Raw genomic sequence first — 225,512 nt, 5'->3', positions numbered from 1 at the left:
TGCTGGGCGTCGTGTGCACCGGCTTGTCACAGTTTCTGTTTGTCAAAAGCCTGGACGGACTCAACGCCCGCAGTGCCGGCATGATCATCGCCCTGGAGCCTGTATACGCCATTGCCTGTGCCTGGTGGCTGTTTGGCGAGCAGCCTTCACTGCGTATGTTGCTGGGGGCGGCACTGATTATTTGCGCTATTGTTCTGTCTTCGAGAAGTAAGTCCGAGCCTCACTGAAGAAGCTGGTATTTCTGACGCAATGATATGTATGTTGGACTTGTCACAAGCTCATCCGGCATTCGACAATGCCCCTCCAATATCGCACTGCACCCAGCCGATTTTGTGCGAAGTGCAACATGTGAGGTGGCCAGCCTCGGGGCTCGATGGGTGGTGTCAAGCTAGCTAACATCTTGTAGCGCCACCCCAATCCGACACCTATTATCTTTGTCGTCGCATCCCTACTGGCATTCTTGTTTGCTATCCCAGCAAAAAAATCACGTTTTCACTGCGCACCAAAGGCTATCGGACTGCCGTCGAGCACCTTCACACAGAAGAAGTCGCCTGGTTGCCGAATGGGAGGGTGGGCGATAGCGTCAGGTTGAGCTCTGCGCATTGTGCGGCTGATGGCCATCTGCAATGCCAATATTCGCCGTTGAGGCCATTCTTGTCATGTTGAGCTGATTGGTCTTGCGGGTAAGTCGTGTCGCGAGGGTGTTTGCTATGGCCTGAGCGGGTATGTTGCCTGCTGATTGCAAAAAGGTTGGCCGCAGTTGTCGGGCTGCGGCCAAGGTGCTTACACCTTGAAGCGGGCGACGGTGCCTTGCAGTTCGTCAGCCAGCTTTTCCAACTGGCTGCTGGCGGCGACGGTCTGGCGGATCAGTTCGTCATTGTCTTGCGCGCCGCTGGCGATGGCTTCTATATTGTGGGCAACCACGCCGCTGCTTTGGCGTTGCTGCTCGGTCAGATCGACAATTCCGTCCAGTCCTTGCTTGACCTCGGCCACGGTGCGGCCGCTGTCGGCCAGTACGCTGGCTACCTGTTCGGTAGATTGGCGGCTGGCGTCGAGTAGCTGCAGGCTCTTGTCGAGTGCTTCGCGTACGGCCAGCGATTTGGGGCCGAGGGCCGCAGTAACGGCTTCGATTTCATGCGCCGAGGCGGCGGACTTTTCGGCAAGCTTCCTGACTTCATCGGCGACAACGGCAAAGCCGCGACCTTGTTCGCCGGCACGGGCGGCCTCGATGGCGGCGTTCAGTGCCAGCAGATTGGTTTGCTCGGCTATTTCACGCACTTGCCGCGTCATATTGTTGATCTGGCTGGTCGAATTCATGAAGTCGCTTTCCGCTTCGCTCATCAGGCGGATGGCGCCTTCAACCTGGGCTGATTCGGCCTGCAGTTGTGACAGCTGCTTGCGGCCAACCTCTGATTGCTCGAGGCTGCGCTGCGAGATCAGCTGTACGGCGTCGCTCTGGCCGGCAATCTGCGCAATATGATCGGCCAGGGTGTCGACTTCGCTGGCGGCAATGCCGGATTGGTCGCGCTGTTTTTGCGAGCTGGCCGCCAGCTGGCCGGCCTGGCGATTGAGCTGGTGGGCGGATTGATTGACTGCATTGGCGGACTGGCCGACGTTGTGTACCAGATTGGCAATGGTTTCCAGCAGGCGGTTGAAGCGCTGTGCCAGTATGCCGATTTCGTCCTGGCTGCGTACCGGCAGGCGGCGGCTGAGGTCGCCATCGCCTTCGGCCAGCTCGTTCAGATTGTTGCTCATCTCGGCCAGCGGGCGGCTGACGAAGCGGCGAATAAAGCCGTAGATGATCAGCATCAGCGGCAGTGACATGAAGATGGCCAGAGCGATGCTCTGGTTGCGGAAGCTGGCGACCGACTCATAAGCTTTGCTCAGCGATACGCGCATGCTGACGGCGCCCAGTACGGTGCCTTCCGGCACTTGATGGCAGGCGATGCAGTTCTTGCCGAGATAGTTGCTGGAGGCGCGGGTCGGATAAATGACGCGCAGCACTTCGCCATGTTCTGGCGAGCTTTCGATACCGATGTGAGCTTGACCGCTGCTGAGTACCTGCTTTTCGGTTTCGTCGCGCGCCTTGGCTTTTTCACCGCCATTGCCCGGGCCGAAAATCTTGTTGACGCCATCGCCGCGCAATACGCGCAAGTCATGCACGGCTGACAGTTCGCGGATCTGATCAAGAAAGACATCGCGCTGGGCAACGGTGCCGGTGATCATCATGCCGGTGAGGCCGGCCATGGTCATTTCGTTCATGCTGTGGGCAAGGTCTTGTGCCTGATCAACGGCGATCTCGCGGCTGACCTTGATTTCCCACGCAATCATGATGCCCCAGGCAAGACCCAGGCACAGCCAGATGGAGAGGGTCAGGCGTAACCAGATTGGCCAGTTGGATAGTTTTCGCATCTTTGCTGCCTTCCTGCTTGGCGGTATTCAATCGTGTGCACAATTTAGCGGGCTTATTTTAAATCTGTACTATCAATGCAAGTTGCTTAAGCTGGGTTTCCTTGATCTGGCGCAGGCTTTGCGCTGGGCGAGATGTCGGAAAGCTGCTGCGGATCACATGTTTTGCACATGTCATTTCCGGTTGGCTGCTACTTAAAGGGTGATGGCCAGCCAGGGCGCAAGATTGAGGAGCAGAATGCCTATCTTGTAGATGGCCATGCCGGCGTAGTGGGTGAGCGCGTACTGTTGTCGGCTGATGTCAAAGTAGCGTCTGTGCAGTTGCCATAACTTCTCACCCAATAACTGGTAAGCAATAAACCACAATAGCAAGACACCGTAGTTGAATAGCAGGCAGAACAGCAGGGCATCGGTCAGATGGGTGAGTGGCATGGTTGGCTCCGGGTGTTGTGTGCTATTGCAGCATAGCGTGTGTATGCGATTGTGGTGTGTTGCCTACGTTGAGAGTAGATCGTTCGTAATTTTGCTTGAGTTCGCGGCTTGCTTTACGTTAACGTAAACGTTATCAAGCCAAGGAGAAGAGAAATGCAGAACGATGCAATTGTGGTTGTAGGCATGGCGCGTACCGCAATGGGCGGCTTTCAGGGAGATCTGGCCGCGTTGACTGCCAGCGAGCTGGGGGCGGTCGCGATTCGTGCTGCAGTCGAGCGTGCCGGTCTGGCTCCCGAGGCGGTAGACGAAGTCATCATGGGTTGCGTGCTGCCGGCAGGCCAGGGCCAGGCGCCGGCGCGGCAGGCAACACTGGGCGCCGGGCTGCCCTTGGCTGTGGGCGCAACAACGATCAACAAGATGTGTGGTTCCGGCATGAAGGCCTTGATGCTGGGGCATGATCTGCTGAAGGCGGGTGCGGCCAACGTTATGGTAGCTGGCGGCATGGAAAGCATGAGCAATGCGCCCTATGTGATTCCGAAGGCTCGTGGCGGCTTGCGTCTTGGCCATGGTGAGCTGAAAGATCATATGTTTCTGGATGGTCTGGAAGACGCCTACGACAAAGGCAAGCTGATGGGTGTGTTTGCCGAAGTCTGCGCCGAAAAATATGGTTTCAGCCGTAGTGCACAGGACGAGTTCGCCATTGCTTCGCTGACGCGGGCGCAGCAGGCGATTACCAGCGGTGCCTTCAGCAAGGAAATCGTGCCGGTGACCAAGGTTGGCCGCAAGGGCGAGGAAATCATCGCGCAGGACGAGCAGCCGCTGAAGGCCAATCTCGACAAGATTGCCACGCTGAAGCCGGCCTTCAAGAAAGACGGCACTGTGACGCCGGCCAATGCCAGTTCGATTTCAGACGGTGCTGCGGCGCTGGTGCTGATGCGCGAGAGCGAGGCGCGCGCGCAAGGGCTGTTGCCGCTGGCGCGCATCGTGGCGCACAGCACGCATGCGCACGAGCCGTCCTGGTTCACCACCGCGCCGGTGGGTGCCATCAACAAGCTGCTGGACAAGACCGGCTGGGGCATTGCCGATGTCGATCTGTTCGAAATCAATGAAGCCTTTGCCGTGGTTACCATGGCGGCGATGAAGGAGTTGTCGCTACCGCACGACAAGGTGAATGTGAATGGCGGTGCCTGCGCGCTGGGCCATCCGATTGGTGCCTCGGGTGCCCGTATCGTGGTCACGCTGATTGCCGCGCTGCAAGCGCGTGATGGCAAGCGTGGCGTGGCCAGTCTTTGCATCGGCGGCGGCGAGGCAACGGCGCTGGCGGTCGAGCTGGTGTAAGGAGCAGCTATGTTGCTGACAAACGAACAGGAACAGGTGGTCGATGCGGTGCGTCGCTATGTGGCCAGCGAGATCGCACCGCATGCGGCGGCTTGGGACAAATCGCACGCGTTTCCCCGCCAGGCGCTGGCGGGGCTGGGCGAGCTGGGTTGTTTTGGCCTCGTTACCTCGCCAGACTGGGGTGGGGCGGGGCTGGATTATGTGACGCTGGCGGCGGTGATCGAAGAAATTGCGGCCGGTGACGGCGCGATGTCTACCATTATTTCGGTTATCAATTCGGTGGGCTGCGGGCCGATCGAGCGCTTCGGCAATGATTGGCAGAAGCAGACTTTCTTGCAGCGCATTGCCAGTGGCGAGTGGATTTCGGCCTTTTGCCTGACCGAGCCGGATGCCGGCTCCGATGCGGCCAACCTGCGCACGCGCGCGCTGCGGGATGGCGACGATTACGTTATCAATGGCGTGAAGCAGTTCATCACCAATGGCAAGCATGCTGATCTCGCCATCGTGTTTGCGGTGACGGATCCGGCAGCCGGCAAGAAGGGGATCTCGGCTTTTCTGGTGCCGACCGATACTGCCGGCTATGTGGTGGCCAAGGTGGAAGACAAGCTCGGCCAGCATGCGTCGGATACCTGCCAGATTGTTTTCGACAATGTGCGGGTGCCAGCCAGCCACCGTCTCGGGGCAGAGGGTGAGGGCTATCGCATTGCCTTGGCCAATCTCGAGTCAGGCCGTATCGGCATTGCCGCGCAGTGTCTGGGCATGGCGCGGGCGGCATTGGCGTTTGCGACGCAGTATGCGACCGAGCGGCAGACTTTTGGCCAGCCGATTATCCGCCATCAGGCTGTCGGTTTCCGGCTGGCAGCGGCTGCGGCCAACCTTGAGGCGGCGCGTCAGCTGGTGTGGCATGCGGCGAGTCTGAAGGATGCCGGCAAGCCCTGCCTGAAAGAATCAAGCATGGCCAAGCTGGTGGCGTCTGAAATGGCCGAGCAGGTGTGTTCGGCCGCAATCCAGACGCTGGGTGGCTATGGCTATCTGAGTGATTATCCGGTCGAGCGGATTTATCGCGATGTGCGGGTAGCGCAGATTTATGAGGGCACCAGTGATGTACAAAAACTGGTGATTGCACGAGCCCTCGAGGAAGGTTTGTCCTGAATCATCCTGGTTCAAGGATAAGTCGTCGGGTTGGCCGCAGCGAGCTGCGGCCTTTTTTGCGCGCAGTGCGAACTCAGGCGTGCAGGGCAGAGCTGAAAATCAGATTGCGGTGGCGTTCACCATCCAGCTCGAAATAGTTTTCGCCAACTTCGGCCAGGCCGCAGGCCTGATAGAAGGCTAGTGCCGGGAGGTTGTGCTGATTGACGCTTAGCCACACATCGGGGGGGCCATGCAGCGTGGTTGCCAGCTCGCGTGCCAACGTCAGGCATTGGCGGCCCCAGCCCTGGCGGGAGAGGTGGGGTTGCAGATAGAGGGTTTCGATCTCGATGCCCCACAGTGGATGCGGGTCGGCATGTCGCACGGTCATGTAGCCGTGCAGATTGTCGCCTTGCTCGATCACCCAGCTGTGATGTTGTGGCGAGGATAGCCGGCGCAGGCACTGCTGCGGCGTGTAGTTATCCAGTACGTAGCGCGCCATGGCGTTGGAGATGCCTTCTTTGCCGTAGGTGTGCAGCCAGATCAGGATGGCTAGCGGCCCCAGGCGAAGAGCGTCATCAGGGCTGGCAGGGCGAATGCGGATGTTCATAGGAGGTTGCACCAAAAAAACATCCGCCAATGATGTTTGCATTACAGGGTGATGGCTAGCTGGCTGGTTTCCTTGACTTCTTCCATCACTACATAGCTGCGTGATTCGTTGGCCTGCGGCAGTTTCAGCAGGATGTCGCCGAGAATCTTGCGGTACATCGACATATCAGGCAGCCGCACTTTTAGCAGGTAGTCGTACTCGCCGGAGACGAGGTGGCACTCGAGCACATCGGGCAGCTTTTGTACTTCGCGGCGGAAGGCATCAAAGATGTCGCCCGACTTGGCAGACAGTTTGATTTCGACAAAAACCAGCAGACTGGCACCAAGAGCTTGCGGATTCAGCCTGGCGTAATAGCCTTCAATCACACCCTCGCGTTCAAGCCGGCGCACGCGCTCGGTACAGGGTGTGGTGGACAGACCGACCTTTTCGGCCAGCTCGGTCATAGCGATACGACCGTTTTGTTGCAGCTGTTGCAAGATCTTGCGATCGACCCGGTCAAGTTGTCTGGCATTGACGGGATTGTAGTTGGCGTTTTTCACTGTTTGATATCAATAAAACAGGGTTGTTAACTGCGACCTTGTTAAAACTAAGTCAATAAAACTGCATATCAATCAATATACTACGCAAATTCACTGAAAGCACAACTATCCCGTTGTGCCATAAAAAACAACACGTTGCGAAGCGGTAGCAGGAGCAGTCATGAAAGTAATCGTACTCGGTGGTGGTGTCATTGGTATTTCCACGGCATGGTATCTGGCCAAGTCCGGCGTTGAGGTCACTGTGGTCGAGCGTCAGCCCGGCCCGGCGCTGGAAACCAGCTTTGCCAATGCTGGCCAGATTTCACCAGGCTATGCCGCACCTTGGGCAGCACCGGGTATTCCGATGAAGGCGATGAAATGGCTGTTCCAGAAGCATGCGCCGCTGGCGATTCGCGTGGATGGCAGCCCGTTCCAGTGGTCGTGGATGGCCAGCATGTTCGCCAACTGCAACCCTGAGGCTTACAACATCAACAAGGGCCGCATGATGCGCCTGGCCGAATACAGCCGTGACAAGATTCGCGAGCTGAAGGCCGAAACCGGTATCGGCTTTGAAGGCCGCCAGGGTGGCACGCTGCAGCTGTTCCGCAGCCAGCAGCAGGTTGATGCCATGGGCAAGGATATCGAGGTGTTGAAAGAGTGCGGCGTGGCTTACGAGGTGCTGGACCGTGATGGTTGCGCACGTATCGAGCCGGCACTGAAAAAGACCAAGCACAAGCTGGCCGGCGGTTTGCGTCTGCCGAATGATGATACGGGCGATTGCCAGTTGTTCACTACCCGCTTGGCCGAGATGTGTGCCGGTCTTGGCGTGAAGTTCCTGTGGGGCAAGTCGGTTGACAGCATCGAGACCTATGGCGACAAGGTTAGCGGCGTGCGGGTTGATGGCGAGTTGCTGACTGCTGATCACTATGTGGTGGCCACCGGCAGTTACTCGCGCGAGATGGTGAAAACTCTGGGTATCGATATTCCGGTATATCCGGTCAAGGGCTATTCGCTGACCGTGCCGATCAGCAATGCTAAGGGCGCGCCAGTGTCCACCGTGCTTGACGAGACTTACAAGATTGCGATTACCCGCTTTGATGACCGCATCCGTGTGGGTGGCATGGCTGAGCTGGCCGGTTTTGACCTGAGCCTGACCCCGAAGCGTCGCGCCACGCTGGAGATGGTGGTGACCGATCTGTATCCGGATGGCGGCGATGTGCGCAAGGCCGAGTTCTGGACCGGCTTGCGCCCGATGACGCCGGATGGCACGCCGATTATCGGTGGTACCCGCTTTGCCAATCTGTCACTGAATACCGGTCATGGCACGCTGGGCTGGACGATGTGCGCCGGTTCGGGCAAGGTACTGGCCGATCTGATTACCGGCCAGCAACCGGAGATCCTGGTGGATGGCTTGTCGATGCAGCGCTATGCCAAGTGTGGCGAAACACTGGTGGTGCCGATGGGCAGCCCGGTTGCGGCCAAGCTCTGAGGGATAGCATGCGTCCATTGATTGCCACGATCCGTCTGGATCATTTCCGTCATAACTATTTGCTGGCGCGCCAGCTGCATGGCGGCCGTGCCTTGGCCGTGGTCAAGGCCAATGCTTACGGCCACGGTGCCGTGCGCTGTGCGCAGGCTGTTGCCGACGTAGCTGACGGCTTTGCCGTTGCCTGTCTGGAAGAGGCGCTGCAATTGCGCGCTGCCGGTATCGAGGCACCAATCCTGTTGCTGGAAGGCGTGTTTGAGGCTGACGAGTTGCGGGAAGTGCAGGCGCATGGCTTGTGGTTGGTGGTGCAGAGTGAGCATCAGCTGCAGATGCTGCTGCAAAGCCCGGCCGACAAGCCGTATCGCGTGTGGCTGAAGATGGATTCAGGCATGCATCGAGCCGGTTTCTTCCCGCAGGATTATGCGGCGGCGTATCAAAGGTTGGCCGCAAGCGGCAAGGTGGATGCCATCGTGAAGATGACGCACTTTGCCCGTGCTGACGAGCCGGCCGTGACGATGACTGCCGAGCAGATTGCCAGCTTTGATGCGGCGATTGCTGCCTTGCCGGGCGAGAGCAGTCTGGCTAATTCGGCCGGCATCATGGTGCATGCTGCAGCCCGCCGCGACTGGGGCCGACCGGGCATCATACTGTATGGGGCGGATCCCTTGCCTGCCGGTGCGGCCAACGTACAGCTCAAGCCGGTGATGCGCCTTACCAGCCGGGTGTTTGCTGTGCGCGAGCTGGCGGCTGGCGAGCCGGTTGGTTATGGCAATAATTTTGTCACCACACGACCAAGCCGCGTTGGTCTGATAGCCGGCGGTTATGCCGACGGCTATCCGCGGCTGGCATCGACTGACAGCCCGGTGATGATCGATGGTGTGCGCAGCCGCATAATCGGTCGCGTGTCGATGGACATGATTACGGTTGATCTGACCGACCTGCCGCAGGCGGGTATTGGTAGCGAAGTCGAGCTGTGGGGCGATGCGATTTCGGTCAATGAGATTGCCGCTTGTGCCGGCACCATCAGCTATGAGTTGCTGTGCAATATCAAGCGTGCACACTTTGTGTATGTTTGATGTCTGTCGTGTTCGATAAGCAAGGCCCGCGTTGCGGGCCTTGTTCATTTTTGCGTAGTCATTTTGTAGTAAATGCCCTGACAGTTGATTTCCCACAAAAAAACCCTTGTTGCAATCTGTCACGATTTCCAATTCGTTAAATTTCCTTATCAGGATGGCCATCCATGATGCATGGAATTTCCAGCCGGCTGGTCCGGTTGCTGGGTTTGTTGCCCGGAGAGTTGAATCCGAGTGAAACCGCCTGGCTTTTGCTGCCGCAACAGCACATGCCCTTGATGGCCAATCGTCGTGCCCAGATGATTCTTAACCGGGTGCGGCTGTTTGCCAGCCTGTTCGCGATTCTCACACCGCTATGGATGCTGGTGGATTTGATGGTTTTGCCTGATCCGCTATCGTGGCAGCTGTCATTGATGAGGTTGGCCGCAACGGCCGGTTTTGCCGGTCTGGTGTGTTTTTACAAGCCGGAAGTATCACTGGGGGCGGCCTGGCGTGGCATGGCCATGCTGTTTGCCATTCCTACCGTGTTCTACATCATTTCATATGCCTTGCTGACCCATTACGAACTGCACGGTCTCTCGGCTGCAGTGGGCAGTGGTTATGCCTTTCTGCCTTTCATTCTGCTGGCAGGTTTTGCGATTTTCCCGCTGACCTTGATAGAAAGTCTGGTGTTCTCTGCGCCAATCCTGATTGCACACGTGGTGGCTGGCTATTTCCAGTTTACCGTGGTCGACTGGCCGTCATTCTGGGGGGCATTCTGGTTGCAGGGTCTGATTGCCGGTGTGGCGGCACTGGCGGGTGTGTGCCAGCTGGCTTTCATGATTGCACTGGTGCAGCAGGCTGTGCGTGATCCGCTGACCGGCACTTTTTCGCGCCGTAGCGGTGAGGAAGTGCTGGAGCTGCAATACATTCTGTCCTGTCGCAGTGGTAGTCCGTTCTCGGTGGCCTTCATCGATATCGATCATTTCAAGCAGGTCAATGACAAGTATGGCCATCACGAGGGTGATCGTTTGCTGCGCGACTTTGCCGCGAATATTACTCATGGTCTGCGCAAGGGCGACATTCTGGTGCGCTGGGGTGGCGAGGAATTCCTGCTGTTGCTACCCAATACGGATGCTGGCCAGGCTGCTCATGCCTTGCAGCGTTTGCGTTCGCGCGGCTTCGGTTCGCGTCCTGATGGCAGCCCGCTGACGGCAAGTATCGGCATTGCCGATATGCAGGGAGAGCGTTGCGATGACTGGCGACACATGGTCAAGCTGGCTGACGAGCGCATGTATGTCGCCAAGCAGACTGGCCGCAACCGGATTGTGCACAGGGATGTCAATCCGGCTGAACCAGGGCATGCTGGGCTGCTGGCTTGCCCGGCCTGATTAGCTACCCACGCGCTCGCGCTGTGTTGCTAGCCACTGTCGCAGCTCAGCCAGAATGGCGAGTTGCGCAGCGGTGGCGTTTGGCTCTAGCTCTCGGATTTCCGCTTCACAATCACTGAAGGTGCGGCCACCAGCTTGGCCGCCATGCAGTTTGTTTCTGACCCACTCCAGCCAATGTTGCTGTTCGGCACTTTCCAGCTGCTCCGGAAAATTACGCGCCTTGTAACGGCGAATCAGACTCCCCAGCTGGCTGTCGTCCAGCTCTCCCGGTGTGATGCGAATATCCTGTGCTGGCTTCTGGCGCAGTTTTTCCAGCGTTCGGCGATCTTTCGGGCTGACAAAACCACCATACAGATTCTCGTCGACATCACTTGCAATTGGTCCACCCGGACGTTGATAGACTTCGGTCCAGATCATTTTCATGTCCGGCAATTGACGGATTCTTTCGGCATTCGCCAGGCAAATACTCAGGTCAATACCAAACTGTGTGGCACGCTGCGCGCTGAGCACTCGCAGATCGTTGATGACAAAGGGCGAGCGGTTCAGGTGCAGGCCCTTGATGGGCAGACGGCTGACACCTTCCGGCAGGTCTTCACTGCGGCTGAACAGTCGCTGGCGTATCGTGGCGGCATCCAGGCTGGCTAGCTCGCGCGGGTCATGCATCAGATCCCACACCAGCACCTCGTTCTTGTTGCTCGGGTGTTCGGCCAGCGGCATCACGATAGCCATATTGCCGCGCGCAGCACCAAACATCCCCGAGATGTGCAGTAGCGGCTTGGGCTGATGCAGATTCAGTTGCTGGCGCACTTTGTCTTTCTGGCGCAGGGCGAGGCTGAAGGCGAACAGCTTGGGCTGAGTTTGCTTGATCAGTCTTGCCAGCGCGATGGTAGCGCGCACATCCGACAATGCATCGTGGGCGGCTTCGTGGCGAATGCCATTGGTGCTGGTGAGTGCCTCCAGTTTGAAAATTGGCAAGCCGTTTTCATCGTTTGGCCAACTGATGCCTTCCGGGCGCAGGGCGTAGCAGGCACGTACCAGATCGAGCAAATCCCAACGACTGCAGCCGTTTTGCCATTCGCGCGCATACGGGTCAATCAGATTGCGCCAGAACATGAAGCGACTGACTTCGTCATCAAAGCGTATCGAGTTGTAGCCGACGGCGATGGTGTAGGGGCGCGAGAATTCATGATTGATGGCATTGGCAAATTGTTGCTCGGCAATGCCTAGTGCTTCACAACGCAGCGGGGTAATGCCGGTAAGAACGCAGGCCTGAGCCGAGGGCAGGTAGTCCAGTGCTGGCTTGCAGTACAGCATGACGGCTTCGCCAATTTCATTCAGCTCTTCATCTGTGCGGATGCCGGCGAACTGTGCGGGGCGATCTCTTTTCGGGTCGATGCCGAAAGTTTCGTAGTCGTGCCAGAAAAAAGTATTCGTCATGATGTACAGGGTGGGTGATATCAAAGCGCTGATTTTAACTGTTTTCGCGCATTCTCATCATTGTGGGTTCCGTAATCAGTGCTGTCGACTATACCGGAATTTGTTCATGATGATTTTCGGGGGCGGGTGATGTTGATTGCACGGGCTGGTGATGATCTGCTTGATGCGCTCAGATGCTGGCAATCACTGCTTGATGTGCTGCCGGTGCCGTTGTGGGTCAAGGATCAGTCCGGTTGTTATCTGTATGTGAATCCTGCGTGTGCCGAATATCTTGGTACGGCTGCTCCGCAGATGCTGGGCAAGGCTGATGCCGCGATTCTGCCTACCCATCTGGCCGAATGCAGGTTGGCCGCAGATCTTGCCTGTTTGCAGCAGGCATGTGCAGAACAGATGGTCTGGCAGAATGGCGAGGCTCGGCTGTTGCTGCCAGTAGCCGGTGGCTCAGTGTTGATGGCAGGTATTTGTGTAGACGGCGACGGTGCCCAGGTGCTGCGGCAGGCGCTGCATCACAGCGAGTCACGATTTCTTGCCTTATTTGAGGGGGCGACTGCGCTGGCTATCCAGGGTTATACCGAAGACGGGCGGGTGATTTACTGGAATGCAGCTTCGGAGCGCCTGTACGGCTACTCCCGCAACGAGGCGATTGGCAGCAGCCTCTATGATTTGATTATTCCGCAAATAATGTGCGAGCAGGTGCGTCAGGATGTGGCACAAATGTTCGCCGAGCGACAGGGCAGCCCTTCTGCTCGGCTGATGCTGCGCCATTGCGACGGGCATCTGGTGCCGGTCTTCTCTTCGCATGCGATTGTGCAGGACCCAGGCTTCGGTACAGTCTTGTTTTGCATGGATATTGATCTGAGCCCGCTGGTCGAAGCAGAGCAGGCCTTGCAGGAAAGTGAGTGCCGTTATCGTGCCTTGTTCGAGGCGGCAGGAGACGGCATTCTGGTAATTCGCAACGGGGTGGTCGAGGACTGTAATCGTTCAGCGTGTGACATCTTCAGAGTTGGCCGCAGAGAGTTGCTGGGAAGTGACTTGCTGATGCTTTCCTGCCCAAGGCAGGAGAGTGATATCGCCAGTGACGTGTTGTTGATGGATCTGATGCAGGCACGTCGGTCTGGTTACATCCGTTACGAGTGGCGGCACAAGAGGCCGGACGGTACGATTTTTGATGCCGAGTGGGTGTTAAGTGAAGTCAGGCTTCGGGATGAGCATTTCTTTATCTTGTCATTTCGCGATATTACCGAGAGAAAGCAGACGGCCAGTCTTATCTGGCATCAGGCGAATTTTGATAATCTGACCGGTTTGCCAAACCGGTATTTGTTTCAGGATAGATTGGCACAGGAGATATTAAAATCTCAGCGCAGTGGCAAGCAGCTGGCATTGCTGATGGTGGATCTCGATCATTTCAAGGAAGTAAATGATACATTGGGCCATGCAGCTGGTGATATTTTATTAAAAGAAGCTGCGGATAGGTTAAATGATTGCGTGCGAGATTCGGACACATTGGCTCGACTTGGTGGGGATGAGTTTGCCATCATAATTGTTGATTTTTGTGATTTAAAAAACATCAGCAGGGTTATAGAGGAAATCCTAAGAAGGATTGCCGAGCCCTTCTCGATATATGATCAGATAGCCTATGTTACGGCCAGCATCGGTATTACAGTATGTCCTGATGATGGTGTCGATGCTGAACTACTGCAGAAAAACGCCGATCAGTCACTCTATGCATCAAAAAGGCTGGGGCGCAATCGCTACAGCTACTTCATGCCCAGTATGCAGCAGTTGGCGATGAGTCGGGTGAGCCTGAGCAATGACTTGCGTGACCCGGAAACGACTTCACAGTTTCATCTGTTGTTTCAGCCGGTAATTGATCTTGCGAGTGGCCGACTTGTAAAAGCCGAAGCCTTGTTGCGGTGGCAGCATCCGACAAGAGGTTTGGTGAATCCGGCCGATTTTATTCCGATTACAGAAGATACCGGGCTGGTTGTCGAGATCGGTAATTGGGTATTCCGGGAGGCTGTCGGCAAGGCAAAGTTATGGCGAGAGCGATATCGGCCTGACTTGCAGATAAGCATCAATGTGTCTCCGGTTCAGTTTTACAGTACTTCGGATTGCATGAAAGAGTGGTTGTCATATTTGCAGCAGGCAGAATTGCCGGGCAGTGGCGTTGCACTGGAAATTACGGAAAGGCTGTTGCTGGATGCCAGTGATCAGGTTACCGGTCTGATCCGGGATTTTCGTATGGCTGGTATCGAGATACTGCTGGATGATTTTGGTACTGGTTATTCATCGCTGTCATATCTGAAAAAATTCCGTATTGATTATTTGAAGATTGACAGGAGTTTTGTGGTTGATATGGATGCTTCCAGAGAAAATAGTGCGGTTTGCGATGCCATCATTGTTATGGCGCATAAACTGGGAATGAGAGTTGTTGCTGAAGGAGTTGAGAATAATACGCAGATGAATTTGCTTAAGCAGGCGGGGTGTGACTTGGCTCAAGGATATCTATTTTCCGAGCCAGTTACTGCTGATGAGTTTGAGCGCCTGCTTCGTGAACTGACCGATTAGTGTGCTACCGACGGTTTTCTCGAATTAATGAAGATGGTTGACTTGATTAATTTTGGTTTGGTTATAAAATGCCAAAAAAAGCGGAGGTTGTATGAAAGGTGATAAGGCAGTAATCAAGTCCTTGAATGCCGTATTGTGTAACGAGCTGACGGCGATCAATCAATTCTTCCTGCATGCCCGCATGTGCAAGAACTGGGGTCTCAGTGGTCTCAACAAGCATTTCTATCATCAGTCTATTCAGGCGATGAAGCGTGCGGACGAGCTGATTGAGCGCATCCTTTTCCTTGAGGGTTTGCCTAACCTGCAGCAGCTGGGCAAGTTGATGATCGGTGAGACGGTTGAGGAAATGATTGCCTCGGACATCAAGCTGGTTTCGGTGCATCTGCAGACTTTGCGCGAGTCCATTACCTTGGCGGAAAAGGCTGAGGACTACATCACGCGTGAAGAGTTGACCGAGTTGCTCGAGGATGAAGAAGAATATCTCGATTGGCTTGAAACCCAACAGACACTAATCAAGGACATCGGACTTCCCAATTATCTGCAGTCGCAGATGGGCGAATCCTGATTTGCGAGGGCACAGATTATGAAGGGTAGTAAAAAAGTCGTTGAGTCATTGAATGCATTGCTGGCGGCAGAGATGACTTCGGTTGATCAGTACTTCATTCACAGCGAGATGTACCACAACTGGGGTTTCGCAAAACTTTACGAACGTGTCCATCATGAGCGTGATGACGAAATGTCCCATGCCAAGATGCTGATCGAGCGTATCCTGTTTCTGGATGGCGTGCCGAATATTGCGGCTCGTGGCGCATTGCGTATCGGCAAGGATGTACCGGAGATGCTGGCCAATGATCTGGAAACCGAGTACGAGGTTGCTGCAGCACTGAAAAAAGCGATCGTACTGGCAGAGAAGGAGTGTGACTTTATCACTCGCTCCATGCTTACCCAGTTGCTGGATGATACCGAGAAGGATCACGCACACTGGCTGGAACAACAATTGTTCCTGATCAAGTCTGTTGGGCTGGAAAACTATCTGCAGTCACAGGCCAGTTGAGCAAACTGTCTTAATGCAAGAAAGCCGTCACTTTGGTGGCGGCTTTTTGTTTTGAGGCTAGAATAGCCTCCTCTGAAACTGAATGATAGAAGCCCTATTGGGGCTGGGCTGTGATGCAAAACAGAAAAAAGAATCCTTTGCTGGAGCTGGTTGTCAACATTGTCATCCCGTCATTCGTGCTGATGAAACTCAGTGCGCATGACAAGCTCGGGGCCGAGTGGGCACTTGTGCTCGCTTTGATCTTCCCGCTGCTTTGGGGCGGTTATGAGCTGCTTACAACCAGGCGATTCAATTTTGTTTCAGTGCTGGGCTTGGTCAGCATCCTGCTGACCGGTGGTATTGGTCTGCTCAAGCTTGATGCGAGCTGGCTGGCCATCAAGGAAGCGGCTATTCCGGGCCTGATTGGTTGCGCAATCCTTGTGTCAGCCTACACGCCATATCCACTGATTCGTACATTGCTGTATACGCCAGCATTGATTGATATCGAGAAGGTCAGCGCTGCGCTTGAGGGGCGCGGTAATGTGGCTGCATTTGACAAGAGGTTGCTTAATGCCACTTTTCTGCTAAGCAGCACATTCTTTTTCTCATCGGTGATGAACTATTTGCTGGCAAAGTGGGTGGTTGTCAGCCCTGCCGGTAGTGAGGCATTCAACGAAGAGTTGGGGCGTATGACTCTGCTAAGTTATCCTGTGATTGCTATACCATCCATGGTCATGATGATGGCTGTGTTCTATTACATCGGTCGTGGCATGAAGGACTTGGCGGGCTTGAGTGTAATGGATGTGCTCAGGCAGGATGGTTGATCAGGCATGGGCTTGGCATTTCTGGCTGCGGCCCTTGATGAGTATGGGTTTGTCCCAATATCCAGTGATTATTGATGGCGATTATTGAAAGTCTGGTGATATGACCGACGTACAAACTGAAAAAGTGACACTTGCATTGCTGCCATTGCGGGATGTGGTCGTTTTTCCGCATATGGTTATTCCCTTGTTCGTTGGCAGGGCGAAGTCCATCAAGGCACTTGAACAGGCTATGGAGGCCAGCAAGCAGATTCTGCTGGTGGCGCAAAAGTCTGCGGCAGTTGATGAGCCGCAATCGACAGACTTGCATGAGATCGGCACTGTTGCTTCGATTCTGCAAATGCTGAAGCTGCCAGATGGCACAGTAAAGGTTCTGGTTGAAGGGCGTCAGCGTGCCCGCGTAACAGAGATTCGTGGCGACGATCAGGATTTCTTTGAGGCGGATGCGACGCTGATCGAGCACGATCAAAGTGATAATAATGAGACTGAGGCGCTAAGAAGAGCGCTACTGTCGCAGTTTGAACAGTTCGTCAAACTGAGCAAAAAAATTCCGAGCGACATCTTGTCCTCCTTGAATAGCATTGACAATGCAGGTCGGGTTGCAGACACGATTGTTGCTCACTTGCCAATGCGAGTTGAGCAGAAGCAGGAAGTGCTGCAGCTTTTTGAGGTTATTGCCCGCATTGAATACTTGCTCGGTGTTCTTGAGGGTGAGATCGACATTCTCCAGGTTGAAAAGCGTATTCGTGGTCGCGTGAAGCGTCAGATGGAGAAGAGCCAGCGCGAGTACTACCTGAATGAACAGGTCAAGGCAATTCAGAAAGAACTGGGCGAGGGCGATGAGGCAAGCGAGATTGATCTGCTGGAGAAGCGCATCAAGCTTGCCGGTATGCCAAAAGAGGCCAAAGACAAACTCACTGCCGAGTTGAAAAAACTCAAGTCAATGTCGCCGATGTCGGCAGAGGCTACTGTTGTCCGTAACTATATTGAAACTTTGCTTGACTTGCCGTGGAAGAAAAAAACCAAGGTCAGCAAGGATATTGATGTCGCTGAGAATGTTCTTGACGAAGACCACTTCGGTCTTGAAAAAGTGAAGGAACGGATTCTCGAGTATCTCGCAGTGCAAAAGCGGGTGGACAAGCTGCGTGCGCCTATCCTTTGCCTGGTTGGTCCACCAGGTGTCGGCAAGACCTCGTTGGGTCAGTCGATTGCACGTGCAACCAACCGCAAGTTCATTCGCATGGCGTTGGGTGGTGTTCGTGACGAGTCCGAAATTCGTGGTCACCGCCGGACTTATATAGGCTCCATGCCGGGCAAGATCTTGCAGAATATGAGCAAGGTCGGTGTCAAGAATCCGTTGTTCCTGCTGGATGAAGTTGACAAACTGGGTGCTGATTTCAGGGGGGACCCTTCCGCGGCGTTGCTGGAGGTGCTGGATCCGGAGCAGAACCACGCCTTTGTTGATCACTATGCTGAAGTCGATTTTGATCTGTCGGATGTGATGTTTGTTGCTACAGCCAACTCGCTGAATATTCCGCCGGCGCTGCTTGATCGTATGGAGATCATTCGTCTGTCTGGTTATACCGAAGATGAAAAGGTGGGTATTGCCAGCAAGTATCTGGTTAACAAGCAGATCAAGGCGAATGGTGTTGGTGAGGATGAGTTGGTCATCAATGAATCTGCGATTCGCGACATCATTCGTTACTACACTCGCGAAGCTGGTGTGCGCAGTCTGGATCGTGAAATCGCCAAGGTCTGCCGCAAAGTCGTCACGCAAAACTCGCTGCGTAAAGGCGAGAAGTCACAGAAAGTTACTGTTTCAAGCAAGAATCTTGAAAAGTACTTGGGTGTGAAGCGCTATGATTACGGTCTCGCCGAGAACGAAAACAGGGTGGGCCAGGTGACTGGTCTGGCTTGGACCGAGGTCGGGGGCGATTTGTTGACCATCGAGGCGGCAGCATTGCCAGGCAAGGGGAATATCATTCGAACCGGCCAGCTTGGTGAGGTGATGCAGGAGTCGATTACTGCGGCGCTGACCGTGGTGCGCAGTCGTGCTGCTCAGCTGGGAGTTCGACCGGATTTCTACGAAAAGCATGATATGCACATCCATGTGCCTGAGGGGGCGACCCCGAAGGACGGTCCGTCAGCTGGTGCGGCGATGGCTACGGCCTTGGTGTCGGTGCTTACCGGCATTCCGGTCAAGGCCGATGTGGCGATGACGGGCGAAATTACCCTGCGAGGTGAGGTGCTGGCCATTGGTGGTTTGAAGGAGAAGCTGTTGGCCGCACATCGTGGTGGCATCCGTCATGTGATCATTCCAAAGTCCAATGTCAAGGATCTGGCTGAGATTCCGGCAAATATCAAGAATAAACTGGAGATTCACCCGGTTAAGTGGTTTGATGAAGTCATGGCTATCGCCTTGCAGAGTTTGCCGGTTCCGCTGTCCAAAGATGAGACCTTGCCAGTGCCGCTGGCGAGTTCTGCCGAGGTTGTAGCCAAGCATTAAGATGTTTCAGCGTCGAGCGGCTGCCGGATTTTACGGGGGTGGTATTTTATGCCAGAACCCGCTGAAAGCCGCTTGACATAAGGTTTTTGGCCTTGTTATAAAGCTTACGGATTTATTTAGTACTCCGTACACCGAGAACGACGAAAGGGGACTTATTGTGAACAAGTCTGAACTGATTGACGCTATTGCTGCCAAAGCAGACATTTCTAAAGCAGCTGCTGGCAAAGCGCTTGATGGCATGATCGATGCCGTAACTGAAGCGCTGAAGGCGGGTGATACCGTCACTGTTGTAGGCTTTGGCACCTTTTATGTAGGCGAGCGCGCCGAGCGTAGTGGTCGTAACCCAAAGACTGGTGAGACCATCAAGATCGCTGCTGCACGTTCTCCGAAGTTCCGTCCAGGCAAGGCGCTCAAAGACGCGCTGTAACCCGGATTTGCGTCTTGGCAGATGCAACAGACAGACTGTGAATATCTGACAAGAACGGCTGACAACAAGGTGAACGTATCCCGTTCACCTTGTTTTTTTTGGTGTCACATATAAATGTTCAATTTTGTTCAAAATAACCAAGTTGTCATCAAGGTGATCTTGGGGGCAGTAGCGCTGACTTTTGTCGGTTTCGGTGTTGGCAGTTACACGGCGGCAGTAGATGAGCCGTTTGCGGCCAAGGTTGGCGATGTGAAGATTCTGTCGCGTGATGTGGATCGTGCACTGGAGGGGCAGGCTGCTGATGCGGCCAACCGTCAGGGGGTGCTGGATAATCTGGTACGTCAGCAGTTGCTGATTTCCGAGGCGGGTGCGGCTGGTATTGTGCCGACTGACAGTCAGCTGCGTCAGGCAATTGTTTCCATTCCGGCATTTCAGGATGGCGGCAAGTTCAGCCAGCAGAAGTATTCGGACTTTATCAAGTCCCGCTACCGTAGTGCAGCGGATTTCGAGAGCGAAATCCGCAAGGAGCTGATGATTCAGACTCAGGCTATGCCGTATGCCGGTACGCACTTTGTGTCACGTACAGCCAGCGCCCGATTGGGTGAGCTGATGTCGGAAACACGCTCGGTATCGTCGTGGGTGATTCCGGTGGCGAGCTTCAAGGCCAAGGTGGCTTTGACTGACAAGCAGATTCAGGATTTTTACGAGAAAAACAAACAGCGCTTTGTGACCCAAGAGTCTGTTGATCTCGAGTACGTAGTGCTGTCGCTGGCTGAGTTGGCCAACAAGCAGCAGGTTTCTGACGCCGAAGCCAAGGAGTACTATCAAAAGCACTCATCAGAGTTCGGCGAAGAAGAACGTAAGGTTTCCCATATCCTGATCACGGTTGCGGCTGGAGCATCCAAGGCTGAGCGTGATGCTGCGCGTCAGAAGGCTGAAGCCTTGCAGAAACAGGTGGCCGCGGCGCCGGAGAGTTTCGCCAGCCTGGCAGAAAAGAATTCGCAGGATCCAGGTTCGGCTGCGCAAGGTGGCGATCTGGGCTATTTTGCCAAGGGCGCGATGGTCAAGCCTTTTGAAGATGCCGCGTTCTCTATGCAGAAAGGTGCGATCAGCAAGGTTGTGGAAACCGAGTTCGGCTTCCATGTTCTGAAGCTGGATGACATCCGCGGGCAAGACTTTGACCAGATCAAGTCGGCAGTGGTCGACAAGCTGAAAAAACAGAAGGCATCTGCGCTCTATCGCAGTCAGCTGGAGAAGGCCGGTGATCTGGCGTACCAGCAGCCCGAGTCTTTGCAGCCGCTTGCCGCTGCCATGGGGCTGACGATTCAGTCACGTGCAGGCCTTGGTCGTCAGGGCGTGAAGGATGATGCTTTGTTTGGTAAGGACAAAGTGCTGACAGCGGCGTTTACAGACGATGTGCTGCTGAAAAAGCACAACAGTGAAGTCGTCGAAATAGACTCGGCGACGTCACTGGTGTTAAGAGTGAAAGCCCATCAGCCTCGCAAGCAGAAATCACTGGAAGAAGTAAAAGCACAGATCCAGTCCGAGCTGGCTGACAAGGAGGCTGGTGTACTGGCAGAGCAAGCCGGCAAGAAGGCGGTTTCCGAGTTGCAGGCTGGTCAGGCCGTCGCCGCAGTCTGGGGTGAGTCACGTCAGGTTGCACGCAGCGCTGCCGGTGCGGTAGATGTTTCGGCTATCCGTACGATCTTCGCTGCCTCTGCCAATAAACTGCCTGCATATACGTCTGGCCGCACGGCGACTGGCGACTATGTGATTTATCGCATTGATGCTGTCAACAAGGCGCAAGCGCAGCCGGCCGAGGCTATCGCTCAGCTGAATACGATTCTGGGGCAGGTCTCTTCGAATGAAGTGCTGGCTTCGTACCTTGGCGCCTTGCGCGCCAAGCATCCGGTGGTAATGGGTGAGGCAAGGCAGTAATCGGTTTGAGCTGTAGAGTCAAAAAAGGGTGCTTTCGGGCACCCTTTTTTTATTCCTGATAGAAACAGTCTGCGCAGACGGAGCGATAGCGGCTCTCGTCGCCAATTTCGATTTGCGGGCCCTCCGCCAGTCGTTTGCCTTCACGATCGGTGCGCAAGTGCATGGTGGCTTTTTTGCCGCACTGACAGATGGTTTTGATCTCTTCAATATCCTCGGCCAGTGCAAGCAGCCAGGCTGCACCCGGAAACGGCTCGCCCTTGAAGTCACTTCTGAGGCCGAAGCAGATAACTGGCACGCCCTGGCGATGAGCCAGGCGGTGCAACTGTTTGACCTGTTGCGGGAGCAGAAACTGCGCTTCATCCAGCAGAATGCAGGCGATATTGTCCGGGGTGATTTGCTCGAAATCGAACTGATCATCAAAGGTGAGGGCATCACGCTGGATGCCGAGTCGTGAGGTGATCCTGCCGCTGCCAAAGCGGTCATCAATGGCAGCCGTGAACATCATCACCTGCTTGCCCATGGATTCGTAGTTGTTGGCGATTTGCAGGAGCTGGGTGCTCTTGCCGCTGTTCATTGCAGCGTATCGATAGAATAATTTTGCCATTTAGCCTCCTGAGTACACATTTTAGCATTGGCGCGACCCGTGCCAGAACACACTATTCGGCTTTTCGGGCTGATGCTTGAGGGGGGTGTCCAACTAGAATGTGCAACCAGGGAGGATTCTTGATGAGTGAAGCTTTGCATTATCTGGGTGAATGTGTGGTCCCCATGCGTTGGGGTGATCTGGACGCCGTCGGCCATCTGAACAACACCTGTTACTTCCGCTATATGGAGCAGGCACGGGTAGAGTGGCTTGATGCACTGGGCTACCCGATTGATCCAGATGGTATCGGTCCGGTACTGGCTGCAACCAGTTGTCAGTATCGACGCGAGATGAACTACCCCGCCAAGGTCATTGTGACGATGAAAGTACGCAAAGTTGGCCGCAGCAGTCTGGTATTGGCGCACGAATTTCGGCTGGACGGCGATGAGGTGCTCTATGCCGAAGGCGAGGCTACGCTGGTTTGGGTCGATTACAAACTCGGCAAATCAGTGCCCATTCCTCTTGCCATACGCGAACAGCTGGGGCCGCTGGGTCAGGCTTAGTAGAGCAGCTGGTTTAGCCACAGGCCGAGAATCAGCCCGGCCACGATGGCGCTAAAGGTTGGCAGGCAGCGCATGGCAAGCTGTCTGCCGCCTATGCTGGCAATCAGGCCGAATTTGAACAGGGTATTGCTGCAGACAGCAATGCTGATGGCGGCAAGAGTGATATTGATGGCCAAGCTACCCTTGCTGGCCATGTCGAGCACGGTGAGTGTGATGGCATCGACATCATTCAGCCCTGAAATCAGCGCTACAATGTAAACGCCGCGGTCGCCAAGCAGATCCATCAGCCAGGCAGTACCTATCAATACCAGCGCAAACAGCGCAGCAAAGCCCAGCGCAAGCTTCAGTTCCGCCGGATTGCTCAGTTGTAACTGGGGTGCATCAGCTGCATTGTGTGCACTACCGTTGCGATGCATGAAGGTGCTGGCGAGGCCGAGGATGAGTGGTGGCAGCATCATGATCAGCGCATGGCTGATGATGGTTGGCGCGATAGCAAGCGTGAGCAGTATCAGCCGCACGAACAGCACCAGATTAGCCAGCAAGATGACTCTGCCGGCAAGAACGGTGCTGGCTGGGTTTTCTTTGGCAGCGCGGGCGTAAACAAGGCTGGTGGCTGTTGTGGATACCATGCCACCCATGATGCCGAGAATCGGTGTGCCGACTTTTTCGCCCAGCAGCCGGACGGCAAAGTAACCGGCAAGACCAACCCCCACGATCAGCACCACCAGCATCCAGATCCGGTAAGGATTGAGGACGGCGTAAGGGCCGAAGCCATGATTGGGCAGTATCGGCAGAACGACAAAGGTCAGCGCGGCAAATTGCAGCAGTGCCAGCGAGTCCTTGCGATCCAGTCTTTGGCTGATACCGCTCAGCTCAGGTTTCAGGTAGAGCAGGGAGGTGGCGATGATGGCAATTGCCACCGCCAGTTCAATCCAGCCCTGGGCGCAGAACAGGCCAAGGCAATAGGCAATCAGCAAGGCGCTGACCGTGGTGGTTCTCGGCTCCTGCTCGGGCTTGCTGCCGCTAGGCAGAAAGCCCAGTGATGCCACCACGAGCAGGCCGGCTGTCGGCAGCAGGCCAGACAGTGGGGCTGCTACCGGAATCAGCCCCAGCAGGCAGCCCAGCATCGCCAGCAAGGGAAAGGTACGGATGCCAGCCAGCGGCGCCTTTTTGCGTTCGCGCTCGACACCGATCAGCAGGCCGATGCCAAGGCTGGTCACGATCGCCGGAAGGCTCTCATAAGGGCCATGAGCCAGATTCAGCCAGTTTTGCCATTCCCAGCTCATGCCTGTCCTTATGCTTGTGTGAACTTGCGGATGCTAGCCTCTATCCCGCTGGCGTCCAGGCCGCAGTCGGCCAGCAGCTTGGCCGGGTCACCATGGTCAATATAGTCATCAGGCAGTCCCAGTTGCAGTACTTTGATGCTTGCACCATTCGCGGCCAACACTTCCAGACAGGCAGAGCCCACCCCGCCCATGATGGCGTTTTCCTCGATGGTGACCAGCACATCATGCTCGTTAGCCAGTTGCAGAATCAGCTCCTGATCCAGCGGTTTGACAAAACGCATATCGGCAACGGTGGCATCCAGTGCTGCCGCAGCAGTCAGGGCGGGTTGCACCATGCTGCCGAAGGCGAGAATGGCGATCTTGCCACCCTTGCGGCGAACGATGCCCTTGCCGACAGGCAAGGCCTGCATCTGGCTTTCGATCGGTGTACCAGGACCTGTGCCGCGTGGATAGCGGACAGCACTCGGGCCGTCGTGCATGAAGGCGGTGTAGAGCAGTTGGCGACATTCGTTTTCGTCAGATGGCGCTGCTATCAGCATATTGGGAATGCAACGCAGGAAGGACAGGTCGAACGAGCCGGCATGGGTCGGCCCGTCGGCACCGACGAGGCCGGCGCGGTCAATGGCGAACATTACCGGCAGATTCTGCAGCGCCACATCGTGAATCAGCTGGTCGTAGGCGCGCTGCAGGAAGGTCGAGTAGATTGCGACCACCGGCTTCATGCCATCACAGGCCATGCCGGCGGCAAAGGTAACGGCGTGCTGCTCGGCAATCGCCACGTCGAAGTAGCGATCCGGATTCTCCTGCTCAAAACGGACAAGCCCCGAGCCTTCGCGCATTGCCGGCGTGATGCCGACGAGTCGCGAGTCGAGCTTTGCCATATCGCAGATCCAGTCACCAAAGACCTGGGTGTATTGCGGGCTGCTGGCAGGTTTGCTCCCAGCCAGACCGTTGGCCGGGTCAAACTTGGTGACGCCGTGATACTTGACCGGATCATTCTCGGCGAGCTTGTAGCCCTGGCCTTTTTTGGTGACGACATGCAGGAACTGCGGCCCTTTCAGGCTGCGGATGTTCTTCAGCGTGTCGACCAGCACGTCCACATCGTGACCATCGATCGGCCCGATGTAGTTGAAGCCGAATTCTTCAAACAGCGTGCCGGGCGTGAACATGCCCTTGACGTGCTCTTCCATCTTGCTGGCAATGTCGCGCAGTGGCGGTGCCATGCCGAGCACCTTGTTGCTGCCTTGTTTGACCGCGGCGTAGAAACGACCCGACATCAGCTTGGCCAGATAATTGTTGAGCGCGCCGACATTCGGCGAGATCGACATATCGTTGTCGTTGAGGATCACCAACAGGTCGGTGTCCATGGCGCCGGCGTTATTCAGTGCTTCGAAAGCCTGGCCGGCAGTCATCGAGCCATCACCGATAATGGCGACACACTTGCGATCTGTGCCTTGTACCTTGGCCGCAACGGCCATGCCCAATGCTGCGCCAATAGAGGTGGACGAGTGACCCACGCCAAAGGTGTCGTACTCGGATTCGTCACGCTTGGGGAAGCCTGCCAGGCCGCCTTGCTGGCGCATGGTCGACATGCGCTCGCGGCGACCAGTCAGAATCTTGTGCGGGTAGGTCTGGTGGCCGACGTCCCATACCAGGCGGTCTTCCGGTGTGTTGAAGACGTAGTGCAGGGCAATGGTCAGCTCGATACTGCCGAGATTGGAGGCGAAGTGGCCGCCGGTCTTGCTGACAGAGTCAACCAGGAACTCGCGCAATTCGCCGGCCAGTTGCGGCAATTCGCTGCGTTTTAACTGGCGCAAATCCTGCGGGCTGTTGATGTTTTCGAGCAGTTTGGTCATGTTCTGTTGTTCTGAATAGGGCTCAGAAAGAGCGAGCTACAATATATTCGGCCAACTGGCGCAGGCGCTCGGCCTTGCTGCCAAATGGCGATAGGGCGCTGATGGCGTCCTCGTAAAGATCACGTGCGTATTGTTTGGCAGAGGACAGGCCCATCAGGCTGACGTAGGTCGGCTTGTCATTGGCCTCGTCCTTGCCGGCGGTTTTGCCCAAGGTTTGCGAGTCGGCCTCTACATCCAGTACATCATCGACGACCTGGAAGGCCAGGCCGATGCGTTTGGCAAAGTGATCGAGCGCGTCGAGTTCGTCTGCTGACAAAGGTTGGCCGCAATGGGCACCCAGGAGGACGGCGGCACGAATCAGCGCGCCAGTCTTCAGGCAGTGCATGAATTCCAGTTCGGTCTGGTTCAGCTGTTTGCCCACCGAAGACAGGTCGATCGCCTGGCCGCCAGCCATGCCGGCATGGCCAGATGCCTGCGCCAGCAGCCTGACCATGGTCAGCTGTGTGGCAGGGGGCAGTTTGCTGTCCGGGCTGGCCAGCAGCTCGAACGCCAGTGTTTGCAATGAGTCGCCAACCAGCAAGGCGGTTGCCTCGTCAAAGGCAATATGGCAGGTCGGTTTGCCGCGACGCAGTACATCGTCGTCCATGCACGGCATGTCGTCGTGTACCAGTGAGTAGGCATGGATCATTTCGACGCCACAGGCGGTGCGGGCCAGATCGGCCTCGTCGGCACCGGTCAGCTCGCCAGCGGCGTAGGCCAGCAGCGGGCGAATGCGCTTGCCGCCCTGCAAGGTGCTGTAGCGCATGGCGGCATGCAAGGTTTGTGGCTGGCGGTGTTCGCCAGGCAGGTAGTGTTCCAGTGCCAGTTCAACAGCTTGCTGAGTGCTGGTCATCCACTGAAGCAGCGGCTCATTTTTCATTTTCTAGGTCCAGGGGCTTCAGTTCGTCATTTTCAAGAATGCTCAGCTGCAGTTCTGCCTCGTTGAGCTTGCTCTGGCACAGCTTCAGCAGCTCGGTGCCTTTTTTGTAGTTTTCCAGCGCATTATCCAGCGGCATGTCGCCGCTTTCCATGCTGCGAATGATTTCTTCCAGCTGGGCGAGTGCTGTCTCAAAGCTGATGGAATTCTTGCCAGATTTGGCCATCAGGTGTCCTGTCATTGTCATGCTTCACGAGCTTGCCATTGTAGGTGTTTTCGCCGCGGGCAAAAAGTCCTGATCGGAATGCAATTGCAGCCTTGTCAGCATGCGGCTAAGGTGTCGGTTTTGGCGAAAACGAGCAAGAAATGATAGCAAAAGGCAGCATCCTGATCACCGGTTGTTCCAGTGGTATCGGTCTAGACGTGGCTAGAGGCCTGAAAGCCAAGGGCTGGCGAGTATTTGCCACGGCAAGGCAGCAGGCTGATGTCGATGCCTTGCGGGCTGAGGGCTTTGAATCCGCGTATCTGGACGTTTGCGACAGCGACAGCATGCGCGACTGCCTGCAATGGGTACTGGGGTTGACTGGCGGGCGACTGGATGCCTTGTTCAATAACGCCGGCTATGGTCAGCCTGGGGCAGTAGAAGACGTTGGCCGCGAAGCAATGCGCGCGCAGTTCGAGACCAATCTGTTTGGTGCCTGGGAGATGACCAATCTGGTCTTGCCGATCATGCGTCAGCAAGGGCATGGTCGCATCTTGTTCAACAGCTCGGTATTGGGTTTTGCCGCAATGAAGTATCGCGGGGCCTATAACGCCAGCAAGTTCGCGATGGAAGGCCTGTGTGACACCTTGCGGCTGGAGCTGGCGGGCAGCAATGTCTGGGTGAGCCTGATCGAGCCCGGGCCGATTGAAAGTCGATTTCGCCAGAATGCGCTGCGTCACTTTGAGCAAAACATCAATGTCGAGGCCAGTGCGCACAAGGCGGCATATCTGCTTCAGCTGGCGCGCCTGAAAAAAGTCGGACATGCCGCGCCATTCACGCTGGGTGGCGAGGCGGTATTGGCCAAGGTGGAAAAAGCACTATACGCAAAGTGCCCGGCGGCGCGCTATCGGGTGACTTTCCCGACGCATTTGTTCTGGTGGCTTAAGTGGCTGTTGCCGACGCGGCTGATGGACAGAGTGCTGGGCAAAGTGGCTTGAATGTATGCGGCCAACCTTCAAGGTTGGCCGCATGATGATTCAGTTGCTGATGCGTTCGAGTGTTTCAAACTCGACCTGGTAGCAGTCTTCAAACTCCTCGACCAGCCGGGTGATGCGGATCTGGTAGGATTTGCCATTGGCAATGAAGTTCAGGATCTTGCCGCCTTGCGCCAACATCTTGGGTACCAGAAAGATCCGGCGACCCTTTTGCGCATTGGTCTGGGTGATATACAGACCGTTATTGTTATTACTGGCTTGGCTGTCACGCTCACCAAGTGTTACGGGTAGTGGCAAGGTGCCCAATAATTCAATACCCAGGCGCGTGCCACCTTCTGCCAAGCGCTGAACCCGGCGAATGATGCCGAGCTGGCTGGGCCTGTCCTTGATGGAAATCCAGATACTGCGCCCGATAAGCAGGCTGTCTACCGCGCGTCCGATATACACGAGACCCATGCCGGCTTCGCTGGCATCGTTGACTCGCCATTCTGGGTTGATGCTGTCGTCGCTGATGGCCGCATTGCGATTGACCTTGAGGTGGTGTGCCACCTTTTCAAAGCCGACTTCGACACGAGCCTGACCGGTTGACGGCAGGCGTTCGTGGCGACGCATCGACTTGCCACCATCTTGCGACCAGCGGGTAGACAGCTTTTGCAGTAGCTCGCGCCAGCTGTCGACACTCATGGCCGGCAGCGCGCGAGAGAATGACTCAGGCACGCCCTGATCGAAGTCGAGAATCAGATCGGCGAGGCGATTGACGACGTGATCACCAGACCAGTAACGGCAACCTTTTCCCAGTACGCCACGGCGGAGCAGCTGTGGCGGCGAAGAAAGGTCAAGGTTTATAACGTACTGGAAATCGCTTTGCGAGGCTTGCAGTTGCAGCTTGACGCCTTCGACCAGTTTTTCCAGCAAGAGATGGATGGCTTCGATCTCTTGCGGCAGCAGATTGTCTGTCTGGGCAAGGTGCAGCATGGCTGACTGGATGATCAGCTCCTCGGCCGAGGTTGTGCTGCTGTGGCTATCGTACAGCGCCAGTCGTTTGGTATGGAAATTATTGCTCTCGGCGAACTGGTACAAACGGTAGGCCTGCTGCCATGTACTGCCGTCAGCGGCGATGTAGCGCAGCGCACTCCATTTGATCAGCCCCAGTTGGTGATGCAGGGCACGAACGGTGAGAAGTTCGAGTGTGCTGTCAATCGAGACATTCTTGCTGTTCTGGATCTGGCGCAAGCAGAGCTGATAACCATTGGATAGCTCGGTCCAGTAAGACAGGATACTTGGCAGAAAAGACTTGGAGCGGGCAGAGCCTTGCAGGAATTCCTTGCACAGCTTGTTGTGCATATTGACGGCGCGCGAATCAACGTAAATAAGGGTGTTGATCCGGTCCTTGGCCGTGACTGTGGCGTCCTTGTTGATCTTGCTGACCGCTTTGATGATTTCGACAAGGGCGGTGTAATACTCTGCATCTGGCAGATTCTTGACCAGCAGCGTGGCCGACTCCGTGCTTTCGCTCGAGTTTTTCCTCCCGACAAGGGAGCCGAGTATGGCTTTGAGATCGATCATTATGATTTATGCGTAGGCTGTGGTAGGGCGTGCATTTGAAATTGAAAAGTCAGCTTATATTATCTTATCGCGGATCATTCAAGGTGACACAAGGAATTCCTGATTATATTTGTAATCCGTATGTCATCTGGCGGGATTGTTCTTGGGTGGCAAGACTACGGGTATTACCTCGGGTATTTCATCGGTCGTATCGATGGCCACTTTAGGTATTTCGGACTTGGCCCGAGGATGAGTCTTGTCATAGACCTGTGACAGGTGCTGAAAGTCCAGACTGGTATAGAGCTGGGTGGTGGCGAGGTTGGCATGGCCCAGCATTTCCTGCACGGCTCGCAAATCTCCTGATGATTGAAGGATATGGCTGGCAAAGGAGTGTCGCAGCATATGCGGGTGGACATGTTGCGGGAAGCCTGCGGCCCGTTGCCAGGCATCCAGCCTCCGGGCCAGTTGCCGACTTGAAAGTCGTGAGCCTTGCTCGCTGACAAACAAGGCTTCACAGCCAGCCTGCTGACGGATGGCCAACCACGCACGAATTGCCGCTACGGCTTTGCGGCCAACGGGAAGGATGCGCTCACGGCTACCTTTGCCTTTTACCTGGACCAGACATTCGTCAAGATCGATATCTTTGACATCGAGTGCCGTTGTTTCGCTCAGGCGCAGGCCGGACGAATACATCAGTTCGAACATTGCCTTGTCACGCAAGGCCAGTTTGCTGTCATCCTCGTGTTCGAGTAGCTGGATGGCGGAATCGACACTCAGCGCCTTCGGCAGGCGTTGCGGGCTTTTGGGAGGGCGCAGGCCGGCACATGGGTTGCCGTTGACTATCTTTTCATCATGCAGCCAGCTAAAAAACTTGCGCCAGGATGAGAGCATTCTGGCAAGCGACCTGGGCGAAATGCCGCGATGTCTGAGTTGAGCCATGGCGCGTTGTGCAGCCAGGGTCGTCAGCTGCGTCGGACTTGCCAGTAGAGTCAACTCGGCCAGGTGTTTTAAGTCCCTGAGATAGGCTTTCTGGGTATGAGGACTTCTGGCGCCAAGTTGTAGCTGGACTTCGAAGCGGGCAATCAGAGCGTCCCAGCCGCAGGACTCATGTTGCTCCTGAATCATCGTTGCGCCAGCATGCGGAACAGACGTTTGAGTGCAGACATATCCTGTTCACTCTTGATCAGTGCGCCTGCATGGGGCAGGGCTTGCTCATTGTTGCTGATTGCGGTGTTGCCATCAGCAATCAGCAGTTTTATCCAGTCGAGCAGTTCTGACGTCGATGGCTTTTTCTTGAGGTCGTGCATGCCACGGATTTGCATGAACTGGCTCAATGCCTTGCTCACCAGTTGCTCATGCAGATCAGGGAAGTGGGCGTGGATGATCTGGCGCAGCGTATCCTCATCCGGAAAGCTGATGAAGTGGAAGAAGCAGCGACGCAGGAATGCATCCGGCAACTCTTTTTCATTATTCGAGGTGATGATAATGATCGGGCGCTCAATTGCCTTGATGACTTCCCCGGTTTCGTGAACATGGAACTCCATCTGGTCAAGTTCGCGTAGCAGATCATTAGGGAACTCGATGTCGGCCTTGTCGATCTCGTCGATCAACAGTACCGGGGCTGAGGTGCTCTCGAATGCTTGCCAGAGTTTGCCTTTGAGCAGGTAGTTCCGGATATCGTGTACTTTGACATCGCCAAGTTGGGAATCACGCAAGCGCGATACTGCGTCGTATTCATACAGGCCGTGCTGTGCCTTGGTGGTGGATTTGATCGGCCAGACGATCAGTTCCTTGCCCAGTTTTTTGGCTACCATTTCGGCCAGCATGGTCTTGCCGGTACCCGGTTCGCCCTTCAGCAGCAAGGGGCGTTGCAGGGTCATGGCGGCTTTGACTGCCATCAGAAGTTCAGGTGTGGCGATATAGCCGTCGTGGCTGTTAAGTTCAATATTCTTCATTGTGTGCTATGCAAAACGGCCACCGCTGGTGGCCGTAATTGAGGGTGCAAACTGCTTACTGGCGGACGAATTCGTTCTCGATGTCGTCAAGTGTGATTTTCCAGTGCAGCATCATGTGCCGTAACAGAAGCATCTCTGGCTCACTGATCATGGCGTCTGATTTGCAGATATCCAATGCGAGGGCGCAACAAAGCAGTTTCTTTTTTCGGTCGGTAATGATGTCCAGTACTTCATTGATGCGTTGGGCTGACAGCAGATGAATGGTGCCTTCGCCATCCGCATCATCGGTGAGGTCATCGCAGTATTTGATCAGGACATCAATAAAAGCTTTTCTGGGTAGCCCGATGATTTCATAAACATGCAGGCTTTCAAGCGTTTCGATTTCCCGAGGATCCATATTCCCGTCTGTAATCATGAACATGGCGAGAATGCGGGCAATCGCTTCGGGGCTGTTGATGTGGTAATTCTCCATTTTTTACTCCCCTTGAACTGTATTGCATCGTTCTATGAACTGGCCCGGTATCGGGCAAGCCTGGCGTCTGGCATAGTCAAAAAACACTACACCTGTTTTGATGCGTAGTATGGGGCTATTGTCTCTCATGCGTGTGGCTTGGTAAACAAGTTCGCATGCGACACGCGAGAAGTTTGTAACACCGAGCTCAATCCTGAGTCGATCCGCATGAAAGGCTTCGGCCTGATAGATGATCGCGGCATCTGCAATGATGATGCCGGCACCGTAAACATCAGACTCTGAGCAGCCCAATTGTGCAAGGAATCTGATTCTTGCCTCATGGGCAAGCCTCAGCGCACTATCGTTACCCATGTGGCCGGCGTAGTTGATGTGTGAAACATCAACAGTGATTTCAGTGCTGAAAATGGATCGGGTAAGGGGCGGAATTTCGACTCTGGCCATGATTGTGCCTTGTTTTGCGGAGCGTAGGGCTGTTGGTGCTTGTCAAATAACTTGCTTTGAATAAAGCTATCATAAAGGCAAGAGAGTGATTCATCGCACATGAGGGGGTAATTATGTACCAGCGTATTTTTGTACCTGTAGATGATAGTGAGACATCTGCTCTGGCGTTGAATGAAGCGTGTCGTTTGGCTGCGGAAGTCGGCGCAACGGTGAGATTAGTTCATGTGGTTGATCTGGCCCAGTTTGGCTGGGGTGGTGCGGAGTTTCTTGATGCGGCCGAATTGCAAGATTCTATCAAGCAGGCTGGCGAGCAGGTGCTGGGGCAAGCCAAGCAAAAAGCCGAGGTGCTGGGTGTAAATCCTCAGGGGGCCGTGCTTGAGAGCTGGGGCGATCGTTTGGCCAGTGTCATCATTGATGATGCAAACAAGTGGGGGGCTGACCTTATAGTAATGGGAACACATGGTCTGGGTGGCTTGATGCACTTGCTGCTGGGTAGTGTGGCGGAGGGCGTGCTCAAAATGGCGGATGTTCCTGTATTGCTGGTGCGCCATCCAGGGGAGTAACTTGATTGAACCGTTCAAAGCGCCATGTGGCTTTCTCATGGCGCTTTTTGTTTATATATTGCATATGCTGAGCATAACTTTTGACCTGTTTTTCTGGACTGCCAGATGTGCTGCGCTTTAAAGCGTTAGTGAATTCTGCGGTGGGTAAGTTGTAATTTTGAGTTATATTTATAACAAGCAAAACTTAGCAAATTAGAACAGGTTCAGGACGCCATCAATGTTTGATCCATCGACATCCGTATTGATCATCGAGGATTCGCATACAGTCAGGCAATCGCTGAGGACAATGTTGGGTAATGTCGGTATTACTCGCTCGGAGACTGCGGTAAATGCGGCTGACGGTTTGCAGCGAATTCGCAAGAAGGTCTTTGACATTGTCTTGTGTGACTACAATCTCGGCGAAGGAATGAATGGGCAAGAGTTGCTCGAGTTGTTGCGTCGGGAGGGTGGGTATCCGCTGACGTCTGTCTGGATCATGATCACCGGTGAGCGGAAGTACGAACGCGTTGTCGCCGCTGCCGAAGTTGCTCCTGATGATTACATTCTCAAACCTTTCTCTAGCCAGACGCTCCTCGATCGCCTTGAGCTTTCTCATAAGCGAAAATTGTTTCTTAAGCCGGCACATCTGAAATTGGGTGTAGGGGACGTCGCGGGTGCCATTACGGTACTCAGACAGCTGGAGACTGTGGCAGAAAACAATGTCCAGCTGATGGATGTGCTGCGTTTGATGGCGGAGACTTACCTGGCGAGTGATCAGTTTCGCGATGCTCGCGCCGTTTACGAAAAAATACTGTCAATGCGGGCGATTCCATGGGCAAAGATGGGTATGGTGCGGATTCTGCGTGAGCAGGATGAAGTGTCGCAAAGTACTGATCTGCTTAATGAAATCATTTCTGAGGCGCCGAGCTACACCGATGCCTATGATGCCTTGGCGCACAATCTTAGCCATTGTGGCCAGTTTGCCGAGGCTTTATCGATACTGGAGAAGGCGGTTGCTCTTTCGCCGCGAAATTTTCTGCGCTTGTGCAGTTGTGGCGAGGTGGCGCTGAGTGTCGGCGACCCGGCCAAAGCGGCGGCTTATCTTGAGAAAGCCGTGCTGATAGGCCGAAACAATAGCGCATTCGGTCCTGGCGTTATGGTCGATCTGTTGCAGGCTTACAGTGAGAGCGAGCAACTGGACAAGATGGATCGGCTGTCCAAGGAGCTGGCCGGCATGCTGAAGTCCGATTCGGATCAGTTCCTCTCGCTGACCTGTCGGGCTCTGTCGGCGTTGGCAAGAAAAAACTATAGCGAGGCGCAGGAGTTGCTCAAACAGGCATTGCAACGCCTCCTGGCAGTGCCGGCTCCTTGGCGCGATGTGACTCGATTCGTCGAGGCGGCCGTACGAGTACAGGTAGAGCAGGGCGAGCATCCGGCTATAGAGTGGTTTGAACAACTATCCTTGCGGTTTGTGAAGAATCATCTGGATGTAGAGCAGCTTTCAGCTTTGTGTCGTGAAAGTGAGAGTCTGGCGGATGTTATCGAGCAGGCTTACTCTAGATTGCAGACCTCCAATGATAAGGCTATGGAGCTGGTGAAAAATGGCCAGAAGCAACAGGCCACGTTGATGCTGTTTGATGCTGCAATGGAGACGCATAATGATCGTCTTGGCATGAATGCCTGCGCACTTCTGTTGATGTCGAAGGAGGAGGGTGTGCTTGATAAGGCTAGGCAGCTGTTGGGCTGGTTGCCGCCAGAGCACGAGAGGGTACGGGGTTTTCGTGCTGAATTATCCAGGCGAGAAGTTTTGTCTGGTTGACGTATGATATGCATATTAAAAAAGCCGGCTTGGTGCCGGCTTTTTCGTTTAGTACAAGTAAGTACGATTACTTCACCGGGCAGCTGTTGCCTGCACGATAGTCAACCACCTTGATCTTGCCGGAGATGATGTCTTTTTTGGCTTGTGTTACGCGGCTTTCCATTTCCTTGCTGACCAGTTTGCGGTTGTTGGCATCCAGTGCCCAGTCAACACCGCCTTCTTTCAAGCCCATAGTGACCACGCCGGGCTTCCAGTTGCCCTCTTTGCCGGCCATCATGGCGTTGTAAACCGCGTTGTCGACACGCTTGAGCATGGAGGTCAATACAAAACCTGGGAACAGGTGATTCTGGTTGGAGTCTACGCCGATGCCGAGTTTGTTTTTGTCCTTGGCTGCCTGCAGTACGCCCATGCCGGTGCTGGCGGCGGCGTGGAAGACGACATCTACGCCACGGTCAAACTGGCTGCGAGCCAGCTCGCCACCGCGTGCCGGGTCGTTGAAGGCCTGGCCAGTGGTGCCGGTCATATTGCTGATGACTTCAATCTTGCCGTTGGCAGCCTTGGCACCCTGGGCAAAGCCGCAGCCGAAGGCGCGGATCAGCGGTACATCCATGCCGCCGATGAAGCCAACCTTGTTGGATTTGGAGGCGAGGCCGGCAGCCATACCGACCAGATAAGAGCCTTCCTGTTCCTTGAAGACAACCGATTGCACATTGTTGCCCTTGGCAACGTCATCAACAATGGTGAATTTCACATTCGGAAACTCGGCGGCGATAGCCTGTACCGACTGGGTGTAGGCAAAACCGACGGCAATGATCAGGTCAACATTGCGGCGGGCCAGGTTGCGCAGTACCTGTTCTTTCTGTGCCTCGTTATTGACCTGGGCTTCGCGGTAGGTCAGGCCGGTTGCTTTTTTGAAGCGTTCGGCACCGGTGAAGGCGGCTTCGTTGAAGCTTTTGTCGAACTTGCCGGAGGCACCGTACACTACAGCTGGGGTAAAGGCATGGGCGGAGCCAATGCACAGCAGGGAGAGGGTCAGCGGCGCAAGGAATTTGCAGTTAGCCATGGTTGTCTTCTTTTCGTGTTATCGGGGTGAGTGTTTTTCATTCCATTGTTCTTGCTGATTTGCCAATGGAATGAACATTCCCGCGCGCCTGTTTGCTGCCCGCAGGTTGAAAATGCGGGGGATGAGTTTACCGATATAAGTGCTGCTTGTAGTGTTGATTGGCGTGATTGTGTAGTTTCTGGTCGCATTTTTGAATATTTTGGCTTCTTTTGGAGTGTTGGTGACGGTGCCGGGCGAGGTGGGCCTGCTCTGGCTGACATCCTGTTTCTGGAGATGGCGATGCTTTTGGTGTTCTATAAGTGAGCGTGGCGGGCTTGTTGCTTGCCGGTGGCGAAGGCCGGCGTATGGGGGGGCAGGACAAGGGCTTGGTGGAGCTTTGCGGCCAACCTTTGATTGCCCACGTGGTTCGGCGGCTGCGTCCGCAGCTTGACCGCATCTATATCAGTGCCAATCGCAATACCGAGCATTATCGTCAGTATGCGGATGATGTCTTTGCGGATGAGCCTGAATGGCAGGGCATGGGGCCTTTGGCTGCGTTGGCTACGGCAGAAAACTGTTTGCCAAGAGATATAGGGCTGGTACAGCTGGCGGCCTGTGATATGCCTTTGTTGCCATTGGATCTGGTGGCAACGCTTGTTGCCGCAGGGCGTGATCAGGTGATTCTGCCGGTGACCGAGCAGGGGCCGCAGCCTGCCTGTGTGCTGGTGCCCCGACCTTTGCTGGCAACAGTGGCGCCTTATTTACAGGCTGGTGGGCGCAGTATTCGTGGCTGGCTGGCGTCCGTGCCCTTGCTTGAGTGCCGACTGCCCGCAGAGGGTTTCGCCAATGCCAATGACCCGCATGCCTTGCAGCTACTGGCTGAGCATCCGGCCATCCGCTCATCTGCCAGTCGGCAAATCTGAAGGCACGACTTTATCTTTGCTTGACCCAACAATTTCATCAGAAGCGAAACATGGCTGACAACGAATACACCCTGTCGCAGCAAGACAGGCAAATCCTGCGCGAACTGCAGCGCAATGCACGTCTTTCCAATGCGGAGCTGGCCGAGCGAGTCGGGATGTCCAGTACGGCTTGCTGGAACCATACCCGCCAGCTGGAGAAGGAGGGCTATATCGAAGGCTATGTCGCGCTGCTGAACCAGAAAAAAATGGGTCTGCCGGATACGGTGCTGATCGAGGTGACGCTGAATGGTCACGAAGACGACACGCTGGCACGTTTTGGCGAAGAGTTGGCCGCCTTGCCCGAAGTGCTGGAGGCGCATCTGGTCTCGGGTGAGTACGACTACCTGATCAAGGTGGCGGTTGATGGTACTGCCGGTTACGAGCGCTTCTTGCGCGAAAAGCTCTACAAGATTTCCGGTATCAGGCACAGTCGCTCGATGTTTGCCTTGCGCTGCATGAAGTCGATTCCCTCAGTCGAGATCTGAACGTCTTTGCCGCCACAGGCTCAGCAGGATGCTGGCGGCGAAAAAACCTTCCATGATGACGGCTACGGGTGAGCCGAGTAGCGCATTATTGAGCAGCCAGCACAGCGTGCCTGCCAGCATCCAGTAACGCAGTTTGCGTGCCCCGGTCTGAAAGGCGGCATGGGTTTGCAGCATGTTGGCCGCAGTCGCCAGCCAGGACAGCGGGGTGCTGCCCAGCCACAGCAAGGTGGTGGGTGCCAGCAGCAGATAGAAGCGATGCCAGCGTGGAGAAGGAAAAACGGCGCTGGTCAGAAAGCGGCAGCTGGCGAGCAGTAATAGCAAGGCAGCGTTTGGCTGGGACAAAAGCAGAAAGTGGCCGGCATTGAGCAGGCAGGATAGTGCAAGACAAAGCAGTGTCTGCTGCTTGTGCCGCAACTGGAATGACAGCAAGTCCAGCAGCAATGCGAGGCTGACGAGGAGCTGGGAAAGTAGAAAGGTGTCTGACATGATGAGTGCGGTGGGTAAGGGCACTCATCATCTCCGGCAGGGCATGTGCCGGCATTAACCCTTGTTAATGCGTTGCCGGATGCGGGACAGACTGACGGCAGTCATGCCCAGATAATTGGCCAGTTGCTGCTGGCTTAGCCGCTGTGGCCAGTGTGGGAAGTCCTGCAAAAGTTGCCGGTAGCGTTCTTCGGCATTATTCAACAGCAGGAATGCTTCCTTGCGTTCCTTGTATAGCAGCTGGCGGGCGATCAGCTGTTCGCGCACAGGCTGCCAGTCATCTTGCGCCAGCCACGACAAGGGCAGGCGGATGGTCTGCAAATCAGTCAGGGCTTCCAGTTGATAGCGACTGGCGGCTTGCATCAGCCAGGCGTCGTAAACCAGGCAAAATTCGCCCTCAAAGTAAAACTCCTTGCAACGTAACTGGCCGCTCTGGCTGTAGTGGCAGGCACGGGCAATGCCACACTTGATGAAGTAGAACTGTTGCTGGCGTTGACCTTGTGCAAGGAGCGTGCTGCCGGCGGGTAACAGCTCGGTCTGGCTGGGTAGTTGGCCCAATGCATCGTTATTCAGGCCCAGTGCTTGCAGGGCAAGGGGAAGGGAGGTCGGCAGCGCGGTGGGCTCGGGTAATTCAATCTTCTTCATCACGCAGCCATTCAAGCTGACCGTGAGCGGCCTCTTGCAGTTGGCCGCATAGTTCCGTGCTGTTCTGTTCGACAATTTCGAATTGCAGGATCACGGCATCGCCATGCTGGCAGTCCAGCAGTTCCGCATCGGCCTGTTGCAGCAGGCGGCGGATTTTACCTTCCAGCGGGTAGGGAATGCGGCAGCTGTGGCTGGATTTTCGCTGCAGAGTGATGCGTTCAGCAGTTTGCAAAGCGGTGGCTATACTGTCCGAGTAAGCGCGAACCAGGCCGCCAGCACCGAGTTTGACGCCGCCAAAATAGCGCACCACGGTGGCCAGTACGCCCTCCAGTTGCTGGTGTCGCAACACGTCCAGCATGGGGCGGCCGGCAGTGCCGGACGGCTCGCCATCATCGTTGGCCGCAGAGTGTCCGCCCGCCATCAGTGCCCAGCAGACATGAGCGGCGCCAGGATGTTGTTCGCGCAGCAATTGCACGCGTTGCAGGGCGGTTTGCCTGTCGGCCAGCGGTTCGATGCAGGCAATGAAGCGGCTTTTCTTGATCAGCAATTCGGCGTGGCAGGGTTTCAGCAGGGTGTCAGGCATGGCGTAGCTTTGTAAGGTAAGGGTGAACTCTAAGCCACGGTGTGAGGTGCGGCAAGCCGGGGTGTTTTTTCGTTCATCCGCCGGATTATCGAAACGGCATGCCGACATGTTGCATTCATGTTGCAGCATGGCTTTCTTGTCGGGTGTGTCATGGCGTAAATTATGCATTGTCCAACAAGTTGAATATAGATTGTATACAATAGACAAATCGGACAACCAACAATCTGAGGTGAGACTCCATGCAGTTTCCGGCATTCGCCCGTCAGCAAAGCGCCCTGAGAGACGCCATTACCGCTGCTTATCGTCGTGATGAAAAGACTTGTGTCAGCGAGCTGGTCGAGCAGGCGGCCATGCCTGCCGAGCAGGTTACAGCCGTCAAAGCGCTGGCCTCGCGCCTTGTCAGCAAGGTGCGTAGCGAGCGTACCAAGTCCAGCGGGGTGGATGCCCTGATGCACGAGTTCTCCCTGTCCAGTCAGGAAGGCGTGGCCCTGATGTGTCTGGCCGAAGCGCTGCTGCGCATTCCGGACCGCGCCACCGCAGACCGTCTGATTCGCGACAAGATTTCCGGCGGCGACTGGAAGTCCCACCTGGGTAACAGCTCTTCGCTGTTCGTGAATGCCGCGGCCTGGGGCCTCGTGGTTACCGGCAAGCTGGTGTCTTCGCACAGCTCGCACGGCCTGTCGGCTGCGCTGACGCGCATGGTCGCCAAAGGCGGCGAGCCGCTGATCCGCAAGGGCGTTGATCTGGCGATGCGCATGCTGGGCAAGCAGTTCGTGACTGGCGAGACAATTGACGAGGCGCTGGCCAATGGCCGCGAGCGCGAGGCACGTGGCTATCGTTTCAGCTATGACATGCTGGGCGAAGCGGCGCTGACAGAAGCAGATGCCCAGCGTTATCTGAAGGATTACGTCACCGCGATTCACGCGATCGGCAAGGAGTCTGCCGGCCGTGGCATCTACAATGGCCCGGGCATCTCGGTGAAGCTGTCGGCGATTCATCCGCGTTACGCGCGCATGAAGCACGACCGCATGATGGCCGAACTGCTGCCGCGTCTGAAGCAGCTGTTCCTGCTGGCCAAGCAATACAATATCGGCCTGAATATCGATGCCGAAGAAGCTGACCGTCTCGAAATCTCGATGGATCTGATCGAGGCGCTGGCCAATGATGCAGACCTGAACGGTTTCGAAGGCATCGGCATCGTGGTGCAGGCTTACCAGAAGCGCTGTCCGTATGTGATTGACTTCCTGATCGACCTTGCACGTCGCACCGGTCACCGCTTCATGGTGCGTCTGGTGAAAGGCGCTTACTGGGATGCCGAGATCAAGCGCGCCCAGGTTGATGGTCTGGATGGTTATCCGGTCTACACCCGCAAGGTGTATACCGATGTGTCCTACCTGGCTTGCGCCAAGAAACTGTTGGCCGCACAGGATGCGATCTACCCGCAGTTTGCCACTCACAATGCCTACACGCTGTCGGCGGTTTACCAGCTGGCAACTGGCAAGGATTACGAATTCCAGTGTCTGCACGGTATGGGCGAGAGTCTTTACGACCAGGTGGTCGGTGCGGCCAACCTCGACAAGCCTTGCCGCATTTATGCGCCGGTCGGTTCGCATGAAACCCTGCTGGCCTATCTGGTGCGTCGCCTGCTGGAAAACGGTGCCAACAGCTCTTTCGTGAACCGTATCGTTGACGAAAGCGTATCGATTGAAGATCTGGTGGAAGATCCTGTTGCCGAAGCTCGTCAGCTGGCTGGTTTGCCGCATGGCAAGATCGCTCTGCCGCGTCAGCTGTATGGTGCCGGCCGCCTGAACTCTGCCGGTGTCGATCTGGCCAATGAGCATGTGCTGCAACAGCTGAATGTCGAGCTGCAGGCGGCCTCTGCCTTCCCTTACAAGTTTGCGCCAATGTTGGCCGCAGGCGAGCCGACAGATGGCGAAGTGGTAACGGTGCGCAATCCGGCCAGCCACGGCGATATCGTCGGCACTGTGCAGGAAGCATCGCTGGCAGATGTCGAGCTGGCACTGCAGCAAGCGGTACTGGCGGCACCAGCCTGGGCAGCAACTTCGCCAGCCGAGCGTGCGGCGTGCCTCGAGCGCATGGCCGATGCGATGGAAGCCAATATGTCCACGCTGATGGCGCTGGCCGTGCGTGAGGCCGGCAAGACACTCAGCAATGCGATTGCCGAAGTGCGCGAGGCGGTCGACTTCTGCCGTTACTACGCCGAGCAGGTGCGTCGCGAATTCAATAACCAGACTCATCTGCCACTGGGCCCGGTGGTCTGCATCAGCCCGTGGAACTTCCCGCTGGCGATCTTTATCGGCGAGGTGGTTGCCTCGCTGGCTGCCGGCAATGTGGTGCTGGCCAAGCCGGCCGAGCAAACCGGCCTGATCGCGGCTTACGCGGTGAAGCTGCTGCATGAGGCGGGTGTGCCGCGTGGCGCGCTGCAGTTCCTGCCGGGTCGTGGCGAGACCGTTGGTGCCACTCTGACTGGCGATGCGCGGATTCAGGGTGTGATCTTTACCGGCTCGACCGAAGTGGCCCAGCTGATCAATCGTACTCTGGCGCGTCGTGGCGAAGAGGTTGCGCTGGTGGCAGAAACTGGCGGCCAGAATGCGATGATCGTCGACAGCTCGGCGCTGGCCGAGCAGGTGGTCGGTGATGTGATTTCTTCGGCGTTCGACTCCGCCGGCCAACGTTGCTCGGCACTGCGCGTGCTGTACCTGCAGGAAGAGATCGCCGACAAGGTCGTTACCATGATCAAGGGCGCGATGGACGAGTTGCGCGTCGGCAACCCGATGCGCTTCGATACCGATATCGGCCCGGTGATTGATGAGGAAGCGCGTGGCAATCTGCAGGCGCACATCGATGCGATGCGGACTCAGGCCAAGAGCTGCTATCAGGCCGTGCTGACGCCAGAGTGTGCCGAGGGTAGCTATATCGCGCCGACATTGTTCGAAATCCGTTCGCTGTCCTTACTCAAGCGTGAGGTGTTTGGCCCGGTGCTGCACGTGATCCGCTTTGCGGCGCGTGATATCGATCAGGTCATCGACGAAATCAATGCCTCCGGCTATGGCCTGACCCACGGTATTCACAGCCGTATCGACGAATCTATCGATCACATCGTGTCGCGAGTGAAGGTCGGTAACGTCTATGTGAACCGCAATATCGTCGGTGCGGTGGTTGGCGTGCAGCCATTCGGTGGTGAAGGCAAGTCAGGTACCGGCCCGAAAGCCGGTGGCCCGTACTATCTGTATCGCCTGACGCGTGCGGCTTGGGAGCCGGAGCTGGCTGGTGCGCTGCTGAATACCAATCTGCCGCAGCTTGATGCCTTGCAGGAGGTGCTGCCAGTACTGGGTAGCGATGCGGCGTCGCAGGATCGCTGGCGCGAGGCGATTGCTTATGCACGTCGTCACAGCCCGCTGGGCACCGTGGTGACCCTGCCTGGTCCGACTGGCGAACGTAATACCCTGAGCTTCGCGCCGCGTGGTGTCGTGGTTTGCGTTGCCGAGACTTTGCCGGCGCTGGTGACCCAGCTGATTGCGGTAGCGGCTACCGGTAATCAGGCGGTGCTGCTTGGTGGTCCGCTTGCGGCCAACCTGCCGCAGGCGCTGGCGCGCTTTGTCAGCCAGAGCAATGACGGTCTGGACAAGGTTGCGGCGACGGCGGTGTTGTATGCCGGCAACGATGCTGCAGCTGCCCGTCAGGTGTTGGCGCAGCGCGATGGTGCCTTGTTGCCCTTGCTGCTTGAAGAGGGTGAGGGCTATAACCTGCACCGTCTGGTGGTGGAGCGTGCTGTCAGCGTCAACACGACTGCGGCGGGTGGTAATGCCAGCCTGATGAGCATCAGCGAGTAATGAATATTGTATAAAAATTTGCCGGGTGCGGATTGCGGTGGGAGTATTGCAATCTGCGCTTGGCATAACGCGAAACATGTTGGCGGGTTGTTTCGCGATTTACACCGCCGTACTGAGAGAAGAGAACATGCAACTGACCAAATTGACCACGATTTCCCTGGCTGTCGCTGCTGCTGTGGCCCTGTCTGCCTGCGGCAAAAAAGAAGAAGCTGCCCCTGCGGCTGATGCATCGGCTGGCGCTTCTGCTGCAGCCGAAGTCGTCAAGATCGGTTTTGCTGCGCCGCTGACTGGCCCGCAAGCTCACTATGGTGAGGAATACAAGAACGGTGTGACACTGGCCATCGAAGATGCCAATGCCGAGAAGCCGACTATTGCCGGCAAGGCCGTGACTTTTGAATTGGTTGCCGAAGATGACCAGGCCGATCCCAAGATCGCTACCCAGCTGGCTCAGAAATTCGTAGACAACCAGGTTGCCGGTATCGTTGGCCACTTCAACTCCGGCACGTCGATTCCTGCATCCAAGATCTACTCTGACGCTGGTCTGCCGCAAGTTGCCATGGCGACTGCTCCTGCCTTTACCCAGCAGAGCTACAAGACCACCTTCCGCTCCATGACTTCCGACACCCAGCAGGGTTCGGTAATGGGCAAGTTCGTGGTTGAAAAACTGGGCGCGAAGAAGATTGTCATCATCGATGACCGTACCGCTTATGGCCAGGGTCTGGCTGACGAGTTCGAGAAGGCTGTCAAGGCTGCAGGTGGCGAAGTGGTGAAACGTGAATTCACTAACGACAAGGCTACCGACTTTGCCGCGATTCTGACTTCCATCAAGGCAGCTGCTCCTGATGTGGTGTTCTACGGCGGTGCAGATGCGCAATCCGCGCCAATGGCCAAACAGATGAAGCGTCTGGGCCTGAAGGCTCCGCTGGTTTCCGGCGAAATGACCAAGACCCCGACTTTCCTGAAGCTGGCTGGCAAAGAGGCTGATGGCACCATCGCTTCGCTGGCGGGTCTGCCGCTGGAAAACATGCCTAAGGGCCCGGATTATGCCAGCCGTTACAAGGCACGTTTCAATATGGATGTAGCGACTTACTCGCCGTACGGTTATGACGCGACTCGCGTACTGATCGCTGCGATGAAAGAGGCTGATTCCGTGAAGCCTGCTGATTACCTGCCGAAGTTGGCCGCAATCAACCACTCCGGTGTGACTTCCGCCAGCTGGTCTTATGATGAGAAGGGTGATCTGAAAGACGGTGGTATCACTGTCTACAAGGTCGAGAACGGCGAATGGAAGGTGCTGGAGACTGTTGGTGGTGGTGCGGCGCCTGCTGCCGCAGCTGCTTCTGCTGCCAAGTAATTGGTGTTGTTTGAAAAAGCCGGTGCATGCACCGGCTTTTTTTATTTCAGTGCGTTTTGCGGCGCATGAACAGGGTCATGGCAAACAGGATGCTTGCCGTGCCGGCAAGCAGCAGCCAGGAAAGCGTGAAACTGTTGGTAAGGTCGCGAATCGCGCCGGCAGCAACCGGGGCAGCCGCGGCCATGATATAGCCTATGCCTTGTACAAAGGCGGTCAGTTCGCCGGCATGCTGCGGATCGTCAAGATGCTGCAGCGTCAGGATCATGGTCAGCGGGAACAAGCCGCCAATACCGGCGCCAAGAATGGCAACCCAGAGCAGGCTGTTTTCGGTGCCTTGCAGGCTGATGCCGAGCAGGCCGGCAAGGTTGGCCGCAATCGCTAGGGCAAGCCAGGGTCGCAGATCACTGAAGCGACTGGCGATAACCGGCAGCAGCAGTCCGCTGGCAACTTCGAAGGCCGTCATATAGCTGAGCATCAGCCCGCCTTGCTGTGCGCTGTAGCCAAGACTGGTGAAGTAGGGTGGCAGCCAGGCCAGCGTGCAGACGTAAATCGCGGTGCCGATGCCGAAATAAATGGCCAGTGCCCAAGCCATCGGCAGGCGATGGATGCGGATCGGTGCGCTCGAGTGGCTGCCGGATGCCGAGCCGTGATGATCGGCCGGGGCCAGCCATAGCCACAGCAATGCAGTCAGTGCTGCCGGCGGGCTCCACAGGGCCAGTGCCTGCTGCCAGCTGCTATGTTCAGCCAGCCAGGCGGCGCTGCCGGCAGAAACAGTAGCACCGCCCATCAGCGAGGTTACATAAAGCCCCATCATCAATGAGGTGTGCTTGCCGAAGTGCAGCTTGATCATGCCGGGAATCAGGATCTGGATGGCGGCAATACCAAGGCCGGCAAGAGCGGCCGAGGCAATCAGCACGCTGCTGTGTTCGCCAAGCAGTCGCAGCAGGCAGGAGGCGGCGATCAGGAGCAGGGCGTAACTGACGCCCTTGCGTGTGCCGGTGAGCTTTTTCAGCCAGCCAAGACTGAAGGCAGCGGCACCCATGATCAGCACCGGCAGGGTGGTCAGCAGCGCAGCCATGCCATAGCTCATGCCGGTGTGGCCGGTAATCAGCTCCATCAGTGGGGCGATGCTGGCAAGGGCTGGCCGCAGATTGAGACCGGCCAGCAGAATCAGAGCGCCGCAGGCCAGTTTATTGATGTGTGTCTTGCTCATGGTGTTATTTTTCAATTCCTTGTAACCAGCTGCGAAGCAGGCCGGCTAGCTGTTGTTGCTGTTCTGCCGGCAGCTTGGCCAGCAGGGTTTGCTGGGCAGCAGTGTGGTCCTGCAGCGCGGCTTCGAGTTTTTCCTTGCCAGCTGCTGTCAGGCTGACCAGCCAGCCACGTTTGTCACTGGGGTCTGGCGTGCGGGTAATCAATCCGGCCAGTTCGAGCTTGTCCAGCCGCTTACTGACTGCGCCCGAGCTCAGCAGCAAGGAGCGATAAAGCTCGGTCGGGGTGAGGGTGTATGGTTCCCCTTGGCGTCGCAGCGTAGCCAAAACATCAAACTCGCCATATTTGAGTTCGTGCGGTGCCAATGCTGCATCGCGGACCTGCTCGAAGGCTGCCATCAGTCGTGCAATCCGCCCGAGTACGGCCAGCGGCATCGGGTCGAGCTCGGGTTTGCTTTGTTGCCACTGGCTCAGAAAGCCATCAATCTCGTCCATTCTGCTTCCCTGTAAGAATCTTCTTTGGAAGATATGTGTCGTTAAAAAATCGGCGGTCTCCCGCCGATGTGGCTGTTTATTCGTCGCCCAGCGTCAAGGCATTGATATTGTAGCCAGCGTCAACATAGGTAATCTCGCCTGTTATGCCCGAGGCCAGATCGGATAGCAAGAAGGCAGCAACATTGCCGACTTCTTCAGCAGTCACGTTGCGACGCAGGCAGGATTGGTTGGCCGCCTTGTGCAGCAGTTTGCTGAAGCCTGCGATGCCGGCTGCGGCCAAGGTCTTGATCGGGCCTGCCGAAATGCCGTTGACGCGGGTGCCTTCGGCGCCGAGGCTGGCTGCGGTAAAGCGTACCGATGCTTCAAGACTGGCTTTGGCAAGGCCCATGACGTTATAGCTCGGAATGGCTCGTACGGCGCCAAGGTAGCTCAACGTCAGCAGTGCGCCATGGCGGCCACGCATCATCGGCCGTGCTGCCTTGGCCAGTGCCGGGAAGCTGTACGCCGAAATGTCATGCGCGGTCTGGAACGCTTCACGCGACAGCGAGTCGAGAAAGTCGCCTTCGAGTGCCTCGCGCGGGGCGAAGGCGATGGCGTGTACCAGGCCGTCAAGCCCGTCCCATTGAGTGCCAAGGTCAAGGAACAGGCGCTTGATGTCTTCGTCTTGCTGTACGTCACAGCGGAAAACCAGCTTGCTGCCAAATTCGGCTGCAAGTTCACTGACTCGATCCTCGAACTTGTCGCTGGCATAGGTAAAGGCGAGCTCCGCACCTTCGCGATGACAGGCTTGGGCGATGCCGTAGGCGATCGATCGATTGGAAATCATCCCGGTTATCAGGATTTTTTTACCCTGTAAAAAAGCCATGTACTTCCTCGTGTGATATCCGGTGGAGTTTTTATTGGAACCGGCCAGTTTATCACGTCGTGCCGAGAGTGAGAATCTGCCGACATCCAAGTCTTACTGTAGTCCAGCTTGGGCTGGCCCGCCGTGCTTGCCGCTATGGCCCCGAGTTGCTAACATCGGGAATCAAAACCTGAAACAAACGCCATTCGAGAGGAAGACGATGAGCGACCTGATTCTGCATGTGACCGATGATACTTTTGAACAGGACGTACTGAAGGCCGAGCTGCCAGTACTGGTTGATTACTGGGCTGAGTGGTGTGGTCCTTGCAAGATGATCGCCCCTATCCTGGATGACGTGGCCAAGGAATACCAAGGCCGCCTGTCCGTTGCCAAGCTGAACATTGACCAGAATGAAGCGACCCCGCCGAAATTCGGTATCCGCGGTATTCCAACCCTGATGCTGTTCAAAAACGGTGAAGTGGCTGCTACCAAGGTTGGCGCACTGTCCAAAACGCAACTGGTTGAATTCCTGAATACCCATCTCGGCTGATCAGGTTTGACAGTAAGCGTGTGATCGGCTATTTTCCAGCCAGATCTTCATCAGTTCGGGCGATCGTGAGATCGCCCGAAGTCCTTCCGGCCAGGCCGGAGCATTCGAATTTAGTCACTTCCGGTTTTTGTCCTTCTCTGGTCAACGCCTACATACCATGCATTTATCCGACCTTAAGCACCTTCACGTCAGTGAGCTCGTCCAGATGGCGATCTCCAGCGAGATCGATGGTGCTAGCCGCTTGCGCAAGCAAGACCTCATTTTTGCCATTCTGAAAAACCAAGCCAAGAAGGGCGAAAGCATCTTTGGCGATGGTACGCTGGAAGTACTGCCCGATGGCTTCGGCTTTTTGCGCAGTCCGGATTCTTCCTATCTTGCCGGGCCGGATGATATTTACGTCAGCCCGTCGCAAATTCGTCGTTTCAACCTGCATACAGGCGACACGATTGAAGGCGAAGTGCGCACCCCGAAAGAGGGTGAGCGTTACTTTGCACTCGTGAAAGTAGACAAGGTCAATGGTGGCCCGCCTGAGGCAGCCAAGAACAAGATCCTGTTTGAAAACCTGACGCCGCTGTTCCCGACCGAGCGTTTGCACCTCGAGCGTGATATCAAGGCTGAGGAAAACGTGACCAGCCGTATTATCGACCTGATCGCGCCTATCGGCAAAGGTCAGCGTGCCTTGCTGGTTGCGCCGCCGAAGTCCGGCAAAACCGTGATGCTCACGCATATTGCGCACGCCATTACGACCAACCACCCGGAAGTCGAGCTGATCGTGTTGCTGATTGACGAGCGTCCGGAAGAAGTGACCGAAATGCAGCGTTCGGTACGCGGTGAGGTGGTTTCGTCGACGTTTGACGAGCCGGCAACGCGTCACGTTCAGGTTGCTGAAATGGTCATTGAGAAGGCCAAGCGTCTGGTTGAGCACAAGAAGGATGTGGTGATCCTGCTGGATTCCATTACCCGTCTGGCGCGTGCTTACAATACCGTGATTCCATCATCCGGCAAGGTGTTGACCGGTGGTGTGGATGCCAATGCACTGCAGCGTCCCAAGCGCTTCTTTGGTGCGGCGCGCAATATCGAAGAAGGCGGTTCGCTGACCATTATCGCGACAGCACTGGTGGATACCGGCTCGCGTATGGATGACGTGATCTTCGAGGAATTCAAGGGCACCGGTAATATGGAACTGCACCTTGATCGTCGCATGGCCGAGAAGCGTGTCTTCCCGGCGATTAACATCAACCGTTCGGGTACCCGTCGTGAAGAGCTGCTGATTCAGCAAGAGCAGCTGCAACGCATCTGGGTATTGCGCAAGCTGCTGTACCCGATGGATGATCTTGAGGCAATGGAGTTCCTGCTGGGCAAGATCAAGGCGACCAAGACCAATCTGGCGTTCTTCGACTCGATGCGCCGTTAAGACCGGTTTGACTCGCTCACAACGCCAGGATTGCTCCTGGCGTTTTTTATTGCAGAATGAATTATGGACTTGTTGAATCTGATACTGGATCTTGATGGATTCTCCATCATCGGCACGGTGGCCTTTGCGGTTTCCGGTTATTTGCTGGGGGTGCGCAAACACCTGGACTGGCTGGGTGTAGTGATTGTGACGCTGCTGACCGCGATTGGTGGCGGCATCATTCGTGATGTGCTGGTTGGCCGCATGCCCATGGTGTTTCTGGATAATACCAACCTCGTCGTGATTGCTGTGACGCTGCTGTTTGCCTGGCTGCTGCGCTTGCACAAGCGAGAAAACGAGATACTGACGCGGTTATTCATTATTGCCGACTCTATCGGCCTAGTGGCTTTCAGCCTTGCGGGTGCGAAGCTTGGTGTCGAGTTTCATCTGAATGCTTTTGGTGTGGTCTTGCTGGGTTTTGTCACGGCAGTGGGTGGCGGTATCGTGCGTGACATGATGGTCAATGACGTGCCGTTTATCCTGCATCAGGATTTTTACGGAACCGTGTCGATTCTGGTGGCGGCAGTGTTGTATGTGCTGAGTCAGCAGGGTTGGGATCGCCTGCTGGCGGTACAGCTTTTGTTTGTTGCAGGTTTGGCTTTGCGCTTGCTTGCGCACTGGCAGGAGCTGTCCTTGCCCAAGCCCGGAGTGAAAAACAGGAGGTGATATGTCGGCAATGGCGAGCTGGTTGGGGCAGGTCGGAAATGTATTGACTCGGCAGATCGCTCTGCCGGACGAAGAGGGCTTGCTGCCGCGGCCCGAGGTTGTCCGCAAGGCGGCGGTGCTGATGCTGTTGAGTGAGGGGGAAGCGGGTTTGCAGATGCTGCTGACAAGGCGGACCGAGCATCTGCGCAGTCATGCCGGCCAGATCAGTTTCCCGGGTGGCAAGCTCGATGGGCCGCATGAAGGGGTGGTGGCGGCAGCCTTGCGTGAGGCGCGGGAGGAAGTCGGGCTGGATGCGGCGGCGGTCGAGGTGCTGGGTGTCTTGCCTAGCTATATAACCATCACCGGTTATGAGGTGACACCGGTACTTGCCTTGCAAACACGAGACTGGCAACTGTCACCGCAGCCGGACGAGGTGGCCGAGGTGTTTTGTGTGCCATGGCGGGTGTTGGCCGACTTGTCAGCATACGAGCGGCATCCGGTGCGGCGGGAGGGCTTCAGCGGGCATTATTACAGCATCAGCTATCGCGATTACTATATCTGGGGGGCGACAGCCGCCATGCTGCGAAGGTTGGCCGCGATATTGCCGCCTTTGCCTGAATAAAAAAGCCACCTTGCGGTGGCTTTTTTGTTAACGCTTCGGCGGGTTGAAGAGTGCCGATTGCTGGCGGCCGCGCTGGTTGTTATTGCTGCGTGGCTTGCCGTTGCGCTGGTTGTTGTGGCTGCTGTTATTGCTGCTGCCACCGCCGCGCTTGTTCATCAGCAATGGTGGATCATCCGTTGCCGAGATGCCGAGTGTGTGTAGCGTCAGGGTAGGCTGGCGCGGGCCGTCATCATGGAAGAAGTTGCCATTCGGCTCTTTGGACTGACGCGGCTTGTTGGTGGCGGCCGGCTTGCGGGCGGCAGGGTTGGCCGCAGGCTTGCCTTGCGGGCTGCTACGCTTCTGTTCGCCGGTTCTGCGTTCTTGCTGCTGGCCATTGGCCTGTTCGCGATTAGGCTGACCGCTCTTGCGTGGATTGCTGTTGCGGCGTGCTTCGCTCTTGCCTTCGCCCTGGCTGGCTGCGTCAGCGCGGTTGTTGTCGCGTGCTGGTGCACCGCGGCCGCTGCGCTGACCCTGGCCTTGCGGCTTGCGACCCTGGCCTTTCGGGGCGCTGGTCGGGGTGAGGGCACCGTGAATGTAGCGGCCAAGGCCGATCTCGATAGCCTGTGGCTCTGCGCCCATGTCGGCTTCGAAGCCGGCAACGCTGACGCGCTCAACTTGCTGCTTGATCAGCTTTTCGATGTCGCGCAGGAAGCCCAGCTCGTCAACGCATACCAGCGACAGGGCTTCGCCCTTGCAGCCGGCACGACCGGTACGGCCGATGCGGTGTACGTAGTCTTCCGGCACGTTTGGCAACTCGAAGTTCACCACGTGTGGCAGTTCTTCGATATCCAGGCCGCGGGCGGCGATATCGGTGGCCACCAGAACCGGCAGGCTACCATCCTTGAAGCCGGCCAGCGCCTTGGTGCGTGCACCCTGACTCTTGTTGCCGTGAATTGCCATGCTGGCAATGCCTGCTTTTTCCAGCTTTTCGGCCAGGCGGTTGGCGCCGTGTTTGGTGCGGGTGAAGACCAGCACCTGATGCCAGTCGCCAGACTTGATCAGATGAGTCAGCAACTCGGTTTTACGATCGCGGTCAACCAGATGCACCTTCTGGGTGATCTGTTCGTTGGTGGTATTCGGACGTGCTACTTCAACCAGCTTGGGCTGGTTCAGCAGCTTGTCAGCCAGTTTTTTGATGTCGTCAGAGAAGGTGGCGGAGAACAGCAGGTTCTGACGCTCGGCTGGCAGCATGGCCAGCACTTTCTTGATGTCGTGAATGAAGCCCATGTCCAGCATGCGATCGGCTTCGTCCAGCACCAGAATCTCGACGCCAGACAGGTCAACGGTTTTCTGGCCAGCGTGATCCAGCAAACGGCCTGGTGTGGCCACCAGAATGTCTACCGGCTTTTTCAGGGCGGAAATCTGCGGGTTGATGCCAACGCCGCCAAACATCACCATGGATTTCAGGCTCAGGTATTTGCCGTACTCGCGTACGGACTCTTCTACCTGCGCAGCCAGTTCGCGGGTCGGGGTCAGTACCAGTGCGCGCGGACGGCCTTTTTGCTTGGATGGCTTGTCCATCAGGCGATGCAGCAAAGGCAGGGTAAAGCCGGCGGTTTTGCCGGTACCGGTTTGCGCTGCAGCCAGCAGATCGCCACCTTGCAATACCTGGGGAATGGCCTGCGCCTGGATAGGAGTAGGCTGGGTGTAACCAGTTTCGGCTACGGCCTGCAGCAGGGGCTCGGCAAGACCCAGTGCGGCAAAAGTCAATTCGGACATGTAGTGTGAGCTTGTTTGCAATTCAGGCCGCCTGATCCTTGAAGAAGGAGAATGCCAATCAGATCAGGCAGGCAATTATGAGGGTGAACCCGGTAGTGTGCTGGGCTTTAAATGAGGAGTCGCGATGATTGGCAGGGCGCGATTTGTTTGATTCTACATTGATTGGGCAAATATTGCAGCGGCAAGTGCTTAATAAATTCAATTTATGCAAATGAAATCACCTTGACCGTCTGATATGACGGCCAAGGCTTGTGTTGATCAATCAGCCGCGGAACTGATTGATAATGCTGGAAAAGTCCAGCTTGCCATTGCCTTGTGCGACATGGCTGGCGTAGAGGTTGCGTGCCAATGCGCCCATCGGGTTGGCCGCATGGCTCTGGATGGCGGTTTCTTCGGCAAGACCCAGGTCTTTCAACATCAGTTCAGACATGAAACCGCCTGCATAGGCGCGACTGGCCGGGGTATTTTCCATCACGCCAGGCCACGGGTTGTAGAGTTCTAGCGCCCAGTTGCGGCCCGAGCTCTTGCTCATGATCTCTGACAGCACGGCCGGATCGAGGCCGTTGCGCACACCCAGCGCCAGCGCTTCGGCAGTGCCGGCCATCAGGATGCCAAGCAGCATATTGTTGCAGACCTTGGCGGTCTGGCCGGCACCGATATTGCCTGCATGGAAGATGTTCTTGCCCATGGCGTTGAACAGCTCGCGGGCCGCATCGACGTTGGCCGCTTCGCCACCAACCATGAAAGTCAGCGTGCCGGCGGCTGCACCCGCCGTACCACCGGAAACCGGTGCATCGACAAAGCGATGACCGGCGCGGGAGGCAGCTTCGCCAACCTGGCGGGCACTGGCAACATCAATCGTGCTGCAATCCACCAGCAAGGTGCCGGCAGGCAGGCTGGCGCACAGGCCTTGCTCGCCCAGATACAGGCCGGCGACATGCTTGCCGGCTGGCAGCATGGTTATCACTGCATCGACGCCCTGAATTGCCTCGGCAATGCTGGCTGCTACCTGGCCGCCGGCGGCGGCAAACTGGCGCAGGGCGTTTTCTGACAAGTCAAAACCGCGTACCGCAAAACCTGCTTTTACAAGGTTGGCCGCCATCGGGCCGCCCATATTGCCAAGGCCGATAAATGCAATCTGTTTCATCATGCTGTCTCCGGTTCAGGCCAGTGCGGCCAGGGGGTGATCTTGCGGCCGCCAGGGCTGGCTGAAATGCTGGCTGACGGCGGCGTGGTCGATATCGGCAAGGCGAGGCCAGTGCCACTGCGGTTTGCGATCCTTGTCGATCAGCAGGGCGCGCACGCCCTCGCGGAACTCCGGCCCACTGCAGAAGTTCAGCGACAACGCCAGCTCCATGCGCAGCGCCTCGGCCAGCGACAGATGGCGCGCGCGGCGGAAAATCTCCCAGCTTACCGCTGCGCTCATCGGGCTGCCGGCGAGATAGCTCTTGGCTGCGGCGGCCAGCCACGGGTCTTCGAAGGCGGTGTCGCGTAGCGCGCGGTCAAAGGCCGCCAGCGAGCCCTTGTTGAGCAAGGTGTGGATCTGCGCGAGATTGCGGCCAACCTGGCTGTCGGCCAGCTCGTCCGGGTTGCCGGCTTCGAGTTCGCCAAGGCAGGCGGTGGTCAGGGCATGGTTGGCCGCGGCCTCATGCTGCCACGGCAGGGTGGTCAGCTGTTGCAGCAGTTGCGGCCAGGCCTGTTGCGGCAGAATGTGGTCGGCCAGATTGCACAGCAGTGCGTCGCGCGCATTCAGCGGTGCGCCAGTCAGGCCGAGAAACAGGCCGGCGCGTGCCGGCATGCGCTGCAGAAACCAGCTGCCAGCGACATCCGGATACAGGCCGATGGTGATTTCCGGCATGGCAATGCGGGTACTGGCGGTGGCGATGCGGTGGCTGGCACCGGCCATCAGGCCAAGGCCGCCGCCCATCACGATGCCATTGCCCCAGACCAGCAAAGGCTTGCTGTAGCTGTGAATGCGGTAATCGAGCGCGTATTCGCGGCTGAAAAAGTCTTCAGCTACCGGATTCGGATATTGCTCGTCGGCAAGCAGCGCCTCGCGCAGCGCCCGCACATCGCCGCCGGCGCAGAAGGCCTTGTCGCCGGCACCGCGCAGCAGCACCGCGGCAATGCCCTCGTCGGCCGCCCAGATCGACAGCCGCGCATCGAGCAGACGGATCATGTCGAGATTCAGCGCGTTCAGCGCTTTTTCCGCATTCAGGGTGGCAATGCCGAGGCGGAAGCCGCTGGCGGTGGCGACTTCATCGAACAACACGACGTCGTTCATGGTTCTGTTTCCTTCGTGGCAAGACAGTCAGGCTGTCGTTCAGGCGTTTATCCACTGCGGCGCGCGTTTTTCGAGGAAGGCATTGACACCTTCGCGCTGGTCGAGGCTATCGAACAGTTTGACGAACAACTCGCGCTCGTGAATCAGGTTGGCCGCAGGCGGTGCGTGGCGTGCGCGTTGCACCAGCGTCTTGCAGGCGCTGACGGCAACCGGCGACTGGCGGCCAACCTTTTCGGCCAGTGCCAGTGCCGCTGCACGCGCCTCGCCCTTGGCGACGACTTCTTCTACCAGACCGATGCGCAGCGCGGTGGCGGCATCGACGCGCTCGCCGCACAGAATCATGCGTTTCGCCCAGCCTTCGCCGACCAGCCACGGCAGATTCTGCGTGCCGCCGGCACAGGGCAGCAGGCCGACGGCGGCCTCCGGCAGTGCCATTTGTGCCTGTTCTTCGGCGATGCGGATATCGCAAGCCAGCGCACACTCAAGCCCGCCGCCCATGGCGTAGCCGTTGATGGCGGCAATACTCACGCCACGAAACGCCGACAGCGCTTCGAAGGCTTCGCCAAACGCGATGCTGGCACTGGCGGCATGACCCTTGTCGCCATCGGCAAACTGCTTGAGATCAGCGCCGGCGCTGAAAAATTTCTCGCCTTCGCCGGTAATCACCAGCGCGTAGATGTCGCGGTCGGCGTTGAGATCGCTGACCAGTTGTTGCAGCGCGGCCAGGCTGGCCAGCGTCCAGGTATTGGCTGGCGGGTTGGCGATGGTGATCAGCGCGGTGTGGCCGTGTTTTTCGACATTCAGATTGGTGTAGTGCATGGGTGTGGCTCCTGTTGCTTAGCGCAGGGTGCTGCTGGCGGCGTCCTGCAGCAGTTTGCGGGCGATGATCACGCGCATGATTTCATTGGTGCCTTCCAGAATCTGGTGCACGCGGTTGTCGCGCAGATAGCGCTCCAGCGGGTATTCCTTGATATAGCCGTAGCCGCCGAACAGTTGCAGCGCCTCGTTGGCGACCTTGAAACCGGTGTCGGTGGCAAAGCGCTTGGCCATCGCACAATAGGTGCTGGCTGCGGGCTGTTGCTGGTCGAGCTGCCATGCGGCCAACCTTACCATCTGCCGTGCGGCAATCAGCTCGGTGGCCATGTCGGCGAGGCGAAACTGCACGCTCTGGAATTCGGCCAGCGGCTGGCCGAATTGCTGGCGTTCCTGCACATAGCGGTTGGCCGCATCGAGCGCGGCTTGTGCCGTGCCGACCGAGCAAGTGGCGATATTGATGCGACCGCCATCCAGCCCCTTCATCGCGAGGCTGAAGCCCTGGCCTTCGCTGCCCAGCAGGTTGGCCACCGGCACGCGCACATTGTCAAAGGTGATGGTGCGGGTGGGCTGGCTGTTCCAGCCCATCTTTTTTTCTTTCTTGCCATAGTGGATGCCGGTCAGATCGGCCGGTACCAGTAGCGCCGAGATGCCCTTGGCACCCGCGCCGCCAGTGCGTGCCATCACCACCAGCACATCGGTGCTGCCGGCGCCGCTGATAAAGGCCTTGCTGCCGTTCAGTACGTAATCGTCGCCGTCGCGTTCGGCACGAGTGCGCAGGTTGGCCGCATCAGAGCCGGCACCCGGTTCGGTCAGGCAGTAGCTGCCGAATTTCTCGCCGCTGGCGAGCAGCGGCCCCCAGTGCGCGGCTAACTCGGGCGCTGCGAAGCTGCCTATCATCCAGCTGACCATATTGTGGATGGTCAGATAGGCGGTGGTGCTGGTGCAGCCGGCGGCCAGCTCTTCGAAGATGATGGCGGCGTCGAGGCGGGGCAGGCCGAGTCCGCCGTATTGCTCGGGCGTGTACAGACCGCAAAAGCCCATTTCGCCGGCGCGGCGCAGCACATCCAGCGGGAAGATTTCGTTTTCATCCCAGTGGGCGGCGTGCGGGGCGAGTTCGCAGCGGGCAAATTCGCGCGCACTGTCACGAAAGGCCTCTTGTTCGGGGCTGAGGGAAAAGTCCATGGCAGGCTCTCTGGCGCCGGCAAAGCAGCTTGCCGGCGCTTTTCGGGTTGATTACTTGAGCTGGATGGTGGTGTGGACCTTGCCGTTGCTGGCGTCGTCGTCAAACCAGCGACTGGTGACGGTCTTGGTCTGGGTGTAGAACAGCACCACCTGCTTGCCGTATGGGCCGAGATCGCCCAGCTTGGACGCGCGCGAGCCGGTAAAACTGAACAGCGGCACCGGCACCGGAATCGGCACATTGATGCCGACCTGGCCTACATCGATATCTTCCTGGAAGCGGCGGGCGGCCGCGCCACTCTGGGTAAAGATGGCTGTGCCGTTGCCGTTCGGGTTGGCATTGATGATGTCGATGGCCTCGTCGATGCTGTCGGCGGCCATCAGGCATAGCACCGGCCCGAAGATTTCTTGCTCGTAAACGCTCATGCCGGGCTTCACGCCGCTGAAAATGGTCGGTGCGACAAAATTGCCGTTAGGGTAGCCGTCAACACTGATCTCGCGGCCGTCCAGCTCCAGCTTCGCGCCTTCGGCAATGCCTTTCTCGATCAGTGTGTGGATGCGATCACGTGCGCTGCAGCTGATTACCGGGCCAAGGTCAGGATTGTCGCTGCCGGCACCGACGCGCAGGGTCTTGGCCTTGGCCACCAGATCGGGAATCCATTGCTGTGCCTCGCCCACCAGCACGGCCACGCTCAGTGCCATGCAGCGCTGGCCGGCGGCGCCGAAAGCGGCACCGGTCAGCTGATTCAGTGCCTGTTCCTTGTTGGCATCCGGCAGCACGATGGCGTGGTTCTTGGCGCCCATCATGCATTGCACGCGCTTGCCGTTAAGGCTGGCGCGGTTGTAGACATGAGTGCCCACCTTGGTCGAGCCGACAAAGCTGATCGCCTTGATGTCGGGGTGGTCGCAGATGGCGTTCACCACCTCAGGGCCGCCATGCACCACATTGAGTACGCCAGCGGGAATGCCGGCTTGCAGTGCCAGCTCGACCAGGCGCATGGTTACCAGCGGGTCCTGCTCGGAAGGCTTCAGTACAAAGGTGTTGCCGGTGGCAATCGCCATCGGGAACATCCACAGCGGAATCATCGCCGGGAAGTTGAACGGGGTGATGCCGGCGCACACGCCCAGCGGCTGCATCACGGTATAGGTATCGACACCGCCGGCGACGTTCTCGGCGTATTCGCCCAGTTGCAGCGTGCCGATGTTGGCCGCATGCTCGACAACTTCGAGGCCGCGGAACACATCGCCCTCGGCATCCAGCAGGGTCTTGCCTTGCTCGGCAGAGAGCAGGGCGGCCAGCTCTTTCATATTGTCGCGAATCAGCTGCTGCAGCTTGAGGAAGATGCGGGCGCGGGTACCGATCGGGGTTTTCTTCCAGCTCTTGAAGGCGGCCTTGCCGGCCGCTACTGCAGCAGCGACTTCATCAGCCGTGGCCATCGGCACGCGAGCCAGCACTTCTTGCGTGGCCGGATTGACGACATCGCGCCATTCGCTGGTACGGGATTCCACAAATTCGCCGCCAATCAGCAGCTTGACGGTAGGCAGGTGCGACATGGTGATCTCCTTGGGGTTGTGTGGCCCATGTTGTAATTCTAGTTTACGTAAACGTAAGCATTTCGGGTAAATTAGAGCAAGTGCTTGGTTTTCGCAACGGCTTTTTAATGGCGACTGTCACCTGATGCAACAGTCGCCATGTCAAAGGTGAAAACGCTTACTCGAGCGGACGTTCGTCAGCAATGACTTTGCCGTCGGCCGGCAGACTGGCCGGTGCGCACAGTACGACATCGCCGCGCAGCTTGGTCAGCTCGCGCAGAGTGTCGGTGATGGCGGTGACCAGGCTGTCGTTTTGTGATGCGGGTGCACATTCGGCGTGTAGCGCCATGCAATCCAGGTGATTGTCGCGGGTGACAACCAGCCGCAGCCGGCCCAGTTGCGGATGACGGGCGGCAATGGCGTGGATCTGCTCCGGATGGACAAACATGCCTTTGATCTTGCAAGTCTGGTCGGCGCGGCCAAGCCAGCCCTTGATACGGATATTGCTGCGGCCGCAAGGCGATGGCGCAAGCAGCTCGGCCGACAGATCGCCGGTGGCAAAGCGCAGCAGCGGGTAATCGCGGTTAAAGCTGGTGACCACCACTTCGCCGATCTCCCCTGTTGCAACAGGCTGGCCGCTACCGGGGCTGACCAGCTCCAGCAGGATGTCTTCGTCCACCACCATGCCGTCACCGGCCACGCTTTCGTAGGCAATCAGCCCGAGATCGGCAGTGGCGTAGCACTGGAAAACGCTGATGCCACGCTCGGCAAACCAGGCGCGCAGGCTGGCTGGCAGGGCTTCGCCGCTGACCAGCGCCTTGCTGAGGCGCGGCAAAGGCAGCTGCAGCTGCTCGGCTTTTTCGAGGATCAGCTTGAGAAACGAGGGCGTGCCGGTGTAGGCGGTGGCACCCAGATCATGCATCGCCTGCGCCTGCAGTTCGGTCTGGCCTGTGCCGCCCGGAAACACCGCACAGCCCAGCGCGCGGGCGCCGGCATCCAGCATCCAGCCACCAGGGGTGAAGTGGTAGGAAAAGCCGTTATGCACGATGTCGCCGGCGCGAAAACCGGCCGCGTACAGCGCGCGGCTCATGCGCCAGAAGTCGTCGCCGTGGCCTTGCGGTTCGTAGATCGGGCCGGGCGAGGCAAACAGCCGCTGCGCCTCGCCGGCTGGCAGTGCGGCGAAACCGCCAAATGGCGGCAGCTCGCGCTGGGCATGCAGCAGTGCCGACTTGCGGGTTAGCGGCAGGTTGGCCAATGCAGCCAGGGTGTCGATGCGGCTGGTATCGACATCAGCCAGCAGTGCGGCATAAGCCGGACTCGCCGCCTTGGCATGGGCAAGCTGCGCCGGCAGGGCGCGCAGCAATGCGGCCAACCTTTGGGCGTGTGGCCGCGTTTCGCGTGGGTCGGGGTAGGTCATGGCAGCTTTCGGTGAGCGGTTCGGTTAGTCGGGCATCAGGCCAGCCAGCGCTTGCGGCGGCGGTAGTGCTTGACGTCACGGAAGCTCTTGCGGCCGTCACCGCCAAGGCCGAGGTAGAACTCTTTCACGTCCTCGTTGCTGCGCAGGTCTTCGGCGCTGCCGTCCATCACCACGCGGCCGTTTTCGAGGATGTAGCCATAGTGGGCGTACTTTAGTGCCACATTGGTGTTTTGTTCGGCCAGGAGGAAGCTCACGCCTTCCTTCTCGTTAAGCTCGCGCACGATCTCGAAGATCTCTTCGACGATCTGCGGTGCCAGGCCCATAGATGGCTCGTCCAGCAGAATCATTTTCGGATCGGCCATCATCGCGCGGCCGATGGCCACCATTTGTTGCTCGCCGCCGCTGGTGTAGCCGGCCTGGCTCTGGCGGCGGGTTTTCAGGCGCGGAAAGTAGTGATAGATGCGCTCTAGCGCCAGCTTGATCTCGCTGCGGCTGATGGCGCGGGTATAGGCACCGGTCAGCAGGTTTTCTTCGACCGTCAGATGGCCGAAGCAGTGGCGGCCTTCCATCACCTGGATCACGCCTTGGCGCACCAGCTGGTCTGGCGTCATCGCGTCGATACGTTGGCCGCGATACTCGATGCTGCCCTTGGTGATGTCGCCGCGCTCCGAACGCAGCAGCGTCGAGATGGCCTTCAGCGTGGTGCTCTTGCCGGCGCCGTTGGCACCGAGCAGGGCGACGATCTGGCCTTCGGGCACATCAAGTGACACGCCCTTGAGCACCAGGATCACATGGTTGTAGATGACTTCGATATTGTTGACCGACAGCAGAAACGGGGTAGGCGTGGTTTGCATGCGAAAACTCCGTGTGGCCGGGGCGCGTGGCCCCGGCGCAATTCAGTAGCAGGTGCAGTCTTGCCGGATCGCCGGCCTTACTTCTCGGCCGCGCAGTCGCGCAGCTTGATGCCTTTTTCCTGCACGTGTTTGTCAACCGAGGCCTTGATCAACGGGCCGGTCACGCTGGTGTCGGCCTTGATCCAGCCGGATACCGGCTTCCAGTCCTTGCCGTCCCACTGCATGAAGCGGGTGTAGCCGCTACCCTCGTGGTTTTCGCAGCTGGTTTTCAGCGGCGGGATCATGTCGCTGATGCCCAGGTCTTTCTGGCGCTTGACGTCGATGTTCAGGTTTTCCATGCCCCAGCGGATCTGGTCGCCATTCAGGGTTTTCGCGCCGTATTTCTTCTGTGCGGCACGAATCGCCTCGACCATCAGGATGCCGCTGACCACGCCACGGTTGTAGTTGACGGTGCCGATCGAGCCTTTATCCGACAGATTGCCCTTGCCCGCGCCGTACAGGCTCTTTTCGATGTCCTGGATCAGCGGGAACTGCTTGCCGTCCAGCGCAAAGCTGCCGGCGATATAGCCCTTGGCGGCGTCACCTGCGGCAATCGCGTCTTCTTCCGAGCCGCCCCACCAGTTGGAGACGATGTTTTCACGCGGGAAGCCGACTTTCTGCGCCGATTTCAGTGCGGCCGGTGTCATCACACCCCAGCTGCGCAGGATCACGAAGTCCGGACGGGCGCGGCGGATTTCCAGCCACTGCGATTGCTGCTCGGTACCCGGAGCTGGGACCTCGATATTTTGCAGGGTGAAGCCGTATTTCTTGGCCATCGCATCCAGCACCGGCATGGTTTCCTTGCCGTAGGCCGAGCCGTGATACAGGTTGACGATCTTCTTGCCCTTGAGCTTGTCCATGCCGCCCAGACGCTGGCCGATAAACTGGATCTTGGCGGTGGCCTGGCTCCAGTAGCTGGTAATCAGCGGGAAGGTGTATTTGAAGGCGCGGCCATCGGCAGCATCGGCGCGGCCAAAGCCCATGGTCATCAGCGGAATCTGGTCCTTGTCGGAGCGATCCATCACCGCATAAGTGATGCCGGTCGACATGAAGTTGAAGGCCGAAGCACCGCCGGCCTTGGCTTTCAGTCGTTCGTAGCATTCGACGCCGCGGTCATTCTTGTATTCGGTTTCGCACTCTTCGTAAGTCAGCTTCACGCCACCCACGCCACCTTCTTTCAGATTGACGTAGTTGAGGTAGTCGATCATGCCGCCGTAAAACTTGGCACCGCCCGAAGCGTAAGGGCCGACGCGATAGCTCGGAATCGGGATGAACTGGTCGGCAGCCTGGGCAATGCCGGCAACGGTCAGCAGGGCGAGGGAAGCGGCAACGATGGTTTTTTGCATTGTATGTCTCCTGGTCTTTCTCTGTTGTCGTGCTACGGATGGTGCGGATACAAGCCCGGCCGGCAAGGGGCGGCCGGGCCGGGGGTCAGTGCGGGAAGGGCCAGACGCGCAGCTTTTCCTTGGCGATCTGCCACAGGCGGGCGAGGCCGTGTGGTTCGACGATCAGGAAAAAGATGATCAGGCCGCCGAAAATCATCATTTCGAGGTTGGCAAGAAACTGGGTGCTGATGGCACCGTGGAAGACCTGGCCCAGCAGGTTCAGGCCGATAGGCAGCAGCACGATGAAGCCGGCACCAAGGAAGGAACCGAGAATACTGCCGACGCCGCCGATGATGATCATGAAGAGGATCTGGAAAGAGCGATGCAGATCGAATGCCTGGGCATCCACCGTGCCCAGCAGCACGAAGGCGTACAGCGCGCCGGCCACGCCGCAGTAGAAAGAGCTGATGGCAAAGGCCAGCAATTTGGTGCGCAGCATCGGAATGCCTATCACCTCGGCAGCCACATCCATGTCACGGATGGCCATCCACGAGCGGCCGATACTGCTGCGCGCCATATTCTTGGCCGCCAGCGCCATGAAGGCGACGATGGACAGCGTCAGCAGATACTTGCTGGCCGGGGTGTCGATGGCAATGCCGAATACCTGCATCGCTGGCGCGGTAATCACGCCGGACGAGCTGTAATTACTGAACCAGCCAAACTTGGTGAACACCCACTCGATGAAAAACTGTGCGGCCAACGTTGCTACTGCCAGATAAAAGCCCTTGATACGCAAGGATGGCAAGCCGAAGGCCACGCCGACCAGCGCCGCTGACAGGCCGCCCATGAAGAAAGCGACCAGCAAGGGCATGCCCGGCATGCGCAGCATGAAGTTGTAGGTGGCAAACGCACCGACAGCCATGAAGGCGGCCGAGCCCAGCGACAGCTGGCCGGCGTAGCCGGTCAGGATGTTCAAGCCCAGCGCGGCCAGCGACAGGATTAGGAACGGAATCAGGATACCTGACAGCAGGTAGTCACTGGCCAGGCCTGGCGTGGCGACAAAGGCCAGCGCCAGCAGGGCAATGATGAACAGGCGGTCCTGCTTGATGGTGAAGATGGCCGAGTCGGCGGCGTAGCTGCTTTTGAATTGGCCGGATTCGCGATAAATCATGGTTAAACCCTCTCGATATGTTTTTCGCCGAACAGGCCTTCAGGACGAATCAGCAGGAACAGCAAGGCCAGCATGTAAGGGAACCAGTTTTCGATGCCACCGGAGAGGAAAGGCCCCAGATAGACTTCGGCCAGTTTTTCGCCGGCACCGATGATCAGGCCGCCGACAATCGCGCCCGGCACTGAAGTGAAACCGCCGAGAATCAGCACCGGCAAGGCCTTCAGCACCACCAGCGTCAGCGCAAACTGCACACCGAGACGCGAGCCCCATAGCAGGCCGGCGACCAGTGCCACAAAACCGGCAACACCCCAGACAATCGCCCAGATGTGCTTGAGCGGAATGCCGACCGACATCGCGGCCTGATGGTCATCAGCCACCGCCCGCAAGGCGCGGCCAAGCTTGGTCTTGCTGAAAAACAGTGCCAGTGCGGCCACCAGCGTGCCGCCGACTGCCGCAGCAAACAGGTCGAACTTGGAGATGAAGACGCCGTAGACATCAAACGGCTCGTCGGTGATGCCCAGCTCCAGGCCGTGCACATCGTTGCCCCACACCATTTGCGCCATGCCTTCGATGAAAAAGGCCAGACCGATGGTGGCCATGAACAGGGTGATGGGCGGCTGGTTGACCAGCGGGCGCAGTACCACACGCTCGATCGCCACGCCCAACAGCACCATCAGGCCTAGCGTCAGAATCAGCGCCAGCCAGAATGGCACGCCCATCGCCTCAATGGAGACAAAGGACAGTGCGGCAAACAGCACCATCGCGCCCTGGGCAAAGTTGAAGACGCCGGAGGCCTTGTAAATCAGCACAAAGCCAAGGGCGACCAGCGAGTACATCACGCCGGCCAACAGGCCACCGGCGAGCACTTCCAGAAAAAACTGCCATTCCATGTTTCTGCTCCTGTATGACTGCGGCCAAGGTTGGCCGCAGCGAGATTGCAGGCAAAGCGGGGCCTGTCCGCCGCGTTTCTGGCGCGGTGGCTGGGCGATTTGCAGGGAAAATCAGTGGCTGGTGCCGAGGTAGGCGGCGATCACATCCGGGTTGACCCGAATCTCGTCCGGCGTGCCGTCGCCAATCTTCTTGCCGTAATCGAGCACCACGATGCGGTCGGAGATATCCATCACCACACCCATATCGTGTTCGATCAGCACGATGGTGGTGCCGAACTCGTCATTCACATCGAGGATGAAGCGGCACATATCCTGCTTTTCCTCGACGTTCATGCCGGCCATCGGCTCGTCCAGCAGCAGCAGGCTGGGCTCGGCGGCCAGTGCGCGCGCCAGCTCGACCCGTTTTTGCAGGCCGTAAGGCAGGCGGCCAACCGGTGTCTTGCGGATGTGCTGGATCTCGAGAAAGTCGATGATCTTCTCGACCACGGCGCGATGGGCCAGCTCTTCGCGCTGGGCGCGCCCCCAGTAGAGGGCTTGCTGGATGAAATTGGCGCGCATCTTGAGGTTGCGGCCGGTCATGATGTTGTCCAGCACGCTCATACCCTTGAACAGCGCGATGTTCTGAAAAGTGCGGGCAATGCCCTGGCGCGCTGCCTCGTGCGGCCGCATGCGTTTGCGAGCTTCGCCGCGATAAACCACATGGCCTTGCTGCGGGTGATAGACGCCGTTGATCACGTTCAGCATCGAGCTTTTGCCGGCGCCGTTGGGGCCGATGATGGACAGGATCTCGTGCTCGCGTACATCAAGGCTGATATTGGTCAGCGCTTTCACGCCCCCAAAAGACAGCGAGATGGCCTCTGCCTGCAGGATGACATCACCAATTTTGCGATGCGGGTTCATGCGGCCTCCTTGATCTGGGCGGGAAAGGTGCGGGCGTCGCAGATTTTCAGCGTGGCGCGAATATTGCCGGTGCGGCCGTCTTCGAACTTCACCTGGGCGTCGATGCTGCAGCTGTCGCTGCCGTCGTACAGCGCGCTAATCAACGGCGCGTAACGCTCGGCGATGAATTTGCGACGTACCTTGCGGGTGCGGGTCAGCTCGCCATCGTCGGCATCCAGCTCCTTGTGCAGGATCAGGAAGCGCTTGATCTGGCTGCCGGACAGGCGCGGGTCGCTGGCAAGATCGGCATTCATCTGTTCGATGCACTCGCGGATCAGCTCGTATACCGGTTCCTGGCCGGCGAGGTCGGTATAGCCGGTGTAGGGCAGGCCGCGTTTTTCTGCCCAGTTGCCGACGGCGATCAGGTCGATATTGATGAAGGCGGTGGCATAGTCCTGACCGTCGCCAAAGGCAACGACTTCCTTGATTTGCTGGAAGAATTTCAGCTTGTTTTCCAGATACTTGGGTGCAAAAAGGCTGCCATCATTGATGCGGCCAACGTCCTTGGCGCGGTCGATGATTTTCAGGTGGCCATCATCATCAAAGAAGCCGGCATCGCCGGTGTGTACCCAGCCTTCGCTATTGCGGGTTTCGGCGGTGGCGTCGTCACGTTTCCAGTAGCTGTGGAATGTGCCGGGGCCGCGGAACATCACCTCGCCATTGTCGGCAATGCGCACCTCGACATCGGGTGCCGGGATGCCAACGGTGTCGGGCTTGACCTTGCCGTTCGGGTGCACGCACACCATCACATAGGCCTCGGTCTGGCCGTACAGCTGTTTGATGTTGACGCCGATGGCGCGGTAGAAGTCGAACAGCTCGGGGCCGATGGCTTCGCCGGCGGTGTAGGCCAGCTTCAGGCGGGTGAAACCCAGTACATTCTTGACCGGCCCGTACACCAGATATTCGCCAAGCTTGTAACCGAGGCGATCCCAGAAGCCGACGGCCTTGCCTTCGAGAATGTCGGTGCCGACGCGGCGCGCGTGATTCATGAAGTAGTGGAACAGCCAGTATTTGAAGCGACCGGCGTCTTCCATGCGGATCATCACTTGCGTCAGCAGGTTTTCGTAGACACGTGGTGGCGCAAAGTAATAAGTCGGGCCGATCTCGCGCATATCGGTCATCACCGTGTCGCTGGACTCGGGGCAGGACACGCAAAAGCCGGTGACCAGCGACTGGGCGTAGGAGAACAGATTGTCACCAACCCAGGCCATCGGCAGATAGGCCAGCACTTCTTCGCGCTCGGTCAGGCCTTCAAGCTTGGCCGCATTGCGGGCGGTGATGATCATGCTGTCGTAGGTGTGCAGCACGCCCTTCGGGGTGCCGGTGGTGCCGCTGGTGTAGAGCATGATGGCCGGGTCGCTGCCGCGGCCAAGATCTATCATGCTCTGGAAAAACAGCGGGTGCTCGTCGTGATGCACGCGGCCGGCGCCGAGAATTTCGGCAATGTCGAACAGGCCTTCATGCTGGTAATGGCGCAGGCCGCGCGCATCGTCGTAAACGATGCCTCGCAGGGTTGGCAGGCGATCGCGAATCTCCAGCAGCTTGTCGACCTGTTCCTGATCTTCCACCACGGCAAAGCTGACTTCGGCATCGGCCAGGACAAAGGCCATTTCATCGGCGGCGGCGTCCTGGTATAGCGGCACCGGAATGCCGCCCATGCACTGCGCAGCCATGATGGCCATATAGAGGCGAGGGCGGTTGTCGCCAATCACGGCGAGGCGATCGCCGCGTTTGAAGCCCTGGCAGGCTAGGCCCAGCGCCAGTGCCCGCACTTCGGCCGAGACTTCCAGCCAGCTCCAGGTTTGCCAGATGCCGAGATCTTTCTCGCGCATGGCCGGGCGGTTGCCGCGTTGCTCGGCGTGCGAGAACAGCAGCTTGGGGAAGGTGTCCGGTGTCAGCGCGCGGCTGGCAGGCAGGACGGCTTCAGGCTTGGCCATCTCCATTGTCTCCTTTGTCTTTTTTGCGGGCAGCAGGCTGCCAGAGGCCATGACCCTCGGACGGGGTCTTGCGGCATGGGTGTTGCGGGTACAGCGAGTGTGTACGGCAGTTTGAAGGCTTGTGGCCTGGGTGATGCAAGACTTGTGATCTTGTCGTTGACGTTAACGTCAACCTGTTGTGCATAAATTAAAGCAAGCGCTCAGTTCCATGCAATCGGTTTTTTCGTTAACGGTTGTGTTGGGTGTGGTGGTTGTTGTTTGCAAGTTACAGCCCGCGAGAGGCTGTAACGCAAGTCTTTGATTTAATACTGGTAAAAACCTTTTCCGCTCTTGCGGCCAAGGTGTCCGGCTGCTACCAGTTGCACCAGTAGCGGGCAGGCGCGGTACTTGGAGTCGCGGAATTCGCGGTGCAGGATGTCCATGATGGACAGGCAGGTGTCGAGCCCGATCAGGTCGGCCAGTGCCAGTGGGCCGATGGGGTGGTTCATGCCGAGCTTCATCACGGTGTCGATGTCGTCGGCGTTGGCGAGGTTTTCGTACAGCACGAAGGCGGCCTCGTTGATCATCGGCATCAGCACGCGGTTGGAGACAAAGCCGGCGCCATCCTTGACGGTAACCGGTGTCTTGCCAAGCTTGAGGCTGAGTTCGTGTACGAGGGCGTGGGTGGCGTCGTCGGTTTGCAGGGCGCGGATGATCTCGACCAGCTGCATGACCGGTACCGGATTCATGAAATGCATGCCGATGACGCGCTCGGGCTGGCTGACCCAGGCGGCAATGGTGGTCAGCGAGATCGACGAGGTGTTGCTGGCAAGAATGACGTTGGCCGCAACGACTTCGTCCAGTTGTTTGAAGATTTGCTGCTTGATGCTGGCGTTTTCGGTGGCAGCCTCGACCACCAGCTCGCGGTCGGCGCAGTCGGCGAGTGTGGTGCTGGTGCGGATGCGGGCCAATACTTCAGCCGCGCCCTGTTCGGTCTGACTGCCTTTCTTGATCAGGCGGGCAAGGCTGCTCTGGATGGTTTGCAGCCCGCGCTGCAGCGCCGCCTCGTCACGATCGACCATCAACACATCAAAGCTGCACTGGGCAAAGACCTGGGCAATGCCATTGCCCATGGTGCCGGCACCGATCACGGCGATTTTCTGGATGGACATGCGAACTCCCTTTATTAAATGGCAATTCTAGTTTACGTTAACGTAAAGATGAGCGAAAGAGCATGGGGATGCATTTGGTATTGTTTGCGTACCATGCCGCCTGACGTTTCGGGAAGTTGACAGTCGTATTACAATTCGTGCGCTGCAGCATCCGGCAGGCAAAGATTGAAGAACAAGGGGGTTTTGTGAGTTTTCCGGCTGATCGTACTTTCAGCATTTCCGAGTTGGCGCAAGAGTTTGACGTCACCACGCGCGCCATACGTTTTTACGAGTCGGAAGGCTTGCTGTCGCCACAGCGCCAGGGGCAGCGCCGTATTTATTCACGCCGGGATCGCGTGCGGCTGATGCTGACCTTGCGTGGCAAGCGTATCGGCCTGTCGCTGCAGGAAATCCGCGAGCTGTTCGAGCTTTATGATGCGGCCAACGACGATACGCCACAGCTGGCCAAGTTTGTCGACATTCTTAGCCGTCGCGAGCAGCAGCTGCAGCAACAAATGGGCGATTTGCAGCTGGTGTTGCGTGAGGTCGGCCAACTGCGCCAGCAGTGCGAGCAATGGGCGGTGCGTCGCCCTGCTGCAGGCGACGAGCCAGCTTAACTGTAGCGCTGGATGATCTTGTCGAGTTCGCCGCTTTTGCGCAGTTTTTGCAGGGCGGACTCGAAGCGTTGCAAGCGCTGCTCGTCACAGTGCTGGCCAAACAGGATGTAAAACGGGGTGCTTTCCATCACCGTTGGCAGGATGCGCACCTTGTTGCTCAGGCCGTGCTTGCGCAGATCCAGCGTGAAGCCCGGCGAGCGGTAGTAGTAAAAACGGGCGCGGCCAGCCAGCAGTTTGCGATAGTTTTGCAGGCTGCTGCTGGCAGAGTCATCGACGATCAGCCCGCCCATATCTTTCAGGCGTTGCGCCGCGCCACTATTGCGGTTGACCAGAATGGCACCTTGTTTGCCCAGTCGGCGCACATCATCCCAGTTCTGAATCTCCAGCGTGTCGCCGCTAACTGTCGCCAGGTGATAGCTGACCTGGTAAATCGGTGGCTGTGCAAAGATGAACTGCTGCTTGCGCGCCGCCGAAATACCCAGTCCGCAGTACATATCCAGCAAGCCGGTTCTGACGTGATTCTCGATGCGGGCAAGGGGGAGTAGCTGCTGATAGCCGCTAACTTTCAGGCCAGGATCATTGCGTTCGACCGCCTGGAAGATATCCACGCAAATGCCGCGCATCTTGCCATGTTTGTCAACGATGAATTTGGGTTCGGATTCGCTTTGCGCCGCGGTGCGCAGAGTCATGACGTTCGCGCTCACGGCGGTGGCTGACAGTAGCAACAGGCTGGAGAGTAGCGGGGAGAGGGTATGCATGTCGAAATCATCAGCAGAGACTTACAGGCTGATTTTAGCAGCTGGATCGTGATGATGTTTTGCGTGTGGTCAGCTGTTGTTTACTGTGAAGAAAGCAAGGCCGGGGCAAGCCCCGGCCTTGCTGCTTCAGGCGATGTTTGTGCCCGGCACGCGTACCCAGCCTTCCATCAGAATCCGCGCACTGCGGCTCATGATGGCCTTGGTGACTTTCCACTGGCCGTTTTCCTGTACAGCCTCGGCACCCACGCGCAGCGTGCCGGATGGATGGCCAAACCGCACCGCCTCACGTTGGCCGCCGCCGGCAGCGATATTCACCAGCGTGCCCGGAATGGCGGCGGCGGTGCCGATGGCCACGGCGCAGGTCCCCATCATGGCGTGATGGAGCTTGCCCATCGATAGTGCGCGCACCAACAGGTCAATCTCGCTACTCTGGATGGTCTTGCCGCTGGAGGCGGTGTAATCGTGCGACGGGGCGACAAAGGCGATCTTCGGTGTGTGCTGGCGGGTGGCGGCTTCTTCCGCTGTCCTGATCAGGCCCATGCGCAGCGCACCAGCCACGCGAATGGCCTCGAAACGCTTCAGTGCCTCGGCATCGCTGTTGATCTGTTCGCGCAGTTCGGTACCGCTGTAGCCGATGTCGGCGGCGTTGACGAACACGGTGGGGATGCCGGCGCTGATCATGGTGGCTTGCAGCGTGCCGATGCCAGGTACATCCAGCTCGTCCACCAGGTTGCCGGTCGGAAACATACTGCCCGCGTCGCCGTCATCGGACGGATCAAGAAACTCCAGCACAATCTCGGCGGCGGGGAAGGTTACGCCGTCGAGTTCGAAATCGCCGGTTTCCTGTACCTGGCCATTGGTCACGGGTACATGGGCGATGATGGTTTTGCCGATATTGGCCTGCCAGATGCGCACGGTGCAGACACCGTTATCCGGCACCCGCTCGGCGTCAACAAGACCGGCGTGAATGGAAAAGGCACCGGCGGCGGTAGAGAGGTTGCCGCAGTTGCCGCTCCAGTCGACGAAGGGCTTGTCGATGGCGACCTGGCCATACAGGTAATCGACATCGTGGCCGACTACGCTGGATTTGCTCAGGATCACGCACTTGCTGGTGCTGGAGGTTGCACCGCCCATGCCGTCGATGTGGGTGGTGTATGGATCAGGGCTGCCGATGACGCGCAAAAACAGCGCATCGCGTGCCGCACCGGGTTGCTGGCAGCTTTCCGGCAGGTCTTGCAGGCGGAAAAACACGCCCTTGCTGGTGCCGCCACGGATATAGGTGGCGGGAATGCGGATTTGTGGCAAGTGAGTCATGGTTAATCCTTGTAACAATCCATTACGTCTGGCCGGCTTGGCCAAACTGGCTGCGATATCTGACAAAGCCACGTTTGCTGTCGCCCTTGAAGCCGCTGCGCTCAAAAAAGCGATGGGCATCATGGCGCTGACTACTGCTGAGCAGCATCATTTTCGAGCAATCGGCGGCGAGGCAAAGCGCTTCTCCTGCTGCTAATAATTGCTGGCCGACGCCCTGGTCACGTTGTGTTTCGCAAACGACCAGATTTTCGAGTACGGCAAAGGGTTGTTTGCCATACATCACATCCTGGCAAAGCGTGATCAGCACGGTGCCGCAGACTTTTTCGGCAGACTCGGCGACCAGCAGTCGCGTATTCGGGTCGGCAGCCAGTTGGCTGATGCGTTCGGGCAGGACCTGCACATCAGTGCCGCCGGTCAGTTGTCGGTAGAGGCGGTCAATATCGCCTGCATCGCCGGCGCAGGCTGGGCGAATAGTGATCATGTTTGTGTTTTGCGGGCAGGCAGCATGTGATGGTTTCGTGCGCTTGCCGGCGGTTGTGTTGTGGTGGCCTGCCATGCTAATGCGGCCAACCTTTACCGGTAAAGGTTGGCCGCAAGGGCTCAGGCGGCGCCGGCGAGGAAGTCCTGCGCGAAGCGTTGCAGCACGCCACCGGCCTGATACACGCGCACTTCGGCGGCGGTGTCGAGGCGGCAGGTGACCGGCACTTCGACGCAGCTGCCGTCGCGGCGGCGTACCACCAGTGTCAGCGTGCTGCGCGGGGCGATGTCACCGGCGACGTCGTAGGTCTCGGTGCCATCCAGCTGCAAGGTCTTGCGGTCGGTGCCGGGCTGGAATTCCAGCGGCAGCACGCCCATGCCGACGAGGTTGGTACGGTGAATGCGTTCGAAACCTTCGGCGACGATGGCTTCGACACCCGCCAGGCGCACGCCCTTGGCTGCCCAGTCACGCGAGCTGCCTTGGCCGTAGTCGGCACCGGCGATGATGATCAGGTTCTGCTTGCGTGCCATATAGGTTTCGATGGCTTCCCACATGCGCATCACCTTGCCTTCCGGCTCAACGCGGGCCAGCGAGCCTTTTTTCACTTCGCCATCCACCACCGCCATTTCGTTGACCAGTTGCGGGTTGGCGAAAGTGGCGCGCTGCGCGGTGAGGTGGTCGCCGCGGTGGGTGGCGTAGCTGTTGAAGTCCTCTTCCGGCAGGCCCATCTTGGCCAGGTATTCGCCGGCGGCGGAGCTGGCCAGAATCGCGTTGGACGGCGACAGGTGATCGGTGGTGATGTTGTCTGGCAGCAGTGCCAGCGGGCGCATACCGCGCAGCGTGCGTTCGCCAGCCAGTGCGCCTTCCCAGTATGGCGGGCGGCGGATATAGGTCGACATCGGTCGCCAGTCGTACAGCGGGCTGTCGGCCTGCTCGGCTTCACCCAGATCAAACATCGGGATGTAGATCTGCTTGAACTGCTCGGGCTTGACGCTGGCGGCGACGATGGCGTCGATTTCCTCGTCCGATGGCCACAGGTCTTTCAGGCGGATTTCCTTGCCATCGACCACGCCCAGCACATCCTGCTCGATGTCAAAGCGCACGGTGCCGGCCAGCGCGTAGGCCACCACCAGCGGCGGCGAAGCGAGGAAGGCCTGCTTGGCGTAGGGGTGGATGCGGCCGTCGAAGTTGCGGTTGCCGGACAGCACGGCAGTGGCGTACAGGTCGCGGTCGATAATCTCTTGCTGGATGGCCGGATCCAGCGCGCCGGACATGCCGTTACAGGTGGTGCAGGCATAGGCGACGATGCCGAAGCCAAGCTGCTCCAGCTCCGGCAGCAGGCCGGCGTCTTCCAGATACAGCTTGGCGACTTTCGAACCCGGTGCGAAGGAGGTTTTCACCCACGGCTTGCGCGTCAGGCCCAGAGCGTTGGCTTTCTTGGCCAGCAGGCCGGCAGCCACCACATTGCGGGGGTTGGAGGTATTGGTGCAGCTGGTGATGGCGGCAATGATCACCGCGCCATCCGGCAGTTGGCCGCGAGCTTCTTCTTCACGCGCTGCGGCCAACTTGGCGGTGTCGGCAATGCCGCGCTCGGCCAGCGCCGAGGTGGGCAGGCGTTTGTGCGGATTGGATGGGCCGGCCATATTACGCACCACGCTAGACAGATCAAAGCGCAGCACGCGCGGATATTGCGCGGTCTTGAGATCGTCCGCCCACAGGCCGGTGTGACGCGCATAGTTTTCTACCAGCGCCACTTGCTCCGGCTCGCGGCCGGTGAGCTTCAGGTAATCAATAGTCTGGCCGTCGATGTAGAACATGGCGGCGGTAGCGCCGTACTCCGGGCACATATTGGAGATGGTGGCGCGGTCGCCGATCGACAGACTGTCGGCACCTTCACCGAAGAACTCGACCCACGCACCCACCACGCGTTCCTTGCGCAGGAATTCGGTCAGCGCCAGCACGATGTCGGTGGCGGTGATGCCGCTTGGGCGTTTGCCGGTCAGCTCCACGCCGACGATGTCGGGCAGGCGCATCATCGACGGATGGCCCAGCATCACGGTTTCGGCTTCGAGGCCGCCGACGCCGATGGCGATCACGCCCAGCGCATCCACGTGCGGCGTGTGGCTGTCAGTGCCGACACAGGTGTCGGGGAAGGCCACGCCGTCACGCAGCTGGATCACCGGCGACATTTTTTCGAGGTTGATCTGGTGCATGATGCCGTTGCCGGCCGGAATTACGTCCACGTTCTTGAAGGCGGTGCGCGTCCAGTTGATGAAGTGGAAGCGGTCTTCGTTACGACGGTCTTCAATGGCGCGGTTTTTCTCGAAGGCTTGCGGGTCGAAGCCGCCGCATTCTACGGCTAGCGAGTGGTCGACGATCAGCTGGGTTGGTACTACCGGATTGACTTTGGACGGGTCGCCACCTTGTTCGGCAATCGCGTCGCGAAGGCCGGCGAGGTCGACCAGCGCGGTCTGGCCGAGGATGTCGTGGCACACCACACGCGCCGGATACCACGGGAAGTCAAGATCCTGGCGGCGTTCGATCAGCTGGGTCAGCGCGTCGGTCAGTAGTGTCGGCTCGCAGCGACGCACCAGCTGTTCGGCCAGCACGCGCGAGACATAGGGCAGGGTGGCGTAAGCGCCGGGGGCGATGGCGTCGACCGCGGCACGGGTGTCGAAATAGTCGGCGTTGCTGCCGGGCAGCGGTTTGCGGTATTGGCTATTCATGGTCGGGCACAAGGGTGTGATGCGCACCTTGCGGCCAACGTTGGCCGCAGGCGGGCGTGTTATTCAGGCAAAACGCCACGCCAGAGGGGCGTGGCGGCATGCTTAGCGCTGGGACAGCGGCACAAAGGCCTGGTCTTCCGGGCCGGTGTAATTGGCGCTCGGGCGGATGATCTTGCCGTCGATGCGCTGCTCGATCACATGTGCGCTCCAGCCGCTGGTGCGGGCGATCACGAACAGCGGGGTGAACATCGCGGTCGGCACGCCCATCATGTGATAGCTGACGGCGCTGAACCAGTCCAGATTCGGGAACATCTTCTTGATGTCCCACATCACCGATTCCAGACGCTCGGCGATATCGTACATCTTGGTGTCACCGGCCGATTTGGACAGCTCCAGCGCGACTTCCTTGATTACCTTGTTGCGCGGGTCGGAGATGGTGTAGACCGGGTGGCCAAAGCCGATCACCACTTCCTTGCGCTCGACGCGGGCCTTGATGTCGGCCTCTGCTTCGTCTGGTGTTTCGTAGCGCTTCTGCACTTCGAAGGCGACTTCATTGGCGCCGCCGTGTTTCGGACCGCGCAGCGCGCCGATGGCACCGGTGATCGCGCTATACATGTCGGAGCCGGTGCCGGCAATCACGCGGGCGGTGAAGGTGGATGCGTTGAATTCGTGCTCGGCGTACAGGTTCAGCGAGGTGTGCATGGCGCGCACCCACTGCTCGGACGGCTTTTCGCCGTGCAGGAGGTGCAGGAAGTGGCCGCCGATGCTGTCGTCGTCGGTTTCGACCTCGATGCGTTTGCCGTTATGGCTGAAGTGGTACCAGTACAGCAACATCGAACCGAGCGATGCCATCAGGCGGTCGGCAATGTCGCGCGCACCAGCGATATTGTGGTCGTCTTTTTCCGGCAGGGTGCAGCCCAGGGCGGAGACACCGCTGCGCATCACGTCCATCGGGTGGGCGGCAGCAGGCAGGGCTTCCAGCGTGGCCTTGACCGAGGCGGGCAGGCCGCGCAGCGACTTGAGTTTCTTTTTGTAGCCAGCCAGCTCGGCGACATTCGGCAGCTTGCCGTGCACCAGCAGGTAGGCGACTTCCTCGAATTCGGCATGTGCTGCCAGATCAAGAATGTCGTAACCGCGGTAGTGCAGGTCGTTGCCGCTGCGGCCAACGGTACACAGCGCGGTATTGCCGGCGGCAACGCCGGACAGGGCTACGGATTTTTTCGGTTTGCCGATGATTGCTTCGCTCATGCCTGTTTCTCCTCAGAAGGGCGTGCGGGTCAATGTTGCTGTATCAGTTCGATGCGGTTGCCAAACGGGTCAAAGGTAAACAGCCGGCGGCGTTCCAGCTGGTGGTCTGCTTCATAGGCAAATCCTTGTACGTCCAGCAGTTGGCACAGGCGGTCAAAGTCGTTGACGGTCAGGGCGATATGGGCTTTTTTGTCCGGTGAGTTGGCGTGGTTGGCGCTCAGGTGCAGTTGCATGCCTGGCAGCTGCAGCCACAGGCCGCCGTTTTTGCGCAGCGGCTCGAGCTTGGGGATTTCAGTCAAGCCCAGAAGCTGGCAGTAGTAGGCGCGGGCGACAGATTCTTGTGTCGGCGTGATGCCCAGGTTGACGTGATCACCCCCCGTAATCATTGCGCTTCCTTGCGGAACAGGGCGTCCAGTTTCTGTTCGTAATCGTGATAGCCGAGGTGGTCGTACAGCTCCATACGGGTCTGCATCTTGCCGACGACATTCTGTTGGGTGCCGTCCTGACGGATGGCACCGTATACCTCAAGCGCAGCCTTGCTCATGGCGCGGAAGGCGGACAGCGGGTACAGCACCAGGCTGACGCCGTTTTCACCGAGTTGCTCGGTGGTGTACAGCGGAGTGGCGCCAAACTCGGTGATATTAGCCAGCACCGGTACTTTCACGGCCTCGGCGAATTGCTTGTACATCGCCAGATCGGTGATGGCTTCCGGGAAGATCATGTCGGCACCGGCTTCGACGCAGGCGACGGCGCGTTCGATGGCGGCTTCAAGCCCCTCGACGGCGAGCGCATCGGTGCGAGCCATGATCACCATGCCGTTCTTGCGCGCGTCGGTGGCGGCCTTGATGCGGTCGACCATCTCGTCTTGTGACACGATGGCCTTGTTCGGGCGGTGGCCGCAGCGTTTTTGCTGTACCTGATCTTCGATGTGTACAGCGGCGGCGCCGGCTTTTTCGAGGTGACGCACCGCACGGGCAATATTGAAGGCACCGCCCCAGCCGGTGTCGATATCCACCAGCAGCGGCAGGTCGGTTACGTCGGTGATGCGACGCACGTCGATCAGCACATCTTCCAGCGTGGTGATGCCAAGGTCTGGAATGCCGCAAGAGCAGGCGGCAACTCCGCCGCCGGACAGATATAGCGCTTTGAAGCCGCTGTGCTCGGCAAGGCGTGCGGCGTAAGCATTGACTGCGCCGACAACTTGCAGTGGTTTTTCCTGGGCGACGGCATCGCGAAAACGTTGACCTGGGGTAATCATCGGGCGGCTCCTGTACGGCTGGTCGGGTTTGTTGTAAGTGTATTCTAGCAAGTGCTTGGTTTGCAGGTAAACCGTATTCTGCAACTTAAACCGGCACAAGCAGGATTCGTCTGATATAAGTGCAACTGGGGTAGTATTTTTCAGTATGGCAGCGAACTATTTGCGAATTTGGCCTGTCAGATGGAAAAGCCTTGACTGGCCGGCGATCCCGGTCAGTAAAACAAATGAGGCACATCAGGGAGAAAGCGGTAGACATGAGTGATCGTGATATCGATCAGCAGTTGGTTGAGCGTGCGCAAAGAGGTGATAAGCGGGCTTTTGATTTATTGGTTTCCAAGTATCAGCGCAGATTGTCGCGCCTGTTGTCGCGCTTTATTCGTGATTCGGCCGATATCGAGGATGTGACACAGGAAGCCTTTGTCAAAGCGTATCGTGCCTTGCCGTCATTTCGCGGCGAGAGTGCTTTTTACACCTGGCTCTATCGCATTGGCATCAATACAGCCAAAAATTATCTGACTTCAGCGGGTCGCCGGCCGGTTGTCAGTGCCGAGATTGAAGACGACGAGGGCGATAGCCTTGATCTTTCATCCCAGGTGCCTGATTACCATACGCCAGAGGCCGAGCTGATGAATCAGCAGATCCTTGCTGCAGTCAATGCTGCAGTTGAGCGTTTGCCGGAAGAGTTGAAAACGGCGATTACCTTGCGAGAAATGGAGGGTCTTAGTTATGACGAGATTGCAGAAGTCATGAGTTGCCCGATAGGAACCGTGCGTTCGAGAATCTTTCGGGCAAGAGAAGCAATTGCGGCAGAGTTGCGTCCTCTGCTTGATACGGCAAAAAACAAAAGATGGTGAGCATCATGAAAGAAAATTTGTCTGCCATGGTGGATGGCGAGCTGGATGATCAACAGGTCCAGGCTTGTCTGCAGGAAATCGGGAGTGATCCTGAGTTGGCTGAGCGCTGGGATGAGTACCAGATGATTGGTGATCTGCTGCGTGGGTCGTCGGTGATGGCTGTTGATGTCCGGGGTAAAGTCTCGGCGCGTTTGCAGGCCGAGCCTGTCATGCTGGCTCCAAGGGCTGTTGCGCGGCCGGTTAGTGCCAATCGGGCGCGTTATGCTGTTGCCGCATCTGTAGCGATGGCTGCGGTAATGGGCTGGGTGTTCTGGCAGACTCCGCCAGCTGAGCATGTTGCCGTGCCAGTCGCGATGGTTGAGCAGGGTGCTGGTGCGAAAGTTGTCATGTTCAGCAAGGAAGAGCGCGATACCTATCTCAGAGCGCATCACGAGTTGATGCTGGGGGATGGTGTGGTGAAGGTCGGTCTTGAGTCTGCTCAGGGAGTAGCCCATTGATGAGCAGGTTGGTGATGGTAGGCGTGCTGTGCGCGTCGGCTACGCAAGTTTCGGCAAGTCAGCTAATGGCTTGGGAGTTGCTGCAGAAAGCTGCAACGGCAGGAAAGAATGAGTCGGTCAGTGGCACATTCACCCATTTTGCTGATGATGATATGGAAACCTTCCGCCTGTATCGGGTGGTGGAGTCAGGCAAGTTGACCGAGCGTCGCATCTCGCTGGACGGTATTCCGCGTGAGTTGATTCGTAAAGACAACGAGCTGGTGGCCTACGCACCTGATGCCAAGGCCTTGGCCGCAGCCAGATTGGGTGCGACCAAGCTCTTTCCGGCGATTTTGCCAGGCAAGATTGCTGATCTGGAGCAAGCGTACACACCGACTGTTGGTGGTGCGGATCGGGTGGCTGGGCGTGATTGCCGCTGGCTGCAGCTGAGTGCCAAGGCATCTGCCTTGCGCTATGGTCTGAAGATTTGCGTTGATCTGAAAACATCGCTGCCACTGAAGAGTGTCACGCATGACGCTCGTGGCAGGGTGGTTGAGCAGTTTGCCTTTACCGAGGTCAATTTCGGTAATCTCAAAGACAAGAAGTTGTTGCGACCCGAGTACCGGAACAGCTTGCCCTTGGGTGCGGCTGTCATGGTGCGCGCTGAAAAGAGTGGCCCGGAAGTCGTTACTGGCCTGCCTTCGGGTTTTCGCTTGTTGCGCTATAGCGAAAGGCAGATTCCAGGGCACGAGCACCTCGCGGTTCACTACATCTACTCAGATGGCTTGACCAAGCTTTCTTTGTTTGTCGAGCCAGGCAAGGCGGATAACCGCCCTGTAATGGAGGGGCCGGCAGGCGTCGGCGTGGTTTCGCGTCAACTAGGAGATCACATTGTGACGCTGGTGGGGGATATGCCAAAACAGGGACTTGAGACTACCATTGCGGGTATTCGCATCAGCAAGAAGTAAGACATGTCGCTTGAAACCCAGGCAGTCGTTACCGGTGTGGCTGCCGGACGAATTCTGGTCAGTCCTCAGCCACACTCCCCGTGCGGCAACTGTCACCCTGATGGCAGTTGCCGTTCTGTTTCTCTGGTGCGCCTGTTTGCCAGACGATATCCCGAATTCGCAGTGGAGAGCCTGTTGCCAGTGGCGATTGGCGACAAGGTGATTGTTGCCGTGCCCGAGCGGGCAGTGCTGGTTTCCTCGATGCTGCTGTATGTTTTGCCCATGTTTTCGCTGATTGCAGGCGCCTTGCTGGGCGGGGCATTGGGCGGAGAATTTGTCTCGGTGCTCTTGGCTTTTCTTGCCTTTGCCCTGACCTTGTTTTGGGTCAAAAAGCATGCCTCGCGTTTTGCGGCCAACCATTTTTTCGTGCCGCGCATCGTGCGCAAGGCTGACACTTCCCTCGTTCAAATGGAGCGTAGTCGAAAATGTCATTCAAGAAACTGATTCTATGCACCGCTGTTCTGGCTGGCTTGTCGGGCGTGCCCGCCGTATCGATGGCTGCCGCGGTGACATCTTTGCCGGACTTTACTCAACTGGCCGAGCAGCAGGGGCGATCGGTAGTCAATATCCGCACGGTTGGTACTGTACGCGAGGTGGTGAGAGAGTTGCCACAGGGGATGGAGAGCGATCCGTTTGCCGAGTTTTTCCGCCGTTTTGCCCCGCCGCAGCTGCGTGAGCACAAGACGGGCGGGATTGGCTCCGGGTTTATTGTTTCGCAGGATGGCTACATCCTGACCAATGCACATGTGATTGCCAAGGCGGATGAAATCATCGTGACCCTGGGTGACAAACGTGAATTCAAGGCCAAGCTGGTTGGCTCGGATGCGCGTACCGATGTGGCGGTGCTGAAGATCGATGCGGCCAACCTGCCCGCAGTGCGAACCGGCAAGGTGGGTGATCTGAAAGTCGGCGAGTGGGTGCTGGCGATTGGTTCGCCATTCGGTTTCGAGAGCACGGTGACTTCCGGCATTGTGTCGGCCAAGGGGCGCCAGTTGCCGGATGAAGCTTATGTGCCGTTCATTCAGACTGATGCTGCCATCAATCCGGGTAACTCCGGTGGCCCGCTGTTCAATCTGAGTGGCGAGGTGGTTGGCATCAACTCGCAGATTTACAGCCGTTCCGGTGGCTTTATGGGGATCTCCTTTGCCATTCCGATTGATGTGGCGCTGGATGTAGCAGCCCAGCTGAAAAAGGATGGCAAGGTCAGTCGCAGTCGCATCGGCGTAGGCATTCAGGAGTTGTCGCGTAATCTTGCGCAATCGTTTGGTTTGAACGAGCCGCGTGGCGCGCTGATTACCACGGTCGAGAAAGATGGCCCAGGCGGCAAGGCTGGTCTGCAGGCGGGTGATGTGGTACTTGCGGTGAATGGTACTGCTGTGCAGCAGGCGAGTGATTTGCCAAGGCTTATAGGTGGTATTCGCCCGGATTCGCGTGTGGCGCTCGATGTCTGGCGTGACCGCAAGGCTATCAAGCTGACTGTGGTGACTGCCTTGTTGCCTGAGGAAGATCCGCAGACTGCCGAGCGTGCTTATCAGGGTAACGCCCAGCCGGATGGCGAGCAGATGAATCGTTCCGGCTTGCTGGTGCGGGTGTTGCCGCCGCAGCTGGCCAAGCGACTTGGTGTGCCCTATGGCTTGCAGGTGATGAAGGCTGAGGGGCCTGCCGATGAGGCGGGCATTCAGGAGGGGGATGTGATTGTCGGCGTGGCAGGGCGAGAGCTGAGCAATGCACGACAGTTGCAGGAAGCGTTGGCCGCAACACCGACGGGTCAGGCGCTGGCAATGCGGATCCTGCGCCAAGGACAACCCCTGTTTGTAGCGTTGACACCGGAGAAGGCCAAGAAGTGATGCGACTGACTTTATATTTTCGTGAGTACTGCAGCCTGTGCCACAGCATGCTGGCCAGTCTGCAGGCCTTGCAAGCGGAGCTCGGCTTTGAGATCGACATTGTCGATGTGGATGCCGACCCTGTGCTCGAAGAGAAATACAACGAGCTGGTGCCGGTGCTGATGCATGGCGAGCATCAAATCTGTCACTGGCATCTGGATGAGCAGGCTTTGCGTACAACTCTGGCTGCACGGGATGGCGAAATCCGCTAAAATCCGCGCCAGTGTTAGTTTCAAAAGGGCACGTTGCGTGCCCTTAATTTTTGCTGGATACCGATGAAACATATTCGTAATTTCTCGATTATTGCCCATATCGATCATGGCAAGTCCACCTTGGCCGACCGCTTTATCCAGTATTGCGGCGGTCTGGAAATGCGCGAAATGAGCGCGCAGGTGCTGGACTCCATGGATATCGAAAAGGAGCGTGGCATTACCATCAAGGCGCAGACTGCGGCGCTGACCTACAAGGCACGTGATGGTCAGGTCTATAACCTGAATCTGATCGACACCCCTGGGCACGTGGACTTCTCCTACGAAGTATCGCGCTCGCTGTCTGCCTGCGAAGGCGCTTTGCTGGTAGTTGATGCCTCCCAAGGCGTTGAGGCGCAGACCGTGGCCAACTGCTACACCGCCATCGAGCTGGGCGTGGAAGTGGTGCCGGTACTGAACAAGATCGACCTGCCGGCGGCAGATCCCGAGCGTGTCAGCCAGGAAATCGAAGACATCATCGGCATCGAGGCCGTTGATGCAGTGCGTGCTTCGGCCAAGTCCGGTATCGGTATCGAGGATATTCTCGAGACTGTCGTCAGCAAGATTCCACCGCCGGAAGGCAATCCTGACGCGCCGCTGAAGGCACTGATTGTTGACTCGTGGTTTGATAACTATGTCGGCGTGGTGATGCTGGTACGCGTGATTGATGGCCAGCTCAAGCCCAAGGACAAGATCAAGTTCATGGCAACCCAGGCCGAGCATCTGTGCGAACAGGTTGGTGTGTTTACGCCCAAGTCGGTACAGCGCCCGAGCCTGAACGCGGGTGAAGTGGGCTTTGTGATTGCCGGCATTAAGGAGCTGAAGTCTGCCAAGGTTGGTGACACCATTACCTTGGCCGCCAAGCCTGCTGACGAACCTTTGCCAGGCTTCAAGGAAGTGCAGTCCCAGGTTTTTGCCGGTTTGTATCCGGTGGAAAGCCATGACTACGAAGCGCTTCGTGATGCGCTGGAAAAACTGCAGCTGAACGATGCTTCGCTGAAATTCGAGCCGGAAGTGTCGCAGGCGCTGGGCTTCGGCTTCCGTTGCGGTTTCCTCGGTCTGTTGCACCTCGAAATCATTCAGGAACGTCTCGAGCGTGAGTTCGACATGGACCTGATTACCACCGCGCCAACGGTAAACTACGAAATCGTGATGAAAGACGGCACGGTGGAAGTGGTTTCCAACCCGTCGCGTATGCCAGAAGCCGGCAAGTACGAAGAGCTGCGCGAGCCTATCATTACTGCCACCATTCTGGTGCCGCAGGATTATGTCGGCTCGGTGATGACCTTGTGCAACAACAAGCGTGGTGTGCAGCGCAATATGCAGTACATGGGCCGTCAGGTGATGCTGACTTACGATCTGCCAATGAACGAAGTAGTAATGGACTTCTTTGACAAGCTGAAGTCGACCAGTCGTGGCTATGCCTCGCTGGACTACGAGTTCAAGGAGTTCCAGGTGTCCGATCTCGTCAAGCTCGACGTACTCGTTAACAGTGAAAAGGTTGATGCGTTGAGCCTGATCGTGCACCGTGCAACCAGCGTGTACCGTGGTCGCGAGCTGGTGTCGAAAATGCGTGAGCTGATTCCTCGCCAGATGTTCGACATCGCGGTACAGGCTGCGATCGGTGGTCACATCATTGCACGAGAGACAGTCAAGGCCCTGCGCAAGAACGTACTGGCCAAGTGTTATGGTGGCGATATCACCCGTAAGAAGAAACTGCTCGAGAAGCAGAAAGCGGGCAAGAAGCGGATGAAGCAAGTTGGTAATGTGGAGATTCCGCAAGAAGCCTTCCTGGCCATTTTGCAAGTTGGGGATAAGTAATGGGGGCGAACCTGTTCTGGATATGGGTGGTATTGCTGGCGGTCGGTGCAGTGCTGATTGCCACCGGTGGCAAGCGTGACGATGGCACGCATGGCTCTACGGTCGAGTGGGGTTATCTGGCTGTGCTGGGTGCTGCATTCGGCTTGCTATCCAATTACATGACCTTTACCGCTGTCATGTTGCTGGTGGTGCTGGCAACCGGTGCGGTCTGGGTGACGGACAGGTTCGTGCTGGCGAAGAAGCGTCCGCAGGGCGTCGTTGTGCCGCATTACATCGACTTCCCGCGTGGCTTCTTCCCCATCATTGCTGTGGTATTCCTGCTGCGCGCTTTTGTGGTTGAGCCGTTCCAGATTCCGTCCAGCTCGATGCGGCCGGGTCTGATCGTGGGTGACTTCATCCTGGTCAACAAATTCAGTTACGGTTTGCGTGTACCGGTGCTCAACAAGGTTTTTGTGCCGGTAGGTGAGGTGCAGCGTGGTGATGTGGTGGTGTTTGCCTATCCTGAAAACGAGACACTCAGCTATATCAAGCGGGTAGTCGGATTGCCGGGTGATGTGGTGGCCTACAGCAACAAGCAGCTGAGCATCAATGGCAAGCCGGTCGAAAAGATCAGCGAGGGCGAGCACAGTTATCTCGAGCAGGGCCTGCGCATGATTCAGGCGCAGCGTTACGGCGAGGTCATCGATGGCCGACGTTTTGACACCCTGGTCATGGATGGCCAGCCGGATTTCAACCCTATGGGTGTCAGACAGTTTCCGGGTTACGAGAACTGCCAGTACAGTGAAACCGGCTTCAGCTGCAAGGTGCCGACAGGCCGCTACTTCATGATGGGAGATAACCGCGATAACAGCGAAGACAGCCGTTACTGGGGTTTTGTCGAAGACCGGCAGCTGGTGGGCAAGGCTTTCCTGGTGTGGCTTAACGTGAATGACATGTCGCGCATAGGTACCAGCATCAAATAAACAAAGGGGGATGGGATGAGACAGCAACGCGGGTTTTCCCTGCTTGTAGTGATGGCCATGGGGATAGTGATGGCTGCCGTGGTATTGACCTTTTTCAAGGTGGTGCCGGTGTATTCCGAATACTACGCCATCAAAAAATCCATCGATGAAATGGCAGCCAAGCAAGGGACTTCCGACACCGAACTGCGCAAGGACTTTGCGCGCAATATGGTGGTGCAGGACATTACCTCGGTACGTCCGGCCGATTTGCTGATTGTCTCTACCTCCACCCGTATTGGTGTCGGCGTGCGCTATCGTCGTGAAGTGCCGCTGATTGCCAATATCGGTCTGGTTTTTTCTTTCGAGCATCAGGCGGGTGAGCCCGTTCTGAAGCCTTAGTCTGGTTTCAAGCAAATATAGTGACGCAGTCTGATAACCGATTCCGGCGCCTGTTTACGGCGCTGGATTATTCATTCAACCGCCTGGAGTTGTTGCGCCAGGCGGTTACCCATCGCAGTTTTGGCGTACCGCATAACGAACGGTTCGAATTCATTGGCGACAGCATCCTCAACTACACCGTTGCGCGCATGCTGTTTGACCACTTCCCCAAGCTCAGCGAAGGCGATTTGTCGCGCCTGCGTGCCAATCTGGTCAATCAGACCACGCTGGCCGAAATCGCACAGGAACTCAAGATTGGCGATTATCTGTTTCTGGGTGAGGGCGAGCTGAAAAGCGGTGGCTTTAACCGGCCGTCCATTCTGGCAGATGCTGTCGAGGCGATTTTCGCTGCCATCAGCTTTGATGCCGACTTCCAGACTGCCGAGCAAGTCGTGCGCCGTCTGTATCAGTCGCGCGTGCTCGCCATCGACCCGACCCGCCATGCCAAAGATGCCAAGACCCGCCTGCAAGAGGCATTGCAGGCCAGACGACTGTCGCTGCCGCGTTACAGCATCCTGTCGCAAAGTGGCGAGGCGCACGAGCAGAGCTTCCGTGTGCAGTGTGATCTGGCCGAGCTTGGCATCATTACCGAAGGCGAGGGCAGCAGCCGTCGCACCGCAGAACAGCAGGCCGCCGAAGTGGCACTGGCCCAGTTTGACGGCTATCTCGATGGCCTGAAAAAGAGAAAAGTATGAACGAAACCGATTTCCGTTGCGGCTTTGTCGCAATCGTTGGCCGCCCGAACGTTGGCAAATCCACCCTGATGAACCACCTGATCGGTCAGAAGATCAGCATCACCTCGAAGAAGGCGCAAACCACGCGCCATCGCGTCAACGGCATCCATACCGAGCCGGGTGCGCAGTTCGTTTTCGTTGATACACCGGGTTTTCAGACCTTCCACAAGGGCGCCCTAAACGAAACCCTAAACAAGAGCGTCAAAGACACACTCGGTAGCGTTGATTGTGTGCTGTTTGTGCTGGAGGCGATGCGCCTGACTGGCGCCGACCGCGAGGTGATGGCCTTGCTGCCGAAGAACACCCCGGTGGTGCTGGTGGTGAACAAGGTCGACAAGGCCAAGGACAAATACACGCTCGAAGCCTTCATTAATGAAGTGCGTGCCGAGTTCCCGTTTGCCGATGCTGAAGTGGTCAGCGCCAAGCACAACCAGCGTCTGGTCGAGTTGCTGGACAAGGTGCGGCCAACCCTGCCGGCTTCGGTGCCGCTGTATCCGGAAGACATGATTACCGACAAGAGCCAGCGCTTCCTGGCTGGCGAGATCGTGCGCGAGAAGCTGTTCCGCTATCTGGGCGAAGAGCTGCCGTACGAAATGAACGTCGAAGTCGAGTCCTTCGAGGTGGATGGTCATATGTTCCGCATTCACGTGGCCGTGCTGGTCGACAAGGAAGGCCAGAAGCCTATCGTGATCGGTCGCGGCGGCGAGAAGCTGAAAAAGATCTCGACCGAGGCGCGCCTCGATATGGAAGCTTTGTTCGATTGCAAGGTCTTCCTGCAGGTGTGGGTCAAGGTCAAGTCCGGCTGGGCTGACGATGTCCGCTTCCTGCGCGACTTTGGTCTGAACTGACAGAAAGGTTGGCCGCATGCTCGCCCGCACTCCCAAGCCGCCTTACTGGGCCGTGATTTTCAGCAATCAGCGCACTGAAGTGCAGGATGGCTATGGGGTGACGGCCGAGCGCATGGTCGAGCTGGCGGCGGAACAGACGGGCTTTCTCGGGGCCGAGAGTGCGCGTGACGCCGATGGCTTTGGCATTACCGTGTCTTACTGGCAAAGCGAAGAGGCGATTGCCACGTGGAAGGCCAATGCCGAGCACAAGCTGGCGCAGCGCGAGGGTTTTGCGCGCTGGTATGCCTGCTTTGCCACCCGCGTGGCCTACGTTGGCCGCGACCATCTGTGGGAGAAGCCAGCAGGCGATGCAGGGCAAGGTTGACCGGCAGCCGGCCTATGTGCTGCACACCCAGCCTTATCGCGAAACCAGCTTGCTGGTCGAGGTGCTGACGCGCGATTACGGCCGCTTTACCCTGGTGGCGCGTGGTGCGCGCCGGCCGCGCTCTGACTTGCGCGGCCTGTTGCTGCCGTTCCAGCCCTTGCAGCTGGCGTGGTTTGGCAAGGGTGAGCTGCGCACCCTGCACACCGTGGACTGGCGTGGTGGCGTACCGCAATTTGCCGGCCAGCGCCTGCTGTCCGGCTACTATCTGAACGAGTTGCTGCTGCGCTTGGCGCCGCGCGATGATCCTTCTGCCGAGTTATTTTCCCTGTACGACAAGACCGTGCGCACGCTGGCGCAGAGCGAACAGCTGCCGACTGTGCTGCGCGGCTTCGAGCTGAGCCTGTTGCGCCAGTTGGGCTATGCGCCGGACCTGACGCGTGATGCGGACGGGCGTGAAATCGACGCCGATAGCGATTACTGGTGTGCCTATGCACAGCCGGTACGGCGGTTGCCTTTTTCGGCTGTGGATGCCGAACCCGGCTTGCGTCTGGCTGGTCAAAGCTTGCTGGCCATGGCGGCCGGAGAATTTGAACACAGTGCGGCAGTGCGGCGCGATGCGCGCCAGTTTTGCCGGCTGTGGCTGGATGAATTGATGGGCCGGCAACCGCTGGCCTCGCGTGAACTACTTGCTACCCTGCTCGCGATGTCAGAATGACAGGGAGCGTGCCTGAGGATGAAACCATGATTTTGCTAGGTGTGAATATCGACCATGTGGCCACGTTGCGTCAGGCGCGTGGCACCCGTTTTCCAAGCCCGATCGAGGCGGCGCTGGTGGCCGAATCCAGCGGTGCCGACCTGATTACCCTGCATCTGCGCGAAGATCGCCGCCATATTCAGGATCACGACGTGGCCGCCATGCGTGCCACCATCAAGACGCGCATGAACCTCGAAATGGCACTGACCGAAGAGATGCTGGCGCATGCGCTGCGCATCAAGCCGGAAGATGTCTGCCTGGTGCCGGAAAAGCGCGAAGAAGTGACCACCGAAGGCGGTCTGGATGTGATTCGCTACTTTGATGAAGTGCGCGATTTCACCCGCCAGCTGACAGATGCCGGTATTCGTGTGTCGATCTTTATCGACCCGGACGTCAAGCAGATCCAGGCCGCCTGGGATGCCGGCGCGCGCGTGATCGAGCTGCACACCGGCGCGTATGCCCATGCCGACTTCAAGCATGAGGAGCAGCAGGTCGAGCTGACCCGCATTCGCGAAGCAGCGGTATTTGGTGACCATCTGGGCATGGTGGTGAATGCCGGTCACGGTCTGAACTATCACAATGTGAAGCCGGTAGCGGCGATTGCCGAAATCGCCGAGCTCAATATCGGCCATGCGCTGGTCAGCCATGCACTGATGGTCGGTTTTGCCGAAGCGGTGCGTGAAATGAAGGCGTTGATGATCGAAGGTCGTCAGGGTTTCTGATGATTTACGGCATCGGCACCGACCTTGCGCGTATCGATCGCTTTGCCAGCATGTGGCAAAAGCATGGCTTGCGTTGCGGCCAGCGTTTGCTGGCGCCATGCGAACGTGCGGCACTGGCGGCCAGCAATCAGCCAGAGCGCCTGTTGGCCAAGCGTTTTGCTGCCAAGGAGGCGCTGTCCAAAGCCATCGGCACCGGCGTGCGCGCGCCGGTGCTGCTGACCGAAATTGCCGTGCAGCATGATGCTTTGGGCAAGCCGGTGTTTGCCTTCACGCCAAGGTTGGCCGCATTCCTCGCCGAGCGGGGTATCGGTCGCGTGCATTTATCGATCAGCGACGAGGTGGAGCAGGCGCTGGCCTTTGTGGTGTGCGAGCAAGCTCTGCCCGGCACACAAACTGACTGGTTGTTACTGGAGTCCTGATATGTCCGATTGTTTGCCTAATGGCCCGCTGATGATTGATGTGGCCGGCCATGTGCTGGATGAGCAGGAGCGGCAGCGTCTGCGTCATCCGCTGGTGGGCGGCATCATCCTGTTTCGCCGTAACTTTGCCAGCGTGGCGCAATTGCGCGAGCTGGTAGCGGCGATGCGTGCCGAGCGGCCGAATCTGCTGATTACTGTCGATCACGAAGGTGGTCGTGTGCAGCGTTTTCTCGATGGCTTTACCCGTTTGCCGCCGATGCGTCTGTTGGGTGAGTGCTATGACCGATCGCCAGATGAGGCTCTGGCATTGGCGGCGGATGTGGGTGAAGTGCTGGCCGCCGAGCTGCGTGCTTGCGATATCGACCTCAGCTACACACCGGTGCTGGACCTGGATTACCAGGCTTGCCCGGCCATCGGTAATCGTAGCTTCCATCGTGATCCGACCGTGGTGACGGCGCTGGCGCAAGCCTTGCTGCAGGGTTTGCTGCGTGGCGGCATGGCCAGTTGCGGTAAGCATTTTCCGGGGCATGGCTTTGTCGATGTCGATAGTCACCTCGATATCCCGCGCGATGAGCGCAGTCTGGCCGAGATTCGCGCTGCCGATTTGCAGCCCTTCGCTGATCTGGTGGCTGCCGGCATGGCGGCAGTGATGCCGGCGCATGTGATCTATCCGCAGGTGGATGGTTGCTCGGCCGGCTTTTCGCGCATCTGGCTGCAAGACGTGTTGCGAGGCGGGCTGGGCTTTGACGGCATGATTTTCTCGGATGATCTGAGCATGGAAGGGGCAGCAGGTGCCGGTGGCGTGGTTGGCCGCGTGCAGTCGGCGCTGGCGGCCGGTTGCGATATGGCGCTGGTATGCAATCGACCGGATCGTGTCGATGAAGTGCTGGCCAGTGGTGTTGAACTGCCGGCGAATCCGCAGTTGGCCGCAAGGCTGGCGGCGATGCGCGGGCAGGGCAGTGTGACTGACTGGCAAGCCTATCTGGCTTCGGTAGAATTTGCCCATGTGCAGGCGCGAGTGGCGGCAATCGAACTGGATGCGCAGTCGCTCAAGGGGCCAGCCGTTGGTGAGGCTTGCTGAGTAGCTTTTGCCATGTGAAAAAGGCCGCTTGCGCGGCCTTTTTTGCTTTATGGCAACTTACTTCCACACCGGCTTGGGTGGGGTGCCTTCCGAGGTCGTCAGGATCTCGTAGCCGGTCGGTGTGACCAGAATGGTATGTTCCCACTGGGCGGACAGGCTGCGATCCTTGGTGACCACAGTCCAGCCATCCGGCAGTACGCGCAGGTGACGTTTGCCCTGGTTGATCATCGGCTCGATGGTGAAGATCATGCCTTCTTTCAGTTCGAGGCCGGTGCCAGGCTGACCGTAGTGCAACACTTGTGGCTCTTCGTGAAATTTGGTGCCGATGCCGTGGCCGCAGAATTCCTGTACCACGCTGTAGCCGGCGGCTTCGGCATGACGCTGGATGGCGTAGCCGATATCGCCAAGGCGCGCGCCCGGCTTGACCTTCTCGATACCCTTCCACATGCACTCGTAAGTGACCTTGCACAAGCGGCGGGCAAATTCATTGACCTCGCCAACGTAGTACATGCGGCTGTTGTCACCGTGGTAGCCATCCTTGATGACGGTAACGTCGATGTTGACGATGTCACCTTTCTTCAGGGCCTTGCCATCAGGGATGCCGTGGCAGATGACATGGTTGACAGAGGTGCAGCAGGACTTGGTGTAAGGTGGTACGCCACCGCCGATGTCGTAACCCAGTGTGGCCGGAATGCTGCCTTGCACATCGACCATGTAGTCATGGCAGAGCTTGTCCAGCTCTTCGGTGGTCACGCCCGGTTTGACAAATGGCGTGATGTAGTCAAGCACTTCGGCAGCCAGTCGGCCGGCGATGCGCATTTTTTCGATATCTTGCTGATTCTTGATGACGATGGACATGCTGTGATCGCTTGATGAGTCAAGTCCTGATGATAGCAAACAATGACACCCCGCACGAAGGGGCGGGGCGTTGTCGGCCGGCTAAATCAGGCCAGGAACTGGTTGGGATAGACTTCGTCGATCAGGGTGCGGCAATCAACGATACGCAGATCGTTATCCTTGGCGAAATCCATCAGGAAGGTAAACACAGCCGGCTGGTTTTTCTCGAGCTTCTTGTCGACGGCAACACAGCGCACACCCTCGAGCAGCATCGGGCGGACATATTGGTGGTAAGCGAGTTTCTGGTCTTCACCGAAGGAGCACATGATGCCAGCCAGTCGTTCGGCCCAGTCGCTGGGGCGGAAGGTTCGGCCTTCGGAGGTCAGGCCTTGGATAACGATTTCATAGGGATTACAAATCATGACGTAACCGGGCGCATTCTTGAGTGTGAGTGTGGTCTCTGTTCCGGCTGATCTTGTATGCCGGCGCTTGGGCGGGCGGTGTCAGCAGTGTCGGGTTTTCCCTCGTATTCTACTGCAAAAACGCGCCCGCATCATTAAGCAAAACGCCCGTTTACCTGCGGATTTCCCTAATTTTACAGACGGCGGAACGGTGGCAGGGCAGCGAGCAGTCGTTTGCCGTATTGCTGTTTCACGAGGCGCGTATCGAGAATGGTGACGCGGCCATAATCCTGCTCGGTGCGGATCAGGCGGCCAACGGCCTGGATCAGCTTGATCGAGGCTTCAGGCACGGTCAGCTCGATAAACGGATTGCCACCGCGCTTTTCGATCCAGCGTGACAGCGTGCGGCCAACCGGGTCGTCGGGCATGGCAAACGGCAGCTTGGCGATGATGACATGCACGCAGGCTTCACCTGGCAGATCAAGGCCTTCGGCGAAAGAGTCGAGGCCGAACAGGATGCTCGCGCGGCCGCTCTTCAGTGCTTCGTGATGGTTTTGCAGCAGCACAGCCTTGGGCAGCGAGCCCTGCATCTGGATGTGCTCGCGCATGTCGGCAGGCAGCAGACTTTCGACTTCTTCCATTTGCCGGCGCGAGGTAAACAGCACCAGACTGCCGACCGACTCTTGAAGATCAACCAGTTTGGGCAGCCATTCGACGATTTCGCGGGTATGGCCGGCCTGGTCTTTTGGCGTACATAGCAGATTCGGCACGTACAACTCGCCTTGCTCGGCAAAGTTGAATGGCGACTCCAGTGCGATAGTCTGCACATCCGGCAGCCACTTCAGGCCGGTTTGCGATAGCAGCAGGTCGAAATTGCCTAGCGAGCGCAAGGTCGCCGATGTCAACACCGCACCGGCGGCCCGTCGCCACAGGGTGGCGGCGAGGCTGCCGGCCGCGCTGACTGGCGATGCCGAAAAGATGTAATCGCCCTTGCCATCGGCCTTGCGGGTGACCCATTTGGCAATCGGCGGCGCATTCTCTTCAGGCTCGCGCTCGAACAGATCCCACAAGGCGGTCAGCTGCTCGCAGCGCGCAATCATGAAGCCGACATCCGACAGCGTCTTGTCCAGCAGCACGGCATCTTGCTGTTTGTCCTTGCGTGACAGCGTTAGCGCATCATTCATGCCGGTCAGGTGCTTGTAGAGCAGGCGCGCCGACAGCGCCATATTGGCGGCCGGTATTTTCATGTTCTCGGGCAGGATGCCGTCTTCGATCAGCCATGAGGGTTCGAGGTTTTCACTATTAGCCTCAAGCGAAGGCTCGCCCTGCAGCAGCCACAGCCATTCGGTCAGGCTCTCCATGCAGCCGCCGGCGGCATCGCCGGCATTGCCGCACAATTCGTCCTTGTCGGTGAGGCTGGCCACGCGGGTGGATAGCGCGCCGACCTTGTCCAGCCAGCTCATGGCCTGGGCTGCGCTGTGTTCGGCGGCAAATTGGCCGATGGCCTTCTTGGCCAAGTGATGGCCCTCGTCGATGCAGTAGAAGCTGGCTTCTGGGGCGGGCAGGATTACGCCGCCGCCCATGGCGATATCGGCCAGCATCAGGTCATGGTTGGCCACCACGATGTCGACGGTTTCCAGGTTGTCTCGCGCCAGAAAGAACGGGCACTCCGGCCGGTTCGGACAGCCGGCGCGCAGACAGCCATGGCGGTCATTGGTGACGCGCCGCCACAGATCGTCTTCCAGCATCTCGGGCCAGGTGTCGCGGTCGCCATTCCATTTGCGATAGTGGAATGCGTCGGCCAGCTCGCGCAGCGCGTCGATTTCGGCCTGCTCGGGCTTGCGCTCCCACAGTGCCAGTGAAGGGTCCATCGCAATCAGCTCGCCCTGGGCGGTATCGGCCGTCAGCTGGTACAGACGATACGGGCACAGATAGCGGCCGCGCCCTTTGGCCAAGGCAAAGGTAGCCTGCAGGCCGCTGTTTTCGATGGCAAAGGGCAGGTCACGATTGACCAGCTGCTCTTGCAGCGCCACGGTGGCACTGGTGACAACCAGCTTTTTGCCACGCGATTTGGCCATCACCGTGCCGGCCAGCAGGTAGGCCAGACTCTTGCCGACGCCGGTCGGGCCCTCGACCACGACAATGCTCTCGCCTTGGCGCTCGGGTTCATCCTCGCCTTCACCCGGCATGGGCAGACTATTGCCCAACGCATTGGCCACGGCGGCCAACATCTGGCGCTGGGCAGCACGCGGGCGGAATCCCGGCAGTTTTTCGGCAATGGCGCGATAGTGCTCGCGCAGGGCATCTTTTTCGGCATCGGTCAGCATCCGCGCATTGTAACGGATGCGCTGCAGCCGCGCTGTGGCATCTGGTTTATCGATACTGCGTTGCGGCATGACATTCCGCGCCGGCCGTGCCTAGACTGGCTGATGACATTGCGCCGTGCTGGCGCAAAAAAGGCAGCAAAGTCTGCCGTCAAGACACCGCAAGGGGGAGAGAGATGACGAATCCGGTCAGCAAGGTTTTACTGGTCAGCAATGATGCCGCATGGCTTTCACGGGTGCAGGATGGCCTCGCCGCAGCTGCGGCACGCTTGCCCAATCCACTGGGCCTGGCCTTTTTGACAGCGGCGGCGGCCGAGGCGCGGCAGTTGGCCGCAAGCGAAGGCGAGTTGCAGTTTGTCTTGCTCGACAAGGGGCAGGACAGGGCTGCGACGCAGGTGATAGTCAGCCTGGCCAACGATGTCGCGGCGCTGCGCCCCGAGCTGTCGCTGTATGTGGTGCTGCAGGACGATGACGAGAAGGTGCTGATGGAGGCGCTGGCCAGTCATGCGGTCGATGGCTATTTCTATCGTGACGAGGATGACTTTCACGGCTGGTTTCGCATCCTGGCGGCCGAGCTGGCCGAAAAGTCGGCAACGCCGTTTTACGATGCGCTCAAGCACTATGTGAGCATGGCCAAGGATTCCTGGCATACGCCGGGCCATGCCGGTGGCGATTCGCTGAAGAACAGCCCGTGGGTCGGTGATTTTTACGAGTTTGTCGGCGAGGAAATGTTGCGCGCCGACTTGTCGGTGTCGGTGCCGATGCTGGATTCGCTGCTGCACCCGACCGGGGTGATTGCCGAGGCGCAAAGGTTGGCCGCCAAGGCGTTCGGTGCGCGCGAAACCTATTTCGCCACCAATGGCACCTCGACTTCCAATAAGGTGATTTTCCAGACCCTGCTGGCGCCGGGTGACAAGCTGCTGCTGGATCGCAATTGTCACAAATCAGTACATCACGGTGTGATCCTGTCCGGTGCCTTGCCGGTGTATCTGGACTCTTCGGTCAATCGCCGCTACGGCATTTTCGGGCCGGTGCCCAGGGCGCGCATTCTGGCGGCGATTGCGGCCAACCCTGATGCCAAGGTGCTGATTCTGACCTCTTGCACCTACGACGGCTTGCGTTACGAGCTTGCGCCCATCATCGAAGCCGCCCATGCGGCCGGAATCAAGGTGATTGTCGACGAGGCTTGGTATGGCCATGCGCGTTTTCATCATGCCTTGCGGCCAACCGCGCTGGAGGCAGGAGCCGACTATGTCACCCAAAGCACGCACAAGGTGCTGTCGGCGTTTTCACAAGCGAGCATGATCCATGTGAACGACCCGGATTTCGATGCGCACCTGTTTCGCGAAAACTTCAATATGCACACCTCGACCAGTCCGCAGTACAACCTGATTGCCAGTCTGGATGTGGCACGCAAACAGGCAGTGACCGAGGGTTTTCGCCTGCTGGACAAGGCCTTGCGACTGGCACAAGAGCTGCGCGACAAGATTAACGCCACTGGCGTGTTCCGCGTGCTGGAGCTGGCTGATCTGCTGCCGGAGGAGGTGCGTGAAGATGGCATCCGGCTGGATCCGACCAAACTCACCATCGATATCAGCGCCTCGGGCTTTGGCGTGGATGAGCTGCAGCAGCAGCTATTTGAGCGCTTCAATATCCAGGTCGAGAAATCCACCTTCAATACCATCACGCTGTTGCTGACGGTTGGCACCACGCGCAGCAAGGTATCGCGCCTGTTTGATGCCTTGCTACGACTGGCCAAGGGCCAGCAAGGGCAGCGCCACGTTGGCCGCATGCCGGAGATTCCGGGCTTTACCCGGCTGGCTTGCCTGCCGCGTGATGCTTTCTATGAAGCCGGCGAGCGCTTGCCGCTGCTGGACGATGACGGCATGCCCAATGCCGCGCTGATCGGCCGCGTCTGTTGCGACCAGATCGTGCCTTATCCACCGGGCATTCCGGTACTGGTGCCGGGGCAGGTGATTGGCGCGGAAATCATCGCCTATCTGGCGCGTTTGTTGAAAACGCAGAAGAGCATAGAGTTGCACGGGCTGGATGAGCGCAGCGGCGAGCCCTTGATGCGGGTGTTGACAGCAGACGAGCAGGCAATTTTGCCGGCCTTGTCATGAGTCAGATGCATGGCTGATATTTTTCAGCTGCATGGGTGTTCATTTTGCTAAACGGCCAGCGCCGGCAAATGCCTGATCTGTATCAGCTTTCAGGCATTGCCGGCGTTTGGCTGTTATCGAATCGCTGTACATGGGCTTGTCACCGGATTGGATTTCGGATACATATATCCATGTCGCAAATCTGTAAATAATGATTCAGACATGCGATTATCCAGCTTGATTTTTGCCCGGAACGGGCTTGTTTGCGTGTAGTAATGTGCCATTGCGCATGAAAACGCCATGTTTTCACGCGACAGTGGCATTTATTTTTTGGAACACATCATGACTCAAACCAGACATTTCCTGCAGTTCAGCGACCTGACAGCCGAAGAGTGCCAATACCTCTTCCAGCGTGCCCGGGTACTGAAGCGACGACATGTCTCCGGCGTGCTGCATCAGCCTTTGCGCGGCAAGGTCATGACCATGATTTTCGAAAAGAACTCGACCCGTACACGGGTTTCCTTTGAAGCCGGCATGGCCCAGCTTGGCGGCCACGCCATGTTTCTGGATGGCAAAAGCTCGCAGATCGGCCGTGGCGAACCGGTAGAAGATACCGCCCGTGTGCTGGCGCGCATGTCGGACATCATCATGATCCGCACTTTCGAGCAGGGCATGGTGGAAAAGCTTGCGGCCAACTCGCGGGTACCGGTCATCAACGGCCTGACCAACGAGTATCACCCTTGCCAAATCCTGGCTGACATCCTGACCTTCATCGAACATCGCGGTGATATCCGTGGCAAGACGGTGGCGTGGATCGGTGATGGCAACAATATGGCACGCACCTGGCTGCAGGCGGCCAAGCTGCTGGGCTTCAAGCTGAAAGTGGCAACGCCGGTCGGCTATGAGCTGAAAGTACTGGACGGTCAGCATTATGGCAGCGACTGTTTCGAGGCCTTCCATAATCCGGCTTCGGCTGTTGCCGGTGCCGATCTGGTGACCACCGATGTGTTTACCAGTATGGGTTATGAAGGCGAGGCCGAAGCGCGTCGCCAGGCCTTTGAAGGCTATATGGTGACCCCGGCGATGATGGCTGCGGCCAACCCTGATGCGCTGTTCATGCACTGCCTGCCGGCCCACCGTGGCGAAGAGGTGGACGCAGCTGTCATTGATGGTCCGCAAAGCGTAGTATGGGACGAAGCGGAAAACCGCATGCACGCCCAGAAAGCCCTGATTGAATACCTGATGCTGGGTCGTCTGAACGACTGATCCGGCTTGTAGACTGAGAGAGAAAACGATGGCAGACATCAATAAAGTCGTACTCGCCTATTCGGGCGGTCTGGATACTTCGGTGATCCTGAAGTGGTTGCAAGATACTTATCAGTGTGAAGTGGTGACCTTCACTGCCGATCTGGGCCAGGGTGAAGAGCTGGAGCCGGCACGCCAGAAGGCGCTGAAGTTCGGCATCAAGCAGGAAAACATCTTCATTGACGACCTGCGTGAAGAGTTCGTGCGTGACTTCGTGTTCCCGATGTTCCGTGCCAACACCATTTACGAAGGCGAATACCTGCTGGGCACCTCCATCGCCCGCCCGCTGATTGCCAAGCGCCAGATCGAGATCGCCAATATGACTGGTGCCGACGCGGTATCGCACGGTGCGACCGGCAAGGGTAACGACCAGGTACGTTTCGAGCTGGGCTACTACGGCCTGAAGCCGGATGTAAAAGTGATTGCCCCATGGCGCGAGTGGGATCTGCTGTCCCGCGAGAAGCTCTTGGCCTATGCCGAGAAGAACGGCATTCCGGTTGACATGAAGCACAAAAATGGTGGCGCGCCGTACTCGATGGACGCCAACCTGTTGCACATCTCCTTCGAAGGCCGTCATCTGGAGAACCCGTCTGCCGAGGCGGAAGAATCCATGTGGCGCTGGACCGTGTCGCCTGAGGCGGCACCGGATGAAGCCGAATACCTCGACGTCGAATTCGAAAAGGGCGATATCGTCGCACTGAACGGTGTCCGTCTGGCTGCGCACGAAGTGCTGGCCAAACTGAATGAACTGGGTGGCAAGCACGGTATCGGTCGTCTGGATCTGGTAGAGAACCGCTACGTCGGTATGAAGTCGCGCGGCTGCTACGAAACCCCGGGTGGTACCATCATCCTAAAGGCGCACCGCGCGATCGAGTCCATTACCCTGGACCGCGAAGTCGCTCACCTGAAGGACGACTTGATGCCACGCTACGCCAGCCTGATTTACAACGGCTACTGGTGGGCGCCGGAGCGCAAGGCCTTGCAGACCCTGATCGACTACACCCAGCAGACCGTTAACGGCTGGGTACGCCTGAAGCTGTACAAGGGCAATGTGATTGTGGTGAGCCGCGACTCCAAGACCAACTCGCTGTTCGACATGAATATCGCGACCTTTGATGATGACGGCGGTGCCTACAACCAGGCCGATGCCGGCGGTTTCATCAAGCTGAATGCGCTACGCATGCGTATTGCCGGTCGCTTGAACAAGTAAGCAGCTGCTTGCGTTAAAACAAAAACCGCACCATGCAAAATGGTGCGGTTTTTGTTTGCGGGTCATATAATTGCGGCCAACCTTTTGATGCCATCCATATAGCGGTCACTATGAGCGAAGAACAATTTACCAACTGGTCCATGGGCATTTTGCTGACAGGCCTGATCATTTTCATGGGCTTCATTATCTGGGATCTGGGCAAGAAGTCCGGTGCGGGCAAGACCGGCATGATCGCGCTGTTTGTAGTGCTGGGTTTCGGGGTGATGGGCTTCGTGTTCAAGAACCTCTTGGTCGAATTCCTGCTGATGAAGTGAGTGCTGGCAAGAATATGGAAAAAGGTACTATCTGCCGCTGGCAGGATGATCGTGGCTTCGGTTTTATCCAGCCTGCCAAGGGGTCGGCGCTATTTGTGCATGTGAGTGCTTTTGCTGCCACACCACGACGGCCGGTAGATGGGGATGAAGTCTATTTCCGGCGCATACAGGACGAGAATGGCAAGTCGAAAGCCAACTGGGCAGCCTTTGCCAGTGTGCCGCAACAAGCGGTCAAGGCCAGAGAGTTGCCGGATAATACGCCTAGACCATGGTTTGCCTTGCTGTTCGGTGTTGTGCTTTGCGGGCTGTACGCCATGACGTTGGTGTCACGAGAAGTATTGATGCTGTATGCGATTGCCAGTTTGTTGACAGTGGTTGTTTATCATCGTGACAAGGTGGCGGCCATGCACAGTCGCTGGCGTACCCCAGAGCGTACCTTGCATATGCTTGCCTTGCTGGGTGGCTGGCCGGGGGCCATGCTGGCGCAGTTCATGTTTCGCCATAAATCGACCAAGCAATCTTTCAGGCGTTGGTTCTGGCTGACCGTCGTGGCTAATCTGACGCTGCTGGCCGGGCTGGTGCTGCGAGGTGATGACTGGCTGGCAACCCTACGCTGACAATTGTTAGTGCGGGCGGTAGAATAAACGCCATTTTATTGAGGATTCACCATGCCATCTTTTGATACTGTCTCCGAAGTGGATATCGTAGAAGTACGCAACGCCTTCGACCAGACCAGCAAGGAAGTCGCGACCCGTTACGACTTCAAGGGCACCAGTGCCAGTCTCGAGCTGAAAGACAAAGTGATTACCATGACCGGTGACGCCCAGTTCCAGCTGGACCAGATCAAGGACATCCTGCTGGGCAAGCTGGCCAAGCGCGGCATCGATGTACGTTGTCTCGACTACGGTGACGTGAAGCAGGTTGGCGGTAACAAGGCCACCCAGACCGTGACCGTGAAGGAAGGCATCGAAACCGAGCTGGCCAAGAAAATCGTCAAGATGATCAAGGACTCCAAGCTCAAGGTGCAGGCCAGCATCCAGGGCGAATCGGTACGCGTGACCGGTGCCAAGCGTGACGACCTGCAGGCCGTGATGCAGCTGCTGCGCAAGGATGTGACCGACTTCCCGCTGCAGTTCAACAACTTCCGCGACTGAGTCGCGCAAGGGTTGGCCGCAAGCCATGAAAAAAGCTGCCGGATGGCAGCTTTTTTCATTCCCGCAAGATTCCGGACGGGGCAGGGGTTTATTCGATGCCCTTGACGCCGTTTTCTACCGCCCAGACCGCCGCTTCGAGGCGCGAGCGGAAATTGAGCTTGCGCAGCAGGCTCTTCACATGCACCTTGACCGTGCCTTCGGCAATGCCGAGTTCGCGGCCGATCAGCTTGTTGGATAGTCCGCCGGCCAGGCACTGCAGGATTTCCTGCTCGCGCTCGGTCAGCGAAGAGAACTGCTGATTGCGGTCCACCGCATTATCACCACGTAGCGCAATTGCCAGTGCGCGGCCGAGCCGCTCCGGAATCGCCATCTGGCCATCCAGCGCCTCCACCAGCCGGTTGATGATGTCTTCCGGCTCCATATCCTTCAGCAGATAACCATCGGCACCGGCGCGCACGGCATTTACCAAGTCACGGTTTTCATCCGACACGGTCAGCATGACCACCTTGCAATCCAGATCCAGCTGCTTGATTTCGCGCAGCGTAGCTATGCCGTCGAGATCCTTCATATTGAGGTCGAGAATCACCAGATCCGGCTGTAATTCGTTGACCAGGCGTATGCCTTCATGGCCGCCGGCGGCTTCGCCCACCACCAGAAAATCCGGATTCATGCCCAGTAGCTGGACGACCCCTTTGCGAAAGAGCGGGTGATCATCAATCACCACGATGCGGTAAGGCTGATTGTTCATGATGCTTTCTGCTGCTCCTGATCAAAATCGCTGTCTATTTGTTGATTGGCAAACGGTGTCAGCGGCGCAAAACGCAGGGTGACCTGGGTGCCGCGCGGTTCGTTTGCTTGCATGCTGATCTGGCCGCCCAGGCTGCGCGCCCGGTCACGCATGATGGACAGACCGTAGTGCTGGCGCTTTTCCGGGTTAGGGTCCAGCCCCTTGCCGTCGTCCTTGATGCTCACCACGATTTCGCTGCCTATCCAGTCCAGATGGATCTGGGTGTTTTCGGCCTGAGCATGATGATGCACATTGGCCAGTGCCTCGCGCACGATCTGCAGCACGTGGATTTCTTCTTCTGCGGCCAACTCGACACCCAGCAGCTTGTTGCTGAGGCTGATATTGATGCCGCAGCGATCGCTGAATTCCTCGACCGTGGCCATCAGCGCGGCATGCAAGCCATCGTGATTGATCTGCAGGCGGAAGGTGGTCAGCAGCTCGCGCAGCTGGCGGTAGGCGCTATTGAGACCTTCGCGCAGCTCGAGCAGGGTGGCTTGCGCGTCTTCCGGCCGGTTCTGCAGCTGGCCTTGCAGGCGCAACACCTGGATTTTCAGGTAGGACAGTGCCTGTGCCAGCGAGTCGTGCAATTCGCGCGCAATCACCGAACGCTCTTCAAACAGCGCCAGCCGGTGCAGCGACTGCTTGCGTCGTGCGCTGGCCAGGGCGGTGCCCAGCATGCGGCTGACGTCCTCCAGCACTTCGACATGCCAGTCGTCGGCCTGTATACCATCATTCATGGTTACCGGCATGATGCCGTAGGCAACGCCGGCATCACGCAGGGTAAACACCATGGCGTGGCGGTCGGTCTGGCAATCCTGCTTGCTGTGCTCGAGGCAGCCTTCACAGTCCTGCTCGAGGCAGCCCAGCCGGATGCCTTGCTGCTGGTTATTCGCCAGTTTGAATGCAGGGATGATGGGCTGGTCGCGCGGAGCTTGCTGGTCGGTCAGACAGATGGCGGCATCGTGGATCGGCATCGCCGCGGTCAGCTCTTTCAGCGCGGCATCAAAGATCGCCTGATCGGGCTCGTGGTCGGCCAGCAGGGCCTTGATGCGATAGCGCAGCTGCAGCGCGGTCTGGCTTTGCTCCAGCGCGGCGGTTTTCTCGGTGACGCGTGCTTCGAGTTGGCTGTAGCTGGCCTGTAATTCTGCAAACAGATTATTGAGCGCATTCTTCAGCAGGCCGATTTCGCTGTTGGCCGCAATGCCGATGCGCGCCTCAAAGCGGCCGTTCTGCACCTGACGGGCCACGCTGGCCATCACGGTAATCGGGTAGCTGATGTTGTGGTAGGTCCACAGCACAATCATCACAAAGGCGATGGCGATGATCAGCAGCGATATCCACTGCAGCTTCATCAGTAACTGCAGGCGCGATTCGTGGGCCTTTTCCATGGCACTGACAAACTGGTCGAGCTGGTCGACATAGCCGTGAATCGCCGGCAACAGGCCGGGGTTGGCCCCTTTGACTTCGCGCTCCAGCTCACCGCGAATGTGATTTTTCCATTCGCCGGCAACCGCTTCGAAATGCTGGCGCACCGGATCAGCTTTGTCGGCAGGCAGCACGTTGGCAATGCTGGCGTGGTAAAGGCGGCGCTCGAATTCGGCGATGGCCTGATCCACCTCGCGGCGATTGCCCTGAGCGCTGTCATGAGCCGACAGCACGGTAGCCGAAATCAGATAAGCCTGTTTGCGCAGCGAGCCGGCCATATTGATGGCCTCGCCGCCGCCGGCGGACAGATTGGTAATCCAGCCGCTGAGCAGGATGCTGATAAAGCCCGGCAAGGCCAAAAGCAGCAGCGCCAGCGACAGCTTGGCGGTGATGGATAGGCGGGAAAAGAATGGCATGGGCATCGGAATGGGTTCTCAGGTTACGGTTCGCCCCAGTCGGCTATTGTCCGGCCAGCGGCGTGGCGGCTGTATACCCATGAGTGGGTAACACAACTGGTAGTACCCCTTCCGGACGATTGTGGGGGCTTGAGGTGACGCCTAAGCTGCAGCAAAAGTGAAAGTTCATTATGACCTTTGATATCTCGCGCCGCATGATGCTGTTCGGTCGCCACCGCCAGGTGGCTGAGCCTGGAGTCCTTTATCCGCCTTGGGCGGCAGCGGATTTTACAGCGCGCTGCACCCGCTGTAATGCCTGCGTGACTGCCTGTCCGACACAAATCATCCGGCCAGGGTCTGGTGGTTTTCCTGAAGTCGATTTCAAGCAGGGCGAATGCACCTTCTGTGGTGTCTGTCGCGATGCCTGTACCCCGCACGCCCTTGATGCGGCCACAAGTTGGCCGCAAAAGGCCCGGATAGGCGAGGGCTGTCTGGCTGCGGCCAACGTCGAGTGCCGCATCTGCGGCGAGTCCTGTCCCGAGTCTGCCATCCGCTTTCAGTGGCAGGCAGGCAAAGTCGCCCAGCCGGTGCTGTCCAGCGAGCTTTGCAGTGGTTGCGGCGCCTGTGTCGCGCCATGCCCGGCCAGCGTCATCAAAGTTGTTTTGCCAAGGAATGAATAGCCCATGAACGTTTATAGCCTGGTGATCCGCCCGCTTCCGGCGCAGATGTCAGAAGTGAAATCACGTCTGCTGACCGTGCCTGGGGTGGAGATCCATCAGGAGCACGAAGGCCGTCTGATCGTGACGGTAGAGGATGTGCCCGGTTACCGCTGCAGCGAGGCGCTGACAGCCATCCAGAGTTTCAGCGGTGTCATGTCGACCACGCTGGTGTACGAGTTTTGTGATGATGAACTGGCCGACCCGGCTGCTGCACAGTCGTGACAGCAGTCGGGATCTGACCACGCGTTCGGGGAGGAGTAAGTAATGAGTTTGGATCGTCGGGATTTTATCAAGGCGACGGCCGTCAGTGCGGCGGCAGCCAGCATCGGTATTCCGGTGGTGGACGCCGCCACCAAGGACGCCAAGGCCGTAGCAGCCAAGGATGTACGTTGGGACAAGGCGCCATGCCGTTTCTGTGGTACCGGCTGTGCGGTGCTGGTCGGCACGCAAAATGGCCGTGTAGTGGCCACCCAGGGTGACCCGGATGCGCCGGTCAACCGTGGCCTCAACTGTATCAAGGGCTACTTCCTGTCCAAGATCATGTACGGTGGCGACCGCTTGACCAAGCCGCTGCTGCGCAAGAAAAACGGCAAGTACGACAAGAATGGCGAGTTCACGCCGGTCAGCTGGGAAGAAGCGCTGACCATCATGGAACAGAAAACCAAGGAAGCGCTGAAAACCACCGGTCCGAATTCGATCGCGATGTTCGGCTCCGGCCAGTGGACGGTGTGGGAAGGCTATGCCGCTTCCAAGCTGTTCAAGGCAGGCTTCCGCAGCAATAACCTTGACCCGAATGCCCGTCACTGCATGGCCTCGGCCGTTGCCGGCTTCATGCGCACCTTCGGTATCGACGAGCCTATGGGCTGTTACGACGATATCGAGGCGACCGATGCCTTCGTGCTGTGGGGCTCGAACATGGCCGAGATGCATCCTATCCTGTGGAGCCGCATCGCTGATCGCCGTCTGAGCAATCCGAAATCCAAGGTGATGGTGTTGTCGACGTTCGAGCACCGCTCGTTCGAGCTGGCCGACAGCGGCATGATTTTCGTGCCGCAGACTGATCTGGCGATCATGAACTTCATCTGCCATCACATCATCAGCACCGGCCGCGTCAACAAGGACTTCGTCAGCAAGCATGTGAACTTCAAGCTGGGCGAAACCGATATCGGCTATGGCCTGCGTCCAAAGCATCCGCTGGAAGTGAATGCCAAGTTCAACGGCTATCCGGGCGCTGACGGCAAGCCCAAGCCGATGCCGACCGAAGCCAAACCGATCTCTTTCGACGAGTTTGCCAAATTCGTGTCGGAGTACACCGCCGAGAAAGTCAGCAAGCTTTCCGGCGTGCCGGTAGACAAGCTCAAGGCACTGGCCGAGCTGTATGCCGACCCGAAAACCAAGGTGGTGTCGTTCTGGACCATGGGCTTCAACCAGCATACGCGTGGTACTTGGGCCAACAACATGATCTACAACATCCACTTGCTGGTGGGCAAGATCTCCGAGCCGGGCAACAGCCCGTTCTCGCTGACCGGTCAGCCATCGGCCTGTGGTACCGCGCGCGAAGTGGGGACCTTCTCCCACCGTCTGCCGGCTGACATGGTGGTAACCAACCCTGAGCATCGCAAGCACACCGAAGAAATCTGGCAGCTGCCGGATGGCACCATTCCTGACAAGAACGGCCTGCACGCGGTAGCCATGGCGCGTGCACTGAAGGACGGCAAGATCAAGTTCTACTGGCAGATGTGCAACAACAATATGCAGGCCGGCCCGAACATCAACGAAGAGCTGTATCCGGGCTGGCGTCATCCGAATGCCTTCGTGGTGGTATCCGACCCGTACCCGAACGTTTCGGCACTGGCGGCCGACCTGATTCTGCCGACAGCGATGTGGGTGGAAAAAGAAGGGGCTTATGGCAACGCCGAGCGGCGTACCCAGTTCTGGCGTCAGCAGGTGAAGGCACCAGGCGAGGCGCGCTCCGACCTGTGGCAGCTGATGGCCTTTGCCAAGCGCTTCAAGATTGAAGAAGTATGGCCGGCCGAGCTGATTGCCAAAAAGCCTGCTTATCGCGGCAAGACCCTGTTTGACGTGCTGTACGCCAACGGCAAGGTCAACAAGTTCAAGAACGACCAGCTGCAGAAGGGCTTTGATAACGACGAAGCCAAGGCTTTCGGCTTCTACGTGCAAAAAGGCCTGTTCGAAGAGTACGCCGAGTTCGGCCGTGGTCATGGCCACGATCTGGCTCCGTTCGATACCTATCACCAGGTGCGTGGTCTGCGCTGGCCGGTGGTGAACGGCAAGGAAACCCGCTGGCGCTTCCGCGAGGGCTTTGACCCGTATGTGAAGAAGGGCGAGGGCATGCGCTTCTACGGCAACAAGGATGGCAAGGCCAATATCTTTGCGCTGCCTTACCAGCCTGCCGCCGAGTCGCCGGATAAAGAGTATGACCTGTGGCTGTGTACCGGCCGTGTGCTCGAGCACTGGCACACCGGCACCATGACCCGTCGCGTGCCCGAGCTGCACAAGGCCGTGCCCGAGGCGATGGTCTTCATGCACCCGGACGAGGCCAAGCAACGCGGCCTGCAGCGCGGCATGCTGGTCAAGGTCAAGTCGCGTCGTGGCGAGATGACGGCCCGTCTGGAAACGCGTGGCCGCAACAAGCCGCCAAAAGGGCTGATCTTCGTGCCGTTCTTTGATGAAGGTCGTCTGGTCAACAAGCTGACGCTGGATGCGACTTGCCCGATCTCCAAAGAGACGGACTACAAGAAGTGTGCAGTGAAGGTCATGAAAGCCTGAGCGTGAATGCAGCCCCGAGAGGGGCTGCCGCAGAGATCCGACACCATGAAGATGCCACTGAACCGCCGCCAGTTTTTCCGTGACAGTGCCGCTGCCTGCGGCAGTGCCATGGTGCTGGGCAGCGGCCTGGGTGTGCTGGCCAGCCAGCAAAGCCAGGCGCTGCCGGCTCAGGCCTTGCGCCCGCCCGGCGCACTGGCCGAGGCGGCATTTCAGCAGGCTTGTGTACGTTGTGGCCTGTGTGTGCGGGATTGCCCGTACGACACACTGCATCTGGCGCGACTGGGACAGGGAGTGGGCTGGGGAACGCCATTCTTTACCGCACGCGAAACGCCTTGCGAAATGTGCGAGGACATTCCGTGCGTCAAGGCCTGCCCGACCGGCGCGCTGGATGCGGCGCTGCAAGACATCAGCAAGGCACGGATGGGTCTGGCCGTGCTGCATGACCAGGAAAACTGTCTGAATTACCTCGGTCTGCGCTGCGATGTCTGCTATCGCGTCTGCCCGGTGATAGACGAGGCGATCACGCTGGAGCGGGTGCATAACCCGCGCTCGGATCGCCACGCCATGCTGTTGCCGACCGTGCATTCCGAGCACTGCACCGGCTGCGGCAAGTGCGAGAAATCCTGTGTGCTGCCTGAGGCGGCAATACGGGTGTTTCCGCTGGCACTGGCCAAGGGCGCGGCGGCAGAGCACTACCGCAAGGGCTGGGAAGAAAAGGCCAAGGCCGGCGGCTCGCTGTTGGGTGAGTTGCCGCCGGTTGAGGCCAACCTTCCCGCGCCGGAGGCCAAGCCATGATGCCGCGTTATCTCTACCTGCGTCGTGCCAGCCAGTTGCTGATTCTGGGGCTGTTCCTGTTCGGCCCGCTGGCTGGTGTGTGGTGGGTGAAAGGAACGTTGGCCGCCAGCATGAGTTTTGGCGTGCTGCCGCTGACCGACCCGCTGGTGTTGCTGCAAAGCCTGCTGGCCGGGCATCAGCCGCAGCAGCAGGCCTGGCTGGGTGCGCTCATCGTGTTGCTGTTTTATCTGCTGGTTGGCGGGCGGGTGTTTTGCAGCTGGGTGTGCCCGGTGAATCTGCTGACTGATCTGGCCGGCTGGTGCCGGCAAAAGCTCGGTGTGCGCAACCAGATGCAGGGCAATCGCCAGACGCGCTACTGGCTGCTGGCGGTCGTGCTGCTGTTGGCGGCTTTCAGCGGCAGCGTGGTGTGGGAATGGGTGAATCCGGTGACGGGCCTGCAGCGTGGTTTGCTGTTCGGCATGGGGCTGGGCTGGCTGTTGGCACTGGCAGTCTTTGCCTATGACCTGTTGGTGTTGGGGCGTGGCTGGTGCGGGCACTGGTGTCCGGTGGGCGCATTTTACGGCCTGATCGGGCGGCTGTCGCTGCTGCGGGTGTCTGCAGCACGGCGCAAGGCTTGTGATGACTGCATGGATTGCTTCCGCGTCTGCCCCGAGCCACAGGTAATCCGCCCGGCGCTGAAGGGCGAGGGCAGCCCGCTGATTCTGGCCGGTGAATGCACTAATTGTGGCCGTTGTCTGGATGTCTGCGACGAAAAGGTATTCCGCTTTACACATCGATTTGATCGGCGCGCCGATTGAATGAATTTGAGGAGATTTATATGAAAAAGCTGGCCTGTATTCTGGGTATGGTTCTGGCCGTCGGCCTGGGTGGCGTCAGCAGTGCAGTAGCCGCCGAAACCGTGCAGTCTTTGCGCGGTAGCGAGGCAGTAAAAGGGGATACGCCGTCCGAGAACTACCGTTACGAGCGCGATCGTACAGCGCAGCAACGCCAGTTCGTGCAGCAGCCGCCGTTGATCCCGCATAGCACCAAGGGCTATGCGATCAACAAGAACTTCAACAAGTGCATGGATTGCCACGGCTGGAGTCGTGCGGCCGACAGTGGCGCGCCACGGGTATCGGTCACGCACTTCAAGACCCGTGAGGGCAAGGAGCTGACCAATATCTCGCCGCGCCGTTATTTCTGCACCCAGTGTCACGTACCGCAGACCGATGCCAAGCCGCTGGTGGACAACACCTTCAAGCCGGCTGACGGCCTGGTCAAATAAGGAGGCAGCATGAACTGGATCAAGCAGAAATGGCAGCAGCTGCGCGCTGTCAGGCTGGGTTTCTGGGGGCTGGTCGGCATGTTCGGTCTGGGCATCCTGTTCTGGGGTGGCTTCAATACCGCGCTGGAAATGACCAATACCGAGAAATTCTGCCTGTCGTGTCACGAAATGGCTGACAACGTGTTCCCCGAGTATCAGGAAACCGTGCACTACACCAACCGCTCCGGCGTGCGGGCGACTTGCCCGGACTGCCACGTACCGCACGAGTGGGGCCCGAAGATGATCCGCAAGATCCAGGCTTCGCGCGAGGTGTGGGGCAAGCTGACCGGCACGATCGACACCCGCGAGAAGTTCGAGGAAAAGCGTGTGCATCTGGCGCAGAACGAGTGGAAGCGCATGAAGGCCAACAACTCGCAGGAGTGCCGCAACTGTCACAACTACGAGTACTTTGACTACATGGAGCAGAACCGCCGCTCGGCCAATGCTCACCAGAAGGGCCTGAGCGAAGGCATGACCTGCATCGACTGTCACAAGGGTATTGCCCACCACTTGCCGAATGTCGAGCAGCACGTCGGTGTAACGACCGGCGAGAGCGTGCCGCAATCGGTGATGCACCCGCAAAAGGCGGCGGCCAACCCTGGTGCCAAGCCGGAAGCCAGTGAAGGCGGAGAGGATACCGCGGGTATCGAGTAAGGGCTGAGCACCAGGCCTGTGGCTGCGGCTGCTGTCGCAACGCAGGCTAGGTGTGCAAAACTGTCTGAGCAATCGGCAGCGGCGACAGGCAATGTCCCGCTGCCGGCAACCGGTCAGCAGCCAAAAGCGGCTGAGCTAGCGACTATGGCATACCTTCGGGTATGCCTTTTTTTCTTTTTCAGGCATAGGGTTACCTCAAAAGAGGTAGCCGCAAATCCCCACTTGCGGCCAACGTGCAAAAGATAAACTTCCAGCATTCCAATAGCTGGCGAATTCATCGTGCTGCAAGTCCAGGGTCTCGCTGCCAGTCGTGGCGGGCGTCAATTATTCAGTGATCTGGCTTTTACTCTCGAGGCAGGGGAATGCCTGCATCTGGCCGGTGCCAATGGCGCCGGCAAAACCACCTTGCTGAAGATGTTGGCCGCACTGACGCCCTTGGCGGCGGGCGAGGTGCGCTGGTGCGGACAGAGCCTGAGCGAGCTGGGCGATGACTATGGCCGCCACTGCCAGTATCAGGGGCATCGCGATGCGTTGAAAGACACGCTGTCACCGCTGGAAAACCTGCAGGTCCACGCGCGCCTGCATGGCGTCGCATTGGGCGAAGCCCTTGCCATGCACGCACTGCAACGCGCCGGCCTGGCGTTATTTGCTGATGTGCCGGTGCGGCAGTTGTCGCAAGGACAAAAACGCCGTGCCGCGCTGGCGCGGCTGTTGGCGATGCCGGGCAAGCTGTGGCTGCTGGACGAGCCGCTGGTGGCGCTGGATGTGGCCGCGCAAGCCGAATTCGGCAGCTGGCTGGCCGAGCATCTGGCCGACGGCGGCATGGTGGTGCTGACTTCGCATCAGGCACTGCCCGACACCCTGCATGGCGTGCGGCAGTTGCTGCTGGGGGCCGCATGAGCACCTGGCATTTCTTCCTTCATATGGTTGGCCGCGACCTGTTGCTGGCGTGGCGTCAGCGCGGGGATGTGCTGGTCGGCCTGATGTTCTTCGTGCTGGTGGCGACCCTGTTTCCGCTGGCGGTCAGCCCCGATCCGCAATGGCTGCAGAAAATCGGCCCCGGCGTGTTGTGGGTGGCCGCCTTGCTGGCAAATCTCTTGGCGCTGCCGCGGCTGTTTCAGGCCGACTGGCTGGATGGCTCGCTGGAACAGCTCCTGCTCGCGCCACAGCCGGACAGCCTGATGGTGGCCGGCAAGCTGCTGGCGCACTGGCTGGGTAACAGCCTGCCGCTGGCTTTGGCCGCGCCCGTGCTGGCGATTCAGTACGGCCTGCCGGCCGAACAATGTTTGATGCTGGTGCTGAGCCTGCTGCTGGGCACGCCGGTAATTACCTGTCTGGGCGGTATCGGCGCAGCGCTGACACTGGGCCTGCGCCAGGGCGAGATCCTGCTGGCCTTGCTGGTGTTGCCACTGCTGGCGCCGGTGCTGATTTTCGGCAGTGGGGCAGTCAGCGCACTGGCGGCGGCACAAAGCGGCGCTGCCGAATTATGGCTGTTGGCCGCGATGAGCGTGGCCGCGATGTTTTTCTCTCCATGGTTGGCCGCAAAAGCCTTGCGGCTGGCGATTGTCTGATCGGGTCTTCTCATGACTACACCGCTTACTGTTGATGCCGATGCTGGCCGTGGCTGGCGCTGGTTTCACTACGCCGCGCCCAGCACTTTTTATCCGCTGGCTGGCCGGCTGATTCCCGTTTGTTACCTGTTGGCCGCCGCGTTTGCATTGGCCGGCTTGTGGATAGGCATGGCGCTGGCGCCGGCCGATGCGCAGCAGGGCGAGGGCTATCGCATCATTTACCTGCATGTGCCGGCCAGCTGGCTGGCGATGCTGATTTATGTGGCCATGGCGTTCTGGTCGGTCATCCATCTGGTGTGGAAGACACGCTTGTCGGCGGTGATGGCGCAAGCACTGGCACCGACCGGTGCGTGGATGGCACTGCTGTCGCTGCTGACCGGCGCGCTGTGGGGCAAACCGATGTGGGGCACCTGGTGGGTGTGGGATGCGCGGCTGACCTCGATGCTGCTGCTGTTCTTTCTGTATCTCGGTTTTATCGCACTGACGCGCAGCATCGAAGACCACGACAGGGCCGATCAGGCCGGCTCGCTGCTGGCGATTGTCGGCGTGTTCAATGTGCCGGTGATTTATTTCTCGGTGTACTGGTGGAATACCCTGCACCAGGGCGCATCGGTGTCCAGCAAGGGCAGCAGCATGGCCGCCATCATGCTGACGGCGATGCTGCTGATGACGGTGGCTGCCTGGCTGTACGCGATTGCCACCACCCTGCAAAGGGCAAGAATGTTGATCTTGCAGCGCGAAGCGCATACCCGCTGGGTGCAGACCCTGCCGGAGTTGGCCGCCATCGCTGCACAAAGGAAGTGAAATGGTCTGGACTAGCTGGCAACAGTTTTTCGCCATGGGTGGCCATGGCGTGTATGTGTGGTGGTCGTTCGGGCTGACCTTGCTGGTCATCCTGCTCGAGCTTGGCCTGCTGGGCCGCGCGCGCAAGGCGGTGTTGGCTGCGATCGTGCGCAAGCAGCAATTGGCTGCCTTGCAGGTGGAGGGCAACAAGTCATGACGCCACGCCGCAAACGTTTGTTATGGGTGGCCGGTGCCTTGCTGACATTGGGCATCGTGACCTTTTTCGTGGTGAATGCCTTTCGCGAGAACCTGGTGTTTTTCTACAGCCCGACCCAGGTGATGGCGGGCGAGGCGCCGCAGGGGCGTGCCTTCCGCATTGGCGGCATGGTGGCCGAGCAATCACTGCAGCGCGAGGCCGACGGCATCAGCATGCGCTTTGCCGTAACCGATACCGACAAGACCATTGCCGTGGCCTACAAGGGCCTGTTGCCTGACCTGTTCAAGGAAGGCAAGGGCGTGGTGGCGCAGGGCAGCTGGGATGGCAAGGTGTTTACCGCCACCGAGGTGCTGGCCAAGCACGATGAAAACTATATGCCGCCGGAGGCGCAACAAGCCGTGAATGATGCACATCGCAAGGCCGCAGAGAAGAGGGCGCAACAACCATGATTGGTGAAATCGGCCTGTTCTGTCTGATTCTTTCGCTGCTGATTGCCGGCGTGCTGGCACTGGCTGGCCTGTATGGTGGCCAGCGCAGCCAGCCGCTGCTGATGCAGCTGACCCGCCCGGCCGCCGTGCTGCAATGGCTGCTGCTGACTGGCAGCATCGGCCTCCTGGCCGTGGCCTTCGTGCAGGATGACTTCTCGCTGATGTATGTGGCCAAGCAGTCCAACCGCCTGTTGCCGGTCGAGTACAAGTTGGCCGCAGTCTGGGGCGGGCATGAAGGCTCGCTGCTGTTGTGGCTGTGGATGCTCGGTGGCTGGACGGCCGCCGTCGCCTTGCTCGGACGCAGCCTGCCGCAGCAGGTGCGTGCGCTGGTGCTGGGCGTGCTCGGCTTTGTGTCTATCGGTCTGCATCTGTTTACCCTGCTGACTTCCAGCCCCTTTGCCCGTCTGTTGCCGGCCGCAATGGAAGGAAAGGATCTCAACCCGCTGTTGCAAGACCCGGGGCTGATCTTCCACCCGCCCTTGCTGTATATGGGCTACGTCGGTTTTTCGGTAGCGTTTGCCTTCGCCATTGCCGCGCTCTTGACCGGCCGGCTGGATGCCGCCTGGGCGCGCTGGAGCCGGCCGTGGACGGCGGCGGCCTGGGTGTCGCTGACACTGGGCATCATGCTGGGTAGCGCCTGGGCCTACTACGAGCTGGGCTGGGGCGGCTGGTGGTTCTGGGACCCGGTCGAGAATGCGTCCTTCATGCCGTGGCTGGCCGGTACTGCACTGATCCACTCGCTGGCCGTGGCCGAAAAACGCAATGCTTTCAAGCACTGGACCGTGCTGCTGGCGATTGCGACGTTCTCGCTGTCTCTGCTCGGCACCTTCCTCGTGCGCTCGGGCGTGCTGACCTCGGTACATGCATTTGCTACCGACCCAGCGCGCGGCAGCTTCATTCTGGTGTTCCTGCTGATCGTGATCGGCTCCTCGCTGGCACTGTACGCCTGGCGTGCGCCGGCGATGGAAGGCGGTGGCCGTTTTGCCTGGTGTTCGCGCGAGACCTTGCTGCTGCTGAATAATGTGCTGTTTACCGTCGCCTGCGCCACGGTGATGCTGGGTACGCTGTATCCGCTGCTGATCGATGCGCTGGGCATGGGCAAGCTGTCGGTCGGCCCGCCGTACTTCAATAGTGTGTTCGTGCCGCTGATGCTGCCGATGCTGCTGCTGACCGGTCTGGCCGGCACCGTGCGCTGGAAGCAGCACGCACCGCGCGCGATGCTGATGGCGATACGTTGGCCGCTGCTGCTGGCCATCGTGATCGGCGGTCTGGCACCGCTGTTATGGAGTGCACAATGGCGCTGGGGTGTGGCACTGGCGCTGGGTGTGGCCAGCTGGATCACGCTGACCGCACTGCAGGACTGGCTGAGCCGCGTCGGCCACAGCATCAAGGGTGGCTGTGCGTGGTGGCGTGCGCCGTTCGCGCAGCCGGCTTCGTTCAGCGGCATGCATCTGGCGCATATCGGTCTGGCGGTGTTTGTCGCCGGTGTGACCGTGGTGTCGGCTTACGAACGCGAAGACGATGTGCGCATGAGCCGTGGCGACAGTCTGCAAGTCGCTGCCTACAGCGTGCGCTTTGACGGTGTCAGCCCCGAACGTGCCAGTAACTATGCCGCGCTAAAGGGCAGCCTGCTGCTGAGCCGCGACGGCAAGGCCGTGTCGATACTGCATCCGGAAAAGCGCCAGTATTTCTCCAGCCAGATGCCGATGACCGAGGCAGCCATCCATCACACTGCGTTTTACGATGTGTATGTGTCGCTGGGCGAACCGCTGGGTGACAACCCATTCAGTGGCGACTGGATCATCCGCGCACATTACAAGCCGCTGGTCGGCTGGATCTGGTATGGCTGCATCCTGATGGCGCTGGGCGGCCTGCTGGCCTTGTCCGACCGTCGCTATCGCCTGTCACGCAAAGGGGCTGCCACATGAAACGCTATCTGCCGCTGATGATTTTTCTGGCGCTGGCGGTGCTGCTGGGCATCGGCCTGACGCTGAATCCGCGCGATTTGCCGTCACCGCTGATCGGCAAGCCGGCACCACTCTTCACGCTGGACAGGCTGGATGCGCAGGGCCAGCTGGCGGCCAGCACGCTGCGCGGCCAATCCTGGGTGCTGAATGTGTGGGCGTCGTGGTGCGGTGCCTGCATTGCCGAGCATCCGGTGTTGCAACGCTGGCAGAACAAGATCGGCGCGCCAATGGTAGGCCTCGCCTACAAGGACAAGGATGATGATGCCAAACGCTGGCTGGCCGAACGCGGCAATCCTTACAGCCAGGTGATTGCCGATCGTGACGGTCGGGTCGGCATCGACTTTGGCGTCTACGGCGTGCCCGAGACCTTCGTGATCGACGGCGCCGGCATCATTCGCGCCAAACACACCGGGCCGGTCAGCGACAAGGTGTTTGTCGAAGTCATCATGCCGGCCTTGCAGGCGGCCAGAAGCGGGGGGCAATGATGCGCAAGTCTCTTTACACCACCGTGGCACTGCTGATGTTGGCCGCAAGCAGTGCGAGTTTTGCCACCACCGCACCGGCCAGCAGCGAGCCGGCGGTCGAGGCGCGGCTGCATGTGCTGTCGGGCGAGCTACGTTGCCTGGTTTGCCAGAACGAAAGCCTTGCCAGCTCGCGTGCGCCACTGGCGGAAGACTTGCGACGAGAAGTGCGCGAGCAGATCCGCAGCGGCAAGAACGATAATGAAATCATCAGTTACCTGACCGACCGCTACGGCGACTTTGTCACCTATCGCCCGCCGTGGCAGGGCCGTACGCTGCTCTTGTGGCTGGGCCCCTTGCTGCTGTTTGCGCTGGCCGTGCTGCTGTTTGCCCGCAATTTGCGCCGCCGTCGTGAAGCGAGCCCCGTGCCCGTGGTGGATGCTGCCGAGCTGGCGCGGCTGAAGCAGGAATTTGACGAGAACAAACCATGAGTACTTTTGCCCTGATATGCGCGACCGTGCTGCTTGCCAGCCTGCTTGTGCTGTTTTACCCGTGCTGGCGGCCGCAAGCCTCGCAGCGTGACGAATTGCGCCGCGCCCGTTTTCGTCTGCACGATAGCGTGCTGGCCGAGCTGCGTGCGGACCTCGCCGCTGGTCGGCTGGATGAAACGGCCTACAAGGAAAGCGTGGCCGAGGCGGAAAGCCGGCTGCTGACCGAGGTTGGCCGCGAGGCCGTGGTCGATGCCGCGCCGGTGACGTCACGACTCTGGCTGGTGGCGATCGGTGTGCTGTTGCCGCTGTTGGCCGGCCTGCTGTATCTGCAGCTGGGCAAGCCGGCGGCACTCGATGCGGCCAACCTTGCGCCGCCGCCGCAGGCCGAGAAGGACGCCGGCCAGATCGAAGGCATGGTGAAGAGCCTCGAAGCCAAAATGGCGCTGAATCCTGACGATGCCAAGGGATGGCTGATGCTGGCGCGCAGTTATCGCACGCTGGCCCGTTACGACGAGGCGGTGGCGGCTTATGAAAAAGCCTGGCCGGTGATCAAGGATGATGCCGGCGAGATTGCGCGTTTTGCCGGTTCGCTGGCGGTGCGGGACAAGAGCTTTACCGGCCGGCCAACCCAGCTGCTGGCACGCGCACTGGAACTCAAGGCCGACGAGCCAGATGCACTGATGCTGGCCGGCAGCGCGGCAGTCGAGCGCGGCGATCGCGCTGCGGCGCTCGAGTGGTGGGGCAAGCTGCATGCGATGCTGGAGCCAGGTTCGGAAGACGAAAAATGGCTGTCCGGCGAAATGGCTGCACTCGCCAGCGAGCGCAAGGCCGCGAGTGCGGCCAACTAGTGAATCAATAAAGCCGGCGGCGTCTTGCAGGCGCCGCCGCGTTTCCTTTCTCTGTTCATCTTTGTGCGACATGGCCGTCATCGCTTGCCGGCGTCACTCGCGATCTTCTTCATTGCATGCAGGACTCAGAGTCATGCTGCGCTCTGGCGTATTGCCGTGCTATCCCGCTTATGGACGGCGAATGTCGCGCTTGTGCGATCCGGGTTTGCTGCTTGCGCAGCAATCTATCGAAATGCCAGATGGCTTTCAGTGCGCATTTATCAAAGCGCCGCAAAGTGCCAGCGCAGGGTTTACTCGGGGCGAAAAGCTGCTTAAGGTGTCGGCCTTTTATGCGCAGGTCATTGCTTGTTTGTGGTGATCTGATGCGCTCGCGTGAGTGCTTTCGGCAGAGGGCATCGCAGCTGGCTATCTTGTAATGAGGCTGCCTTCACTCCTTATTTACCCCGTGCGCGGTTTATGCCGCCGCACCTGATGACGACCGACAAGATGACCGACCCCAAGCAGAAGCTCGCCTTGCTCGGCGAGACTGATCATTGGCAGCCACCCATGCTGCGTTATCAGCATTTGCAGCCGTTTTCCGGCCCCGATGCCATCGCGGCGGATGACGAGATAGATGCTTTCTTGCTGGCTGGCCGCACGGCTGATGAACAATTGGCGCTTGCGCGGCAGTTGCGCAGCCATGCTCACTTTGCCTGTCATCCGCTTTATCTGGTGCAGCGCGATGCGCCAACGGGCGAGCTGGCCTTGCTGTGCGACGGTTTGTGGCTGGCACCGGACGAGATGGCGCGGCAGATCGACAGCTGGCAGCAGCGCCGCTCCCTGTTTACCCTGCAGCACCCCGATGCCGCGATGCAATTGCTGCTGGGCTGGTTGTGGACGCGCGAGGAGGGGCGTTTGCTGCCGCTGCGCGATTGGCAGCGTCCCGACATGCATTTCTTCCCCTTGCTGGAATGTCTGGCCGGCAATGCCGATGCCGCGCGGCTGTTGCTGCAGCAAGCTCTTGGCATGGGGCTGATCGAGCTCGGCAATCTGCACGACCGCCTGCGCAGCTGCCCGACTTGCGCCAGCACCCATCTCAATTACATTGATCTGTGCCCGGCCTGTCATGGTCATGATATCCAGCAGGAAAACGCGATTCATTGCTTCAACTGCGGCCATGTCGCGCCGCAGAGCCGTTTTCGCCAGCATGGCCTGCTGTCCTGCCCGAACTGCCAGACCCGGCTGCGACATATCGGCAGCGACTACGACCGGCCGATGGAAAACTACCAGTGCCGCAGTTGCAGCGAGCTGTTTATCGAGTCTGAAGTACGCGCACGCTGCGTGGCCTGTGGCAGCGAACATGCACCGGAGGAGTTGCGCACGCTGGCAGTCAGCGATTATGTGCTGAGCGAGCGCGGCCGCCAGCTGTGCCGGCATGGAGATGTGTTGGGAGCGGTGCAGGCCTTTCATCTGGTGGGCGGTCTGGTTTCGCCCGAGCTGTTCCGCTTCAATCTGGCCTGGCTGGACAGGCTTTGCGCGCGTTATCCCGAACAGCCTTACTCTTTGCTGGCCTTTCGGCTGGGCAATGTGCCGGGCTTGATCGAGCGGCACGGTTACCAGGCCACCATGTTGCAGCTGGAGCGACTACAGCAAAGCCTGCAATCGCAGATCCGTACGACTGACCTCACCACCTTGCTGGGTGAAGAACTTTACCTTTTGCTGTTGCCGAATACGCCGGCCGACGGGGTCGAGCGGCTCAAGCAGAAAATCAACGCGGTGATGCAGCAGGGGGCCGAGCACGGCAAGGCGCTGGCGCTGTTGATGTACAGCTACAGCAGCACACCTGGCCGTCATCAGCAGCAGGATACCGAGGCACTGATCGATGCGCTGTGCAATGAGGTGTCACCGTGATCACTGCGGATCTTGCCGGTTTTGCCTTTGCCGTCAGCCAGGCTTTTGTCGGGCTGTGGCAGATGCTGCTGCAAGATCCGCTGCGGGTGAATGTGTTGTTGTTCCCGATGTTGCTGCTGCTGGAGCTGCCGTATTACCTGACGGTGCTGGCCGGGCTGATGCGGCATGTGCTGCGTCGCCGGCTGCAGCGGCAGCCACGTTGGCCGCACCAGCCACGGGTGACCTGCCTGATTACCTGCTACAGCGAGGGCGAGGCAGTGGCGCTGACCCTGCATACACTATGCGAACAGGACTATGCCGGCCCGCTCGACATCATCGCGATGGTGGATGGCGCGATCCAGAACCGGCCAACCGCCGAGGCCGTGCGTCGTTTTATCCGCACGCATGGCAAACATTACCCGCACCGCCACATCACGCTGCTGCCCAAATGGCAGCGCGGCGGCCGCGTGTCCTCGCTGAATGCCGGTCTGTCGCTGGCACGTGGCGAGATCGTGATGGCGCTGGATGGCGATACCTCGTTTGACAACGATATGGTCAGCAAGGTGGTGCGCCATTTTGTCGATCCGAAAGTCGCCGCCGTCTCGGGCACGCTGATGGCGCGCAATGCGGCCACCAGCACGGTGGCGCATCTGCAGGGCCTCGAATACCGGCTGTCGCTGCTGATGGCCAAGACTGGCCTTGGCGAACTGGATGTGCTGAACAATATTTCGGGAGCATTTGGCGTATTCCGTACCAGTGTGTTGCGCCAGATCGGCGCGTGGAATACCGGCACTGCCGAAGACCTTGACCTCACCCTGCGGCTGAAACAATATGTGCGCCGCTATGGTCTGCGCATCGTGTTCGAGCCTTATGCGGTGGGGCACACCGATGTGCCGCATACCTGGCGGATGTTTTTCCTGCAGCGCCTGCGCTGGGATGGCGATCTGGCCTACCTCTATCTGCGCAAGCACCACCACGCTTTTTCGCCGCGCCTCACCGGCTGGCGGCATTTCATCGCGTTGTTGTGGAGCGGCCTTGCGTTCCAGATTGTCGCGCCGTTCACCATCCTGTTTTATCTGGTGTGGCTGGCCTTCGTGCTGCCTGCGGCCAACTATGTCGCGCTGCAGTTGCTGGTGTTCTGCTATTACCTGCTGATTGCTGGGTTCAATTATCTGGCCTATCTCGCCGTATGCAGCCGCGAGCCATGGCGCGAGCTCAAAGACTTGCTGTGGCTGCCGGTTTTCACGCTCTACATGATGGCCTCGCGACTATGGAGTTGCGTCGCCATCCTCAACGAAATGCTGCGGCGCGGCCACGAAGAATCGGCCATGGCCCCGTGGTGGGTACTGAAAAGGACAACGCGACATTGAGAGCTGCCCTGATTTTTCTCAGCTTGTTGCTGAGCGCGACGACAGTCGGCGCAGCCACCACGCTGGCCGAGCTGGAACGAGCGCTGCAGCAAGGCGGCAGCGCCAGCCTCTTGGCCAGCGAGGCACAGAAAGCGGCCGCCGGCCAGCTGCAACAGGCCACCGCGCAGGCCGGCTGGCAGGTATATGGCACGGCCACGCCGCGTTATGGCCGTGAAGGCGAGGGAGGCGCATCGGCTGGTGTCGAGGCCGGTGTCGGCTTGAGCCGCCAGCTGCTGGGCGGTGAAGAGCAGCAACAGCGCGAGATTGCCAATGCCCGTTTGCGTGGCGAGCTGGCCGGCTTTGCTGCCGCCGAAAGTACGCGCGCGGCGCTGCTGCAGCTGCGGCTGGCTTATGTTGACGCCTTGTATGCCGGCCAGCTGCAACAGCTGGTGCAGGCTTTTCTTGAGCGGCAGGAGTCGGCGCGTGCGCTGTTGGCCGCACGCCGGCAGCAAGGGCTGCTGTTGCCGTCGGATGAGCAGACTTACCTTGCCGGCATGGCCGAGGCGCGCTTGCAACTGCAGCAGGCCGCTAGCCGTGGCCAGTTTGCCTTGCAGCAGCTGCGCCAGCTTAGCGGCCTGGCGGTAGACGAAGCCGCACCACAGGCACTGCGTGCCGTGGTGGCCAGTGATGACAAGCTGGCCATCGAAGGTTTGCCACTGGTGCAGCAAAGCTGGCGGCAGTGGCAGTTTTTGCAGCAACAGCCAGCCAGCCGCTGGGATGGTGTACAGGCCAGCATCGGCATCGGGCTGGGGCAAAAACTCGACAGCCGTGGCCGTGCCTACGGCAACAGCAATCTGCTGGCCAATCTCGGCATCAGCATGCCGCTGTCGCTGGAGGAATACCGCCGTGGCGGCCGCGCCAGTCGTGAGGCCGAGCTGGAAAGCGCACGCCTCAGTTACGAGCAGAGCCGGCTGCAGTGGCTGGGCAATCGTCAGCAGCAACAGGCCCAGCTCAGTGCGATCCGGCTGGAAAGCCGCAGCGTGCAGGATTATCTGCAGGCCTTGCAGCAGAGCCTGCACGAACGCCAGCTGCGCGCCGAACGCTTGCCCGGCGATACCGTCGAGCAATGGTTGGCCGCACGTTACCGTTATTACCGTCAAAGCCTGACTGCGCTGAATGGCTGGCAGCAAGAGCAGGCCGCACTGGCCAGGCTGGCAGCCTTGGGTGATGGCGTGGTAGCCAGTGAGTCTTTGCCGCTGCATGACTGGCTCGCGCCACTGACACGCGAGCTGAGTACGGGTGTCGGTCGTAGCGGAATATCGGCGTCGAAGGACAGCCCGGCCCTGCCAGCCGCCGCGCCGGCCAGGCCTGTCGCAAGCACGGTCACACCGCTGGTAGCGCAGACACGGCAGCTGAGTGTCGGCAGCTATGTGTGGGATAGTCGTGCGGCGCTGCGACGGCCGGCCGAGGCGGTTGCCGAATGGCAGCGCTATGATCTCGATCGTGTGCTGATCGGTCTGGACGCGCGGCAGTTGGCCGCGGCCAACCTTGTCAGCGAAATGACCCGGCTACTTGATCTGGCACACCGCAAAGGCATTGCCGTCGAACTGTTGTTGGGCGACGCCAGCTGGATAGCGCCGGCCGGCCGCGACAAATTGCGCCGCTTGTTGCAAGGCGTGGCGCAGCTGCCGATGGACGGCCTGAGCCTGGATCTCGAAATCGAACAGCTGCCGGACTGGCAGGCAAGACAGACCCGGCTGCTGCAAGACTGGCTGGCGACGCTGACGATGGCCAGTCAGACCGTGCGCTGGCCGTTGGCGGCCACCTTTCACCATCGCCATCTGGCGATGCCGGCACTGGGGCGCCAGCTGCGCGAAGCAGGTGTGGCGCGTGCCGACATCATGCTGTTCAGCACCAGCCAGGACACCGTGCGTCTTGGCGTTGGCCGCGCGCTCGCTGCACTGGATAGTCTGCCGTTCAGCCTGGTGCAGAGTGTCGAGAAAACCCTGTCACCTCAAGAAAGCCACTATCGCCACGGACTGGCCAGCCTGCAAGGTATTGCCGGCGTGCTGGTGGCCAGTGGCGGCCAGCGCCTGTTGATCCAGGACTGGGCGACATTACGGACCTTGTCTCCATGAAAATACGCTTTAACCCGCCACGCCAGCACCCCAGCGAAGACCAGGGCCTGACTGTCAGTTACGCCCCGGCCAAGCGTCAGGCTTATCGCCTGCGCTGGTATCTGATCCTGCTGCTGGTGGCCAGCCCCTTGCTGTATGTGTTGTGGAGCGCCGGCTGGATGTTTTGGCAGCAGGATGCGCCCGGCTATGTCGAGTTGCCGGTGTATACGCTCAATAGCCCGCAAAGCGGCGTGATCGAGCAATTGCAAGTGAGTAATGGCAGCCAGGTCAAGGCCGGCAGCGTGCTGTTGAGCATCCGCAACCCCGAGCGTGATACGCGTATCCGCTTGTTGCAGCAGCAGATCAGCCAGCTGCAACAGACGCTGCCGCCTGCGGCCAACCCTGTGCCACGGGCGACGGTGGATCCGGCCTATGTGCGTTATCTGCAGCAGTCGCTGGCTGACTATCAGGCGCTGTTCAAGGCGGGGGCAGCAACGCGTGCCGAATTGAACGAGGCGATGGCGCGATTGGCGGCGGTGCGCGAAGCGCCGGCACCACCGGCGGCACCGGTGGTGAAGCCGGATACGCGCGGCCTGCAAACCGAGCTGGATGCCTTGCTGGCACAGCAACAGGGCCGTGTGCTGCTGGCACCGCTGGCAGGGCAGGTCAGCCAGTTGCAACACTTGCCCGGCATGGCCGTGCGCGAGGGCGAGCCGCTGTTGCAGCTGCAGCAAAGCGGGCATATGCAGATTGTTGCGTTATTGCCGGAGCGTCTGGCCAGTCTCGCCAACGCCGGTCAGGCGGTAGAGGTGCACTGGCCGGATCAGCGTCGCAGCCGGGCGGTGATCCGCGACAATATCCGGCTCAGCGAGGCCATCCCGACAACGCTCAGCCAGTTTGGCGATGCGCAGCAGGGCATTGTGGTGCGGGTCGAATTGCTGGATACGCCGCCAGCGCACTATATGGTGCGGCAATTGCGGGTGAAGGTGGTGTTGCCACGGCAATTGCGCTGGCCGTGGCAGGATTGAGCGTGCGCCTTGCCTGCGCAAATTGCGATGGGATGTTTTGCCAATATCGTCACAGCTGAACAGGTGGCTTGTCATGCCATTGGTTTGAGGCGTGGTGAAATTGCATCTAAAGCCGCTTTTTAAAGTGATTCTTTACAATTAATCAGAATTTTTTTGCCTGTACGGCAGGAACCTTTGCGTAATCTTCTGCTATCGACATAACAAGCCGGTGCGAGAGATGAGAAAGCAGGTCACGGTGGCAGTCATGGCAGCTTTGGCTGCCGGGGGCGTGTGGTGGTATCAGGGCAAGCAGAAAAGTGCCGAGGCAGAGCAGGGGCGGCCCAAGCGCAGTAGCGTGGTCAGCGTGGCCGAGGTCAAGCCCAACCGGCTGCCCGTCATTCTGACGGCTAATGGGACCGTCACCGCGCAAGACCGCGTCGAGGTGCGACCCGAGGTGTCCGGCGTGATTGCACGGGTGCTGGTGCAGGAAGGCGCGCGTGTGCGGCCGGGTGATGTGCTGGTGCAGCTGGATGATGCGGCCGAACAGGCACAGCTGGCACGGGTACGCGCCCAACTGGCCAGCGACAGCGCCCAGCTGAAAAGCGCACAGGCTGACCTTGCCCGCAATCGCGCGCTGGTAGCGCAGCAATTCATCTCGCAAAGCGCACTCGATGGCCAGCAGGCCAAGGTAGACAGCCTCATCGCCGCGCTGGCGGCCGACCGTGCCCAGATCGAGGCGGCGCAGGTCAGCCTGCGGCAAAAACAGGTGCGTGCGCGTATTGCCGGCCAGATTGGTGCGCTGGCGCTGTCGCCGGGTATGCAGGTCAGCGCTGCGATGGCCACGCCGCTGTTGACCATTACCCGTCTTGATACCCTCAATGTGAATTTCAATCTGCCCGAGCGCCAGCTGGATGCGGTGCGGCGCGCGCAGCAGCAAGGCCCGCTGAAAGTGATTGCACGCAGTGGTGATGGCCCGCGCCAGTGCCACAGCGGCGAGCTGGGCTTCATCGACAGCACGGTTGATAGCGCCAGCGGCAATGTGCTGCTGAAGGCACGTTTTGACAATGCCGCTGCCGGCATGTGGCCCGGCCAGTATGTGAGCGTGGCCTTGCAGGCCGGCCGCTATCAGGATGCGACCACCTTGCCGGTGGCCGGGGTGCAGAGCGGGCCGGATGGCCAGTTTGCCTATGTGGTCGATGCCGCCAGCAAGGCGCAGCGCGTGCCCTTGACCCTGCTGGCGGTGCAGAACGAGCAAGCCATCGTGCGTGGCCTGCAGGCCGGGCTGAAAGTAGTGGTCAATGGCGGCCAGAACATCCGTCCGGGCGAAACGGTACAGGTGTTCACGCCGAAAGCGCGCACAGCCAGTGCAGCGGCTGGCGAGGTACCATCGGCACGCAATGCCAGCGAGGCCCAAGCTGACAGGGTTGGCCGCAAGGATGCCAGCGCGCCGGCTTCTGGCCGTAGCGGTGGCCGCGGCAAGGCGATGCAGAATCTGGCCGAATGCCCGCCGCTGCCGGCAGGCACGGACAAGGCTGACAGCGCCGGGCGCAAGCCGCGCACAGCGGCCGACAGCAGTGCCGCCGCCGGCGAAGCACCGGCCAGCCGCAAGCGTGGCGACGGTCAGGGTGAATGGCGTCGCAAACAGCAGGCTAGCGGAGCACAGTGATGAATATTTCCGAACTGTGCATACGCCGGCCGGTGATGACGATCCTGCTGTGCCTGTCGCTGATTGTCGGCGGCCTGCTGGCACTGGGCCGTATCCCGATTGCCGCCCTGCCTAGCTACGAAACGCCGACCATCAATGTCTCGGCCAACCTGTCCGGTGCCAGCCCCGAAACCATGGCAACCTCGGTGGCCACGCCGCTGGAAAAGCAGTTTGCAACCATTCCGGGTGTGGCGGTCATCAGCTCGCGCAGCAGTCAGGGCAGTACCTCGATCACGCTGGAGTTCGTGCCCGGCCGTGATCTCGATGGCGCGGCGCTGGATGTGCAGGCAGCCTTGCTGCGGGCGCAGCGCAGCCTGCCATCCGAGATGACCAGCCTGCCCAGCTATCGCAAGGTGAATCCGGCCGATGCGCCGGTGCTGCTGCTGGCAATCAACTCGCCCTCGCTATCGCTGACCCAGCTGAATGACTACGCCGACAATATCGTGTCGCCGGTGCTGTCCACCATCAATGGCGTGGCACAGGTGCAGATTTTCGGCCAGAAACGTTACGCGGTGCGGGTGAAGGTAGACCCGCAAAAGCTGATTGCGCGCAATCTGGGGCTGGATGACATCAGCACCGCGATGCGTGCGGCCAACGTCAACGGCCCCCTGGGGACGCTGGAAGGCCCTAACCAGCTGATGGTGATCCAGTCCGACAGCCAGAGCAAAAACGCCGCCGACTTCGCGCAGCTGGTAGTTGGCCGGACGGCCAGCGGCACGCCGGTACGCCTGTCGGAAGTGGCAACGGTGGAAGACAGCATCGAAAACCTCAAGACCGGCAGCTGGGTGAATGGCGAGCGTTCCATCGTGCTGGCGGTGATGCGCCAGTCCGACGCCAATACCGTGGCGGTGGTTGACGCCATCAAGACTGCCTTGCCACGGCTGACGGCGCAGCTGCCAGGCTCGATCCGCCTGACGCCGCTGTCTGACCGCTCCGAGTCCATCCGCGAGGCGGTGCACGATGTGAACCTGACCATGCTGCTGACGGTGGCGCTGGTGATCATGGTGATTTTCATGTTCCTGCAGCGCATGACCGCCACACTGATTCCGGCGGTGACGCTGCCGATCTCGCTGATCGGCACGCTGGGGCTGATGTATCTCTTGGGTTACTCGATCGACAATATCTCGCTGCTGGGCCTGACGCTGGCAGTCGGGCTGGTGGTCGATGATGCGATCGTGGTGCTGGAAAACATCGTGCGCTACATCGAGGACGGTGACAGCCCGTGGCAGGCGGCGCTGAAAGGCTCGCGTGAGATTACCTTCACCATCATCAGCATCTCGCTGTCGCTGGTGGCGATCTTCATCCCGATTTTCTATATGGATGGCGTGATCGGGCTGCTGTTCCATGAATTCGCCGTGGTGGTGTCGCTGGCGATTCTGGTGTCGGCGGTGGTGTCGCTGACGTTGATTCCGCTGATGGCTTCACGTTTTTTGAAGGCGGGCGAAGGCCATCATGCCACCGGCCACGGCGCGATCGGCCGCGCTTTCGAGCGTGGTTTTGACGCGGTACTGGCCGCTTACGAGCGCACGCTGGACGCCGCGCTGCATTACCGGCGGCTGACGCTGCTGGCGGCGCTGTCAACCGTGGTGCTGTCGGCGTGGATGTTCGTGGCCATTCCCAAGGGGTTTTTCCCGGTTGAAGACACCGGTCAGCTCAGTATCAACACCAGCGTGGCGCAGGATGTGTCTTACGACAGGCTGGTGGCGCTGCATCAGCGCGCCGCCGACATCGTGCAGAAAAGCCCGCATGTGAAGGATGTCACCTCGTCGATCGGCAATGGCGACGGGCGCATGTTTGTCACCCTCAAGCCGCGCGGCCAACGTGGCGCGATTGGCGAGGTGGTTGATGACTTGCGCAAGGAGCTGCGCCGCGCCAACGGCCTGACCGTGTCGGTGAATCCGGTACAAAACCTGCGCCTCGGTGGCCGCAGCAGTGCCAGCCGTTACCAGTACGTGCTGCAGAGTGTCGATTCGGCCAGCTTGTACGACTGGGGCGAAAAAATGGAACGCGTGATGCGCAAAGACACGCTGTTCCAGGACGTGAACAGCGACGCGCAGCGCAAGGGCTTGCAGGCCGAGCTGGTGATAGATCGCGAGCGTGCCGCCCAGGCCGGCGTCAGTATGCAGTCGGCGCGCTCGGCCGTATATTCGGCCTTCGGTCAGCAGCAAGTGGCCACCATTTACACCTCGACCGACAACTTTCCGGTATTGCTGATGCTGGATGATGCCTACCGCGTCAACGAGTTCGACCTTGCGCGGCTGTATGTGCGCGGCGCGGCCAACCAGCTGGTGCCGCTGTCCAGCGTTGCCAGCATCCGCCGCACGGTGGGGCCGGTGTCGATCAGTCATCAGGGCCAGCTGCCGGCGGTGACGCTGTCGTTCAACCTGCCGGCCGGCACGCCGCTGGGCGAGGTGGATCAGCATCTGAAGGCGATCCAGCAGGAAATCGGCCTGCCCGATACCGTGCTGACCAGCTATGCCGGCGATGCGGCGGCCTTTGCCGAGTCGCAAAGCAGTCAGGCGACACTGTTTATCGTGGCGCTGCTGGTGATTTATGTGCTACTGGGTGTGCTGTACGAGAGCTTCATCCATCCGCTGACCATTCTGGCCGGTTTGCCGTCGGCAGCGATGGGGGCGCTCGGGGCGCTGATGCTGATGGGGCAGGATCTGTCCATCATCGCCGGCATCGGCATCCTGATGCTGATCGGCATCGTGAAGAAAAACGCCATCATGATGATCGACTTCGCGCTCGATGCGCAGCGCGAACAAGGCATGCCGCCCGAGCAGGCGATCCGTACTGCCTGCCTGCTGCGTTTGCGTCCTATCCTGATGACCACGCTGGCGGCGATGATGGGGGCGCTGCCACTGGCACTCGCACTGGGGGCCGGTGCCGAGTTGCGCCAGCCGCTGGGTGTGGCCGTGGTTGGCGGCCTGTTATTCTCGCAGCTGGTCACGCTTTACATCACGCCGGTGCTGTATCTGTGGTTTGACGGTCTGGGCCGCAAGAAGCCGGCGGTGGCTTGAGCCGACAGCCGTGCCATGCAAAAAGGTTGGCCGCAAAATCTGCGGCCAACCTTTTTTCTTGTGCTGTGCCGGGTGGTCGGCCGCGTTTTATTTCAGCGTGTATTCACACAGCCAGAAATTGTCTAGCTCACGATAACTGATGTCATCGCCAAAAGCGGCCAGCAAGGCCTGCATTTCGCCAGCAGTCGGGAAGTTTTTCAGCACGCGGTGGCTGCTGCCGTCTTTCAGCGGGCGCTGCTGGTAGGTATTGCCGTGCGCATCGGTTTCGGACAGCGGAAAGTCACGCAGCTGGGCGTGGTTGTTGTCGATCAGGATCACGCGCGCGCCAGTGTTCAGGCAGCGATGCAAACCTTGCAGAAAAGTGTGACGCGCCTCGATAGGCACATGCGAAAACCACAGGCCGGCAAAGGCAGCATCAAAACCGCCAAGCGTGACGGGCAGGCGGTAAGCATCCGCCTGCATGAAATCCACCGCAGCCACGCCGGGGCGCTGTCGTGCCAGCGCCAGCGGTTCGGCGGTCAGGTCACAAGCCGTCATGCGCGTGGCGGCCGGCGCAAGATATTGCGTCCAGTAGCCGGTGCCGCAGGCAATTTCCAGTATCTGCCGGCCTTGCAGGCGCGCCGGCAGATAGTCACGCAGCCAGGCGATATCAGTCTGCCGCTCGGGCTTCAGATACACATCATCGTAATAGCTGGCGCGCTGCGCATAGTACTGCTGCATCTCGGCCGAGGCGTGGCTCATGCGGTTTCTCCGGTTGTGTTGACGGCCTCAGTGTGGCTGTCTTTCCTCACGCAGTATGCACCTGATTTTCCAGAGCAGGCCATGCACCAACAGCAGGCCACCGCCGACGAAGGCCAGATAGTCGATATAGTCGGGATTTTCGGCAGTCAGTCTGCGGATCGCGGCGGCCAACAGGCCAAGCCCCAGCGACATGCCAAGGCCGGCAAGTGTGTTGATCAGCCCGGTGCTTTTGCTGGCGACCGTGGTTGTGGGGGCGGCGGTTTGCTGCTGTGTTTGCATGGTGTTTTTTTCGCGGGGAATGGTTGTGACGGGCTCAGCGTGGGGCGGCCAGACAGCCTTGCGCCAGTTGCAGGGCGGCATCACGCGCGCGTGCGTAGTCGCTGTACTGGCGGAAGTCTTTCTGATTCAGCAAGTGCAGGGTAATCACGCGGTTGTCGGCCAGATCCAGCATCGTGTGGTAGCCCGGCAGGCCACTTTTCAGCGTGTCATGGTCGAGTGACAGCGTTTCGACATGGCCATTGATGTCGGCGCGCAGGCCGTTATTGCCGTCCGGACGTTTTTCGGCGTGCGACTGCATGGCCAGGCGCAGCTTGGCGCGGTCGGCTTCGGCCTGGGCCGGGTCGGAAATTTCGATTTTCAGATTGATGAAGGGCTGGCAGTTGGCGGTGGCAAGGATCAGCCGGCGGCCGGCCAGCACGCTGATATTTTGTGTGCCCTTGTAACTGGCAACTGGCCGAAATTTGTCGGCAGATTGCCGTGGTGTACTTTCTGTCAGCGTGAATGGCCCGCTGCTCAGGCACTGTACGGTTTGTTGCAGCAGTGCTTCGCTGCTGGTGGCCAGAGACAGTAGTGGCAAGCCGGCCAGCAGCAAGGCGCTAAAGCGGGTAAGCAAAGGCATGGTTTTTGGAGATGATGCGCAGTTGTGATGATCAGTGACATTAACATTTCAATAAAACTATGCCAAATGACATATTGCGCTGCCGCCGGGAGGTGGACTTGCTGCTTGCTATATTCTGATTGGTGATAAACAAGCCAATCTTTATTGTTATTTGATTTTATGGATGATGGTTAGACTGCGCGGCAGCTGTCGCGAGAGCAGGCAGCAGTTTCAAGCGACCGGCCCCGGCAGAGGGCTGGCCTTACCAGTAGTTTGCAGCCTGAACAGGAAACCACATGAGTAATCTCTCCATAGGCATGAGCCTCAGCCAGCCGGCTACCGGTGTGCTCGATATGATAGGCAACACCCCCTTGTTGCGGGTGCGGCATCTGGATACCGGCCCTTGCGAGCTGTATCTGAAACTGGAAAATCAGAATCCTGGCGGCTCGATCAAGGATAGGGTCGCCTTGTCGATGATTGCCGCCGCCGAGCGCGATGGCCGTCTGCAGCCGGGAGGCACCATTGTCGAGGCGACCGCCGGCAATACCGGTCTCGGTCTGGCGCTGGTGGCGGCGCAAAAGGGCTATCGCCTGATTCTGGTAGTGCCGGACAAGATGAGCCGCGAGAAGGTACTGCATCTGCAGGCACTCGGTGCCGAAGTCGTGCTGACACGCTCGGATGTCGGCAAGGGCGATCCCGATTATTACCAGGACCGTGCTGCGCGGCTGGCCGCCGGCTTGCCCGGCGCGTTCTATATCGATCAATTCAATAATGCGGCCAACCCGCTGGCGCACGAGCAGGGCACCGGCCCCGAAATCTGGGCGCAGATGGATCATGCGGTCGATGCCATCGTGGTAGGCGTTGGCTCCAGCGGCACCCTCAGCGGTCTGAGCCGTTATTTTGACAAGGTGTCACCGGCCACGACTTTTGTGCTGGCGGATCCGGTCGGCTCGATTCTGGCCGATCACATCGAACATGGCCATTTTGGCCAGGCGGGCAGCTGGCTGGTGGAGGGCATAGGCGAGGATTTCATCCCGCCGCTGGCCGATTTCGCCAAGGTTGGCCGCAGCTATCGCATCAGCGATCGCGAGAGCTTCGACAGCGCCCGTGATTTGCTGCGTCACGAAGGCATTCTGGCCGGCTCGTCCAGTGGCACCTTGCTGGCGGCGGCGCTGAAATATTGCCGTGCACAGACCACGCGCCAGCGGGTGGTGACCTTTGTCTGCGATAGCGGCAACAAGTATCTGTCCAAGATGTACAACGACTTCTGGCTGTTTGATCAGGGCCTGCACAAGCCGCCCGAAGTCGGTGACATCACCGATCTGATTGCCCGCCAGCATGCGCGCGGCCATAGCGTGGTGTGCCTGCCGGACGAGCCGCTTACCGTGGTGTATCAACGCATGCGTCTGCACGATGTGTCGCAATTGCCGGTGATAGATGGCGAGCGCGTGATTGGCCTGATCGACGAGTGGGACTTGCTGATGTCGGTACATGGCGAGCCGGAAAACTTCCACCAGCCGGTTTACACCGCGATGACGCGCAATGTCGAAACCTTGTCGCCGCGTGCCTCGTTGCAGGATCTGTTGCAGGTTTTCAATAACGGCCATATCGCCATTATCAGTGACGGTCGCCGCTATCTGGGCCTGATTACCCAGAGTGATCTGCTGACTTACTGGCGGCAGCGAGTTGGCGCGGCCTGAGTGCCCATAACAAGCCTGGCCGCAAGGCTTGCGGCCAACATCGAACAAAGAAGGAAAGCCCGATGACTACCGATTTTCATACCTTGTCCATCACCGCCGGCCTGCATGACGATGCTTTTGGCGCGGTGATTCCACCGATTTATGCGACGTCGACTTATCGCCAGTATGCGCCGGGCGAGCATAGCGGCTACGTGTATTCCCGTTCACAAAACCCGACGCGCGAGGCGCTGGAGCGTGCAGTGGCCGAGCTGGAAAACGGCGCGCGCGGCTATGCCTTCGGCTCAGGCCTTGCCGCCATTGCCACCGTGCTGGATCTGCTGCCGGCCGGCAGCCATATCGTGGCGATTGATGATCTGTACGGCGGCTCTATCCGCCTGTTCGACCGCGTGCGGGCCGAGTCGGCCGGCCTGAGTGTCAGCTATGTGTCGCCGGATGATCTGGACGCGCTGGAGGCGGCGATCCGTCCCGAGACGCGGTTGCTGTGGGTGGAGACACCGTCCAACCCGCTGAACCGCTTGGCCGATCTGGCGGCGCTGGGTGACTTGGCGCGGCGACGTGGCCTGATTGCGGTGGCGGACAATACCTTTGCTTCGCCGGTGATTCACCGGCCGCTCGATTACGGCTTCGATATCGTGCTGCATTCGGCCACCAAATATCTGAATGGTCATTCGGATGTGATTGCCGGTGTGGCCGTGGTGGCGAAGGACAAGCCGGAGCTGGCCGACAAGCTGGCCTATCTGCATAACGCTACCGGCGCGATTCTGGACCCGTTCAGCAGTTTTCTGGTGTTGCGCGGCATCCGTACGCTGGCCTTGCGTATCGAGCAGCACAGCCGTAATGCGCTGGCGATTGCGCGCTGGCTGGAGCAGCAGCCGCAGGTAGAGGGCGTGCTGTATCCGGGGCTGGAGAGCCATCCGCAGCACGAGCTGGCCCGCAGCCAGATGAAACACTACGGCGGGGTGGTGTCCTTCTATCTGCAGGGCGATGCGGCCAACGTCAAACGTGTGCTGGGCAAAAGCAAGCTGTTTACCCTGGCCGAGAGCCTTGGCGGCGTGGAAAGCCTGGTGTGCGTGCCAGCAGTGATGACCCATGCAGCGGTGCCACAGGCGCGGCGCGAGGCCATCGGCATCAGTGACAACCTGATCCGCCTTTCGGTTGGGATAGAGTCGGCCGAGGCGCTCATTGCCGATCTGGCGCAGGCACTGGCCTGAGCCATCACTCTGCGACGAGGCTCGGCCGGCCTAGCCACCATGAATCACGGCATCCGGAATTTCGATCCGGATGTCGCCCAGCGTGATGCTGGTGTTGTCTTGCTGGCGCTCGCTGCGCAGCAGCTGATTGTCGGCAAAGGGCTGGCCGTGGCGAAAGCGGATGATTTGCTGGCGGCCATCCGGCAAGGTGATGAACACCTCGCCGCTGCCGTCAGCCTTGCCGCTGCGCTTGACACCAAACGTGCACTGTAAGGCAGTTGCCTGTGTCAGGGGCTGGCAGGCCAGACTGCCGGTGGCATGGTAGGGCGTGCCGGCTACCAGCGCATCGTGACTGTGACTGCTGTATGGCTTGTCGGCCAGTTTCAGCTGCAGGCTGAAGCTGGCGCTTTCATGACGGCGCGCCGCGGCGCGCATCAGGTAGACGCGGATGCGGTAATCACCGCTTTGCGTGAGTTGACCCTGATAGTGCGCGCCCTCGCTTGAGCCGATGAAGAGCGCCTGATACTGCTCGCCCGGCGGCAGCAGGTTGAAATAGTTGGCCGCATGATTGCTGGCGAGGCGGATATCCAGCAGTTGGCCGGCACGGGCATTAAACAGGTAATCAATGTAGTGATCGCCCTTGATGCGCGCCTTGAGCACCGCCGGCTGGCCGGTTTGCACTGCTACGGTGCGGGTGTCAGCGAGAGGCAAGGGTGCGGCGTGGCTGTACAGGCTTAGCGACAGGCAAAGAGCGGCAAAACTGCGCGACAGGCTGGTGTGCATGATGACATTCCACAGGATGGCTGCTTTGCAGTATGCCGCCGATTGAGGGTCACGATAAAACCGGCGGTGGTATTGGCAGAATGAGAAACGCCGAGCTGGCAGTGTGCTGGCGCGGCGTTTTGCTGGAGGCGACTGATATCAGCCGCCGGTCATCGACATGAAGCGTACGATGCGTGAGGGTTTTTCGGTGAATTCGTGACGTTCCGGCTTGAGCTCGATGGCAGCGCGAATTGCGGCTTCCAGCTCGGCGTCGGTACAGCCGGCGCGCAGAAGCGGACGCAGCTCGAAGCTTTCTTCCTGACCCAGACACATATACAGCGTGCCATCTACCGACAAGCGCACGCGATTGCAGCTGGCACAGAAATGCTGTGAAATCGGGGTAATCAGGCCGAGGGTAAAACGGCCATCCGGCGTGCGCCAGTAGCGTGCCGGGCCACCGCCCAAGGGCAGGTCGGAAGCTTGCAGCTCAAAACGTGGCTGCAGCTTGGCCAGCAGCTGTTGCAGATCAAGACCGGCAGTGTGCTGGCCGGTGCTGCCCATCGGCATCGCCTCGATCAGGCGCAGGATAAAACCATGCTCGATACAGAAGGCCACCATGGCTTCGATATCACCATCGTTGACGCCCTGAATCGGCACCATATTGATCTTGATGCTGTCAAAGCCGGCGGCACTGGCACTGGCGAGGCCAGCCAGTACCTTGTCGAGGCTGTCGCTGCCGGTAATCTTGCTGACGCAGTCGCGGCGCAGCGAATCCAGACTCACATTGATGCGGCGTACACCGGCGGCCTTGAGGTTGGCCGCATATTGCGCCAGCTGGGTGGCATTGGTGCTCAGTGACAGGTCTTCGACACCGGGCAGGGCGGACAGTCTTGCGGCCAACGTTGTCAGGTTGCGGCGCAGCAGCGGTTCGCCACCGGTCAGGCGGAAACGACGGGTGCCAAGCCGGGCAAATGCCGCGACCACGCGCTCCATCTCGTCAAATGTCAACCAGTTCTCCGGCTCTTCAAAGCCCTTGAACCCTTTCGGAATACAGTAGCTGCAGCGCAGATCACAGCGATCTGTCACCGAAATGCGCAGGTAATCGATACTGCGTCCGAAACGATCTGACAACATGATGTTTCCTTATTTGTCCGCAAACCGGGAATGCTTCATTTTACTCGCCTCGCCAACTGGCAAAGCGGGTTTTGGGGTTACACCGGCTATCTCTTTGGGGTTAAGCGCGCGGCGACACGGGTAAGTCGTGGTCACCACGCGCTGTCTTACAGTGGCTGCGCGAGTCAGTGCAAAAATCAACGCAAATTGCGTGCCATTACTGTGCCGGGTGCAGCAGAAGCGGATTGAAGCCGATGCGGCCATAGCCTTGCTCGGCGGCCAACATGTCCAGCGACAGGCTGGCCAGATCATCGGCCAGCGGTTCGATGGCGGCATCTCCGAGTGCCGAGAACTGCTTGAGCGCGCCATGGCACTCGTCACAGCATTCCAGCTCGTAACGATGACGCACCGCCTCGCTGTCACCCTTGCTTGGCAAGGCTGCGCCCAGATTGGCCAGGCTGCGGTATTGCAGGTTTTTGCTGTTGCCGCAATTCAGACAGAACAGGCGGCTGAGCGGCCACTCGCTGGCACACAGCGCACAGCAGGCAAAACGCACGGCATGGCCTTGTTCGTTCTGGCGCAGTACGGTGGCAACAGCCGGGCCGCCACAGCAGGGGCAATGCTGGCTCTGGCTGTCGCCATGTTCGGCGAGTTGTTGCTGGCTGGCGGCCAGCTTTTTCAGCTGGATGGCTGCACCAAGCAGGGGCAGGCCGGGCAAGAGTGCGGCATTGTCCGGGGTCTGGCCGGCAGTTAGCTCGCCTGCCAGTGTCTGCAGCGAGAATTCATCCAGCTGCAGCAGATAATGCACGGCGTCGCGGCTGGCGTGATTGAGCTGCTCGTCGCACTGCTTCAGCAGGCTGGCCAGCAGGGTGGACAGCGATTTGTGCAAGGGGCTGCTGTCTTCCAGCAGTTGTTGCTGGGCATCGGCGATCGTGGCGCAAAACTGCAGATAGTCACCAAGGCTGTGGCCGGCAGCGAGCTGGCGCAGACGTTGGCCGCGGCGCGCAAACTGCTGGGCAGCGGGGCGGCGCAGCTGGCGGCTGCCTTGTTGCTCGCCCGTGGCATCGGCCTGTTGCTTGATGAGTTCGGGAGTCAGAATCTGTGTCATGTCGGTGTGTCTCTTGTTATTCAGGCGGAGGTATGCAGACGGTCTGGCTGGCTGTAGATCACCATGCGGCCGGGGCGGGCAAAGCCGGCCAATAGTAGGCCGCTTTGCTGCGCCAGATCGACGGCATAGGCCGTCGGTGCCGAAACGGCGATTAGCGCCGGCACGCCGGCCATCACTGTCTTTTGCACCATCTCGTAGCTGGCGCGGCTGGAAACCAGCACAAAGCCCTCGGCCAGTTCGGCCTTGCGTGCTTGCAGTGCGCCAATGAGCTTGTCCAGCGCATTGTGGCGGCCAACGTCCTCGCGGGCCAGCAGGATGTCGCCATCGGCCGAGCAGAACGCCGCGCCGTGTGCCGCGCCGGTGGCCGCATGCAGCGGCTGCCAGTGTGGAAACTCGGCCAGCGCCCGCGCAATGGCCACCTGCTGCAGCACAGGGCGGCGGGCCAGCGCTGGCAAGGTCTGGCTGACGGCATCCAGGCTGTCCACGCCGCACAGGCCGCAGCCGGTGCGGCCGGCCAGATTGCGACGACGCTCTTTCAGTGCGGCAAAGCGCGCCGTCGCGATCTCCATGCGTACTTCGATGCCTTGCGCACTGCCGAAGATCTCGCAGTCATACAGCTCGCCCGCATGCTGCAGGATGCCCTCGCTGAGGCTGAAGCCCAGCGCGAAATCCTGCAGGTCTTGCGGACTGGCCAGCAGCACGGCATGCGAGATGCCGTTGTAGACCATGGCTACCGGAACTTCGCAAATCAGCTCGTCGAGGGTAGTGCCGCTATGCTGGCCGCCCAGGCGCAGCACAGGCAAAGCCTGGCTGGCCGGCAGCTGCACGATGTTTTCCGGCAGGGCGCAATCGCTCATTTTTCCTTGCCCGTCATTTCACGATACCAGCGTGGATGGTGCTTCTTCGCCCAGGCATGGGTAACCACACCTTCGACCATGGCACGGATGGTGCCCTTGACCCAGAAGGCGGCGTAGACATGCACGATGATGCTGGCAATCAGGCCGATGGCGGCGCAGGCGTGCAGCAGCAAGGCGATGCGGATCACCGGAATCGGGAAGTACAGCGCGAAGTAAGGCCGCCAGGCGATGAAGCCGCTGACCAGCAAGACCAGCATGCACAGGCACATGATCCAGAACATGGATTTCTGGCCACCGTTGTACTTGCCGATGTCACCGACCTCATGGCCTTGCATCACGGTTTTCACCGACTTCATCCACTTGATGTCTTCGCCATTGATCAGGTTGTGATGCCAGTAGCGGAAGAACTGCCGCAAGAAGGCAAGGAACATGATCACACCGACAAAGGGGTGAATGATGCGTGCCAGCTGTGGCGTGCCGAACACGCCGGTCAGCCAGAAGAAGGCCGGGTAGAAAAAGGCCAGGCCGGAGATGGCCAGCAAGATGAAGCAGACGGCGACAATCCAGTGATTGATACGCTCGGGCGCCGAATAGCGCTGGATCAGTTTCTCTTTCATGCCTTGTCCTCCTCTTTGCGGCCAACGTTGGCCGCAGTGTGGCTGTCGTCGTCTTCATCGGCGCGGTTCGGGCCGACAGTGATGTAGTGGAAGAAGCCGAACAGGCCGGCGGCGGCAATGCCCAGTGTTGCCAGTGGCTTGAGGATGCCTTTCCACAGTTTCACGGTGGTGCTGATGGCCGGGTCTTTCGGCAGGCCGGCGTACAGCTCCGGCTTGTCGGCGTGATGCAGTACATACATCACGTGGGTGCCGCCCACGCCTTCCGGATCGTACAGGCCGGCGTTTTCGTAGCCGCGCTCCTTGAGGTTGGCCACCCGCTGGGCGGCGTAGTCCTTCATATCGTCCTTGCTGCCGAAACGGATCGCGCCGGTCGGGCAGGTTTTGGCACAGGAAGGCTCGAGGCCGACAGCCACGCGGTCGGAACACAAGGAGCACTTGTAGGCCTTGTTGTCCTTCTTGCTGATGCGCGGCACATTGAACGGACAGCCAGAGACGCAATAGCCACAGCCGATGCAGTTTTCCTGATGGAAATCCACGATGCCGTTCTTGTACTGGATGATGGCACCCGGCGACGGGCAAGCCTTCAGACAGCCCGGGTCGCTGCAGTGCATGCAGCCATCCTTGCGGATCAGCCATTCCAGCTTGCCGTTTTCTTCGACTTCGCTGTAGCGCATCACCGTCCAGGCGCTGGAAGACAGATCGGTCGGGTTGTCGTAGACGCCGACGTTGCTGCCGACGTCTTCACGAATGTCGTTCCATTCGGAGCAGGACACCTGACAGGCTTTGCAGCCGATACAGGTGGTGACGTCGATCAGCTTGGCGACCTCGATAGGCTGGCGCTCGCCCGGTGGCGGGGTCGGACTGGCAGAGCGCTGTTTGATGTCCAGGGATTGCAGAGCCATGTCTTCTCCTTACGCTTTCTCGATATTGACGAGGAAGGCCTTGTATTCCGGGCATTGGGTATTGCTGTCACCCACCGATGGCGTCAGGGTGTTGGTCAGATAGCCTTTCTTGGCCACCGACTCCCAGCCCCAGTGAATCGGAATGCCGATATGGTGAACCGTCTGGTTATTGACGGTCATCGGCTTGATGCGCTTGGTGACCACGGCCTTGAGGACAATGGCGCCGCGCTTGGAACTCACGCGCACCATATCGCCAATCTTGATGCCTTTTTCGTTGGCCAGTACTTCGCCGATTTCGACAAACTGTTCCGGCTGGACGATGGCATTCAATCGTACCTGCTTGGTCCACATCTGGAAGTGCTCGGTCAGGCGGTAGGTCGTGCCGACATACGGGAAGTCCTTGGCGGTGCCCATGCGTGCCTTCTCGCCTTCGAACAGACGCACGGTAGGGCCGATGACCACTTTCGGATGCAGCGGGTTGGTACCCAGTGGCGATTCGACCGGCTCGTAGTGTTCCGGCAGCGGGCCATCAATCAGCTTGTCTACCGAGAACAGACGTGCTTGGCCTTCGGCCGTCATGATGAATGGCGACATGGCACTGCCTGGCGGCTCATCAGCCTTGAAGTCAGGGATGTCAGCGCCGGTCCACTTTTCACCGTTCCAGCCGATAATCTTGCGCTTCGGATCCCACGGCTTGCCAGCCGGGTCGCAAGAGGCACGGTTGTACAGTACGCGACGGTTGGCCGGCCAGGAGAAGGCCCAGCCCGGCGTACAGCCATGGCCGGTATCGGTATTGTCGCGGCGCGCCATCATATTGCCGGCCTGGGTCCAGCTGCCGGTGTATACCCAGCACGCACTGCTGGTGCTGCCATCGTCACGCAGATGGCCAAAGCTCGACAGCAATTCGCCTTTCTTGGCGAGGAATTTGGTTGGGTCTTTCGGGTCGACGATGTCGGCCAGCGCATAACCGTTCATTTCCTTGGCCAGCTCTTCGGCGGACGGGTTGTACGGATTACGGTATGGCCAGGCCAGGTTAAGGATGGGCTCGGTGCCTTTGCCGCCATCCTTGGCATACATCTCGCGCAGCTTCATGAACAGCTCGGCGAGGATCTCCACGTCCGGCTTGGCTTCGGCTGGTGGCTCGGCACCCTTGTAATGCCACTGGATCCAGCGACCGGAGTTGACGGTCGAGCCGTCTTCTTCGGCAAACACGGTAGACGGCAGGCGGAAGACTTCGGTCTGGATGCTGGCGCTGTCGACATTGTGAACCTCGCCCTGGTTTTGCCAGAAGCTTGCGGTCTCGGTTTTCAGCGGATCGATCACCACCATGTACTTGAGCTTGGACAGCGCCTCGGTCACGCGGCCGGAGTCGGGGAAGGCACCCATGGCATTGAAGCCCTGTACGATCAGGCCATTCATCTTGCCCTGGATCATCAGCTCGGTAATGTGCAGGGTGTCATAGCTCTTGTCCCACTTCGGCAACCAGTCAAAGCCCCAGTTGTTTTCGGCGGTAGCCTTGTCGCCCCAGAACCACTTCATCATGCTGACAAAGAACTTGGAGGTATTGCCCCAGTAGTTCATCTGGCCTTCATGCAGCGGTTTTGGCGTGACCTTTTCGATGTACTCGGCAAAGGTCGGGTGCAGCTTCTCGTTCGGCAGGTTCATGTAGCCGGGCAAGTGGGTAGACAGCAGACCCAGATCGGTAATGCCCTGTACGTTGGCGTGGCCACGCAGTGCGTTGATGCCGCCGCCCGCCATGCCGATATTGCCCAGCATCAGCTGGATGATGGCCATGGTGCGGATGTTCTGGGTGCCGACGGTGTGCTCGGTCCAGCCCAGGGCGTACAACACGGTGGCAACGCGGTTCGGCACCGAGGTGCTGCCCAGGAGTTCACAGACTTTCAGGAAGCCTTCTTTCGGGCTGCCAGTCAGGTTGGCCACCAGGTCCGGCGTGTAGCGCGCATAGTGCGCTTTCAAGAGATTCCAGACGCAACGCGGGTGTTGCAGTGTCGGGTCGGTCTTGATCAGGCCTTGTTCGTCCAGCTCGTAATTCCAGCTGCTGCGATCATACTTGCGGGTTGCTTCGTCATAGCCGCTGAACAGGCCGTCTTCGAAGTGATAACCCTCGCTGATGATGGAGGTCGCATTGGTGTAGGCCTTGACGTATTCCCACTGGATCTTGTCATTGCTGATCAGCCAGTTGATGATGCCGCCAAGGAAAACAATGTCGGAGCCGGAGCGGATCGGCACGTACAGATCGGCAACCGATGCAGTACGGTTGAAACGCGGGTCGACAACCACGAGTTTCGCGCCACGCTGCTTCATCGCCTCGATCACCCAGCGGAAGCCGACCGGGTGGGCTTCGGCGGCATTGCCGCCCATTACCAGCACCATATCGGCGTTCTTGATGTCGACCCAGTTATTGGTCATCGCGCCACGACCGAACGATGGCGCCAGCGCCGCCACGGTTGGCGAGTGACAGATACGCGCCTGGGTATCGGTGGCCAGCACGCCCAGCGAGCGGATGACTTTTTGCGTCAGGATGCCGGTCTCGTTGGCCGCGGCCGAACAGGTCAGCACGCCGGTGGTCAGCCAGCGATTGACTGGCACGCCGTCTGCGTTCTTTTCCAGCAGGTTGGCATCACGATCACTCTTCACATGCTTGGCGATACGCTCGATCGCCTCATGCCAGCTGATGCGCTTCCATTCCTTGCTGCCAGGCTCGCGCACTTCCGGATATTTGACACGATTGGGGCTGTGGATGAAGTCAAGCAGGCCGGAGCCTTTCGGGCACAGGGCGCCACGGCTGACCGGATGATCCGGATCGCCCTCGATGTGAATGATCTCCGAATGGGCATTCTTGGCCCCATCGCCCATGCTGTACATGATCAGGCCACAGCCGACCGAACAGTAGGTACAGATATTGCGGGTTTGACGGGTGCCGATCAGTTTGAACTGACGGACCTCAGCCAGTGCCATGCTGGGCGAAAAGCCCATGGCAACCAGGCTGGAAGCGCCAAGCTGGGCCGCACCCAGCTTGAAAAACTGCCTCCGGTTGACTTCCATATTTACTCTCCTCTGTGTCATATGCCGTTTGACGCAATGCAGATCGCACAATACCCTTGCAAAGCATTTGCCATGCCCGGCAGTCGTTTTGCATGTCAGTTCATGTAAATCAATGACTTGCCGTGTATTGCCTGAAGGTTGGCCGCAGGAGGTGGGACAAATAGTCCCAAAACCTCAAAGGTTATTGGGTCATTTTGTCCATACGGGGAGCAGGGTTTTGCAGCAGGAAACAAGACAGGGCGAAGAAACAGGCAAACCATGGGCCAGCTACAGTGTGCTGGTTGTCGATGACGAACCCGGTATGGTGAATTTCATCAAGCGTGCGATGGAGGCCCGTTGCGGCCTCGTGGTGACTGCCGGCAGCGTCGAAGAGGCCGAGCCGCTATTGGCCCAGCAGCGTTTTGACCTGATCGTGCTCGATATCTCGCTGCCCGGCATGAGCGGGGTGAACTGGCTCAAACAGCTGCGCGAACGCGGGGTGAATAGCGAAGTCATGCTGATGACCGCATTTGCCGATGTCGAGACGGCGATTGATGCCCTGCGTGCCGGTGCCTCCGATTTTCTGCTCAAGCCTTTCTCGCTGGCCCAGCTGATCAATGCCGCCAAGCGTGCCTTCGAACGGGCGCGCCTTGAAGCCGAAAACTGGGTGCTGCGCCGTGAAGTTGCCTCGCATGCCAGTCGTAGCCGGGTCAGTGCCGATGGCCTGATTGGCGACTCCGAAAGCATCACCGCCTTGCGTACCTTGCTGCGCCGTTTCGCCCCGATGCCGTCTACCGTGCTGATTCAGGGCGAATCCGGTACTGGCAAGGAGGTTGCAGCACGCGCCCTGCATCAGCTGAGTCCGCGTGCGGCGGCCAGCTTTGTGCCGGTCAATTGTGCGGCGATTGCGCAAGAGCTGATCGAAAGCGAGCTGTTCGGTCATGTGAAGGGCGCTTATACCGGTGCCAGTGGCAGTCGCGAAGGGCTGTTTTACTACGCGCGTGGCGGTACGCTGTTTCTGGACGAGATTGCCGACTTGCCGCTACCCATCCAGGCCAAGCTGTTGCGCGTGCTGGAAGAGCGTCGTATCCGGCCGGTAGGTTCCGAGCAGGAAATCAAGGTCGATGTGCGGGTGATTGCCGCCAGCAACAAGCCGCTGGCCGACGAGGTCGCAGCCGGACGTTTCCGTGCCGATCTGTATTACCGGCTGCAAGTGCTGGAGCTGGCACTGCCGCCACTGCGCGAGCGCACCGAGGACGTACCGGCACTGGTGCAACATTTCATGGACCTGCTGGGGCCATCGCTAGGGGTGGATTCTTTCGAGGTCGAGGCCGATGTGTTGGCCGCAATGCGTGCCTACGATTGGCCGGGCAATGTGCGCGAGCTGAAAAATCTGGTCGAACGTTCGCTGATCATGGGTTATGTGCCGCGCGATTTGCCCTGTACCCGGGTCGTGCGTCGTGACGAGCCGCTGCCTGTCGATAATGCCGGCGAAGAATGTACCCTGGAAGAAATCGAAACCCGCCACATCCGCGCCGTGCTGGCTGCCTGTGAGGGGAATAAATCGGAGGCTGCGCGCCGGCTCGGTATTTCCCGCAAGACACTGGAGCGCAAATGCCTTGCCTGGGGAGAGTAGCGCGCGGCTGGCACAGGCTGGTGTCGCCGCTGGAGCGTTCTATCCGCAACCGCTTCGTCGCGCTGGCGCTGTTGCCGCTGGTGGTCGGTTTTCCGGTGCTGCTCTTGCTGCTGGTGGGTTGGGGCGGTGCGACTTTTCACGAATTGCTGGTGTTCAAGGTGCGCAGCGATCTGGCTGTCGCCGAGACTTACTTCGGACGGGTAAAGGGTGAGATCGGCCGCAGTGTCGATGCGGTCGCCAGCTCGGAAGCGCTGGCCAGTGCCCAGCGCCAGAGCGAGCAAAAAGCGCTGGAGGTGCTGCTACAGCAACGCGCGCAGAGCATAGGCCTTGATTATCTCTTGCTGGTGGACGAGGAGGGGCGGGTGCTGGCCAGCTCCTTGCTGCAAGGCTCGCCTGGCCGTTATCCGCATCAGGGTCTGATACACCGTGCCCTGCAAGGCCAGGGTCAGGCGGTGCTCGATACTTTTACCCCGCAAGAGCTGCAACAGCTGTCGCCGGGTCTGCATGATCAGGCCGGCATTACCTTGCGGCCAACGGCCAATTCGCGCCCCACCACGGCGACGGTCAGCCAGCAGGGGCTGGTGTTGCATGCGGCGTATGCCATTCCGGCGCGCTCGCTGGTGTTGATCGGCGGCATGTTGCTCAATCGCAATATCGGTTTTGTCGACCGCATCCAGCATCTGGTGTATCCGCCGGGTTCGCTGCCCGGAGGCTCGCACGGGGCCACCACGCTGTTTCTGGATGATGTGCGCATCGCCACCACGCTGTCTTTGCCGCAGGGCGGCCGTGCAATCGGCACCCGCGTCTCGGCCGAGGTGGCCGATCAGGTGCTGGGTCGCGGCGAAAACTGGCTGGATCGCGCACAGGTACTCAGCGACTGGTATGTATCGGGCTATCAGCCCTTGCTCGATAGCGGCGGCCAACGTGTCGGCATGCTATATGTCGGTTTTCCCGAGCAGCCCTTCCAGTGGGTGAAGTGGCTGGCGCTGGCGGTGCTGTTCGTGCTGTTTGCGCTGGCGATGGCTGCGGCGGCCTGGGTCAGCTGGCAGGTGGCGCGCTCGGTGATGCAGCCGCTGGAACGCCTGCGCCACACCATGCAGCAAGTCGCTGCCGGCGATCTGACCGCCCGTGTCGGCAAGCTGCCGTATCAGGATGAGCTGGCAATGCTGGCCTGGCATTTTGATGATCTGCTGTCACGCATCCAGAGCCAGAACGAGGCGTTGACCACATTGGCCAGCGAGCTTGACGACAAGGTGGTGGCGCGCACGCGCGAGTTGGCCGCGGCCAACCATACGTTGATCAGCGCGCAGCAGCAGCTGTTCAAATCGGAAAAGCTCGCCGCCATTGGTCAGCTGGCCGCCGGCATCGCGCACGAGGTCAATAACCCGGTGGCGGTGATTCAGGGCAACCTCGATCTGATGCAGGAATTACTGGGCGAAGCCGGTGCGCCGGTCGAGCCGGAATTCCGGCTTTTGCGCGAGCAAGTGCAGCGTATTCGGTTGATCGTCGCCAAACTGCTGCAATATGCCAAGCCCAGCGAGTATGCCGGTTATCTGCAGCAGGTGCGGCCGCAAGAGGTGTTTCAGGACAGCCTCTTGCTGGTGCAGCATCAGCTCAATCGCGCCAATGTGGCTGTCGCCAGCGAAATGCAGGCGCGTGGCAGCCTGCTGGTAAACCGCTACGAGCTGCAGCAGGTGCTGATCAATCTGATCGTCAATGCCATGCAGGCGATGCCGGATGGCGGCATGCTGCAGCTGGCAAGTGCAGATCAGGACCAGCATGGGGTGGCGGGGGTGATGCTGTCGGTCAGCGACAGCGGCAGCGGCATTGATGACGATGATCTGCTGCGGCTGTTTGATCCGTTTTTCACCCGCAAGCACGACGGCACCGGCCTCGGGCTATGGGTGTGTCACGGTCTGGTAGAGCGTTACGGTGGCCACATGACTGCGGCCAACCTTACGTCTGGCGGTGCCTGTTTCAGCGTCTGGTTGCCGTGCGAGCCGGCTCTGGCCGAGCCGACTCGCGAATTGGACGCCTGATCAGCGTTCGCTGCCGAATACCGCCTGACTGACTGGTGGGGTGCTGCTGTGACGGCTTTGCAGCATATCGTCTTCCGGCGCGGCATCACGCTGTTTGCCGGTCAGCAGGAAGTAGGCATAGCCGGCCAGCATCGCCGCAACAAACACGGCAAACACCAGCTGGTTCAGCCACGCCATGGTCACCAGCGACAGGCCGGCGATGGTCAGTGCAATCAGCGGGAACAGCGGATAGCACCAGGCACGGAAAGGGCGTTCCAGATCCGGCTCCTGCTGGCGAAGGCGGAACAGGCTGAGCATGGACATGATGTACATCAGCAGCGCGCCGAATACCGACATGGTGATGATGTTGGCCGTCAGCGTCTGGCCGCCAAAGCTGATCCATTGATCGCTGAAAATCGCCAGGATGCCGACGACGCCACCCAGCACAATGGCGCGATGCGGGGTCTTGAAGCGCGGATGCACTTTGGCAAACCAGCCCGGCATATAGCCGGCACGCGACAGCGCAAAAATCTGGCGCGAGTAGCCCATGATGATGCCGTGAAAGCTGGCAATCAGGCCGAACAGGCCAATCCACACCAGCATGTGCAGCCAGCCGCTGTTGTCACCGACTACCGCCTTCATTGCCTGCGGCAGCGGATCGTTGATATTGGCCAGCTGGCGCCAGTCACCCACGCCACCGGCAAAGATCATCACGCCAATGGCCAGCACCACCAGGGTAAGAATGCCGCCGATGAAGGCTTTGGGGATGGTGCGGCGCGGATCTTCGGCCTCTTCGGCCGCCATGGCTGCGCCTTCAATGGCGAGGAAAAACCAGATCGCGAAGGGGATGGCCGCCAGAATGCCGACCAAGGCGGTGTGATTGAGCGTATCGGAGCCGGCCCAGCCATTGGCGACAAAGTTGCTCATCGAAAAGCCCGGCGCGACCACGCCCATGAATACCAGCAGCTCGCCAATCGCCAGTACCGTGACGAACAGCTCGAAGTTGGCCGCAATCTGCACGCCGAGAATATTCAGCGTCATGAACACCAGATAAGCCCCGACCGCGGCGAGTTTCGGATCCAGCGCCGGAAACTGCACATTCAGGTAAGCGCCGATGGCCAGCGCAATCGCCGGTGGCGCAAACACGAACTCGATCAGCGTGGCCGCGCCGGCAATAAAGCCGCCAGTCGGGCCGAAGGCACGCCGCGCATAGGCAAACGGGCCGCCGGCATGCGGAATCGACGTAGTCAGTTCGGTGTAGCTGAAAATGAACGTGGTGTACATCAGCGCGATGATCAGCCCCGTCACCAGAAAGCCCAGCGTACCGGCACTGGCCCAGCCATAACTCCAGCCGAAGTACTCGCCGGAGATCACCAGCCCGACGGCGATACCCCACAGGTGTATCGTCTTCAGGCTGGGTTGCAGCTCTCGCACTACTTTGCCTTTTTCCATCTTGTTTTCTCCTCTGTGTTGGCAGCCGTTACGACGGTAACGGCCATGCCGTGCCGGCTCTGCGGCCGGTCGCGGCGCTAGCGGCTGAGGGTAATCAGCCAGTCAAACAAGGCTTGCTGGCGCGGATCGCCGGCGGCCGTGATTTCGGGGTGCCACTGCACGGCCAGCAGTGCCGGATTGGCCGGCATCTCGACCGCTTCGATTACACCGTCCGGTGCCCAGGCAGTGGCAATCAGCCCATCTCCCAGCCGGTCTATCGCCTGGTGATGCCAGCTGGCTGTCTCGCTGTGGCGGCCAAGCAGGGCGGAAAGCTGGCAGTCGGGTGCGATTTCCAGCTTGTGCAGGATGGGCTCGCGTGGCGGGGCACGATGCAAGGTCTGTTCGCCAACCACATCGGGCAGATGGAGGTGCAGGGTGCCGCCGAGCACGGTATTCACCAGCTGCAGGCCACGGCAGATCGCCAGCGTCGGCAGCTGCTTTTGCAGCACGGCGCGGGTCAGCGCCAGCTCGGTGTCGTCGCGCTCGGGGTTGAGGTTGTAGATGGTGTCGTGGTGGCCGCCGTCATAGCGTGCCGGTGCGATGTCGCCACCGCCGATCAGCACCACGCCATCGAGGCGCGACAGCCAGCTTTCCACCATCTCGCCGCCGACATGCGGCAGCAGCACCGGCGCACCGCCGGCGCGTACGACCGCCTGCACATACAACTCCGGGGTGTAGTGGCCATGACCCGGCCCTGGAGGGTAGGTGGTCAGGCCGATCAACGGTCTAGTCATGGACGCGTCCCTCGCAGGCAGCCACAAAGATGGCGGCGTAATCATCGGCAGACAGCGGTAGCGGGTTGCCGCCATCGCTCGGGTCCTGCTTGGCAGCGGCGGCTATCATCACGGCATGGCTTTGCTCGATGCCGATCTCGGCCAGGGTGTGGGCAATGCCGAGACGGGCGCGCAGCTGCAGGATCCAGCGCAAAAAGCCGTCGAAGCTCGCATCGGCCAGGCCGATATAGCGCGCGGCGGCGACGATGCGCTCTTCAATCGCCGGGCGGTTTTTCACCAGCACATAAGGCAGCAGGATGGCGTTGGCGAGGCCGTGGTGGGTGTCGAAATGCGCGCCGATCGGGTGTGCCAGCGCATGTACGCCGCCGAGGCCTTTCTGGAACGAGGTCGCCCCCATGATGGATGCGGCCAACATCTGCGAGCGGGCAGTGATGTCATTGCCGTTGTCGCAGGCCGTCTCGAGGTGATCGTGCACCAGCTTCATCCCCTCCAGCGCCACGCCTTGCGCGATCGGGTGGTAGAACGGCGAACAGTAGGCCTCGAGGTTGTGCACGAAGGCATCAATGCCGGTGGCGGCGGTCAGGTGGCGTGGCAGGCCGCAGGTGAGTTCCGGGTCGGCCAGTACCAGTTTGGGCAGCATGGCCGGATGGAAGATGATGACCTTGCGATGGCCTTCTTCATCGATGATCAGCGAGGCGCGGCCAACCTCCGAGCCGGTGCCGGAGGTGGTCGGAATCGCGATGGTCGGCGCGACCCCGGCGACATTCACCCGCGTCCAGTTGTCGCCCACGTCTTCGAAATCCCACAGCGGACGGTTTTGGCCGACCATCAGCGCAATCGCCTTGCCGACATCGAGCGCACTGCCGCCGCCGACGGCAATCACCCCGTCGTGCTGGCCGGCATGGTAGGCGGCGACGCCGGCCTCGACATCGCGGCCAACCGGATTGGGGCGCAGATCATGGAACAGGCCGGCGGCAAGGCCGGCTGTTGCCAGATAATCGAGCAGGCGCGGTACCAGCGGCAGGCGGGCAAGGCCAGGGTCGGTGACCAATAGTGGCCGGCTGATGCCCAGCTCGGCACACAGCGCCGGCAGTTCGCTGGCGCGGCCGGCGCCAAAACGGATGGCCGTAGGGTAGTTCCAGTTACCTTTCAGTTGCATGGTGCAGTCCTTGTGCAGTGGGTGGCGGCGGCCAGGCTTGGCCGCACTGGCATCAGTCTTTGAAGTGGAAGGATTTGACGCGGGTTAGCTGGCTGTAACCGAGTACCGACAGCGACACGCCGCGGCCGGTGTCTTTCACGCCGGTCCAGGCCAGGGTCGGGTCCAGATAGTCGCAGCGGTTCATGAATACGGTGCCAGTTTCCAGTCGCTCGCCCAGCCGCAGCGCGGCATCGCGGTCTGCGGTCCAGATCGAGGCGGTGAGGCCGTAGCGACTGTCGTTCATCAGCTGCAGCGCCTGCTCGTCGCCGGCTACTGGCATGATGCCGATCACCGGGCCGAAACTTTCCTCGCTCATCAGCCGCATGCCGTGATTCACGTTGATCAGTACCTGCGGCGCGAGATAAGCGCTGCCCGGTGCATCGGCGGCAAAGTGGCCGGCCGGAATCAGCGCGCGGGCACCCTGGGCGATGGCTTCGGCGCTTTGTGCCCGCACAAAGCTGGCTGCACTGGCGCGCACCATCGGCCCAAGATTGGTGTTCGGGTCGAGCGGGTTGCCAAAGCGATAGGCCTTGGTCAGTTCGACAATGCCTTCGACAAAGGCATCAAAGTGGCGCTGATGCACATAGATGCGCTCGATGCCGCAGCAGGACTGCCCGCTATTGAAGAAGGCACCGTCGACCAGATTCTCGATGGCGGCATTCAGATTGGCATCTTCACGCACATAGGCCGGGTCTTTGCCGCCAAGCTCCAGTCCGAGGCCGATGAAACGGTCGGCCGCGGCGCGCTGCACGGTACGGCCGCCTTCGACCGAGCCGGTAAAGGCGACAAAGTCTATGCCTTCGCTGGCGACCAGCTGCAGCGTGGCGGCATGGTCCAGATGCAGGATCTGGAACACGCCGGCCGGCAGTCCGGCAGCCTTGAACGCCTCGTCGAACAGCTCGGCTACCAGCGGCGTCTGGCTGGAGTGTTTGAGGATGACGGTGTTGCCAGCCAACAGCGCCGGCACGATGGTGTTGATGGCGGTGAGGAAGGGGTAATTCCACGGTGCCAGCACCAGCACGGTGCCCAGCGGCTCGCGGCGCAGAAAGCGCTCGAAGCCTTGTTTCGGCGCGGGGCGGATGTCGGCCAGCCCTTCGTCGGCCAGGGCCAGCATGGTGCGGGCGCGCTCTTCCAGCCCGCGCACTTCGCCGGGGCTCTGGCTGATCGGCCGGCCGATCTGGCGGGTAATGGCCTCGGCGATGCGCTCCTTGCGCGCCACCAGCTCGTCCACGGCGCGGCCAACCATCAGCTTGCGCTCGGTGAGGCTGACATGACGCCAGGCTTTGCGGGCCAGGTTGGCCGCAGCCAGCGTGGCAGCGACGGCGGTGCTGTCGTGATAAGGGCGTTGCAGCAGCACGCTGCCATCAATCGGGGAGGTAACGCTGAAAGTCTGGCTCATATCAGATGATCTCGAAGTAACGGTTCAATTCCCAGTCGGTGACGTGGCGCTGGAACTCGCGCTCTTCCCATTCGCGGGTGGCGGCAAAGTGGTCGACAAAATCGTTGCCCAGCCAATCGCGCATCACCGCAGAGTGTTTGAGCTGCTGGGCGGCTTCCCACAGCGTGCGCGGCAGGCGACGCTCGGGCGTCGGCTCCAGCAGATAGCCGTTGCCGCTGATTGGCGCATCGGGCTCGATCTCGTTTTCGATGCCGTGCAGACCGGCGGCCAGCGCACTGGCCAGCGCGAGGTAAGGGTTGCAGTCGGCGCCGGGCAGGCGGTATTCGACGCGTTGCGACTTGCTGCTGCCGGGGATGGCACGCAGCGACACCGTGCGGTTGTCTATGCCCCACAGCGCGGTGGTCGGTGCCCAGTAACCCGGTACGAGACGGCGGAAGCTGTTGATGGTCGGCGCGGCCAGACAGGTGATCTGCGGCATCAGGGCTTGCAGGCCGCCGATGAAGTGGCGCATCTGGCGGCTGATATGCTGGCTCTGGCTGGCATCGTGAAAGATGTTGTGACCGTCGCGGTCTTTCAGCGAGATATGGATATGGCCGCCCTGACCCGAGTATTCCTGATGCCATTTGGCCATGAAGCTGGCGGTGCGGCCCTGTTTTTGCGCCAGCACCTTGGCGAAGGTCTTGAACAAGGCGGCATTGTCTGCGGCCAACAGGGCTTTTTCGACGCCGAGTGCGGCTTCGAGCTGGCCGGGGCCGGTCTCCTCGTGAAAGCCTTCCAGCGGCATATTCATCGCTTCGCACAGCTGGATCAGGCCGTGATAGAACTCGGTATTCACCGAGTTGCGCAGCACCGAGTAGCCGAAGGCGCCGTGGCCAAGCGGCTTGATGGCCTGATAGTTGCGTGACAGCAGCTCGGTGTTGTTTTCGTCGGCGACGAGAAACTCGTACTCGATGCCGGCCAACGCCTCGAAACCCATGCGGCTGGCACGATCGCACACCCGGCGCAGCAGTGCGCGCGGACAGAGACCTTCCAGCCGGCCAACCACCTCGCCCTGCAGCAGGATCATATTGTCTTCGAGCGGCAACTCGCGACAGCTCTCGGGGATTACCCGCACCTGGGCGTCGGCATAGCCTTTTTGCCAGCCGGTAAGGGTGGTGTTGTCGTACAGCTTGTCACCGACATCCCAGCCGAATACCACGTCACAAAATCCGAAGCCGCCATCCAGCGCGGACAGGAATTTGTCGCGTGACATGTATTTGCCGGCCATGACGCCGTCCAGATCGTACAGGCCGACCTTGATCTGCTTCAGGTCACGCTCGCGTATCAGCGTGCGCAGATCGTCGGCATTCTTCACCTTGTGCGCTTCCATGATGTCCTCTCTCTTCGTCTGTGTTGGCCGGAGCGTTTTCGCTCTCTGACGATAGTAGTAAATGTTAGATTTGCTCTCTGCAACTGTAATATGTAATAAAAATTACGTTGCACTGCAGCGGTGCATGGGCCAAACTGACGCCAATGGCCGTAAATGCTGGATGAGAGGAGTTGTCATGGCGGAAAACCGCTCTGTTGCGGAAATGCTGCGCACCGAAATGGACAGGCTGACACCGACCGAGCGCAAGATCGCGCGGGTGCTGCTGGCCAACTACCCGGTGGCCGGGCTGGAAACCATCGCCCAGTTGGCCGCAAGGGTGGAAGTCAGCGGCCCGACCGTGCTGCGCCTGGTGGGCAAGCTGGGTTTTGACAGCTACACGGCTTTTCAGGCGGCTTTGCGTGCCGAGCTGGAGGCGCGGCTGCAATCACCGCTGGTGCGGCGCGAATCAGCTGCCGAGGAGGACGAGCATGATTTTCTCGGTAATTTCGTGCGCCGGCAGACCGAGCTGATGCAGCAGACCGCGACCAACGTCAGCAGTGCCGAGTTTGATGGTGCGGTGGATTTGCTGGCGGATCCACGCCGGCGTATCTGGCTTTTGGGTGGCCGGCTGACCGAGCCGCTGGCAGCTTATCTGGCGCATCACCTGAAAGTGGTGCGCACCCAGGTGCATCAGTTGCGGGCCTTGCCGGCCAGTTGGGCCGATCATCTGGTGGATATGGACAAGAATGACGTGCTGGTGGTGTTTGATATCCGCCGCTACTGGCAGGATGCGCAGCGGGCAGCCGAGATGGCGGCCGAGCGCAAGGCGCAGATCGTACTGTTTACCGACCAGTGGTTGTCGCCGATTTCACGCAGCGCCCGTTTTACCCTGGCCGCGCACACCGCTGGCCCGGCCGGCTGGGACAGCAATACGCCCTTGTTGATGCTGGTAGATGCGATGATTGCCGCCATCAATACGCGGCATTGGGACAATATTCACGAGCGCCTGCAATTGCTTGAGCGCATGCGCGGCCAACTGGGCGAAGGGCAGTAGGGCGCTAGCGGCCGGTGCTGGCAGCAGCAAGCAGCGGGTCGGCACTGCCGGTTTCGCCGGCGTTGTTGCTGGCACTCAGGCAGACCTGATTGCGGCCATTATCCTTGGCGTGATACAGCGCCATATCGGCCTGCATGAACAGCTGGCGCAGATCCGGGCTGCTTTCCGCGCCGTTGCAGATGCCGATGCTGACGGTTTGTTTGAATGGCATACCTTCGGGGGTGTGCAGCAGCATCGCACTGCATCCCTGGCGGATTTCTTCGGCAATCAGCCGCGCGTGCGTGGCAGCGTCGCCAGACAGCAAGACGACAAACTCCTCGCCACCACTGCGGGCGTAGACCGCATCAAACGGCCGCAACACCTTGCGCAGCACATCGGCAAAGGCCACCAGCACCACGTCTCCCGTCTGGTGGCCGTAGGTGTCGTTAACCTTCTTGAAGAAATCGAGATCCATCACCAGCAGCGCTTGTCGCGGAAACGGGCTGTCGGCCAGATGCTGGGCGGCTTTCTCGTAAAACGCGCGGCGATTGTAGAGTCCGGTCAGTTCGTCATGCATGGCCTGGAAGTACAGTTTCAGCTCGAGTTTCTCGATGAAAATGAACACGAAGGCGAGGAACTTGGCCATTTCCAGCAAGGTGGTAGCAAAATTGTGAATGGCGAGCGCGGTGCTCAGCATCTGCGCGCTATTGTCGAGGGTCAGCGCCAGGTATACGCGATAAAGCTGGCCGGCAATCAGCACCAGGATCAGGCCAGTGGCGACGCGATAGCCGGGCAGGCGGCTATTGGGTGACTTGAGCAACGTGGCCAGCGTAAGCAGGTGGAACACCAGATAGCTGGTGCTGTACAGCAGGCTACGGGCGTAAAAATAGCCATCATGATTGGGGATCAGCACCATCAGGGCCGAGGCTGACAGCATCAGGCAACTGGCGCTGGTCCACGGCAGCTTGCGGCCATCCAGCGCGCGCGCACCCAGCCAGGTCAGTGCCAGCGAGCAAAAAATCAGGATATTGCCGACATCTACCGATATCCACAGCGGGATGCTGCTTCTTAGCAAGATCAGGCAGACGCCGATAGTGGCGGTTACGCCAGCCCAACCCCACAGCTTGAGCGCCGCATCGCGCGGGTAGCGCAAGCCGATACCCAGCACCGCAAAGGTGACCAGTGCAAAGGTGCAAAACTGGGTCAGGTAGATGGTGGCAAGATCGGGGCGCATATTATCGAATGATGTCAATTTTTGATGGCGTATATTAACGAGATAAAAATGGCGCTAAAAGTAGATTTAGCGCCATTTCTTTTCGCGATTACGCCATTAATGCCTGTGCAATGCGGCCAAGTTCGTCGCTATCCAGCGAGGGTACCGTAATGATGCGGGCTTCTTGTTGATAGTGGCGGCCCTGTGCGCGCTGGTACAGCGGGTCGTAATGGCTGGCCAGCAATTCGCCCACCAGCTGCTCGAACTGGCCATCGCGCGCCATGCTTGCCCAGGCATCCAGCTGTGCCTTGCCGTGCACATTACGCAAGAATCCCAGCTGGGTCACCAGCCGCTCTGGCTCCTGCAGGTAAAAGTCATAATCCTGCAGCAGGAACTTCACTCGCTCGGCCAAGGGCACTTCGACTTGCAGGCACTCGCTGTCATGCATGGCGGCGTACAGCGCGTCCGGCAGGCTGACAAAACCGATCTTCTTGCTTTCGGCTTCGACAAACACCGGTTTGTTCACGTCAAAACCTTGCAAGGTTTGCGCGACCAGACTGTCAAAACGCTTTTGCGACGGCTGTGGCTGATCCGGCAGGCGGCCCAGCACCGAGCCGCGATGTGCGGCCAACCTTTCCAGATCCAGCACTTGTGCGCCTTGTTCGGCCAGTGCCTGCAGCAACCGGCTCTTGCCACTGCCGGTGGCACCGCTGACCACCTTGAAACGGAACTGGCCGGGCAGGGTGGCAAGGTCGGCCAGCACCTGATGACGGTAGGCCTTGTAGCCGCCTTCCAGTTGATGCGCAGCCCAGCCGATCTGCGCCATGATGATGGCCATCGAGCCGGAACGTTGGCCGCCGCGCCAGCAATACACCAGTGGTCGCCACGATTTGGGTTTGCCGGCGAAATGGTCGTCCAGATGTTGTGCGATATTGCGGGCGGCAATTGCCGCGCCGACCTTGCGCGCCTCGAATGGCGATACCTGCTTGTACAGCGTGCCGACGCGCACACGCTCTTCGTTGCTCATTACCGGGCAATTGATGGCGCCGGGGATGTGGTCTTCGGCAAATTCTGCCGGGGTGCGCACATCGATGATCTCGTCAAATTGCTGGCGCTGTGCTACGGTCGCGAGTTTGAAAAACATAGTAGGAAAGGGGCTTTAGCCATGGCGGAAATCAGATTGACGCAATTGTCGCACGGGGGCGGATGCGGCTGCAAAATTGCCCCGTCGGTATTGCAGGCGATTCTGGGCGGCGTCAAGGACAAGCTGCCCTATCCGGACCTGCTGGTCGGCGCGGAAACCAGCGACGACGCGGCCGTTTACAAACTCAACGACAGTCAGGCACTGGTGGCGACCACCGACTTCTTCCTGCCGATTGTCGATGATGCGCGCGACTTCGGCCGCATCGCCGCTACTAATGCGATTTCGGACATCTACGCCATGGGCGCGACGCCCATCATGGCGCTGGCGATTGTCGGCATGCCTGTAAACACGCTACCGGTCGAAACCATCCGCGACATCCTGCAAGGCGGCGAGTCGGTCTGCCGTGAGGCGGGTATCCCGATTGCCGGTGGCCATTCGATTGACGCGCCGGAGCCGATCTATGGCCTGGTGGTGATGGGCCTGATGCACCCGGATCAGATCAAGCGCAATTGCGATGCCAAGGCCGGCGATGTGCTGATCCTGGGCAAGGGCCTGGGGGTCGGCATCCTCGCGCAGGCGATGAAAAAAGGCCTGCTGGACGAAGCCGGCTATCAGGCGCTGATTGCCTCGACCACCCAGCTGAACAAGGTTGGCAGCGAGTTGGCCGCACTCGATAGCGTGCATGCGCTGACTGACGTCACCGGCTTTGGCCTGCTGGGCCATCTGTTGGAAATCTGTCGTGGTGCTGGCCTGGCCGCAGACGTCGATATGACCAAGGTGCCGGTGATCCGCGAGGCACAAGGTTTTGCCGAGCAGGGCATCGGTCCGGGCGCGATCGAGCGCAATCTGGCGAGCTTCGGCCACGACGTCGAACGTGCGGCCAACGTGGCCGACTGGCAGCTGCGCGTGCTGGCTGATGCCCAGACCAGCGGTGGCCTCTTGGTGGCGGTATCGCCGGAAGCGGCTGACGACGTGCTGGCGCGTTTCAAGGCGGCTGGCTTCGGCTACGCCAGCATCATCGGCTCGTTGGCCGAGGGCGAGGCGAAAGTCCGCGTGGCCTGATCCGCGCAAAAGACCGTAGCTGGAGATGTGATGTGAAAGGTTGGCCGCATGCGGCCAACCTTTTGTCTTTTCAGGGGTTATTTTTGTCAGCGGCTTCGCCTGTGATGGCGGGCGGCAATGCCGCGGTCCGACGGATGCAGCGTTGCTTTCGTCATTCACCGACAGCAAGGCGCTGTTGGCCGAATGTCAGGCGACAGGCGGTGTTTTGGCGGATACGGTGATGCCATGTTCATGAGTGATGCCGCTTTGGTGCGATGAGGTCAGTTTCGTGCCCGGTCAGGCAGCGGATGAACAAGCCAGTCGTATCGTCAAACTGCCGGAGGACGTGATGTCGCCGAGAAAATACCTGTTAATGACTACTTTGCTGCTGGGAGCTGCCATGAGTGAGGCTGGGCCGGATAAATCACTGGATAGCTGGATGCCGCTGCCAACAAGCTTGACTGCGCCACAGCAGGCACAGCTGCGCACGGTGTATCAGCTGATGCTGGCCGGCAAGCCGGACGAGGCGGAGCAAGCCCTGGCCGCCTTGCATGCCCAGAATCCGGCAGTGCAGCCCTTGTGGCTGGCCTTGCTGACCGAGCAGCAACAGTTTGCCAAGTTGCGCCAGCTGGTGGCTGCCGGCGTGCTGCCGGCCTCGCACAATAGCGCGGTGATTGCCCGTGCCTACGCCAAGGTCGGGCAGCCGGCCGTGCGTTTCGAGGCGGCACAGGGCGAGCTGGCAATGCAAGGGCATTTCATGATTGCGCTGCCGAGAGTCAGGCTGCAGCTGAATGGCCGCAGTTACTACTTTGTGCTGGATACCGGGGCCTCGCAGAGTCTGGTTACGGACAGGGTAGTCAGCGAGCTAGGCTTGCGCACTGTGCCGGATGCTGGCGTGGAGATCGACACTGCCACCGACAATGTGGTGAAGGCCGGCCTCGTGCATTTGCCGACTTTCCGGCTTGGGCCTGCCGTCGCCGAAAACCAGCTGGCGGTGGTGGTGGCACGCGATTCACTGGAGCAGCGTGTGCTTGGTCTCAACTGGTATCAGCTCGACGGCATTCTGGGCTGGCCGCTGATCAAGCAGCTGGACCTGACCATAGACTTTGCGGCCAACAAGCTGCAGATCCGGCAGCCGCAGAAGAAGGCTGGCCGCGGCAATCTGGTCTGGCTGTTTGATGACCCGATGGTGATCAGCGATCAGGCCGGCAAGCCCCGGCTGTGGTTTCTGGATACCGGTGCGGGCCGCAGCCTGATTACCGGCGAGTATCTGGATGAGAGCGAGCGGCAGGCGCTGAAGTGGGATGAAAAACAGTTTGGCGGGCTGGGTGGCAAGGGCGCGGTCGAGAAGATCGGCAAGTTTGGACCGGTTCAGATCCGTTTTCCGTCTTACACCGGGCATTTTGAACAGCTGACCGTGCGCACTGGCCATCAGGATTGCACGCATAGCCGCTGCGATGGCCGGCTGGGTGTCGATATCGCCAAAAACCGCCGCATGCATATCAATTTTCAGGCTGGCGAGTTTGATGTCAGCGAAGCGCGTTAAGACGCCGTAAGCAGGCTGGCTGTGAGCGGATGCGGCCGCCGTGCGCACATGGCGCTTGACCCGATTGTCACAAGCCGCCTACGATGGCCGGATGCTGATCGCCATTTGCACCTTCACCCGTTCGCCAGCCTGCTGTTGTCCAGCCTGGCCGGGAGAGGTGCGCGCCTGCTAGTCAGCGCCGATCACACACCTTAGCCAAGGCCGCCCGCACGCTGATGCCGGCGGCCTTTTTCATTGTCTGGACCACCGGAGTTTGCCCATGGCTTTGCAGCTTTACGATACCTGGTCGCGCAGTTTGCGCCCGTTCGAACCGATTCGTGCCGGCGAGGTCGGGCTGTATTGCTGCGGCCCGACGGTGTACGACTACGCGCATATCGGCAATCTGCGCACCTATGTGTTTGAAGACCTGCTGCGGCGCGTCTTGCAGTGGCATGGTCTGAATGTGCGCCATGTGGTCAATATCACCGATGTGGGCCATCTGGTGTCCGATGCCGACGAGGGCGAGGACAAGATGGAAAAGGGCAGCCGCAAGAGCGGCAAGAGCGCCTGGGACATCGCCGCCCATTACACGGCTGCGTTTCAGGCTGACTGGCAGGCGCTGAATCTGCTGCCGCCGGCAATCTGGTGTCGTGCCACCGAGCACATCGCCGAGCAGATTGCCGATGTCGGCAAGCTCGAGCAGGGCGGCTACACCTACCGCACCAGCGACGGCATTTACTTTGATACCAGCCGGCAGGACAGCTACGGCTATCTGGCGCGGCTGGACAAGGCAGGCTTGGCCGCAGGCCAGCGCGTGGCGATGGGTGAAAAACGCAGCCCGACCGACTTTGCCTTGTGGAAGTTTGCCGAGCCGGGCGTGCAGCGGCAGATGGAGTGGGACAGCCCGTGGGGGCGTGGCTTTCCGGGCTGGCATATCGAATGCTCGGCGATGTCGGCGCGTTATCTCGGCCACTGGTTCGACATTCACTGTGGTGGCGAAGATCACGTTGCCGTGCATCACAGCAACGAGATTGCACAGAACGAAGCCTGCCACGGTACGCGGCTGGCCAACTTCTGGCTGCATGGTGCGTTCTTGCAGCTGTCTGGCGACAAGATGTCCAAGTCGTCGGGTGACTTCTTGCGCCTGCAGACCTTGCTCGATAAAGGCTACGATCCGCTGGCTTACCGTTATCTGTGCCTGACCGCGCATTACCGCAGCCAGCTGCAATTCGACTGGGATGCGCTCGATGCCGCTGCCAAGGCGCTGCAGCGTTTGCGCCAGGCGGTGCAAGGTTGGCCGCAAGGCGGCGAAGCGGATGCGGCGACGTTGGCCGCGTTTGGCTGCGAGATCGATGCCGACCTCAATCTGCCGCGCGCGCTGGCGGTAGTGTGGGCGCTGGTGCGTGGCGAGCTGCCGCCTGAAGTCAAGCGCGCGACCTTGCTGGCACTCGATGCGGTGTTGGGTTTGCAGCTCGATCGTCCGGCACAGCCTGTCGAGCTGGCCTTGCCGGATGAAGTCAGCGCCTTGCTGGCGGCACGCAATGTGGCGCGGGCGGTGAAAGACTGGGCCGAGGCTGATCGCTTGAAAGCCGAGTTGGCCGCAGCCGGCTACGAGGTGCTGGATAGCCGCGAGGGCTCGACGCTCAAGGCTTTGCGGCCAGCCTGATCAGCTGCCCGTTGCGGTCGTCGGTGAACCACAGCGCACCGTCGGTCGTGCTGCGGATTTCCACCGGCCCGGCCGGGCCGTGCTTGCCACGCCATGGGCCGAGCAGGGTCAGCGACTTGCCTTGCGGCAGGCCGTCCTTGCCCGTACGGTAGGCAATCAGCCGCTGGCCGTTGGCGCGGTAGCCGTGCAGGCCGATGACCAGCCAGTCACGATACGCAGCCGGCGCCTTGCTGCCTTGCCACCACGTCATGCCCAGTGGTGCGCTGTGCGCGGGCAGCAGCAACCACGGTTTTTGCGTGGCTTTGCAGGCGTAACGCGGGAACTCGGGGGCGTTGACGGCGTTGTCGTAACAATACGGCCAGCCGTAGTGCCGGCCTGCTTGCAGCAGGTTCAGCTCGTCATGCGGCAGGCTGTTGTCGTTGGGCAGCTTCAGCGGGATGTGAATCGCGTCACGGCTGTTCTCGACCTGCAGGATCTGGCCTGATTGCGGGTGTACGGCAATCGCCATGCTGTTGCGCAGGCCGCGGGCGAAGATGCCCAGGTCTTGCCAGCTGCCATCGGCGCGGCGCTGGTAGTGACGCACCACACCAGCCGGATTATGGTTTTCGGCCTCGTCGCAGCGCGGCTTGCCGGCATCTTGCTGGCAGTTGTCCGAGCTGCTGCCGATATTCACGTACAGCTTGTCGCCCGCCAGGGTGAAGGTGGTCAGCGGGTGGCGTTGACGTAGCGGCAGGCGAATCACCACCTCGCGCTGCTGCGGGTTTTGCAGGCTCAGGCGCGAGATGCGGCCAACCTCACCCAGCAGAATCTGACCGTTCGCCAGCACGGCTACGCCATGCGGTCGGTCAAGGTTGCTGGCCAGCAGGCGCTTTTGCCAGCGGTCGTTTTGCGTTTCGATCAGCCACAGCCGGCCTTTGGCGGCATCCCAGCGCACCAGCTCGGTCAGTAACAGGCGGCCATCGGGCAGGCTGGCGAGACCACGCGGCAGGCTGAGACCAGAGAGGGCAATGCTGGCGCACAGGCCGGGCGCGACCGGAGCATCCAGCGCCGGCAAGCTGCCGCAGTTGGCCGCAAGCGCCAGTGGCGAGCAGGCCAGCGCGGCAATCAGCGCAAGTTGGCAGGGTGTTGCGGGCAGCATGTCAGGTGATCGCAAACCACGCCGGTGGCCTGCAGATAGGCGTAGATGATGGTGCTGCCGACAAAATTCATGCCGGCTTTTTGCAGCGCCTTGCTGATGCGGTCGGACAACGGCGTACTGGCCGGGCATTCGGTCAGGCTGGTCCAGTGATTGATTACCGCTTGGCCGTCTACGTGTGCCCACAGCCAGTTGGCAAAGCTGCCATGCTCGGCCTGCAGCGCAAGAAACACCTTGGCATTGCGGATGGTGCTGAGGACCTTGGCGCGGTTGCGGATGATGCCCGCGTCCTGCAGTAGCCGTTCGACATCGCTGTCATCCATCGCGGCCACGCGTTGCGGATCAAACTGGTGAAACACCTCGCGGTAGCGTTCGCGCTTGCGCAGCACGGTTATCCACGACAGGCCGGCTTGCGCGCCTTCGAGTATCAGCATCTCGAACAGCTTGCGGTCGTCGTGTACCGGCTTGCCCCATTCTTCATCGTGGTAGGCGACGTACAGCGGGTCGTCACCGCACCAGCCACAGCGTTTCATCGCCGTCATGGCGGTTTTCCTCGTCTTCCAGTTGCAACAGCAGGCGCAGGCGGTCGCTTTGCGCTACTTCCTGCCAGTGGCGGCCGCTCAATGCGCCTTCGAGTGCCCATAACAGATTCAGGCTGGCGGCCTGACCGCTGCGTTTGACCGCCAGATAGGCGGCTATCGCGCCGACTTCACGCAGCTTGGCCGCATCGGCAATGCCGGCAGCCTGCAGCATGCGCCAGCTGGCCGGCCCGAGATTGGGCAGTGCCGGCTCAGTCGGCTTGCCAGTGGCCACTCTTGCCGCCCTGTTTTTCCAAGAGGCGCACGCCATCAATGCGCATGCCCTTGTCGACTGCCTTCAGCATGTCGTACACCGTCAGCAGACCAGCCATCACGCCGGACAGCGCTTCCATCTCAACGCCGGTGCGGCCAACGGTTTCGCTGCGCACTTCGATATGCAGACGATATTGTTCTGGCTCGGGTGTGAAATCGACCGCAACGCGCGTCAGCGCCAGCGGGTGGCACAGCGGAATCAGCTGGGCGGTCTGCTTGGTGCCCTGGATGGCGGCGATGCGGGCGATGCCGATTACATCGCCTTTCTTGGCGTTGCCGGCCATCAGCAAGGCAAAGGTGTCCGGCAGCATGCTGATATGGCCGGTGGCGATGGCAACACGGCGGGTTTCGCTCTTGTCGCCGACATCGACCATATGTGCCTGGCCGCCTTGGTCAAAATGGGTAAGAGAGGACATGGCTTGTCTGCATTCAATGACTAGAGTTGACGATGATAGCGGCAGTGCAAAGCCTTGCCTATCAAGCTGAATGGGTATGGGATGTAATTTCTATGGAATAATGGCATCTGATTTTAATGTCAGTCATGGTGGCAAGTTGTTATGGCACAGCAAGAAAATTCAGGCGGCTACGATATCGTGATCATGCTGCCGCCGGCGGCAGATATGGCGGCCTTGCGCCACGAAGCGAAAGAGCGGCTGAGGCTAGATGACGCCCGCATCGAAAAGCTGATGGGCGTACTGGCGGAGAAGGGTGCTGCGCGCATCGGTAGCGGCGTGGCGGCGGAAAACGCCAGCAAGATTGTGGACGACTGGCGGGCGGCCGGCTTTCGGGCCGATATGAAGCTGGCGCTGGGGCTGGTGGAAAAGGCCGCGAACGACGAGCAGGGCAAGCAGACTTGTCCTGCCTGCGACCGGCTGATGCGGCCAACCCCCGAGGGTGCCTGCCCGCATTGTGGCATCGTGCTGGCCAAGTTTGACGCCAAGGCCATGGCGGAAAAGCGCATTCGCGAAGAAGAGCGACTGCGGCTGCAAAGCCGGCTGGACAGAGAGAGCCAGCAAAGCGCCGAGTCACTAAAGAAAGAGCTCGAAGCGCGTTTGCGCGAAGAAATCCGCGCCGAGCTGGCAAAGGAAATGGGCCTCGCACCGGGCAAGGGCGCCATCATGCTGGGCAAGCTGGGTATGGCCGGCAAGATCGCGCTGAGTAGTGCTTTGCTGGTAGGGGCTTTCTTTGGCGGTCACTGGCTGGGTTCGCCCGATGGCGGCAATCGTCTGACACCCGAGCAGAAATCCATGCTGGCGCAAGGTGTGCTGATGCAAGTAACGGGCGGGCAACTGCCGGTGAGTGATCCTGCCCAGCTGGAGACCTTCCTGCAGTCGCCGGCCGGTGCCGCCATGGCAGCCTCGGACGGCACATTTGCACCAGCCGGCATGCAGGCCGATAGCCGTGGCTGGCTGCTGGCCGAAATTTATGCGCGACAAGGGCAGCTGACTCAGGCCAATGCCCTGTTGCAATCGCCCAAGGATGTGCACGACCCTGCTTGGGTGAATAGCAGCCTCAGGGCGCAGGCCTGGGTGATCTCCAATGGTGGTGGTGAGGTGGCCGGCCTGGATCTGGCGCCGCTGGGCTATCTGGCCTTGCCGGAAGATCGCGTGCGCTTGCTGGGTGAGCTGGCGGTGATTCTGGCCAGTGGCGCAAAAGTCGCGCCAGCTGACTGGCGCAAGTTGCTGAATCAGGCGGATGAGCTGGGTAAAGGCTTGCCCAAGGGGGCATTGCCTGACGGTGTACTGCGTGCCCATCTGGCGCATCATGCGATGGCTCGTCTGCAAGCTGCGTCGCAGTTTGCCGCGCGCGGCCTGCGTGGTGAAGTGGAGGCGCTGTACGCAGAGCTGGATGCCAAGGCCGTAGCCTGGGGCGCGCAGGATCATCTCTTGTTGCGGCAGGTGCTGGTCGAGCTGGCGGATCTGGCTGGCCGTACGCAAAACGCCGCGGCGCAGCGTGAGGCGGTGGCCAAGCTGTTTACCAATCAGCACTGGCTGGGTGAAGTTGCCGATGTTGGCCGCATCCTGTCTTTGCCGTCCCCGCTGTGGCGTGGCCAATTTGTGTCATCCCTGCTGGCGGCTATGCCGGCGGCCAATCCTGCTGACCCGCAGCTGAATCAGACGCTGGCTCAATCGCAAGCAGGTTTGCTGGCGATCAGCGGACAAGAGCAGCTGCTGCAGTCGCAATGGCCGGGCATCGAGGCCATGCTGATGCCGTTGCCGAATGGTGCGCAGCGGGTGAAGTCGCTGGAGAATCTGCGTGATGCACTGCTGAGTGATTTCCTGCACGGTCAGCAGCAGTTTGTGCAGCGAGACAAGCGGCTGTTGATGCTGCAAAAGCGACTGTCCAGCTGAGCAAGGCCTGCCTGGCGGCAGGCCTTGTCTTGTCCAGAGCTGATTTGTCAGGCGGGTTCAGGCATTGACATCCAGCTGGGAGATCAGCCCGGCCTTGCCGTCACCGTCCAGATACACGCCGGCCTTGCGCAGCTGGGCCAGAGTCTGACCTTGCTCGTCGGCGTGGCGGAAATTGGCATCGGTGTTTTGCAGCAGCAGGGCGCTGATATTGAGGTCTTGCAGTGGGGTAAGGGTGTCTTGCCCGTCGCTGCGGCCTTGCCACATCTTGAGTCGGGCAAACAGCTCGTCGCGCTTGTCGATCAGGCCATTGCTGTCGCTATCGAGTTGGGCCAGCTCGGCAAAACCGTTGCCGGTTTGCGGGCCGAACAGTTCGCTGCGATCGTCAACTTTGCCGTTCTGATCCTTGTCCAGCACCAGCCAGCCACCACGCTGGCCCATGGCCATCGGCAGCCAGTCTTCCTTGCCATCGCCGTCCAGATCAAATCTCACCTTGGCACCGGCCAGATCGCCCGCGCTCTGGTCGAGTGTCAACATCAGCGGGTCTTTGGTGGCTGCGCCAAAATTGAATACCTCGCTCTGGCGGATTTCAAACTGGCGGCTCAGTGACACGTCCAGGCTGAAGCTCAGGTCCTTGCCGTCGGCGGTCTTGATCTGGCCATTGACGCTGAACTGCCAGCTTTCCTGCTCCTGATAGACAAACTCGCGCTCGATCCGCATGGCCAGGTCGCTGGCGCTGTCAGCATTGTTACTGCTGTCTGTATTGCTGCTGCCTTGGCTGGTCTGCTGCAATGACACGCTTTGGCTGCTGCTTTGATTGAGCGACCAGGAAATCGAGCCTTCCTGCATCTTGATACCGAAAGTGCTTTCGAGAATCTGCTTCATCAGGCTGAGGCTGGGCTTGAGTTGCTGCTCTTCGTCTATGGCTTTCTGGGCGGCGGGGCTGATGTTTACATCGTCAAGGCCGGCATTGCTGGCCGCCAGCTTGGCCGGTGGCGGGTTGGCCGCAGCGTGCTGGGCAGGCGCGGCAGCAGGGGCAGGGCGGTTGGCGTGCCAGATGCTGATTTTTTCGTTGATGTGGCTTGCCTGTTGCAGCGCATGCTGCTGCTCCATTTTCATGGCGTATTGTTCGATTTTCATGATGCTGCTCCAGCGATGACGGGCTTATACGCTTTATCGACATGACAGATGCGCGCTGGAGTTCCGGCTGAAAAAATGTTGGCAATCAAGGTGGTGACTGTTGCGTCACGGCTACGCATGGGGTGCTGGTGCTTGCTGGTGGATATCAGGTTGCTGTGAGTGCCAAATGTCTTGATATTCTGGTTTTGAAAAATTAAATGCCTCTTTGTGGCGGTGGAGTATTTGCAGAGTGCTTGTTATGCCGGCTTGTGATAATTTTATGTTTTCCCCTTGCACATCCACCACAAGAGAGAAGCTGCATCATGTTCCAGCATGTAGAAGCCTACGCCGGCGACCCGATTCTGACCCTGGTCGAGACTTACAACAAAGACACCCGCAACCCTAAAGTCAATCTGGGCATCGGCCTGTATTACGACGAAGAAGGCCGTATCCCGCTGCTGCCTTCGGTGCAGAAGGCCGAAGCGCGTCGCGTAGCCGAAGCCGGTCCGCGCAGCTACCAGCCAATGGAAGGTGCGGCCAACTACCGTACTGCCGTGCAGCAGCTGCTGTGGGGTGCCGAGCACGAGGCGGTGAAGGCTGGCCGGATTGCTACCATCCAGACTATCGGCGGCTCCGGCGCGCTGAAAATCGGTGGCGATCTGCTCAAGCGCTACTTCCCGCAGTCCGAAGTGTGGGTCAGTGCGCCGACCTGGGATAACCATCGCGCGATGTTCGAAGGTGCCGGTTTTGCCGTGCATGATTACCCGTACTACGATGCGGCCACCGGTGGCGTGAAGTTTGACGAGATGATCGCCTGCTTCAACCAGCTGCCAGCCAAGACCATCGTGCTGCTGCATCCGTGCTGTCATAACCCGACCGGTGTCGATCTGGATCAGGCGCAGTGGGAGCAGGTGGTCGAGGTGGTGAAGGCGCGTGATTTGTTGCCATTTATGGATATCGCCTATCAGGGCTTCGGCGACAGTCTGGAAGAGGATGCTTTCGCCATCCGCGCGATGACGGCTGCCGGTGTGAGCTTCGTGGTCAGCAACTCCTTCTCCAAGAATCTGTCGTTCTACGGCGAGCGCTGTGGCGGCTTGTCGGTAGTATGCGCCAATGCCGAAGAGGCCGGCCGCGTACTGGGCCAGATGAAGGCGACTGTGCGTCGCAATTACTCCAGCCCGCCGACTCATGGCGGCCAGGTGACCGCCATCGTGATGAACGATGCCGCTCTGCGCGCCGAGTGGGAAGGCGAAGTGACCGAGATGCGCGTACGCATCAAGGCCATGCGTCAGAAGCTGTATGAAGTGTTGGCCGCAAAAGTGCCGGGCCGTGATTTCAGCTACTTCATCAAGCAGCGCGGCATGTTCAGCTATACCGGCCTGACGCCGGAGCAGGTTGATCGTCTGCGTGAAGAGTTTGCCGTGTACCTGGTGCGCTCCGGCCGTATGTGCGTGGCTGGCCTCAATACCCGCAATGTCGAGTATGTTGCCGATGCGATGGCCGAAGTGCTGAAAGGCTAAGCTTGCTGCTCGAAAAAAAAGCCCCGCTGTGCGGGGCTTTTTTTATCGACTGCGCTCGCGGGATTGTTGCTGCCAAAGCTGGATGTATTTTGGCAGCAGCGTTGCCATGACATTCTGCTCGGTCAGTTTTTTCATCGCGAGGGTGATCTGCTGGCTCAGCTGATCCTGATTGCAGCCGGAGTTCAGGCTCATGGTCAGGTACAGCTTTTCGCTGCTGACCGGTGCGGCAATGGTCTTGATATTGTTGATGCCCATACTGGCCGCGTAGGCATAGCCGGGCGCATCTTCATAGATCAGATAATCGGCGCGGCCAAGCTGCAGCATCTTCATGGCGTTTCTGACGCTGCCGACTTGCTGGATCATGAGATTGTGCGCGGCAAACTGATCAAAAGCCTGGCCAAAGCTGTTGTTGACCACGGTAATGCCTTCAAGGCCGATCAAGTCGTGCCAGCCGCGATAGTCGATCTTACTGTTCTGGCCAACCCAGACCAGCGATTGCGTATCGTGGATCGGCGGATTGATATAGCGCAGATACTGCAGGCGCGGCTGGGTCAGGAAAGCACCGGCAATCAGGTCGATGCGGCCAACCCTTGCGGTCTCCTGCACCCGTCCCCATGGCCCGACGTAGCGGGTCTCGATCGGGATGCCGATTTCCTTGGACAGCAATTGCATCAGCTCGGCATTTGCGCCGATCAGCACACTATCGTTGCCCGGGCTTTGCCACAGGAAGGGCGGGTACTCGGGGTTGCCCGAGGCAATCAGCTTGCTGCATTTGGCAGTCGCTGCGGCGACAGTGCTACTGCCCAGAATCAATAGTGCGGTTGCCAGAAGGGCGGCAACAGTCTTGCCAGATTTCATAAGCCACTCTGCGGTGAATAGGGGCGGACACGTCAGGATTCAGGTCTTGTTGGCATGGACGGGCTGGCGCAGGCAGGCTGCGGCTTTGTCGAGGCCTTCAGTACTCAGGCTGAACATCCGGTTTTGCATGATTTTTTGAATCATGTCGACCGATTGATAATAGCGCCATTCTGTTTCTGGCAGCGGGTTGATCCAGGCAGCCCTGGGGAATTGTGCCAGTATCCGCTGCAGCCAGACTTGACCTGACTCTTCATTCATGTGCTCTACGCTGCCACCGGGGTAGGCAATTTCGTAAGGGCTCATGCAGGCGTCGCCGATGATCAGCAGTTTGTAATCGCTGCCATAGGTATTCAGCATGCTGCTGGTCGGGGTGGTTCTGTCGTGCCTGCGCTGGTTTTCCTGCCATAGCGACTCATAGGGGCAGTTGTGGAAGTAATAGAATTCCAGATGCTTGAATTCCAGCCGGATGGCGCCGAACAGGGCTTCGCAGGCGTGGATATGGTCATCCATCGAGCCGCCGATATCGAACAGCACGACCAGTTTGGTGCTGTTATGCCTTTCCCGTTCCATCGCCAGTTTCAGCATGCCGCCATTGCTGGCGGTGTCGCGTATGGTCTGCGGCAGGTTGAGAACTTCGCTGGCGCCTTCGCGAGCAAACTCGCGCATGCGGCGCAGCGCCATTTGCAGATTGCGCTTGTTCAGGCGCGCCTCGCCATCCAGATCGCGAAATTCGCGCTTGTCCCAGACCTTGACCGCACGCCGATGGCGCGAGCCATCCTGGCCGATGCGGATGCCGGCCGGATTGTAGCCGTAGGCGCCAAACGGGCTGGTGCCGCCGGTGCCTATCCACTTGTTGCCGCCCTGGTGACGTTCGTGCTGTTCGGCCAGGCGCTGGCGCAAGTTGTTCATCAGCTCTTGCCACGGCAATGCATTCAGCTGCTGCTTCTCTTCTTCACTCAGATACTTCTCGATCTGCTTGCGCAGCCATTCTTCCGGAATGGCGGTTTGCAGGTCTTCGAGCTCCAGCGCAAGGCCTTGCGTGCAATGGGCGAAGACGCGATCGAAGCGGTCAAAGTGCTGTTCGTGCTTGATCAGCACCGTGCGTGACAGGTGATAAAAATCGTCCAGCGAGCCGGTGCCAAGATCATGGGACAAGGCCTCGAGCAGAGTCAGGTGTTCGCGTATCGAAACCGGAATGCCGGCTTGGCGCAGTGCATGCAAAAAAGGCAGAAACATGAGGCGGAAAATGTAGGCAACGAGGCGCAGCTTATCATGTTGGCCGCAAGGTTGCAGGCGGCTGGCAGCCCGTCCGTTGCACTGTTCATTTGATATCTGCGTGCTATACTGGCCGCCTGTTTGGTTGTCCTGCCAGTAATGCTGGCCGTATTGCCAGTTTTATTCAGTCAGGTTTACTCCGGAATCGGTGCGGAAGACCTTGAGCCGCGTGGCTCAGGCCGGTGCTTCTGCCTGCAATCTCAGGTTAATCTCCCACCCCTTTCATCTAAGGATTGGACATGCAAGTACAATTGGAAACACTGAGCGGCCTCGAGCGTCGCATGAATATTGCATTGCCTAAGGCAGCTATCGACACCCAGATCGCCGAGCGCCTGAAGCGCGTTGCTCGCTCCGCCAAGATCCAGGGTTTCCGTCCAGGCAAAGCTCCGGCCAAGATCGTTGAGCAGCAGTATGGTTTCCAGATTCGTGAAGAAGTACTGGGCGAACAGGTTCAGCAGAGCTTCTACAAGGCCGTTGTCGAACAGAAGCTGCGCGTAGCCGGCTACCCGCGCTTTGAAGCCGCCGAAGGCGAAGCTTCCGAAGAAGAGTTCAAGTTTGCTGCCGTATTCGAAGTTTACCCGCAGATCGTGGTAGGCGAGCTGGCTGGCAAGGAAATCGAAAAAGCTTCTACCGAAGTGACTGATGCCGAGATCGACAAGACCATCGACATCCTGCGCAAGCAGCGTACCCGTTTCAACCGCGTTGAGCGCGCTGCTGCCGAAGGCGACCGCGTCATCATCGACTTCAAGGGTACCATCGACGGCGTGGCCTTCGAAGGCGGTTCCTCCGATAACTTCCCGTTTGTTGTGGGTCAGGGCCAGATGCTGGCTGACTTCGAAAACGGCGTTAAAGGTCTGAAAGAAGGCGAAACCGCTACCGTGACCGTAGCCTTCCCTGAGGACTACCACGGCAAGGACGTAGCCGGCAAAACTGCTGCCTTCGAAATCACCGTGAAGAACGTGGCTGAAGCCGTTCTGCCGGAAATCAACGAAGAGCTGGCCAAACAACTGGGTATCGCTGATGGCGATATCGAGAAAATGCGTGCTGAAATCCGCAAGAACGTCGAGCGTGAAGTGAAGCGTCGCCTGACCGCCCGCAACAAGGAAGCTGTAATGCAGGCGCTGCTGGATGCTACTCCGATCGATCTGCCTAAGGCACTGGTCGAGCTGGAAGTTGGCCGCCTGATGGACCAGGCTCGTCAGGATCTGGCGCAGCGTGGCATGAAGGTCAGCGATCTGCCGCTGCCGGCCGACCTGTTCACCCAGCAAGCCGAGCGCCGTGTGGCTCTGGGCCTGATCCTGGCTGAAGTGGTATCCGCCAACCAGCTGGAAGCCAAGCCCGAGCAAGTGAAGGCACTGGTTGAAGAGTTTGCCGACAGCTACGAGCAGCCGTCCGACGTGGTGCAGTGGTACTACGACAGCCCAGAGCGTCTGGAAGGCCCGACTTCCATGGTTCTGGAAGACAACGTGGTTGAATTTGTGCTGTCTCGTGCCAATGTTGTCGAGAAGGAACTGTCGTTTGATGCCCTGATGGCAAACAACGGCTGATATTGAACGATTACCGGAGAGGTCGATGAATTCGATGATTGCACCGCAAAATTTGGGGCTGGTGCCCATGGTGGTGGAGCAGAGTGGTCGTGGCGAGCGCGCCTATGACATCTTTTCCCGCCTGCTGAAGGAACGCATCATTTTCCTGGTAGGGCCAGTCACCGATGAGTCGGCCAATCTGGTGGTTGCTCAGATGCTGTTTCTGGAGTCGGAAAACCCGGACAAGGATATCCATCTGTATATCAATTCTCCGGGCGGCTCCATTACCGCCGGCATGTCGATTTACGACACGATGAACTTCATCAAGCCGGACATCTCCACGCTGTGCATTGGCCAGGCGGCCAGCATGGGTGCCTTCCTGCTGTCGGCAGGTACCAAGGGCAAGCGTTTCAGCCTGCCGCACAGCCGTGTGATGATTCACCAGCCGCTGCTGTACGGTGGCGGTCTGAGCGGTCAGGTGACCGATATCGAGATCCACGCTCGCGAGCTGGTCAAGACCAAGCTGCTGATGAACGAGCTCTTGGCCAAACATACCGGCCAGCCGCTGGAGCAGATCCAGGCGGACACCGAGCGTGACAATTTCATGTCTGCCGAACAGGCAATGGCCTATGGTCTGGTAGACAAGGTGCTGACTTCGCGCGGCGAAGCAGCCTAAGCGGGATAGGAATAATGGCTGAAAAGAACAGCGACAAATTGCTGTACTGCTCATTCTGCGGCAAGAGCCAGCATGAAGTGCAGCGCCTGATTGCCGGTCCGCAGGTTTACATCTGCAATGAATGTGTTGATCTGTGCACCGACATCATTCGTGAAGAGCTGCAGGCCAAGATCGGCGAGAACGCTGATGGCACCGGTAATGGCCAGCGCCTGCCGACGCCGCAGGAAATCCGCGCAACGCTGGATCTGCACATCATCGGTCAGGAAGCTGCCAAGAAGACCCTGTCGGTGGCGGTGTACAACCATTACAAGCGTTTGTACAACCCGCCGGCAGAAGGCGATGTCGAGCTGACCAAGAGCAATATCCTGCTGATCGGCCCGACCGGCTCCGGCAAGACCTTGCTGGCGCAAACTCTGGCCAAGCTGCTGGATGTGCCGTTCGTGATTGCCGATGCCACTACACTGACCGAAGCCGGTTATGTGGGCGAGGATGTCGAGCACATCATCCAGAAACTGCTGCAGAAGTGTGATTACGATCCGCTGAAGGCGCAGCGTGGCATCGTCTACCTCGACGAGATCGACAAGATTGCCCGCAAGTCGGAAAACCCGTCCATCACCCGCGATGTATCGGGCGAGGGCGTGCAGCAGGCCTTGCTGAAGCTGATCGAAGGCACGGTTGCCTCGGTACCGCCGCAAGGTGGCCGCAAGCATCCGAACCAGGAATTCATCCAGGTTGACACCACCAACATCCTGTTCATTTGCGGTGGCGCATTTGACGGCCTGGACAAGGTGATTCGTCGTCGTTCCGAAAAGGGTGGCATCGGCTTTGGCGCCGAAGTAAGCTCGCGTGAAGACGGCAAGTCGCTGACCGAGCTGTTCCAGGATGTCGAGCCGGATGACCTGATCAAGTTCGGCCTGATTCCGGAACTGATCGGCCGTCTGCCGGTAGTGGCGACGCTGGAAGAGCTGGACGAAGAAGCGCTGGTCAACATCCTGACCCAGCCGAAGAATGCGCTGATCAAGCAGTACCAGCGCCTGTTCTCGATGGAAGAGGTTGAGCTGGAAGTGCGCCCGTCGGCGCTGCGCCTGATTGCCAAACAGGCAATGATCCGCAAGACCGGTGCGCGTGGCCTGCGTTCGATTCTCGAGCGGGCCTTGCTCGATACCATGTACGAACTGCCGTCGATGGACAATGTGGTCCGCGTGGTGGTCGACGAGAAGGTTATCGAGAAGGGCGACAAGCCGCTGTTCATCTATCAGGATGGCAAGGCAGAAGCCGAGTCGGCCTGATCGACAAGAGTGGTTTGCAAATAAAAAAGGGTGCCTAGGCACCCTTTTTTATTTGCCGGCAGATCTGGCTGTTGGCGTGGCAGCTTGCTGGCGCAGGTAGTCGAGCAAGCCTGCTGCGGCCAACCTTTGCCGTGCGGGCAAATGATTCAGCAAAAAGGCATGCTGCATCGGCAGCGTGCCAATGCCGCGCAAACGGCAATAGTTTTCGAGTTCCAGCGGATACAACAGGGTGGCGTCACTTTCCAGCGCATCCAGATACATGCGTGCCAACAGGCGGCGCTCGGCGGCATAAGCCGGCGACAGGGTGGGGTCGCAAGCCAGCGCCAGCAGACTGACAAGGTTGGCCGCACGCCGGGTAATCATCATTGCCACCAGTTTGCGGCCAAGACGCAAGGCATATACCTGGCAGTCCGCGTCCTGCATGCAGTAATCAAGGAAACCCGGTAAATACTGGCGCATGGACTTGATCTGGCTCTGGCTGCTCAGCCAGTGCAGCCGTGCAAGATCGTCTTCGTCCAGCAGTGTTTTGCCAAGCAGCTGGCAGTCATCATTGCTCAGTGTCAGGTCGTGCCGCAGATAAAGATTGTTACTCGTATGCAGCTCGGTGGCATTGGCTGCGTGCATGGCACCGGCGGCTGCCAGCTGCCAGCCCTGATTGGCCAGTTGAGTGCACAAGGCCGGTTGCAGCTGCGGATGCAGATGGCGCAGCACCAGCGGCAGACCATCCTGCGTCTCGATATGAGCAGCAGTCAGCAGCGGCAGATGACGGACAAGCGCATCTGAATGCAAATCAGGCCCGGCCAGCGGGCTATCCAGCAGGATGCTGCGATCCAGGCGGCTGGCAGTACAAATGGCGGCCAGCGCTTCGCGATCGCTGCCGGAGGGTGCCAGCATTAACAGCTCGGCACGCAGGCTGAAGCGCGGGCTGTCCAGCTCACTGAAAGTATCCTGTCGCGCGGATAGCAAACGTTGGCCGCCAATATCGCAGGCAAGCCGGGTCAGCAGGCCGTTCTTGTAGAGCTTGCTGCTGTCGCCAATCGCTTCGACACGGGCTTGTGTCCCGTGCAGGGGGTGACGGGGCGGAGGTGGGGTGTGAGCACTCATCCCGCCATGATTGCGCTAACCGATGGCGAACGTATGACGGTTTGGTTGCGTGCACATGACAGTGCAGAGTGAGCGGGTGCGGAATTGTTAGCGGGTTTGTCCTGGCTCAATTAAGTCCCTTGTAAATCATTACGTCAATTGATACGCTAACAATAATTACTTTCGTTTAGCGGTGTAAAAATGCCAGAAAAATCCAACAAATTGGCAGATCCTGCAATCAAACCTTTGCATCAACTGGCCAAGGGCGCAGTGGTACAGGTGCATGAACTGCTGGAAGCAAGCGTTTTTGGCGAGATGGATCAGCATGTCAGCCTGCGTCTCAAAGAGCTTGGCTTTCTGCCAGGTGCCGTGCTCAAGGTGATCGGCTTTGGTTTGTTTGGCACCGACCCGGTTGCGGTCAGCATCAATGGCACCAAATTTGGCCTGCGCCGTGATGAAGCCGCCAAGATCATGACCCGTCCGGTGAGCGCCGCATGAGCGCGGGGCTGCGCTTTGCGCTGATCGGCAACCCCAATTGCGGCAAGACCGCACTGTTCAACAGTCTGACCGGCTCTCGCGCCAAAGTAGCGAACTACGCCGGCGTAACGGTCGAGCGCCGCAGCGGCCCGTTAGCGCTGACAGGTGGCGCGGCCGAGCTGATCGACCTGCCGGGCACTTATAGCCTCTATGTGGCCTCGCCTGACGAACAGGTCGCACGGCGCGTGATTCTGGGCGAAATGGCCGGCGAGGTGCGCCCCGATGTGCTGGTGGCGGTAGTGGACGCCAGCAATCTGCGCCTTGGCCTGCGTCTGGTGCTCGAACTGCAGCAGCTGGGCCAGCCGATGTTGCTGGTACTCAATCTGGCCGATGTGGCGCGTAGTCGTGGCGTGGTGATCGACACTGCCATGCTGTCGCAGCAGCTGGGCATGCCGGTGGTCGAGACTATCGCCGTGCGCAAGAACGGTTGTCAGGACTTGCTGGCCGCCATGCAGGAGGTGCAGGACAGAGGTGTTGATCGCAACACGGCAACCCTGGTTCTGCCCGAGCGTCAGGACAGTATCGAGGCGGCGTATGGTCGGGTCGAGCAGCTGATAGACCTGTGCGTCAGTGGCTCTTCGCAAACGCCAAAGTGGCAGGACAAGCTAGACAGCATCGTCATGCATCCGGTGTTGGGTCTGCTGATACTGGCGTTGACCCTGCTGATGATGTTTCAGGCGGTGTTTGCCTGGGCGGCACCGGTGATGGATGGCATTGATGCCGGCATCGGCTGGCTGGGCGAGAGTGTGGGCGGCTTGTTGCCGGCCGGCATCCTGCATGACTTTGTGGTGGATGGGCTGATTGCTGGCGTGGGCGGCGTGCTGGTTTTCCTGCCGCAGATCATCATCCTGTTTGCCTTCATTCTGGCGCTCGAAGACTCCGGCTATCTGCCGCGCGCGGCTTTCCTGCTAGATCGGGTGATGCGTGGCGTCGGCCTGTCCGGCCGCTCGTTCATCCCGATGCTGTCGAGCTTTGCCTGCGCGGTGCCCGGTATCATGGCCACCCGCAGCATTGCCGACCCGAAAGAGCGGCTGGTTACCATTCTGACAGCCCCGCTGATGACCTGCTCGGCGCGGCTGCCGGTGTACGCGCTGGTGATCAGCGCCTTCATCCCGCAGCAAACCGTGTGGGGAATGTTCAATCTGCAAGGTCTGGTGCTGTTTGCACTGTATGTGGCCGGTATTGCCAGTGCCGCGCTGGTGGCGTGGGTGGTGCGCAAGAAGCAATCAGCCGAAGCGGCATTTCCCTTGTTGCTTGAGTTGCCGAATTATCGCTGGCCCAATCTGTATCACTTCCTGCTGGGCTTGCGCGAGCGGGCGTGGATCTTCCTGCGCCGCGTCGGTACCGTGATTCTGGCCTTGTCCATCGTGCTGTGGTTTCTGGCGACCTTTCCGCATGCGCCGGCCAATGCCACGCTGCCGGCCATCGAGTACAGCTTCGCCGGCATGCTGGGCAAGTTCATGCAGCCCTTGTTCGAGCCGTTGGGTTTCAACTGGCAGATGTGTATCGCGCTGATTCCGGCGATGGCCGCGCGCGAAGTGGCCGTCAGTGCGCTGGCGACGGTGTACGCGGTTGGCGGCGAGGCGGCGCTGGGTACGGCACTGGCGCATGACTGGGGTCTGCCGGTGGCGCTCGCCTATCTCGCGTGGTTTGTCTACGCACCACAATGCCTGTCGACCATTGCCGTGGTGCGCCGCGAGACCAACTCGCGCCGTGCAACCGTGATGTTCACGACGCATCTGTTCGTGCTCGCTTATCTGGGGGCCTTGCTGGTGCACCAGTTGTCAGCGGGCTGGCTCAAATAAGCCTTGCTCAGGAAAGGAATCGAGATGAGTGAAACATTGCAAATGGCCATCGTCGGCCTGATCGGCGCGGTGGCGGTGCTGTATCTGCTGAGGCGCTATCTGCCCAAACGGCGCGAAGCCGCGTCGGCTTGCGGCAGTTGCAGCAAGTGCAAGGGCGGCAGCTGTCATTAGCCATCCGCTGTTTAACGCCGCAAGGGCCTGTCTTTGACAGGCCCTTGCGCTTTTGTGGCTGGACAAGTTGGCCGCAATCTCTTAAAACCACCGCTTTGCATCTTGTCAGACAGTCATGAAAAAGAAGTCATCGCCGACGCCATGCCCTTGCGGCCAACCTTTGGCTTATGAAGCTTGCTGTGGTCGCTATCACGCCGGTGCTGCCGTGCCGACGGCCGAGGCGCTGATGCGCTCGCGTTACACCGCCTATGTGCAGGGTAATGAAGCGTATCTGCTGGCCAGCTGGGCCAGTGCCACGCGCCCGCCAGTGCTGAATCTGGCCGAAGATCCGGTCAAGTGGCTGGGTCTGGACATCGTTGGCCGCGAAGCGGGTGCTGAGGCGGACAGCGAAGGCGTGGTCGAGTTTGTCGCACGTTACAAGGCTAGCGGCCGCGCGCTGAAGCTGGCCGAGCGCAGCCGTTTCATTCGCGAAGATGGTCAGTGGCGCTATCTGGATGGCGAGATCGGCTAAAGCATGAACAAGCAGGTGATGGTGCTCGGCGCGGGCGTGGTGGGCGTGACCAGCGCCTGGTATCTGGCGCAGCGCGGCTTTCGCGTGACGGTGCTTGAGCGTCAGTCGCAGGCGGCGATGGAAACCAGCTTTGCCAATGGCGGGCAGATTTCGGTGTCGCATGCCGAGCCGTGGGCCAATCCGCGTGCGCCGTGGCAGGCGCTGCGCTGGCTGGGCAAGGAGGACGCGCCGCTGCTGTTTCGGCTGCGTGCTGACGCCGCGCAATGGCGCTGGACCTGGCAATTCCTGCGCGAATGCCGCGCCAGCCGCTATCGTGCCAATATCCCGCATATCGTACGGCTGGCGCTGCATAGCCGCGAATGCCTGAAGCAGCTGCGCCAGCAACTGGCGCAGCACGGCGGCCTGCATTATCACCAGCTCGAGCGCGGCATCCTGCACATTTACACCAATACCGCGGCCTATCACAAAGGTCTGGCAGCCGCACAATTGCTGGTGGCGCAGGGCTGCGAGCGGCGACCGCTGAATGCCGCCGAATGCGTGGCCACCGAGCCGGCGCTGGCGGCGATAGCGGACCGGCTGGTGGGCGGCGACTTCACCTGTGCCGACGAGTCGGGTGATGCGCATGTGTTCAGCCGGGAGTTGGCCGCACGCTGTCGCGAGGCCGGCGTCGAGTTCCGCTTTGATTGCGAATTTGCACGGCTGGAACATCAGCGTGGCCGCATCGTAGCCGTACACACGGTGGCGGGCGAGCGGCTGGTGGCCGACGAATTCGTACTGGCGGCCGGCAGCTACAGTCCGGACTTGCTGCAAGACCTTGGCGTGCGCCTGCCGCTGTATCCGGTGAAGGGCTATTCGGCAACCTTCAGCCTTGGCGCGGACAGTATCGCGCCGCAGGTCAGTCTGATTGATGACGAATACAAACTGGTGTTCTCGCGCCTGGGCGATCGCCTGCGGGTGGCCGGCACCGCCGAGATCAACGGCTTTGACCGCAGCCTGAATCCGGTGCGTTGCCGCTTGCTGGAGGCACGCAGCCGCGAGCTGTTTCCGCAGCTAAATGATCGTGCACCGGTCGAATTCTGGGCCGGCCTGCGCCCGGTGACACCCTCGGCGATTCCGTATATCGGCCGCCATGCTGCGGCCAACCTGTGGCTGAATACCGGCCACGGCACACTGGGCTGGACCATGGCTTGCGGCAGTGCCGATATTCTGGCCGCACGACTGTGTGGCGAAGACGCGCTGCCGGGCTTTCTCTACGCCGAGCAGCGTTAGTCTTGCTGACAATTTGCGTGGCGGAGTTTACAGTCAGCCGATGAACGACTGTTTGAATCCTGCCATGAATCCCGTTGCCGAAGATCAGCCCCGCCTGCTTGCCGACCTCGAAACCTTGCGCCAATTGGCGCAGCCTGCAGACCTTGCTACGCGCCGGCGCTGGCTCGCCGGCCTTGCCAGCATGCTTCAGCAACATCAGCAAGAATGGGTAGCCGCGGTGGCCGCCGACTTTGGCCAGCGCAGCAGTGTCGAAACCCGGCTGGCCGAGCTGTTTCCGGCGCTCGAAGGCGTAAAACTGGCGCGACGTAAACTGGCGCGCTGGATGCGGCCGCAGCGGCGTGGCGTGTCACACTGGTTCTGGCCGGCGCGTGCCGAGGTGCGGCCGCAGGCGCTGGGCGTGGTCGGCATCATGGTGCCGTGGAATTACCCGATTTTCCTCGCCATCGGCCCGCTGACTTCGGCGCTGGCGGCCGGCAATCGCGTGATGATCAAGATGTCCGAGCTGTCGCCACACAGCGGGGCCTTGCTGCAGCGCCTGTGCCGGCAATATCTGGGCGAGGATGTGGTGCGCGTCTACAACGGCGATGTGACGCTGGCGCAGGCTTTTGCCGGCTTGCCTTTCGACCATCTGCTGTTTACCGGCTCGACCAGCGTTGGCCGCAAGATCATGCAGGTGGCTGCGGCCAACCTGGTGCCGGTGACGCTGGAGCTGGGCGGCAAATCGCCCTTGCTGGTCAGCAAGGGTTTTGATCCGGCACGCGCGGCGGCGGCGATTGTCGCCGGCAAGTTGCTTAATGCCGGTCAGACCTGCGTGGCACCCGATTATCTGCTAGTGCACGAGGATGATCGTGCCGCGCTGCTGGCGGAGATCGGACGGCAAGCCTTGCAGGCTTATCCGACTGTTGCGGCCAACCCTGACTACAGCGCCATCATCAGTGACGGCCATTATCTGCGCCTGTGTCAGTGGCGCGATGAAGCCAGGGCCGCGGGCGCGCGCATTACCGAGCTGACCCGTGATGATGCAGCGGCGCTGGCGGCCAGCCGCAAGCTGCCGCTGACGCTGGTTGAGGATGCGCCTGACAATTGCCGTTTGCTGCAGGACGAGATTTTCGGGCCGCTGTTGCCGATAATCAGCTATCGTGATCTGGCGGGCGCGCTGGCTTATATCAATGCCCGGCCGCGGCCGCTGGCGCTGTATCTGTTCAGTGGCAGCCGCCGCGAGATCGAGCAGGTCTTGCAGCACACCCACGCCGGCGGGGTAACGGTCAACGATACCTTGCTGCATGTGGCGCAAGATCAGCTGCCGTTTGGCGGCATCGGCGCCTCGGGCATGGGGCATTACCACGGCTACGAGGGCTTTGTGACTTTCAGCAAGCTCAAGCCGGTGTTTTACCAGTCAAGGTTGGCCGCAACGGCTTTGACCCGTGCGCCGTATGGAAAGGTGGTGAACTGTCTGCTGCGGCTGATGTTGGGGCGCTGATTGCGTGTGGTGATGTGGCAAAAAATGCCGCCCGAAAGGGCGGCATTTTTCGTCCGGCACTCAGCGTTTGCCGGGTGCTGACTTACTGCGGTTGCGCATCAGGCGTTACCAGCTCGAGCTGGGCTTGCTTGATACGACTGTCGGCGGCCAGCCGGGTCTGCAGTTGCTGCAGATCGGCACCGGCCGGTGCGGCCAACAGCAGGATACCGCCCGAGCGGTGCTTGATGGTGAAGCCGTAGGTCTTGAACACGGCTGCCTCGTCGGCAGGTTTGGCCAGACGCAGCAAGACATTGCCATTGACAGTGGATGCCACCAGTTCGCCTTGTGCCAGCAGCACATCGCCACGCGCGAGGCCGGCGTTGAGGCTGCGTGCACTGCGGGTGTTGACGCCGTTTTGCTGGGTCGGCTTGGCCGTCTGCTTGTAGAAGGTCTTGCCGTTAACCACGACCGGCGTGCCGCTCGGAGTCAGGTTAGGGTTGGCGATGGCCGGTGCCGCCAGGGCGAACAGGGCGATCAGGGTCAGGGTTTTCATTGTGCGCTCCGATGGCCGATAAAGCGGATCGACCAGTTGACCAGGCTGCCGCTGGCGTTGTTCAGGGTGACGGTCTGGGCGGCATTGCTGCCAGCCTGGGTGGTGTACTGGTAGGTGCCGCCATTGGTGTCAATCACGCGCAGCGTCCACACGCCACGCGCCGGCTCGCCGTAAAACTGGTTGGACAGCAGGCGATGCTTGTTGAAACCGCGGGTCTCGCCAACCATGTGGTTGCGCGGTGTCATCAGTACCGAGCGGGTGCCGGACGGCGAGATCAGCTCGACGGCCAGATCGTTGACGCGGCGATGCGTCGCATCCACCAATACCTGTACCGCCTCGACAGTCAGGTCTTCGTTGTAGGTATAAGTGCTGGACAGACCGTTGACATTGGCGTCCGGAATCGCGCGGTTAACCGTGGTGCGGGTCCAGGCTGTCTGTACCTGTGCCGGCAGCGGCGTGTAGTTCTGCGCCAGATTCACCGCACGGTCAACATCAACCAGACCAAAGCCGTAGAACTGGTGGAAGGGCAGGCCGGCAGCATTGTTCTGCCAGGCCGGAATGGCTTGGTAAGTCTGGCTGACGCCGGTCAGCGAGGCGAAGCTGAGATTGATGGCTGCGCGGTTGGCATCTACCTGGCGTGCGGTGCGGATCAGGATATTGCGCACATCACGCGAAGTCAGGTTGGGGTTGGCCGACATCACCACCGCTGCTGCACCGGAGGTGGCCGGAGCGGCAGACGAAGTGCCGTTCATTACGCCGTTGTAGTCGCAGTTCAGGTCGAGTGCGCCGCCACCATGCAGGGTGTTGGCCGAGACGGCGGTGTTGACGTTATAGCCACGGGCGCAACCGCGCAGGTCGGTAGTCACCATCGCCGGCGAGGTGGTGCCGTATTCGCCGCCCGGGGCGGTCAGCAAGACATTGCTGCCGACCGAGCTATAGGACGAACGCACACCGCTGGCATTCAGCGCCGATACAACCAGGTTCCAGTAATTGCTGTTGCCCGGGTCGATGTTGGCATTCTGGAATGGCAGACCGTTATTGCCGGAGACACCGGACAGGCGATTGCCGCCAGAGCTGATGCGGGTGTAGCCGTTGCCGGCGGATTTCACATACAGGCCACCGCGACCGGCGTGACTGAGACGGGTGACATCTTCATACAGCTGCTCGCGCAGGGCGAGGGTCAGGTCGCTGCTGACATCGCCGCTGCGGGAAACCGTAGGGCTGCCGCCGTAGCTCTGGTTGAAGACGCGGCTGGCGTTTACGCCATTGGGCAATGGGTCACCACTCTTGCGGCCGTGGGCATGGAGGAAGGATTCGTTGTCCTGTGCGTCCAGATAGTTGTAGCCCTTGAGGCGGGCAGAAGGTGCCACGCCACGGCCGCCGAGATTGTTGTAGGCCACTGCGGCGGCAATGCCACCGACACTTGTGCCGTGTGACGCGGAGGCAGCGGTGGGCGTCGGGTCGGCGGTATTGGTCAGGAAGTTCCACGAGCCGGCCACGATATTGCCTGCCAGGTCGGGATGGGCGATTTCCAGGCCGTCATCAATGATGGAAATGGTCACGCCGCTGCCCAGGATGTTGCGGGTGTGGCTGGCTGCCAGATTCAGGTCAATGCCGGCGACACCGGCACTGCCGGAAAACGCGGTCTGGCCGGTATTTTTCAAGAACCATTGCTGGTTGGCCAGCGGATCGCCAGCCGGGAGTGGTGTATTGGCCAGTGCGCTCTGGGCCGTCAGTGCAGCCAGCGCCAGGGCGACGGCCATGCCAGTTGAATGTGGTTTCATTCTTTCCTCTATTTTGAGTGTTGTATGCACATTGACAATGTGCGCAATCAGATTAGAGTTTTATGGCGAATGTAGGCAATCAAATTCCAAGATTAACCTATAGAAATAACATTTAAATTTAAATTTATATGTTTTAAATTATTGATCGAAAAGAAAAATTAATGACGTAAACATTAATGAGAATTGATGCAAATATACACATCATAAAATTGTGAAGCGGGCGCAAGGGTACTGCGGCCTGAGACGGGCAGGCAGATTCAGGGGGTAGGCTCGGCAGAGGTGCTCATCCGAGCCCCGGCAAAGGGCTAATGTTGCCACTTGCTGCACTGCGATGTGATGGCTATGAAACTTTATGCTTCAATTTTTGAAAATTAAAGATTGTTTAACTTATTTACCGACAAAATTTGCCGAAAAACGCAACAATATCTTGTCATGTCCGGCATATACTTTTGCTCGCAACAGGGCTGCATGACGCGCCCACAGACACATGACTGCCAGGCATGACCTGGCGGCAAAAACTGCTAATGAGCCATCACACATCACGACAGGAGAGAAGCATGGCCGATCTGTTTGACAATCCAATGGGCCTGATGGGTTTCGAATTTGTTGAGTTTGCCTCGCCGGCGGCCAACGTGCTCGAGCCATTGTTTGAAAAAATGGGCTTCACCCTGGTGGCGCGTCACCGCTCCAAAGACGTGGTGTTGTACCGTCAAGGCGGCATCAACTTCATCGTGAACCGCGAGCCGAAGAGCCACGCCGCCTACTTTGCGGCCGAGCACGGCGCGAGCGCTTGTGGCATGGCTTTCCGCGTGCGTGATGCGCACAAGGCTTATGCCCGTGCGCTGGAACTCGGTGCCCAGCCTATCGAGATCCCGACCGGCCCGATGGAGCTGCGTCTGCCAGCCATCAAGGGTATCGGCGGTGCGCCTATCTACCTGATCGACCGTTTCGAAGATGGCAAGTCCATCTACGACATCGACTTCGAGTTCATCGAAGGCGTCGAGCGTCATCCGGTGGGCTACGGCATGAAGGTGATCGACCACCTGACCCACAACGTTTACCGTGGCCGCATGGCGTTCTGGGGTCACTACTACGAGCATCTGTTCAACTTCCGCGAAATTCGCTACTTCGATATCAAGGGCGAATACACCGGCCTGACTTCGCGTGCGATGACCGCGCCGGACGGCAAGATCCGCATCCCGCTGAACGAGGAGTCGTCCAAGGGCAATGGCCAGATCGAAGAATTCCTGATGCAGTTCAACGGCGAAGGTATCCAGCACATTGCACTGCTCAGCGACAATCTGATGGACACCATCGATCAGTTGCAGATGGCTGGCGTACCACTGATGACCGCGCCGAACGACTTTTACTATCAGGGTCTGGAAACCCGTCTGCCGGGTCACGGCCAGCCGGTAGATCAGCTGCAGGCACGCGGCATCCTGCTGGATGGCACTACCGAAGGCGGCAAGCCGCGCCTGTTGCTGCAGATCTTCTCGCAGCCGGCACTGGGCCCGGTGTTCTTCGAATTCATCCAGCGTCAGGGCGATGACGGTTTTGGCGAAGGCAACTTCAAGGCCTTGTTCGAATCGCTGGAACGCGACCAGATCATCCGTGGCACGCTGAAGGTCGAAGAGACTGCCTGATCAGGGCTGTAATGAAAAAAGCCGGTGCAGCGCACCGGCTTTTTTTGCGTCTTGCTGCCAAGGTTGGCCGCAAGGCAGGCAGCGCACTACTGTGCGGCCAACCTGTCTTGTGTACGCAGCGTAAAGTCGCTGGCATCGTGGCGCTCGTGCAGCTGCTCGTGTACGTCTCCCCAGGTGCGGTTGACCATACGGCCGCGTTGCACCGCCGGGCGCGCGGCAATCTGCTGTGCCCAGCGCAAGACGTGCGGGTACTCGTGCACGCTGAGAAACTCGGCGGCATTGTAGAGATTGCCCAGCACCAGCGCGCCATACCACGGCCAGATGGCGATGTCGGCAATGCTGTATTCGCTGCCGGCAAGATAGTCGTTGTCGGCAAGACGACGGTTCAGCACATCCAGCTGGCGCTTGGCCTCCATGCTGAAACGGTTGATCGCGTACTCGAATTTCTCCGGTGCATAGACATAGAAGTGGCCAAAACCGCCGCCCAGATAAGGGGCGCTGCCCATCTGCCAGAACAGCCATGACAGCGACTCGGTGCGCGCCGCCGGATCTTGCGGCAGCAGGGCACCAAACTTCTCGGCCAGATACAGCAGGATGGCGCCGGACTCGAATACGCGCTGTTCCTTGCCGCCACTGCAATCGAGCAAGGCAGGGATCTTGGAGTTGGGATTCACCTCGACAAAGTCGCTGCCAAACTGGTCGCCCTCGTGGATGCGGATCAGCCAGGCATCGTACTCGGCTGCGCTGATGCCCAGCGCCAGCAGCTCTTCGAGCATGATGGTGACTTTCTGGCCATTGGGCGTGGCCAGCGAATACAGTTGCAGCGGATGCTTGCCGCGCGGCAGCACCTTGTCGTGGGTGGAACCGGCAATCGGACGGTTGATGCTGGCAAACTGGCCGCCATTGGCCTGTTCCCATTGCCACACGGCTGGCGGGGTGTACGGGGTCGCTTGATCACTCATGGGTTTCTCCGGGTTGGCCGCAAGGGGCCGGGTCATGGCTGGCAGGTGGTGGCATTTGCCGGGCATAAAAGCACAAGGCGGCAGAACATTCTGTTCTGCCGCCTTGTCATCTTAAGCTACTCACCCGACTCAGCCCTTGTGCAGGCGATGCTGGCATTGTTCTTTTTCCAGCACGGTCAGGTGATGCATGATTTCGTCGGACGCACTTTCCATTGCCTGCAGCGCCTGGCTTGCCTGATCCAGCCGGCCGGCGTAGAAGGCTTCCAGTGCCTTGCGGCCGTGTTCGTGCAGGCGCTCGTGCGGCGCTTCGATGCTGGCGAAAGCGCTGCTGCCACGGCACTCTTCATGACCACGGCCTTCGTAATACCATTTGCCCAGACGGCAGTTACGGTTGCCGACCAGACTGTCCGGCAACAGCTGGTGATAGCCGATAAAGGCCTTGTAGATGTCCAGCTTGAACACGATGTGGTCGAGCTTTACCACTTCCATGAAGCTGGTATTGGTGCCGGTGGCGATGGTATTGGCCATATCCTCGCTGTCGGCCACCAGCTTCTTGATCGATACCGCGATTTCTTCACCGGTGTGGCGATAGTGCTCGGCCTTGGCGGCGGCGTCTTCGACTTGGGATTTGGTCGAGGTCGAGGCGGTTTCCACCTCGGTGACCAGGCTGGCAATCTCGTTGGTCGCCACGGCGGTGCGTTCGGCCAGCTTGCGCACTTCGTCGGCCACCACGGCAAAGCCGCGACCCTGTTCACCGGCGCGCGCGGCTTCAATTGCCGCGTTCAGCGCCAGCAGATTGGTCTGGTCGGCCACGTCCTTGATCAGCTGCACAAACTGGCGGATCTGCGCGGTCTTGCTGTTAAGCACATCCATCTGTGTGGCAGTCTGCTGCTGAGCGTCGGCAATATTGCGGAAGCTGTCGGACAGGGTGTCTACCGCGGTGCGGGTGTGGTGCAGGCTGGAAACGGCCTCGGTAGCGGTGACAAAACGGTTTTCCAGCATATTGGCCAGCTCGGCGAACGAGGCGCGAATCGAGGCAGTGCTGTCGCAGAAGTGGCCGAACGGCTGGCGATAAGCCTGCTGCTTGTCCTGTTCCTTGCTGATTTCCTGCACTTGCAGTTCGCGTGCGCTCAGTTGCTCGCGCAGTTTGCCGATTTCGTCCTGCAGTCTGGCGTTGTCATTGGCAGCCTGCGATAGCTGCTGTTCCAGTGCGGCGATTTTTTTGCCTTGTCCGAACATATCTCCACCACATTATTGTTTGCGTCAAACGCTGATCTTACCTCAGGACATCGGGGTTCAAGTATTTTAAATGCAGTTTCAAGCAATCCTGCGCTCAATCTAAATGGCATCGCCATGATAGTGCCGAAATGGCAGGTTCAAGCCCGGACGCAAGCCAGTTAAAATGGCGTTTTGCATTTCAGGTAAGGCCAATGCGCATCCTGCACACCTCCGACTGGCATCTGGGCCAGCATTTCATGGGAAAGAACCGCCACGCCGAGCATGAGGCACTGATCAGCTGGCTGCTGGCCGAGGTAGAGCGTCAGCAAATCGACGCGGTCATTATCGCCGGCGATGTGTTCGATACCGGAGCGCCGCCCAGCTATGCACGCGAGCTTTACCACCGCTTGGTATTGGGTCTGCGCAATCTGTCGGTGTCGCTGCTGATCCTCGGTGGCAACCATGATTCGGTCGCCACGCTGGACGAAAGCCGTGCCTTGCTGGCCGAGCTGGGCGTGACGGTGATGCCGGCGCTGTCGGCCACGCCTGAGGACATGGTGGTGTGCCTGAAGCAAAAGGATGGCAGTGCCGGCGCGCTGGTCTGCGCCTTGCCCTTCATCCGTCCGCGCGATGTGCTGCAAAGCCGCGCCGGCGAGAGTGCCGAACAAAAGCAGCAATCGCTGCAACAGGCGATCCAGATGCAATACCAGCTGGTTCATCAGGCAGCGCTGGCACGGCGCGAGGCATCCGGTGTGCGGCTGCCTATCATCGCCACCGGCCACCTGACCACGGTCGGTGCCAGCAGCAGCGAGTCGGTGCGCGAAATTTACGTCGGCAGTCTCGATGCCTTTCCGACCAAGGCCTTTCCGCCGGCCGACTACATCGCGCTTGGCCACATTCACCGCCCGCAAAAAGTCGGCGGTTTCGAACACATCCGTTACTGCGGCTCGCCGATTCCGCTGGGTTTTGATGAGGCTTCGCAGCAAAAGGAAATGCTGCTGGTCGAGGTTAATCAGGATGGCTTGCAGACCGTGACTGCAGTGCCAGTGCCGTGTTTCCAGCATTTACGCAGTGTACGCGGCAATCTTGCCAGTCTCGCCAGCCAGATTCGTGAAGCCGCCAGCCTGGGCCGCGAGCAACAGCCGGTGTGGCTGGAGGTGCTGGTGCAGGAAGACGATTACCTCAGTGATATCCAGAGCCGGGTGCTGGCGCTGTGCGAGGGCTTGCCGGTCGAGGTGCTGCGCCTGCGGCGCGAACGCGGCCAACAAGGCCAGGCAATGGCCTCCACTTTGAATGAAACGCTGGATGAGCTGAGCCCGGACGATGTGTTTGCGCGCCGGCTGGCACTGGAGACGCTGGATGAGGCGAGTCGGGAAGCCCTGCAGCAGCGTTACCGAGAGGTGGTGCAAAGCCTGACGGAGAGCGAAGCATGAAAATCCTGGCATTGCGACTGAAAAACCTGAACTCGCTGCAGGGCGAGTGGACGATAGATTTTCGCGAGGCACCGTTTCGCGATAACGGCCTGTTTGCGATTACCGGCGCCACCGGTGCCGGCAAATCGACCTTGCTCGACGCGATTTGTCTGGCGCTGTATCACGAGACGCCGCGGCTGAAAACGGTGTCGGCCTCGGCCAACGACATCATGAGCCGCCACACTAGCGACTGTCTGGCAGAAGTGACTTTCGAAGTCAAAGGTCAGGTGTACCGCGCCTTCTGGAGCCAGCGCCGCGCACGCGACAAGGTGGACGGCGCACTGCAGGCCCCGCGCGTCGAGCTGGCCGATGGCGACGGCAACATCCTCAGTAGCCAGGTAAACGACAAGCTGCGCCGTATCGCTGCGATTACCGGCCTCGACTTTGGCCGCTTCACCAAGTCCATGCTGCTGGCGCAGGGTGGCTTTGCCGCTTTTCTGAATGCCGGTGCCAACGAACGCGCCGAGCTGCTGGAAGAGCTGACCGGCACCGATATCTACGGCCAGATTTCGGCGCAGGTATTCGAGCGCGCACGCGAGGCGCGACAGCAGGTCGAGCAGCTGCAGGCCCGCGCCGAAGGGATGGCCTTGCTGCCAGCTGACGAACGCGAGGCGATGACGGCGCGGTTGTCGGTGTTGCAAGCAGAGTTGGCTGCACAGCAGGCCGGCACGCAAGCGGTGCGCGAGCAGTGGCAGTGGCGGCAGCGGCTGGATGAGGCCGGCAGCTCCGCGGCGCGCGCCGAGACCAGCTTCGCCGGCAGCAGGCAAGCCTGGCAAGCGGCCGAGGCCGAGCGGCAGCAGTTGGCCGTCAGCCTGCCGGCAGAGCTGATCCTGCCGCAATGGCAGGTCTGGCAGCAAAGCCACAAGGCGCTGGCGCAGCGAGTTGCGGCCAGAGAGGACAGCCAGGCCGCCGTGCAGGCGCAAACCAGTGCTTACCATCAGCAGCTAAGCCGTGTCTGGGCAGCCGCCAAAGCGCGATTCACATCGGCGCAGCAGGACGAGGCCGCAGCAGCCCGCGCATTGCAAAGCCTGCAACACTGGCTGGCGCAAAACAGCCAGCTTGCCACGCTGGGCGATCAGCTGGGTGAATGGAAAGTGCGCCTCAAAAACTGGCGCGCGGGGCAGCAGGCGCTGGATAGCCAACAGCAGAAAGTCGGCTCGCAACAAGCAATCGCCCAACAGACGCAGCAAGCGCTTGCCACTATCGCCGCGCAGCTGCCAGCAGCGATTGCTACCCGCGAACAAAGCCAGAACAGGCAACACGCGGCGAAGCAGGCGCTGGATACCTGCCTTGGAGGCGAGAGTCTGGCCGCGCTGCGCACGATCAGCCAGCAGGCCCGGCAGCAGGCGCAATCGCGTCAGCAGCTGTGGCAGCTGGCCTTGCCGCTGGCGCAGCTCAAGACCGAGGAAGACGCGCTGCAGCGGCAGCTTGCGGCCAACCTTGCCGACTTGCCAGGCATGGAGCAAACGCTGGCTGACTTGCTGCGTCAGCACCGCGAGCTCAAGAGCCAGCTCGACGACAAGCGCAAGCTGTTGCAGCAAGAGCAGCTGATTCGCAGCCTGAGCGAGCATCGCGCGGCCTTGCAGCCTGGCGAAGCGTGCCCGCTGTGCGGCAGTCATGAGCATCCGGCGATTGCCGATTATCAGGCACTCGATAGCGATGCGACGGCAGCGGCGCTGGCTGAAAAAGAGAAAGCACTGGAGGCACTGACCGCTACCGGCCAGGCCGCTCGTGCGCAACAGGCCCGGTTGCAAGCCATCATCGGGCAGCAACAGCAGCAGCTGTCCTCACTGACTGACCGCTTTACCCGTGAGCTGGCGGCGTGGCAGCAAGCCGCAGAGGAATGTGCTGCCAACAGCGATTGGCAGGATGCAGCGGCGCTGCAGCAAGACTGGCAGCAGGCGCAGCAGCTGGCCGACGCCAGCCAGCAGCGACTGCAAAACGCTGAAGATCTGGCGCAACAGGTCTCCGTGGCCAGTGAGGCAGACCATACCGCCGTGCGTCGCTGCGAAGCCTTGCAGGCGCAGCAGCAATTGCAGCAGCAGGCGCTGGATAGCGCCCAAATCGCGTTGCAGGAAATACAGCGAGAGGCGCAAGCGCTGGCCAGCAAGCAGCTGGCCGACTGGCAAGGCTTGCAGCAAGATCTGGCTTTGGCCGGCTGGCAGGATGGGGAGTCAGCCGAAGAGTGGTTGGCCGCAAGAAGCCAGGACTATCAGGCGTGGACGCAAAAAAATGCGCAGCTGCCTGATGTCATGCTTGCACAGGAACGGGCGGCACAGCGCCTGAGCGAGGCGCAGCAAAGCCTTGCGCAGTGGCAGGCCAGGGGCGAGGGCGAGCAGCTGGCTACGCCGGCAGCCTTGGCGCTTGAGGATTTTGCGGCAGCGCAAATGCAGCTGACTGCCAGTCACGAATCCCTGCTGCAACTGGGCGCGCAGCTGGAACAGCACACGCAGGAGTGGCAAACGGCCAGCGCGGCAGCCGAGGCCGCAGCCAAAATCTGGCAAGACAGCCTGGCCGCCAGCGAGTTTGCCGACGTGGCCGCTTGGCAGCAGGCCTTGCTGACTCCTGAGCACAAGGCCGCGCTGCAGCAGCAGTTGCAGGACTTGCAGCAGCAATTGGCGCGGGACGAGGCCTTGCAGCAAAGTACGGCGGCGACGCTGGCCGGTTTGCAGGCGCAAGCGCTGAGTCCGCTCGGTGCTGAGGCACTGGCGACGCAGTTGGCCGCACTGGAAAGCACGGTGCAAAGCTTGCAGCACGAGCATGGCGGCTTGCAGGCGCGCTTGGCCGATGATGCCGAGCGCAGCCGGCAACAGCAGGATTTGCTGGCGGCGATGGCGCGGCAGAGCGCCGATGCAGATATCTGGCAGCGCTTGAACAGCCTGATCGGCTCGAAAGAGGGCGACAAATTCCGCCGTTTTGCCCAAGGCCTGACGCTGGATCATCTGATCCACCTTGCCAACCGCCATTTGCTGCGGCTGCATGGCCGTTACCAGTTGCAGCGCAAGGCCGGTGGCGAACTGGAGCTGGCGATTGTCGATACCTGGCAGGCCGATGCCAGTCGTGACACGCGCACGCTGTCCGGTGGCGAGAGCTTCCTCGTCAGCCTTGCGCTGGCGCTGGCGCTGTCCGATCTGGTCAGCCACAAGACCTCGATCGACTCGCTATTTCTGGATGAAGGCTTTGGCACGCTGGATGCCGACACGCTGGAGGTGGCGCTGGATGCGCTGGATGCGCTGAACGCCAGCGGCAAGAGCATAGGTGTGATCAGCCATGTCGAGGCGTTGAAACAGCGCATCCCGGTGCAGATCGTGGTGAAAAAAGGCAGCGGCCTCGGCTGCTCGACGTTGCAGGTACATGGCTGAACCAGGCTTGCGGCCAACCTTGGCTGACAAGGTTGGCCGCAAGGGTGTCAGCTGTCGCTGTCGGGCGACATGGCCGGGTAGTACCAGTTGCTGCCGCAGGCCTCGGCCCACAGGCAGTCGCCCAGATCGTAATGCCACCATTCTTCGTGGTAATTGCTGAAGCCGGCCGCCTGCATCACGCCAAACAGCAGGCGGCGATGCTGGCGCACCTGCAGCCAGCGCGTGGGGCTGAAGCGGCTGTCGGTGCCGGCGTCCTGCTCGAAGTAATCGGTCTGCGAGGCGGCTTCGGCAGCGTCAAAAGCCGTGCCGAAATCCAGCAGCTCGCCACTGTCCAGCCGGAAGATTGCCATATCGACCGCGCCGCCGGACAGATGCGGCATTACTGGAAAACGGCCGGCATCGTGCGGGTGGGCAACGAATTTGCGCGTCTCAGCCAGGAGCTGCGCTTCGCTCCACGCCGGATGCTGTGTGCGCAAGCCGGCGGCAATCTGGCTGAACAGTGCAGCCTGGGTGTCGCGGCTGCGCCAGCCATCAAACAGCCACAGGCCAAGATTGGCCGGCAGCAGCTGCAAGGCGGCTTGCAATTGTTGCGCGACGGCGGCACGCAGATAGATTTGCGGCCGCGTGCCGGCATGGCCGTCGCGGTAGTAGCGATTGTCGAGATAAAGCCGTGGCGTGGCGGCAAGGGCAACAGCCGCGCTGCCGGCTTGCAATGCAGCCAAGGTTTGTGCGTTGAGCAGGGGTGGCGTGTGGCGGATGGCAGGCCAGTCGGTAATGGTGTGCATGATGGCTTCGGGGTGTGGAATGAAGCCATCATAACGCAGCGACCGTGCTTACAGCCGGGTGATGATGCTGCCGGCCGGCAGGCGTGATTTGGGCAACGTGGCATTGAAATCGCTGTCGCTGCGCCGGCCGATGGCCACGATGACCGAAGGCAGCAGGCCCTTGTCACGCAGACCCAGCGCTTCGCTCAGCGCTTGCTGGTCAAAGCCTTCGATCGGGCAGGCATCCAGCCCCATGGCCGCCACGCCCAGCAGCAGGGTGCCGACGGCGAGATAAGTCTGTTTTTCCATCCAGTGCGCGGCATCGCGCAGCTCATAGCGGTGCATATTGACGAAGTAGCTGCGACCGCGATGCTGGCCGGCCTTGGCTTCGGCGTTGGCAAAGCGTCCGTCGTGCTGTTCTTGCTCAAGCACGGTGGCCAGATGGTTGTCATCGATGCTGGCGCGGGTGCAGAACACTACGACCTGTGCGGCATTCAGTACTTTGGCTTCGTTGAAGCTGTAAAACCCTTGCGTTGCCTTGGCGATGGTTTCCTTGCCGGCCGCGCTGCCTGCGACAAAGAAGTGCCAGGGCTGGGCATTGGTGGACGAAGGGCTGAAGCGCAGCAGGGTCTCGATGTCGGCTGCCTGCGTGGCGCTGAGGCTGAATGTCGGGTCAAAGGCCTTGGTGGTGTAACGGGTCTGGATGATGTCGGCGATGTTCATGGTGGCTCCTTGGGGCTAGTGAGCGCATGGTGCCATCGAATATTTTTTTGATAAACAGCGTATTATTTGCAGGACTATCAAAGGAAATTTGATGATGAAATCCCTGCAAGCCCTCGAGATTGTGGTGAGAACGGCCGAAAACGGCAGCCTGACGGCTACCGCACATTCACTCGGCCTGACGCCGGCTGCCGCCAGTGCCGCGCTGAAACGGCTGGAGGCGGAGCTGGGCTGCCGGCTGTTTGTGCGCTCGACCCGCAGCATGCGGCTGAGCACGCAGGGCGAGCAGTTTTTGCCGCAGGCACAGCAGATGCTGGCCCTGTGGGCGGGGGCGCAGCAGGCGGTGCAGGGGCAGGAGGTATTGCAGGGCTTGCTGCAGCTGTCCTTGCCGTCGGACCTCGGGCGCGAGGTGCTGTTGCCGTGGTTGGGCGAATTCATGCAGCAGCATCCGCAACTGACCTTGCGTCTGCAGGTGGCAGACCGGCTGGCCGATGTCTATCGCCAGCCGGTTGATCTGGCGATTCGTTATGGCACGCCCACCGATTCGGCGCTGATTGCCTTGCCGCTGGTGCCGGACAACCGCCGCGTGCTGTGTGCCTCGCCCGCTTATCTGGCGCGGCGAGCTTGGCCGCAACAGCCGCAGGATCTGCGCGGGCATGACTGCCTTGCCTATATGCTGGGCGACAGCCTGCATCAGCGCTGGCATTTCAGCCGGGATGGTCGCGAGGAAAGCGTGCTGCTGGATGGCCGGCTGATGGTGGATGACGGCCATGTGGTGCGGCGCTGGGCGCTGGCCGGCGAGGGCATAGCCTACAAGTCGGCGCTGGATGTGGCCGATGATCTGCAAGCCGGCCGGCTGGTGCAGCTATGTACGGGCTGGCTGGGCGAGCCGGCGCCCCTGTACCTGATTTGCGCCGATCGGCGGGCGGCGGGCACCTTGGCGCAGCTGCTGCGCGGTTTTCTGCAGCCACGGCTACTGGCGCGCTGGCAGCAGGTCAAAGCCTTGCTGGCGGCAAACTAACAAGGCTGCTCGTTTTCAGGCATCGCGCCACTGGCGGTAAGTGGCCGCCTGGCCGTGGTAGTGGCCAGCCTCATCAAGCAGATTCCACACCGTGACGTCTTCAATCCAGAAGCGGCGGCCATCGGCGGCAATGCGCAGGCCGCGATAGCCCTCGGCAAAACCCTGATTCTGCACTTGCGCTAGCAGCGCGGCGCGTTCTTCGCGATTAGGCGCTTCGGCCGACAGCCGCGATTCGAGACGGGTGAAATCAGCCCAGTCATAGCCAAAGCATTGCTGCGCACAGCGATTGGCGTAGATGAATACCGGGCTGGCCGCCGTGTCATGCGCGAGGACGCAGAACGGTGCCTGCTGATACAGCCAGTGCATGGCGTCGGCTTCCGGCAGCGAAGCATCCAGCAGCGGGCGGCCAAGCAGGCGCTGGTAGCTGCTGCACAGCAGCCGGAAAAAAGCCGGGTCCTGAAAGCGGGGCAGCGGGCTGGTCTGGGCAGGATTCATCGTGGTGACTCGCAAGGTGGCTGGCCTGACAGTGTAGGGCCAGCCACCTCGCCATCGCAAAAACAAGTGTTTTACAGCGCGACCTCAGCCTCAGACGCGGCCACGGTGGCGCGTGGCTTGATGCGGGTGGCAATCAGCACGCCAAGCAGCAATAGTGTGATGCCGGCACACGTCAGCAGGCCCGGAAACTCGCCGCGCAAGATGAAGGCGTAAATCAGTGCGGCCAGGGTTTCGAATACGATCAGCTGGCCGGCCAGCGCGGTTGGCAGGCGCTGACTGGCTTCGTTCCAGCACAGGGTGCCCAGCCAGGAGGCCAGCAGGCCGATGGCCAGCATCAGGCTGACAAAGACCAGCGGACGCGGCCCCAGCGGCAGATCGAAAGCCGGGTTGGCCGCAGACTGCCAACCGATAAACAGCAGATAACCGAACACGGCCAGCGGCAGTGTGGCAACACCCTGGGCGGTGGCCCAGCTGCGCGGATTGTGATCAGGGTGGCTGCGCAGCCACTGGGCATTATTGAGCGGATACCACGTCCAGCACACCACAGCGCCGATGGCCAGCAAGGCGCCGCCGGCGTGCTGCATCAGCGCACCATGACCCTGGGTGGCGAGGCTGCCAAGCTCGGCCTGATTGACACAGGCAATGCCGGCAGCAATCAGGGTCAGCGGCAGCAAGAGCTGACGCCACGGCAGCTGCCCATCTCTTTGCTGGTACAACAGGTTGGCCGCAATGGCGATGACTACCGGCAGGGTGCCGATGATCATGGTGGGTAGCGGTGCGCCGGCGCGCTGGATGGCGCTGGCCAGAAACAGGTAGTACAAGAGATTGCCGATGGCGGCGAGTTTGAGCGCCAGCCACCAGTCTTTTTTCTGCAGGCGCGACAGCTCGCGCCGGTCAAACCAGGCCAGCGGCAGCGCCAGCAGGCCAAACGCCAGATAACGGCCAACCGACTGCAAGGCGGCCGGATAATCGGGCAACAGCAAAGGTGATACAAAGACCAGCCCCCACAACAGGCCGGCGGCCAGCGCGAACAACACTCCACTCAACATCATGCTTGCTCCTTGACGATGGAGGCAGCATGCCAGCAGTGACGGGGCGAGGCTTGTACCAGATTGCGCTTTTGCGCGGTCAGGCGCGCAATTGCTGCTGGTAGCGTGCGGGGCTGACGCCGTAGCGCTTGCTGAAGGCGCGGCTCAGATGGGCCTGATCGCTGAGGCCACAGTCCGCCGCCACCTGGGCGGGGCGAGCACCGGCGGCCAGTGCCTGCTTGGCACGATGCAGGCGCAGCGCCATCAGCATCTGCTGTGGCGTGACATGGAACTGCGCCTTGAAACTGCGCAAGAAGTGAAAGCGGCTGAGGCCGGCGATGGCGGCGAGCTCTTCCAGCTGCAGCCGTTCGGCCAGATGGCTGTGCATATAGTCGATGACGCGCTCAAAGCGCTGGCGGCCTTCGGCCAGTTGCTGTGGCCGTTGGCTCGCCAGCGGCTGAACCAGGCTGGCCAGTTCCAGCAACAGGCAGTCGCTGGCGAGGCTGTCCGGCCCGGCCCACAGCGTGGCCAGAATGCGGCCCAGCGCATGGCTGCGCTGCGGGTCATGGCAGACAGCCTCGTCAAACCACCAACCGGATTCGCCGCTGATTTCAGCCAGCAGGGCCGGCTCGAGGTAAATCATCTGGTAATGCCAGCCGCCGTCGGTCTCGGCGCGGCCGGTGTGCAGGGCGTCAGGATTCATCAGTACGATGCTGCCGGGTGCGGCCAGATGGTCGCTACCACCACAGCGAAAGCGCTCGACGCCGCTGGCTATCGCGCCAAAGCCATAGGCCTCGTGGGTGTGCGGTTCGAAAGCATGATGCACGATGTGGGCGCGATACAGCTCGGCACCGGCGTGCTCGCCCAGCTGGCGAAACTCGGCACGGTCACTTTGCGAGGAGAACTGCAGCGGCACGCCTTGCATCTGGCTGCTTTACGGCGCTTCGCTGGCGGCGAGGGCTTTTTCGATACGGCGGGCAAACACGGTCATTTCCTTGGCGGCCTGCACATCGCCCTTGCTGTTGGCGATGGCGATGCCGGCCTGATAAGTCTCGAGTGCAGCCTGTTGCTCGCCGCATTCTGCCTGAGCCTTGCCCAGCAGCTTCCAGGCGGCAGAGAAGTCGCGCTGGCGTTCCAGCGCATCACGTGCAAAGGCGGCGACCTTGGCCCAGTCGCCCGTGCGGGCGTATTCGTTGGCAATGCCAAAGCGCAGCAGGGCGCTGTCGCGCGGGCTATCCAGCAATTTCAGCAGTTGTTCCAGCATGGCGAGGTATCCGGTGGGGTGATGCCGAAAGGGTGCAGCAAACTGCACCGGCCGGCAACCCTGCTGTCATTGTGGTTGGCCGCAAGGGCTTATTCGGCCGGCTTGCCCTGACGGCGCAGCAAACGGCTGTGGTCGATGATGTTGGCCGCACGGGCGCGCAGTTGGCCGCAGCCGCCATCCACATCCTGGCCGGCCGAATCACGAATCTTGGTCAGCACGCCGCCATCATGCAGATAGCGCTTGATCCACTGCACGCGCTCGGCAGTCGGACGCTGGTAATGATCGCCCTCGACACTGTTGTAAGGAATGATATTGAGGATGCCGTACTTGCCCTTCAGCAGCGCCAGTACTGAGTCCAGCTCTTCTTGTGTGTCGTTGATGCCGGCCAGCAGTGCCCACTGGTACTGGATGGGGTAGCCGGTCTGCCGGGCGTATTCTTCGCCCAGTGCTACCAGCTCTTGCGGGCTGTAGCGTGGCGCGCGCGGCAATAGCTCGGCGCGCAAGTCGGCACGGGTGGTGTGCAGCGACAGCGCCAGCGCCGGCTTGACGCGGCCTTGCGGCAGACGCTCGAACACGCGCGGGTCGCCCACGGTCGAGAACACCAGATTCTTGTGACCGATATTGCCGTCGGTGCCGAGGATCTCGATTGCCTCCAGTACATTGTCCAGATTGTGCGCCGGCTCGCCCATGCCCATGAACACTACTTTTTTCACCGGGCGCAGGCGTCGCGCCAGCGCCACCTGGGCGGCGATTTCGGCACTGCCCAGCTGCCGCAGCAGGCCGCTCTTGCCGGTCATGCAGAAGGTACAGCCGACGGCACAGCCCACCTGGCTGGAGACACACAGGCCGTCGCGCGGCAGCAGCACGCTTTCGACGGTCTGTTTGTCGGCCAGCTCGACCAGGAGGCGCAGCGAGCCGTCGGCACCTTCGTGTTGCGACTGGATGCGCGCCAGATTGTCGATCTGGGCGGCGATAGGCGGCAGGCCTTCGCGCACCGATAGCGGAAAGTAATTCTCGCCTTTCTGGTGGCGGGTGCCGATACCCAGCGGCTGGCCCTTGAGCCAGGCGCGGTTGATGCGGCCAACATGGCAAGGCAGGGCGCCAAGCTGGTAAAGAGACTGGTGAAAATCGCTAATGCGCATGAGAAAACGTCGGTCCGGATGGCACGCAAGGTGCCCGTTGCAATCAGCCGCGTAGGGTAGCGCAAGATGGGCAATGCCGCAGCGCAATTTGCCGCGATCTGGCTATGCTGCAATAGCCGTCACTCATGCGAATGACTTATTGCAATAGTTAATCCATATTGGTGATATTGGAATATATAAGTAGAAGCTATCGCGCCGAACGACTAAGCTGTGTTCATCAACCGCAGCAAGTCAAACGAAGAGGAGCACATATGACTACCGAACAGAAATGCCCGTTTTCCAGTAAAGCGACTGCCCGCACCACTCATGCCAGCCGTGGCAATCGTGACTGGTGGCCAAACCAGCTGAACCTCGGCATCCTGCACCAGCACGCCCCGGCATCCAACCCGATGGATCAGGGTTTTGATTACGCCAGCGAATTTGCCAAGCTCGACTACGCCGCCCTGAAAAACGACCTCAAGGCCTTGATGACCACTTCGCAAGACTGGTGGCCGGCTGACTGGGGCCATTACGGCGGCCTGTTCATCCGTATGTCCTGGCATAGCGCCGGTACTTACCGTACCGCCGATGGCCGTGGCGGTGGCAGTACCGGCAACCAGCGTTTTGCGCCACTGAACAGCTGGCCGGATAACGGCAACCTCGACAAGGCGCGCCGCCTGCTGTGGCCGATCAAGCAAAAATACGGCAACCAGATCTCCTGGGCTGACCTGATGATTCTGGCCGGGAATGTGGCGCTGGAGTCCATGGGCTTCAAGACCTTCGGTTTTGCCGGTGGCCGCGCCGATATCTGGCAGCCGGAAGAAGATATCTACTGGGGTGGCGAGAAAGAATGGCTGGCCACCAGCGACAAGGAAAACAGCCGCTACAGTGGCAGCCGCGAGCTGGACAACCCGCTGGCCGCAGTCCAGATGGGCCTGATCTACGTGAACCCGGAAGGCCCGGACGGCAACCCTGACCCGGTCGCCAGCGGCCGTGATGTGCGCGAAACCTTCGGCCGCATGGCGATGAATGATGAAGAAACCGTGGCACTGGTTGCCGGCGGTCATACCTTCGGCAAGGCACACGGTGCCGGTGATCCGACCCTGGTCGGGCCCGAGCCGGAAGCTGCACCTATGGAAGAAATGGGCCTGGGCTGGATCAACAAGTTGGGCAGCGGCAAGGGCGTGCACACCACCACCAGCGGTATCGAAGGTGCGTGGAAGCCGAACCCGACGACTTGGGACAATGGCTACTTCGACATGCTGTTCGGCTACGAGTGGGAGCTCACCAAGAGCCCGTCCGGCGCTCACCAGTGGGTGGCCAAGGATGTGAAGCCCGAGCACCTGATTCCGGATGCGCACGATCCGAGCAAGAAACATCCGCCGATGATGACCACGGCTGACCTGAGCCTGCGCTTTGACCCGATCTACGAACCGATTTCGCGCCGCTTCCATCAGGACCCGGCAGCCTTCGCCGATGCGTTTGCCCGCGCCTGGTTCAAGCTCACGCACCGTGATCTGGGGCCGAAGTCGCTGTATCTGGGGCCGGAAGTGCCAGCCGAAGAGCTGATCTGGCAAGACCCGGTACCGGCGGTAGACCACGCACTGGTGAATGATGCCGATATCGCGGCTCTGAAAGCCGAAGTACTGGCCAGCGGCCTGAGCATCAGCGAACTGATCTCCACCGCCTGGGCCTCGGCCTCGACTTTCCGCGGCTCGGACAAGCGCGGTGGTGCCAATGGTGGCCGTATCCGCCTGGCACCACAAAAGGACTGGGCAGTCAACCAGCCGGCGCAATTGGCCAAGACGCTGGCCGTGCTCGAGAGCATCCAGCAGCGTTTCAACACCGCCCAGCAAGGTGGCAAGCGCATCTCGCTGGCTGACCTGATCGTGCTGGCCGGTAGTGCCGCGGTCGAGTCTGCCGCTGCCGCCGCCGGATTTGCCCAGAGCGTACCGTTTGCCGCCGGCCGCAGCGATGCCAGCCAGGCGCAGACGGATGTGGAATCGTTTGCCGTGCTTGAGCCGCAGGCCGATGGCTTCCGCAACTACCAGAAGCAGGACTTCCGCGTCGCGGCCGAAGAGTTGCTGCTGGATCGTGCCCAGCTCTTGACTCTCAGCGCTCCGGAAATGACCGTGCTGGTGGGTGGTCTGCGTGTACTGGGTGCCAATCACGACGGCAGCGCAACCGGTGTCTTCACCAGTCTGCCGGGCGTGCTCAGCAATGACTTCTTCGTCAATCTGCTGGACATGTCTACCGTGTGGCAGCCGGTTGCGGCCAACCTCTACGAAGGCCGTGACCGCACTAGCGGCGCAGTCAAGTGGCAGGCCAGCCGTGTCGATCTGGTATTCGGTTCCAACTCGCAACTGCGGGCGCTGGCCGAGGTTTACGCCCAGCACGACGGCAAGGCCAAGCTGGTGCGCGACTTTATCGCCGCCTGGGTGAAGGTGATGAATCTTGACCGTTTCGATCTGAAATAAGCTGTGTAGCTGTAACAAAACCGCCAGTTGCGACTGGCGGTTTTTTCGTTTTTGCGCCAGCGCAAGGCCGGATGTTGCAGTGCAATGCCATTATTTATTGATAAGGCGGCCAACAGTTAATATCACTATTAAAAGAGCCTGATATCTGTCGCAGGCAATAGGAGTCGCTGTGTTGCGTCGTTTTTTGTTCTGGGGCTGGCTGCTGTATGCACTGGCCGGCATCTTGCTGATGAACTGGCAGGCAGTCGTCATGTTCGGGGTAAAACTATGCAGTTAAGAAGGGTGGAATCATGAGTGATGTACTGACCATACAGCAGCGTATCGGCCTGTTGCGTGGCGAGGCTGACAAGGCGCTGGTGATTACCTTGTGGGTATTGTTGCTGGGCTGCTTTTTGCTGGCCGGCTGGTATGGCACCTGGCTTGAGGCCTTGCTGGTTGGCGTGCCGGCCGCTGCGGTGCCGACTGCGCTGATGCGCCTGTCCGCGCCGGGTGCCTTGTATACCCGCTTGTCGGTGGCCGTATCGCTGATGGTGTTTTCGGCGCTGATGATTCATCAGGCGCATGGCATGCTCGAATTCCACTTTGCCATTTTCTGTTTTCTGGCTTTCCTGCTGTATTACCGTGACTGGAAACCCATCGTACTGGCAGCCGGGGTGATTGCCGTGCATCACCTGAGTTTTTATTTCATGCAGCAGAATCAGCTGCCGGTGTTTGCCTATCCGTCTACCGGTAATTTCTGGGTGGTGCTGATTCATGCCGGCTTTGTGGTGGCTGAAACCGGTGTGCTGGTGATGTTTGCCCGCCGCATGCGCAGCGAAACGCTGGAGGCCGCCTCGGTGGCCATGCTGGCCGAGACAATCGGCAAGGGTGATCTGGTAACACGCATCGAGCTGGACGACGAAGAGCACAGTCCGCTGTTTGATACCGTGGTCGATATGCAACGCTCGCTGGCCGAGCTGATCGGTACCGTGGCGCGCGAAACCGCCGCCATCCACGCCCATTGCGGCCAACTGGTGGATCTGTCGCAAACCGTCAAACAGCAGGCCTCGCGCCAGAGCGCGGTGTCGGCGCAGATGCAGGAACGTGCGAGCTGGCTGGCCGACAGCGTGGCCGGCAGCAGCGAAGGTGCGCAGCGTGCAAGCCAGCTCAGCAGCGAAACCGAAACCGTTGCGCGCAAGGGCGGCGACGTGATTGGCCACACCATGGACGAAATGAACCAGATGGTCGGCACCATCCGCGAGACGGCCAAGCAGATCGACGCCCTGGGCGCGGCTACCGATCAGGTGTCCGGCATCGTCAACGTGATTCAGGGCATTGCCGAACAGACGAACCTCCTGGCGCTCAATGCCGCGATCGAGGCGGCGCGTGCCGGCGAGCAGGGCCGCGGTTTTGCCGTGGTGGCGGACGAAGTGCGCAAGCTGGCCGAGCTGACAGCGCGCGAAACCAAGCGCATCCAGGAGGTGATCCAGGGTATCCAGAGCAGCAAGCAGGTGGCGGTCGGCAGCATGAACCAGATGGTCGGCTCGGTAGAGCGCGGTGCGGGGCTGGCCGGCGAAGTCGGCGATTCCATCAGCGCGATTACCGGCTCGGCACGCGAGGCGGCCGGCGTGGTCAGCGTGATTGCCGATGGCCTTTCCAGCCAGTCGCAGGCGGCCGGCGAAATCGGCCAGCAAGTGCGCGAGGTTGCCGATTCGGCGCAGCGCAATGACGAGCTGATGGCCGAGGTGAATCAGCTGGCGGCGGATATTGACGTCACCGTGCAGCGCATCCAGCAGGGCATCAGCCGCTTGCGGGTGTGATATCGCGAGTCTGAAAGCAAAAAGGTTGGCCGCATGCGGCCAACCTTTTTTATTGCGTGCGCTCAGGCTGCGCTGATGCTCAGTCTTCCAGCAGGCCGTCCAGCTTGTGCTTTTTCAGCAGCGCGCTGTATTCGCCGCTTTGCTTGACCTGGTCAATCGCCTTGTTGAAACGCGCTTTCAGCTCGCTATCGCTCTTGCGCAGCGCCACGGCGACGCCTTCACCCAGCAGCTTGTCCTTGCGGCCATCGAAAACCGGGCCGGTAAAGGCAAAGGCCTTGCCATTCGGCGTATCGAGAAAGCCCTTCTGCAGCTGTACGGTGTTGCCGAAAGTGAAGTCGGCGCGGCCGGAGGTCAGCTCCAGCATCGGGTCTTGCGCATTGACATAGCGCTTGATGGTGGCCGCCTTGAAGTACTGCGTCACATAGCTGTCTTGCGGGGTGCCGGTCTGCACGGCGATCACCTTGTCTTTCAGGTCGGCCGACAGCGCCGCGCCCTTGCGGCCAACAAAGCGGTTCTGCATCAGGTAGTAGACCTGGCTGAAATCCACCACCTGGCGGCGCTTGTCGGTGATATTCATCGACGACATGATCGCGTCGTACTTTTTCGCCTGCAGGCCGGGAATCAGGCCGTCCCATGGCTGGTTGACCACTTCACATGGTGTGGCCATTGCCTTGCACACGGCGTAGGCGAAGTCCACCTCAAAGCCGGCAACCTTGCCGGAGGCATCGACATACTCGAACGGCGGGTAGGTCGCGTCGGTAGCGATACGCAGTGGCTCGGCCGCCTGGCTCAGCAGCGGGGACAACAGCAGGGTAGCGAGGGCAAGCTTCAGTCTCATGGGGTTCTCCTTTGGTGCTTTTGTTGTTATTCCGTTTTCAGTGCTGACCGGCATCGTGCCGGCCAGTGCCTGCACGGAATCAGCTGTAAAAACGGCGGTGTTGCAGGGCAGGCAGACGGCTGCGCCAGTCTTGCTGTTGCCCGAAATCCAGGGTGGCGATGGCAATGCCTTCGCCCTCGGTATGGCAGGCCAGTACCTTGCCCCACGGGTCGATAATCATGCTGTGGCCGAAGGTGCGCTTGCCACCGGGGTGGTAGCCGCCCTGGCCGGGAGCCAGCACAAAGGCCAGGTTCTCAACGGCGCGGCTGCGCAGCAGCAATTCCCAGTGCGCCTCGCCTGTGGTGTGGGTAAAGGCAGCGGGCACGCTGATCATCACCGGCGCAGTGCCGCGGCGGTACAGCTCCGGAAAGCGCACATCGTAGCAGACCGACTGGCGCAGGCTGCCCCACGGGGTGTCGGCGCTGCAGATCTGTTCGCCCGGCTGCATGGTATCGGCCTCGGCATAGCGCTCGACACCATTGTCAAAGCCGAACAGGTGAATCTTGTCGTAGCGCGAGACATAGCCGCCGTCCGGGTCAAACAGCAGGCTGCTGTTGAAAAAGCGCGTCGGCTCGCTGCCGGCCAGTGGCAGGGTGCCGGCCAGCAGCCACACGTGGTGGCGGCGGGCAAGGGCGGCCATGCGCTGTTGCAGGGGGCCGCAGCCAAAAGGCTCGGCCAGTGCCAGCCGTGCCGATTCATCGGCCGGCATCAGGTAAAAATACTCGGGCAGGGCAATCAGGCGTGCGCCGCGTTCGGCAGCCTCGGCCACCAGTGCTTCAGCACGGGCAAGGTTGGCCGCAAGGTCATCGCCGGACACCATCTGCACCACGGCGGCGGTCAGGGTTTGGGTCATCGCCTCTCCTTTCACAGCTGGCACAGGCGCGCCGCGCCAGCCAGCAAGGTGGCATCGTCCTTGGCAAAGGACAGGCGAATCAGCTGCTGGTCGGTGCCATCACGGTAGAAGGCCGACACTGGAATGGTGGCGACGCCGTGTTCGGTAATCAGACGCTGCACAAACTGGCTGTCGCTCTCGTCCGACAGATGGCCGAAGCTTGCCAGCATGAAGAAGCTGCCCTTGCTTGGCAGCAGCTTGAGCGGCGAGGCGATCAGTGCCTCGCACAGCAGATCGCGCTTTTGCTGGTAAAACGCGGCCAGGCCCAGATAATGCTCCGGCTCGGCCATCAGCCGGGCCAGTGCGTATTGCATCGGGGTGTCGGCGGCAAACATCGCAAACTGGTGCACCTTGCGGATTTCATCCATCAGTGCGGCGGGTGCCAGGCAGTAGCCGACGCGCCAGCCGGTTACGTGGAAGGTCTTGCCAAACGAGGTCACCACCACTGCGCGCTCGGCCAGCGCCGGATAGCGGCTCATGCTGTGATGCAGCTCGCCGTCAAACGTCACGTGCTCGTAGACTTCGTCCGACAGGATGATGATGCCGGTGCCGGCGGTCAGTGCGGCCAACCTTGCAGCGTCGGCTGCGCTCAGCACCGTGCCGGTCGGGTTGTGCGGGGTGTTCAGCAGGATCATGCGCGTGCGCGGCGTGATGCTGGTGGCGACTTCATCCCACGGAATCGCAAAGTCGGGGGCATTCAGTTTGATGCTGACGGCCTTGGCACCTTGCAGCTCTATCATCGGGATGTAACTGTCAAAGGCCGGCTCGAACACGATGACTTCGTCACCCTCGTGCACCAGGGCGGTAATCGCCGAGAACAGTGCCTCGCTGGCGCTGGCCATCACCGTGATTTCTTCATCCACATCGTAACGCTGGCCGTACAGTGCCTCGACCTTGGCTGCAATCGCCTCGCGCAGTGCCGGCAGGCCGGACATCGGCGCGTACTGGTTGTGGCCGGCCTGCATCGCCTCGTGGGCATAGCGCACCAATGCCTCGCTGCAGGCAAAATTCGGCGCGCCCTGCGACAGGTTGATGGCCTGATGGCGTGCAGACAACTGGCCGATGACGGTGAAAATGGTGGTGCCGACATTCGGCAGTTTGGACTGGGGCAGGATAGGGGTTTGCATCTTGTTATCACGCTGTCGCTGTTGTGTGTTGCCATTCAACGCGATTGTGACTTGTGCGACAAACGAATTATTGGCATGTTATGACTGAGAAAAATTCAGTCTTGAGGCGAAGCCATGCTGCACAAAAATCTGCCCCTGTATGCGTTGACGGTGTTTGAAGCTGCCGCGCGGCACCAGAGCTTCACCCTCGCCGCCAAAGAGCTGTGCCTGACGCAGGGTGCGGTCAGCAAACAGGTGGCGCTGCTGGAGTCGCATCTGGCTTATCCGCTGTTTTTGCGCTTTGCCCGCAGCCTGAGGCTGACGCCGCGCGGCGAGATGCTGCACGGCTATGTGCAGCGCGCCTTTGGCATGTTGCAGCAGGGGCTGGATGCCACCGCGATGCTGAGCACGCCGGTCAATATCAAGGCACCCAGCTGCGTGGTGCGCTGGTTGCTGGCGGCCTTGCGCGACTTTAACGAGCAGCATCCGGATATCCCGATCCAGCTCAGCAGCAGCCACGATCACGACATCGATTTTGCCAAGGAAGATTTTGACCTGGCCGTGGTTTACAAGCCGGCCGCCTTGCTTGGCGGCAGCGAGGCGCTGCTGTTTGCCGAGCTGTTGACGCCGGTGATTTCGCCAGAGCTGCTGGTGCGCAATGGCCATGCCTTGCACAGTGCCGCCGACCTCGCCAACTTCCCCTTGCTGCATCCTTCGCTAGACAAACGCGACTGGCGGCAGTGGCTGGCGCAGCGCCAGGAAAGCAGTGTCGACTACCGCCGCGGCACGGTGTTCGACACGCTGGATCAGGCGATGCAGGCGGCGGTACTGGGCTTTGGCGTAACACTGGCCGACATCACCTTGCTGAAAGACGAAATCGCCGGCGGCCGCGTGCTGACGCCGCTGGGGCCGCCGTTCGCCAACGGCTTTGCCTATGGTCTCGCTACGCGGCCGGATTGTCCGCCCGGCGTGCTGGTGGTGCAGCGCTGGCTATTACAGCGTGCCGGCCATCAACCGGGCTAGGGCAGTTGGCCGCCATGCGGCCACGCTTGGCGGACAGGTTTACAGATGACGGCGGAACTGCGCGACCAGCGCATTGAGATGGCCGGCGGTGGCATTCAGCTGGTCGGCCATCTGGCGGGTTTCACGAATGCGCTCGCTGTTTTGCTCGGATAGCGCGTTCATTTCTTCCATGCTTTGCGCCACTTCGCCACTGGCCGCCGATTGCTGTTGCAAGGTCATGGCGATGTCGGCCGCGCTGCGCTCCAGCTCGACGCTGCCCTGATGAATGCTGTGCAGCCGCTGCTCGAGCTGCGCCACCGCCTGTTCGGCCTCGCCCACGCTGTCGCCGGTTTGCTGCGCACAGGACAGCGCCTCGCGCGTCGAACCGAACAGCTTGGCGATGGTGCGCTCGATCTCGCGTGCGTTACCGGCGGTGCGCTCAGCCAGTTTGCGCACTTCGTCGGCCACCACGGCAAAGCCGCGACCGGTTTCACCGGCACGCGCCGCTTCGATGGCGGCATTCAGTGCCAGCAGATTGGTCTGCTCGGCGATGTCCTGAATCAGCGCGGTGAACTGGCGTATCGTGCCGGCCTCGCTTTCGAGTCGGCTGATGGCATCGGCGGTCAGTCGCACTTGCTGGCTGACCTTGCCGGTGCTGACGTTGGCCGCCGTCATCAGCGCCAGGCTGTCGCCGGTTTGCTGGCGGGCGTGGTCGGCATGGCGGGCGCTGTCGCTGGTCTGGCCGGCAATTTCGTCAACCGATACCGCCAGCTGTTCGAGCGCAGCGGCCACGCGGCTCATGCCCTGGCCGCCGAGCATGGCTTGCTCCTCGAGGTGAATCGCACGTTGCTGCGAGTCGTCCGCTACGGTGCGCACTTCCTCGCTGGCATCCAGCACGTCGGCAATCACCGCGCGCAGGTGGATGCGCAGCGATTCCTGCTCGCGCAATAGCGCGCGTTGTTCGCGGCTGCCGCGTATTGCCACCGGCTGCTTGAAATTGCCCTCGGCCAGCGTGGCGAGGCTTTGCGCGGCGCGGCGCAGGCCGCCGGTCATCCAGAAACGCACAGCCATGATCATGCCGCCCAGTGCCAGCAGGCTAGCCACTGCCAGCGCGCTTTGCAGCGGCGACTCAGCGAGGGCGAGTTGCGCCACGGTCAGCAACAGCACGGGCAAGGCGGCCAGCCACAGCTGCTGGGTGCTGCTTGGCGCGCGCTCGGTGCTGCTGTCTGGCAGGGTGGCCTGCTTGTTGCGCACGGCGGCGTACAGCTGGCTCGCGTGCTGGATCGCGTCACGCGTCGGCGGGGTGCGTACCGACATATAGCCGACCACCGCGCCTTGCTCGCGTATCGGTGTGACATAGGCTTCGACCCAGTAAAAATCACCGTTCTTGCTGCGATTCTTGACGAGGCCGCGCCAGGGCATGCCTTTTTTCAGCGTGCGCCACATATCGGCAAAGGCCTCGGGCGGCATGTCGGGGTGGCGCACCATATTGTGCGACTGGCCAATCAGCTCGTCGGCGCTGAAGCCACTGATGGCGATGAAGGCCGGATTGGCATAAGTGATGACGCCCTTGAGGTCGGTTTTGGTCACGATGGGACGGCGCGCATCGAAGTGCAGCTCGTGGGTGCTGACCGGCAGATTAATCTTCATGTTTCTTTAAGGTGTGGAGTCGTTCTGTTGCCTGCCGCAAGATGCAGCAGAACCTTAAACGATAACACCTTTAATGCCGTGCCGTTTTGCAACTATTCACATCGAGTTTGGGCGGATGGCGTGGGCTAGCAAGGTTGGCCGCGCTGCGGCCAACCTTGCCGGCTGAGGCAGGATTTACGGCGCGGGGTTGGGCTGGGCGGTGTGGATGGCATCCAGCGCGGCCAACAGCTCGCTGCTCAGGCTGACTTCAAGGCTGGCGAGGTTTTCGGCCAGCTGCGAGAGCGTTGTCGCGCCGATGATATTGCTGGTCACGAAAGGCCGGCTGTTGACGAAGGCCAGCGCCATTTGCGTGGCGGACAGGCCGTGATCCTGCGCCAGCTGCAGGTATTGCTCGGCTGCCTGCTCGGCCTGCGGGTTGCGATAGCGGGTAAAGCGCTCGAACAGCGTCAGCCGTGCACCTTGCGGCCGCGCACCATCGCGATACTTGCCGCTGAGTACGCCAAACGCCAGCGGCGAATAGGCGAGCAGGCCGATGCCGTCGCGATGGCTGAATTCGGACAGGCCGGATTCAAAGCTGCGGTTCAGCAGGTTATAGGCATTCTGGATGCCGGCAATGCGCGGCAGGCCCTGATAGCGTGCGGCCGCCAGAAATTGCGCCACGCCCCACGGCGTTTCGTTGGAAACGCCAATCGCGCGGATCTTGCCTTCCTGCATCAGCTCTTGCAGCGCCTGCAGGGTTTCTTCGATGGCAATGCTGCCGGCGGCGTCATCGACATAGGGATAGCGCGCCGCGCCAAAGATATTGACGGTGCGATCCGGCCAGTGCAGCTGGTAGTAGTCGACATAGTCGGTTTGCAGGCGGCGCAGGCTGTCGTGCAGCGCCTCGCGCAGGTTTTCTCGGCTGAAATGCGTGCGACCGCCACGAATATGGCTGGGGCGTGCCGGATCGGAGGCCGGGCCGGCGGCCTTGGTGGCGAGGATGATCTTGTCACGGCTGCCGCCTTGCGCCAGCCAGCTGCCGATGTATTGCTCGGTGCGACCCTGGGTCTCGGCGCGCGGCGGCACCGGATACATCTCGGCGGTATCGATCAGGTTCACGCCATGCGCCAGTGCCATATCAAGCTGGCTGTGCGCATCGGCTTCGCTGTTCTGTTCGCCCCAGGTCATGGTGCCCAGCGAAATCAGGCTGACATCCATGCCGCTGTTGCCTAGTGGTCGGTATTTCATGCATTTCGCCTTGTCGTGTGTGGACGTTCATGGTGCAGCATGTTTTGCCGGTCGTACAGCCTGCGTCTTCCAGTCACGATTTGCCAACTCAAAATGTTACGGTATAACATTTTGGCTTTGTTGGTGATTGCCGATTGCCAGTGCCGTCCGGATGACAAGAACAGGAATGCTGATGAATGCTGTTTTGCCTGATATTTCCCGCAGCGATGTACCGGCTGCGCCTTTGCCCCTGTCCTGGGTGGGTATGCAGGGTATAGATTTGCCGCTGCAACTGGCTGAAGGCGATTACCTGCGCGAGCTGCACGCACGTGCCGATGTGCAGGTTGATTTGCCGGATGCGCAGGTGAAAGGCATCCACATGTCGCGGCTGTACCGGCTGCTGGATGAAATCGGCAGCGCAGCCCTCAGCCCGCGTCTGCTGCTGGGCCAACTGCAGGCCATGGTCGACAGCCACCGCGACTGTGCCAGCCGTGCCGCTCGTATCGAGCTGGCATTCGAGCTGCTGCGCCGCGAGCCGGCCTTGCTCAGCCCCGATCTCTCGGGCTGGAAATCCAGCCCGGTGCGAATCATGGCCAGGTTGCAAGAGGGCGAATTTCGCCTGACGGCCGAAGTCGGCGTCGGTTACTCGTCTACCTGCCCGTGTTCCGCCGCGCTGGCGCGCCAGCTGCTGGCGCAGCGTTTTCGCGAGGATTTCGCAGCTGTCAGCAGTCTGTCGCCGGACAGCGTGGCCGAATGGCTGTTGCTGCACGGCAGCCACGCCACGCCACACAGTCAGCGCAGCGAGGCGCGGGTGCAGGTGAGCTTGCCGGCGGAGGCGCCGGACTTTGGCTTGTTGACGCTGATTCACCGCATCGAGGCCGCGCTGGCCACGCCGCTGCAGACGGCGGTGCGTCGCCTTGACGAGCAGGAATTCGCGCGGCTGAACGGCAGCAATCTGATGTTCGTCGAAGACGCCGCCCGCCGCGTGCAGGCCGCGCTGCTAGCGGATTACCGTGATGTCAACGTGCACGTTCGCCATCTGGAAAGCCTGCACCCGCACGACGCGGTGGCATCAGCAGGGGTGGCAGCATGATGAGCGAGATTCAGCAAAAGCAGGCCAGGCAGCAGGCAGACCTGCTGATACGTGGCGGTACGCTGCTGATCGATGGCGAGGCAGTGCTGGCCGATGTCGCCTGCCTTGACGGCCGCATTGTCGCGCTTGGCGATCTGGCCCGTCACTGGCACGCCGACGAAGTGCTGGATGCGCGTGGCCTGCATGTGTTGCCGGGGGTGATAGACAGCCAGGTGCACTTTCGCGAGCCCGGCTTGCTGCACAAGGAAAACCTCGAGGCCGGCACGCGCGGGGCGGTACTGGGCGGGGTAACGGCGATTTTCGAGATGCCGAACACTTCGCCGCTGACACTGACTGCGGCCAACCTTGCCGAAAAACTGCAGGCGGCACAGGGCCGTGCATGGTGTGAGCATGCTTTCTACATCGGCGGTTCGGCGGCCAACGCCACGCAACTGGCCGAGCTGGAAAACCTGCCGGGTTGCGCCGGCATCAAGGTTTTCATGGGTAGCTCGTTTGGCGATTTGCTGGCGGACGACGACGCGGTGCTGCGGCAAATCCTGCAACATGGCAAACGCCGCGTGGCGATTCACGCCGAAGACGAAGCGCGGCTGCGCCAGCGGCGGGCACTGGTCGAGGCCAGCGGTGATGTGCGCGATCATCCGCACTGGCGCGATGTCGACAGCGCGCTGCTGGCCACGCAAAAGGTGGTGGGTCTGGCGGCCGAGCTTGGCCGCAGGCTGCACATCCTGCATGTCTCGACGGCCGAGGAGATGCAGTTTTTGGCCGCGCATCGCCAGCAAGTCAGCGTCGAAGTCACGCCGCATCACCTGAGCCTGTGCGCGCCCGATTGCTACGAACGGCTTGGCAGCCTCGCGCAGATGAACCCGCCGGTGCGCGAGGCACGACATCAGGCCGCGCTGTGGCAGGCCGTGCGCAGCGGCCTAGTCGATGTGATCGGCAGCGACCACGCGCCGCACACCTTGCAAGAAAAAGCCAAACCTTACCCCGACTCGCCCAGCGGCATGACCGGCGTACAGACACTGCTGCCGCTGATGCTGGATCACGTCAACGCCGGCCGCCTCAGCCTCGCGCGGCTGGTCGAGCTGTGCAGCCAGACGCCGGCCAGGCTGTTTGGCCTCGTCGGCAAGGGGAGAATTGCGGTGGGCTTTGATGCCGACTTCAGCATTGTCGATATGCAGGCCCGGCAAGTCATCAGCAATGACTGGATTGCCAGCGTCAGTGGCTGGACGCCTTACGACGGTGTACAGGTGCAAGGTTGGCCGCAACACACGGTGATTCGCGGCAAGATGGTGGTGCGCGACCGGCAGCTGCAGGGCCAGCCGCTTGGCCAGCCGCTGCGCTTTGCGGAAACCGTCAGCCCAGCCACAGCCAGTTAAGCGCTGCGCCGCCCAGCATCAGCCAGGCCAGCAAGGCGGCGGCGAGGATCACCGGCCGCCAGCCGGCGGCGCGCAGGCTGGCAAAGCGGGTGCCCAAGCCCAGTGCCGCCATCGCCAGTGCCAGCAACAGGCTGTCGAACTGGCGCAGGCCGGCGAGGAGGCTCGTCGGCAGCACACCGCTGCTGTTGACGGCCACCGCCGCCAGAAAGCCCAGTGCAAACCACGGAAAACCGACCGCGGCGGTGTTCTCGGTCTGCGGCTGGCGGCGCTGCCACCATGCGGCCAACAGCAGCAAGAACGGCGCCAGCAGCATCACCCGCATCATCTTGGTAATCACCGCGCTGTTGGCCGCTTGTTCGCCCACAGCCTTTCCGGCGGCCAGCACCTGCGCCACCTCGTGCAAAGTCGAGCCGGCCATGATGCCGTAAGCGTGCTGGCTGAGACCGTGGTTGGTCAGCAGCGCATACAGCAGCGGGTAAGCCAGCATCGCTACCGTGCCAAACAGCACCACGCCGGCCACCGCCACCGTGGCGCGTTCCTGATCGGCGCGAATCACCGGCTGGGTAGCCAGAATCGCCGCCGCGCCGCAAATCGCGCTGCCGGCACCAATCAGGATGCGGCTTTGCCTGTCCAGCCTCAGCCGTTTTCCCAGCCACTGCGCCAGCGCAAAGGTGCTGATCAGCACGCTGATATCCAGCAACATCACCCGCCAGCCCAGATTGCCGATATCGGCCAGCGTCAGCTGCAGGCCAAACAGCACAATGCCCAGCCGCAGCAGCGGCCCCTTGGCCAGCGTCAGCCCGCCTTGCCAGCTAGCCGGCAGCGTCGGGCCAAGGTTGGCCGCCAGCATGCCGGCGAGGATTGCCAGCGTCAGGGCAGAAATACCCAGTTGATGAAACAGCGGCAGCTGGCTGGCCAGCACGGCAAGGCCGGCCAGCGAGCCGGCGGCCAACAGGCCGGGCAGGGTGCGACGGTAATGACTGAGGCTTTGCATGATGCGTGTTCCGTGTATCGTGGCTTGCAGCATAGGGCGCGGCGAGTCAGTAGAAAAACGGATAATATGAATAGTATTGATTGATCTAACTGATGAATATGCCGCTACGCCTGACTCTGCGCGAACTCGAAGTATTCGCCGCCATTGCCGAACAACAGTCGGTTACCCGTGCTGCCAGCGAAGTGGCGCTGTCGCAATCCGCCGCCAGTCAGGCACTGGCGCAGCTCGAATCCGCGCTCGGCGTCAGCTTGTTTGACCGCGTTGGCCGCGGCCTCTTGCTGAATGAAAACGGCCGCATGCTGTTGCCGCGTGCACGCGCCATGCTGGACGAAGCGGCCAACCTGCAAAGCCTGTTTGCCGGCGGCACGCTGTCGCTGCGGCTCGGGGCCAGCACCACCATTGCCAACTACCTGCTGCCCGGCCTGCTGGCGCGGTTGCGTCAGGGTTGGCCGCAATGCGAAGTCAGCCTGCAGGTGGCCAATACCCGCGAAATCGAAACCGCCGTCGCCGAGCTGCGGCTGGATTTCGGCCTGATCGAAGGCCCGTGCCGCCACCCTGCGCTGCACACCCAGGCCTGGCTGGAAGACGAGCTGCTGGTAGTGGCCGCGCCGGGCAAGGCGAGGCTCAGCCGCGAGCAGCTGGCCGACGCGCCGTGGCTGCTGCGCGAGCCAGGCTCCGGCACCCGCGAAGAAGTCGAGCGCGTGCTGCTGCCCGAGCTTGGCCGGCTGAATGTGGCGATGGAACTGGGCAACTCAGAGGCGATCAAGCGCGCTGTGGCCGCCGGGCTGGGCATCAGCTGCCTGTCGCGGCGCGTGGTGGCCGAGCTGCTGGCAAGCGGCGCACTGGTAGCCGTAGACGCCGGCCTGCCACGGCTGGTGCGCACGCTGTGGTGCATCCGCCATCGCGACCGCGCCTCCGGCGCCGGCATGCAGGCCTTGCTGCAACTGTCGGCCGACGGGCTGTAGCATCGCCGCAAAGCCCGTGCGCAAAATCTGCGGCCAGCCACGTGACGGAAACATTATTGAAATATATGAACCGTAGCATCCCTGTAAAACAAGCCGCGTCACCGACGCCTAATCAGGGAGAAAACAATGAAAGCCTTCAAACAACTGGCCATCGCCGCCATGCTCGCCACCGCCACCTTCAGCGCCTTTGCCGGTGAAGCCGAAGACCAGAAGTTGGCCGCGGACGTCAAAACCGCCATCGACAACGTGCCGGCACTCAAGGCCTTTGCACTGAAAATCGTCGCGAAAGACGGCAACGTCACCATCGACGGCGCGGTAGACGAAGGCCTGCAAATGGCCGAAGTCGGCATGATCACCGAGAAAGTGCCCGGCGTGAAATTCGTCTTCAACAGCATCATGCCGAAAAACTGAGGGCAGGGTGGCCCGCAGGACTCTACGGGTTGGCAGTCATGAAAAACGCCCCGGCTTTGGTCGGGGCGTTTGGGCGGTATGACTTCAATTCGGCCAAAGCGGGCATTCCAAAACACCATTCCATATGTCCGCTTGTGTTACTAAAGCAGCCAAATCACCTTCTATTCGATCTCGAAACGCTATCTGGCATCGGTTGTTAGTGGCACTAGCTTCTTTGGCACAAGTTGAATGTTAAGTGGCGTGCAATGCATGCACCCCTCCATTGCCCCCCCAGCTATAGTGGCGGTGTGTGCAGCGCTCGGCTGCCGTACGTATTGGACGAAGAGACCATGTCGCGCAAGCAAGCTTTTTCCCTAGAGATCGGCTGGCAGACCTTGTTGAAAGATTTTGGCCTGCAAACCAGTCATGTCCTCCGCCGGGCGGGTCTACCCGAAGACCTGTTTTCCCGTGGCGCGCAGGAAACGTTATCAACGGCCGAGTACTTTCGCTTCTGGCGCAGTCTGGAGACGGAAGCTGCGGATGCGATGTTCCCCTTACGCATTGTCGAGATGGTCTCCGCTGAGGTGTTCAACCCGCCATTGTTCGCAGCGCTGTGCAGCGCAAATCTCATGCAGGCGATCCAGCGGCTGGCGAAATACAAGCAATTGGTGGCACCGATGAGCCTGGAGGTCGAAGTGGGCAAGGACGGTGAGTTATCGATTTCGCCCCGCTGGATGTCTGACCAGGACGAAGTACCGTTTTCGCTGCAAGTAGCCGAGATCGCTTTTTTCCTGCAGCTGGCGCGCATGGCTACCCGCGAGCCGGTTCGGGCGATTGCGGTTGCTCTGCCGCAACTTCCCTCGGCCTCCTACGCCAAACGCTATCAGCAATTCTTTGGCGTCGCCGTGCAGATTGGGCCAAATCCGAAAATCACCTTTAACGCAGCAGATGCACTGCTACCGTTCCTGACTGCCAACGAGGGCATGTGGCAGGTGTTCGAGCCCGAACTGCGTCGACGACTCAGCGAACTGGATGCCACGGCAACAATCAGAGAGCGGGTTCAGGCTGTGTTGTTGGAGCTGTTACCCAGCAATACAGCCAGTATTGAGGGCGTCGCCTCACGCTTGGCAATGAGCAAACGCACCTTGCAGCGCAGACTGGAGGATGAGGGCGAAAACTTCCGTGCACTCGTCAACAGTACGCGTGAGAGCTTGGCGAAACACTATCTGGCCAACACCTCCTTGTCTGGTGGCGAGATAGCCTTTCTGCTCGGTTTTGAAGACCCCAACTCCTTCTACCGTGCCTTCCAGGACTGGACCGGACAGACTCCGGATCGCACCCGGAAAGCATTGCACCTGAACTGACGAGCCATAAATGCCGACATCTCCCCAGCAACGAAGCGTCCTACTCGCTGGAGCCTCCGGCCTAGTAGGAGGCCAAATTCTCCGTGGCCTGCTTGCCGACACGACGGTGGCCGAGGTTCATGTACTGGGCCGGCGAGCCATAACTAACCAGCATCCCAAACTGCATGTCCACATCGTGGACTTCAGCGACTTGCCGGTACTGCCGTCTGTGGATGAGGTTTATCTAGCGCTCGGCACGACCATCAAGGTGGCTGGCAGCCAGGCTGCATTCCGTGCCGTAGATTATGCGGCCAACCTGGCCGTGGCCAAGGCGGCACTCGTCGCTGGCGCCAAGCGTATCGGGCTGGTCAGCGCACTTGGCGCCAGTGCGCAGTCACCGGTGTTCTACAACCGGGTAAAAGGCGAGTTGGAGGTGGCGCTGCAGTCACTGAAGCCCGATGCACTGGTGATCGCCCGCCCGTCGCTGTTGCTGGGCGACCGTGACGCTTTGCAACAGCCGCTCCGCATTGGTGAAAAGCTCTCGATTCCAATTGCCAAACTATTGACACCAATGCTGCCTGGCCGCTATCGACCTGTTGCCGCACAAGCCGTCGCGCAGGCTTTGCTCAGAACTGTGCCGAAAGCCGGAGGCTTGGTTGTGCTCGCTTCGGACGCGCTGGCCAAGATCGGACTTGAGTGACCATCCGGATGCATTGCCGATGAGTGCGGTGCGCTGGCTCATGGCCGTATTGCTTGCGGCCAACCTGCTCACCGCTTATGCCGGCCCATCAGACCGTGCGGTGGTGCTTGAAGGCGCCTGGCTGGTGAACGGGGTTTTAATGCCAAGGCAGCAGAACGTCCCTGATTCTAGACAACCAATCGCACGTCCCGGACTCGCTGTTGTGTTGGGAGGGGGCGGCATGCGCGGCTACGCGCATATTGGGGTGCTGCAGGCGCTGGAAGAAGCCGGAATTCGTCCGGATCTTATCGTTGGAACATCGATAGGGGCGATCGTGGGTGCGGCCTATGCCTCCGGCACGCGGGCAAACCTATTATGGCAGCAAGCAAGCTCCATGCGGGTGAGATCGTTGGCTGACGTGACGTTCAGTGGTCCAGGGTTCGTGAAGGGCGCGGCGCTGTCGAACTGGGTAAACGACATGGTGAAGCAGCAGCCCATCGAACATTTCCTCATCCCTTTCGCGGCGGTAGCCACAGACATCGATCGTTCGTTGCCATACGTGATTACACGCGGCAATGCCGGCGAGGCGGCACGCGCATCGGCAGCCATCCCAGGGGTATTCCTCCCTGTGCAGTCATCGGGCCAGGTACTGGTAGATGGTGGCGTTACCTCCTTGCTACCGGTAAGTGCGGCCCGCGCACTGGGTGCCCATGTCGTCGTTGCGGTAGACATCTATTGCCACGGGCCAAAGTATCCATCCAGTTCTGTCGCGACAATGTGGTTGAAGGTTTCCCAAACACAGACTTGTCTACTGTCCAGCACGGAAGCGGCATCGGCTGACGTATTGATTGCACCTGCCATCGCGGCTGCAGGTGTTGATGATGCGGTAGGTCGGGAGACAGCAAGAAATCGTGGCTACCAAGCGACGCTCACTGCGCTGCCGGCATTGCAGGAAGCTTTGGCGCGCTCTCGCCAGCGTGGAGACCAGTCCATTAGGGCGCAGTGAGCGCCCCTCTCCGGTTGTGGCTGCTACTCAAGCAAGTTGAATGGCACCCGGCTGATATTGAATAAGCAACAGCTGGGTGTGCTTTGCTCCGGCGAGAAACCGTTTGGCGCAGTTTGCAGTGTTTGTGGCACGTACTGCCAGAGTGTTCGCGGTGATTGCTGCGTAAAGTTGAAGGCATCGAAGGCGGGCAAAAATGAGGCCGCCATGTTTCGCACTCCTTCAACAAGGACCATCAGCATGAATACCAAAGTTGCTCTTGTGACTGGCGCCTCCTCTGGCATTGGCCAGGCTACAGCCCTCAAACTGAAATCACTCGGTTTTACCGTCTACTCCGCTGCACGCCGGGTTGAGCGCATGCAAATGCTGGCCGATGCCGGCATCATCGCTCTGGAGATGGACGTAACAAACGATGGATCGATGCAAGCCGGCATCCAGGAAATAGTCAGCCGCTCGGGGCGCATTGATGTCCTGGTTAACAATGCAGGTTACGGCTCTTACGGTGCGGTAGAGGATGTGCCGCTGGAGGAGGCCCGCGCCCAGTTCGACGTCAATGTGTTCGGCGCCGTGCGGCTGATCCAGCTGGCGCTGCCGCATATGCGTGCCCAACGCTCCGGCAGCATCATCAATATCACCTCGATGGGGGGCAAGATTCATACCCCGTTGGGGGCTTGGTATCACGGCACCAAGTTTGCGCTGGAGGCGATCAGCGACTGCTTGCGGATGGAGGTACAGCCGTTCGGTATCGATGTGGTGGTGATTGAACCCGGCGGCATCAAGACTGAGTGGGCCGGTATTGCCGCCGACAAGTTGCTGGATGTCTCCGGCGCCACTGCTTATGCCAGTCAGGCGCGCGCCATGGCCGAGTCGATGATCGGTGACGCCAGTCGCAAGCGTCAGTCACCGCCCGAATTGATTGCCGACACCATTGCCAAGGCGGTCACAGCCCGTCAACCCAAAACACGATATGCCGTCGGATTCGGAGCCAAGCCAATGATTTTCCTTCGCCGCATACTTTCAGATCGTGCTTTTGATAGTTTCATGCGCAAGGCTACCGGCATCTCCGGGTAATCTTCTTGACGTCTTAGTAACTAAAAAGCGGGCGAGAATTCTCGTGCTTGCTAGATACATTTATGGCTGCTTTCAAGTTGAAAGCAGCCATCTTCTATTTGATATACAAAGGGCCGCTCTGGCCGATATTTAGCCATCGAAAAATAGCTAGTTATCAGACCTCCTCCCAAGCTTGGCCTCAGTACACCTCACAACCCTCAAATGCCAGCCAGCCTTTCCTAACATCAGCCCAATTCACCACAAGCAGCCGCCCACACCGCCTCAGCTCACCCACCCATCCCGCTTTTCCACCATGAAATCCATGAACGCCCGTACCTTGGCCGGCAGTTGTTCGCGCGAGGGGATGTAGAGGTAGCAGCCGGCGAATGGTTTGCTCCAGGGCTGCAATATTCTTTGCAGTGCGCCGCTGTGGATGTGCTGGCGCACGGTGATTTCGATGTGCTGCATGATGCCGACGCCCAGTCGGATGACGCAGCAGATCAGCCCCGAGGCGATGCTGCAGGCCATAGACGAGCAATGGCTGGGGCGGAAACCCGGCTGACAGCCAGGCTTGCGGCCAACATTGCTGTGCAAGGCAAGGTTGGCCGCATTGGTTTTGTGTTGACTGGCAGGCTCAGACTGGCGGCTGCCAGATGCCGTCAAAGAAGAAGCGGCGATAGCAGGCGAGCCACGGCTGGATGTCGTGGCCGTGTTTTTGCAGCCAGTTGTGGTCGTAATAGCTGTTGAGGTAGCGGTTGCCGTCGTCGCAGATCATCGTCACCAGGCTGCCGCTGTCGCCGCGCTGCATCATTTCGTGCATCAGCACGCAGACGCCGTAAAAGTTGGTGCCGGTCGAGCCGCCGCATTTGCGGCCCAGCACTTCTTCGAGAAAGTGGATGGCGGCGTAGCTGGCGACATTCGGCACGCGAATCATGCGGTCGATAACGGTAGGGATGAAGGATGGCTCGACACGCGGGCGGCCGATGCCCTCCACGCCGGAGCCGCCTTCGCAGGTGCAGGCGGCGTCGCCGCTGACGTAGCTCGCGTAAAACGCCGAGTTTTCCGGGTCAACCACGCAGATTTGCGTGTGTTTTTGCTGGTAGCGCACATAGCGGCCGAAGGTGGCGCTGGTGCCGCCGGTGCCGGCCCCGCAGATGATCCAGTCCGGCTCGGGCTGCGGTTCCAGCGCCATCTGCTTGAAGATGGTGTCGGCGATATTGTTGTTGCCGCGCCAGTCGGTGGCGCGTTCGGCATAGGTGAACTGGTCCATGTAATGGCCGTTCAGCTCGCGCGCGAGACGTTGCGATTCGTCGTAGATGGTGGCCGGGTCGTCCACCAGATGGCAGCGGCCACCGTAAAACTCGATGGCGCGAATCTTCTCGCACGAGGTGCTGGCCGGCATCACGGCGATAAAGGGCAGGCCCAGCAAGCGCGCAAAGTAGGCTTCTGATACTGCGGTGCTGCCGCTGGAAGCTTCAATCACCGGCGTGCCTTCCTTGATCCAGCCATTGGACAGTGCGTACAAGAACAACGAGCGCGCGAGGCGGTGTTTCAGGCTGCCGGTCGGGTGGGTGGATTCATCCTTGAAATACAGCTGGATGGCCGGTGCGGCCGGTACGGTCAGCGGAATCAGGTGGGTGTCGCTGCTGCGGTTGAAGTCGGCCTCGATCTTGCGGATCGCCTGCATCAGCCAGTTGTTCATGCTGTCTCCTCGCCGGCCAGGGTTGGCCGCAATATGCTGTAATGGCTACAGAAATATTCTAGCCGGCGCAGACTGTATCCATCAGTGCCAGCAGCGCGACAAAACAGCTATACAGTTTGCACGCTGCTTGTCGCTGACTGGGCTTCTTGCCAGACTGCAGGCCTGATATCGCGCACAACAGGCAAACAACATGCAAAAACTGAATCTCGGCTGCGGCTTTGACAAGCTGGATGGCTATCTGAATGTGGATTCGCAGGCCGGCTGCGCGCCGGACCAGGTGGTGGATCTCGAACAGTTTCCGTGGCCGTGGGCGGACAACTCGGTCAGCGAGGTGGTGCTGCGCCATGTGCTGGAGCATCTGGGCGCCAGCCCGGCGGTGTATCTGCAGATCATCAGCGAGCTGTACCGCATCGGCGCGCCGGATGCACGCATCCACATCACCGTGCCGCACCCGCGCAGCGACAGCTATATCGCCGACCCGACGCATGTGCGACCGGTCACGGCGATGGGGCTGAATATGTTCAATCAGGATTTCAACCGCCAGTCGGTGGCGGCTGGGGACTCGACCACGCCGCTGGGGCTGTATCTGGGTGTGGATCTGGTGATGGAGCACAGCGAGGTGAAGATACTGGAGCCATGGGCCAGCCGCTTTGAAAGCGGCGGCCTGTCGGATGACGATATTCACATGGCGGTGCAGAACTTTTACAACGTGATTGGCGATTGCACCTTCGTGCTGCGCGTCAACAAGCCGGCAGCCTGACTCAGCGGCGGCGCTGGCTGTACAGCCGGCCAAGGTGATTGATGCCCAGCGACGCGACAATCACCGTGCCGCCCAGCGCCAGCTTTTGCAGATCGGTGCCGCGATGCCAGATCAGCACATTCACCAGCAGGCCGGCCGGCACATGCAGCTCGTTCATGATTGCCAGCGTGCCGGCGCTGACCTGGGTGCTGCCTTTGACCCACCAGTACATGCCCAGTGCGGTGGCAAACACGCCCATATACACCAGCACACCCCATTGCAGCGCCGTCTGCGGCAGCCGGGTCATATCGCCAAACAGCAGGAAGGACGGCAGCGCCAACAGCATCGCGCCCATGAAGAAATGGCCAAAATAGCGATACAGCGGCTGTGACACCGGATATTGCTGCAACAGGCGGCGGCACAGCACCTGGCCGGCGGCAAAGGTGATGTTAGCCAGCTGCAACAGCAAGAATCCGGTCAGGTATTCACCTTCCAGCGGCTGGAAACGAATGATCACGCCGCCAGCCACCGCCACTACTGCGGCCAACAGCGCCCACGGGTTCAGCCGGCGCTCGAGCGCATCATCCAGCAAGGTCACATAAATCGGTGTCAGCACAGTAAACAGCAGCACTTCGGCCACGGTCAGCACCTGAAAACTGCGATACAGGCACAGATAAGTCACGCCAAACTGCAAGGCGCCGGCCAGCCAGAAGCCGCGCAGCAAGGGGCGCGGCAGGCCGCGCCACACGGTAAACGGCAGGAAAATCGCCGCCGCAATCAGCACGCGCAACAGCACGGCAAAGTCGCTATCCACCTGATTGGCCAGATACTGGCCGATCAGGCTGAAGGAAAACGCCCACAGGGCAGTGACAATTAGCAGAAAAGGCATAATGAATGTTGCCGGAATAAAAGGGGGCGATGATAGGCGCTTGCCGGGGTGGCGGCAAATGCCGGGCACGCAAAAAAAACAGCCCCTGACGGGGCTGGCGGGAGAGCCGGCGTAAGCCGGCAAGAGAAAACTTGCGTATCAGGCAGCCGGTTTCTTGAACATGCCCAGTAACACGGCCGTCAGCGCGGTGCCGGCAGCCAGCGCCACCAGATACATGCCGAGGTTGGTCACCGCATTCGGAATCGGCAGCACGAACACACCACCGTGCGGCACGCGCAGCTCGCAGCCGGCAGCCATCGAGATCGCCCCAGCCAGAGCTGAGCCGGCCACCAGCGCCGGAATCACCCGCAGCGGGTCTTTGGCGGCAAACGGAATCGCGCCTTCGGTAATGAAAGAGATACCCAGCACGCCGGCAGCCTTGGCGCCTTCGCGCTCGTCGACACTGAAGCGGTTCTTGAACAGCATCGAGGCCAGCGCAATGCCCAACGGTGGCGTCATGCCGGCGGCCATTACCGCCGCCATCGGTGCATACACCTGGCTGGCCAGCAGGCCGGTAGAGAAGGTATACGCCGCCTTGTTGATCGGGCCACCCATGTCAAACGCCATCATGCCGCCAAGAATCATGCCCAGTGCCAGCGCGCTGGAGCCTTGCAGGCCCTTCAGCCAGTCGGTCACCGCGCCCAGTGCCACGGCTACCGGTTGGCCCAGCACGTAATACATCAGCAGGCCGACGATGGTGGTGCCCAATAGCGGCAGGATCAGCACCGGCTTCAGCCCGTCAAAATTGCGGCCGAGCTGGATTTTCTCGTTCAGGTATTTCACCGCATAGCCGGCGATGAAACCCGCCACGATGCCACCCAGAAAGCCCGAGCCGATGGAGCCGGCAATCATGCCGCCGGCCATGCCCGGCGCAATGCCCGGACGATCGGCAATCGAGTAGGCGATATAGCCCGACAGAATCGGCACCATCAGCGCAAATGAGGCCTTGGCACCGATATTGAACAGCGTCCAGCCCAGCGTGCCCTTGAAGGCATCTTCGTAGACATAGATGCCGCCCAGCGCAAAGCCCAGCGCAATCAGCAGACCGCCGGTCACCACGAAAGGCAGCATGAAGGACACGCCGGTCATCAGGTGTTTGTAGGCGGCACTGCGTTCGCTGCTCTTGCTGCTGTCAGGGTTGGCCGCAGCCGCGCTGGCTTGGCTGGCAGGCTGATGGATCTTGGCTTCGGCCTCGGCGCGGCGTACCAGTGCCTGGCCATCGTTGATGGCGGCCTTGGTGCCGCTGCTGTACAGGCGCTTGCCGGCGAAACGTTCGAGATTCACCTGGGTGTCGGCGGCGATGATTACCAGATCCGCCTCGGCAATCTCGGCGGCGCTCAGGGTGTTTTGCGAGCCGACCGAGCCCTGTGTCTCCACCTTGATCTGGTGGCCAAGGTTGGCCGCAGCCTGGCTCAGCCCTTCGGCTGCCATGAAGGTGTGGGCGATGCCGGTCGGGCAAGAGGTGATGCCGACAATGCGTAGCGCCTTGCTGGCGGCCTTGGCCGGGGCGGCTGGCGTCACCAGCGCGGCGGCAATCACCGCGGCGGCGTTTTCCAGCACGGCCTCGAGGCTGCTGTGGTGGCTGGCGCGGCCTTGCAGGCGATCGTGTGCGCTGGCGTCTTCGGCAATCATGATGACGGTGCCGGCGGCTGCCAGCCGTGCGTCGTCAAAGCGGCCTTGTACGCCCTGCGCCTGATGCAGCTCGATGGCGATCTGGCGGCCAAGCTGGCGGGCGGCCTTGCGCAAGGCCTCGGCAGCAAGCTGCCCCTGTGCCACCCGCTGCGGGCAGGCAATGATGGCCAGAATGTCTGACATGGTGACTCTCCTCTGTGTGCCGCTGTGGGGCGGGCTTTATCTACTGCTGTGTGTCTTGGGCAGCCAGCGCTCGCACCTCGATGCGTGTGCGCAGTTGTTCGACTTCATCACGCGCCGGCAGATGCGGGCCGATGCGGCCAAGCTTGGCGGCGGCAAAAGCCATGCCGAGGCTCAGCACGGCCGGCCAGTCCGGTGTGCGGCCGGGGGCGGTTGTGTGCAGGGCGGCCACCAGGCCGGCAACCAGCGCGTCTCCGGCACCCACCGTGCTTTTCAGCTCGGGCAGGGCCAGCGGTTCGGCCAGCCAGCAGCCACCGGCGCTGCACAGCAAGGCCCCGTCACCACCCAGCGACACCACCACGATGGCGACGCCGCGTGCCTGCAGCTGGCTGGCGGCACGGGCAACGGCGGCGATATCGGGCAGGGCTTTGCCCAGGTATTGTTCCAGCTCGGCCTTGTTCGGCTTGATCAGCCACGGCAGTGTGGCCGGTGGCAGCAGCAAGGCATGGCGCAGGGCGGGGCCGCTGCTATCCAGCACCACGCGTGCACCGAGGCGTTTCAGCTGTTGCACCAGCTGCGCCCAATAGCTGTTGTCGACACCGGAAGGCAGGCTGCCGGCGAGTACCGCCAGGCTGCCTTCCTCGACGTGTTCGTCCAGCATCAGCTGCAGCCGTGCCTGGGCGGCAATGCCGGCCTCGATGCCGGGCAGGTTGATGTCGGTGGTGTCGCGGCTGGCGGCATCCACCAGCTTGATATTGGTGCGGGTGCTGCCGGGCACGCGCACAAAGGCATCGCGGATGCCCTTGTCGGCAAACAGGTCTTCAAAGGCAGTCGGGTTGTCACGCCCAAGCAGGCCACCGGCCACCACCGGCACGCCCCAGTCGGCAAGGCAGCTGGCGACATTCACGCCCTTGCCGCCGGCATTGATGGTGACCTCGCTAGCCAGATTCACCGCGCCGGTTTGCAGGCCGGGCACGGTAATGGTCTGGTCCAGCGCCGGGTTCAGCGTCAGGGTCAGTACCGGCTGGCTCATGCTTGTGCCCCTTGCAGTGCGCGTACTTCACTGGCGCTGTCGCAGGCGAGCGCTGCTTCGGCCAGCTGTTGCAGTTGTTCGAGCTTGGCCGCACGAATGGCCGCCTTGGCTGCCGGGATGTCACGCGGGCTCATCGACAGCTCGGCCACGCCAAGGCCGGCCAGAATCGCCGCGCCCAGCGGGTCGCCAGCCATACCGCCGCACACGCCTACCCAGCGGCCATGCGCCCGCGCACCGGCCACGGTCTGGGCGATCAGGCGCAGCACGCCCGGATGCAGGCTGTCGGCCTCGGCCGCCAGCTCGGGGTGCTGGCGGTCTATCGCCAGTACATATTGGGTGAGGTCGTTGGTGCCGACCGAGAAAAAGTCCACATGCTCGGCCAGACGGTCGGCCATCAGCGCAGCAGCCGGTACTTCGACCATGATGCCCAGCGGCACCACCGGCGCACCCAGTGACACGCGCACCTGCTCGCACTGCGCACGCAGCAGCTGCACCTCGGCCAGGGTGCTGACCATCGGGAACATGATGGACACCGGGCCGTGGGCGGCGGCGCGATACAGCGCCCGCAATTGCGGCAGCAGCAAATCAGGGCGGCGCAACAGCAGACGCACGCCACGCACGCCGAGGAAGGGGTTTTCCTCGTGCGGCAGATTGAGATAGGGCACTTGCTTGTCGCCGCCGATATCCAGCGTGCGAATCACCAGCGGCCGGCCTTGCAATGCGGCCAACATGGCGCGGTAGGTCTGGTATTGCTCTTCTTCGTCGGGCGCGCTGTCACGCTCGAGAAACAGGAATTCGGTACGCATCAGCCCGACGCCTTCGGCACCGGCAGCCAGCGCGGCGGCGACTTGTTCCGGCCGGTTGACGTTGGCCGCGACTTCCAGCTGATGGCCGTCGCGGGTGCGGGCCGGCTGTTGCGCCTCGCGCGCCGCCTGTTCGCGCTTGTCCTGCTGGGCTTGCTGCCACTGGCGCGCGCTGGCCAGATCCGCCTCGGTGGCGTTCAGGTACACGATGCCGCTGTCGCCATCGACAATCAGCGTGCTGCCATCCTGGATGTCGAGCACGCCTTCGCCGGCCGCTACCACAGCAGGCAGATCCAGCGTGCGCGCCAGAATCGCGGTGTGCGAAGTCGGGCCGCCGTGGGCGGTGACCAGCGCCAGCGTCTGCTGCGGGTTGAGTGTGGCTGTGTCGGAGGGTGCCAGGTCGCTGGCAATCAGCACTTCATTGTCGCGGCTGGCGCGCGGGCCGGCATTCAGTGCCAGATCCGGCGCGAGCCTTGCCAGCACGCGGCGGCCAACGTCACGCAAATCGGCAGCGCGTGCGGCCAGCAGCGGGTTGCCAAGTGCGGCCAGACGGTCGGCCATGCGCTGCACGGCTTCGTGCCACGACCACGCCACGCCATGGCCTTCTACCATCAGCTGGCAGGTCAGGGTAATCAGGTCGGTGTCGGACAGCAGCTCGGCCTGGGCGAGGAAGATCGCGCCTTCGGTCTTGCCAAGGCGGCGGGTGGTGTCGTCGGCCAGTGTCTGCAATTCGCTGCGGGTGGTGGTCAGCGCGGTTTCCAGCAAATCACCGTCGTAGCCCAGCGTGGCTGGCACATCAGGCACGCTGATCTGCTGCGGCTTGAGCACGCGCGCCGTGCCAATCACCAGGCCAGGGCTGGCGCTGATGCCGCGCAGTGCCAGCAGTTTGCCGGCCGGCTGCCATTGTTGGCGACGCGCGCGGGCTGCGGCCTGGGCGGCGGCTTGGGCATCGGCAACTTCTTGCACTGTCAGCTGGCGGGCTGCGGCCAACATAGCCTGCAGCGCGACGCCGGCGTCGGGGCCTTCGGTAGAAAACACCAGTTCGTGGCCGAATTCGGCACCCAGCTGCAGCAGGCTGATCAGGTTCTTGGCATCGGCCACTTGCTGGCCGTTGCGCACCTGCACGGTGGCGGCAAAGCGCCGTGCCTGCTCGCTCCAGCTGCGGGCCGGGCGGGCGTGCAGGCCGTTGGGGTAATCAAGCTGCCAGCTGGCGGTGTGCGGCAGATCGCGCACTTCGGCCGCCGCAACAGCCGGGCTGTCGGTATCGGCCAGCGCGGTAATCAGCGCTTGCGGGTCGGTCGTGTCGAACAGCTGCTGCAGGCGTGCTTCGTCTTGCAGCAGGCGGGTGAGGCGGCGCAGCAGCGCGATGTGCTCGTCCGACTGCGCAGCAATGGCAATCACCAGATGCACGCGCTGGCCGGGGTTCCACTCCACGCCCTGCGGAATCTGCAGGATGGCGATGCCGGTCTGGCGAATCAGATGGCGGTCTTCAATCATGCCGTGCGGGATCGCGACACCATGACCGAGAAAAGTATTGGCAACGGTTTCGCGTCGCAACAGGCTGTCGATATACGCCGGGTCAATACGGCCGGCCTGGGCCAGCAACTGGCCTGCGGCCTTGATTGCACTGGATTTTTCCTGTGCTTGGGCGCCGAGTGCTATCAGCTCTGTCTGGATGATCTGGGTGCTCATGGGGCGACGGTCTCCGGTTTTTCTGTGCTGCTGTGTGGCGCAATTGAAATCGATCCCACTTTTTGTGTCAATATTTCTGTCAGTAATGGTGGTACCATTTCACCACAACACTGTGCAGGCCCAAGGTTGGCCGCATGAAATCGATTCCGGAGCAGGCAGTGGCAAAGATCAAGGATGTGGCAGAAGCAGCGGGCGTGTCCCCGTCTACCGTCTCGCGGGTGCTGTGCAATGGCCCTGTCAGCGACAAGGTGAAAAAGCGCGTCGAAGACGCCATGCGCAAGCTCGACTACCGGCCGAACATGGCGGCGCGCCGTTTGCGTTCGCAACACACCGACACTATCGGGCTGATCGTGTCGGATATCCGCAACCCCTTCTTTACCGCCGTCAGCCGCGCGGTAGAGGACGAGGCTTACCGCAACGGCATGCGCGTGATCTTGTGCAATACCGACGAAAACCCCGACAAAGAAGCGATGTACCTGCGCCTGATGCAGGAAGAGCGCGTCACCGGCGTGATTTTTGCGCCGACACGGCAGACGGTGGCCAACCTCGACCCGGCCACGCTGGGCTTTCCGGTAGTGATGATCGACCGCGCCAGCCGTGACGTCCTCACTGACGCCGTGGTGCTGGACAACCGCCGCGCCGCCGCCGCGCTGGTGGATCATCTGCTGGCTCAGGGTTATCGCGATATTGCCGGCGTGTTCGGCAATACCAGCAGCACCGGCACCGAGCGCCACGCCGGCTTTGCCGAAGCGCTACAACAAGCCGGCCTGCCGGCACCGGCGCAGTTTGTCGCGCCGAGTGTCGAGGCCGCCGAAGCCGCCGTGCTGGCGATGTTGGCCGCCACGCCGCGCCCGCGGGCGCTGGTCGTCAGCAATGGCGTGTTGTTGCTGGGCGCGGTGCGTGCGCTGAAATCCGCGGGCCTGCGTTGGCCGCAAGACGTGGCACTGGTCGGCTTTGACAACGATGTGTGGACCGAGCTGCTGGGCGATGGCCTGACGGTGATAGAACAGCCGGTAGGTGAAATCGGCCGCGCCGCGATGGCGATGCTGCTGGAAAGACTCGACGACCCCGAGCGCAGCCCGCGCATCGTGGTATTGCAGGGCAAGCTGCTGGCACGCGGCAGCAGTGCGGCCAGCTGACAGGAGGCAAAAATGCTGGACAGGCTGGATCATCTGGTACTCACCACCGCGCAGCCCGAAGCCTGTATCGCGTTTTACCGCGACGTGCTGGGCATGCGGCTGGAAACCTTCATCGGTGGCACGCCGCCGGTAGAACGCATGGCCCTGGTGTTTGGCCAGCAGAAAATCAATCTGCACATCAAGGGCCGCGAGTTCTTGCCCAAGGCCTGCCTGCCCACGCCGGGCGCGCTGGATCTGTGCTTCATCGCCAGCATCCCGCTGGACGAGGTGATGCAAAAACTGGCCGCCCACGGCGTGGCGATTGAAGAAGGCCCGGTGGCGCGCACCGGCGCTTGCGGCAAGATTTTGTCGCTGTATGTGCGCGACCCGGACGGCAATCTGATCGAAATCTCGCGCTATCAGGATTAAGGCCGGCGCTTAAGGCAGCAGCAGCGATATCAGCTTGGCGACGATCAACACGGCTATCGAAAGCAGCCCGACGGCGGCAACAGCCCCGGTAAAGCCGCCGTGATACCACCCCCAGACGTTTGCGGCCAACAGCGGCGCAAGGCCGATCAGCCATATCAGGCGGAGTTGAAGCTTGTCACTCATCGGGGTTTGCCCTTGCAGTTGTAACGGTTCGGCGAGGTCAGGCCGGCAAGCTTGGCCGCAAGCCGGCTCGGTTCAGGCTGTGTCCGCTGGCGTGTCGGCAAAATGCTGCGTCAGCCACGCCTCGCACTGCGCCCACAGCGCCGGCGCGCCGCGCGCAATCACCGGGCCGTAGCGGCTTAACACCTGCTGGTGACTGACCTGGTTTTCCAGCCAGGTGCCGCCGCCGGTAAAGATATTGATCAGCAGCGGCTGAAAACGGTCTAGCGCCTTGGCGAACTGCGCATCGGCCGACTCGGCTGCTTCGAATTCCTGCCACAGCGCCAGCATCGCCGCGCCTTGCCCGGCGGGCAACAGCCCGAACAACCGCATTGCCGCGGCGGCTTCTGCTTCGGCCTGAGCCTGCGCCGAATGCCCGCCGTGAATCGGAAAATCCCCGACATCAATCTCCACAATATCGTGCAGCAACAGCATCTGCAGCACGCGATTGGCGTTGATGCTGCCGCTGGCGTAGTCCTGCAGCACCAGCGCATACATCGCCAGATGCCAGGAATGCTCGGCCGAGTTTTCCTTGCGGCTCTGGTCCAGCAGTGGCGACTGGCGCACGACGGATTTCAGCCGGTCTATCTCTTTCAGAAACTGCAGCTGCTGGGCAAGCGCATTCATGGCGAGGTCTTTGCGATGGGAAAGGCGCAATTATACGGTGGCCAGCACCCATCTGCCGCCTTGCGGCCAACCCTGGCTAACCTTGATCGGCACAAACCGGAATCGGTATTCGTCTGCCCGTAATCGGTATAAGAAGCAGAATGGCCGGCTGCGTATAGTCCATCCATGCAAAACGTGGCACGCCAGGTGGCCTGCCGGTGAGGATGAAAGGGTGGACATGAAAAAGGTAATGCTGATTACGGGCGCGTCTTCGGGCATGGGCAAGGATGGCGCGCTGCGCATGCTGCGCGAGGGCCATATCGTGTATGGCGCGGCGCGACGGGTAAACGAAATGGCTGAGTTGGCCGCAGCCGGCGGCCACATCATCGAGCTGGATGTCACCAGCCAGCCGTCGATACGCGCAGCGGTGGCACGCATCATCGCCGAACAAGGCCGCATCGACGTGCTGTGGAATAACGCCGGTTACTCGGTGGCCGGTGCGGTGGAGGATGTGTCCTACGACGATGCGCGCCGCCAGTTCGAGGTCAATCTGTTTGGCCTGGCCGAAGTTACCAAGGCCGTGCTGCCGCATATGCGTGCCCGCCGCGCCGGCACCATCATCAACACCTCGTCGGTGGGCGGGCGCATCAACTCGCCGCTGGGCGCGTGGTATCACGCCTCCAAGCATGCGCTGGAAGGCTGGAGCGACTGCCTGCGGCTGGAGCTGGCACCGTTCAATATCGACGTGGTGGTATTGCAGCCCGGCGGCATCCGCACCGAATTTGGCGATGTGCTGTTGCAGCCGCTGATAGCCCGCTCGCAAGGCGGTGCCTACGAGGCAATGGCCAAGGCGGTGGCTAGCACGTATAAAGCGGTGTATGCCAACCCCAAGGGCACCGCGCCGGCCTCGGTCATCAGCGATACCGTTGCCACCATCGTCAGGGCGCGGCGGCCGAAGACGCGCTATGTCGCCGGCTATATGGGCAACACCATCCTGTTTTTCCGCAAGATCTTGTGCGACCGCTGGTTTGACCGGCTGATCATGAGCACCTTCCGCAAGGAGCTGAAAAAGAATGAAAAACAGCCTGCACATTGAGTCGATCAGTCAGGTACATCGCCTGTTCGGGCTGGCGCCACCGCGCCACCCACTGGTGTCGGTGGTCGGCGCGTTTGACCCCGCCGCGCTGGCTGGCTTGGCCGACACGGCGGTGGTGTCCGGCCTGTACTCTGTTAGCCTCAAGGCCGGCATTGGCGGCCATTGCCTGTATGGCCGCAACCGTTACGACTATCAGGACGGCACCCTGGTGTGCATCGCGCCCGGCCAGGTTGTCCAGTATGCGCCGGACGAAGGCACGCCCGACATGGTCGAAAGCTGGAACCTGCTGTTTCACCCCGACCTGATACGCCGTTCGGAGCTGGGGCGGCAGATCAGCCAGTACGGCTTTTTCCGCTACGAGGCCAACGAGGCGCTGCATGTCTCGGCGCAGGAAAAACAGACGCTGCGCCAGCTTGTCGACACCTTGCGCCACGAGTATTCGCAAAACCTCGACCGCCACAGTCAGGCGCTGATCGTGTCGCATATCAAGCTGCTGCTGGACTACTGCACCCGCTTTTACGACCGGCAGTTTTACACCCGCAGCAATCTCAACAAGGACGTGGCCAGCGAATTTGAACAGGTGCTGATGGCCTATTACGCCAAAGGCCTGCAAGAAACACAGGGCCTGCCCACTGTCGCCTACTGCGGCAAACAGCTGAACCTGTCGCCGTACTACCTCAGCGACCTGCTGAAAAAAGAAACCGGCCGCAGCGCATCGGACCACATCCACTTTTTTGTGCTGGATCTGGCCAAGACCAGGCTGCTGGCCAGCAGCCAGAGCATCAGCGACATCGCCTACGACCTCGGCTTTGCCTACCCGCAGCACTTCAGCAAACTGTTTAAGGCCAAGACCGGCATCGCGCCGAAAGACTACCGCAAGGCGGGCTGAGGCTTGCGGCCAACGTTGGCCGCAAGGGCAGAGGGTTGAGGCGGATGGGCGGGCAGGGTGCTGTTACCCCGTGCCGAGCACTACAGGTGAGGATCAGAAAGCGTGCAAGGCCGCTCCGCAGCCCCGCACACCGGCTGACGGCACTGCATAGCATCGCGATTGACTCGCGGCAGTGCGTCTACTTCAGCGCATACGCCTTGAGGATGGTGGCGATCTGCCCGGATTTTTGCAGCACATCCATGTGATAGCTCAGGCTTTGCAGCTGGGCCTCACTTAGCTTGGGGTTGGCATACAGCACATAGTGCTTTTCGTTGACGGTGAAAGGCGCGGTGAAGTTGCGGATATTCAGCCCCGTCTGTCTTAGCGCGTAAGAGAGCAGATAGTCGGACGAAATCACCGCATCCAGCCGCCCTGCGGCCAACATGCGCACCCCCTGAAACGGGTCGGTCAGCTCGTATTTCTGGATGTCCGCATTGTTATTGATCCGCTCATCGTAAAACGCGCCCCGCGCGACACCCAGCAAGCGGCCGTTGAGCTGGCTAATGCTGTTGATGTCCTTGTCGCGCCGGCCGATCACCACAAACTTGAACTCGTGAAACGGGGCGATACGCCGCGCGATACCTTCCAGCTCCGGGCTTTCGACTGCCACTACAAGGTCTGCCAGATCAAAGCGCAAGGCGGCAGCCAGCCGCGCATACGGCGCCCAGCTGATGCTGATAGGCATGCCGCTTTGCTTTGCCAGCAGATTGGCAATCTCGGCATGCATGCCCGGGTGTTGCGGGCTGTCGTGCAGGGTGTAGGGCGCCACGTCATTGATCATTACCCGCAAGGGGCTATCGGCACGCGCAGCCAAAGGCAGCAGCAGTGTCAGGGCAAGGAAGAGCGAGGCCAGAAAACCGGGTTTCATGAAGGGCGGGGCAAAGTGGTGATATCACCCCATGATAATGGAGATGCGGCAGAAAGCTCAGGGTGATGAGATGGCCAGGTCAGGATTCGCCATTGACGAGCAGACCAAGGCCAGTCGTACGGCAGCAAGCGAGGTAGGGCAGGTTTGTAATGACCCACTAAAAACCTGCACAGGTCATAATTCACACAGGAGCACGTGATGAGCATGACCATGGAAGACGATATCAAACGCTGGACCGCCAAGCGCAAAGCCGCGCTGGTGATGGAGATCA

209 protein-coding genes and 2 pseudogenes (1 of these 211 running past the window's edge) are annotated in these 225,512 nt (G+C 60.0%); 112 read left to right on the top strand and 99 right to left on the bottom strand.

The window, feature by feature from the left end; genetic code table 11:
• Both ACZ9W6_RS01055 and ACZ9W6_RS01050 read left to right on the top strand, forming a co-directional pair.
• Window positions 1–227, top strand: partial view of a DMT family transporter gene (locus ACZ9W6_RS01055; protein WP_465189194.1) — the end only. It extends 637 nt beyond the left edge of the window; the window shows 227 of its 864 coding nt (coding positions 638–864); the start codon falls outside the window, past its left edge; the stop codon is at window positions 225–227.
• A gap of 202 nt (window positions 228–429) precedes the next feature.
• Window positions 430–666: pseudogene (locus ACZ9W6_RS01050) on the top strand (hypothetical protein); the annotation flags it as partial.
• A gap of 117 nt (window positions 667–783) precedes the next feature.
• On the opposite strand, the gene ACZ9W6_RS01045 reads toward ACZ9W6_RS01050, so the two are convergent.
• Window positions 784–2,412, bottom strand: a complete 1,629-nt coding sequence (locus ACZ9W6_RS01045; RefSeq protein ID WP_465189193.1) for a methyl-accepting chemotaxis protein — start codon at window positions 2,410–2,412, stop codon at window positions 784–786.
• Window positions 2,413–2,604: 192 nt separating this feature from the next.
• Complete coding sequence (locus tag ACZ9W6_RS01040; RefSeq protein WP_465189192.1) at window positions 2,605–2,841, bottom strand: DUF6868 family protein; 237 nt, start codon at window positions 2,839–2,841, stop codon at window positions 2,605–2,607.
• A gap of 153 nt (window positions 2,842–2,994) precedes the next feature.
• Here ACZ9W6_RS01040 and ACZ9W6_RS01035 point away from each other — a divergent pair, with 153 nt between their 5' ends.
• Together ACZ9W6_RS01035 and ACZ9W6_RS01030 are read left to right on the top strand one after the other, a co-directional pair.
• Complete coding sequence (locus ACZ9W6_RS01035; RefSeq protein ID WP_465189191.1) at window positions 2,995–4,179, top strand: acetyl-CoA C-acyltransferase; 1,185 nt, start codon at window positions 2,995–2,997, stop codon at window positions 4,177–4,179.
• A gap of 9 nt (window positions 4,180–4,188) precedes the next feature.
• Window positions 4,189–5,331: an acyl-CoA dehydrogenase family protein gene (locus ACZ9W6_RS01030; protein ID WP_465189190.1), complete on the top strand. Its 1,143-nt coding sequence runs from the start codon at window positions 4,189–4,191 to the stop codon at window positions 5,329–5,331.
• A 73-nt stretch (window positions 5,332–5,404) separates the two neighbouring features.
• Here the strand turns inward: ACZ9W6_RS01030 and ACZ9W6_RS01025 are convergent, their stop codons facing one another.
• Entirely contained in the window at window positions 5,405–5,917 is a 513-nt protein-coding gene (locus tag ACZ9W6_RS01025; RefSeq protein WP_465189189.1) for an N-acetyltransferase family protein, read from the bottom strand.
• A 41-nt stretch (window positions 5,918–5,958) separates the two neighbouring features.
• The gene (locus ACZ9W6_RS01020; RefSeq protein ID WP_465189188.1) at window positions 5,959–6,456 is read right to left on the bottom strand and encodes a winged helix-turn-helix transcriptional regulator; all 498 of its coding nucleotides are present in this window, start codon (window positions 6,454–6,456) and stop codon (window positions 5,959–5,961) included.
• 160 nt (window positions 6,457–6,616) lie between these two features.
• Between ACZ9W6_RS01020 and ACZ9W6_RS01015 the strand changes: the two genes are divergently transcribed.
• The 3 genes from ACZ9W6_RS01015 to ACZ9W6_RS01005 all read left to right on the top strand — a co-directional run bounded on the left by ACZ9W6_RS01015 (window position 6,617) and on the right by ACZ9W6_RS01005 (window position 10,364).
• On the top strand, window positions 6,617–7,924 hold the full coding sequence (locus ACZ9W6_RS01015; protein WP_465189187.1) for a D-amino acid dehydrogenase: 1,308 nt from the start codon (window positions 6,617–6,619) through the stop codon (window positions 7,922–7,924).
• 8 nt (window positions 7,925–7,932) lie between these two features.
• Window positions 7,933–8,997, top strand: coding sequence for an alanine racemase (gene alr, locus ACZ9W6_RS01010; RefSeq protein WP_465189186.1), 1,065 nt, complete (start codon window positions 7,933–7,935; stop codon window positions 8,995–8,997).
• A 164-nt stretch (window positions 8,998–9,161) separates the two neighbouring features.
• Window positions 9,162–10,364 (top strand): GGDEF domain-containing protein, encoded by a 1,203-nt coding sequence (locus tag ACZ9W6_RS01005; protein ID WP_465189185.1) that lies wholly within the window; start codon window positions 9,162–9,164, stop codon window positions 10,362–10,364.
• Here ACZ9W6_RS01005 and sbcB read toward each other — a convergent pair whose 3' ends face one another.
• Complete coding sequence (sbcB, locus tag ACZ9W6_RS01000; RefSeq protein WP_465189184.1) at window positions 10,365–11,801, bottom strand: exodeoxyribonuclease I; 1,437 nt, start codon at window positions 11,799–11,801, stop codon at window positions 10,365–10,367.
• Window positions 11,802–11,930: 129 nt separating this feature from the next.
• Here sbcB and ACZ9W6_RS00995 point away from each other — a divergent pair, with 129 nt between their 5' ends.
• From ACZ9W6_RS00995 to ACZ9W6_RS00965, 7 genes are all read left to right on the top strand, one after another.
• Window positions 11,931–14,369 carry a sensor domain-containing protein gene (locus tag ACZ9W6_RS00995; protein ID WP_465189183.1) on the top strand — a complete coding sequence of 813 codons (2,439 nt, stop codon included), beginning with the start codon at window positions 11,931–11,933 and terminating at the stop codon, window positions 14,367–14,369.
• A gap of 91 nt (window positions 14,370–14,460) precedes the next feature.
• Window positions 14,461–14,934, top strand: coding sequence for a bacterioferritin (bfr, locus tag ACZ9W6_RS00990; protein ID WP_465189182.1), 474 nt, complete (start codon window positions 14,461–14,463; stop codon window positions 14,932–14,934).
• Between the two features lie 18 nt (window positions 14,935–14,952).
• Window positions 14,953–15,423 carry a bacterioferritin gene (gene bfr, locus ACZ9W6_RS00985; RefSeq protein WP_465189181.1) on the top strand — a complete coding sequence of 157 codons (471 nt, stop codon included), beginning with the start codon at window positions 14,953–14,955 and terminating at the stop codon, window positions 15,421–15,423.
• Between the two features lie 113 nt (window positions 15,424–15,536).
• Window positions 15,537–16,226: a VC0807 family protein gene (locus ACZ9W6_RS00980; RefSeq protein ID WP_465189180.1), complete on the top strand. Its 690-nt coding sequence runs from the start codon at window positions 15,537–15,539 to the stop codon at window positions 16,224–16,226.
• A 100-nt stretch (window positions 16,227–16,326) separates the two neighbouring features.
• Window positions 16,327–18,729, top strand: coding sequence for an endopeptidase La (gene lon, locus ACZ9W6_RS00975; RefSeq protein ID WP_465189179.1), 2,403 nt, complete (start codon window positions 16,327–16,329; stop codon window positions 18,727–18,729).
• A gap of 157 nt (window positions 18,730–18,886) precedes the next feature.
• A complete protein-coding gene (locus tag ACZ9W6_RS00970) occupies window positions 18,887–19,156 on the top strand; it encodes an HU family DNA-binding protein (RefSeq protein WP_465189178.1) in 270 nt (89 codons plus the stop codon).
• A 114-nt stretch (window positions 19,157–19,270) separates the two neighbouring features.
• On the top strand, window positions 19,271–21,094 hold the full coding sequence (locus ACZ9W6_RS00965) for a SurA N-terminal domain-containing protein (RefSeq protein ID WP_465189177.1): 1,824 nt from the start codon (window positions 19,271–19,273) through the stop codon (window positions 21,092–21,094).
• Between the two features lie 49 nt (window positions 21,095–21,143).
• Here the strand turns inward: ACZ9W6_RS00965 and ACZ9W6_RS00960 are convergent, their stop codons facing one another.
• On the bottom strand, window positions 21,144–21,698 hold the full coding sequence (locus ACZ9W6_RS00960; RefSeq protein ID WP_465189176.1) for a thymidine kinase: 555 nt from the start codon (window positions 21,696–21,698) through the stop codon (window positions 21,144–21,146).
• Window positions 21,699–21,820: 122 nt separating this feature from the next.
• Here ACZ9W6_RS00960 and ACZ9W6_RS00955 point away from each other — a divergent pair, with 122 nt between their 5' ends.
• Window positions 21,821–22,240 carry an acyl-CoA thioesterase gene (locus ACZ9W6_RS00955; protein WP_465189175.1) on the top strand — a complete coding sequence of 140 codons (420 nt, stop codon included), beginning with the start codon at window positions 21,821–21,823 and terminating at the stop codon, window positions 22,238–22,240.
• Here the strand turns inward: ACZ9W6_RS00955 and ACZ9W6_RS00950 are convergent.
• The 4 genes from ACZ9W6_RS00950 to xseB are packed head-to-tail and all read right to left on the bottom strand — an operon-like array spanning window position 22,237 to window position 26,524.
• On the bottom strand, window positions 22,237–23,526 hold the full coding sequence (locus tag ACZ9W6_RS00950; protein WP_465189174.1) for an MgtC/SapB family protein: 1,290 nt from the start codon (window positions 23,524–23,526) through the stop codon (window positions 22,237–22,239). The genes ACZ9W6_RS00955 and ACZ9W6_RS00950 overlap by 4 nt on opposite strands.
• Window positions 23,527–23,534: 8 nt before the next feature.
• A complete protein-coding gene (dxs, locus tag ACZ9W6_RS00945; RefSeq protein WP_465189173.1) occupies window positions 23,535–25,382 on the bottom strand; it encodes a 1-deoxy-D-xylulose-5-phosphate synthase in 1,848 nt (615 codons plus the stop codon).
• 22 nt (window positions 25,383–25,404) lie between these two features.
• The gene (locus tag ACZ9W6_RS00940; RefSeq protein WP_465189172.1) at window positions 25,405–26,301 is read right to left on the bottom strand and encodes a polyprenyl synthetase family protein; all 897 of its coding nucleotides are present in this window, start codon (window positions 26,299–26,301) and stop codon (window positions 25,405–25,407) included.
• Window positions 26,291–26,524: an exodeoxyribonuclease VII small subunit gene (gene xseB / locus ACZ9W6_RS00935; RefSeq protein ID WP_465189171.1), complete on the bottom strand. Its 234-nt coding sequence runs from the start codon at window positions 26,522–26,524 to the stop codon at window positions 26,291–26,293. Before xseB ends, ACZ9W6_RS00940 begins: the two co-directional genes overlap by 11 nt.
• Before the next feature lie 143 nt (window positions 26,525–26,667).
• Here xseB and ACZ9W6_RS00930 point away from each other — a divergent pair, with 143 nt between their 5' ends.
• Complete coding sequence (locus tag ACZ9W6_RS00930) at window positions 26,668–27,498, top strand: SDR family NAD(P)-dependent oxidoreductase (RefSeq protein WP_465189460.1); 831 nt, start codon at window positions 26,668–26,670, stop codon at window positions 27,496–27,498.
• A 39-nt stretch (window positions 27,499–27,537) separates the two neighbouring features.
• On the opposite strand, the gene ACZ9W6_RS00925 is transcribed toward ACZ9W6_RS00930, so the two are convergent.
• The 5 genes from ACZ9W6_RS00925 to ACZ9W6_RS00905 all read right to left on the bottom strand — a co-directional run bounded on the left by ACZ9W6_RS00925 (window position 27,538) and on the right by ACZ9W6_RS00905 (window position 31,908).
• Window positions 27,538–29,061 (bottom strand): PilZ domain-containing protein, encoded by a 1,524-nt coding sequence (locus ACZ9W6_RS00925; RefSeq protein WP_465189170.1) that lies wholly within the window; start codon window positions 29,059–29,061, stop codon window positions 27,538–27,540.
• A 123-nt stretch (window positions 29,062–29,184) separates the two neighbouring features.
• Window positions 29,185–30,165, bottom strand: a complete 981-nt coding sequence (locus ACZ9W6_RS00920) for a tyrosine recombinase XerC (protein WP_465189169.1) — start codon at window positions 30,163–30,165, stop codon at window positions 29,185–29,187.
• The gene (locus tag ACZ9W6_RS00915) at window positions 30,162–30,995 is read right to left on the bottom strand and encodes an AAA family ATPase (RefSeq protein ID WP_465189168.1); all 834 of its coding nucleotides are present in this window, start codon (window positions 30,993–30,995) and stop codon (window positions 30,162–30,164) included. Before ACZ9W6_RS00915 ends, ACZ9W6_RS00920 begins: the two co-directional genes overlap by 4 nt.
• A 55-nt stretch (window positions 30,996–31,050) precedes the next feature.
• Window positions 31,051–31,467 carry a hypothetical protein gene (locus ACZ9W6_RS00910; RefSeq protein ID WP_465189167.1) on the bottom strand — a complete coding sequence of 139 codons (417 nt, stop codon included), beginning with the start codon at window positions 31,465–31,467 and terminating at the stop codon, window positions 31,051–31,053.
• Between the two features lie 3 nt (window positions 31,468–31,470).
• Window positions 31,471–31,908 carry an acyl-CoA thioesterase gene (locus ACZ9W6_RS00905; RefSeq protein ID WP_465189166.1) on the bottom strand — a complete coding sequence of 146 codons (438 nt, stop codon included), beginning with the start codon at window positions 31,906–31,908 and terminating at the stop codon, window positions 31,471–31,473.
• A 113-nt stretch (window positions 31,909–32,021) separates the two neighbouring features.
• Between ACZ9W6_RS00905 and ACZ9W6_RS00900 the strand changes: the two genes are divergently transcribed.
• Window positions 32,022–32,471, top strand: a complete 450-nt coding sequence (locus tag ACZ9W6_RS00900) for a universal stress protein (protein WP_465189165.1) — start codon at window positions 32,022–32,024, stop codon at window positions 32,469–32,471.
• 217 nt (window positions 32,472–32,688) lie between these two features.
• Window positions 32,689–34,269 (top strand): response regulator, encoded by a 1,581-nt coding sequence (locus ACZ9W6_RS00895; RefSeq protein ID WP_465189164.1) that lies wholly within the window; start codon window positions 32,689–32,691, stop codon window positions 34,267–34,269.
• A 67-nt stretch (window positions 34,270–34,336) separates the two neighbouring features.
• Here the strand turns inward: ACZ9W6_RS00895 and ACZ9W6_RS00890 are convergent, their stop codons facing one another.
• Window positions 34,337–35,332, bottom strand: a complete 996-nt coding sequence (locus ACZ9W6_RS00890) for a BMP family lipoprotein (RefSeq protein WP_465189163.1) — start codon at window positions 35,330–35,332, stop codon at window positions 34,337–34,339.
• Window positions 35,333–35,362: 30 nt separating this feature from the next.
• On the opposite strand from ACZ9W6_RS00890, the gene ACZ9W6_RS00885 reads away from it, so the two are divergent.
• The 3 genes from ACZ9W6_RS00885 to ACZ9W6_RS00875 are packed head-to-tail and all read left to right on the top strand — an operon-like array spanning window position 35,363 to window position 36,758.
• Window positions 35,363–35,635: a hypothetical protein gene (locus ACZ9W6_RS00885; protein ID WP_465189162.1), complete on the top strand. Its 273-nt coding sequence runs from the start codon at window positions 35,363–35,365 to the stop codon at window positions 35,633–35,635.
• Window positions 35,632–36,234, top strand: a complete 603-nt coding sequence (mobA, locus tag ACZ9W6_RS00880) for a molybdenum cofactor guanylyltransferase (RefSeq protein WP_465189161.1) — start codon at window positions 35,632–35,634, stop codon at window positions 36,232–36,234. Before ACZ9W6_RS00885 ends, mobA begins: the two co-directional genes overlap by 4 nt.
• Window positions 36,235–36,284: 50 nt before the next feature.
• Complete coding sequence (locus ACZ9W6_RS00875) at window positions 36,285–36,758, top strand: Lrp/AsnC family transcriptional regulator (RefSeq protein WP_465189160.1); 474 nt, start codon at window positions 36,285–36,287, stop codon at window positions 36,756–36,758.
• Here the strand turns inward: ACZ9W6_RS00875 and ACZ9W6_RS00870 are convergent.
• From ACZ9W6_RS00870 to ACZ9W6_RS00860, 3 genes are read right to left on the bottom strand one after another with little or no spacing between them, the layout of a single operon-like run.
• Window positions 36,744–37,244 carry a YgjV family protein gene (locus ACZ9W6_RS00870; RefSeq protein ID WP_465189159.1) on the bottom strand — a complete coding sequence of 167 codons (501 nt, stop codon included), beginning with the start codon at window positions 37,242–37,244 and terminating at the stop codon, window positions 36,744–36,746. The genes ACZ9W6_RS00875 and ACZ9W6_RS00870 overlap by 15 nt on opposite strands.
• A gap of 54 nt (window positions 37,245–37,298) precedes the next feature.
• On the bottom strand, window positions 37,299–37,886 hold the full coding sequence (locus ACZ9W6_RS00865; protein WP_465189158.1) for a Crp/Fnr family transcriptional regulator: 588 nt from the start codon (window positions 37,884–37,886) through the stop codon (window positions 37,299–37,301).
• The gene (locus ACZ9W6_RS00860) at window positions 37,873–38,469 is read right to left on the bottom strand and encodes an IMPACT family protein (RefSeq protein WP_465189157.1); all 597 of its coding nucleotides are present in this window, start codon (window positions 38,467–38,469) and stop codon (window positions 37,873–37,875) included. The genes ACZ9W6_RS00865 and ACZ9W6_RS00860 overlap by 14 nt, the downstream gene beginning before the upstream one ends.
• Window positions 38,470–38,708: 239 nt before the next feature.
• Here ACZ9W6_RS00860 and putA point away from each other — a divergent pair, with 239 nt between their 5' ends.
• Entirely contained in the window at window positions 38,709–42,323 is a 3,615-nt protein-coding gene (gene putA, locus ACZ9W6_RS00855) for a trifunctional transcriptional regulator/proline dehydrogenase/L-glutamate gamma-semialdehyde dehydrogenase (protein ID WP_465189156.1), read from the top strand.
• Window positions 42,324–42,450: 127 nt separating this feature from the next.
• Window positions 42,451–43,677 carry a branched-chain amino acid ABC transporter substrate-binding protein gene (locus tag ACZ9W6_RS00850; RefSeq protein ID WP_465189155.1) on the top strand — a complete coding sequence of 409 codons (1,227 nt, stop codon included), beginning with the start codon at window positions 42,451–42,453 and terminating at the stop codon, window positions 43,675–43,677.
• Window positions 43,678–43,723: 46 nt separating this feature from the next.
• Here the strand turns inward: ACZ9W6_RS00850 and ACZ9W6_RS00845 are convergent, their stop codons facing one another.
• The 3 genes from ACZ9W6_RS00845 to fabI all read right to left on the bottom strand — a co-directional run bounded on the left by ACZ9W6_RS00845 (window position 43,724) and on the right by fabI (window position 46,245).
• The gene (locus ACZ9W6_RS00845) at window positions 43,724–44,890 is read right to left on the bottom strand and encodes an MFS transporter (protein ID WP_465189154.1); all 1,167 of its coding nucleotides are present in this window, start codon (window positions 44,888–44,890) and stop codon (window positions 43,724–43,726) included.
• A gap of 4 nt (window positions 44,891–44,894) precedes the next feature.
• On the bottom strand, window positions 44,895–45,380 hold the full coding sequence (locus tag ACZ9W6_RS00840) for a MarR family winged helix-turn-helix transcriptional regulator (protein WP_465189153.1): 486 nt from the start codon (window positions 45,378–45,380) through the stop codon (window positions 44,895–44,897).
• A 76-nt stretch (window positions 45,381–45,456) separates the two neighbouring features.
• A complete protein-coding gene (gene fabI / locus ACZ9W6_RS00835; protein ID WP_465189152.1) occupies window positions 45,457–46,245 on the bottom strand; it encodes an enoyl-ACP reductase FabI in 789 nt (262 codons plus the stop codon).
• A gap of 199 nt (window positions 46,246–46,444) precedes the next feature.
• Here fabI and trxA point away from each other — a divergent pair, with 199 nt between their 5' ends.
• The 4 genes from trxA (at window position 46,445) to ACZ9W6_RS00815 (ending at window position 49,494) form a co-directional block, all read left to right on the top strand.
• Window positions 46,445–46,774, top strand: coding sequence for a thioredoxin TrxA (gene trxA, locus ACZ9W6_RS00830; protein WP_465189151.1), 330 nt, complete (start codon window positions 46,445–46,447; stop codon window positions 46,772–46,774).
• Between the two features lie 157 nt (window positions 46,775–46,931).
• Window positions 46,932–48,188, top strand: coding sequence for a transcription termination factor Rho (gene rho / locus ACZ9W6_RS00825; RefSeq protein WP_465189150.1), 1,257 nt, complete (start codon window positions 46,932–46,934; stop codon window positions 48,186–48,188).
• Between the two features lie 63 nt (window positions 48,189–48,251).
• The gene (locus ACZ9W6_RS00820; protein WP_465189149.1) at window positions 48,252–48,893 is read left to right on the top strand and encodes a trimeric intracellular cation channel family protein; all 642 of its coding nucleotides are present in this window, start codon (window positions 48,252–48,254) and stop codon (window positions 48,891–48,893) included.
• A 1-nt stretch (window position 48,894) separates the two neighbouring features.
• Complete coding sequence (locus ACZ9W6_RS00815) at window positions 48,895–49,494, top strand: CoA pyrophosphatase (protein WP_465189148.1); 600 nt, start codon at window positions 48,895–48,897, stop codon at window positions 49,492–49,494.
• Window positions 49,495–49,521: 27 nt separating this feature from the next.
• On the opposite strand, the gene ACZ9W6_RS00810 is transcribed toward ACZ9W6_RS00815, so the two are convergent.
• From ACZ9W6_RS00810 to ACZ9W6_RS00745, 14 genes are all read right to left on the bottom strand, one after another.
• Window positions 49,522–51,252 (bottom strand): DEAD/DEAH box helicase, encoded by a 1,731-nt coding sequence (locus ACZ9W6_RS00810; protein ID WP_465189147.1) that lies wholly within the window; start codon window positions 51,250–51,252, stop codon window positions 49,522–49,524.
• A gap of 262 nt (window positions 51,253–51,514) precedes the next feature.
• Window positions 51,515–52,402 carry a 3-hydroxyisobutyrate dehydrogenase gene (mmsB, locus tag ACZ9W6_RS00805; RefSeq protein ID WP_465189146.1) on the bottom strand — a complete coding sequence of 296 codons (888 nt, stop codon included), beginning with the start codon at window positions 52,400–52,402 and terminating at the stop codon, window positions 51,515–51,517.
• A 12-nt stretch (window positions 52,403–52,414) separates the two neighbouring features.
• Entirely contained in the window at window positions 52,415–53,536 is a 1,122-nt protein-coding gene (locus ACZ9W6_RS00800; RefSeq protein ID WP_465189145.1) for an enoyl-CoA hydratase/isomerase family protein, read from the bottom strand.
• A 39-nt stretch (window positions 53,537–53,575) separates the two neighbouring features.
• Entirely contained in the window at window positions 53,576–54,355 is a 780-nt protein-coding gene (locus ACZ9W6_RS00795) for an enoyl-CoA hydratase (protein WP_465189144.1), read from the bottom strand.
• Window positions 54,356–54,373: 18 nt separating this feature from the next.
• The gene (locus ACZ9W6_RS00790; protein ID WP_465189143.1) at window positions 54,374–55,534 is read right to left on the bottom strand and encodes an acyl-CoA dehydrogenase family protein; all 1,161 of its coding nucleotides are present in this window, start codon (window positions 55,532–55,534) and stop codon (window positions 54,374–54,376) included.
• Window positions 55,535–55,585: 51 nt separating this feature from the next.
• Complete coding sequence (locus tag ACZ9W6_RS00785; RefSeq protein WP_465189142.1) at window positions 55,586–57,085, bottom strand: CoA-acylating methylmalonate-semialdehyde dehydrogenase; 1,500 nt, start codon at window positions 57,083–57,085, stop codon at window positions 55,586–55,588.
• A 157-nt stretch (window positions 57,086–57,242) separates the two neighbouring features.
• Window positions 57,243–58,481, bottom strand: a complete 1,239-nt coding sequence (locus tag ACZ9W6_RS00780; RefSeq protein WP_465189141.1) for a phenylacetate--CoA ligase family protein — start codon at window positions 58,479–58,481, stop codon at window positions 57,243–57,245.
• A gap of 35 nt (window positions 58,482–58,516) precedes the next feature.
• Entirely contained in the window at window positions 58,517–59,335 is an 819-nt protein-coding gene (locus tag ACZ9W6_RS00775; protein ID WP_465189140.1) for an ABC transporter ATP-binding protein, read from the bottom strand.
• A 77-nt stretch (window positions 59,336–59,412) separates the two neighbouring features.
• On the bottom strand, window positions 59,413–60,720 hold the full coding sequence (locus ACZ9W6_RS00770) for an ABC transporter substrate-binding protein (RefSeq protein ID WP_465189139.1): 1,308 nt from the start codon (window positions 60,718–60,720) through the stop codon (window positions 59,413–59,415).
• 85 nt (window positions 60,721–60,805) lie between these two features.
• Window positions 60,806–61,870, bottom strand: a complete 1,065-nt coding sequence (locus tag ACZ9W6_RS00765; RefSeq protein ID WP_465189138.1) for a branched-chain amino acid ABC transporter permease — start codon at window positions 61,868–61,870, stop codon at window positions 60,806–60,808.
• Between the two features lie 2 nt (window positions 61,871–61,872).
• Complete coding sequence (locus ACZ9W6_RS00760) at window positions 61,873–62,760, bottom strand: branched-chain amino acid ABC transporter permease (RefSeq protein WP_465189137.1); 888 nt, start codon at window positions 62,758–62,760, stop codon at window positions 61,873–61,875.
• Between the two features lie 111 nt (window positions 62,761–62,871).
• Window positions 62,872–63,660 (bottom strand): ABC transporter ATP-binding protein, encoded by a 789-nt coding sequence (locus ACZ9W6_RS00755; RefSeq protein WP_465189136.1) that lies wholly within the window; start codon window positions 63,658–63,660, stop codon window positions 62,872–62,874.
• Window positions 63,657–65,636: an AMP-dependent synthetase/ligase gene (locus ACZ9W6_RS00750; RefSeq protein WP_465189135.1), complete on the bottom strand. Its 1,980-nt coding sequence runs from the start codon at window positions 65,634–65,636 to the stop codon at window positions 63,657–63,659. The genes ACZ9W6_RS00755 and ACZ9W6_RS00750 overlap by 4 nt, the downstream gene beginning before the upstream one ends.
• A gap of 302 nt (window positions 65,637–65,938) precedes the next feature.
• Window positions 65,939–66,787 (bottom strand): 3-hydroxybutyryl-CoA dehydrogenase, encoded by an 849-nt coding sequence (locus tag ACZ9W6_RS00745; protein WP_465189134.1) that lies wholly within the window; start codon window positions 66,785–66,787, stop codon window positions 65,939–65,941.
• A gap of 185 nt (window positions 66,788–66,972) precedes the next feature.
• On the opposite strand from ACZ9W6_RS00745, the gene ACZ9W6_RS00740 reads away from it, so the two are divergent.
• Window positions 66,973–67,383 (top strand): MerR family transcriptional regulator, encoded by a 411-nt coding sequence (locus tag ACZ9W6_RS00740; protein WP_465189133.1) that lies wholly within the window; start codon window positions 66,973–66,975, stop codon window positions 67,381–67,383.
• Here ACZ9W6_RS00740 and ACZ9W6_RS00735 read toward each other — a convergent pair.
• The 7 genes from ACZ9W6_RS00735 to prpB all read right to left on the bottom strand — a co-directional run bounded on the left by ACZ9W6_RS00735 (window position 67,380) and on the right by prpB (window position 75,165).
• Window positions 67,380–68,141, bottom strand: a complete 762-nt coding sequence (locus ACZ9W6_RS00735) for a substrate-binding periplasmic protein (protein ID WP_465189132.1) — start codon at window positions 68,139–68,141, stop codon at window positions 67,380–67,382. The genes ACZ9W6_RS00740 and ACZ9W6_RS00735 overlap by 4 nt on opposite strands.
• A 126-nt stretch (window positions 68,142–68,267) precedes the next feature.
• Complete coding sequence (gene prpF / locus ACZ9W6_RS00730) at window positions 68,268–69,446, bottom strand: 2-methylaconitate cis-trans isomerase PrpF (RefSeq protein WP_465189459.1); 1,179 nt, start codon at window positions 69,444–69,446, stop codon at window positions 68,268–68,270.
• A gap of 31 nt (window positions 69,447–69,477) precedes the next feature.
• Complete coding sequence (locus ACZ9W6_RS00725; RefSeq protein ID WP_465189131.1) at window positions 69,478–69,936, bottom strand: GNAT family N-acetyltransferase; 459 nt, start codon at window positions 69,934–69,936, stop codon at window positions 69,478–69,480.
• A 119-nt stretch (window positions 69,937–70,055) separates the two neighbouring features.
• On the bottom strand, window positions 70,056–72,659 hold the full coding sequence (gene acnD / locus ACZ9W6_RS00720; RefSeq protein WP_465189130.1) for a Fe/S-dependent 2-methylisocitrate dehydratase AcnD: 2,604 nt from the start codon (window positions 72,657–72,659) through the stop codon (window positions 70,056–70,058).
• A 102-nt stretch (window positions 72,660–72,761) separates the two neighbouring features.
• Window positions 72,762–73,907, bottom strand: a complete 1,146-nt coding sequence (gene prpC, locus ACZ9W6_RS00715; RefSeq protein ID WP_465189129.1) for a bifunctional 2-methylcitrate synthase/citrate synthase — start codon at window positions 73,905–73,907, stop codon at window positions 72,762–72,764.
• A 29-nt stretch (window positions 73,908–73,936) separates the two neighbouring features.
• A complete protein-coding gene (locus ACZ9W6_RS00710; RefSeq protein WP_465189128.1) occupies window positions 73,937–74,293 on the bottom strand; it encodes a VOC family protein in 357 nt (118 codons plus the stop codon).
• The gene (gene prpB / locus ACZ9W6_RS00705; RefSeq protein WP_465189127.1) at window positions 74,290–75,165 is read right to left on the bottom strand and encodes a methylisocitrate lyase; all 876 of its coding nucleotides are present in this window, start codon (window positions 75,163–75,165) and stop codon (window positions 74,290–74,292) included. Before prpB ends, ACZ9W6_RS00710 begins: the two co-directional genes overlap by 4 nt.
• A gap of 254 nt (window positions 75,166–75,419) precedes the next feature.
• Between prpB and rpoE the strand changes: the two genes are divergently transcribed.
• From rpoE to nagZ, 16 genes are all read left to right on the top strand, one after another.
• A complete protein-coding gene (gene rpoE / locus ACZ9W6_RS00700; RefSeq protein ID WP_465189126.1) occupies window positions 75,420–76,019 on the top strand; it encodes an RNA polymerase sigma factor RpoE in 600 nt (199 codons plus the stop codon).
• A gap of 5 nt (window positions 76,020–76,024) precedes the next feature.
• Window positions 76,025–76,516 (top strand): sigma-E factor negative regulatory protein, encoded by a 492-nt coding sequence (locus ACZ9W6_RS00695; RefSeq protein ID WP_465189125.1) that lies wholly within the window; start codon window positions 76,025–76,027, stop codon window positions 76,514–76,516.
• A gap of 14 nt (window positions 76,517–76,530) precedes the next feature.
• Entirely contained in the window at window positions 76,531–77,463 is a 933-nt protein-coding gene (locus ACZ9W6_RS00690) for a MucB/RseB C-terminal domain-containing protein (protein WP_465189124.1), read from the top strand.
• Window positions 77,464–77,466: 3 nt separating this feature from the next.
• On the top strand, window positions 77,467–77,946 hold the full coding sequence (locus ACZ9W6_RS00685) for a SoxR reducing system RseC family protein (RefSeq protein ID WP_465189123.1): 480 nt from the start codon (window positions 77,467–77,469) through the stop codon (window positions 77,944–77,946).
• On the top strand, window positions 77,928–79,349 hold the full coding sequence (locus ACZ9W6_RS00680; RefSeq protein ID WP_465189122.1) for a DegQ family serine endoprotease: 1,422 nt from the start codon (window positions 77,928–77,930) through the stop codon (window positions 79,347–79,349). The genes ACZ9W6_RS00685 and ACZ9W6_RS00680 overlap by 19 nt, the downstream gene beginning before the upstream one ends.
• On the top strand, window positions 79,349–79,600 hold the full coding sequence (locus ACZ9W6_RS00675; protein ID WP_465189121.1) for a glutaredoxin family protein: 252 nt from the start codon (window positions 79,349–79,351) through the stop codon (window positions 79,598–79,600). The genes ACZ9W6_RS00680 and ACZ9W6_RS00675 overlap by 1 nt, the downstream gene beginning before the upstream one ends.
• A gap of 63 nt (window positions 79,601–79,663) precedes the next feature.
• Complete coding sequence (gene lepA, locus ACZ9W6_RS00670; protein WP_465189120.1) at window positions 79,664–81,457, top strand: translation elongation factor 4; 1,794 nt, start codon at window positions 79,664–79,666, stop codon at window positions 81,455–81,457.
• Window positions 81,457–82,419 carry a signal peptidase I gene (lepB, locus tag ACZ9W6_RS00665; protein ID WP_465189119.1) on the top strand — a complete coding sequence of 321 codons (963 nt, stop codon included), beginning with the start codon at window positions 81,457–81,459 and terminating at the stop codon, window positions 82,417–82,419. Before lepA ends, lepB begins: the two co-directional genes overlap by 1 nt.
• Before the next feature lie 15 nt (window positions 82,420–82,434).
• Window positions 82,435–82,797: a DUF4845 domain-containing protein gene (locus ACZ9W6_RS00660; protein WP_465189118.1), complete on the top strand. Its 363-nt coding sequence runs from the start codon at window positions 82,435–82,437 to the stop codon at window positions 82,795–82,797.
• Window positions 82,798–82,817: 20 nt separating this feature from the next.
• The gene (rnc, locus tag ACZ9W6_RS00655; RefSeq protein ID WP_465189117.1) at window positions 82,818–83,531 is read left to right on the top strand and encodes a ribonuclease III; all 714 of its coding nucleotides are present in this window, start codon (window positions 82,818–82,820) and stop codon (window positions 83,529–83,531) included.
• Complete coding sequence (gene era / locus ACZ9W6_RS00650; RefSeq protein ID WP_465189116.1) at window positions 83,528–84,418, top strand: GTPase Era; 891 nt, start codon at window positions 83,528–83,530, stop codon at window positions 84,416–84,418. The genes rnc and era overlap by 4 nt, the downstream gene beginning before the upstream one ends.
• 16 nt (window positions 84,419–84,434) lie before the next feature.
• The gene (locus ACZ9W6_RS00645) at window positions 84,435–84,782 is read left to right on the top strand and encodes an antibiotic biosynthesis monooxygenase family protein (RefSeq protein WP_465189115.1); all 348 of its coding nucleotides are present in this window, start codon (window positions 84,435–84,437) and stop codon (window positions 84,780–84,782) included.
• Entirely contained in the window at window positions 84,766–85,497 is a 732-nt protein-coding gene (recO, locus tag ACZ9W6_RS00640; protein WP_465189114.1) for a DNA repair protein RecO, read from the top strand. The genes ACZ9W6_RS00645 and recO overlap by 17 nt, the downstream gene beginning before the upstream one ends.
• A 29-nt stretch (window positions 85,498–85,526) precedes the next feature.
• Entirely contained in the window at window positions 85,527–86,258 is a 732-nt protein-coding gene (pdxJ, locus tag ACZ9W6_RS00635; protein WP_465189458.1) for a pyridoxine 5'-phosphate synthase, read from the top strand.
• Window positions 86,258–86,677 (top strand): holo-ACP synthase, encoded by a 420-nt coding sequence (acpS, locus tag ACZ9W6_RS00630; protein WP_465189113.1) that lies wholly within the window; start codon window positions 86,258–86,260, stop codon window positions 86,675–86,677. Before pdxJ ends, acpS begins: the two co-directional genes overlap by 1 nt.
• A gap of 1 nt (window position 86,678) precedes the next feature.
• Window positions 86,679–87,758 carry a beta-N-acetylhexosaminidase gene (nagZ, locus tag ACZ9W6_RS00625; protein WP_465189112.1) on the top strand — a complete coding sequence of 360 codons (1,080 nt, stop codon included), beginning with the start codon at window positions 86,679–86,681 and terminating at the stop codon, window positions 87,756–87,758.
• Between the two features lie 57 nt (window positions 87,759–87,815).
• On the opposite strand, the gene map is transcribed toward nagZ, so the two are convergent.
• The 3 genes and pseudogenes from map to dinG all read right to left on the bottom strand — a co-directional run bounded on the left by map (window position 87,816) and on the right by dinG (window position 91,323).
• Window positions 87,816–88,616, bottom strand: a complete 801-nt coding sequence (map, locus tag ACZ9W6_RS00620) for a type I methionyl aminopeptidase (RefSeq protein WP_465189111.1) — start codon at window positions 88,614–88,616, stop codon at window positions 87,816–87,818.
• A gap of 113 nt (window positions 88,617–88,729) precedes the next feature.
• Window positions 88,730–89,017 (bottom strand): annotated as a pseudogene (locus ACZ9W6_RS00615) (DUF3579 domain-containing protein); the annotation flags it as partial.
• Between the two features lie 173 nt (window positions 89,018–89,190).
• The gene (gene dinG / locus ACZ9W6_RS00610; RefSeq protein WP_465189457.1) at window positions 89,191–91,323 is read right to left on the bottom strand and encodes an ATP-dependent DNA helicase DinG; all 2,133 of its coding nucleotides are present in this window, start codon (window positions 91,321–91,323) and stop codon (window positions 89,191–89,193) included.
• Window positions 91,324–91,496: 173 nt separating this feature from the next.
• Between dinG and ACZ9W6_RS00605 the strand changes: the two genes are divergently transcribed.
• The 6 genes from ACZ9W6_RS00605 (at window position 91,497) to ACZ9W6_RS00580 (ending at window position 97,405) form a co-directional block, all read left to right on the top strand.
• Entirely contained in the window at window positions 91,497–93,443 is a 1,947-nt protein-coding gene (locus tag ACZ9W6_RS00605) for an aminotransferase class I/II-fold pyridoxal phosphate-dependent enzyme (protein ID WP_465189110.1), read from the top strand.
• Window positions 93,444–93,764: 321 nt separating this feature from the next.
• The gene (gene argF / locus ACZ9W6_RS00600; RefSeq protein ID WP_465189109.1) at window positions 93,765–94,688 is read left to right on the top strand and encodes an ornithine carbamoyltransferase; all 924 of its coding nucleotides are present in this window, start codon (window positions 93,765–93,767) and stop codon (window positions 94,686–94,688) included.
• Window positions 94,689–94,716: 28 nt separating this feature from the next.
• Window positions 94,717–95,937, top strand: coding sequence for an argininosuccinate synthase (locus tag ACZ9W6_RS00595; RefSeq protein WP_465189108.1), 1,221 nt, complete (start codon window positions 94,717–94,719; stop codon window positions 95,935–95,937).
• Window positions 95,938–96,047: 110 nt separating this feature from the next.
• Window positions 96,048–96,251 (top strand): DUF2788 domain-containing protein, encoded by a 204-nt coding sequence (locus ACZ9W6_RS00590; RefSeq protein ID WP_465189107.1) that lies wholly within the window; start codon window positions 96,048–96,050, stop codon window positions 96,249–96,251.
• Window positions 96,252–96,265: 14 nt separating this feature from the next.
• Entirely contained in the window at window positions 96,266–96,868 is a 603-nt protein-coding gene (locus ACZ9W6_RS00585) for a DUF1294 domain-containing protein (protein WP_465189106.1), read from the top strand.
• Window positions 96,869–96,919: 51 nt separating this feature from the next.
• Entirely contained in the window at window positions 96,920–97,405 is a 486-nt protein-coding gene (locus tag ACZ9W6_RS00580; protein ID WP_465189105.1) for a YajQ family cyclic di-GMP-binding protein, read from the top strand.
• Window positions 97,406–97,493: 88 nt separating this feature from the next.
• Here ACZ9W6_RS00580 and narL read toward each other — a convergent pair whose 3' ends face one another.
• A complete protein-coding gene (narL, locus tag ACZ9W6_RS00575) occupies window positions 97,494–98,153 on the bottom strand; it encodes a two-component system response regulator NarL (RefSeq protein ID WP_465189104.1) in 660 nt (219 codons plus the stop codon).
• Complete coding sequence (locus ACZ9W6_RS00570; RefSeq protein WP_465189103.1) at window positions 98,150–100,033, bottom strand: histidine kinase; 1,884 nt, start codon at window positions 100,031–100,033, stop codon at window positions 98,150–98,152. Before ACZ9W6_RS00570 ends, narL begins: the two co-directional genes overlap by 4 nt.
• A gap of 170 nt (window positions 100,034–100,203) precedes the next feature.
• On the opposite strand from ACZ9W6_RS00570, the gene napF reads away from it, so the two are divergent.
• The 23 genes from napF (at window position 100,204) to ACZ9W6_RS00455 (ending at window position 124,169) form a co-directional block, all read left to right on the top strand.
• Window positions 100,204–100,692: a ferredoxin-type protein NapF gene (napF, locus tag ACZ9W6_RS00565; RefSeq protein WP_465189102.1), complete on the top strand. Its 489-nt coding sequence runs from the start codon at window positions 100,204–100,206 to the stop codon at window positions 100,690–100,692.
• Window positions 100,693–100,695: 3 nt separating this feature from the next.
• Window positions 100,696–100,953 (top strand): chaperone NapD, encoded by a 258-nt coding sequence (locus tag ACZ9W6_RS00560; protein ID WP_465189101.1) that lies wholly within the window; start codon window positions 100,696–100,698, stop codon window positions 100,951–100,953.
• Between the two features lie 42 nt (window positions 100,954–100,995).
• Window positions 100,996–103,521 (top strand): nitrate reductase catalytic subunit NapA, encoded by a 2,526-nt coding sequence (napA, locus tag ACZ9W6_RS00555; RefSeq protein WP_465189100.1) that lies wholly within the window; start codon window positions 100,996–100,998, stop codon window positions 103,519–103,521.
• A gap of 45 nt (window positions 103,522–103,566) precedes the next feature.
• Window positions 103,567–104,316 carry a ferredoxin-type protein NapG gene (gene napG, locus ACZ9W6_RS00550; RefSeq protein WP_465189099.1) on the top strand — a complete coding sequence of 250 codons (750 nt, stop codon included), beginning with the start codon at window positions 103,567–103,569 and terminating at the stop codon, window positions 104,314–104,316.
• Complete coding sequence (napH, locus tag ACZ9W6_RS00545) at window positions 104,313–105,113, top strand: quinol dehydrogenase ferredoxin subunit NapH (protein WP_465189098.1); 801 nt, start codon at window positions 104,313–104,315, stop codon at window positions 105,111–105,113. Before napG ends, napH begins: the two co-directional genes overlap by 4 nt.
• A gap of 20 nt (window positions 105,114–105,133) precedes the next feature.
• Entirely contained in the window at window positions 105,134–105,580 is a 447-nt protein-coding gene (locus ACZ9W6_RS00540) for a nitrate reductase cytochrome c-type subunit (protein ID WP_465189097.1), read from the top strand.
• Window positions 105,581–105,589: 9 nt separating this feature from the next.
• On the top strand, window positions 105,590–106,273 hold the full coding sequence (locus ACZ9W6_RS00535) for a NapC/NirT family cytochrome c (RefSeq protein ID WP_465189096.1): 684 nt from the start codon (window positions 105,590–105,592) through the stop codon (window positions 106,271–106,273).
• Between the two features lie 279 nt (window positions 106,274–106,552).
• Window positions 106,553–107,173, top strand: a complete 621-nt coding sequence (ccmA, locus tag ACZ9W6_RS00530; protein WP_465189095.1) for a cytochrome c biogenesis heme-transporting ATPase CcmA — start codon at window positions 106,553–106,555, stop codon at window positions 107,171–107,173.
• The gene (gene ccmB, locus ACZ9W6_RS00525) at window positions 107,170–107,844 is read left to right on the top strand and encodes a heme exporter protein CcmB (RefSeq protein ID WP_465189094.1); all 675 of its coding nucleotides are present in this window, start codon (window positions 107,170–107,172) and stop codon (window positions 107,842–107,844) included. The genes ccmA and ccmB overlap by 4 nt, the downstream gene beginning before the upstream one ends.
• A gap of 12 nt (window positions 107,845–107,856) precedes the next feature.
• Window positions 107,857–108,648: a heme ABC transporter permease CcmC gene (ccmC, locus tag ACZ9W6_RS00520; protein ID WP_465189093.1), complete on the top strand. Its 792-nt coding sequence runs from the start codon at window positions 107,857–107,859 to the stop codon at window positions 108,646–108,648.
• 1 nt (window position 108,649) lies between these two features.
• On the top strand, window positions 108,650–108,844 hold the full coding sequence (gene ccmD / locus ACZ9W6_RS00515) for a heme exporter protein CcmD (protein ID WP_465189092.1): 195 nt from the start codon (window positions 108,650–108,652) through the stop codon (window positions 108,842–108,844).
• Window positions 108,841–109,293, top strand: a complete 453-nt coding sequence (gene ccmE / locus ACZ9W6_RS00510) for a cytochrome c maturation protein CcmE (protein ID WP_465189090.1) — start codon at window positions 108,841–108,843, stop codon at window positions 109,291–109,293. Before ccmD ends, ccmE begins: the two co-directional genes overlap by 4 nt.
• On the top strand, window positions 109,290–111,260 hold the full coding sequence (locus tag ACZ9W6_RS00505) for a heme lyase CcmF/NrfE family subunit (protein ID WP_465189089.1): 1,971 nt from the start codon (window positions 109,290–109,292) through the stop codon (window positions 111,258–111,260). The genes ccmE and ACZ9W6_RS00505 overlap by 4 nt, the downstream gene beginning before the upstream one ends.
• Window positions 111,257–111,784 carry a DsbE family thiol:disulfide interchange protein gene (locus ACZ9W6_RS00500; RefSeq protein WP_465189088.1) on the top strand — a complete coding sequence of 176 codons (528 nt, stop codon included), beginning with the start codon at window positions 111,257–111,259 and terminating at the stop codon, window positions 111,782–111,784. Before ACZ9W6_RS00505 ends, ACZ9W6_RS00500 begins: the two co-directional genes overlap by 4 nt.
• The gene (locus ACZ9W6_RS00495; RefSeq protein WP_465189087.1) at window positions 111,781–112,251 is read left to right on the top strand and encodes a cytochrome c-type biogenesis protein; all 471 of its coding nucleotides are present in this window, start codon (window positions 111,781–111,783) and stop codon (window positions 112,249–112,251) included. Before ACZ9W6_RS00500 ends, ACZ9W6_RS00495 begins: the two co-directional genes overlap by 4 nt.
• A complete protein-coding gene (gene ccmI, locus ACZ9W6_RS00490; RefSeq protein WP_465189086.1) occupies window positions 112,248–113,099 on the top strand; it encodes a c-type cytochrome biogenesis protein CcmI in 852 nt (283 codons plus the stop codon). The genes ACZ9W6_RS00495 and ccmI overlap by 4 nt, the downstream gene beginning before the upstream one ends.
• A 133-nt stretch (window positions 113,100–113,232) precedes the next feature.
• Window positions 113,233–113,457, top strand: a complete 225-nt coding sequence (locus ACZ9W6_RS00485; RefSeq protein ID WP_465189085.1) for a hypothetical protein — start codon at window positions 113,233–113,235, stop codon at window positions 113,455–113,457.
• A gap of 98 nt (window positions 113,458–113,555) precedes the next feature.
• On the top strand, window positions 113,556–114,989 hold the full coding sequence (locus ACZ9W6_RS00480) for a TackOD1 domain-containing metal-binding protein (RefSeq protein ID WP_465189084.1): 1,434 nt from the start codon (window positions 113,556–113,558) through the stop codon (window positions 114,987–114,989).
• The gene (locus ACZ9W6_RS00475; protein ID WP_465189083.1) at window positions 114,986–116,338 is read left to right on the top strand and encodes a glycosyltransferase family 2 protein; all 1,353 of its coding nucleotides are present in this window, start codon (window positions 114,986–114,988) and stop codon (window positions 116,336–116,338) included. The genes ACZ9W6_RS00480 and ACZ9W6_RS00475 overlap by 4 nt, the downstream gene beginning before the upstream one ends.
• Window positions 116,335–118,455 carry a hypothetical protein gene (locus tag ACZ9W6_RS00470; RefSeq protein ID WP_465189082.1) on the top strand — a complete coding sequence of 707 codons (2,121 nt, stop codon included), beginning with the start codon at window positions 116,335–116,337 and terminating at the stop codon, window positions 118,453–118,455. Before ACZ9W6_RS00475 ends, ACZ9W6_RS00470 begins: the two co-directional genes overlap by 4 nt.
• A complete protein-coding gene (locus tag ACZ9W6_RS00465) occupies window positions 118,452–119,462 on the top strand; it encodes an HlyD family secretion protein (protein WP_465189081.1) in 1,011 nt (336 codons plus the stop codon). Before ACZ9W6_RS00470 ends, ACZ9W6_RS00465 begins: the two co-directional genes overlap by 4 nt.
• 217 nt (window positions 119,463–119,679) lie before the next feature.
• Complete coding sequence (locus tag ACZ9W6_RS00460; protein WP_465189080.1) at window positions 119,680–121,107, top strand: efflux RND transporter periplasmic adaptor subunit; 1,428 nt, start codon at window positions 119,680–119,682, stop codon at window positions 121,105–121,107.
• Window positions 121,107–124,169 carry an efflux RND transporter permease subunit gene (locus ACZ9W6_RS00455; protein ID WP_465189079.1) on the top strand — a complete coding sequence of 1,021 codons (3,063 nt, stop codon included), beginning with the start codon at window positions 121,107–121,109 and terminating at the stop codon, window positions 124,167–124,169. Before ACZ9W6_RS00460 ends, ACZ9W6_RS00455 begins: the two co-directional genes overlap by 1 nt.
• Before the next feature lie 87 nt (window positions 124,170–124,256).
• On the opposite strand, the gene ACZ9W6_RS00450 is transcribed toward ACZ9W6_RS00455, so the two are convergent.
• Genes ACZ9W6_RS00450 through ACZ9W6_RS00440 form a run of 3 tightly spaced genes read right to left on the bottom strand, consistent with a single transcriptional unit; the run spans window position 124,257 to window position 125,808 of the window.
• Window positions 124,257–124,910, bottom strand: a complete 654-nt coding sequence (locus ACZ9W6_RS00450; RefSeq protein ID WP_465189078.1) for a class I SAM-dependent methyltransferase — start codon at window positions 124,908–124,910, stop codon at window positions 124,257–124,259.
• A gap of 27 nt (window positions 124,911–124,937) precedes the next feature.
• On the bottom strand, window positions 124,938–125,189 hold the full coding sequence (locus tag ACZ9W6_RS00445; RefSeq protein ID WP_465189077.1) for a hypothetical protein: 252 nt from the start codon (window positions 125,187–125,189) through the stop codon (window positions 124,938–124,940).
• A 34-nt stretch (window positions 125,190–125,223) separates the two neighbouring features.
• Entirely contained in the window at window positions 125,224–125,808 is a 585-nt protein-coding gene (locus ACZ9W6_RS00440; RefSeq protein WP_465189076.1) for a hypothetical protein, read from the bottom strand.
• A 275-nt stretch (window positions 125,809–126,083) separates the two neighbouring features.
• Between ACZ9W6_RS00440 and ACZ9W6_RS00435 the strand changes: the two genes are divergently transcribed.
• Both ACZ9W6_RS00435 and ACZ9W6_RS00430 read left to right on the top strand, forming a co-directional pair.
• Window positions 126,084–127,487, top strand: a complete 1,404-nt coding sequence (locus ACZ9W6_RS00435; RefSeq protein ID WP_465189075.1) for a pyridoxal-phosphate dependent enzyme — start codon at window positions 126,084–126,086, stop codon at window positions 127,485–127,487.
• Window positions 127,488–127,549: 62 nt separating this feature from the next.
• Window positions 127,550–128,698 (top strand): trans-sulfuration enzyme family protein, encoded by a 1,149-nt coding sequence (locus ACZ9W6_RS00430; RefSeq protein ID WP_465189074.1) that lies wholly within the window; start codon window positions 127,550–127,552, stop codon window positions 128,696–128,698.
• A gap of 30 nt (window positions 128,699–128,728) precedes the next feature.
• Here ACZ9W6_RS00430 and ACZ9W6_RS00425 read toward each other — a convergent pair whose 3' ends face one another.
• The 7 genes from ACZ9W6_RS00425 to fdnG form a co-directional block, all read right to left on the bottom strand.
• Entirely contained in the window at window positions 128,729–129,460 is a 732-nt protein-coding gene (locus ACZ9W6_RS00425) for a hypothetical protein (RefSeq protein WP_465189073.1), read from the bottom strand.
• 138 nt (window positions 129,461–129,598) lie between these two features.
• The gene (gene moaA, locus ACZ9W6_RS00420; protein WP_465189072.1) at window positions 129,599–130,573 is read right to left on the bottom strand and encodes a GTP 3',8-cyclase MoaA; all 975 of its coding nucleotides are present in this window, start codon (window positions 130,571–130,573) and stop codon (window positions 129,599–129,601) included.
• A gap of 196 nt (window positions 130,574–130,769) precedes the next feature.
• Window positions 130,770–131,660, bottom strand: coding sequence for a formate dehydrogenase accessory protein FdhE domain-containing protein (fdhE, locus tag ACZ9W6_RS00415; RefSeq protein ID WP_465189071.1), 891 nt, complete (start codon window positions 131,658–131,660; stop codon window positions 130,770–130,772).
• Between the two features lie 20 nt (window positions 131,661–131,680).
• Window positions 131,681–132,517, bottom strand: a complete 837-nt coding sequence (fdhD, locus tag ACZ9W6_RS00410; RefSeq protein ID WP_465189070.1) for a formate dehydrogenase accessory sulfurtransferase FdhD — start codon at window positions 132,515–132,517, stop codon at window positions 131,681–131,683.
• Window positions 132,514–133,134 carry a formate dehydrogenase subunit gamma gene (locus ACZ9W6_RS00405; protein ID WP_465189069.1) on the bottom strand — a complete coding sequence of 207 codons (621 nt, stop codon included), beginning with the start codon at window positions 133,132–133,134 and terminating at the stop codon, window positions 132,514–132,516. Before ACZ9W6_RS00405 ends, fdhD begins: the two co-directional genes overlap by 4 nt.
• On the bottom strand, window positions 133,131–134,036 hold the full coding sequence (gene fdxH, locus ACZ9W6_RS00400) for a formate dehydrogenase subunit beta (RefSeq protein WP_465189068.1): 906 nt from the start codon (window positions 134,034–134,036) through the stop codon (window positions 133,131–133,133). Before fdxH ends, ACZ9W6_RS00405 begins: the two co-directional genes overlap by 4 nt.
• 9 nt (window positions 134,037–134,045) lie before the next feature.
• Complete coding sequence (gene fdnG, locus ACZ9W6_RS00395) at window positions 134,046–137,102, bottom strand: formate dehydrogenase-N subunit alpha (protein WP_465189067.1); 3,057 nt, start codon at window positions 137,100–137,102, stop codon at window positions 134,046–134,048.
• A 217-nt stretch (window positions 137,103–137,319) separates the two neighbouring features.
• Between fdnG and ACZ9W6_RS00390 the strand changes: the two genes are divergently transcribed.
• Together ACZ9W6_RS00390 and ACZ9W6_RS00385 are read left to right on the top strand one after the other, a co-directional pair.
• The gene (locus ACZ9W6_RS00390) at window positions 137,320–138,717 is read left to right on the top strand and encodes a sigma-54-dependent transcriptional regulator (protein ID WP_465189066.1); all 1,398 of its coding nucleotides are present in this window, start codon (window positions 137,320–137,322) and stop codon (window positions 138,715–138,717) included.
• A complete protein-coding gene (locus tag ACZ9W6_RS00385) occupies window positions 138,696–140,756 on the top strand; it encodes a sensor histidine kinase (RefSeq protein ID WP_465189065.1) in 2,061 nt (686 codons plus the stop codon). Before ACZ9W6_RS00390 ends, ACZ9W6_RS00385 begins: the two co-directional genes overlap by 22 nt.
• On the opposite strand, the gene eat is transcribed toward ACZ9W6_RS00385, so the two are convergent.
• From eat to ACZ9W6_RS00360, 5 genes are all read right to left on the bottom strand, one after another.
• Window positions 140,757–142,187 carry an ethanolamine permease gene (gene eat, locus ACZ9W6_RS00380; RefSeq protein WP_465189064.1) on the bottom strand — a complete coding sequence of 477 codons (1,431 nt, stop codon included), beginning with the start codon at window positions 142,185–142,187 and terminating at the stop codon, window positions 140,757–140,759.
• Between the two features lie 77 nt (window positions 142,188–142,264).
• A complete protein-coding gene (locus ACZ9W6_RS00375) occupies window positions 142,265–142,960 on the bottom strand; it encodes a gamma-glutamyl-gamma-aminobutyrate hydrolase family protein (RefSeq protein ID WP_465189063.1) in 696 nt (231 codons plus the stop codon).
• Window positions 142,953–144,119, bottom strand: coding sequence for an iron-containing alcohol dehydrogenase (locus ACZ9W6_RS00370; RefSeq protein WP_465189061.1), 1,167 nt, complete (start codon window positions 144,117–144,119; stop codon window positions 142,953–142,955). The genes ACZ9W6_RS00375 and ACZ9W6_RS00370 overlap by 8 nt, the downstream gene beginning before the upstream one ends.
• 52 nt (window positions 144,120–144,171) lie before the next feature.
• On the bottom strand, window positions 144,172–145,557 hold the full coding sequence (locus ACZ9W6_RS00365; protein ID WP_465189060.1) for an aldehyde dehydrogenase family protein: 1,386 nt from the start codon (window positions 145,555–145,557) through the stop codon (window positions 144,172–144,174).
• Window position 145,558: 1 nt separating this feature from the next.
• Window positions 145,559–146,926: a glutamine synthetase family protein gene (locus ACZ9W6_RS00360; protein ID WP_465189059.1), complete on the bottom strand. Its 1,368-nt coding sequence runs from the start codon at window positions 146,924–146,926 to the stop codon at window positions 145,559–145,561.
• Window positions 146,927–147,101: 175 nt separating this feature from the next.
• Here ACZ9W6_RS00360 and ACZ9W6_RS00355 point away from each other — a divergent pair, with 175 nt between their 5' ends.
• Window positions 147,102–147,959 (top strand): MurR/RpiR family transcriptional regulator, encoded by an 858-nt coding sequence (locus ACZ9W6_RS00355; protein ID WP_465189058.1) that lies wholly within the window; start codon window positions 147,102–147,104, stop codon window positions 147,957–147,959.
• A 4-nt stretch (window positions 147,960–147,963) separates the two neighbouring features.
• Here the strand turns inward: ACZ9W6_RS00355 and ACZ9W6_RS00350 are convergent, their stop codons facing one another.
• Both ACZ9W6_RS00350 and mnmH read right to left on the bottom strand, forming a co-directional pair.
• Window positions 147,964–149,172, bottom strand: a complete 1,209-nt coding sequence (locus tag ACZ9W6_RS00350; RefSeq protein WP_465189057.1) for a GGDEF domain-containing protein — start codon at window positions 149,170–149,172, stop codon at window positions 147,964–147,966.
• Between the two features lie 88 nt (window positions 149,173–149,260).
• Window positions 149,261–150,295 (bottom strand): tRNA 2-selenouridine(34) synthase MnmH, encoded by a 1,035-nt coding sequence (gene mnmH, locus ACZ9W6_RS00345; RefSeq protein WP_465189056.1) that lies wholly within the window; start codon window positions 150,293–150,295, stop codon window positions 149,261–149,263.
• A gap of 21 nt (window positions 150,296–150,316) precedes the next feature.
• Here mnmH and selD point away from each other — a divergent pair, with 21 nt between their 5' ends.
• From selD to cysS, 3 genes are all read left to right on the top strand, one after another.
• Window positions 150,317–151,357 (top strand): selenide, water dikinase SelD, encoded by a 1,041-nt coding sequence (selD, locus tag ACZ9W6_RS00340; protein WP_465189055.1) that lies wholly within the window; start codon window positions 150,317–150,319, stop codon window positions 151,355–151,357.
• Between the two features lie 268 nt (window positions 151,358–151,625).
• Window positions 151,626–152,882 (top strand): retropepsin-like aspartic protease, encoded by a 1,257-nt coding sequence (locus ACZ9W6_RS00335; protein ID WP_465189054.1) that lies wholly within the window; start codon window positions 151,626–151,628, stop codon window positions 152,880–152,882.
• 259 nt (window positions 152,883–153,141) lie between these two features.
• Entirely contained in the window at window positions 153,142–154,527 is a 1,386-nt protein-coding gene (cysS, locus tag ACZ9W6_RS00330) for a cysteine--tRNA ligase (RefSeq protein ID WP_465189053.1), read from the top strand.
• On the opposite strand, the gene ACZ9W6_RS00325 is transcribed toward cysS, so the two are convergent.
• From ACZ9W6_RS00325 to moaC, 4 genes are read right to left on the bottom strand one after another with little or no spacing between them, the layout of a single operon-like run.
• Window positions 154,505–155,665: a PQQ-dependent sugar dehydrogenase gene (locus tag ACZ9W6_RS00325; protein ID WP_465189052.1), complete on the bottom strand. Its 1,161-nt coding sequence runs from the start codon at window positions 155,663–155,665 to the stop codon at window positions 154,505–154,507. The genes cysS and ACZ9W6_RS00325 overlap by 23 nt on opposite strands.
• A complete protein-coding gene (locus ACZ9W6_RS00320) occupies window positions 155,632–156,204 on the bottom strand; it encodes a DNA-3-methyladenine glycosylase I (protein WP_465189051.1) in 573 nt (190 codons plus the stop codon). Before ACZ9W6_RS00320 ends, ACZ9W6_RS00325 begins: the two co-directional genes overlap by 34 nt.
• Window positions 156,170–156,475 (bottom strand): TfoX/Sxy family protein, encoded by a 306-nt coding sequence (locus ACZ9W6_RS00315; protein ID WP_465189050.1) that lies wholly within the window; start codon window positions 156,473–156,475, stop codon window positions 156,170–156,172. Before ACZ9W6_RS00315 ends, ACZ9W6_RS00320 begins: the two co-directional genes overlap by 35 nt.
• Window positions 156,453–156,929 (bottom strand): cyclic pyranopterin monophosphate synthase MoaC, encoded by a 477-nt coding sequence (gene moaC / locus ACZ9W6_RS00310; protein WP_465189049.1) that lies wholly within the window; start codon window positions 156,927–156,929, stop codon window positions 156,453–156,455. Before moaC ends, ACZ9W6_RS00315 begins: the two co-directional genes overlap by 23 nt.
• Window positions 156,930–157,070: 141 nt before the next feature.
• Here moaC and ACZ9W6_RS00305 point away from each other — a divergent pair, with 141 nt between their 5' ends.
• On the top strand, window positions 157,071–158,864 hold the full coding sequence (locus ACZ9W6_RS00305) for a hypothetical protein (RefSeq protein ID WP_465189048.1): 1,794 nt from the start codon (window positions 157,071–157,073) through the stop codon (window positions 158,862–158,864).
• 57 nt (window positions 158,865–158,921) lie between these two features.
• Here the strand turns inward: ACZ9W6_RS00305 and ACZ9W6_RS00300 are convergent, their stop codons facing one another.
• Window positions 158,922–160,001: a hypothetical protein gene (locus ACZ9W6_RS00300; protein ID WP_465189047.1), complete on the bottom strand. Its 1,080-nt coding sequence runs from the start codon at window positions 159,999–160,001 to the stop codon at window positions 158,922–158,924.
• A 302-nt stretch (window positions 160,002–160,303) separates the two neighbouring features.
• Here ACZ9W6_RS00300 and ACZ9W6_RS00295 point away from each other — a divergent pair, with 302 nt between their 5' ends.
• Complete coding sequence (locus tag ACZ9W6_RS00295; RefSeq protein WP_465189046.1) at window positions 160,304–161,500, top strand: amino acid aminotransferase; 1,197 nt, start codon at window positions 160,304–160,306, stop codon at window positions 161,498–161,500.
• 42 nt (window positions 161,501–161,542) lie between these two features.
• On the opposite strand, the gene ACZ9W6_RS00290 is transcribed toward ACZ9W6_RS00295, so the two are convergent.
• Both ACZ9W6_RS00290 and ACZ9W6_RS00285 read right to left on the bottom strand, forming a co-directional pair.
• Window positions 161,543–162,358: a substrate-binding periplasmic protein gene (locus ACZ9W6_RS00290; protein WP_465189045.1), complete on the bottom strand. Its 816-nt coding sequence runs from the start codon at window positions 162,356–162,358 to the stop codon at window positions 161,543–161,545.
• 39 nt (window positions 162,359–162,397) lie between these two features.
• The gene (locus ACZ9W6_RS00285; protein WP_465189044.1) at window positions 162,398–163,594 is read right to left on the bottom strand and encodes a vWA domain-containing protein; all 1,197 of its coding nucleotides are present in this window, start codon (window positions 163,592–163,594) and stop codon (window positions 162,398–162,400) included.
• Between the two features lie 278 nt (window positions 163,595–163,872).
• Between ACZ9W6_RS00285 and tig the strand changes: the two genes are divergently transcribed.
• From tig to clpX, 3 genes are read left to right on the top strand one after another with little or no spacing between them, the layout of a single operon-like run.
• A complete protein-coding gene (gene tig / locus ACZ9W6_RS00280; RefSeq protein ID WP_465189043.1) occupies window positions 163,873–165,180 on the top strand; it encodes a trigger factor in 1,308 nt (435 codons plus the stop codon).
• Window positions 165,181–165,205: 25 nt separating this feature from the next.
• Window positions 165,206–165,835, top strand: a complete 630-nt coding sequence (clpP, locus tag ACZ9W6_RS00275; protein WP_465189042.1) for an ATP-dependent Clp endopeptidase proteolytic subunit ClpP — start codon at window positions 165,206–165,208, stop codon at window positions 165,833–165,835.
• A 14-nt stretch (window positions 165,836–165,849) separates the two neighbouring features.
• Window positions 165,850–167,124, top strand: coding sequence for an ATP-dependent Clp protease ATP-binding subunit ClpX (gene clpX / locus ACZ9W6_RS00270; protein WP_465189041.1), 1,275 nt, complete (start codon window positions 165,850–165,852; stop codon window positions 167,122–167,124).
• A gap of 48 nt (window positions 167,125–167,172) precedes the next feature.
• Here clpX and ACZ9W6_RS00265 read toward each other — a convergent pair whose 3' ends face one another.
• The gene (locus ACZ9W6_RS00265) at window positions 167,173–168,228 is read right to left on the bottom strand and encodes a hypothetical protein (RefSeq protein WP_465189040.1); all 1,056 of its coding nucleotides are present in this window, start codon (window positions 168,226–168,228) and stop codon (window positions 167,173–167,175) included.
• 201 nt (window positions 168,229–168,429) lie between these two features.
• Here ACZ9W6_RS00265 and ACZ9W6_RS00260 point away from each other — a divergent pair, with 201 nt between their 5' ends.
• The 6 genes from ACZ9W6_RS00260 to ACZ9W6_RS00235 all read left to right on the top strand — a co-directional run bounded on the left by ACZ9W6_RS00260 (window position 168,430) and on the right by ACZ9W6_RS00235 (window position 173,980).
• Entirely contained in the window at window positions 168,430–168,705 is a 276-nt protein-coding gene (locus tag ACZ9W6_RS00260; protein ID WP_465189039.1) for a FeoA family protein, read from the top strand.
• Window positions 168,702–170,549, top strand: a complete 1,848-nt coding sequence (gene feoB / locus ACZ9W6_RS00255; RefSeq protein ID WP_465189038.1) for a ferrous iron transporter B — start codon at window positions 168,702–168,704, stop codon at window positions 170,547–170,549. Before ACZ9W6_RS00260 ends, feoB begins: the two co-directional genes overlap by 4 nt.
• 24 nt (window positions 170,550–170,573) lie before the next feature.
• Entirely contained in the window at window positions 170,574–170,720 is a 147-nt protein-coding gene (locus ACZ9W6_RS00250; RefSeq protein WP_465189037.1) for a FeoB-associated Cys-rich membrane protein, read from the top strand.
• Window positions 170,721–170,835: 115 nt separating this feature from the next.
• Complete coding sequence (locus tag ACZ9W6_RS00245; RefSeq protein WP_465189036.1) at window positions 170,836–171,231, top strand: YchJ family protein; 396 nt, start codon at window positions 170,836–170,838, stop codon at window positions 171,229–171,231.
• Window positions 171,232–171,234: 3 nt separating this feature from the next.
• Window positions 171,235–172,500, top strand: coding sequence for a D-amino acid dehydrogenase (locus ACZ9W6_RS00240; RefSeq protein ID WP_465189035.1), 1,266 nt, complete (start codon window positions 171,235–171,237; stop codon window positions 172,498–172,500).
• Window positions 172,501–172,564: 64 nt separating this feature from the next.
• A complete protein-coding gene (locus tag ACZ9W6_RS00235; protein WP_465189034.1) occupies window positions 172,565–173,980 on the top strand; it encodes a coniferyl aldehyde dehydrogenase in 1,416 nt (471 codons plus the stop codon).
• A gap of 82 nt (window positions 173,981–174,062) precedes the next feature.
• Here the strand turns inward: ACZ9W6_RS00235 and ACZ9W6_RS00230 are convergent, their stop codons facing one another.
• Window positions 174,063–174,512: a hypothetical protein gene (locus ACZ9W6_RS00230; protein ID WP_465189033.1), complete on the bottom strand. Its 450-nt coding sequence runs from the start codon at window positions 174,510–174,512 to the stop codon at window positions 174,063–174,065.
• Window positions 174,509–176,296 carry a S8 family peptidase gene (locus tag ACZ9W6_RS00225; protein ID WP_465189032.1) on the bottom strand — a complete coding sequence of 596 codons (1,788 nt, stop codon included), beginning with the start codon at window positions 176,294–176,296 and terminating at the stop codon, window positions 174,509–174,511. The genes ACZ9W6_RS00230 and ACZ9W6_RS00225 overlap by 4 nt, the downstream gene beginning before the upstream one ends.
• A 557-nt stretch (window positions 176,297–176,853) precedes the next feature.
• On the opposite strand from ACZ9W6_RS00225, the gene hppD reads away from it, so the two are divergent.
• A complete protein-coding gene (hppD, locus tag ACZ9W6_RS00220; RefSeq protein ID WP_465189031.1) occupies window positions 176,854–177,939 on the top strand; it encodes a 4-hydroxyphenylpyruvate dioxygenase in 1,086 nt (361 codons plus the stop codon).
• Window positions 177,940–178,025: 86 nt separating this feature from the next.
• Here hppD and yghU read toward each other — a convergent pair whose 3' ends face one another.
• Window positions 178,026–178,901 carry a glutathione-dependent disulfide-bond oxidoreductase gene (yghU, locus tag ACZ9W6_RS00215; protein ID WP_465189030.1) on the bottom strand — a complete coding sequence of 292 codons (876 nt, stop codon included), beginning with the start codon at window positions 178,899–178,901 and terminating at the stop codon, window positions 178,026–178,028.
• 129 nt (window positions 178,902–179,030) lie between these two features.
• Window positions 179,031–180,140: a methyl-accepting chemotaxis protein gene (locus ACZ9W6_RS00210; protein ID WP_465189029.1), complete on the bottom strand. Its 1,110-nt coding sequence runs from the start codon at window positions 180,138–180,140 to the stop codon at window positions 179,031–179,033.
• Window positions 180,141–180,331: 191 nt separating this feature from the next.
• Here ACZ9W6_RS00210 and sbcD point away from each other — a divergent pair, with 191 nt between their 5' ends.
• On the top strand, window positions 180,332–181,552 hold the full coding sequence (gene sbcD, locus ACZ9W6_RS00205) for an exonuclease subunit SbcD (RefSeq protein ID WP_465189028.1): 1,221 nt from the start codon (window positions 180,332–180,334) through the stop codon (window positions 181,550–181,552).
• Window positions 181,549–184,953: an AAA family ATPase gene (locus tag ACZ9W6_RS00200; protein ID WP_465189027.1), complete on the top strand. Its 3,405-nt coding sequence runs from the start codon at window positions 181,549–181,551 to the stop codon at window positions 184,951–184,953. The genes sbcD and ACZ9W6_RS00200 overlap by 4 nt, the downstream gene beginning before the upstream one ends.
• Window positions 184,954–185,000: 47 nt before the next feature.
• On the opposite strand, the gene ACZ9W6_RS00195 is transcribed toward ACZ9W6_RS00200, so the two are convergent.
• Together ACZ9W6_RS00195 and nfsB are read right to left on the bottom strand one after the other, a co-directional pair.
• Complete coding sequence (locus ACZ9W6_RS00195) at window positions 185,001–185,738, bottom strand: M15 family metallopeptidase (RefSeq protein ID WP_465189025.1); 738 nt, start codon at window positions 185,736–185,738, stop codon at window positions 185,001–185,003.
• A 48-nt stretch (window positions 185,739–185,786) separates the two neighbouring features.
• Entirely contained in the window at window positions 185,787–186,440 is a 654-nt protein-coding gene (nfsB, locus tag ACZ9W6_RS00190) for an oxygen-insensitive NAD(P)H nitroreductase (protein WP_465189024.1), read from the bottom strand.
• A gap of 91 nt (window positions 186,441–186,531) precedes the next feature.
• Between nfsB and ACZ9W6_RS00185 the strand changes: the two genes are divergently transcribed.
• Window positions 186,532–187,458, top strand: coding sequence for a LysR family transcriptional regulator (locus tag ACZ9W6_RS00185; RefSeq protein WP_465189023.1), 927 nt, complete (start codon window positions 186,532–186,534; stop codon window positions 187,456–187,458).
• 15 nt (window positions 187,459–187,473) lie between these two features.
• On the opposite strand, the gene ACZ9W6_RS00180 is transcribed toward ACZ9W6_RS00185, so the two are convergent.
• The 5 genes from ACZ9W6_RS00180 to ACZ9W6_RS00160 all read right to left on the bottom strand — a co-directional run bounded on the left by ACZ9W6_RS00180 (window position 187,474) and on the right by ACZ9W6_RS00160 (window position 191,387).
• Window positions 187,474–187,953 (bottom strand): MEKHLA domain-containing protein, encoded by a 480-nt coding sequence (locus ACZ9W6_RS00180; RefSeq protein WP_465189022.1) that lies wholly within the window; start codon window positions 187,951–187,953, stop codon window positions 187,474–187,476.
• A 71-nt stretch (window positions 187,954–188,024) separates the two neighbouring features.
• Complete coding sequence (locus ACZ9W6_RS00175; protein ID WP_465189020.1) at window positions 188,025–189,005, bottom strand: DMT family transporter; 981 nt, start codon at window positions 189,003–189,005, stop codon at window positions 188,025–188,027.
• Between the two features lie 76 nt (window positions 189,006–189,081).
• Complete coding sequence (locus ACZ9W6_RS00170; RefSeq protein ID WP_465189019.1) at window positions 189,082–189,906, bottom strand: AraC family transcriptional regulator; 825 nt, start codon at window positions 189,904–189,906, stop codon at window positions 189,082–189,084.
• 9 nt (window positions 189,907–189,915) lie between these two features.
• Window positions 189,916–190,245, bottom strand: a complete 330-nt coding sequence (locus ACZ9W6_RS00165) for a hypothetical protein (protein ID WP_465189018.1) — start codon at window positions 190,243–190,245, stop codon at window positions 189,916–189,918.
• Between the two features lie 89 nt (window positions 190,246–190,334).
• Window positions 190,335–191,387, bottom strand: coding sequence for an RNA methyltransferase (locus ACZ9W6_RS00160; protein WP_465189016.1), 1,053 nt, complete (start codon window positions 191,385–191,387; stop codon window positions 190,335–190,337).
• 251 nt (window positions 191,388–191,638) lie between these two features.
• On the opposite strand from ACZ9W6_RS00160, the gene katG reads away from it, so the two are divergent.
• Together katG and ACZ9W6_RS00150 are read left to right on the top strand one after the other, a co-directional pair.
• A complete protein-coding gene (gene katG, locus ACZ9W6_RS00155) occupies window positions 191,639–193,843 on the top strand; it encodes a catalase/peroxidase HPI (protein WP_465189015.1) in 2,205 nt (734 codons plus the stop codon).
• Between the two features lie 290 nt (window positions 193,844–194,133).
• The gene (locus ACZ9W6_RS00150; RefSeq protein ID WP_465189014.1) at window positions 194,134–195,642 is read left to right on the top strand and encodes a methyl-accepting chemotaxis protein; all 1,509 of its coding nucleotides are present in this window, start codon (window positions 194,134–194,136) and stop codon (window positions 195,640–195,642) included.
• Between the two features lie 79 nt (window positions 195,643–195,721).
• Here ACZ9W6_RS00150 and ACZ9W6_RS00145 read toward each other — a convergent pair whose 3' ends face one another.
• The 3 genes from ACZ9W6_RS00145 to ACZ9W6_RS00135 all read right to left on the bottom strand — a co-directional run bounded on the left by ACZ9W6_RS00145 (window position 195,722) and on the right by ACZ9W6_RS00135 (window position 198,538).
• The gene (locus ACZ9W6_RS00145; protein WP_465189013.1) at window positions 195,722–196,480 is read right to left on the bottom strand and encodes a transporter substrate-binding domain-containing protein; all 759 of its coding nucleotides are present in this window, start codon (window positions 196,478–196,480) and stop codon (window positions 195,722–195,724) included.
• Between the two features lie 79 nt (window positions 196,481–196,559).
• A complete protein-coding gene (locus ACZ9W6_RS00140) occupies window positions 196,560–197,372 on the bottom strand; it encodes a carbon-nitrogen hydrolase family protein (protein ID WP_465189012.1) in 813 nt (270 codons plus the stop codon).
• 11 nt (window positions 197,373–197,383) lie between these two features.
• Window positions 197,384–198,538, bottom strand: a complete 1,155-nt coding sequence (locus tag ACZ9W6_RS00135; RefSeq protein WP_465189011.1) for a methionine aminotransferase — start codon at window positions 198,536–198,538, stop codon at window positions 197,384–197,386.
• A 114-nt stretch (window positions 198,539–198,652) separates the two neighbouring features.
• Here ACZ9W6_RS00135 and ACZ9W6_RS00130 point away from each other — a divergent pair, with 114 nt between their 5' ends.
• Window positions 198,653–199,540, top strand: a complete 888-nt coding sequence (locus ACZ9W6_RS00130) for a LysR substrate-binding domain-containing protein (protein ID WP_465189010.1) — start codon at window positions 198,653–198,655, stop codon at window positions 199,538–199,540.
• A 39-nt stretch (window positions 199,541–199,579) separates the two neighbouring features.
• Here ACZ9W6_RS00130 and ACZ9W6_RS00125 read toward each other — a convergent pair whose 3' ends face one another.
• Together ACZ9W6_RS00125 and ACZ9W6_RS00120 are read right to left on the bottom strand one after the other, a co-directional pair.
• Entirely contained in the window at window positions 199,580–201,169 is a 1,590-nt protein-coding gene (locus ACZ9W6_RS00125; RefSeq protein ID WP_465189009.1) for a methyl-accepting chemotaxis protein, read from the bottom strand.
• A 174-nt stretch (window positions 201,170–201,343) separates the two neighbouring features.
• Window positions 201,344–202,396 (bottom strand): NADP(H)-dependent aldo-keto reductase, encoded by a 1,053-nt coding sequence (locus ACZ9W6_RS00120; RefSeq protein ID WP_465189008.1) that lies wholly within the window; start codon window positions 202,394–202,396, stop codon window positions 201,344–201,346.
• 172 nt (window positions 202,397–202,568) lie between these two features.
• On the opposite strand from ACZ9W6_RS00120, the gene folE2 reads away from it, so the two are divergent.
• Both folE2 and ACZ9W6_RS00110 read left to right on the top strand, forming a co-directional pair.
• Window positions 202,569–203,468 (top strand): GTP cyclohydrolase FolE2, encoded by a 900-nt coding sequence (gene folE2, locus ACZ9W6_RS00115; protein WP_465189007.1) that lies wholly within the window; start codon window positions 202,569–202,571, stop codon window positions 203,466–203,468.
• Window positions 203,465–204,844, top strand: coding sequence for a dihydroorotase (locus ACZ9W6_RS00110; protein ID WP_465189006.1), 1,380 nt, complete (start codon window positions 203,465–203,467; stop codon window positions 204,842–204,844). The genes folE2 and ACZ9W6_RS00110 overlap by 4 nt, the downstream gene beginning before the upstream one ends.
• Here ACZ9W6_RS00110 and ACZ9W6_RS00105 read toward each other — a convergent pair.
• Entirely contained in the window at window positions 204,822–205,838 is a 1,017-nt protein-coding gene (locus ACZ9W6_RS00105; RefSeq protein ID WP_465189005.1) for a YeiH family protein, read from the bottom strand. The genes ACZ9W6_RS00110 and ACZ9W6_RS00105 overlap by 23 nt on opposite strands.
• A 92-nt stretch (window positions 205,839–205,930) precedes the next feature.
• On the opposite strand from ACZ9W6_RS00105, the gene ACZ9W6_RS00100 reads away from it, so the two are divergent.
• From ACZ9W6_RS00100 to ACZ9W6_RS00075, 6 genes are all read left to right on the top strand, one after another.
• On the top strand, window positions 205,931–206,803 hold the full coding sequence (locus ACZ9W6_RS00100; protein WP_465189004.1) for a LysR family transcriptional regulator: 873 nt from the start codon (window positions 205,931–205,933) through the stop codon (window positions 206,801–206,803).
• 126 nt (window positions 206,804–206,929) lie between these two features.
• Window positions 206,930–207,214, top strand: a complete 285-nt coding sequence (locus tag ACZ9W6_RS00095) for a BON domain-containing protein (RefSeq protein WP_465189003.1) — start codon at window positions 206,930–206,932, stop codon at window positions 207,212–207,214.
• Between the two features lie 329 nt (window positions 207,215–207,543).
• Window positions 207,544–208,557 (top strand): AraC family transcriptional regulator, encoded by a 1,014-nt coding sequence (locus tag ACZ9W6_RS00090; protein ID WP_465189002.1) that lies wholly within the window; start codon window positions 207,544–207,546, stop codon window positions 208,555–208,557.
• Between the two features lie 10 nt (window positions 208,558–208,567).
• A complete protein-coding gene (locus ACZ9W6_RS00085) occupies window positions 208,568–209,236 on the top strand; it encodes a Rossmann-fold NAD(P)-binding domain-containing protein (protein ID WP_465189001.1) in 669 nt (222 codons plus the stop codon).
• The gene (locus tag ACZ9W6_RS00080; protein WP_465189000.1) at window positions 209,229–210,221 is read left to right on the top strand and encodes a patatin-like phospholipase family protein; all 993 of its coding nucleotides are present in this window, start codon (window positions 209,229–209,231) and stop codon (window positions 210,219–210,221) included. The genes ACZ9W6_RS00085 and ACZ9W6_RS00080 overlap by 8 nt, the downstream gene beginning before the upstream one ends.
• A 57-nt stretch (window positions 210,222–210,278) precedes the next feature.
• Window positions 210,279–211,289, top strand: a complete 1,011-nt coding sequence (locus ACZ9W6_RS00075; RefSeq protein WP_465188999.1) for an oxidoreductase — start codon at window positions 210,279–210,281, stop codon at window positions 211,287–211,289.
• A gap of 261 nt (window positions 211,290–211,550) precedes the next feature.
• Here ACZ9W6_RS00075 and ACZ9W6_RS00070 read toward each other — a convergent pair whose 3' ends face one another.
• Both ACZ9W6_RS00070 and ACZ9W6_RS00065 read right to left on the bottom strand, forming a co-directional pair.
• Window positions 211,551–211,796: a LysR substrate-binding domain-containing protein gene (locus ACZ9W6_RS00070; protein WP_465188998.1), complete on the bottom strand. Its 246-nt coding sequence runs from the start codon at window positions 211,794–211,796 to the stop codon at window positions 211,551–211,553.
• Between the two features lie 106 nt (window positions 211,797–211,902).
• Window positions 211,903–212,970, bottom strand: coding sequence for a PLP-dependent cysteine synthase family protein (locus tag ACZ9W6_RS00065; RefSeq protein WP_465188997.1), 1,068 nt, complete (start codon window positions 212,968–212,970; stop codon window positions 211,903–211,905).
• A gap of 190 nt (window positions 212,971–213,160) precedes the next feature.
• Here ACZ9W6_RS00065 and ACZ9W6_RS00060 point away from each other — a divergent pair, with 190 nt between their 5' ends.
• Window positions 213,161–213,730 (top strand): class I SAM-dependent methyltransferase, encoded by a 570-nt coding sequence (locus tag ACZ9W6_RS00060; protein ID WP_465188996.1) that lies wholly within the window; start codon window positions 213,161–213,163, stop codon window positions 213,728–213,730.
• A 1-nt stretch (window position 213,731) separates the two neighbouring features.
• Here the strand turns inward: ACZ9W6_RS00060 and ACZ9W6_RS00055 are convergent, their stop codons facing one another.
• The 4 genes from ACZ9W6_RS00055 to ptsP form a co-directional block, all read right to left on the bottom strand.
• The gene (locus ACZ9W6_RS00055) at window positions 213,732–214,598 is read right to left on the bottom strand and encodes an EamA family transporter (protein ID WP_465188995.1); all 867 of its coding nucleotides are present in this window, start codon (window positions 214,596–214,598) and stop codon (window positions 213,732–213,734) included.
• A gap of 138 nt (window positions 214,599–214,736) precedes the next feature.
• Window positions 214,737–216,452, bottom strand: coding sequence for a fructose-specific PTS transporter subunit EIIC (locus ACZ9W6_RS00050; protein ID WP_465188994.1), 1,716 nt, complete (start codon window positions 216,450–216,452; stop codon window positions 214,737–214,739).
• A 40-nt stretch (window positions 216,453–216,492) separates the two neighbouring features.
• A complete protein-coding gene (gene pfkB, locus ACZ9W6_RS00045; protein ID WP_465188993.1) occupies window positions 216,493–217,482 on the bottom strand; it encodes a 1-phosphofructokinase in 990 nt (329 codons plus the stop codon).
• Window positions 217,479–219,977, bottom strand: coding sequence for a phosphoenolpyruvate--protein phosphotransferase (gene ptsP, locus ACZ9W6_RS00040; protein ID WP_465188992.1), 2,499 nt, complete (start codon window positions 219,975–219,977; stop codon window positions 217,479–217,481). Before ptsP ends, pfkB begins: the two co-directional genes overlap by 4 nt.
• 134 nt (window positions 219,978–220,111) lie before the next feature.
• Here ptsP and ACZ9W6_RS00035 point away from each other — a divergent pair, with 134 nt between their 5' ends.
• On the top strand, window positions 220,112–221,116 hold the full coding sequence (locus ACZ9W6_RS00035) for a LacI family DNA-binding transcriptional regulator (RefSeq protein WP_465188991.1): 1,005 nt from the start codon (window positions 220,112–220,114) through the stop codon (window positions 221,114–221,116).
• A 12-nt stretch (window positions 221,117–221,128) separates the two neighbouring features.
• Complete coding sequence (locus tag ACZ9W6_RS00030) at window positions 221,129–221,524, top strand: VOC family protein (RefSeq protein ID WP_465188990.1); 396 nt, start codon at window positions 221,129–221,131, stop codon at window positions 221,522–221,524.
• Between the two features lie 9 nt (window positions 221,525–221,533).
• Here ACZ9W6_RS00030 and ACZ9W6_RS00025 read toward each other — a convergent pair whose 3' ends face one another.
• The gene (locus tag ACZ9W6_RS00025; RefSeq protein WP_465188989.1) at window positions 221,534–221,707 is read right to left on the bottom strand and encodes a hypothetical protein; all 174 of its coding nucleotides are present in this window, start codon (window positions 221,705–221,707) and stop codon (window positions 221,534–221,536) included.
• Between the two features lie 72 nt (window positions 221,708–221,779).
• On the bottom strand, window positions 221,780–222,370 hold the full coding sequence (locus tag ACZ9W6_RS00020) for an HD domain-containing protein (RefSeq protein ID WP_465188988.1): 591 nt from the start codon (window positions 222,368–222,370) through the stop codon (window positions 221,780–221,782).
• Window positions 222,371–222,587: 217 nt separating this feature from the next.
• Between ACZ9W6_RS00020 and ACZ9W6_RS00015 the strand changes: the two genes are divergently transcribed.
• Together ACZ9W6_RS00015 and ACZ9W6_RS00010 are read left to right on the top strand one after the other, a co-directional pair.
• The gene (locus ACZ9W6_RS00015; protein ID WP_465188987.1) at window positions 222,588–223,445 is read left to right on the top strand and encodes an oxidoreductase; all 858 of its coding nucleotides are present in this window, start codon (window positions 222,588–222,590) and stop codon (window positions 223,443–223,445) included.
• Window positions 223,423–224,334, top strand: a complete 912-nt coding sequence (locus tag ACZ9W6_RS00010; RefSeq protein WP_465188986.1) for a helix-turn-helix domain-containing protein — start codon at window positions 223,423–223,425, stop codon at window positions 224,332–224,334. Before ACZ9W6_RS00015 ends, ACZ9W6_RS00010 begins: the two co-directional genes overlap by 23 nt.
• Window positions 224,335–224,512: 178 nt before the next feature.
• On the opposite strand, the gene ACZ9W6_RS00005 is transcribed toward ACZ9W6_RS00010, so the two are convergent.
• Window positions 224,513–225,241 carry a substrate-binding periplasmic protein gene (locus ACZ9W6_RS00005; protein WP_465188985.1) on the bottom strand — a complete coding sequence of 243 codons (729 nt, stop codon included), beginning with the start codon at window positions 225,239–225,241 and terminating at the stop codon, window positions 224,513–224,515.
• Between the last annotated feature and the right edge of the window lie 271 nt (window positions 225,242–225,512).

This window comes from Vogesella lacus (assembly GCF_979366295.1).
This window is presented reverse-complemented; position numbering and strand designations above follow the sequence as displayed.

Bases quoted from the DNA above. Each gene is read 5' to 3' on its own strand.
- ACZ9W6_RS01040 (WP_465189192.1), bottom strand. From the start codon at position 2,841: ATGCCACTCACCCATCTGACCGATGCCCTGCTGTTCTGCCTGCTATTC.
- ACZ9W6_RS00425 (WP_465189073.1), bottom strand. From the start codon at position 129,460: ATGCACACCAGCCTGTCGCGCAGTTTTGCCGCTCTTTGCCTGTCGCTA.
- ACZ9W6_RS00980 (WP_465189180.1), top strand. From the start codon at position 15,537: ATGCAAAACAGAAAAAAGAATCCTTTGCTGGAGCTGGTTGTCAACATT.
- ACZ9W6_RS00775 (WP_465189140.1), bottom strand. From the start codon at position 59,335: ATGCAAACCACGCCTACCCCGTTTCTGCTGTCGGTCAACAATATCGAA.
- acpS (WP_465189113.1), top strand. From the start codon at position 86,258: ATGATTTACGGCATCGGCACCGACCTTGCGCGTATCGATCGCTTTGCC.
- mmsB (WP_465189146.1), bottom strand. From the start codon at position 52,402: ATGATGAAACAGATTGCATTTATCGGCCTTGGCAATATGGGCGGCCCG.
- ACZ9W6_RS00875 (WP_465189160.1), top strand. From the start codon at position 36,285: ATGGCTGACAACGAATACACCCTGTCGCAGCAAGACAGGCAAATCCTG.
- ACZ9W6_RS00365 (WP_465189060.1), bottom strand. From the start codon at position 145,557: ATGAGCCAGACTTTCAGCGTTACCTCCCCGATTGATGGCAGCGTGCTG.
- ACZ9W6_RS00560 (WP_465189101.1), top strand. From the start codon at position 100,696: ATGAACGTTTATAGCCTGGTGATCCGCCCGCTTCCGGCGCAGATGTCA.
- ACZ9W6_RS00540 (WP_465189097.1), top strand. From the start codon at position 105,134: ATGAAAAAGCTGGCCTGTATTCTGGGTATGGTTCTGGCCGTCGGCCTG.
- ACZ9W6_RS00735 (WP_465189132.1), bottom strand. From the start codon at position 68,141: ATGCATACCCTCTCCCCGCTACTCTCCAGCCTGTTGCTACTGTCAGCC.
- ACZ9W6_RS00965 (WP_465189177.1), top strand. From the start codon at position 19,271: ATGTTCAATTTTGTTCAAAATAACCAAGTTGTCATCAAGGTGATCTTG.
- ACZ9W6_RS00955 (WP_465189175.1), top strand. From the start codon at position 21,821: ATGAGTGAAGCTTTGCATTATCTGGGTGAATGTGTGGTCCCCATGCGT.
- ACZ9W6_RS00695 (WP_465189125.1), top strand. From the start codon at position 76,025: ATGAAAGAAAATTTGTCTGCCATGGTGGATGGCGAGCTGGATGATCAA.
- katG (WP_465189015.1), top strand. From the start codon at position 191,639: ATGACTACCGAACAGAAATGCCCGTTTTCCAGTAAAGCGACTGCCCGC.
- yghU (WP_465189030.1), bottom strand. From the start codon at position 178,901: ATGAGTGATCAAGCGACCCCGTACACCCCGCCAGCCGTGTGGCAATGG.
- ACZ9W6_RS00225 (WP_465189032.1), bottom strand. From the start codon at position 176,296: ATGAAACCACATTCAACTGGCATGGCCGTCGCCCTGGCGCTGGCTGCA.
- ACZ9W6_RS00710 (WP_465189128.1), bottom strand. From the start codon at position 74,293: ATGATTACGGGGGGTGATCACGTCAACCTGGGCATCACGCCGACACAA.
- narL (WP_465189104.1), bottom strand. From the start codon at position 98,153: ATGAACAATCAGCCTTACCGCATCGTGGTGATTGATGATCACCCGCTC.
- ACZ9W6_RS00230 (WP_465189033.1), bottom strand. From the start codon at position 174,512: ATGAAAACCCTGACCCTGATCGCCCTGTTCGCCCTGGCGGCACCGGCC.
- ACZ9W6_RS00780 (WP_465189141.1), bottom strand. From the start codon at position 58,481: ATGACCTACCCCGACCCACGCGAAACGCGGCCACACGCCCAAAGGTTG.
- era (WP_465189116.1), top strand. From the start codon at position 83,528: ATGAACGAAACCGATTTCCGTTGCGGCTTTGTCGCAATCGTTGGCCGC.
- ACZ9W6_RS00660 (WP_465189118.1), top strand. From the start codon at position 82,435: ATGAGACAGCAACGCGGGTTTTCCCTGCTTGTAGTGATGGCCATGGGG.
- ACZ9W6_RS00850 (WP_465189155.1), top strand. From the start codon at position 42,451: ATGCAACTGACCAAATTGACCACGATTTCCCTGGCTGTCGCTGCTGCT.
- ACZ9W6_RS00285 (WP_465189044.1), bottom strand. From the start codon at position 163,594: ATGTTTCTGCCTTTTTTGCATGCACTGCGCCAAGCCGGCATTCCGGTT.
- ACZ9W6_RS00495 (WP_465189087.1), top strand. From the start codon at position 111,781: ATGATGCGCAAGTCTCTTTACACCACCGTGGCACTGCTGATGTTGGCC.
- ACZ9W6_RS00645 (WP_465189115.1), top strand. From the start codon at position 84,435: ATGCTCGCCCGCACTCCCAAGCCGCCTTACTGGGCCGTGATTTTCAGC.
- ACZ9W6_RS00130 (WP_465189010.1), top strand. From the start codon at position 198,653: ATGCTGCACAAAAATCTGCCCCTGTATGCGTTGACGGTGTTTGAAGCT.
- ACZ9W6_RS00300 (WP_465189047.1), bottom strand. From the start codon at position 160,001: ATGAAAATCGAACAATACGCCATGAAAATGGAGCAGCAGCATGCGCTG.
- ACZ9W6_RS00295 (WP_465189046.1), top strand. From the start codon at position 160,304: ATGTTCCAGCATGTAGAAGCCTACGCCGGCGACCCGATTCTGACCCTG.
- moaC (WP_465189049.1), bottom strand. From the start codon at position 156,929: ATGTCCTCTCTTACCCATTTTGACCAAGGCGGCCAGGCACATATGGTC.
- ACZ9W6_RS00235 (WP_465189034.1), top strand. From the start codon at position 172,565: ATGAATCCCGTTGCCGAAGATCAGCCCCGCCTGCTTGCCGACCTCGAA.
- ACZ9W6_RS00060 (WP_465188996.1), top strand. From the start codon at position 213,161: ATGCAAAAACTGAATCTCGGCTGCGGCTTTGACAAGCTGGATGGCTAT.
- pfkB (WP_465188993.1), bottom strand. From the start codon at position 217,482: ATGAGCCAGCCGGTACTGACCCTGACGCTGAACCCGGCGCTGGACCAG.
- lepA (WP_465189120.1), top strand. From the start codon at position 79,664: ATGAAACATATTCGTAATTTCTCGATTATTGCCCATATCGATCATGGC.
- ACZ9W6_RS00355 (WP_465189058.1), top strand. From the start codon at position 147,102: ATGGCGGAAAACCGCTCTGTTGCGGAAATGCTGCGCACCGAAATGGAC.
- tig (WP_465189043.1), top strand. From the start codon at position 163,873: ATGCAAGTACAATTGGAAACACTGAGCGGCCTCGAGCGTCGCATGAAT.
- ACZ9W6_RS00595 (WP_465189108.1), top strand. From the start codon at position 94,717: ATGGCAGACATCAATAAAGTCGTACTCGCCTATTCGGGCGGTCTGGAT.
- ACZ9W6_RS00815 (WP_465189148.1), top strand. From the start codon at position 48,895: ATGTCGGCAATGGCGAGCTGGTTGGGGCAGGTCGGAAATGTATTGACT.
- napH (WP_465189098.1), top strand. From the start codon at position 104,313: ATGATGCCGCGTTATCTCTACCTGCGTCGTGCCAGCCAGTTGCTGATT.
- feoB (WP_465189038.1), top strand. From the start codon at position 168,702: ATGAGCGCGGGGCTGCGCTTTGCGCTGATCGGCAACCCCAATTGCGGC.
- ACZ9W6_RS00015 (WP_465188987.1), top strand. From the start codon at position 222,588: ATGAAAAAGGTAATGCTGATTACGGGCGCGTCTTCGGGCATGGGCAAG.
- ACZ9W6_RS00770 (WP_465189139.1), bottom strand. From the start codon at position 60,720: ATGCAAAAAACCATCGTTGCCGCTTCCCTCGCCCTGCTGACCGTTGCC.
- xseB (WP_465189171.1), bottom strand. From the start codon at position 26,524: ATGGCCAAATCTGGCAAGAATTCCATCAGCTTTGAGACAGCACTCGCC.
- ACZ9W6_RS00590 (WP_465189107.1), top strand. From the start codon at position 96,048: ATGAGCGAAGAACAATTTACCAACTGGTCCATGGGCATTTTGCTGACA.
- ACZ9W6_RS00795 (WP_465189144.1), bottom strand. From the start codon at position 54,355: ATGCACTACACCAATCTGAATGTCGAAAAACACGGCCACACCGCGCTG.
- ACZ9W6_RS00180 (WP_465189022.1), bottom strand. From the start codon at position 187,953: ATGAATCCTGCCCAGACCAGCCCGCTGCCCCGCTTTCAGGACCCGGCT.
- ACZ9W6_RS00840 (WP_465189153.1), bottom strand. From the start codon at position 45,380: ATGGACGAGATTGATGGCTTTCTGAGCCAGTGGCAACAAAGCAAACCC.
- prpC (WP_465189129.1), bottom strand. From the start codon at position 73,907: ATGAGCGAAGCAATCATCGGCAAACCGAAAAAATCCGTAGCCCTGTCC.
- bfr (WP_465189181.1), top strand. From the start codon at position 14,953: ATGAAGGGTAGTAAAAAAGTCGTTGAGTCATTGAATGCATTGCTGGCG.
- ACZ9W6_RS00185 (WP_465189023.1), top strand. From the start codon at position 186,532: ATGATGAAATCCCTGCAAGCCCTCGAGATTGTGGTGAGAACGGCCGAA.
- napF (WP_465189102.1), top strand. From the start codon at position 100,204: ATGACCTTTGATATCTCGCGCCGCATGATGCTGTTCGGTCGCCACCGC.
- ACZ9W6_RS00170 (WP_465189019.1), bottom strand. From the start codon at position 189,906: ATGCAAGGCGTGCCGCTGCAGTTCTCCTCGCAAAGTGACCGTGCCGAG.
- ACZ9W6_RS00195 (WP_465189025.1), bottom strand. From the start codon at position 185,738: ATGCACACCATTACCGACTGGCCTGCCATCCGCCACACGCCACCCCTG.
- ACZ9W6_RS00585 (WP_465189106.1), top strand. From the start codon at position 96,266: ATGGAAAAAGGTACTATCTGCCGCTGGCAGGATGATCGTGGCTTCGGT.
- ACZ9W6_RS00680 (WP_465189122.1), top strand. From the start codon at position 77,928: ATGTCATTCAAGAAACTGATTCTATGCACCGCTGTTCTGGCTGGCTTG.
- ACZ9W6_RS00755 (WP_465189136.1), bottom strand. From the start codon at position 63,660: ATGAACCCGCATCGCAAAATTGGTGATGTCATCCTGCAGGCAGAGGCC.
- ACZ9W6_RS00050 (WP_465188994.1), bottom strand. From the start codon at position 216,452: ATGTCAGACATTCTGGCCATCATTGCCTGCCCGCAGCGGGTGGCACAG.
- ccmB (WP_465189094.1), top strand. From the start codon at position 107,170: ATGAGCACCTGGCATTTCTTCCTTCATATGGTTGGCCGCGACCTGTTG.
- alr (WP_465189186.1), top strand. From the start codon at position 7,933: ATGCGTCCATTGATTGCCACGATCCGTCTGGATCATTTCCGTCATAAC.
- ACZ9W6_RS00765 (WP_465189138.1), bottom strand. From the start codon at position 61,870: ATGATTTATCGCGAATCCGGCCAATTCAAAAGCAGCTACGCCGCCGAC.
- folE2 (WP_465189007.1), top strand. From the start codon at position 202,569: ATGAATGCTGTTTTGCCTGATATTTCCCGCAGCGATGTACCGGCTGCG.
- ACZ9W6_RS00995 (WP_465189183.1), top strand. From the start codon at position 11,931: ATGTTGATTGCACGGGCTGGTGATGATCTGCTTGATGCGCTCAGATGC.
- ccmI (WP_465189086.1), top strand. From the start codon at position 112,248: ATGAGTACTTTTGCCCTGATATGCGCGACCGTGCTGCTTGCCAGCCTG.
- ccmC (WP_465189093.1), top strand. From the start codon at position 107,857: ATGACTACACCGCTTACTGTTGATGCCGATGCTGGCCGTGGCTGGCGC.
- ACZ9W6_RS00055 (WP_465188995.1), bottom strand. From the start codon at position 214,598: ATGCCTTTTCTGCTAATTGTCACTGCCCTGTGGGCGTTTTCCTTCAGC.
- ACZ9W6_RS00430 (WP_465189074.1), top strand. From the start codon at position 127,550: ATGACTACCGATTTTCATACCTTGTCCATCACCGCCGGCCTGCATGAC.
- ACZ9W6_RS00790 (WP_465189143.1), bottom strand. From the start codon at position 55,534: ATGGACTTTTCCCTCAGCCCCGAACAAGAGGCCTTTCGTGACAGTGCG.
- ACZ9W6_RS00800 (WP_465189145.1), bottom strand. From the start codon at position 53,536: ATGAACGACGTCGTGTTGTTCGATGAAGTCGCCACCGCCAGCGGCTTC.
- ccmD (WP_465189092.1), top strand. From the start codon at position 108,650: ATGGTCTGGACTAGCTGGCAACAGTTTTTCGCCATGGGTGGCCATGGC.
- ACZ9W6_RS00070 (WP_465188998.1), bottom strand. From the start codon at position 211,796: ATGGCCTGCAGCATCGCCTCGGGGCTGATCTGCTGCGTCATCCGACTG.
- recO (WP_465189114.1), top strand. From the start codon at position 84,766: ATGCAGGGCAAGGTTGACCGGCAGCCGGCCTATGTGCTGCACACCCAG.
- ACZ9W6_RS00605 (WP_465189110.1), top strand. From the start codon at position 91,497: ATGACGAATCCGGTCAGCAAGGTTTTACTGGTCAGCAATGATGCCGCA.
- ptsP (WP_465188992.1), bottom strand. From the start codon at position 219,977: ATGAGCACCCAGATCATCCAGACAGAGCTGATAGCACTCGGCGCCCAA.
- ACZ9W6_RS00950 (WP_465189174.1), bottom strand. From the start codon at position 23,526: ATGAGCTGGGAATGGCAAAACTGGCTGAATCTGGCTCATGGCCCTTAT.
- ACZ9W6_RS00895 (WP_465189164.1), top strand. From the start codon at position 32,689: ATGTTTGATCCATCGACATCCGTATTGATCATCGAGGATTCGCATACA.
- ACZ9W6_RS00325 (WP_465189052.1), bottom strand. From the start codon at position 155,665: ATGCTGCCCGCAACACCCTGCCAACTTGCGCTGATTGCCGCGCTGGCC.
- fdhE (WP_465189071.1), bottom strand. From the start codon at position 131,660: ATGACACAGATTCTGACTCCCGAACTCATCAAGCAACAGGCCGATGCC.
- ACZ9W6_RS00505 (WP_465189089.1), top strand. From the start codon at position 109,290: ATGATTGGTGAAATCGGCCTGTTCTGTCTGATTCTTTCGCTGCTGATT.
- ACZ9W6_RS00675 (WP_465189121.1), top strand. From the start codon at position 79,349: ATGCGACTGACTTTATATTTTCGTGAGTACTGCAGCCTGTGCCACAGC.
- ACZ9W6_RS00140 (WP_465189012.1), bottom strand. From the start codon at position 197,372: ATGACCCAAACCCTGACCGCCGCCGTGGTGCAGATGGTGTCCGGCGAT.
- ACZ9W6_RS00450 (WP_465189078.1), bottom strand. From the start codon at position 124,910: ATGAGCCACGCCTCGGCCGAGATGCAGCAGTACTATGCGCAGCGCGCC.
- nfsB (WP_465189024.1), bottom strand. From the start codon at position 186,440: ATGAACATCGCCGACATCATCCAGACCCGTTACACCACCAAGGCCTTT.
- ACZ9W6_RS00145 (WP_465189013.1), bottom strand. From the start codon at position 196,480: ATGAGACTGAAGCTTGCCCTCGCTACCCTGCTGTTGTCCCCGCTGCTG.
- ACZ9W6_RS00320 (WP_465189051.1), bottom strand. From the start codon at position 156,204: ATGACGGCGATGAAACGCTGTGGCTGGTGCGGTGACGACCCGCTGTAC.
- ACZ9W6_RS00110 (WP_465189006.1), top strand. From the start codon at position 203,465: ATGATGAGCGAGATTCAGCAAAAGCAGGCCAGGCAGCAGGCAGACCTG.
- putA (WP_465189156.1), top strand. From the start codon at position 38,709: ATGCAGTTTCCGGCATTCGCCCGTCAGCAAAGCGCCCTGAGAGACGCC.
- ACZ9W6_RS00025 (WP_465188989.1), bottom strand. From the start codon at position 221,707: ATGAGTGACAAGCTTCAACTCCGCCTGATATGGCTGATCGGCCTTGCG.
- fdxH (WP_465189068.1), bottom strand. From the start codon at position 134,036: ATGGCTCTGCAATCCCTGGACATCAAACAGCGCTCTGCCAGTCCGACC.
- ACZ9W6_RS00690 (WP_465189124.1), top strand. From the start codon at position 76,531: ATGGTAGGCGTGCTGTGCGCGTCGGCTACGCAAGTTTCGGCAAGTCAG.
- clpP (WP_465189042.1), top strand. From the start codon at position 165,206: ATGAATTCGATGATTGCACCGCAAAATTTGGGGCTGGTGCCCATGGTG.
- ACZ9W6_RS00940 (WP_465189172.1), bottom strand. From the start codon at position 26,301: ATGAAAAATGAGCCGCTGCTTCAGTGGATGACCAGCACTCAGCAAGCT.
- ACZ9W6_RS00020 (WP_465188988.1), bottom strand. From the start codon at position 222,370: ATGAATGCGCTTGCCCAGCAGCTGCAGTTTCTGAAAGAGATAGACCGG.
- trxA (WP_465189151.1), top strand. From the start codon at position 46,445: ATGAGCGACCTGATTCTGCATGTGACCGATGATACTTTTGAACAGGAC.
- ACZ9W6_RS00290 (WP_465189045.1), bottom strand. From the start codon at position 162,358: ATGAAATCTGGCAAGACTGTTGCCGCCCTTCTGGCAACCGCACTATTG.
- rho (WP_465189150.1), top strand. From the start codon at position 46,932: ATGCATTTATCCGACCTTAAGCACCTTCACGTCAGTGAGCTCGTCCAG.
- ACZ9W6_RS00860 (WP_465189157.1), bottom strand. From the start codon at position 38,469: ATGCCTGACACCCTGCTGAAACCCTGCCACGCCGAATTGCTGATCAAG.
- ACZ9W6_RS00745 (WP_465189134.1), bottom strand. From the start codon at position 66,787: ATGTCCATCCAGAAAATCGCCGTGATCGGTGCCGGCACCATGGGCAAT.
- ACZ9W6_RS00160 (WP_465189016.1), bottom strand. From the start codon at position 191,387: ATGCGCATTAGCGATTTTCACCAGTCTCTTTACCAGCTTGGCGCCCTG.
- ACZ9W6_RS00240 (WP_465189035.1), top strand. From the start codon at position 171,235: ATGAACAAGCAGGTGATGGTGCTCGGCGCGGGCGTGGTGGGCGTGACC.
- ACZ9W6_RS01025 (WP_465189189.1), bottom strand. From the start codon at position 5,917: ATGAACATCCGCATTCGCCCTGCCAGCCCTGATGACGCTCTTCGCCTG.
- ACZ9W6_RS00535 (WP_465189096.1), top strand. From the start codon at position 105,590: ATGAACTGGATCAAGCAGAAATGGCAGCAGCTGCGCGCTGTCAGGCTG.
- ACZ9W6_RS00810 (WP_465189147.1), bottom strand. From the start codon at position 51,252: ATGTCCGAATTGACTTTTGCCGCACTGGGTCTTGCCGAGCCCCTGCTG.
- ACZ9W6_RS00210 (WP_465189029.1), bottom strand. From the start codon at position 180,140: ATGTTCGGACAAGGCAAAAAAATCGCCGCACTGGAACAGCAGCTATCG.
- ACZ9W6_RS00580 (WP_465189105.1), top strand. From the start codon at position 96,920: ATGCCATCTTTTGATACTGTCTCCGAAGTGGATATCGTAGAAGTACGC.
- ACZ9W6_RS00245 (WP_465189036.1), top strand. From the start codon at position 170,836: ATGAAAAAGAAGTCATCGCCGACGCCATGCCCTTGCGGCCAACCTTTG.
- ACZ9W6_RS00910 (WP_465189167.1), bottom strand. From the start codon at position 31,467: ATGGAGAATTACCACATCAACAGCCCCGAAGCGATTGCCCGCATTCTC.
- napG (WP_465189099.1), top strand. From the start codon at position 103,567: ATGAAGATGCCACTGAACCGCCGCCAGTTTTTCCGTGACAGTGCCGCT.
- lon (WP_465189179.1), top strand. From the start codon at position 16,327: ATGACCGACGTACAAACTGAAAAAGTGACACTTGCATTGCTGCCATTG.
- ACZ9W6_RS00030 (WP_465188990.1), top strand. From the start codon at position 221,129: ATGCTGGACAGGCTGGATCATCTGGTACTCACCACCGCGCAGCCCGAA.
- ACZ9W6_RS00915 (WP_465189168.1), bottom strand. From the start codon at position 30,995: ATGAAGAATATTGAACTTAACAGCCACGACGGCTATATCGCCACACCT.
- ACZ9W6_RS00370 (WP_465189061.1), bottom strand. From the start codon at position 144,119: ATGCAACTGAAAGGTAACTGGAACTACCCTACGGCCATCCGTTTTGGC.
- ACZ9W6_RS00375 (WP_465189063.1), bottom strand. From the start codon at position 142,960: ATGACTAGACCGTTGATCGGCCTGACCACCTACCCTCCAGGGCCGGGT.
- argF (WP_465189109.1), top strand. From the start codon at position 93,765: ATGACTCAAACCAGACATTTCCTGCAGTTCAGCGACCTGACAGCCGAA.
- mnmH (WP_465189056.1), bottom strand. From the start codon at position 150,295: ATGTTTTTCAAACTCGCGACCGTAGCACAGCGCCAGCAATTTGACGAG.
- ACZ9W6_RS00305 (WP_465189048.1), top strand. From the start codon at position 157,071: ATGGCACAGCAAGAAAATTCAGGCGGCTACGATATCGTGATCATGCTG.
- dxs (WP_465189173.1), bottom strand. From the start codon at position 25,382: ATGACCAAACTGCTCGAAAACATCAACAGCCCGCAGGATTTGCGCCAG.
- cysS (WP_465189053.1), top strand. From the start codon at position 153,142: ATGGCTTTGCAGCTTTACGATACCTGGTCGCGCAGTTTGCGCCCGTTC.
- ACZ9W6_RS00485 (WP_465189085.1), top strand. From the start codon at position 113,233: ATGCTGCGCTCTGGCGTATTGCCGTGCTATCCCGCTTATGGACGGCGA.
- ACZ9W6_RS00105 (WP_465189005.1), bottom strand. From the start codon at position 205,838: ATGCAAAGCCTCAGTCATTACCGTCGCACCCTGCCCGGCCTGTTGGCC.
- ACZ9W6_RS00125 (WP_465189009.1), bottom strand. From the start codon at position 201,169: ATGAAGATTAATCTGCCGGTCAGCACCCACGAGCTGCACTTCGATGCG.
- ACZ9W6_RS00350 (WP_465189057.1), bottom strand. From the start codon at position 149,172: ATGCGCCCCGATCTTGCCACCATCTACCTGACCCAGTTTTGCACCTTT.
- ACZ9W6_RS00100 (WP_465189004.1), top strand. From the start codon at position 205,931: ATGAATATGCCGCTACGCCTGACTCTGCGCGAACTCGAAGTATTCGCC.
- ACZ9W6_RS00165 (WP_465189018.1), bottom strand. From the start codon at position 190,245: ATGCTGGAACAACTGCTGAAATTGCTGGATAGCCCGCGCGACAGCGCC.
- ACZ9W6_RS01030 (WP_465189190.1), top strand. From the start codon at position 4,189: ATGTTGCTGACAAACGAACAGGAACAGGTGGTCGATGCGGTGCGTCGC.
- ACZ9W6_RS00135 (WP_465189011.1), bottom strand. From the start codon at position 198,538: ATGCAAACCCCTATCCTGCCCCAGTCCAAACTGCCGAATGTCGGCACC.
- ACZ9W6_RS01015 (WP_465189187.1), top strand. From the start codon at position 6,617: ATGAAAGTAATCGTACTCGGTGGTGGTGTCATTGGTATTTCCACGGCA.
- ACZ9W6_RS00250 (WP_465189037.1), top strand. From the start codon at position 170,574: ATGAGTGAAACATTGCAAATGGCCATCGTCGGCCTGATCGGCGCGGTG.
- hppD (WP_465189031.1), top strand. From the start codon at position 176,854: ATGGCCGATCTGTTTGACAATCCAATGGGCCTGATGGGTTTCGAATTT.
- prpB (WP_465189127.1), bottom strand. From the start codon at position 75,165: ATGATTACCCCAGGTCAACGTTTTCGCGATGCCGTCGCCCAGGAAAAA.
- ACZ9W6_RS00065 (WP_465188997.1), bottom strand. From the start codon at position 212,970: ATGAACAACTGGCTGATGCAGGCGATCCGCAAGATCGAGGCCGACTTC.
- moaA (WP_465189072.1), bottom strand. From the start codon at position 130,573: ATGTTGTCAGATCGTTTCGGACGCAGTATCGATTACCTGCGCATTTCG.
- ACZ9W6_RS00905 (WP_465189166.1), bottom strand. From the start codon at position 31,908: ATGGCCAGAGTCGAAATTCCGCCCCTTACCCGATCCATTTTCAGCACT.
- ACZ9W6_RS00890 (WP_465189163.1), bottom strand. From the start codon at position 35,332: ATGGCTAACTGCAAATTCCTTGCGCCGCTGACCCTCTCCCTGCTGTGC.
- sbcB (WP_465189184.1), bottom strand. From the start codon at position 11,801: ATGACGAATACTTTTTTCTGGCACGACTACGAAACTTTCGGCATCGAC.
- ACZ9W6_RS00440 (WP_465189076.1), bottom strand. From the start codon at position 125,808: ATGCCTTTGCTTACCCGCTTTAGCGCCTTGCTGCTGGCCGGCTTGCCA.
- ACZ9W6_RS00035 (WP_465188991.1), top strand. From the start codon at position 220,112: ATGAAATCGATTCCGGAGCAGGCAGTGGCAAAGATCAAGGATGTGGCA.
- fdnG (WP_465189067.1), bottom strand. From the start codon at position 137,102: ATGGAAGTCAACCGGAGGCAGTTTTTCAAGCTGGGTGCGGCCCAGCTT.
- fabI (WP_465189152.1), bottom strand. From the start codon at position 46,245: ATGGCTTTTTTACAGGGTAAAAAAATCCTGATAACCGGGATGATTTCC.
- ACZ9W6_RS00570 (WP_465189103.1), bottom strand. From the start codon at position 100,033: ATGCCATTCTTTTCCCGCCTATCCATCACCGCCAAGCTGTCGCTGGCG.
- ACZ9W6_RS00445 (WP_465189077.1), bottom strand. From the start codon at position 125,189: ATGCAAACACAGCAGCAAACCGCCGCCCCCACAACCACGGTCGCCAGC.
- ACZ9W6_RS00200 (WP_465189027.1), top strand. From the start codon at position 181,549: ATGAAAATCCTGGCATTGCGACTGAAAAACCTGAACTCGCTGCAGGGC.
- ACZ9W6_RS00120 (WP_465189008.1), bottom strand. From the start codon at position 202,396: ATGAAATACCGACCACTAGGCAACAGCGGCATGGATGTCAGCCTGATT.
- ccmE (WP_465189090.1), top strand. From the start codon at position 108,841: ATGACGCCACGCCGCAAACGTTTGTTATGGGTGGCCGGTGCCTTGCTG.
- ACZ9W6_RS00760 (WP_465189137.1), bottom strand. From the start codon at position 62,760: ATGGAATGGCAGTTTTTTCTGGAAGTGCTCGCCGGTGGCCTGTTGGCC.
- ACZ9W6_RS01045 (WP_465189193.1), bottom strand. From the start codon at position 2,412: ATGCGAAAACTATCCAACTGGCCAATCTGGTTACGCCTGACCCTCTCC.
- ACZ9W6_RS00685 (WP_465189123.1), top strand. From the start codon at position 77,467: ATGTCGCTTGAAACCCAGGCAGTCGTTACCGGTGTGGCTGCCGGACGA.
- nagZ (WP_465189112.1), top strand. From the start codon at position 86,679: ATGTCCGATTGTTTGCCTAATGGCCCGCTGATGATTGATGTGGCCGGC.
- dinG (WP_465189457.1), bottom strand. From the start codon at position 91,323: ATGCTGACCGATGCCGAAAAAGATGCCCTGCGCGAGCACTATCGCGCC.
- selD (WP_465189055.1), top strand. From the start codon at position 150,317: ATGGCGGAAATCAGATTGACGCAATTGTCGCACGGGGGCGGATGCGGC.
- ACZ9W6_RS00460 (WP_465189080.1), top strand. From the start codon at position 119,680: ATGAGAAAGCAGGTCACGGTGGCAGTCATGGCAGCTTTGGCTGCCGGG.
- lepB (WP_465189119.1), top strand. From the start codon at position 81,457: ATGGGGGCGAACCTGTTCTGGATATGGGTGGTATTGCTGGCGGTCGGT.
- ACZ9W6_RS00500 (WP_465189088.1), top strand. From the start codon at position 111,257: ATGAAACGCTATCTGCCGCTGATGATTTTTCTGGCGCTGGCGGTGCTG.
- ACZ9W6_RS00455 (WP_465189079.1), top strand. From the start codon at position 121,107: ATGAATATTTCCGAACTGTGCATACGCCGGCCGGTGATGACGATCCTG.
- rpoE (WP_465189126.1), top strand. From the start codon at position 75,420: ATGAGTGATCGTGATATCGATCAGCAGTTGGTTGAGCGTGCGCAAAGA.
- ACZ9W6_RS00265 (WP_465189040.1), bottom strand. From the start codon at position 168,228: ATGAGTGCTCACACCCCACCTCCGCCCCGTCACCCCCTGCACGGGACA.
- ACZ9W6_RS00920 (WP_465189169.1), bottom strand. From the start codon at position 30,165: ATGATTCAGGAGCAACATGAGTCCTGCGGCTGGGACGCTCTGATTGCC.
- clpX (WP_465189041.1), top strand. From the start codon at position 165,850: ATGGCTGAAAAGAACAGCGACAAATTGCTGTACTGCTCATTCTGCGGC.
- ACZ9W6_RS00465 (WP_465189081.1), top strand. From the start codon at position 118,452: ATGAAAATACGCTTTAACCCGCCACGCCAGCACCCCAGCGAAGACCAG.
- sbcD (WP_465189028.1), top strand. From the start codon at position 180,332: ATGCGCATCCTGCACACCTCCGACTGGCATCTGGGCCAGCATTTCATG.
- ACZ9W6_RS00095 (WP_465189003.1), top strand. From the start codon at position 206,930: ATGAAAGCCTTCAAACAACTGGCCATCGCCGCCATGCTCGCCACCGCC.
- ACZ9W6_RS00845 (WP_465189154.1), bottom strand. From the start codon at position 44,890: ATGAGCAAGACACACATCAATAAACTGGCCTGCGGCGCTCTGATTCTG.
- ACZ9W6_RS00090 (WP_465189002.1), top strand. From the start codon at position 207,544: ATGTCGCGCAAGCAAGCTTTTTCCCTAGAGATCGGCTGGCAGACCTTG.
- bfr (WP_465189182.1), top strand. From the start codon at position 14,461: ATGAAAGGTGATAAGGCAGTAATCAAGTCCTTGAATGCCGTATTGTGT.
- ACZ9W6_RS00480 (WP_465189084.1), top strand. From the start codon at position 113,556: ATGCCGCCGCACCTGATGACGACCGACAAGATGACCGACCCCAAGCAG.
- ACZ9W6_RS00085 (WP_465189001.1), top strand. From the start codon at position 208,568: ATGCCGACATCTCCCCAGCAACGAAGCGTCCTACTCGCTGGAGCCTCC.
- ACZ9W6_RS01005 (WP_465189185.1), top strand. From the start codon at position 9,162: ATGATGCATGGAATTTCCAGCCGGCTGGTCCGGTTGCTGGGTTTGTTG.
- eat (WP_465189064.1), bottom strand. From the start codon at position 142,187: ATGGAAAAAGGCAAAGTAGTGCGAGAGCTGCAACCCAGCCTGAAGACG.
- ACZ9W6_RS01035 (WP_465189191.1), top strand. From the start codon at position 2,995: ATGCAGAACGATGCAATTGTGGTTGTAGGCATGGCGCGTACCGCAATG.
- ACZ9W6_RS00405 (WP_465189069.1), bottom strand. From the start codon at position 133,134: ATGAAAGAGAAACTGATCCAGCGCTATTCGGCGCCCGAGCGTATCAAT.
- ACZ9W6_RS00820 (WP_465189149.1), top strand. From the start codon at position 48,252: ATGGACTTGTTGAATCTGATACTGGATCTTGATGGATTCTCCATCATC.
- ACZ9W6_RS00175 (WP_465189020.1), bottom strand. From the start codon at position 189,005: ATGATGTTGAGTGGAGTGTTGTTCGCGCTGGCCGCCGGCCTGTTGTGG.
- ACZ9W6_RS00005 (WP_465188985.1), bottom strand. From the start codon at position 225,241: ATGAAACCCGGTTTTCTGGCCTCGCTCTTCCTTGCCCTGACACTGCTG.
- ACZ9W6_RS00750 (WP_465189135.1), bottom strand. From the start codon at position 65,636: ATGGCCAAGCCTGAAGCCGTCCTGCCTGCCAGCCGCGCGCTGACACCG.
- ACZ9W6_RS00385 (WP_465189065.1), top strand. From the start codon at position 138,696: ATGCCTTGCCTGGGGAGAGTAGCGCGCGGCTGGCACAGGCTGGTGTCG.
- ACZ9W6_RS00925 (WP_465189170.1), bottom strand. From the start codon at position 29,061: ATGATCGATCTCAAAGCCATACTCGGCTCCCTTGTCGGGAGGAAAAAC.
- fdhD (WP_465189070.1), bottom strand. From the start codon at position 132,517: ATGAGCGATTGCGCCCTGCCGGAAAACATCGTGCAGCTGCCGGCCAGC.
- ACZ9W6_RS00870 (WP_465189159.1), bottom strand. From the start codon at position 37,244: ATGTCAGACACCTTTCTACTTTCCCAGCTCCTCGTCAGCCTCGCATTG.
- ACZ9W6_RS00725 (WP_465189131.1), bottom strand. From the start codon at position 69,936: ATGATCACTATTCGCCCAGCCTGCGCCGGCGATGCAGGCGATATTGAC.
- napA (WP_465189100.1), top strand. From the start codon at position 100,996: ATGAGTTTGGATCGTCGGGATTTTATCAAGGCGACGGCCGTCAGTGCG.
- ACZ9W6_RS00360 (WP_465189059.1), bottom strand. From the start codon at position 146,926: ATGGAAGCGCACAAGGTGAAGAATGCCGACGATCTGCGCACGCTGATA.
- ACZ9W6_RS00010 (WP_465188986.1), top strand. From the start codon at position 223,423: ATGAAAAACAGCCTGCACATTGAGTCGATCAGTCAGGTACATCGCCTG.
- ACZ9W6_RS00150 (WP_465189014.1), top strand. From the start codon at position 194,134: ATGAGTGATGTACTGACCATACAGCAGCGTATCGGCCTGTTGCGTGGC.
- ACZ9W6_RS00785 (WP_465189142.1), bottom strand. From the start codon at position 57,085: ATGTCGCACCTGCCTACCGTCAAGCTGCTGATTGGCGGCGAATTTGTG.
- ACZ9W6_RS00900 (WP_465189165.1), top strand. From the start codon at position 32,022: ATGTACCAGCGTATTTTTGTACCTGTAGATGATAGTGAGACATCTGCT.
- map (WP_465189111.1), bottom strand. From the start codon at position 88,616: ATGTCCATCGTCATCAAGAATCAGCAAGATATCGAAAAAATGCGCATC.
- acnD (WP_465189130.1), bottom strand. From the start codon at position 72,659: ATGAATAGCCAATACCGCAAACCGCTGCCCGGCAGCAACGCCGACTAT.
- ACZ9W6_RS00960 (WP_465189176.1), bottom strand. From the start codon at position 21,698: ATGGCAAAATTATTCTATCGATACGCTGCAATGAACAGCGGCAAGAGC.
- ACZ9W6_RS00865 (WP_465189158.1), bottom strand. From the start codon at position 37,886: ATGAAGAAGATTGAATTACCCGAGCCCACCGCGCTGCCGACCTCCCTT.
- ACZ9W6_RS00435 (WP_465189075.1), top strand. From the start codon at position 126,084: ATGAGTAATCTCTCCATAGGCATGAGCCTCAGCCAGCCGGCTACCGGT.